Source organism: Bradyrhizobium sp. JR4.3 (assembly GCF_040547695.1).
GTDB lineage: Bacteria > Pseudomonadota > Alphaproteobacteria > Rhizobiales > Xanthobacteraceae > Bradyrhizobium > Bradyrhizobium canariense.
In genome coordinates this window covers 1-229257 of record NZ_JBEPQF010000010.1, presented here as the reverse complement: position 1 = coordinate 229257, position 229257 = coordinate 1, and the positions used below count along the sequence as shown (strand labels likewise).

Sequence of the window (229257 nt, the reverse complement as noted above, 5' to 3'; positions counted from 1 at the left end):
CGGACGATTGCGGACAAACATCGGCAACGTCTCGATGTTCGACGATGCCGTCGCCGCCTTAAATCCGACCAGGCGACGCAAGGGGAATACGATCATTCGCGTTCGTCCCTGAGGGCGCATGCGCATTGATGCACGCCGCGTGCAGGATGGGCCGAGCGCTTGCGAAACCCATCATGCTTCGTCATCGGCGGACGGTTTGATGGGTTTCGCTCACGCTCTACCCATCCTACGAGCTTGGTTGGTCCTCAAGCTCCCGGATGTGCTTCGCGGTCCGTATTAACATCGGTACCAACTCCGATCTCGGGACAATCGTGACGCTCACCAGTGGTGATGGTGCCGCCAGCCATAATGATGACCTCGGCCTCTGCCCCAACCGTAATGATGACCACGGCCGCCGTGATGACCCCAGCCGTGGCCACCGCCGTGTCCGTGGCCGCCCTTGACCTCGATAGTGGCAGTCTGTGACGCGCCCAGCGCGTCCGGCTTGGCAGCGGGCATCGCCGAAGCAGAAGGTGAGGGTATTAAAGCAACGCCCCCCGCCACAAAGCCGATCAAACAAAGCCACTTCATGCAATCGCCTCCCGATAAGAATGAGCCAAGGGCCAGCCCACGCGGCACATTGCGGCCGCGTTCGCTCCCGATCTTCAACAATGAAGCCGGGAAAAAGTTGCAATGAATCTGACGCATTGCCGAGGGGCAGGATACCTACGCCCGGTCGAAAGCAGTCGTGGTCCACTTCGAATCAGCGCGTAGGATGGGTTGAGCCCTTGCGAAACCCATCATGCTTCATCATCGGCGGACGGATTGATGGGTTTCGCTGGCGCTCTACCCATCTTACGAGCTGAGCAAGCGCCTCGTCCTTCGAGACGACCGCTTCGCGGTCTCCTCAGGATGAGGCTGAGTTGCGTCGGGATTCGTTGCAGCCACGTGTTCCGCCCTCATCCTGAGGGCCCGCCAACGGCAGGCGTCTCGAAGGATGTGCCGCGGGGACGCTTACGAGTTCCCCTAAGCCGGCACGATCACCTTGCCGACCGGCCAGAGCGCGATGCCCGCGAGCTTGAGGTGGGCCCAGGCGAAGGGAATGCCGATGATGGTGATCGCGAGGGCCAAGGCGGTGAGGAGATGGCCGAGCGCCAGCCACCAGCCAGCCAGCACGAACCAGATGATGTTGCCGATCACCCCGAGCGGGCCGGTGCCGACATCCTCGACACCGGTGACCTCATAGCGGCTGACCGCCCGCGAGCCGAACGGCATCAGCGTGTAGACCGCGATGTTGAACGCTGCCCGCGCCCACGGGAGGCCAATGATGGTGATCGCCATGATGACCGCGGCGATCAGCCAGCCGAGCGCCATCCAGGCGCCGCCGATGAGGATCCAGAGCAGGTTGAGCAGGATGGAAACGGGAGCCATGGGATGATCCGCGAGACGGTGATCCCGTGAGTATAGCACGATGAGCGAGGTTGCGGTCGACGAAGCCGCTCACGAATTCACGGGCGTGTGTAGCCCGGATGAGCGAAGCGACATCCGGGGCTTATTATCCCGGGTATCGCTTCGCTCACCCGGGCTACGCACTACGCACCGTCAGATCTTCCGCCCCGCCTGCTCCCAATAGGGATCGCGCAGGCGGCGCTTGAAGATCTTGCCGGAATCTTCGCGCGGCAGCCCGGCGCGGATCTCGATGTGTTTTGGCACCTTGTAGTCGGCGAGCGAGGCCTTCAGCCGGGCGCGGATTTCGACGGCGTCGAGCGTAACATCGGCTTGCGGCTCGACCACCGCCATCAGCGCTTCGCCGAACTCGGCATCGGGGATGCCGAACACCGCGCAATCATGCACGCCGGGCACCGCGTGCAGTACAGATTCGATCTCGGCCGGATAGATGTTGACGCCGCCCGAAATCACCATGTCGCGCTTGCGGTCGCATATGAAGACGTAGCCCTCTTCGTCGATATAGCCGACGTCGCCGGAGGTAATGAAGCCGTCGCGATCGATCTCGGCGCGCTTCTCCGGTTTGTTGTGGTAGGTGAAATCGGCCATCCCGGCCATGCGCGAATAGATCTCGCCGATCTCGCCCACGCCCAACAGGCGTCCGTCATCGCCGATGAAGCGCAGCTCGGCGCCGGGCGAAATCCTGCCGACGGTGCCGGGTTTCCTTAGCGCATCCTCGGAGGTCGCGAAGGTGACGGCGCTGGATTCGGTCGAGCCGTAGAATTCGTAGATCAGCGGCCCCCACCACTCGATCATGGCGCGCTTGACGTCCGCCGGACAGGGCGCGGCGGCATGGATGATATGGCGCAGCGAGGAGACATCGTACTTCTTGCGCACCTCCCCCGGCAGCTTCATCAGGCGGATGAACATGGTCGGCACCATGAAGATGGTGTCGATTTTGTAGCGTTCGATCAGCTCGAGAAATTCCTCGGGCTCGAAGCGCGGCATCAGCACCAGTGCACCGCCGAGTTTTCCCGCGCGGATGCCGAACGAGTTCGGCGCGGAGTGATAGAGCGGACCCGGCAGGATCGTGCGGGCGCCGGGCTTCAGCCCGTAGATCATCGCGCGCATGCGCTCGCCGGCGGCCGCCTGTTCCGGCGTCGGTGCATTGCGCCGTACGCCCTTGGGATGGCCTGTCGTGCCCGAGGTGTAGATCATGTTCATGGGCTGCGGCACGATCGGGCCGTCATAGGGCTGGTGCTGTGCGAGCCAAGGTTCGAAATCGATCGCAAAGTCCGGCGTCTTCAGATGATCGGAATCGATCTTGTAGTTGGACAGGATCTCCGGCGGTGTCGGCACGCTGAGCACGGTGACGCCTTTCGGGATCGCATCGCGCAAGGCATGCAGCATGTCGGCATGGCCGATCAGCACGGAGGTGCCGGTGTCGTTCAGGATGTAGGTGATCTCCTCCGGCTTGAAGTGCCAGTTGATCGGCACACCGTAGGCGCCCAGCCGCATCGCGGCATAGGCAGCTTCCAGAAAGGCAATGTCGTTGCGCATCAACATGCAGACGCAATCGCCCTGCCTGACGCCGATTTGGCTGAGGCCCGCGGCGATGCGATCGGCACGATCAGCGACCTCGGCATGGGAGCGGCTGCGCTCGCCGGAGACGATGCCGAGGAAATTTGACGTTTCGCTCATTGTTGGTTTTTCTTTGTTGTTTAGAGACGGTGTCGATTAGTCGTCATCACCGGGCTTGTCCCGGTGATCCACGTTCTGCTTCGTCGCCTTGCCAAAGAACGTGGATGGCCGGGACAAGCCCGGCCATGACGAAGACCATCAGTCCGCAAACTTCGCCGCGCGCTTCTCCAGATTGGCTCGCACCGCCTCGGTCTGGTTCGCACTGCCGATCAGCTTCTGCTGCTCGACGGACTCGGCGAGCAGTGCGGGGCCCGGATCGACCGAGAGATTGTTGAGCATGCGTTTGGCGGCGCGGATCGCATCGGGGCTTTTTCCCGCGATCTCGCGCGCGACTTCGAGGGCGCTCGCGCGCGGGTCGTCGCAGATGCGCGTGGCGAGACCGTAAGCCATCGCCTCCTGCGCGGAGAAGATGCGGCCGGTGTAGGTGAGATCGCGCAAGATATCGTCGCGCACGAGCGAAGCCAGGATCGGCGTGCCCGCCATGTCGGGCACCAGGCCCCATTTGATTTCCATCACCGACATCCGCGCATCCGGGGTGAGGAAGCGCATGTCGGCGCCGAGCGCGAGCTGGAAGCCGCCGCCGAAGGCGACGCCCTGGATCGCGGCGATCACGGGGACCGGAAGCTGGCGCCAGCCCCATACCGCCTGTTGCGCAAAATTCGCCTGGCCGTGCGTGCGCTTGGTGAGATCGCGATTTTCGCCACCCGGAATTCCGTTGCCACCCTTTTCCTTCATGGCGGCAAAACGCCCCATGTCGAGACCGGCGCAGAAGGCGCGTCCTTCGCCGGACAGCATGACAACGCGCACGCTCTTGTCCTTTGAAAGCCGGTCGGTTGCGGCGACAAGGGCCTCGAACATGGCCTGATCCAGCGCATTCATCTTGTCCGCGCGCACCAGCCGAACATCGGCGACGCCTTCCGAGATCGAGATCGAGACGCGCTCTTCCATGAATGAATTCTCCCCTGGTTCCCTGCTGTTCTTGTTCGGTGCCGCTTTACAGGACGACGGCGGCCGGATTTAGTCAATCGATCAATTAATCGACAATCGCAACGGGGAAAACAGCCATGTTCAAGGAAAATCTTCTGGCGGGACGGCGCATCCTCGTGACCGGCGGCGGCACCGGGCTCGGCAAGTCGATGGCGGCGCGCTTCCTCCAGCTCGGCGCCGAGGTGCACATCTGCGGCCGGCGCAAGATCGTTTGCGACGAGACCGCGACCGAGCTGATGGCCGAGTATGGCGGCCGCGTGAGCAGCCACGGCGTCGACATCCGCAACGCGCTCGCGGTCGAGGAGATGATCGAGACCATCTTTCGCGACGGCCCCCTCACCGACCTCATCAACAACGCCGCCGGCAATTTCATCTCGCGCAGCGAGGAACTGTCGCCGCGCGGCTTCGACGCCGTCGCCAACATCGTCATGCACGGCACGTTCTATGTGACGCAAGCGGTCGGCAAGCGCTGGATCGCGTTGAAGCAGCCCGGCAACGTCGTCTCGATCACCACGACCTGGGTGCGCAACGGCTCGCCTTACGTGGTGCCGTCGGCGATGAGCAAGTCCGCGATCCACGCGATGACGATGTCGCTCGCGACCGAATGGGGGCGCTACGGCATCCGCCTCAACACCATCGCGCCGGGCGAGATCCCGACCGAGGGCATGAGCAAGCGCATCAAGCCCGGTGACGAGGCCGGCGCGCGCACCAAGGCGATGAACCCGATGGGCCGCGTCGGCACCATGGAGGAATTGCAAAACGTCGCCGTGTTCCTGATCTCCGGCGGTTGCGACTGGATCAGCGGCGAGACCATCGCCATGGACGGCGCGCAGGCGCTCGCCATGGGCGGCAATTTCTACCAGCTCCGTGACTGGAGCGACGACGACTGGAAAACCGCGCGCGAGAGCATCATGGCGCAGAACGAAAAGGATCGTGCGAAGCGGGGGTGACGTAGTCGTCCTGGCGAAAGCCAGGACCCATTCCCACCGAATGTTTTTTGGCGAAGATAGGCCATGGCCGGTCTTCGCCAAATTGCGTTTTGTGGCTATGGGTCCTGGTTTTCGCCAGGACGACGACGTTGAAGCCATGGCGTACCTTCCCCCGTCTTGTCTTCCCCTGCGGATGACGCCACACTCCGCGGCATAAGAACAAGACGGTATGGGAGAAACATGACCACACAGCCATTGGCCAATCTCGCCGACATGGTGCGCGAGCGCGCCAAGAGCCGCGGCAACGCGATCGCCTTCGAGTTCGAAGGCCGCGTCACCAGCTTTGCCGAATTCGACGTCAAGACGAATAAAGTGGCCAACGCGCTGATCGCGATGGGTGTGAGACGCGGCGAGCGCATCGCCTATCTCGGCAAGAACAGCGACATCTATTTCGAGCTGCTGATGGGCGCCATGAAGGCCGGCGTGGTGATGGCGCCCGTGAACTGGCGGCTCGCGGGCCCCGAGGTCGCCTTCATCGTGAGCGACTGCAAAGCGCCGGTGCTGTTCGTGGGACCTGAGTTCATCGCCCTGGTCCGCCAGATCAAGGGCCAGTTGCCGGGCGTGCGCAGCGTCATCACCACCGAAGGTGGCGCGCCGGAATGGCAGGATTTTACAGCTTGGCGCGATGCACCGAGTGGCGATGATCCCAAGGTGCCGATCGACGCGAAGGACATCGCGATTCAGCTCTATACGTCGGGTACGACGGGCAAGCCGAAGGGCGCGATGCTGTCGCATGCGAACTTCCTCAACCTCGTGCAAACCGGCAATGCCGAGGACAAGCCTGAATGGAACCGGTGGTCGACCGACGACGTGTCGCTGGTGGCGATGCCCATCTTCCACATCGGCGGATCCGGCTGGGGCGTGATGGGGCTCTATCACGGCGCCCGCGGCGTGATCGCGCGCGAGTTCGATCCAACCAAGGTGCTGGATTTCTTCGAGCAGTCCGGCATCACAAAGCTGTTCATGGTGCCCGCCGCGATGCAGTTCGTGGTGCGGCAGCCGCGCGCGAGGACTGTCGATTTCTCGCGGTTGAAATACATGCTGTACGGCGCCTCGCCGATACCGGCGGCGCTGCTGAAGGAATGCATCGAGATCTTCAAATGCGGCTTCGTGCAGATGTACGGCATGACCGAGACCACCGACACCATCGTCGCGCTGCCGCCGGAGGATCATATCGAGGGGCTGGAGCGGATGCGCTCGGCCGGCAAGGCGCTGCCGGGCGTCGAGATCGCGATCCTCGATGTCGATGGCAAGCCGCTGCCGCCGCGCGAGGTCGGCGAGATCGCGACACGCTCGGGCTCCAACATGGCAGGCTACTGGAACCTGCCGGAAGCGACCGCCGCGACGCTGCGCGGCGACGGCTGGCTGCGCACCGGTGACGCCGGCTACATGGACGAAGACGGCTATCTCTACATCCATGACCGCATCAAGGACATGATCATCTCCGGCGGCGAAAACATCTACCCGGCCGAAGTCGAGAGCGCGCTGTGCGATCATCCCGACGTCGCGGAAGCCGCAGTGATCGGCATACCCGACGACAAATGGGGCGAGGCGGTGAAGGCCGTCGTGGTGATGAAGCCGGGCAAGCAGGCGACCGCCACCGACATCATCAACTTCACCCGCGAGCGCATCGCCGGGTTCAAGACGCCGAAGAGCGTGGAGTTCCTGCCGGCGCTGCCGCGCAATCCGTCAGGCAAGATTTTGCGGCGGCAATTGCGCGAGCCGTATTGGGCGGGGAAGGATAGAAGGGTGAATTAGGCCGACTGCGAGAAGCGATGGTGCAATCGGGAGCTCCGTCCATGGCGACATCTCTGGATTGCTTCGCTTCGCTCGCAATGACGGTGTGGAGGCGGATGCGCGCCTCTCTCCTCCGTCATTGCGAGGAGCCCTTGCGACGAAGCAATCCAGACTGTCTCTCTGGAAAGACTTTGGATCGCTTCGCTCGCGATAACAGCTAATGCTTCCCCGGCCCCATATAGCCGAACAAAAATCCCGCCACCTTGCGGATCTGGATCTCCTCGCTGCCTTCGGTGATGCGATAGCGGCGGTGGTGGCGGTAGATGTGCTCGAACGGCTTGTGGCGTGAATAGCCCATGCCGCCGTGGACCTGCATGGCGCGGTCGGCGGATTCGCAGCAGAGGCGGTTTGCCCAGTAGTTGCACATCGAGACGCGGTCGGAGAGCGTGCGCTCGATCTGCTCCTCAGTGAGCTTGTCCATTTCCCAGGCGGTCTTGCGGATCAACAGGCGCAGCATCTCGGCCTGCGTCGCCAGCTCGACCAGTGGGAACTGGATCGCCTGGTTCTCGGCCAGTGCCTTGCCGAACGGCTTTCGCTCGCGCGCATATTTCACGCTCTCGTTGATGCAGTAGACCGCCGCTCCCAACGAACTCGCCGCCTGCCGGATACGGTTCTGATGGACAAAACACTGCGCCAGCGACAGGCCGCGCCCGACCTCGCCGAACAGCGCGTCCTCCGGCACGAACACATCCGTAAAACTGACGCGGGGGTGGTCGGTCGGCATGTTGAAGGTCCACATGTACTCTTCGATCTTCACGCCGTGGCTCTTCGCCGGCACCAGGAAACAGGTGATGCCGCGGGCATCGCCGTCATTGCCGCTGGTGCGCGCGAACAGCGCGCAATGCGTGGCGACGTGCATGCCGGTCGTCCACATCTTCTCGCCGTTGATGATCCAGCCCTTGACGTTGTCGCGGGTCGCCGGCACCGCGCGCGTTTCCATATGGGTGGCGTCGGAGCCATGATTTGGCTCGGTCAGGCCGAAGGTGATGCGATACTTGCCCTTGATCGAGCCGTCGATCATCGCCTTCTGGTCGTCGCGGCCGTAGCGATCGAGCATGGTAGCGACGGGGAAGTTGCCGACGATGGAATGCTCGTTCTGGAGGTCGTTGTGCAGGCCGAGACCCTTGGCGGCAAAGTGCTCGCGGATCACGGCCATCCAGAGATTGGAGCCATCCTTCCCGCCATATTGCTTCGGCACCGGAAATCGCAAATGACCGGCCGCGTCCGCGAGATCCTTGGCCTTGCGCAGCAGCGCTTCCCATTCGTGGCGCGGCAGGCCGCCATTCTCGAAATCGGTGCGGGCCCATTCGCGACGATGATCGAAGAAGCGGATATTATCATCGGCCTCTTCCAGCGGCTTGATCTCGCGTTCGATGAAACGGTCGAGCTCTGCGAGATAGGCGACGAGATCGGCAGGCAATGAGAAATCCACGGCTCTCTCCCGGGTGTTTTTTTCGTTTTGCGTTAAGGCGCTGGGCGCAGCTTTGCTTCGCACGATTAAGGTGAGAAGAGCGTCGCCAAGTCAAGCAATGGGAGGCGTACCGGATGCGCAGGGCGCATTGCGCAATTCGATGGTGCTCTAGCGCGGTGGCGCGGTAGTATTCCGGCAATATTCCTTCACGAGAAACTGCGGGAGCGAGCATGGAGCTGAAATTCTCAAAGGTGGAACGCAAGGGGCCGATCACGATCGTCACGCTGTCGCGGCCCGAGGTCTACAACGCGCTGCACACCGACGCGCATTTCGAGCTCAACAAAGTGTTTGACGATTTCTCCGCCGATTCCGAGCAGTGGATCGCGATCGTCACAGGCAGCGGCGACAAGGCGTTCTGCGCCGGCAACGATCTGAAGTGGCAGGCGGCCGGCGGCAAGCGCGGCTGGGACAAGGGCGGCTTTGCCGGCCTCACCGCGCGCTTCGACTGCGACAAGCCGATCATCGCTGCGGTCAATGGCGTGGCCATGGGCGGCGGTTTCGAGATCGCGCTGGCCTGCGACCTCATCATTGCCTCGGAGAACGCGACCTTCGCGCTGCCCGAGCCGCGCGTTGGCCTCGCCGCACTCGCCGGTGGCCTGCACCGGCTGCCGCGCCAGATCGGGCTGAAGCGCGCCATGGGCATGATCCTCACCGCGCGCCACGTCAGCGCCAAAGAGGGTCTCGAACTCGGCTTCGTCAATGAGGTGGTGCCGCAGGGCGAGGCGCTCACGGCCGCGCTGCGCTGGGCTGAGATGATCACCAAGAATTCGCCGATGTCGATCCGGGCCTCGAAGCAGGCGATCCAGAAGGGCCTCGGCGTGTCGCTGGAGCAGGCGATCGAGGAGCAGCGCGAGTATCCGGCGGTGAAGGCGATGGCGGCCTCGCAGGATTACATCGAGGGCCCGAAGGCGTTTGCGGAGAAGCGGCCGCCGAAATGGATAGGGAAGTGAAGGGTCGATCGGCCCGTCACGGCTCCCAACGCCACCGGTGTCATGCCCCGGCTTGACCGGGGCATCCAGTACGCCGCGGCTTCTCGGCTCAATCGCTGCCGTCTCTGGAATACTGGATCGCCCGCCTTCGCGGGCGATGACCGCGGAGAATGTGGCGCCGCTTACCCGCCGCGCGACAGCTCCCGCTTGTACGAGGCATAATTCGGCTGATCCACGGCAAGCTTATCCATGGTCGTCTGCCACAGATGCTCGGCAAGGCCCGGCGTTGCGAGATCGACCTCGCCCTTGGCGATGCGCTCGGCGAGTGCGCGGTTGAGGTCGGTGACCGCGCCGTCCATGCCGAGCAACGCGCGCAACCGGTCCACCTCCGCGGCATCGCTCCCCTCCTCCAGCGTCAACTGCCGTGTCACGAGATCGAGAATATTGATGGCGACGCGCAGCTTGAAAGCCTGGTGGCCGGAGATCAGCGGCGCGATATCGTTGCGGAGGAAATCGGCGACTGACTTGGTCAGCTCGATCGGGGTCGGCTCGTCCTGCATGGTCAACTCCCCCGCGGCACCAGCAGCCGCAACAGATCGATCTCGGTCTCGGAGGCACGGCGTCCGATCATGGCGCGTTCCATCGAATGGTCCGGACTTTCTCGAAATCGCTGCATCATGCCGCCGCACATGATGCCCCAGCGCAGCGTGCCCATCACTTCCCAGAATTTGACACGCGATGGATCGACCTTCCGCCCAGCCGCCTCATAGCCGGCGAACAGCTCCTCACGCGAGCCAAAGCCGCCGACGGGCTTGTCGATCTCGCCAAAACGCCAGGAATTAACGCAGACCCAGCCGAGATCCTCCATGGGGTCGCCGAGATGAGCGAGCTCCCAGTCAAGCACCGCGCGCACGCCGTCTGCGCCGATGATGAGATTGCCGTTGCGGAAATCGCCGTGCACCAGCGTCGTCTCGGCCGAAGGACCCGGATCGTGGTCGCGCAGCCAGCGCAGCGCCAGCTCGAACACGGGTTTGGGCCAGTCCAGGCTGCGATAATCGCGCTCGAACTCGGCGATCTCCTCGGTCGCGGACCGGCTGCGCAGCTCGGGCAATTTGTCCCGCGGCAGCCCGTGCAGCTTCGCAAGCACCTCGCCAATCTGCCGCGCGAGAAGCGGCCGCGTCGCCGCGAACTCGTCGTCGCGCAGGATCTTGCGCGCAATGGTCTCGCCCTCGACCCGCTGCATGATGAAGCCGGTGCCGAGATTGTCGTCCGGCACGAGCACATGCATCACGCGCGGCGACGGCACGCCGGCCTCATAGGCAAGCTGCATCAGCTGCGCTTCCGCACCGAGTCCTGCCGCGCGCGTCGGCGCCGCGCCATACCCCTTCGGCGAGCGGCGCAGGATCGCACCGATCGGCCCATCGGGATGCACGATGTCGAAGCGCCAGGTCTCCTGGCTGGCGCCGCCGGACAGTCTTGCCACGCCAGCGACACCAGTTGCGCCCGGGCACCAGCGCGCAACGCTGCGGGAGAGTTCGGCCTCGATCATTTGCCCTTGATCACCTGCCGTTGAATTTGGCCGGCCGCTTCTCCAGGAAGGCGCCGACGCCTTCGCGGAAATCATCCGTGTCGCCGGCGCGGAGCTGGCACTGGAATTCGAGATTGAGCTGATCCTCGAAGGAATTTTCCGGGCTGTCCCAGTAGAGCTTGCGGATCAGCGACAGCGCGACCGTCGGGCCGCTGGCGAGGTCATGCGCGAGCTTCATCGCCTCCTCCATCAGCACGCCGTCATCATAGACGCGGTTGACGAGGCCCCATTCCAGCGCCTTCTCGGCTGGGAGCCGCTCGCCCATCAGCGACAATTCGATCGAGCGCGCCTTGCCGATCAGCCGCGGCAAGAGCCAGGTCGAGCCGCAATCCGGCACCAGGCCGATACGGCGGAAGGCTTGAAGAAAGTAAGAGGACCGCGCGCATAAAATCATGTCGCCGAGCAGCGCGAAGCTCATGCCGGCGCCGGCCGCGGGGCCGTTGACCGCGGTCACGATCGGGCAATGCAGATTGCGGATGCGGCGCAGGAAGGGATGGAAGCCGGTCTCAAGCGTCAGGCCGGCCTTGGTCTTCTTCGACTGCTTGTTGCGGCCCTGGAGATTCGCGCCGGTGCAGAACGCCCGCCCCGCGCCGGTGAGAACGACGCAGCGCACCTCGTCCTTCTTCTCCTCGATCGTGTCGAGCGCTTCCGCGAGACCGCCCAGCATGTCGACGGAGACCGCGTTCATCACCTCCTGGTGGTCGAGCTTGAGGATCGCGACCGAGCCATCGAGATCGAGCGTGACGTGTTTGAACTGCATGGTTTCCTCGTGAGTTGCGGCCTGCGCCAGTTTCGCAGACCGGAATTACTTTTGCCGGGGCGCATATTTGATTTTTGGCACGGTCTTGTCCATGGTGATCAGAGCATAGCAAGCAATCTTGCGCGCAGCGGCTGATGCGCGCATGCCAAAAAAACAGGAAACGCGCCATGAACCTTTTCGACCTTTCGGGACGGGTCGCCGTGATCACCGGCGGCAATGGCGGCATCGGGCTAGGCATCGCGCAGGCGCTCGCCGGCCAGGGCTGCAACGTCTCGATCTGGGGTCGCAATCCTGACAAGAACAGCAGCGCTGCCGCGAGCCTGGCGGGGCTATCAGGTAAGGTCGACGCGCGGGTCTGCGACGTCACCGACCCGGCCTCGGTCAATGCCACGATGAAGGCCACGCTCGACATGTTCGGCCGGGTCGACGGCTGCTTCGCCAATGCCGGCATCGGCGGCGGCGGCCGGCGCTCCTTCATCGAACGCACCGAAGAGGAATGGCGTGGGATGTTTGCGACCAATCTCGACGGCGTGTTCCACGCGTTCCAGGCGGCCGCAAAACACATGACCGAGCGCGCCAATGCGGGCGATCCCTTCGGTCGGCTGGTGGCGACTTCGAGTCTCGCCTCGATCTTCGGTACCGCCCGCAACGAGCACTACGCGGCGACCAAGGCCGCGATCAACGCGCTGGTGCGCGCGCTCGGCGTTGAGCTGGCGCGCCACGGCGTCACCGCGAACGCGATCCTGCCCGGCTGGATCAAGAGCGACATGACCTCGGGCCTGATGGCCAACGAGAAATTCGTCGCAAACGTGATGCCGCGCATTCCGGTGCGCCGCTTTGGCGAAGCCAGCGATTTCGGCGGCATCGCAGTGTATCTGATGAGCAAGGCGTCGTCGTACCACACCGCGGATACGTTCGTGATCGACGGCGGCTATACGGCGTTTTGATTCTCGTAGCCCGGATGGAGCGCAGCGCAATCCGGAACGGCCAAAAGCAAACAAGACCCGGATTACGCTGCGCTCCATCCGGGCTACAAGATGAGGGAAATAGGGCAAAATGTTTTCACACGTGATGATCGGCACCAACGACCTCGACAAGGCCAAGGCCTTCTACGACAATTTGCTGTCCACGCTCGAGGTGCGGCCGGCGCGGGTCGACGGCCATCGCATCTTCTACATCACCAAGACCGGCGTGTTCTCGGTGACCAAGCCTATCAACGGCGAAGCGGCGACGCCTGCGAATGGCGGCACCATCGGCTTTGCCGCCAACTCGCCGGAGCAGGTCAATGCATGGCATACGGCCGGCATCGCTGCCGGCGGCGTTCCTTGCGAAGATCCGCCCGGCATCCGCCAAGGCCCGGGCGTCAACCTCTATATCGCGTATCTGCGCGACCTCGACGGCAACAAGATATGCGCGATGCATCGGATGGCGAACTAACCACAGCAAACACTGTCATTCCCCGAAGGCGGGGAATCCAGTACGCCGCGGCTTCTCCATGAATCACCGACGCCTCGGATTACTGGATCGCCCGCCTTCGCGGGCGATGACAGCAGCGCTCGCGGCAACCGTCCCATTCAAACAACATTTCAAACGCCCTGCGATATTCCATCGCATGGCATGGCTCGCTCTAGAAAATGCGCGCTCGCACTTTGCCGACGCTGCGACTATTCTCCGGCTCAATGCGATCTCAGCGACCCCGGGAGGAACAATGACAAAACACACCTATATTCCCCGCACCACCAACTACACCCTCAATCCCGGCGACGAGCTCAACGACCTCAGGATGTCGGACCAGGTCCGGCCGCTCTATGATCACGTCAGGAAGTTCATCCGCGACACCGTCGAGCCGATGTCGATCGAATTCGCCAAGGCCGGCGAAGGCAAAGAGGATCGCTGGAGCTTCACGCCCAAGCAGCTCGAGGTGCTGGAGAAGGCCAAGAACAAGGCCAAGCAGGAAGGCCTCTGGAATTTCTTCCTGCCCGACGACGAGACCGGCCAGGGCCTGAAGAATCTCGACTACGCCTATATCGCATCCGAGCTCGGCAAGAGCCCGTTGGCCTCGGAAAGCATGAACTGCTCGGCGCCTGACACCGGCAACATGGAGGTGCTGGAGCGCGTCGGCACCAAGGAGCAGAAGGAGAAGTGGCTGAAGCCACTGATGAACGGCGAGATCCGCTCGGCCTATGTCATGACCGAGCCGAACGTCGCCTCCTCCGATGCCAAGAACATCTCGACCACCGCCAAGCTCGTCGGCGACGAATGGGTGATCAACGGCGAGAAGTATTACATCTCCGGCGTCGGCGATCCCCGCTGCAAGATCCTCATCGTGATGGTGAAGACCAATCCGGATGCGGCGCCGAGCAAGCAGCAGTCGCAGATCCTGGTGCCGCGCGACACGCCCGGCGTCGAGGTGCTCGGCCCCATGTACGTGTTCGGCCAGGACCACGCGCCGCGCGGCCACATGCACATGCGCTTCAACAACGTGCGCGTGCCCAAGGAGAACATTCTGCTCGGCGAAGGCCGCGGCTTCGAAATCTCGCAGCTTCGGCTCGGGCCGGGCCGCATCCATCACTGCATGCGCACCATCGGCAAGGCCGAGAAGGCGCTCGATTTGATGGTGCAGCGTGGCCTCACCCGTGAAGCCTTCGGCAAGAAGATCGCCCATCTCGGCGGCAACATGCAGATCATCGCGCAGGCGCGCTGCGAGATCGAGGCGATGCGACTGATGGTGCTGAAGGCCGCCAAGGCCATGGACGTGCTCGGCAACAAGGAAGCTCGCGTCTGGGTGTCCATGGTCAAGGCCATGGTGCCGGAGCGCGCCTGCAAGATTATCGACCAGTCGATCCAGATGCACGGCGCCACGGGCATCTCGCACTGGACCCCGCTCGCCGAAATGTACCAGGACGTCCGTCATCTCCGCTTCGCGGACGGTCCGGACGAGGTGCACTGGATGGTGGTGGGACGCCACGAGCTGAGCATGGCGTGAGGTCTCGCCAAGCGCGGCCCTGCCGTAGGGTGGGTTAGCGAAGCGTAACCCACCACTGTTCGTCTCCGGGGAAGCGAAAGAGGTGGGTTACGCTAGCGCTAACCCACCCTACAATACTGCGATGTTCAGCGATGCGCCTACGACGCGGCCACCTCGCCGACCTTGTCCTGCGTCCTGGTCTCGAAGTCGCTGGCGTCGTGACGCTCGTGGAGCTGGCTGGCGGGATCGCCGGAGACACGGTTGACCATGCGGCCGCGCTTGACGGCCGGACGCTTGGCGATCTGGTCGGTCCAGCGCTGCACGTGCTTGTAGTCCTGCACGGAGAGGAATTCGCCCGCGCCATAGACCAGCCCCTTGGCGAGCGCGCCGTACCAGGGCCACACCGCCATGTCGGCAATGCTGTAGTCGCTGCCGGCGAGATATTCGTTGTCGGCGAGCCGGCGGTCGAGCACGTCGAGCTGGCGCTTGGTCTCCATCGCGAAACGGTCGATGGCGTATTCGATCTTGGTCGGCGCGTAGGCGTAGAAGTGGCCGAAGCCACCGCCGAGATAGGGCGCGCTGCCCATCTGCCAGAACAGCCACGACATCGCTTCAGTGCGGCTCTTGATGTCCTTCGGCAGGAAGGCGCCGAACTTTTCGGCGAGGTAGAAGAGGATCGAGCCGGACTCGAACACCCGGATCGGCTCCGGGCCGGAGCGGTCCATCAGCGCCGGGATCTTGGAATTCGGATTGATGTCGACAAAGCCGCTGCCGAACTGGTCGCCGTTGCCGATCTTGATCAGCCAGGCGTCGTATTCCGCGCCCTTGTGGCCGAGCGCCAGAAGCTCCTCCAGCATCACGGTGACCTTGACGCCGTTCGGCGTCGCCAGCGAATAGAGCTGGAAGGGATGCTTGCCGACCGGCAGCTCCTGATCGTGGGTGGGACCGGCAATGGGACGGTTGATGCTGGCGAACTGCCCGCCATTCTCCTTGTTCCAGGTCCAGACTTTCGGCGGCACGTAGGCGGGGGTGTCGGTCATGGGCGGGCTCCGGCGAAAAAGATGCGCCTGCATTAATTAGCCCACGGACGGCCGATGGCAAGCCCCGCCGGCCCTGCGTCCGGCGCGGGCCTCGAGGCCGCGTCATGCATCCGACGTTGCCGAGGACGGCCAGCACCAGAGGCCGCATCCGTCGAGCCAGGCGTACGGCTTCGCGCAGCACGGCGTGTGCACGCAAGATGCGCCGCCAAATCCGGATTGGCATAGCGCAAGACGATGGTCTAGCGTCGATGAGCCTTCGCTCAAGATTGCAACGACAGCAACGCGAGGCCGCCGGGAGAGAACGATGAAATCGCCGATCTGCGACATGCTGGGCATCGATTTCCCGCTGCTCGCCTTCAGCCATTGCCGCGATGTCGTCGCCGCCGTCAGCCGGGCCGGAGGCTTTGGCGTGTTAGGTGCCACCGTGCACACGCCGGATACGCTGGAGCGCGAGCTCAAATGGATCGACGATCACGTCGACGGCAAGCCCTACGGCGTCGACGTGCTGATCCCCGAAAACATCTCGACGGCGGGCGAAAAGGACGTCACCTGGAAGAGCCTTGAAGCGCGCGTGCCTCAGGAGCACCGCGACTACACGCGCGATCTCCTGAAGAAATACGATATCGAACTCACGACCACCGAGGTCGCTGACAACCAGCCGCAGCCGTTCGATGGCAGGACCGCGTTGGAGCTGCTGGAGGTCTCGTTCAACCACCCGATCCGCCTGATCGCCAATGCCTTGGGCGTGCCGCCGAAGGCCATGATCGAGATGGGCAGGAAGCACGGCGTGCCGGTCGCGGCGCTGGTCGGGGCCAAGGAGCACGCGCTGCGCCAGGTCGCGGCCGGCGTCGATATCCTCGTGGTCCAGGGCACCGAGGCCGGCGGCCATTGCGGCGAGGTCTCGACCATGGTGCTGGTGCCCGAGGTGATCAAGGCGATCAAGAAGATCCGCGACGTGCCGGTGCTGGCGGCCGGCGGCATCATGACGGGACGGCAGATGGCAGCCTGCATGGCGATGGGTGCCGCAGGTGCCTGGACCGGCTCGGTGTGGCTTGCCACCGTCGAGTCCGAGACCACGGAGATCTTTCGCGAGAAGATGATCGCGGCATCGTCGCGCGATGCGATCCGCTCGAAGGGCCGCACCGGGAAACCGGCACGGCAGCTTCGCTCGGTCTGGACCGACGCCTGGGACCGCGCACCCGAGAGCCCCGGCGCATTGCCGATGCCGCTGCAGAGTGTCATCAGCCGCGACGCCTTCCACTCGATCGATCGTGCAGCTGCGAGCGGCAACGCGAAGGCGCGCGATCTCGTGAGTTACTTCGTCGGCCAGGGCGTCGGGCTGATCGACAGCGTAAAGTCGGCCGGCGCGGTGGTGCAGGAGTTCAAGGAAGAGTTCGCCGAAGCCGTCGAGCACATGAATGCGCTGGTCGCGGAGTGATTGCCACACACCGTCATTGCGAGCGCAGCGAAGCAATCCAGACTATCACCGCGGAAAGATCCTGGATTGCTTCGCTACGCTCGCAATGACGAAACAACTGACATCGTGAATTGAAGCATGACAGACCAGAAGAATACCCCCGAAGACCGCATCCCCGTCATCGTCGGCATCGGCGAGATCGTCGACCGCCCCAAGGAGATCACCGAGGGCCTCGAGCCGCTGGACCTGCTCGAACAGGCCTTGCTGCGCGCGGAAGCAGACGCCGGCGCAAAGCTGCTCGGGGAGGTGCAATCGCTCGACGTCGTCAACTTCCTGAGCTGGCGCTATCGCGATCCGGAGCAGTTGCTGGCGCAACGACTCGGCATCTCGCCCGCGCATTGCTATTACGGCCCCGTCGGCGGCGAGAGCCCGATCCGCTATATCCACGAGGCAGCAAAGCGCATTGCGCGCGGTGAATGCAGTGTTGCCGCTGTCTGCGGCGCGGAGGCACAGTCGACGGCGACCAAGGCGGAGCGCGCCGGCGCGAAGCTGCCATGGACGCCGTTCGCCCATGACGTCGAGGAGCCGAAACGCGGCGCAGCGTATCAGAAGCCGCTGGCGCAGAAGCTCGGGGTGTTCCGGCCCGTCACGGTGTATCCATTCTACGAGGCCGCCTCCTCGGCGTATTGGGACCAGACGCCGCGCGAAGCGATGGCGGAGTCAGGCGTGCTGTGGTCGCGCTATTCAGAAGCCGCCGCGCAAAATCCAAATGCCTGGCTGAAGCGGCGCTATGCGCCCGACGAAATCACGACGCCGACCGCGGACAACCGCCTGATCGCCTGGCCCTACAACAAGCTCATGGTTGCCAACCCTAGCGTCAACATGGGCGGCGCGCTGCTGCTCACCAGCCTCGCCAGGGCGCGTGCGGCAGGCATCGCCGAGGACAAGCTCGTCTACCCGCTCGGCGGCGCCTCGGCCGAGGAACCGCGCGACTATCTTTTGCGCGACCAGTTTTACGAGAGCCATTCGCAGAACGCCGTTTTGAAGGCCGTGATGGATCTCGCCGACGGCGACGGCAAGAATTTCGACGCGATCGAGCTCTATAGCTGCTTCCCGTGCGTGCCCAAAATGGCGCGGCGGACGCTGGGCCTGGGTGCGGACGTGCAGCCGACCGTAACAGGCGGCCTCACCTTCTTCGGGGCGCCGCTCAACACCTACATGACCCATGCGGCCTGCGCGATGGTGCGGCGCCTGCGCGACGGCGCCAAGCTCGGCCTGCTCTACGGCCAGGGCGGCTTCGTCACCAAGCATCATGCGCTGGTGGTGTCGAAGGCGCCGCCGCGTGAAGCATTGGCACAGGAGACGAGCGTGCAGGCGGCGGCGGACCGCAACAAGCGCGCGGTGCCGGAGTTCGTGACGGAGCCGAGCGGCATGGGCAAGGTCGAGAGCTTTACGGTGCTCTATGGCCGCAGTGGCGATGTCGAGCATGGCGTGGTGATGCTGCGGACGGAAGACGACAGGCGCACGCTGGCGCGGATTCCCGCGGGCGACACGGCGACGTTGGCGCAAGTGCTGAACATGGACCGCACGCCGGTGGGTTCGCTTGGCGAGATCACGATGGCCGCGGATGGCGTTCCGGAGTGGCGCGTGGCGTAGTCTCGTAGGGTGGGTTAGCCGAAGGCGTAACCCACCTCTTTTGCTTGCGCGGAGACGAACAGTGGTGAGTTACGCCTTCGGCTAACCCACCCTACAAACTCACCCTACCCCTTCGGCGCCTGCGTCTCCGACGCCGTCGCCGGCTTGCCCTTGGCACCAGTGCCGGTCACGCGGACCTGATCGCCGTCGGAAAGGCCGTCCGGTGGTGCCGTGATGACGCGGTCGTCCGCTGCAATTCCCGAGGCGAGCTCGATCTCGCGGCCGAGGTCGCGGGCGATGGTCACGGCCTTGAACAGGACCTTGTCGTCCGGACCGACGGTTGCGACGCGCAGGCCGCTGCCGTTGAAGATCAGCGCACTGGCGGGAATGCTGAGCGGCGCGGAGTCGCGCTGCAGGTTGAGCTTCACGCTGGCGTAGCCGCCCGGCATCAGCTCGCCCGAGGAATTGTCGAGACCAAGTTGCATGCGCGTCGTGCCGGAGGCGACGTCAACCGCCTGCGAGGAGGCTTCCACCGTCGCCTGGAAGGTCCGGTTCGGATACTCCGGCAGCACAATGGCGGCCTTGGCGCCGATCTTGATCGCGGGCACGTAGTTCTGGGGCACGTTGATGTAGACGCGCAGCTTGGTGATGTCGGAGACCACGAACATCGCCGGGCCCGAGCCGCCGCCCGAATTGATCAGCGCACCGACGTCGGTGTCGCGCGCCGTGACCACACCGTCAAACGGAGCGGTGATCTTCTTGTAACCGGCCAGCGCTTCGAGGCGCTCGACATTCGCCTGGCCCGAGCGAACCGCCGCGTTCTTGTTGGCGAGATCGGCGGTACGCTCGTCGATCTCCTGCGCGGAGACGAAGTTGGAGGCGACCAGCGTCTTGCGGCGGTTGAGGGTGGCTTCCGACAGCCTGGCACTGGACTGCTGGCTGGCGAGGTCGGCGCGGGCCTGAAGCAGTTGCTGGTCGAGGTCGGGCGCCTCGATCTCGGCGATCACCTGACCGGCCTTCACCCGCGCACCGATGTCGGCGCTCCAGCTCTTGAGATAGCCGGGAACGCGGGCAAAGATCGGCGCGCGATAATAGGCTTCGAGACGGCCCGGCAAGTCGATGGTCGTATTGAGAGCCTTGGCATTAGGCAGCGTCACCGCGACGCTCGGAACAGCCTGATCATCGGTCCATGCCTTCAGTTTGGAGCCCTGCTCCTCGCGCGCGCGGATGCCGGTGCCCACGACCAGGCCCGCCGCGATCAGCGCCACCACGCCGAAAATGCCCAGTTTCCGGTGCGACACCGGGGAGCGGGATTCAGTGGGCGACATGCGGAGTCTCCAAAGGGGCGGCGGCTTTGCCGCCTTGCTTCTTGTGTACCATACTGAACACCACGGGAACGAACATCAGCGTGGCGAAGGTTGCAAAGATCAGGCCGCCGATCACGGCGCGGCCGAGCGGCGCATTCTGCTCGCCACCCTCGCCGAGCCCCAGGGCCATGGGCGCCATGCCGATGATCATGGCGAGCGCGGTCATCAGCACCGGGCGGAACCGGACAAAGCCGGCTTCCAGCGCCGCGGCGATGGGATCGCCGAGCTCTTCGTAGCGCTCGCGCGCGAACGAGATTACGAGCACGCTGTTGGCGGTGGCAACGCCCATGCACATGATGGCGCCGGTCAGCGCCGGCACCGACAGCGTCGTCTCAGTGGCGAACAGCATCCAGACGATGCCGGCGAGTGCGGCGGGCAGCGCCGTGATGATCACGAACGGATCGGACCAGGACTGGAAGTTCACGACGATCAGGAAATAGATCAGGACGACCGCGCCGAGCAGGCCGAACAACAAGCCGGTGAAGGCGCTGTTCATGGTCTGCACCTGGCCGAGCAGCACCACCGAAGAGCCTTTCGGCACCTCCCTGGCGGTGTCGGCGATCACCTGGCGGATGTCGGTCGCGACCGCACCGAGATCGCGGCCCGAGGTGGTGGCGAAGATCTGCACCATCGACTGGATGTCGTATTGCGAGACCACCGCGCTCGAGGTCGAGCGCTTGATGTCGGCGATGCCGCCGAGGATCGGCGACTGCGAATTTCCGGCGGCCGTGATCGGCAGCGTCTGCAGCGCGCTGAGCGAATCCATCTGGTATTGCGGCGTCTGCATCACGATCGAATAGGACACGCCGTTATCAGGATTGAGGTAGTAGGTCGGCGCTACCTGCGAGGAGCCGGCAAGGTTGACCACGAGACTGTTGGTGACGTCGCGCTCGGTCAGGCCGACATATTGCGCGCGGGTGCGGTCGACGTCGATGTTGAAGGTCGGATTGTTCGGCGATTGCTGGATGCGCGCATCCGCGACGCCGGGAATCCTGCGGACCTTGGCCAGCAGATTGTTGGCATACGCGAAGTTGGCGCTGAGATTGGCGCCGCGGATCTGCAGGTCGATCGGCGCCGGCGCGCCGAAGTTCAGGATCTGGCTGACGATGTCGGCCGGCAGGAAGGCGAAGCTGACGCCGGGGAACAGCCGCGGCAGTTGCTCACGCAGCACGCGCACATGCTCCTCGGTCGGCTTGTGGCCTTCCTTCAGCTTGATCTGGATGTCGCCATCCTGCGGGCCGATCACGCCGGTGTTGTTGTAGGTCATGTTGATGCCGGAGATCGGCATGCCGATGTTGTCGGTCAGCGTTTCGATCTCGCCCGGGATCAGCTTGCGGATCGCCTTCTGCACGTCGGCGAGCTGGTTCGCGGTCTCCTCCACGCGGGTGCCGACCTGGGTGCGGACGTGCATCAGGATGTTGCCGGCATCGACCGCGGGGAAGAAGTTGCGCCCGAGGAAGGGCACCAGCGCGAAGGAGGCGGCGACCACGCAAAGGAAGCCGATCACGAACACCGGACGGTGCGCCAGCGCGAGCCCGAGGAAATTATGGTAGCCGCCGCGAATGCGCTCGAAGCGAGCCTCGAAGCCGCGCTGGAACCAGACCAGGGGATTGCGCGACTTCGGCGGGCCGTCCTCGTGATGGACATGTGCCTGCAACAGATAGTTGGCCATGGTCGGCACCAAGGTACGCGACAGCAGGAATGACCAGATCATCGCGAACATCACCGCTTCCGCCATCGGCACGAACAGGAAGCGCGCCACGCCGGTGAGGAAGAACATCGGCACGAACACGATGCAGATGCAGAGCAGCGAGACGAAGGCCGGCGTCACGATCTGGTTGGCGCCATCGAGGATCGACTGCTCGACCGGCTTGCCCTGCTCCAGATGGTAGTTGATGTTCTCGATCGTGACGGTGGCATCGTCGACGAGAATGCCGACCGCGAGCGCCAGGCCGCCGAGCGTCATGATGTTCAGCGTCTCGCCGATCGCCGACAGCATGATGATGGCGCCGAGCACGGAGAGCGGGATCGAGACCGCGATGATGACGGTCGAGCGCCAGCTGCCGAGGAACAGCAGGATCATGACGCTGGTGAGCAGCGCCGCGATCACGCCTTCAAACGCGACGCCTTCGATGGCGCCGCGGACGAATACCGACTGATCGCCGATGAAGCCGATCTTGAGCGCGTCCGGCAGCTGGTCCTTGACGTCGATCACCTTCTGCTTGATGCCGGCGATGATGTCGAGCGTCGAGGTCGCGCCCGCCTTCAGCACCATCATCAGCACCGAGCGGTTGCCGTCGACATGGACGATGTTGGTCTGCGGCGGATTGCCGTCCCGCACAGTCGCGACGTCGCGCACATAGACCATCGCGCCATTGACGGTCTTGATCGGCAGATTGCCGAGCTCGTCGATCTTCAGCGGCGAATTGTTGAGCTGGATGTTGTACTCGAAGGTGCCGATCTTCTGGGTGCCGACAGGCGTGATCAGGTTCTGCGCAGCCAGCGCATTGGCGACGTCCTGGCCGGACAGGCCGCGGGCCTGGAGCGCGGTGGGGTCGAGGTCGATCTGGATCTGGCGCTGCTTGCCGCCGAAGGGATACGGGATCGCAGCACCCGGCACGGTGACCAGCGGCGTGCGGAGCTGGTTGATGCCGATATCGGCGAGGTTCTGCTCGGTCAGCCCGTCACCCGATAGCGCCACCTGGACGATCGGCACGGTGGAGGCGGAGTAATTCAGGATCAGAGGCGGCGTCGCGCCCGGCGGCATCTGCTTGATCAGCGTCTGCGAGATCGCGGTGACCTGCGCATTGGCGGTGCGGATGTCGACGTTCGGCTGGAAGAAGATCTTGATGATGCCAAAGCCGTTATAGGAATTGGCGGTGATGTGCTCGATGTCGTTGACCGTCGTGGTCAGCGCGCGCTGAAACGGCGTGGTGATGCGGCCCGACATCTGGTCGGGCGGCAGGCCGGTGTACTGCCAGACCACGCCGATCACGGGAATGCGGATGTCCGGGAAGATGTCGGTCGGCGTCCGCAGCGCCGCCAGCGGTCCGATGATCAGGAGCAGGAGCGCGAGCACGACAAACGTGTAGGGCCGGCTCAGGGCAATACGGACCAGAGCAATCATTCGCCGGGAAATTCCAGGTCAAGCGAGGATACGGAATCCGCCCCCACGGGGATCCCTTCCTCCCTTTACCCGAGCACCGCCGGAAACACCAATCTCCGGCGGCTTCCTGCATTCACTTCCGTGCTACCGCACTGCGGAACACGCACTGCGGCCATGCGGCCGCCTCATGCGGCGCGGACCGAGTCCAGGAACTTGCCGACTTCGAGCTTGAGGCGGCTCGAGTCGCGCGACAGCATCTGGGCGGCCGACAACACTTGCGAGGACGCCGAGCCGGTTTCGGAAGCACCGTGCTGGACCTCGCCGACATTGGACGACACCTGCTGGGTGCCTTGGGCCGCCTGCTGCACGTTGCGAGCGATCTCCTGGGTCGCCGCACCCTGCTGCTCCACCGCCGCCGCAATCGCCGAGGAGATTTCCGACAGGCGGGCGATCGTGCCGCTGATCTCGCCGATGGCACCTACCGATTCCTGCGTGGCCGTCTGGATGCCGCCGATCTGCTGGCCGATTTCGCCGGTGGCCTTGGCCGTCTGCTCGGCGAGCGCCTTCACCTCCGAGGCAACGACCGCAAAGCCGCGGCCGGCTTCGCCGGCACGAGCCGCCTCGATCGTCGCATTCAGCGCCAGCAGATTTGTCTGACCTGCAATGGCGTTGATGAGCTCGACGACGTCGCCGATCCGGGACGCCGCCCGCGACAATTCGCTGACCCGTTCGGTGGTGGATTGCGCCTGGCTGACGGCCTCCCCGGCGATCCGGGCGGATTCCTGCACCTGCCGGCTGATCTCACGCACCGAGGAGGACATCTCTTCGGCGGCCGACGCCACTGAATGGACGTTGGTGGAGGCTTCTTCCGAGGCGGACGCGACCACCGTCGCCAATTCCTGCGCCCGACCGGCGGTCGAGGTCAGCGTCGAGGCCGACGCCTCGAGTTCGGTCGCCGCCGAGGACACGGTCTCGACGATTTCGCCGACCGCGGCCTCGAAGCCGTCGGCAAGCTTTGTCATGTCGGCCTTGCGCTGTCCCTCGGCACGGCGCTGCACCGCCTGCACCTCGTCGCGGCTGAAGCGGATGATCGTCTGCACGGTCTGGAGGTTGCGCAGCGCCTCGCCAATCTCGTCGTCGCGCTGGATCACGATGCGGTTGTCCAGCTTGTCCTGGACGAGGTTGACCAAGGTGTCGTTGAGCTGCTGCATTGGCCCCTGGACGGCGCGCATGGTCGTCAAGCCGGCGAAGCCGAGGACGGCAGCGCCGGCGGCGGCCAGCAGCGCCAGGCTCAGGCTGGTCGTGCCGCCGGTCGAGAGCGCGCCGCCGATGCCAAGCCCAAGCACGAACAGCAGCTGCAGCGCCATCGTGGTGACCAGGCGCGCCTTCAGCGTTCTGGTGAAGATCGCAAAATGGTCGAGCAGCGAGCGGCGGCGGATGATGCCGGCGTCAACGCGATAACCATGCGGCTTCTTCTCGCGGATTGCAGCGTAGACCTCTTCGGCCAGCTTGCGCTGATCGGCCGGCAATCTGGTGCGGATCGACGTAAAGCCCGTGACCTGGCCGTTCTCGCGAATGGGCGATGCCGTCGCCAGCACCCAGTAGAAATCGCCGTTCTTGCGGCGGTTCTTCACCGCGCCGAGCCACGGCTTGCCGGCCTTCAGCGTGTCCCAGAGATTGTCGAATGCCTCCGGCGGCATGTCGGGGTGACGGACGATGTTGTGCGGCTGGCCCATCAGCTCCGCGGACGTGAAGCCGGCTGCAGCAAGGAAGTCGTCATTGAAGTAGGTGAGCTTGCCCTTGAGGTCAGTCCGGGAGACGATCAGCGTCTCATCGCTGACGGAATATTCGACATCGGTGACGGGTAAGTTCTTGCGCATGCGAGCCCCAAAAGTTGGATGAAATGAGCGGCGATTCCAATCAGGGCTGCTACCGGCGGTCCTTGTGACCATTCTCGTAAGCCGAATTTAACTATCGATGAAGGAGGCAACCCGTCCACTTCCGCGGAACCCACATGATGGTACCTGCTACCGACATCAGGCTACCGGCGCTCGAAAAAAAAGAGCGGCGCTTGAGGCGCCGCTCGTTCGTCAATGGATTTTGACGCGGGAGTTTACACCTCGCGCGTCCGTCGTTACGCCGCGCGGACGTAGCTACGCCGCGCGAACGTTGGTCAGGAACTTGCTGACTTCGGTCTTGAGCCGGCCGGAGTCGTTGGACAGCATCTGTGCCGCCGACAGCACCTGCGAGGAGGCCGTGCCGGTCTCGGTTGCGCCGCGCTGCACGTCGGTGATGTTGGACGAGACCTGCTGGGTGCCCTGCGCCGCCTGCTGGACGTTGCGGGCGATCTCCTGGGTCGCCGCGCCCTGCTCTTCCACTGCCGCCGCGATCGCTGACGAGATCTCCGACAGACGCTCGATGGTCGACGAGATCTCCTTGATGGCGCCGACCGAGTCGTTGGTCGCCGCCTGGATGCCGGAGATCTGCTGGCCGATCTCACCGGTCGCCTTCGCGGTTTGCTCGGCAAGCGCCTTCACCTCGGAGGCCACGACCGCAAAGCCGCGGCCGGCTTCGCCGGCACGTGCGGCTTCGATGGTCGCATTCAGCGCCAGCAGGTTGGTCTGGCCGGCGATGGTGTTGATGAGCTCAACGACGTCGCCGATGCGCGAAGCCGCCTTCGAGAGTTCGCTGACGCGCTCGGTGGTGGAGCGCGCCTGGCCGACGGCATCGCCCGCCATCCGCGCCGATTCCTGCACCTGGCGGCTGATCTCGCTTACCGATGAAGCCATCTCCTCGGTCGCCGAGGCGACCGACTGCACGTTGGTCGAGGCTTCCTCCGACGCTCCGGCAACCGTGGTCGCCAGCCGCTGGGAGCGGTCGGCGGTCGAGGTCAGCGTCGAGGCGGAGGCCTCCAACTGGGTCGAGGCCGACGACACGGTCTGGACAATCTCGCCGATCATCGTTTCGAAATCGCGGGTGATGTTGTCGACGCGGCGGCCGCGCTCGATCTTGGCTTCGGCATCGGCCGCGGCGGCTTCGTCGGCGGCCTTCTTGGCGATCAGCGCTTCCTTGAAGATCTGGAGCACGTCGGCCATGGCGCCGATCTCGGTCTTCTCACCGCGATGCGGAACCTCGGCGGAAAGCTCGCCCTTGCCCAGCGCCTGCATCGGCTCGATGATCGAGTTGATGCCGCTGGAGACGTCCCGGACCAGGTAGAAGCCGACGCCGATCCCGACGACGACGGCCGCGCCGAGGATGATCGAGACCAGCATGAAGGCATAATTGTAGCTATCCGCAGCGTCCTGAGCAGCCTGGTCTCCACCCTTGGTGTTCAGCTCGATGTCCTTCCTCAGGACCTCATCAGACGCAAGACCGATCTTGTTGACCGTCTTGGTGTTGAGCTCCTGGGCCTCATGCGGAACCTTGCCGGCCTCCTTGCGCGAGAGCGCCATGACGTCTTCGGTGCCCTTCTTGTAGTCGTCCCAGAGCTTACCCCAGTCCTCGTACAGCTTCCGCTCCTCGGGCGAGGTGATCATCGGCTCGTAGGCCTTGCGCGCCTTGGAGAGCGCCTCGATCACGGTATCGGCGGTCTTCTCGTTGGCGAGCTTCTCCTCGAGGGTCTCGGACAGCATGTGCTGACGAATGACGTTGCGATAGGTGATCACGCTGGCCCGGAGCTCGCCCAGCACCCGCACGCTGGGCATCCAGCTCGTCGTGATTTCGGTGGTATTGGCATTCATCGACCGCATCTTCATGACGGCGAGCAGACCCATGCCGGCCATCGCGACCAGCAGGAACGCCACGACACTGATGATCTTGGCGCGAATGGAAATGGTGGCGAGCATAATCGGGTCTCTTTGTGCTGGCGCGGCGGCGCGTCCGGAATTTTACGAATCAACCAAAAGGAGCAGTACCGAAATCAAACACCAGAGCACCTGAGCAGATGTTAATAACGACCCCGCACGAGTACCGAGCCTGAAACAAATGAACAGGCAGCTAAGAATGCCCTGCGCTCAGCGCATGAGCCCAAGCGCGTCGGAGAAAAACTCCGCGCCGCCGAAATTTCCGGACTTCAAGGCGAGCAACATGTCGCCTTTTTCAGCACCGACTGCACGCAGCACCGGGACGCCGGCTGCGATCTCTACTCCCACGAGAAATCCGGGAATCTTCAACCGGTCGACCACGGCGCCGGATGTCTCCCCGCCGGCGACGACCAGGCGCTTCACCCCGCCCAGCACCAGACCCTCGGCGATATCGGCCATCGCCTGCTCGATGGCGTGACCGGCCGCGTCGCGACCATGGCGCGCCTGGAGCGCGGCGACCTGATCCGGCGTCGAGCTCGATGCGATCAGGACCGGACCGTCGGCCAGTCGCGGTTTCGCCCAGGCCAGCGCGCGCTGCGCCTCGTCCTCGCCCGTAGTAATACGGCCCGGATCGAGATGCAGCACCGGCATGACACGCTCGGCATTGGCAATCTGCTGAAGCGTCGCCTGCGAGCAGCTTCCGGCAAGGCACGCCGCCGATCCGCCGACCGCCGCCCCCGCCTCGCTGCTCGCCGCTGTCGACGTGACCTTGCCTGTCGACACCAGCGCCCGCGCCAGCCCAAGGCCCATGCCGGAGGCGCCGACCGACAGCCGATGCTGGGCAGCGACGAGGCCAATGGTTTCGAGGTCGCGATCGAACACGGCGTCGATGATCGCCGCGCCAATGCCCTTGCCCGCGAGTTCGGCCAGCCGCGCCCGCACCGCATCCGCGCCGCGCGTGACGGTGGCGAGGTCGACGAGGCCGATTTGCGTCTTGCTCTGGCGCGCCAGCACGCGCACCAGGTTGGAATCGTGCATCGGATTGAGCGGATGGTCCTTCAGCGGGCTCTCGTTCAACGGCACGGCGCCGACAAACAGATTGCCCTGGTAGACGGTGCGGCCGGTCTCCGGGAAGGCCGGCGTCACCAGCACGGTCGCCTCGCTGCAATCGGCGCGCAGCGCGTCCATCACGGGGCCGATATTGCCCGCATCAGTGGAATCGAAGGTCGAGCAGATCTTGAACAGCACGTGGCCGGCGCCACGGCCGCGCAGCCATTTGTCAGCCGCGCGCGAGCGCGACACGGCAAGGCCGGCCTCGATCGAGCGGCTCTTCAAGGACACCACGACAGCGTCGACTTCGGGCAGCGCGAGATCGTCCGCGGGCACGCCGATGGTCTGCACCGTGCGCAGGCCGGCGCGCGTCAGCGTGTTGGCGAGGTCGGAGGCGCCGGTGTAGTCGTCGGCAATGCAGCCAAGAGATATTTTCGCTGCAAGTGTCACGGCTTCACTCCCGCATAAGGCCTGAACCAGGCAAGGCCGTCGGTGGTCTTGCCGCGCGGATTATATTCGCAGCCGAGGAAGCCGGCATAGCCGAGCCGGTCGAGTTCGTCGAACAGGAACGGATAGTTCAGCTCCTCGCCGTCAGGCTCGTTGCGCGAGGGGATGCTGGCGATCTGAATGTGGCCGATCACCGGCATCATCTCGCGCAGCCGCATCGTGACGTCGCCATGGATGATCTGGCAGTGATAGATGTCGAACTGGAGTTTCAGGTTCGGAAGCCGCAGCTCCTGGATCAGGTCGCGCGCGAAGCCGAAATCGTTGAGGAAATAGCCGGGCACGTTGCGCGCATTGATCGGCTCGAGCACGATGTCGATGCCGTGCGGCGCGAAGAACTCGGCGGCCCACGTCACCGATTTGTAGAACGCCTCGATCGCGACGCGCTCGCCGCGGTTGGCGATGCCCGCCATCAAATGCAGCCGCTTGACGCCGGTCGCCTTGGCGTAGGGCAGCGCGGTCTCCAGGCTCGCCTTGAGCTCGGGGAATCGCGACGGAAGTGCCGCAAAACCCTTCTCGCCGGCATTCCAGTCGCCCGGCGGCAGGTTGAACAGCGCCTGGGTCAAGCCGTTGCGCTTGAGCCGCTCGCCGACCGCCTCGGCCGGATGCTCATAGGGAAAGAGAAACTCGACGGCGGTGAAGCCGGCTGCCGCAGCGGCATCGAAGCGGTCGAGGAACGGCACCTCGGTGAACATCATCGAGAGATTGGCGGCAAAACGGGGCATGGGAATCCTCTTGTCTATTTGTCGCCGGGCAGCTTGACGCCGGTGACCTGCGCATACATCCGCGCTACCGACGCATCATCGTCGCGGCCCATGCCGGCGGCTGATGTCATCAAGAACATCTGGAGCGCTGCGGCGGAGACCGGGACCGGGAATCTGGCACTGCGCGCCATGTCCTGGATAATGCCGAGGTCCTTGACGAAGATCTCGACCGCACTGCGCGGCGTGTAATCGCCGTCGAGCACGTGCGGCATGCGGTTCTCGAACATCCAGGAGTTTCCGGCGGACGCCGTGATCACCTCATAGACCTTGCGGATATCGAGACCCTGCTTGGCCGCGAACGCGATCGCCTCGCTGGCGGCGGCGATATGAACGCCGGCGAGCAACTGGTTGATCATCTTGAAGGCGGCGCCCTGGCCTGCGGCATCGCCGAGCTCGTAGAGCTTTGCGGCCATGGCATCGAGCGCGGGCCGCGCCTTCTCAAACGCAGCCGGACTGCCGGAAGCGAGAATTGTCAGCTCGCCCTGCGCTGCGCGCTGCGCCCCGCCGGAGATCGGCGCATCCAGATAGTGCCGGCCGGTCGCCTCCAACTGCTTGGCGAGACGCCGCGCCACGTCGGGATCCATGGTCGCCGACGACAGGAAGACGCTGTCCTTGGCCATGGTTTCGGCGACGCCATCCTTGCCGAACAGGATCGTCTCGGTCTGCGCCGCATTGACGACGACGCTGACGACGATGTCGGCGCCCTTGGCAGCTTCAGCCGGCGTCTTGGCGCCGGCGCCGCCCTCCGTCACGAAACGCGCGACCGCATCAGCCGAGACGTCGCAGCCGGTGACGACATGACCGGCGCGCTTCAGCGAGGTCGCCATGCCAGACCCCATCGAGCCGAGCCCGATGACGGCGATGCGCTGATTCTGTGACGTGGAGGCGGACATACAACTGATCCTTGCGACGTTTCCCGGAGGGCCGCCCTTTGCGGCAGCTTGGCAACGGAATAACACGGCTTGGCCGCGCTGCCAAAGCGTGAGACAAACGGACATGACGGCCATGAGCAACGAGACATTGCTGCGCGAAGACATTTGCCGCTTCGGACGGTCCCTGTTCGAACGTGGGCTGACGCCCGGCTCCTCCGGCAATATCAGCGTCAGGCTGGATGGCGGCGGCTGGCTGGTGACGCCGACCAATGCCTCGCTCGGCTTCCTCGATCCCGCAAAATTGTCGCGGCTGGACGATCAGGGCCGACTGGTTTCGGGCGATGCGCCGACCAAGGAAGTTCCGCTGCACAATGCGCTCTACGCCACGCGCGGGAGCGCAAGAGCGATCGTGCACCTGCATTCCACCCATTCGGTCGCGCTGTCGATGCTCCCGGAGATCGACCCGCGCGCCGCGCTGCCGCCGATGACGGCCTATTATCTGATGAAATGCGGCGCCACCGCGCTCGTGCCCTATTACCGCCCCGGCGATCCCGCGGTCGCCGATGCGATCAGAGGGCTGGCGGGGAAATACTCATCCGTGCTGCTCGCCAATCACGGCCCGGTCGTCGCGGGCGACACGCTGGAGGCAGCCGTGTTCGCGACGGAGGAGCTGGAGGAGACGGCGAAGCTGTATCTGATGCTGCGCGGGATGAACCCGCGGTATTTGTCGCCGGAGCAGGTGAACGATCTGGGGAAGGTGTTTGGGCTGATGCTGCCGGAGCACGGGCATTAGGCTCGGCTCTAACCTCGTCATTGCGAGCGCAGCGAAGCAATCCAGAGTCTTTCCGCGGAGGGATTCTGGATTGCTTCGCTGCGCTCGCAATGACGGTTGGCGCTACAGCCCCCGCAATCGTAGCCCGTATGAGCGCAGCGACATGCGGGAACGCTTGCCCCGGATATCGCTTCGCTCATCCGGGCTACGGCAGTGTGCTTGCAGCTACAGCCCCAGATACGCCTTGCGCACATCCGGATTGCCTTTGATCTCGCTTGCCGAGCCCTGCATCAGCACGCGGCCGGTTTGCAGGATGTAAGCGCGGTCGGCGATTTCCAGGCATTCCGCCATGCGCTGCTCGACGATCAAAACGGTCATGCCGGCGTCGCGGATGCGTTTCACGGCCTGGAAGATCTCGTCGACCAGCTTCGGCATGATGCCCTGCGAGGGCTCGTCCAGCATCAACAGCCGCGGGCGCGTCATCAGCGCGCGGCCGATGGCGAGCATCTGCTGCTCGCCGCCGCTGAGCGTCTCGGCGCGCTGCTCCAGGCGCTCGGAGAGACGCGGAAACAGTTGGAACACGAGATCGAGCGGACTCTCGCGGTCGGCCTCGCCGCGGTAGAGATAGCTGCCGAGGCGCAGATTGTCTCGCACGGAGAGGCGCGGAAACAGTCGGCGGTTCTCCGGCACGTAGGCGATGCCGGTGGCGGTGATGTGGTGCTGCGCCATGCCGTCGAGGCGCTTGCCATCGAACGTCACCGTGCCCGAGCGCGGGCGCTCGGCACCGGCGATGGATTTCAGCAGTGTCGACTTGCCCGCGCCATTGGCGCCGGCGACGCAGACGATCTCGCCCTTCTGGACCTCGATCGAGACCGCGGAGATCGCGACCAGGCCCTGATAGGCGGTCGTGACTTCACGCACCGACAGCATGACGATCTCCCAGATATGCGCTGATCACCTTGGGATCGCGAACGATTTCAGTCGGCTTGCCCTCGACCAGCACCTTGCCGAGGTCGAGCACGATGGCGCGGTCGACCAAAGGCATCACGATCTCCATGACGTGCTCGACCATCAGCACGGTGATGCCGGCGTCACGCACCTTGCGCACCAGCGCCACACCGGTCTGCGCCTCAGTCGGCGTCAGGCCGGTGAGGACTTCGTCCAGCAGCAGAAGTTTTGGTTGCGTCGCAAGCGCGCGCGCGACTTCGAGGCGGCGCTTTTCGGCCGGCACGAGGTCGCTCGCGAGCACGTTGGCGCGCGCGGCAAGGCCGGTGAATTCGAGCACCTCATGCGCCTTGCGGCGTGCCTCGCGCATCACGGTGTTGCGCACGAGAGCGCCGACGATGACGTTGTCGATAACGGTCATGGTCTCGAAGCTCTTGACGACCTGGAAGGTGCGCCCGACGCCGCGCTGGCAGCGCTCGGCGGCCGGCATGCTGGTGACATCCTCGCCGTCGAACCAGATCGAGCCTTGCGTCGGCGGCAGCACCCCGGCGATGAGATTGAATAGCGTGGACTTGCCGGCACCATTCGGGCCGATCAGACCGACGATCTCGCCGCGGCCGACCGAAATCGAAACGTCGCTGTTGGCGACGAGGCCGCCGAAACGCTGCCAGACGCCGCGGGTTTCAAGCAGTGGGGTCATCGCGTGGCTCCCTTCCGCTTCGCACGAGAGAACAGGCTCACCAGACCCTGCGGCAGGGCGAGCGAAATCAGCACGATTAGCGTGCCGTAGACGATGAGGTCGACGCCGCGGCCGGATCCGCCGATATAGGAGCGTGTCAGCTCCGTCATCGGGATCAGGATCACAGCCCCTAACACGGGCCCCCAGAGGGTGCCGATGCCGCCAAGCACGGCCGGCAGCGCCATCAGCAGCGAGAACTGGAACCCCATGACGCTTTCAGGATCGATATAGGCGAGAAACTGCGCATAGAAGGCGCCGCCGATGGCAACGAGGAAAGCGGAGACGGCAGCCGCGCCCATCTTGGAGTTGAACACGACGACGCCGAGGCTCTCGGCCGCTTCCGGATTGTCCTTCACCGCGCGCCACCAGAAGCCCCATTTGGAGTCCTCCAGCCACCAGGTGACGAACCAGGCGAGGCTGCACAGCACAAGTGCGAAATAGAAGTATGGCAGCTTGCTGCGCATGAACTGGAATTTCAACCAGCTGTCGCCGCGCACCGGAATGGTGATCCCCATCGCGGCCCCCGCCCATTCCCAATTCTGGAACAGCAGCAAGCCGATCTCGGCGATGACGATGGTCGCGATCACGAAATAATGGCCGCGCAGGCGGAAGAAGGGATAGCCGAGCCCCATCGCGATTGCGGCCGCGACTGCGCCGCCGGCGAGCATGCCGAACCATGGCAGCACGCCGAACTTGGTGAACAGCAGCTCGGTGGTGTAGGCGCCGATGCCGAAATAGAGCGCATGTCCCAGCGAGATCTGTCCGCAATAGCCGGAGAGAATATTCCAGCTCTGCGAGAGCGCCGCATACATCAAAGTCAGGATCAGGATGTTCTGGACGTAGACGTCCTTGATGAACAGGGGAGCGAGCGCCGCCAGGGCGGTCAGCACCGCGGCGATGATGAGGTCGCGGCGGCGCCGCGCGGCAAAATCCTTGTCCATCACATCGATCCGAACAGGCCGCGCGGCCGGATGAAGACGACCAGCAGGTAGACGGCGTAAATGCCGACCGATTTCAGCGAGGGTGGCAGCACCAGCGCGGTGGTGGCCTCGACGAGGCCGACGATGATCCCGCCGGCGAAAGCGCCGAACACGCTGCCGAAGCCGCCGAGCGCGACCGTGACGTAGGCGATCAGCGCAAAGGACGCGCCGACGTCGGGGTAGATATAGAAGAAGCTTGCCATGATCGCTCCGGCGAGGCCGACCAGCGCGGCACCAAGCCCCCAGCCGAGCGCGAACACGCGATTCTTGTCGATGCCGACGAGCGCCACCGCGCCGGGATCTTCACGGGTGGCCTCCAGCGCGCGACCGAAATCGGTGCGGTGGATGAAGAAGTAGAGGCCGGCAAAGGCCAGGATCGCAACCAGCGCGCCCATGAGCTGCGGCTCCGGCAGGAAGACGCCGGCGATCGAGATCGTCTTGCCGCCGAGCCAGGAATGCGGAACGCTGCGATAATCCGGCGTGAAGAAGAACTGCGCGAGGCCGCGCATCACGATGGCGAGGCCGAAGGTGGAGAAGATCTGCACCATGCCCGCATTGGCCTTGGCCCGCATGGCGAAGCGTACGATCAACAAATAGACCACCGCTCCGAATACGAACAGGGCAGCGGCCACCAGCGGCGCCGACAGCAAGGGGTCGATGGCGAAAAACGTGAACAGGAAGAAGCTCACATACATCGCGATCATCAAGAACTCGCCATGGGCGAAGTTCACGACGTCCATCAGGCCGAAGATCAGCGCGAGGCCGACGGCGATCAGTCCGTAGAGCAGGCCCATGAGGAGGCCGCTCGCGAGACTTTGGATAATGGTTTGGGCTGTCACCGGTGTTGCGCCTCTGCTCCTGCGTTACCCCGATGTCGTCCTGGCGAAAGCCAGGACCCATAACCACGAATTCATCGAGAGGATGAACGGCAGCCAGTCATCTCAGAAACGCCTGCCTGTGGTAATGGGTCCCGGATCTGCGCTGCGCTTGTCCGGGACGACGTTGGGAGATATCTCGCCGCTTACTTCATCGGCCAGATCGCCTCGGCGATCGCGGCCTGCGGCGGGAAGATGGTGACGAACTTGCCGCCGACATATTGCAGCAGCACCGGGTCGGCGTCGTTGTTCTGGCCCATCTCGTCGAACTTGACGCGCTTCCAGGGCATGATGGTCTGCTCGCCCGGGATGTCGGTGGCGGCGAGCGCGTCGCGGATCTTCTCGCCGTCCGTCGACTTGGCGCGGCTGATGGCGTCGGCGAGGATGATCAGGCCCATGAACTGACGCGAGGTGAGATCGTTGAAATCCTTGCCCGACCGCGTCTTGAACATCTCGTTGATCTTGCCGACCATCGGGCGCTTCTGCGCGAGATCGAGCGAGAAGGTGCCGCGCGAGATCACGCCTTCGAGCTTGTCGCCGACGGCGTCATAGAGCGCCTTCTCGGAGAAGCCGGCGTCCTGCGCCACGATCGCGTTCGGCTTGTAACCGAGCTCGGCCATGGTCTTCACCAGCAGGATGCCGTCGGTGGTGTAGCTCGACGGCATCAGCACGTCGGCGTTGGCGCTCTTGAGCTGCTGCACCTCGGCCGAAAGCGAGGGCGAGTTGGCGCGATACTTGATGTCCGCGACGATCTTGTAGCCGCGCTCGCCGGCGATCTTGGCCTGGGCATTGGCGGAATCGGTGCCGAAGATAGTGTCTTCGTGGAACAGCGACAGCGTCTCGATCTTGGTGCCCTTCTTCTTCAAGGCATCGAAGAAGTCGAACATCGCGGCCGAGTACATCTCGTCGTGCGGGGAGGCGCGGAAGTAATATTTCAGGCCGCGGCGATGCAGGCTGGGTGAGGAATTGTCGGCCGAGACGAACGGGATCTGGTAGCGCTCGCAGATCTGGCTGACCGTGACGGCGACCGCGCTCTGATAGGTGCCGATGATGGCGCAGACCTTCTCCTGCGTGATCAGGCGCTCGGCTTCGGCACGGCCCTTCTGCGGATCGGCCTGATGGTCGGCGAACACAAGGCGCAATTTTGCGCCGCCGAGGCCCGGCAGGCCTTCGCCCTTCGCCAGCGGCAGGTCGAAATCCGTGGCCTTGTTGATGACCTCGAGCGCGGTCTCATAGGCCTTCTGCGCATCGACGCCCTGCTGCGCGCTGCCGCCGGAGAACGGATAGATCACGCCGATCACGACTTCCGAAGTCTGTGCGCGCGCTGCCAGCGGCACGAGCGCGGCCGTAGCGGTGGCTCCCAACAATACGTCGCGGCGAGTGATCGTCATGGCAAAGTCCCCTGTTACTGAATTTCGGCTGATCGAATGAAGCGATTGATGGGTGCGGTAAAGCTCGAAGAAGCAGCAAACGCTGCCCACTAAATCACGGCCATGGTCCTGTTCTTGAGATCCGTCACCAGCATCAGGCCCGGCGAATGCGTGATCGCGAACGGCAGCCTGGCAGCATTGATGACCGATTGCGGCGTCACGCCGCACGCCCAGAACACCGGGATCTCGTCGTCTCCAACCGGGACCGGATCGCCGTAATCGGGCTTGGCGATGTCCTTGATGCCGATCAGATGCGGATGGCCGAGATGCACGGGCGCGCCGTGCACGGCCGGATAGCGCGAGGTGATCTGGACCGCGCGGATCGCATCCGCCGGCTTGAACGGACGCATCGACACCACCATGGGACCGGCGAAGGGACCGGACTCGCCGCAGGCGATGTTGGTGCGATACATCGGCACGCGCACATTGTGCTCGATGTGGCGGATCGGCATGCCCTCGTCGAGCAGCGCCTCTTCGAACGAAAAGGAGCAGCCGAGCACGAAGGTCACGAGATCGTCGCGCCAGTGCTTTGTCACATCGGTCGGCTCGTCCACGACTTCGCCGTCTCGCCAGACACGGTAGCGCGGCACGTCGGTGCGGATGTCGAGATCGGCGCCGAGCGCCGGAATGTGCGGACTGCCGACATCGGACATGCCGATGATCGGGCACGGCTTGGGATTGAGCTGGCAGAAGCGGTGGAAGGCGCCGGCATATTCCGCCGGCAGGATCGCCAGATTGCCCTGGACGAAGCCGGGGGCGACGCCGGCGGTGGAGGCGACCAGCCCCTCGCGATAGGCGAGCCGCGCCTTGCGGCTCGGGAGGGTGTCGGGCGTTTCAGTTTGCTGCACTGCCACCAAAACAGTCATGAGATCGACCTGCCTATAAACTCGACAAAGACAAGCCAACACCACGCGTGCTATAAAGTCTAATCTTCCTTTCTAATCAATATCGATAAATTTCATTTATCGGACGGGAAAATCCTTCCAATGCTGGACTTCAGATCAATCGAGACGTTTCTTTGGGTTGTGAAGCTCGGCAGCTTTCGCGGCGCCGCAGCACGCCTCAACACCACCCAGCCGGCGATCTCCCAGCGCATCGCCCAGCTCGAGCGCGAGATGGGGGTGAAGCTGTTGAACCGCGACCACCGCGTGGCCTCGCCGACGCCGAGCGGCCGGCAGATGATGGTCTATGCGGAGAAGCTGATCGGCCTGCGCGCCGCGATGATCGCCGAGATCGGCGACCGCTCGGCGATGCGCGGCGTGATGCGGCTCGGCGTCGCCGAGACCATCGTGCACACCTGGCTGCCGCGGCTGGTGAAGAGCATGAACGAGGTCTATCCGAACCTGTCGCTGGAGATCGAAGTCGACATCACGCCGAACCTGACCGCGCGCCTGCTTGCGCAGGAGATCGAGCTCGCTTTCGTCGTCGGTCCGCTCTCGGCGTCCGGCGTGCACAATCGCGTCCTCGCCGACTATCCGATCGGCTTTCTCGCCAGCCCCTCGCTCGGCCTCGGCCATGGACCGGTGACGCGGGCCGAGCTCGCGCGGTTTCCGATCATCACGTTTCCGCGGAAGACGCGGCCCTACGAGGTCGTACGCGAAGTGTTCGACCGGCCGGAGCTGCCGCCGATCCGCCTGCATGCCTCCGCCTCGCTTGCGACCGTGATCCATATGGCGGTCGAGGGCCTCGGCATCGCCGTGATCCCCGACGCCATCGTCGAGAGCGAGCTCGCAGACGGGCGGTTGCAACTGCTCGACACCGATCTCAAAATCGCGCCGCTGACATTCACCGCGAGCTGGCTCGCCTCGCCCGACGTCGTGGCGGTGGAGCGGGTCGCAGAGCTTGCATGTCAGATTGCGCAGAGCAGCCTCGCAGTTGACGCGCCCGCGCCGGCGCGTCATTGAAACAGGCGCCGGATTTCTTTCGTCATTCCGGGGCGCTCGAAGAGCGAACGCGGAATGACAGCTAAGATGGACTGACGCATGACCCGAGCCGCCACCAATTTGCAAATCGATTCCGCCCGCCTCTGGGGCTCCATCCACGAGACCGCGCAGTTCGGCGCGACGGCGAAGGGCGGCGTGCGGCGGCTGACGCTGAGCGCGGAGGACAAGCTGGTGCGCGACTGGTTCCGCAAGGCCTGCGAGGACGCCGGCTTAGAGGTGCACACCGATGCGCTCGGCTCGCAGTTCGGCCTGCGCAAGGGACGCGACATGTCGAAGCTGCCCGTCGGCATCGGCTCGCATCTCGACACGCAGCCCACCGGCGGCAAGTATGACGGCATCCTGGGAACGCTCGGTGCGCTCGAAGTGATCCGCACGCTGAACGATGCCGGAATCGAAACCGAAGCGCCGATCTGCGTCGTCAACTGGACCAACGAAGAGGGCTCACGCTTCGCTCCCGCGATGATGGCCTCCGCCGCCTATGTCGGCGACTTCACCACTGACGACATCCTGTCACGCAAGGACGCCGATGGCACCACCGTCGGCCAGGCGCTCGACGGCATCGGCTATCGCGGCGACAAACCGGTCGCGTTCCAGAAGCTCGGCTGCTTCGTCGAGTTGCACATCGAGCAAGGCCCGATCCTGGAGGCCGAAGGCAAGACCATCGGTGTGGTCGATTCCGGCCAGGGCGTGCTTTGGTACGACGGCAAGATTTCCGGCTTCGAGAGTCATGCCGGATCGACGCCGATGCCGCTGCGGCGCGATGCGCTGGCGACGCTGTCCGAGATCGTGCTGGCGATGGAAGCCATTGCGAGGAAGCACGGGCCGAAGGCAGTCGGCACCATCGGCGAGGCCGTGATCGCAAACCCTTCGCGCAACGTCATTCCCGGCGAGATCGCCTTCACCATGGATTGCCGCAGCGCGGATGACGCGATCATGGATGCGCTCGATCGCGATCTTCGTAGCGCGATTGCCGAGATCGCCGCACGCCGCAAGGTCGAGGTGAAGATCGACCTGGTCTGGCGCAAGCCGCCGACGCATTTCGATCCGAAGCTCATTGCAGCGGTGGAAAACGCGGCGAAGACGCTCGGCTACTCCTCTCGCCGCATTACCTCCGGCGCCGGCCACGACGCCTGCAATCTCAACACAATCATGCCCGCCGCAATGGTGTTCGTGCCCTGCAAGGACGGCATCAGCCACAACGAGCTGGAAGACGCTACGCAGCCCGATTGCGCCGCGGGCACCAACGTCCTCATGCACACGGTGCTGGCGATCGCCGGCGTCGCATCCTGACCGGAGAGAATCATGCGCGGAGTTTTCGTCGACGCCAATGAAGCCCTCGCCGTGATCTTGGAGCGGCTGGAGCAACCGGGCGATCCCAAGGTGCGGATCCACAGGGATCCCGACATCAAGCCCGAGCAATATCCCGAGATCCTCGACGGCGCCGAGATCGCGATCGTCGACCACACCGCGCTGCCGACCGATGTCGCAAAGAAGTGCGCGGGGCTGAAGCATGTCGTGTTCCTCGGCACCGGCGCGCGCAGCTACATGAACCCGGAGGAGCTCGCTGAGCTCGGCATCTCCGTGCACCTGATCAAGGGCTATGGCGACACGGCGGTTGCGGAATGCGCGATCGCGCTGATGTGGGCCTCGGCGCGGGGCATCGCGATGATGGACCGCGAGATGCGCGTCGGAAACTGGCTGCGCGAAGACGGCATGCAGCTCACGGGCAAGACGCTCGGCCTGATCGGCTTCGGCGGTATTCCCGCGGAAGTCGCGCGCATTGCCTCGGGCAGCGGCATGAAGGTGATCGCCTGGAACCGCTCGCCGAAGAGCTATCCGGGCGTGGAATTCACCGATCTCGATTCGGTGTTGGCGAGAGCAGACGTCGTATCGCTGCATCTGCTGCTCAACGACGAGACGCGCGGCATGATCACCCGCGAGATGATCGCGAAGATGAAGCCGGGCGTCATCCTCATCAACACCGCCCGCGCCGCCGTCGTCGACGAGGCCGCCATGATCGATGCGCTGAAGTCGGGGCACATCCGCCATGCCGGCCTCGACGTCTTCAACATCGAGCCATTGCCCGGCGATCATCCGCTGACAAAACTGCCGAACGTAACGTTGTCGGCGCATTCGGCGTTCCGGACCCCGGAGGCGAGCGAGAACCTCATTCATGCGGCGTGGGAGCACTGCCGCCGGATCGTGAAAACGTAGGGTGGGTTAGCGAAGCGTAACCCACCACCCTCGACGTTCGCGAAGACAGAAGAGGTGGGTTACGGCTTTGCCTAACCCACCCTACGCACCGCAATCTTGGAAAGGGATAAGAGCACCAACAATGGCCGACTATCGCACCATCAAGGCACAGCCGCTCATCGAAGCCATCAGTGCCATCGTCAAGGCCGGCGGCTCCACGGACCGCGAGGCCGAGCTCGTGTCCACCAATCTCGTCGAGGCCAACCTCAAGGGGCACGATTCCCACGGCGTCGGCATGATCCCGCGCTATGTCCAGAGCGTCACCACGGGCGGCCTCGCCGTGAACCAGCACGTCAAGATCGTGCTCGACACCGGCCCGCTTCTCACCCTCGACGGCCTCACCGGCTACGGCCAGGTGATCGGCCATGAAGCGATGGAGCTGGCGGCCGAGCGGGCCAAGCGCAACGGCGTGTGCCTCGTCGGCCTCTCCAACTCGCACCATATCGGCCGCATCGGCCACTGGGCCGAGCAATGCATCGACCATGGGCTGGTCTCGATCCACTTCGTCAACGTGATCTCGCGCCCGATCGTGGCCCCCTGGGGCGGCAGCGATGGGCGCCACGGCACTAATCCGTTCTGCGTCGGCATCCCGCGCAGGGGCAAGGACCCCATCGTGCTCGACTTCGCCACCAGCAGGATCGCGCAGGGCAAGACCCGCGTCGCCCACAACAAGGGCGTCGAGCTCGAGCCCGGTACCATCATCGACAACGAGGGCAAGCCGACCACCAATCCGCGCTACACCGTGATCCCGCCGTACGGCGCCATCCTGCCGTTCGGCGAGCACAAGGGTTCGGGACTCGCGCTGGTGTGCGAAATCCTCGGCGGCGCGCTCTCCGGCGGGCAGGTGGTCAAGGGTCCGTCCGATGGCAAGTACAACGTCCTCAACGGCATGCTCTCGATCATCATCGATCCGACCAAGCTCGGCACCGCCGAGAATCTCGCGCGCGAAGTCGAGAGCTTCGTCGCGTGGCACACGGGCTCACCGCCGGCCCCCGGCGTCGACAAGGTGAAGATCGCCGGCGAGCCCGAGCGCGAGACGAAGAAGAAGCGGCTCGCGGAAGGCATCCCGGTCGATCCGACCACCTGGCGGGATATTTTGCTGGCCGGGAAAACGTTTGGGCTCGATGAGGCGGCAATCGAGAAGATCGCGGGCTGAGCCATTATAAACCGGTGTCGTCCCGGACAAGCGCAGCGCAGATCCGGGACCCATAACCACAGGAAGTGGTTTGGCGAAGACTCGCGGTTACCAGCGAGTACCGCAACTACTCCCTGGGGTAATGGGTCCCGGCCTTCGCCGGGACGACACCGTGGTTGATCGCTTGCTTAATCCACCATGTCCGCGACCGCCTTGCCGCAAGCCGTGGTGTCGGCGTTGCCGCCGAGGTCCTTGGTGCGGAGCGTGCGCTCGGCCAGCGTGCGCTCGATCGCATCGACGATCGACTTGCCGGCTTCCTTCTCGCCGAGATGTTCGAGCATCATCGCGCCGGACCAGATTGCGCCGATCGGATTGGCGATGCCCTGCCCCGCGATGTCGGGCGCCGAGCCGTGCACCGGCTCGAACACCGACGGGAAATTGCCCTCGGGGTTGATGTTGCCTGATGGCGCGATGCCGATGGTGCCGGTGCAGGCCGGGCCGAGATCGGACAGGATGTCGCCGAACAAATTGGAGCCGACCACGACGTCGAACCAATCCGGGTGCAGCACGAAATTCGCAGTCAAAATATCGATGTGGTACTTGTCCCACTTCACGCTTGGATACTTCTTCGCCATCGCCTCCACGCGCTCGTCCCAATAGGGCATGGTGATGGAGATGCCGTTCGACTTGGTCGCCGACGTCAGGTGCTTCTTCGGCCGCGACTGCGCGAGTTCAAACGCGAACTTCAGGATGCGATCGACGCCGATGCGGGTCATCACCGTCTGCTGCGTCACGAACTCACGGTCGGTGTCCGGGAACATGCGGCCGCCGACGGAGGAATATTCGCCTTCGGTGTTCTCGCGCACCACCCAGAAATCAATGTCGCCGGGCTTGCGGTTGGCCAGCGGCGACGGCACGCCCGGCATCAGCCGTACCGGGCGCAGATTCACATACTGATCGAACTCGCGGCGAAACTTGATCAGCGAGCCCCACAGCGAGACGTGATCCGGAATCTTGGCCGGCCAGCCGACCGCGCCGAAATAGATCGCGTCATGCTTGCCGATCTTGTCCTTCCAGTCGTCCGGCATCATCTGGCCGTGCTTCTCGTAATAGTCCCAGGACGAGAAGTCGAAATGATCGAAATGAAGGGACACCCCGTGCCTCTTCGCCGCGGTCTCCAGAACGCGCAGACCCTCCGGCATCACTTCCTTGCCGATGCCGTCGCCAGGAATGACCGCGATCCGGTATTGTTTCTTGCTCATCGAGAACGTCCTTGATTGCTCCGGCAGCCGCCGCCTTTTTGACCGCACTGCAATGGACCAAACGCGGCGGCAGTGCAACGCTGCACTGCAATGTTGACCATGGCGCGGTCGACCGCCTACTGATTTTATTCCCGTTCCTCTCCTGCGAGTGACTCCCATGGATCTGCATCTGCGTGGCAAGCGCGTCCTGATCACGGGCGCGTCCAAGGGCATCGGCGCAGCTGCCGCCGAGGCCTTTGCCGAGGAAGGCTGCCATCTCCTCCTCGCCGCCCGCAACGGCGATCAGCTCAAGGCTCTGGCCGAGCGCTTGCGCTCGGCGCACCAGATCGATGCCGCCACGAGCATCGTCGATTTGCGCAAGAGCGAGGATTTGACGCGGCTCGCCAAGGAAGCCGCCGACATCGACGTGCTCGTCAACAATGCCGGCGACATTCCCGGCGGCTCCATCGACAAGATCGACGAGGCGACCTGGCGCCACGCCTGGGAATTGAAAGTGTTCGGCTACATCAACCTCACGCGCATGATCTATGCGCAGATGAAGGCGAAGGGCGGTGGCGTGATCGTCAACGATATCGGCGCCGCCGGCGAGAAATTCGACGCCAACTACATTTGCGGCAGCGCCGGGAATGCCGCGCTGATGGCCTTCACCCGCGCGCTCGGGGGCAAGAGCCTCGCCGACAACATCCGCGTGGTCGGCATCAATCCCGGCCCTGTCGGCACCGACCGTCACGTCACTCTGCTGAAGACACGGGCAAAGCACCAGTTCGGCGACGAGAGCCGCTACAAGGAATTCCAGAAGAGCCTGCCGCTCGGCAGGCCTGCGCATGCGCGCGAGATCGGCGACCTCATGGCGTTCCTGGCGTCGGATCGCGCGGGCTACACGTCCGGCGTGATCTACACGGTGGACGGCGGCATCAGCGCAGGCTGGGGTTGATCAATCTCGTCATTGCGAGCGCAGCGAAGCAATCCAGAATCTTTCCGCCTTGACAGACTGGATTGCTTCGCTGCGCTCGCAATGACGCTTGAACAAGTACAGGAGTAAAATAGTTGTCTCAAGAGTTGATCCGAGAAACCGCTTGCGCCGTGGTCGACAAGCTGCGGTCCGGCGACGTCTCGCCGCTGGAACTGTTGGATGTGCTGGAGAAGCGTATCGGCGAAGTCGACGGCAAGGTCAACGCGCTGCCGACGCTGTGCTTCGATCGCGCGCGGGATAGCGCAAAGGCGCTGATGCGGAAGCCGGCCGGTGCGCGCGGATTACTCGCAGGCCTGCCGGTGCCGATCAAGGATCTGACCGACGTTGCTGGCGTGCTGAACACCCAGGGCTCGCCGATCTTCAAGGACAATGTGCCCAAACAGTCCGACCTCATGGTGGAGAACCTCGAAGGTAACGGCGCGGTCGTCTACGCCAAATCCAACACGCCGGAATTCGGTGCGGGCGCCAACACCTTCAACGAGGTGTTCGGCGCAACGCTCAATCCCTGGGATACGTCCAAGTCGGCAGCCGGCTCGTCAGGCGGCGCAGCCGTTGCGCTCGCCACCGGCATGGCCTGGCTCGCGCAGGGCTCCGACATGGGCGGCTCCTTGCGCAGTCCGGCAGCTTTCTGCGGCGTCGTGGGGATGCGGCCGAGCATCGGCCGGGTCGCGCATACTCCAAAATCAGCCATCGATCGTAATCTCGGCGTCGTTGGCCCGATGGCCCGCAACGTCGAGGATCTCGCGCTGCTGCTGGATGCCATGAGCGGCGACTATGCTGCCGACCCGCTGTCGCTGCCGGCGCCGTTGACCTCGTTTCTCTCGGCGGCGCAGTCAGGCAGCAAACCGAAGCGCATCGCCTATTCGGCGGATCTCGGCATCACCCCGGTCGATCCCGAAGTCAAAGCGATCACGCGGAAGGCGGCGGAACGCTTTGCCGAAGCCGGCGTCATCGTCGAGGAGGCACATCCGGACTGGCGCGAGGCGCATGAGTGCTTCCACGTGCTGCGCGCGTTCGACTTCGCGATCAGCAAGGCACAGCTGCTGCGCACCAAGCGCGACCTGCTCAAGCCCGAAGTGATCTGGAACATCGAGGAAGGCCTCAAGCTCACGATCGAGCAACTCGAACGCGCCGAGGCGCAGCGCGTCGGCATGACCGCGCGTGCGGTCGAGTTCTTCAAGAGCTACGATCTGCTGCTGGTACCGACCACCATCGTGCCGCCCTTCCCGATCGAGCACCGCTATGTCGCCGAATGCGCCGGCAAGAAGTTCGACAATTACGTCGAGTGGCTCGGCATCGTCTATGCGATCACGCTCGCCTGCTGTCCCGCGCTTTCGCTGCCCTGCGGCTTCACGGCGTCGGGCCTGCCGGTCGGACTGCAGGTCGTCGGGGCTCCGCGCGCTGATGCGCAGGTGATCGCCGGCGCGAAGACGCTGGAGGATATCTTGGGCGTGCGTGGCACAACACCGATTGATCCGCGGGTGAAGAACTAGGCCCCCACTCTCGTGCCCCGGACGCGGCGCAGCGCCTCTTCGGCGGCGCGCTGCACCTTGTCCGGGACAAGAGAGATACTCACCTTCCGCTTGTCGCCTCCAGGCTCCGGCTATACCGCGACATCGCGAAGCAGAAGACAAAATAGATGGCGGCGACGAAGATGTAGACTTCGACGGAGAATTGCTGCCATGCCGGATCGATGATCGCGGTCTTGGCCGTCGTCAGCAGGTCGAAGATACCGATGATCAGGACGAGGCTGGTGTCCTTGAAGAACGCGATGAAGGTGTTGACCAGCGGCGGGATGACGTGACGGATCGCCTGCGGCAGGACGATCAGCCGGTTCTTGCGCCAGTATGACAACCCGAGCGCATCGGCGGCCTCGTATTGCCCGCGGGGCACGGCCTGGAGGCCGCCGCGAATGACTTCGGCAAGATAGGCACCCGCGAACAGGATGATCGCGACCTGCGCGCGCAGGAGCTTGTCGATGTTGAATCCGTTCGGCATGAACAGCGGAAACATCACGCTCGCCATGAACAGCAGACTGACCAGAGGCACGCCGCGGATCAGCTCGACATAGAGCACGCTGAGCGAGCGGATCGCCGGCAGTTTTGAGCGCCGGCCGAGTGCGACCAGGATGCCGAGCGGGAAGCCGAAAGCCAGACCAAAGGTCGCCAGGATCAGCGTCACCGGGAGGCCGCCCCAACGGTCCTGCGAGACGAACGACAGGCCGAGTATGCCGCCCCACATCAGCATGCTGATCAGCGCGAGAGCGGCGATCCAGAGATAGGCCAGCTCGCGCCGCCATAAGGCGCGGCGGGTGGAGAGATAGAACAGGGCGATGAACAGCAGCACCGCCAGCGCCGGCCGCCACTGCTCGTCGAACGGATAGGTGCCAAACAGGATGAAGCGGTATTTCTCGGGGATGATCGCCCAGCATGCACCGACGCCGCGTACCGCGCGGCAGGCGCTGGAATCGTTCGCCGGGGTGAGCCAGACCGCATTGGCGATGCCCCACTGCGCGAAGCTGAAGAGGCCCTTTGCGAGCACTGCCAGCAACACGACCGAGAGAATGCCGTTCGGGATAGACGAGAACAAATTGGTGCGCAGCCAGCGCAGCACCGGATTGCCGATCTGCGGGCGGCGGGCGGCGCGCGGTACTTCCGGAATGTCGGCGATCGCCGTCATGGTCAGCGCTCCACCAGCGCGATGCGCGAATTGTACCAGTTCATGAAGAAGCTGATGCCGAGGCTGATGGTGAGAAACACCGCCATGATCAAAGCAATGGCCTCGATCGCCTGCCCGGTCTGGTTCAACGTCGTGTTGGCGATCGAGACCACGTCCTGATAGCCGATCGCCACCGCGAGCGAGGAGTTCTTGGTCAGGTTGAGGTACTGGCTCGTCATTGGGGGCACGATGACGCGTAGCGCCTGTGGCAGGATGATCTGCCGCAGCATGAAGCTCCGGCGCAGTCCCAGCGCATTGGCGGCATCCCACTGGCCGCGCGGCACCGACTGGATGCCGCTGCGCACGATCTCGGCGATGAAGGCCGAGGTGTAGGTGACGAGCGCGATCAGCAACGCGAAATATTCCGGCGCGAGCGTCAGCCCGCCGACGAAGTTGAAGCCGCGCAACTCCGGCCATTCGATCGTCCAGGACACGCCGAGAAGCACGGACACCGCCGCAGGCAGCACAACAAGCAAGCCGAGTCCAAAAGGCCAGGACGGCCGCGGCTTGCCGTCGCGCATTTGCTGCGCGATGAGCCGCCGCCGGATGACGTAGAACACGACAAGCCCGAACACTGCCGCGCCGAGCACGCAAAGCTGCGGCGTCCCGATCGGAATCGCCGGCAGGATCAACCCGCGATTGGACAGAAACACGCCCTCGATCGGCCGCCATGCCGCGCGCGCTGCCGGCAGCGCCTGCATCAGCACGTACCAGAACAGGAGCTGGAGCAGCAGCGGGATGTCGCGGAGCGTTTCGACATACACCGCGGCGAGCCGCGACAGCAGCCAATTGGCCGACAGCCGCGAGATGCCGATCACCGTGCCCAGGATGGTTGCAAGCACGATTCCGATCACGGCAACGCGCAGGGTGTTGGCGATGCCGACGACGAAGGCCCAGAGATATGAGTCTCTCGGATTGTAGGCGAGCAGGCTGTCGGAGATGGGCATGCCGGCCTCACGGCCGAGGAAGGCAAAACCGGTCGTAATGCGGCGCGCGGAGAGATTGGTGACCGTGTTGGACCAGAGAAAGGCGATGACCGCGACTGCGATCCCGACCACCAGGGCCTGCCAGAACAGGCCTTTCAGCTCGCGTCGTCCGAAAGCGCCGAAGAAGCGACGGCGCGGCGGCGGTCTCGGAGCGTCTGACGTCACAGCACAAAAATCCTTCTCAAGACGACGATTTCCGGCGGCGTACGTCAAGTGTTGCACCAAACTCCACTTTGTGCAACAAATGTTTCATGGCCGAGCCCGCGAAATCCTCGCCGCTGAGCGAACTGCGCATTGCATTGCCATCGCTTCCGATGCGGTTGCAGGAGGTCGGGCGTTTCGTCGCGGCCAACGATTACGACGCCACCACGCGTTCGATGCGCGATCTCGCGGCGGTTGCCGGCGCCGATCCCGCCGCGTTCACGCGGCTTGCCAAAGCGATCGGTTATTCGGGCTGGGATGAATTGCGCGCGGCGTTGACGGAGGCGCGGCGCCCCTCGCAGATCGCGCCCTTCTCCGGCCGCGCCAGGAGCCGCCGCCACGGCCCGAACGCCGATGTCGCGCTTGTCACCGACAAGCTCGAGGCCGAGGCCGCCGGCCTTCCGCGCATCCCGGCCCAGCCGATTGCCGAGGCGGCGCGCGCGCTCCACGACGCCAAGCGGATCTGGATCACCGGCTACCGAAGCTGCCGCAGCGTCGCGGAACTGCTGAATTACGAGCTCCGGCTGTTTCGTCCCGAACAGGCGCAACTCGTCGGCGCGTCCGGCCCCGACGATCTCGACCTCGGCGCATTCCGGCCCGGCGAAGCTGTCATCGTCATCGGCTTCATGCCCTACACACATGCCAGTGTCCGGGTCGCGCAGGCCGCCTATCGTGCCGGCGCGGCCCTGATCGCGATCGCCGATAGCTCTTCGGCGCCGATGGCTGAAGGCGCCGACCACGTGCTGCTGTTCGAAGCGGCTTCCTCTCCCGGCTTTTTCCCGAGCCTGACCGGCGCCATTGCGATCGCCCAATCGCTCGCGGCCGTGACGTTCTCGCTCGGCGGCACGGCCGCGAAGAAGCGCCTGGAGAATACCGAGGCGCGGCTGGCCGCGGCTTCAACTTACGTATCAGAGAAAGGTTGACCCATGGCCGCTCGCACCAGCCGCGTGCTGCATCGCTCGCTGCGCGAAACGCCGCCCAAGGCAATCGGCGGCGAAGGCGTCTACCTCTTTGCCGAGGACGGACGCCGCGTGATCGATGCCTCCGGCGGCGCGGCGGTCTCTTGCCTTGGCCACCAGCATCCACGCGTCATCGCGGCGCTGACGAAGCAGGCCTCGACACTGGCGTACGCCCACACGGCGTTCTTCTCGTCCGAGCCGGCCGAGGCGCTGGCCGAGAGGCTGGTCGGCCATGAGCCCGGCGGCCTCGCCTACGCCTATTTCGTCAGCGGCGGGTCGGAAGCGGTCGAAGCCAGCATCAAGATCGCCCGGCAATATTTCATCGAGCGCGGCGAGCCGCAGCGGCAGCATTTCATCGCCCGGCGCCAGAGCTATCACGGCAATACGCTCGGCGCGCTGGCTGCCGGCGGCAATGCCTGGCGGCGTGCGCCTTATGCGCCGCTGCTCTCCGACGCCTTCAGCCACGTGACCCCGGCCTTCGCCTATCACGAGAAGCACGATGGCGAATCCGATGCGCAATTCGTCGCCCGGCTTGCGGCCGAACTCGAAGCCGAGTTTCAGCGCCTCGGTCCCAATACGGTCGCCGCGTTCCTCGCAGAGCCCGTCGTCGGCGCCACCGCAGGTGCCGTGACCGCGCCGGACGGTTATTTCAGGGCGGTCCGCGAGATCTGCGACCGACACGGTGCCCTGCTCATCCTCGACGAGGTCATGTGCGGCATGGGCCGCACCGGCACCACGCATGCATGGGAGCAGGAAGGCGTGGCACCCGACATCCAGGCGATCGCCAAGGGCCTCGGCGGCGGCTACCAGCCGATCGGTGCAATGCTCACCAGTGGCAAGATCATCGACGCCATTCGCGCCGGCTCGGGCGCCTTCCTGCACGGCCACACCTATCTGGCGCATCCCCTCGCCTGCGCTGCCGCGCTCGCGGTGCAGGACGTGATCCGCGAGGACGGCTTGCTCGACCGGGTCAAGGAGCGCGGCAAGCAGCTCGAGCAGCGGCTCACCGAGCGTTTCGGTAACCACCGCCATATCGGCGACATCAGGGGCCGCGGCCTGTTCTGGGCGATCGAGCTTGTCGCCGATCGCGGCAGCCGGACCTCGTTCGATCCCGCGCTGAAGCTGAACCAGAAGATCAAGGCGGAGGCCCTCGCCGACGGCCTCGGCTGCTATCCCGGCGGCGGCACCGTGGACGGCGTCCGTGGCGACCACGTGCTGTTGGCGCCACCCTATATCGTTTCGGCTGACGAGATCGATCTGATCGTCGACAAGCTCGGCACGGCTGTCGACAACGTATTGCGTCGTGTCAATCACTGAGGGGAGAATAACATGATGAGGAAAGTGGTTATCATAGCCGGCGTGCTCGCGGCATCGACGGTGGTCGCATCGGCGGCGACGCTCGACACTGTGAAGGGCCGCGGCACGCTGATATGCGGCGTCAGCGCCGGTTTTGCCGGCTTCTCCGCGCCGGACTCGCAAGGCAATTACAAGGGTCTCGATGTCGATTATTGCCGCGCGCTCGCCGCCGGCGTGCTCGGCGATGCCAGCAAGGTGCGTTACGTCTCGCTGACCGCGCAGAACCGCTTCACCGCGCTCCAGTCCGGCGAGATCGACGTGCTCTACCGCAACTCGACGCAGACCTATCTGCGCGGCGTCACGCTGGGCCTGCGGCAAGGCCCAATCAACTTCTACGACGGTCAGGGCTTTGTGGTGAAGAAAGACCTCGGCGTGAAGGAGATCAAGGACCTCAAGGGCGCCACCGTCTGCGTCGCGCAGGGCACCACGCATGAGGTCACGCTCGGCGATTACGGCCGCGCCAACGGCATCGACTGGAAGCCGCTGGTGTTCGACCGCGTCGACACCATGTACCAGACCTTCTTCGGCGGCCGTTGCGACGCCATGACCCAAGACGCTTCCGCGCTCGCAGGCGCCGTGACGACCGCGGCGCCGAACCCGGCCGACTACGTCGTGCTGCCGCAGACCATCAGCAAGGAGCCGCTCGGCCCCTTCACCCGCAATGGCGATGAAGTCTGGAGCGACATCATCACCTGGCTGCATTACGGCTTGATCGAGGCCGAAGAGCTTGGCGTCACACAAGGCAATGTCGACGAGATGGCGAAGTCGCAGACGCCCGCGATCCAACGCCTGCTCGGTGCCTCCGGCGATCTCGGCTCCCGGCTCGGGCTCGACAACAAATGGCTGGTCACGGCCATCAAGGCCACCGGCAATTACGGCGAGATCTACGAGCGCAATGTCGGCAAGGCCAGCCCGCTCAAGCTCGAGCGCGGCCTCAACGGCCTCTGGAGCAAGGGCGGCTTGATGTACGCGGTGCCGTTCAAGTAAACGCCTCTCGTGTCCCGGACGCGCTGCAGCGTGCAACGCTGCTGCGCAGAGCCGGGACCCAGCGGCCACAATGGGCCCCGGCTCTGCGGCGCAATACTCCGCATTGCGCCGCGTCCGGGGCACGAGATCTACCAGGTAGTAACGTTCAATGCCGACGTCCCCTCGCATCGCCCTGATCCACGCCCTCAAGCATTCCATCGCCCCGATCGAAGCTGCGTTCGCGAAGGCGTGGCCGGAAGCGCGGCTGATGAACCTGCTCGACGACAGCCTGTCGGCGGATCTCGCGCGTGAGGGCAAGCTCAATGATGCCATGACCGAACGCTTTCTTGTGCTCGGTCGCTACGCCGCGGCGACAGGCGCGGATGCGATCCTGTTCACCTGCTCGGCCTTCGGTCCCTGCATCGAGGCGGTTGCGCGCGCGCATGCGCCGATGCCGGTGCTCAAGCCGAACGAAGCCATGATCGAGCGGGCAGTGACGATGGGCCGGCGTATCGGCCTGCTCTCGACCTTCGCGCCGACGCTGGCCTCGATGCCGCCGGAATTTCCTGCCTCCGTCCAGATCGTGCCGAAGCTTGCCGAAGGCGCGCTGGCCGCGCTCGACCGTGGCGACCGCGTTACGCATGACCGGCTGATCGTGGAAGCCTCACATGATCTGCGCGATTGCGACGTCATCGCGCTCGCGCAGTTCAGCATCGCGCGAACGGCGTCTCTCGTGGCAGAAGCTACCGGTCGGCCTGTCGTGACCACGCCTGACAGCGCCGTCGAGAAGCTGATGAAGCTGTTGGCGGCGAAGGCTTAAGTGCCGGCCTTTTTCCGGCGCCGTGCGCCCTTGATCGCCGCCGCAAGCGCGGCCTTGGTTTCGCTGACAAAATCCTCGACAAGGTCCTCGCGCGTGGCATGGGCCGCCTCGCCAGTGAACAGCCCCTGCTCGGCCAGCATCACCACGCCGTGCAGCGCCGCCCAGATCTTGAGCGCCTGCCGCTCGCGCAGGTAATCGACTGCCGGAGCTTCCAGCGCCTCGATCACGAGCGCAAACGTTTCGCGTGTCGCTTCGTGCAGCTCGCTGCCTTTCGCCGCACACGACACCGTGCGCGAAGCGAACATCAAGCGGTAGATGCCATTGCGGCGTAAGCCGAAATCCAGCGTCGCCTGCGCCAGCAGCGACAGCTTCGATCGCTTCGACGGCTTTGCCATCGCCGCACGCAGAAGCGCGCTGAGCTGCCGGAACGCCTCCGCCGTCACCGCCGCAAGCAGCGCCTCGCGATCGGCGAAATGCCGGTAGGGCGCCGGCTGCGAGACACCCAGCTGCTTTGCCAGCGCCTTGATGCTGATCGCCTCCGTCCCGCCCTGCTCGGCTTCGCGCAGCGCGGCCTTGATCAAGGCGTCGCGGAGATCGCCGTGGTGGTAGGTATTCTCGGGCTTGCGGGCAAGTTGTGAACGCATGTTGCGCAGAGCCTATAAGTTTGCGCTTGACAGGGGAAGCCTGCCGCGAATGTAATAGCCTATAACTTGAGCAAAAACGCAAATGGGAGCGCGCGCCGCCTTCGGGCTGGAGCGCACACGACCGAGGAAGCCGCCATGACAGAGCGACTGAGGGTTCACGTCGATCCCGACAGATGCCAGGGGCACGCGCGCTGCAAGGCGCTGGCGCCGGAGCTGTTCGAGCTCGACGAATACGGCAACGCCCACGAGGCCGGCGACGGCACGGTCCCACCCGGCCTCGAAGACAAGGCCTGGCTTGCCAAATCCAATTGTCCGGAAATCGCGATCGACTTGATCGAGGAGTAGCGCGTCCCGCCTCTGCCCGCGTGCCTTCCGCGACCACGAGCCCCAAGGGATTTCGAGATGTCCGACATCAGCCAGCCCGCCGCCCATCCGCCCGTGACCGACTGGGTCCATGATTTCGACCACACCGATCCGCAATGGACGGAAGATCCCTTCCCGATCTGGGACGAGCTGCGCGCCGCAAGCCCGGTCGTGCATACCGAGCGCTTCCTCGGCTGCTACCTGCCGACGACCTATGAAGCGGTGCGCGAGATCGCCAATGACAGTGAGCATTTCTCCTCACGCCGCATCATCGTCCGTGACGTTCGACCGGAGATCACCAGCAGAAACTCCGCCCCGCCGATCACGTCCGATCCGCCGGTGCACAAGCCAGCCAAGCAATTGCTGCTGCCGCCGTTCACGCCGGACGCGATGAAGAAGCTGGAGCCGCGGGTGCGCGCGATCTGCAACGAGTTGATCGACGGTTTCATCACTGAAGACCGACTGGACGCGGCAGAGCGCTACACCAAGCACATTCCGGTTCGCGCGATCGCACACATGCTCGGCATCCCCGAGACAGACAGCGATCTCTTCATCCGCTGGATCCACATGATCCTGGAACTTGGCATCAAGGATGAAAACACGCTGCTCCAGGCCGTGCAGGAGATGACCGTCTATTTCAGCGCCCACATCGAGGCGCGCAAGACCAAGCCGACCGACGATCTTATTTCCTACCTGATGAATGCCAGGGACAAGGACGGCAATCCGCTCGAGGATTCGCATGTGCTGGGCTCGTTGCGCCTGCTCCTGATTGCCGGCATCGACACCACCTGGAGCGCGATCGGCTCCTCGCTCTGGCACCTCGCCCGGACGCCCGCCGACCGCGAGCGCCTGGTCGCCGAGCCCGGGCTGGTCCCGACCGCGGTGGAAGAGCTGCTGCGGGCCTATTCGCCAGTGACGATGGCGCGCGAAGTGGTCAAGGAGACAACGGTCTCAGGCTGCCCGGTCAAGCCGGGCAACATGGTGCTGCTGTCCTTCCCGGCCGCCAACCGTGACCCGAAAATGTTTCCGGATGCTGACAAGGTCGTGATTGATCGCCGCGAGAACCGCCACGCCGCGTTCGGCCTCGGCATCCACCGCTGCGTCGGCTCGAACCTTGCGCGCATGGAGATGCAGGTTGCGCTGGAGGAATGGCTGAAGCGAATTCCGGACTTCGCCCTCGATCCGGCAGGCACGGTGACCTGGTCACAGGGAACCGTCAGAGGCCCCCGCCAGTTGCCATTTTTGCTTGGAAAGGCGATGTAGACCTCTCCAAAGAGCAATACCGAGAGGCCGGACGTGACTGAGCAAATAACCCGACCGGCTTCCGACCATATTGACGTCGCCGACGCCAAGCGCCGGATCAAGGCGATCTTCATCGGCTCGATCGGCAATCTCGTCGAGTGGTACGACTTCTACGCCTATACCGCGTTCGCGCTCTATTTCGCTCCCGCCTTCTTTCCCGGCAACGATCCTGTCGTCCAACAATTGAATGTCGCCGTCGTATTCGCGGCGACATTCCTGATGCGGCCGTTGGGCGGCTGGCTGTTCGGCTATATCGCCGATCATTACGGGCGGCGCATCTCGCTGACGCTGTCGGTCGTCTTCATGTGCTTCGGCTCCCTGATCATCGCGTTGACGCCGACCTACGCCACGATCGGCTTCGCCGCGCCGGTGATCCTGGCGCTCGCCCGCGTCATCGAAGGCTTGAGTCTCGGCGGCGAATACGGCGCCAGCGCCACCTATCTCAGCGAGGTCGCCGACCCCAAGCACCGCGGCTTCTATTCGAGCTTTCAATACGTCACCCTGATCGGCGGCCAGCTCACCGCGATCATCGTGCTGCTGCTTCTGCAAAAAATCTTCCTCACGCCGGAGGAACTGAGAGCCTGGGGCTGGCGCATCCCGTTCGCGATCGGTGCTGCGCTCGCGATCTTTGCTGCAGTGATGCGGCGCAATCTGCACGAGACTGAAGCGTTTGAAGAGGCCAAGAAGGTGGTGAAGCCGACCGGCTCGATCACGAACCTGCTGAAGTATCCGCGCGAGCTTTTGCTCGTGGTCGGCCTGACCGCCGGCGGCACTGCGGCGTTCTACACCTTCACCACCTACATGCAGACCTTCGTCAAGCTTTCGGTGGGGCTGACCGAGGACCAGACCACTTTCGTGATCTTCGGCACGCTGATCTTCGCAACCATCCTACAGCCGATCTATGGCGCCATCTCCGACAAGATCGGCCGCAAACCGCTGCTGATCTTCTTCGGCGTCGCCGGCACGCTCGCAACCGTGCCGCTGCTGATGACGCTGAAGGAGACCAAGTCGCCCTTCATCGCGTTCATCCTGATCTGCGGGGCCTGGCTGTTCGTCGCCGGATACACCTCGATCAACGCCGTAGTGAAGGCCGAGCTGTTCCCGACCAATGTCCGCGCCCTCGGCGTCGGCCTGCCCTATGCGATCACCGTCTCGATGTTCGGCGGCACGGCGCCCGCGATCGCGCTCTATTTCAAGAGCATCGGGCATGAGGAGTGGTTCTACTACTATCTCGCCGGCGTCATCTGCCTGTCACTGATCATCTATTCCACCATGCGCGACACCAAGCACGCCTCCGCGATGCATCGCCACGAGTAGCCGATGGCCGAAGACAACGAGCCGCCCGACAGCAAGCTGACGCGCACCAAGGAGAAATGGGCGCGCGAAGGCCGTTTTTTGACCGGCAAGATCGCGCGACCGGAAGATCAGCGCCTGCCGCCCGGCCAGCATCTGACAAAAGACTGGCCGGTGCTCGATCTCGGCGTCGTGCCGCCGGTTTCGCGCGAGCGCTGGCGGCTCGATGTCTATGGCGCGGTCGAGAACCCCGTGTTCTGGACCTTTGCCGAGTTCGTCGCCCAGAACCAGGCGCAGTTCACCTCCGACATCCACTGCGTCACCACCTGGTCGCGCTACGACAATGAGTGGGTGGGGCTCGCTACGCGCGAGCTGCTCGCGGCCTGCCAGCCGCGCCAGGACGCGCGCTTCGTCGTGTTGCATTCTCACGACGGCTACACCACCAACCTCGCGCTGGACGACTTTGCCGCCGAGGACGCATTGCTCGCCCATAGCTGGTCCGGTGAGCCATTGTCGGACGAACATGGCGGCCCGGTGCGGCTGGTCGTGCCGCATCTGTATTTCTGGAAAAGCGCCAAATGGGTTCAGTCAATTGAATTCCTGACCGAGGACGCTCCGGGCTTCTGGGAGGTCCGCGGCTATCATAATCGCGGCGATCCCTGGGCAGAGCAGCGCTATTCGGACGATTAGGTTCAAGCAAGGAACGGGGGAAGCCCATGTCGACGGAACGCTTTCAGTTCACGGGCGAAGGCGGCCATCAGCTTTCGGCCACGCTCGAATTGCCGGACGGCGAGCCCGGGGCCTTCGCGCTGTTCGCGCATTGCTTCACCTGCGGCAAGGACACGCTGGCCGCCAAACGCATCTCGGTCGCACTCGCAGCCAAGGGCATCGCGGTGCTGCGCTTCGACTTCACCGGGCTCGGCTCCAGTGCAGGGGATTTCGCCAATTCGACGTTTTCCTCCAACGTGGCCGATCTCGTGCGCGCGGCCGATCATCTGCGTAGCGTCCGCAAGGCGCCGTCAATCCTGATCGGTCACAGCCTCGGCGGCGCCGCGATCCTTGCGGCAGCAGGACAAATCCCGGAAGCCAAGGCGGTTGTGACCATTGCGGCACCATCCGATCCCGCCCACGTCACCGGCCTGTTCAAAGAGCATCTCGACGACATTCGCACGCAACGTGAGGTCGAAGTCTCGCTTGCGGGACGCCCGTTCCGGATCAAACGCGAATTCCTCGACGATATCGCCGAGCACGAGCTGATGAAGGACGTCACCGGCCTGCACAAGGCGCTGTTGGTCATGCATTCTCCGCTCGACGATACCGTCGGCATCGATAATGCGACGAAGCTCTTCGTTTCCGCCCGGCATCCCAAGAGCTTCGTCTCGCTCGATCATGCCGATCATCTCCTGACCAAGCCGGCCGACGCGCTCTACGCAGCCGACGTGATCGCGGCCTGGGCGAGCCGGTACATCGACACGGCGAAACCTGCGAAGGCGATGGATCTCCCCGAGGCACCGCGCCGGGTCGTGGTGCAGGAGACCCGCAAGAGCAAATTCAACCAGGTCGTCACCGTTGGACCGCACCGTCTGGTCGCGGACGAGCCGGTCGCCGCCGGCGGCGAGGATGCCGGCCCTGGTCCTTATGATCTTCTGCTCGCTGGCCTCGGGGCCTGTACCTCGATGACCATGCGCCTCTATGCCGACCGCAAGTCGCTGCCGCTCGATCGTGTTACCGTCTCACTGAAGCATTCCAAGATCTATGCAAAAGATTGCGCGGAGTGCGAGACGCGCGATGGCATGCTCGACCAGATCGAGCGCGACATCGCGATGGACGGCGCGCTCGATCCCGAGCAGCGCAAGAAATTGATGGAGATCGCCGACAAGTGCCCGGTGCACCGGACGCTGACCTCGGAAATCCGTATCGTGACCAAGGCCGTGGAATAGCGCGAGTGCGCTAGAAGCACGACGCCATCGTCCGCAGCGCCGCGGTGATCTCGCTCTCGCGCCAGGCCGCGAAGCCGAGCAACAGACCGTGGTCGAGCGGCCTGCCCAGCGCCAAGCCAGACAGGGCACGCGTTTCAACGCCTGCTTCGACCAACCGCCTGACCGCCGCGTGATCGGCGCGACCGCGCTTGAGGCGCGCGACGAGCTGAATGCCGCCCGGGGGCACTTCGGCCGCGAGCACTTCGCCTAAATGGCGCTCCAATCCCTCCACGAGGTGATCACGGCGGGCATGATAGATCCGGCGCACCCGGCGCAGATGCGCCAGGAAATGCCCGTCGGCAATGAACTCGGCCAGCGCCTCCTGGATGTGGCTCGCGGCGATCAGTCCGATGTGCCGCTGTACGATCTCGAGAGTACCGACCAGGGCCCGCGGTACGACGACATAGCCGAGCCGGATGTCCGAGGTCATGACCTTGGAGAACGTGCCGACATAGAACACGCGGCCATGGGCATCGAGTCCCTGCAAGGCCGGCACCGGCCGGCTGTCGTAGTGGAATTCGCCGTCGTAATCGTCCTCCACGATCCAGGTCTTGCCGGGCCTGCTCAGGCCAAGAAACTCCGTGCGGCGCGAGAGCGACATCAGGCGACCGGTCGGGTGCTGATGCGACGGCGTCATGAAGATCAATGTCGGGGTCGCTATCCCCGGAATCCGCTGCATGCCCTGCTCGTCCAACCTCATCCCGATCACGTTCGCACCGGACGCGCGGAAGGCGGCTGCGGCGCCGGGGTAGCCGGGATCCTCGACCCAGACGTCGTCGCCGGGCGTGATGAGGGCAGCCGCAATCAAGGTCAGCGCCGCCTGTGCGCTCGGCAGAATCAGGATCTGATCCGCCGTCGCGCGCACACCCCTGCTGGCCGCGAGATAATGCGCCAGCGCCTCGCGCAGGCGCGTCCGGTTGACCGGTCCGAGCTCGCGCTTCGCCGCGCGCACGGCGCTGCGGCGCAGGCAACGCGCCCAGACCTCGTTTGGAAACTCCCTGAAATCGCCGTGCCCGGGACGCAAGGGTCTTAGTCGCGCCTGATAAGACATCGGCCAGTCGGTCTGCGTGAGGCTCGACGCCCAGGGCGAAAGCCGCGGCTTGCCAGGGCGCATGCGAGATGCGACGGCGCCCGCCTCTGCGACGCGCTCGCCCCCGTCGACCGTGACCATCGGACGGCGGCCGCGCGAGGCTTCGAGATATCCCTCGGCGGCGAGCTGCTCGAACGCATAGCTGACGGTGTTGCGCGAGACGCCGAGATCGCTCGCAAGCCGGCGGCTCGACGGCAGCGTGCGGCCTTTGCCGAGACGGCCCGTCGCGATCAAGCTTCGGAGCTGGCTCGTCAGTTGAGCCACCAGCCCCTCGTCGTCGGACCGGTTCAGGTCGATCAGAGCGGAGATCATGCTTTCCGGAACTGGCACCTTAATCCTTTCCGATCTGGCACTTTTTCAGGTGCCAAGCGGGATGCTATTCGCTGGACTGGACTGCTTCAAGGACCTCCGAGATGAACTCCCTTTCCCCCCGCGCGGCCGTCGGCCTGTTCCTCATCGTCGTGCTGGCCTGGGGCGTGAACTGGTCGGTGACGAAGCAGCTCGTCCAGTTCCTCCCGCCCCTGTGGACGTCGGCAATCCGGAGCTGGATCGCGCTGGCCGGATTGTTCGCGATCCTCGGATTGAGCAACAATCTGGTGATCCCGGAGCGGCGCGACATTCCGGTAATCCTCAGCGTCGCACTGCTGCACATGACGGTGTTCTCGGTGCTGGTTGCGACTGGTGTGCGCTTCCTGCCGGCGAGCAAGGCCATCGTGCTGGGCTACACCACGCCGCTCTGGGTCGCGATCGCCGCGCCGCTGCTCGGGAAGGACACGCTGACCGCGCCAAAGCTGGCCGGCGCCTTGCTCGGGCTGATCGGCCTTGCCGTGATCCTGAATCCGGCATCGATCGACTGGACCAACACCAACGTCGTACTCGGCGCCGGCATGATCATCCTGGCCGCGATTTCATGGGCCGCGAACATCATCTACATCCGCGCGCATCGCTGGATCGCGTCCCCGCTCCAGCTTTTGATCTGGCAGGTGCTCGTGGCGACGATCGTGCTGACGGGATCGGCGGCCGTCACGCACGGCCTGCCGCACGCGGAATGGTCGTGGAGGCTCGTGCTGCTGTTCCTGTATTCCGGCTTGATCGGGACGGCGCTGGCCTATTGGGCGATGTCGATGGTCAACAAGAGCATCTCGGTGCTGACGACGTCACTCGGCACCACCGGGACGCCACTCGTCGGCATCGCTAGCGCTGCAATCCTGCTGGGTGAGCCGATCGACATGAGTCTTGTGATTGCGGCCGCGCTGATCGTTACCGGCATCGGCCTCGCAACGCTCGGCGATCGTCTGCTGCGCGGTCAGGCCACCGCGAGAGGCTGAACGCGCAGCATCCCGCGCAGGCCAGCCGTCGTGCCGAGCAGGATGCCGGCGACGGCGACGAACGACCCCAGCGCGAGCGTCGACACGCCGGTGAGCCCTTGTCCGATCGAACAACCGAACGCCATCACGCCGCCGATGCCCATCAGCGCGGCGCCACCCGCCGATCGCAGCATGTGGCGTGGCGAGGAATAGCCTTCGAGATGGAAACGGCCCGTCGCAAGCGCGGTGACCAGACTGCCGGCGAAGACGCCGGCAACTGTCGCGATGCCGAAGTTCAGCGTCAGGCCGGTCGAGAGCATGGCATATTGCAGGCTGTCCGCGATCGGCGCGACGAAGGTGAGCGATGTCACCGGCACGGGGTTGAAATCATCCGCGCCGAGATAGCCGGTGACGAACCAGCCTCCGGCGACGAGGAGACCGACGATGACGCCGGCCGCAATCTGGCCGGGCGAACGCCGGAACGCTGGGTGCGCGAAAGCAAACAGGATCAGCACAACGACGACGACAGCAGCAGCCATCGCGCGCGAAACCGCTTCAGCCGGACCGAACACGGCCAACAGTGACGGCAGCGAATTCACGTTGACCGTGGTTTGCGAGGCCTGGACCAGCGCGATGCGCGCCGGCGCGATCAGGCCCTTGAGCGTCATCTGCGCGGCCATGGCGAGCACGACCACCACGACGAAGGAGCGGAGATTGCCGCGACCGAGCAGCACCAGCGCGCGCGAACCGCAGCCGTTCGACAGCACCATGCCGTAGCCAAACAGAAGTCCGCCGAGAAACAGCACCGGCACCGAAAAGGACTGTTGCAGGTAGATCGATTTGCCGAGATCTACCATGCCGTTGCCGGCGAGGAATTGGCTCGCTGCGGTCGCGACCGCGATCGCCAGCGCATAGGTTCGTACCAACCGCCCATCCCCGTCCGATAGCCAGCCGCGCATGCTGCTCATCAGGCAGAAGCCGCTGAGCAGGCCGACGGCGCCGTAAACCAGGCCAATGACGAGGCCGGCGAGGATGACGAGCTGGGTGGACGATTCCATCATCAAGGCTTCAGGATCACGCGATCCCGCGACGAGCCGGCAACGGCGACATAGGCCTCCTTCGCGCGTTCGAGCGGATAGACGGCGTTCGCCTTGATGGGGAACGGTTTCAGGTGCCCGCTCGCGAAGCCCTGGCCGAGGTCACGCAGCACAGCGCCCGTCGCGATCGACGACAGGCCGAGCGTGTCGATGCCGACATAGGTGTGTTGCCCGCGGTAGAATTCGAGGATGTTGAACTGCACGATGCGGTCGATCGCGGCGATCAGGATCTGGCGGCCGCGAAGCGCGAGCGATTTGTGCGCCGCCTGGAAATAGGGATCGCCGACCGTGTTGAAGACGATGTCGGCGCCTCTACCGTCGGTCAACTCGCGCACGCGTGGCGCGACGTCGGTCGCGGAAGCGTCGATCACCTCGACGGATGCGTTGGTGTGGCCCTCATAAGGTTCCGCCTTGCGCACCACGCCGATGACACGCGCGCCCTGCCAGGTCGCGATCTGCACCGCAGCTTGCCCGACCTTGCCGTTGACGCCGAACACCAGCACCGTTTCGCCGGGCTTTGGAATGCCGACGCGGCGAAAACCCTCCATCGCGGTGACAAAGGGCACGCCGATGCCGGCGGCCTCCTCCCAGGACACGGTCTTCGGCTTCTCCACCACCGCGTCGGATTCAACGACGAGATGGCTGGCGTGAGTGCCGTCGCGACGAATGCCGAGATCACCGGAGGAGCCGAACACCTCGCGGCCGATCGTACCGGCCGGCCCGTCCATCACTACCCCGGCGTAATCGCGGCCGGGCGTGCGCGGAAACACGGCATAGGGCATCAGCCCGGTCGCGGCCTTGACGTCGGAGGGATTGACGGCAGCGGCCTTGATCTCGATCAGCAGATCATTCGGACCGCGAGCAAGCGTCTGACGCTCGACCGCCGGCGCGATCATAGCCGCGCTTTCGGCCTTGGCATTGAGGCGCACGCAGCGCGCGTCGACGGCTTTGGGAACGGCTGTTGACATGGAAAGACCCGCGATTTCTCGCGGGCCTTGTCGCCCTTGAAGAGACCCAAGTCAACCTGCCTCCCCTCATCCTGAGGAGCCGCGCCAGCGGCGTCTCGAAGGATGAAGGCCCGCATTGCAGCATCCTGGCCTGCATGGTTCGAGACGGCGCTACGCGCCTCCTCACCATGAGGGGTAAGACCTAATCCTTCGGCCGCTTGTCGTAGAGGCGCTTGGCCTTGCCGAGCGAGCGCTCCAGCGTGGCCGGCGCAACCACGCTCACCCTGGAGCTGATGCCGATGGTGTTCTTGATGTGCGTCGAGATCCGACTCGCATGGTCGAGGAGACCCCGGCCGTCCCAACTCTCCGGCCGCGCCTCGGCAATGATGGTCAGCTCGTCCATGCGGCCTTCCCGGGTCAGCTCCAGAATGAAATGTCCGCCGCACCAGTCGGTGGCGAGGAGAACCTCCTCGATCTGGGTCGGGAACAGATTGACCCCGCGCAGGATGATCATGTCGTCGGAACGTCCCGTGACCTTCTCCATCCGCCGCATGCCCGGTCGCGCCGTGCCCGGCAACAGCCGCGTCAGGTCGCGGGTGCGATAGCGGATCACTGGAAAAGCTTCCTTGGTGAGCGAAGTAAAGACCAGTTCGCCCTTCTCCCCGTCGGGCAGCACCGCACCGGTGTCGGGGTCGATCACTTCGGGATAGAAATGATCCTCCCAGATGTGCAGTCCGTCCTTGGTCTCGATACATTCCTGCGCAACGCCGGGCCCGATCACCTCGGAAAGACCGTAGATGTCGGTCGCGTCCATGTCGAAGGCGTCTTCGATCTCGCCGCGCATGGCATTGGTCCAGGGCTCCGCGCCGAAGATGCCGACCTTGAGCGAGCACTGGCGCGGATCGAGCTTTTGGCGCTTGAACTCGTCGAGGATCGCAAGCATGTAGCTCGGCGTAACCGTGATGATGTCGGGCCGGAAGTCGTTGATGAGCTGCACCTGTCGTTCTGTCATCCCGCCGGAGATCGGCACCACGGTGCAGCCGAGCTTTTCGGCGCCATAGTGCACCCCTAACCCGCCGGTGAAGAGGCCGTAGCCATAGGCATTGTGGATGATCATGCCGGTGCGGCCACCGGCGGCGCGGATCGAGCGCGCCATCACGTCCGACCATGTGTCGATATCGCGTTGCGTGTAACCCACCACGATCGGTTTGCCCGTCGTGCCGGAGGACGCATGCACGCGCACCAGCTTCTCACGGGGCACGGCAAACATGTTGAAGGGATAATTGTCGCGCAGATCCGTCTTCACCGTGAACGGAAATTTCGCAAGGTCCGAGAGCTCTCGAAAGTCCGACGGATGCACGCCGGCCGCGTCGAAGGCCTTGCGATAATGCGCGACGTTGTCGTAGGCGTGCTTCAGCGACCAGGCCAGCCGCTCCGTCTGCAGCGCCATGATCTCGTCGCGCGATGCGCGCTCTTGCGCATCCAGCTCGGCCTTATAGGCGTTGCCACCTTCCTTGAGCCTCGTCAGAGCCATCCTCGTTTCCCCGTATCATTGCTTTTCTTTATTGATCCTGCGCCGGCAGCCAATTGCCGGGAATGACCCGCGAATGCCCGCGAAATTCGGCGATGACTGTATCGCCGGCGGTGACGCGCACGTCATAGATGCCGGAGCGGCCGCCGCGCGTAACCTCGCGGGCCTTTGCGATGAGGCGATCGCCGAGCTTGCCCGGCTTGATGAAGGTGATCTGGCCCTGCGCCGCCACGACGCGGTCGTTGTGCGAGTTGCACGCGAAAGCGAAGGCGGAATCGGCCAGCGTGAAGATGAAGCCACCGTGGGCGATGCGCTGGCCGTTGACCATGTCCGGCCGTACAGTCATGGCGAGCGTCGCATAACCTGGTCCGATCTCGACGATCTCCATGCCGAGTCCTTTGGAGGCATCGTCCTCCGCCCACATCGCATTGGCGCAGGCGCGGGCAACATCCTCGGGCGACAAGGCGGCTTTGACGTTCACGCGCTTCTCCCGTCCGATTGTTTGGACACGATGTTCTGCTGCCTGGCTAAAACTGTCAAACGTGGTCGTAATCGACCACGACCCGCTCCGACGATGGCTTGGCCTGACAGGTCAGGACAAAGCCAGCCTTCAGCTCCCAGGGTTCCAGCGAGTAGTTGATGTCCATCGGCGCCTCGCCCTCCACCAGTTTGGCACGGCAGGTCGAGCACATGCCGCCCTTGCAGGCGAAGGGCAGATCGATTCCGGCGCGCAGTGCGGCATCGAGGATCGCCTCGTCCTCGGCGACCGGCACGTCGCGGCGCTTGCCGTCGATGATCAGCGACGCGATCGCTTTCGGCGGCGCGTCCGGCGCAACGATCTTCTTCGGCCGCGGCTTGCCGCCGAACTCCGATACGAAGCGCTCGACGTGGATGCGCTCGTCCGCGATGCCGAGCCCTCGGCAGGTCGCCTCGATGTCCTCGCTCATGCCGGACGGACCGCAGATGAAGACGTGGTCGACGCTTTCCGCTGGTACCAGCGAGCGCAGCAGCACCCTCACCTTGTCGCCGTCGAGCCGGCCGTGCAGGATCGGAATGTCCTGTTCCTCGCCGGAGATGACGTGGAAGATCGAGAGCCGGTCGATGAACCGGTCCTTGAGCTCTTCGAGCGCCTCGAGGAACATGATGTTGTCCGTCGTGCGATTGCCGTAGAACAGGAAGAATTGGCTGTCCGGCTCGCGCGCAAGCGTGCCCTTGACGATCGAAAGGATCGGCGTGATGCCGGAGCCTGCGGCAAAGCCGACATGGATGCGGCTAGCGCCCGTCGGGGGGATCACGCCGAAACGTCCCGTGGGCGTCATCACGTCCAGCGCGTCGCCGCACTTCAAATCGTCCGCTGCCCAGCTCGAAAACGCGCCACCATCAACCTTCTTGACCGCGATGCGTATCTCGCCGTCGTCGGGCCCGGAGCAGATCGAATAGGAGCGGCGCACTTCTTCGCCATCCAGCATGGTGCGGAGTGTGAGGTATTGGCCGGGTGTGAAGGCGTAGTCGGTCGCAAGCTCCGCCGGGATGGCGAATGTCAGCGATATGGCGTCCGACGCCTCGCGGCGGAGGTCGTTGACGGCCAGGCGATGGAAGCGTGGTGCGGCTGCTGACATGATCAGTGACACTTGAAATAATCGAAGGGTTCGCGGCAGGCTCTGCAGCGCCAGAGCGCCTTGCAGGAGGTGGAGCCGAATTCGGACAGCAGCTCGGTATCCGCCGAGCTGCATTGCGGGCACACAACGGCTTGCTCGCCGAACAGCGCGCGGCGTGAATTCGAAGCCTGCGGCGGCGCGATCCCGTAGGCGTGAAGCTTGCGGCGGCCCTCTGCGCTCATCCAGTCCGTGGTCCAGGCCGGGGACAGCACGGTGCGGACCTTTGGACGATGGAAACCGGCGCGCTCCAGCGCGACCTCGATTTCGAGCGCAATCATATTCATGGCCGGGCAGCCCGAATAGGTCGGGGTGATAGCGATCTCGACGTGATCGCCGTCGACAACGACATCGCGGAGCACGCCGAGATCGGCGATGGTCAAAACCGGAATTTCGGGATCGACCACGCTCGCCGCGGCGTCCCAGGCCCGTTGGCGCAGTTCGTTATGGGGCTCCAGCACCGTCACCATGTCTGCCCCGGGAAAGTGCGCTGTATCGATTGCAGCTGGGAGAGAAGATGGCCGAGATGCTCGCTGTGCCGGCCCACGCGGCCGCCCTGCTGCATCCAGTCGTTCTGCGGCAGCTTGAGCGTTGCTTCGCCGATCACATCCGAGAGTGTCGTCAGCCAGCGACCCCACAAGGTCCCTGGGTCTACGGCGATACCGGCATGGATCAAGGCGCCCTCGCCGTCGTCGACGGCAAACATCTCGCCGGTGAACGCCCAGAGATGATCGATCGCAGCCTGCGCGCGGGCATGGCTCTCGTCGGTGCCGTCGCCGAGCCGGATGATCCACTCCGAGGAATGCCGCAAATGATAGGCGCTCTCCTTCTCCGACTTGGCGGCAATGGCCGCGAGTGTCGTATCGCGCGAGGTCATCATGGCGCGCCAGTAGAGATCGGCGAAGGCGGAATAGAAGAACTGCCGCACCAGCGTCTGGGCAAAGTCGCCGTTCGGCTGCTCGAGGAGCAGCAGATTGCGATACTGCCTGACATCGCGAAGGTAGGCGAGCTTGTCTTCGTCGTTGTCCTTGCCTTCGGCTTTGGCTGCGTAGGTGTAGAGCTCGCGGGCCTGGCCGATCAGGTCGAGCGCGATGTTGGAGAGCGCCATGTCCTCTTCCAGCATCGGCGCGTGCCCGCACCATTCCGACAGCCGGTGGCCGAGGATCAGCGCATCGTCGGCGCGGCGCAGCGCGTAGAGCACCAGCGGCGTTTCAGAGATCTGGATGTTCGCGACGGGCATCTGTCCTATCCACTTGTTCCAACCTCATCCTGAGGAGGCGCGAAGCGCCGTCTCGAAGGATGGGCCGCGGGTCACGGGCCTTCATGGTTCGCAACGCCGCTTCGCGGCTCCTCACCATGAGGAGAAAGAGCTACATGTGTCCTACTTCCTCAGGCACTTCATAGAACGTCGGATGACGGTAGATCTTCGATTCCGCCGGCTCGAACATCATGCCCTTCTCGGCGGGATCGCTCGCAGTGATCTCGGTGGATGGCACGACCCATATCGACAGCCCCTCGCCGCGGCGGGTGTAGATGTCGCGGGCGGCCTGCAGGGCCATGGTGGCGTCGCTCGCATGCAGCGATCCGACATGCTTGTGCGCGAGCCCGTTGCGGCTGCGAATGAAGACTTCCCACAGCGGCGTGTTCGGCGTGGCCATCGTGATCTCCCCTACTCTGCCGCTTGTGCAGTTCGACGCTGCGCGCGCTTGGCGGCATAGCTAGCTGCCGCCTCGCGTACCCAGGCGCCTTCGTCGTGCGCCTTGCGGCGCGCGGCCATTCGGTCACGGTTGCACGGTCCGTTGCCGGCGAGCACCTCCTTGAATTCTGTCCAGTCAATCTCGCTGTAGCGCCAGTGCCCGTCGGCGTCCTGAATCATGCCGGGATCGGGAATGGTAAGGCCGAGATATTGCGCCTGCGGCACGGTGGCATCGACGAATTTCTGGCGCAGCTCGTCATTGGAGAAGCGCTTGATCTTCCATCTCGTCGAGGTGTCGCTGTGCTGGCTGGTGGCATCCGGCGGGCCGAACATCATCAGCACCGGCCACCACCACCTGTTCAAGGCATCCTGCGCCATCGCTTTCTGTTCGTCCGAGCCGCGGCACAGCGTCAGCATGATCTCGTAGCCCTGGCGCTGATGGAACGATTCCTCCTTGCAGACGCGGATCATCGCGCGGGCATAGGGACCGTAGGAGCAGCGGCACAGCGGGATCTGGTTCATGATCGCGGCGCCGTCGACCAACCACCCGATGGTGCCGATGTCGGCCCAGGTCAGCGTCGGATAGTTGAAGATCGAGGAATATTTGGCTTTGCCCGCGAGCATGGCGTCGACCAGCTCTTCGCGCGACGTGCCGAGGGTCTCGGCCGCGGCATAGAGGTAAAGCCCATGGCCGCACTCGTCCTGCACCTTGGCGAGCAGCGCAGCCTTGCGGCGCAAGTTTGGCGCGCGCGTGATCCAGTTGCCTTCGGGCAGCATGCCGACGATTTCGGAATGAGCGTGCTGGGAGATCTGGCGCGTCAGCGTCTTGCGATAGGCCGCCGGCATCCAGTCGTTCGGCTCGATGCGCTCCTCGGCATCGATGCGCGTCTGGAACTGCGCAGCCTTGGCCGCATCCTCGAGGCCGCGATCATCGGTCTCGGCCGTGTTCAGCGCCTGGGTATACATGCGCATCCTCCCGTTTTATTGAGAGGCAATATATAACAAGAATTATCTCATGCAAGATATTTCTGTAACATAACGGTCAAGCCTCAAATCTTCGTTCCAGCAGTTTTCGCGCCGGCGGCAATGGCCCCTTCTCATTGGTTCCGTGGCCATCAAGCCATTGTTCCGATGGGGCAAGCAGCGCGCGATAGATCTCGCCGCACAGCGCGCGGGCGGCCCTGCCCGGCCAGTTCGCCGGAAGCAGGCTTTCGGGCAGCAGCGGATCGCGCAGCACGACGCGGCGGTAATGGTGGATCAGGAGGACGCGCGCCGTGAAGGCGTCGGCCTCGGACAAGTCGCTGCCGCGCGCGATTGCGGCGCGCAGCGGCTCGAACGTCTTCATGAACTTGAGATAGGCGTCCGCAGTGCGATCCAGCGGCCAGCTCGCACTAAGTAGCCGGCGGCCGCTGTCATCCTCGGCCGAGACTTCAAGGCGGATCGCGCCGGCGGCCTCGTCCGGCACTGCCACGCCTGACGGGGCGACCCAGACACCCGGCAGCGGGCTGCCGAAGCCGGCATTGCGGAGCGCCTCGCGCGAAGCGTCGCGATCCTCGCCATTGCCGATCAGAAGCAGCTCGAAGCGCCCGGTCCAGTCGGATGGCGGCGGATCGTAGATATGGCGTGTCGCAGCCCCGAAGATCTGGCGGCCCTTGTCAGCCAAGCGGTAGAAGCTATTGCGGCCGACCTTTTCGCGCGTCAGCCAGCCATCGGCGGCAAGCCGCGACATCGCGGTACGCACCACGCCGCTGTCGATGTCCAAGCTCTCGAAGAATTCCAGCAGCGTGCCGAGCCATACCGAGCCGCCACGCGGCACGATGGCATCGCCGAACACGGTGATGACGATAGAGCCGGTGCGCGACGGCTCGCGCTTGAGCTGCTCGATGATGCGGGACAACGGATGCGCCATGCGCGAGGCATAGCGCGTTTGGTGCGGGCGCGACAATGGACCGGTGCGACGGCCTTCTCCCTCGCCCCGTTCTTACGGGGAGAGGCAAAGAACTACCGATGCGGATCGGGATAGACCACGCTGCGCCAGCCGCTGCGGTCGAAGGGACGCCAGCTGCCTTCCTTCTGCGCAAGGCGATCAGCCACCGCGAAGACAGCGGCGGGATGGTGGCCCATGCCGCAATGGCTGCTCTCGATCTCGATGCTCTCGGTCTGCGCGCCCGTCTTCTCCATGCAGCCCTGCCAGGCGCAGACGCCGTCGGTGCGGCTGAAGATCGCCGTGGTCGGCACCGGCGGCGGAACGGCGAGATCGCCGCCGAACTGCGGATCGACCTCGTCGGACTTCCGTCCGCTCGCCCATTCATAGACGCGCCAGGCATTGGTCGAATGCGGATCGCCGGCAAAGGGGCTGCCGAGCGTGATCACCTGGCGTACGCGGTCGGGCATCATCTTGGCGAGCTGGCGCGCATAGAGACCGCCGAGGCTCCAGCCGACCAGGCTGATCTTGCGGCCATGCCTGTCGCTCAGCTCCTGAACCAGATCCACCATCGCGTGCTGCACGCCCTCGCGCAGGCCGTAATTGCGGCCCTGGCGCCAGCCGCTCACCGCATAGCCTTTGCCCGACAGAAACGTGCGCAACGCGCGCGTCGACCCGTCGGAGGCCACAAGGCCCGGCAGCACCAGCACCGGGTGCCCATCGCCGCGCGGCGCGAGGCTGAGCAGCGGCAGCGCGCCGAGGAATGCGCCGAACTCGTGGATCGCTCGCCCTTCCAGGAACATCAGGGTACGAGACGGCGGGCTCAGCGTCTGGGCGGTAGCGGTCATCAATGGTCCCTCGGAAGAAATGCTGAAAAGATCACCGGCTGCGAGGCCGGCAAATGGGTATGAATTCCAACACGCCAGCTGTTCGAACGTTCCGCAGCGCACCATGAATCAGCTAGGCAGCGGGTTCCCGACATTCAAGCGGGTGAAACCCGGGGCCACAATAGGCCGGCGCGTTAATGCTGGCGTCCGTGACGCAAAAGTCACAACAATCGAAGCAGGAATTCTACGGAGTAAAGCCCAAGGCCCGCGAGCCCGCCGATCAGCGAGCCGTTGAAGCGGATGTATTGCAGGTCGCGGCCAATGTTGATTTCGATCAGCGAAATCAGCTGCGCCATGTCCCACGATTTCACCTGGTCGGAGATGAAGGTCGAAACGCCGCTCTTCTGGTCCGCGACGAAACTGCGCAGCACCGCGACCAGACCCTTGTTGATCTCGCCGCGAAGCTCGGCATCGCCGGCGAGCGCTTCGCCCGCCGCGACACACATGCCGGCGAGATGATGCTGCAGCACCTGCGTCTCGCCGCTTGCACTACGCTCGATGAAGGACCGCGTGTTGGCCCAGATGGTGCGGGCGAGATCGGCGAGCTCGGGACGCGCGAGCAGATCGCGCTTCAAACCGTCGATGCGGTCGATATAGGCCTGGTCGGTGCCAAGCCGATCGACGAAGCTCAGCACCATGCGGTCGAACTCGCCGCGGAACGGATGTTTGGGATCGCTGCGCACTTCATTGAAGAACGCGGTGGCGGAGGCCACGATCTTGTTCACCAGAAATTTGTCGGCCCGGTAGAGCCTGAGCAGGGTCGGCAATTCCGCGCGCACCTTCTCGCGGATCATCGCCATCGTCTCGGTCTGGTTCAGCGTCTCGTGCATCACGCGCAGGAGATCGTCGAACAGGATTTGGTGGCGTCCCTCGGCAACGAAGCCGCGCAACGTGCCGGCCGCGAGCGGCGCGAGGTCGATCGCCTGGAGCTGCGATGACATGCGGCGAAGGATGAAGGTCATCAGGCCCGAGCTTTCCGTCGCAGAAACCGCCTCCGGCAGCAGGCGCAGCGCAAAGCGCGCGAGGTCATCGCTACGCTTGCGATCGCGCAGCCAGTCGGCGACGAAGGAGCCGAAATCGATCTCGTTCAGCTTGGCCTCAACGGGAGCAGCCTCGAGGAAATGCACCTGGATGAATTCGCCGAGCTTGTCGGCGATACGGGCCTGGTTGCTCTGGATGATCGCCGTGTGCGGGATCGGTAGGCCGAGTGGACGCTTGAACAACGCGACCACCGCATACCAGTCGGCGAGCCCGCCGATGGTCGCGGCTTCGGCGAAGGCTGCGATGAATCCGAACACGGGATGCACGGGCAGCAGCCATTTCGCGACGACGAACAGGACAAGCGTCGAGCCCAGCACCAGCGTCGCCAGCGCTTTCACGCGGCGCAATTCGGCCGCGCGTTCTGCGTCGCCGGGGGAATCGAAGGAGAAGGTGGCGGGTGGAGTCATGATTCACCAAGGTTACGTCATTCCGGGACGGTCCGCAGGACCGGACCCGGAATCTCGAGATTCCGGGTTCGCTCTTTGGGCGCCCCGGAATGACGACCGATGATGACGCGGCGCAAAAAACAAGGCCCGCCGAAGCGGGCCTCAAATTCAGTTTTTCGTCTCAGGCAGATCAGGCGGTCTTGTTGTAGACCTTGGCGAAATTGTCCTGAGCGGACTTCGCACCGTTGGCGGCGAGCTTGCCGAAATAGTCGGTGGTCGCCTTGGCGCGCGAGACGAACGCTTCGCCGCGGGCGCGGAGCAGGCCGGACTGGATCTCGACAGCTTCGCTGAACGACTTGGCGGACGCGAGCTTGTCGATGCCCGCGAAGAACGCGTCGGCGTCCTCGTAGATCGCCTGCTGGATGTTGCGGCTGATCTTGCCGGCTTCGGTGACGGACTCGGTCACCGCGTTTTCGACGGCGGCAGTCACGCGCTCGGAGCCCGCGAACACCTCGGCAGCACGGTCCTTGGCGGTATTGGCGGACTTCTTGACGAACTCGCGGGCGGCCTCGGGAACTTCCAGGTTCTGGATGTTCTTGAACGCGTCCTTGAAGCCTTCGAAAGCGGTGTTGGTTTCGGTGGTCATTGGGGTCTCTCCATCCTCATTGGTTGAGCTATGGGCTCACCCCGTCCGGTTGTGGCCCGGGGCACGGCTTATATGGCATAGTTAATTGTGCGATGCAATATCCATATTGCACTGCGATATCACGAAACTGTGAACGGCCTTAATGAGAGGCAATCTGGCGCCTCCCTGACCATCCGGGTTCCCGGGGACCCGCTCAGAGGTTCTCAGTGCTGGACGGCGCCAGGCAGCCCATAGGCCTCCATCTGGGCCTGGACCTGCGCGATGTTGTGCCCGAGCACGACGATATCGTGGGTCTTGCCGTCGACGTCGCGGACATGATCGCGCAACAGTGCCTCGGCCTTGAAGCCGAGGCTCTCAAACAGCGTGATCGCCGCCTGCTGATCGACCGTCATCTGGACCGAGAGCTTTTCGAGGCCGGCGCCGAGCGCGAGTGCGAAGGTCTCCTGCGACAGCGTTCGGCCCACTCCCTTTCCGCGCACGTCGAGCGAAACCACCATCCGGATCTCGCCGACATGGGGCGACCAGGAGTGCGGGTCGCGCACCAGCGTGCCGCAACCGACGACCGCGCCGCCCCTGACCGCGAGCAGGCTCGTGATCGCGCCCCGCTCAATCTCCTTGACCCAGGCGGAGAGCACCTTCGGCTCACTGATGTTGCGCGGCAGGAACAACAGGTCGTGGGTCGGCAGGCCCTTGCCGAAGGCGAGCACCGCGGCTTCGTCCGCCGGCGACATCAGGCGGATCTCGATATCGCCGGCGTCCGTCTTCACGTGACGCGGATAGGAACGCTGCTCACTCATGTCGATCTCTTCCCCAGCCAGGAATCCAGTTTCGGCCATAGCCGCTTCACCGCATTGGCGCCGGCGACGAGCGAGACGTGACCGCCCTTCAGCATCACCTCCTCCTTGTCCTCGGACCCGATCTTGGCGATCAGGTGCTTTGCTGCCTCATACGGCACGATGTGGTCATGCTCGGCGACCGCATGCAGGAACGGCACCTTGATGTCCTCGAGCTTCGCCGCACGGCCGCCGACCGACATGGTGTCGTTGAACAGCTTGTTGTCCCACATCAGGTCCTTGGTGATGGTGCGGAAATACTCGCCGGCCAGCGGCAGCGTGTCGGTCGCCCAGCGGTCGAACATCCGGTAGGATTTGACGAACTCGTCGTTCCAGATGTTTTCCCAGAGCTGGATCTGGCTGACGGTACGCGAGGCTGGGCGCAGCATCTCGAACGACGACAGGATCATCTCGGGCGGCACGTTGCCGACGCTGTCGACGAGGCGATCGACATCGAAATAGCGACGGTCGGAGAAGTTCGAGAACAGCTTCATCTCGCGAAAGTCGATCGGCGTGGTGAAGCAGATCAAATTCTTCATCGGCCCGTCTCTGTGGATCGAGCCGTAGAGCAGCGACAGCACGCCGCCGAAGCAATAGCCGATGACGGAGACGTCCTGTTCGCCGGAATCCTGTTGCACGCGGCGGATGCAGTCCGGGATGAAGTCGAGGACATAGTCCTCCATGCGGAGGCTCTTCTCCTCCGGCCGTGGCGCGCTCCAGTCGAGCATGTAAACGTCGTAGCCGCGCTTCAACAGGAACTCGATGAAACTCTGGCCGGGCACGAGGTCGAGAATGTAACCGCGATTGGTGGTCGCCATCACGATCAAGATCGGAATTCGATAGATCTCGTCGGACATCGGCCGATAATGGTAGAGGCTCATCGTCCCGCGCGAATGCAGCACGTCCTTCGGCGTCGAGCCGAGCGTGGGACCGGACGTCGAGAAATATTCGACGCCCTTGATGCTGCGCTGGATGGCGCGTTGCACCTCGGACTGGATGCGCTCCGGGATCCCTGCGAAGTCTAATCCGGCGGGTGCATTCATGTCTGCTCTCCGCCTTCTGATGGCGGCCGCTTGGTGCGCGGCGGGCGCAATGCAGTATCGGAGCCCTGAGAAATGCCGGAACTTGCCGCCATCTGGCTCAGCATCGACTTGATCTCACCGATCTGTCCTTCGATGGACTGCAGCCGTTCCGCAAGGCCGGTGACCTGGTCCCGGCTCGGCAGATTCATGGAGACCAGATATTTCTCCATGAGGTCGCCGAGCTGCTTCTGAGCACCTGCAGCAACGCCGCCGGCTCGGTTCACGGCTTGCGAAAACTCGGGCGATGACATGGCCTGATTGGCGAAGGAGTTGAACCCCTTCTCCATCTCGCCAATCATCTTCTGCCACATGGCAACGGGGTCATTGCTCTTGTCGGTCATCGGCGTCCTCCTGAGATCGAGAGCTTCGATGCCCTTCCTTTTTCGCCATACCACACCGTTGCGCGGTGCCGGTCAACCGGCAAGCAGCGGGTCCGGTGTCGCGGACGCGGCTTCATCGCGAGGAGAAACCGTGCGATACAGCACTGATCAAAAGCCGAGGGAACGCACCCGTGAACGCCTATCAGCCGCCGCAAACCGTCCACGCCAACGGCATCGACATCTGTTACGAGACTTTCGGCAACGACAGTGCCGAGCCGCTGCTGCTGATCATGGGGTTAGGCGCCCAGATGATCCACTGGGACGATGCGTTCTGCGAGCAGCTCGCCGCGCGCGGCTTTCGCGTCATCCGGTTCGATAATCGCGACATCGGCAAGTCGAGCCATCTCGCAGGCGGCAAGCGTCTGACGCCGCTCGAGCTGTTGAAGCTCCGCTTCCTCAGGATTCCCGTTGCGGCCACCTACAAGCTGATCGACATGGCGAAAGACACGGTCGGGCTGATGGACGCACTCGGCATCAAGTCGGCGCATCTGGTCGGGGCGTCCATGGGCGGCATGATTGCGCAAGAAGTGACGTTGTCGTTTCCCGAGCGCGTGCGCTCACTGACATCGATCATGTCGACGACCGGCAATCCGCGCGTGCCGCCCCCGACACGTGAGGCCGCCGCGATGCTGATGGCGCCGCCGCCGCGCAGCAAGGAGGAGTTTATCGCCCGTTACGGCCAAACCTGGAACGTGTTGCGGGCCGGGTCCTTTCCGGAGGAAGAGGCGCTCGATCCCGGTCGTGCCGAGCGCGTGTTCGCGCGGGGGCTCAATCCGGCCGGCGTCGGCCGGCAACTCCGCGCCGTGCTCGCCTCCGGCAGCCGCAAGGAGCGGCTGCACGGCGTCAAGACGCCGACGCTCGTGATCCACGGCACCGTCGATCCGCTGGTCCGCCCCGAGGGCGGCAGGGACACGGCAGAGTCAATTCCGGGCGCCAAGCTGCTGATGATCGACGGCATGGGCCACGCGCTGCCGATGCGGTTCTGGCCGGAGATCATCGGCGCCATCGCCAAGCACGCGCATGGCGCAGCGGCGCAGGCGGCGTAGATTGATCGGCACAGAAGGTCTCCTCGCGGTGACCATGTGAGCTGCCGGTTACTCTCTTAACGCGTGCCGGAACGAAAGCTATACAGGCGTCCTTCAATCGCCGAGAACCTCACTCGCCAACAAAGAGGCTGCGGCCTCTCGGAGTTCACATGCATCTCATCGTCCGGTCAGCCGCAATCGTCGCCGCTTCAGTCCTCACGCTGTCCCTCGCCGGTGGCGTCGCGATGGCGGGTAGCGCGCAAGAAGAAGCCAATCGCAAAACTGTGCTTGCGTTCTACGAGAAGGGGCTCAACCAAAAGGACGCCGATGCAGCCCTCGCCCATGTCGGCGACCGCTACGTCCAGCACAACCCAAACGCGGCAGATGGTCCGGACGGCTTCCGAAAATTCATCGGCTTCCTCCGGGAGAAATTCCCGAACTCGCACAGCGAGATCAAGCGCAGCTTCGTGGATGGCGACTACGTGATCCTGCACATTCACGCGGTTCGCGAGCCCGGCAGCAGGGGCAACGCGATCGTCGACATCTTCAAGCTGGAGAACGGTAAGGTCGTCGAACACTGGGACGTCGTTCAACCGATCCCGGAAAATCCGGCGAACAACAACACGATGTTCTAGCTCGGAGCCGTAGCCCGGATGGAGCGCAGCGCAATCCGGGTTCTTGCGCGGATCGACCGTCCCGGATTTCGCTGCGCTCATCCGGGTTACAAATAGCCGCCTAGCTCTTCCTGGCCATCCAGATCACGTGACGTGCGCCACCGCCTCTTCCGGTAGCGCGGATATTGACTTCGTTGACCTCGAAGCCGGCGCTGTCGAGCCGCTTGGTGAAGGCCGGGTTGGGCCCCGAGGACCAGACCGCGAGCACGCCTCCCGGCCGCAGCGCCGTCTTCGCTGCCTTCAATCCGCTCGCATTGTAGAGCGCATCATTGCCCTTCCGGGTCAGCCCTTCTGGCCCGTTGTCGACGTCGAGGAGGATGGCATCGAATGCCGACCGCTGCGCCCGGATGATTTCGCCAACGTCGGTTTCCCGTATGCTCACCCTGACATCATCGAGACTGTCGCCGAACACCTGCGCCATCGGGCCCCGCGCCCAGGCGACCACCGCCGGCACGAGCTCGGAGACCACAATCTTCGCCTTGCTTCCGAGCACGGTCAGCGCCGCACGCAGAGTAAAACCCATGCCCAGGCCCCCGATGAGGACGACAGGTTTTGCGACCGTCTCGATCTGCTTCGCTGCGAGCGTGGCGAGCGCGGCTTCCGAGCCCGAGAGGCGGTTGTTCATCAACTCGTTGGTGCCCAGCTTGATGGAAAACTCCTTGCCTCGCCGCATCAGGCGAAGCTCTTCATCGGAGCCGGGGATTTTGGCGGTGTCGATCTTTTCCCAGGGAATCATGCGGAACCTTTAACACGATTTCCTTCGTAGCTTCGTAGCCCGGATGGAGCGAAGCGCAATCCGGGAAGCGCGCGTGAGGAAAAATCGCCCCGGATTTCGCTGCGCTCCATCCGGGCTACGAACCGGCCTACCCTCCCGCCCACACGTCCAGCACATACCGGTTCTTCGCGCCCATCTCCTCGATCCAGCGCGCGGCCGTGGCGGCATCGCTGCCGCTCTTCTCGCGATGGATCGCGACCAACGCCGCCTTCACGTCGGGCTCCATCTTGCTGCCGTCGCCACAGACATAGACGATCGCGCCCCGCCCGATCAGCAGCCAGACCTTGTCCTTCTGCGCGGCGAGGACGTGCTGCACATACGTCTTCGGGCCCTCCGCTCGTGAGAACGCTGTGAACAGCTCGGTGAGGCCGCTTGCTGCCAACGCCTTTAACTCGTTCGCGTAGAGAAAATCCTGGTCGGGATGCCGGCAGCCGAAAAACAGCATGGCCGGGCCGAGCGCGGCGCCCTTGGCCTTGCGCGCAGCGCGCTCCTGGAGGAAGCCGCGGAACGGCGCCAGTCCCGTGCCCGGGCCGATCATGACAATCGGCACGGATGGATCGTCCGGGAGCCGGAAGCCGGCCTTGGTCTCACGCACGCTTGCATGGATCACGTCGCCCGCGCGTCGATTGGCGAGGTAGTTCGAGCAGATACCCTTGTAGGTGCCGCGGCCGGAGGCGGCCGGTCCTTCAACCACGCCGACCGTGACGCTGCAACGAACTGGGTCGACCGACGGCGAGGACGAGATCGAATAATAACGCGGCGCCAGTAGTGAGAGCATTTCCAGATAGACGTGGAACGGCAATTCGCAGGCCGGATATTCGAGCAGCAGATCGAACACCGATTTTCGCCTGGCCAGAATCTCGCCGCGATAGTGCTCGAGTGGCTCAGCCTCATCGCCGACAAAGCCCAGCAGCTTCGGCTTGGTCACCGGGCAGCGGGTGTGTTCGGCCATGATCTTGATCTGGTTCCGCGTCGCCACTTGCTGGAGCTCGACGAACTCGCTGAGCAGACGGCCGACCGACACGGCATCGCCGACCGGCAATTGCGCGCGGCGGCCTTCGGCGACCTGAAGCCTGATCTGGTCGGCCGGCAGGAAGCCGAAGCGACGGGCAACCGAATCCACCAGCGTCGGGTCGTTGCGCGGAACCACGCTCAGATGATCGCCGACGCGGTAGTTGATGTTGGATGGCAGCTGCACCTCGATGTGGCGCGTCGAACGCTCTGACGGATTGGAACCGGCCTTGTTCTGAAGCTCGTCATTGCCCAGCACCTTCATGGCCACCGCGCCGCCCTGGGCGACGATGGTGTTGACGGCGGTCACCGCGACCGGCTCGATCGCGTAGAGCGGATCGTCCTCCGCGGTCCGGGTGAAATTCCAGTCGATGCCGAATTCCTTGGTCGCGACCTGGGCGGCCGCCGGGAACCATTTCTGGAACTGGCCGTCGAGATCGCTGCGCGCATCGCCCTCGCCGCGCGGATAGACCGCGCGCGCACCATGCGCCGACAATTGCTCATCGATGAAGCGCGGCACCGACTGATAGGTCGCGGCCCAGTCGCTGTTGCCGCAGCCGAACACGGCGTATCGCACATTGGCAAACGCATCCTTCGGCAGCTCGTCGCCGAGCCATTTGACGAATTGCGTCGCATTGTCCGGCGGCGCGCCGTTGTAGGAGGCGCAAATGATCAGCACGCCGCCCTCCTGCGGCAACTTGCCGACGTAATCGTCGAGCGGACCCAGATGCACGGCAAAGCCGTTGATCTCGGCCAGGTCGGCCATCCGCGTCGCCAGCTCCTCGGCAGTGCCGAGATTGGAGCCGTAGAGCACCAGCATCGGCGTGTTGTGGCCGGGACGCGCGGTGGGCTGACGCGGGGCCTTCGGCGCCGACGACACCGCTACAGGTCCACCATAGGCACCGCGCTCGCGATCGGCGCGCGGACGGACCTTGATCTTGAAGCCTTCCGGCTTCATCGTCAGTGTTTCCTTCAGATGCATCTGGTAGCGCTGGTGGTCGATCAGCTTGAAGCGCTGGAGGATCATGCCGAGCGCGAGCGCAGCCTCGTGCATGGCGAAGCCGCGGCCGATGCAGGCGCGCTGGCCGTTACCGAACGGCTTCCAGGCGTTGATCGGCCGTTTGGCTTCCGCCTCCCGGCTGAAATTCTCCGGATCGAACGCGTCGGGGTTCGGACCCCAGACCGAGGGATCGCGATGCAGAGCGGTCACCAGGATGGTGGTGAACGTGCCTTTCCGGAGCTTGTACTTGCCGCCGCCGATGGTCTCGTCGTTCAGCGGCGAGATGCCATAGGCCGGCGCCGGCGGCCACAGCCGCAGCGCCTCCTTCAATATCTGGGTGATGTAGGTCAGCTGCGTCACCTGCTGATAAGTCGGCTTCGCGTTGGCGTCGGGACCGAAGACGCGATCGACCTCGTCATAGGCTTTCTTGAGAATGTCGGGGTGCTTGAGCAGCGCATACAGCGTGCAGGACAACAGGCCGCTGGTGGTCTCGTGGCCCGCGATCAGGAACGTGTTGATCTGATAGCGGATGTTGACGTCGTCGAGCTGCTCGCCGGTCGAGCGATCGACCCCGGTCATCATCGCCGCAAGCATATCCTTCTTATCGTCGGTCGCCTCGCCTCCCTTGCGGCGCTCCGCAATGATCTCGTCGACCATCTTGTTCATGAAGTCGACGTCTTCGGCCATGGTCTTGCGCCGCTTCTGCATCCAGAGCTGCTCGAACGGCAGGCCGCGCGTCATCATGATGGTTTCGAGCGAGCGCACCAGCGACTCGACGAAGGGATGGTAGTCGCGCCGGTAGAACGAATTGAAGCGGTAGTCGAAGCCGCACAGGCCGATCGTATCCAGCGTCAGCGCCGTCATGTCATGGACGACGTCGATCTCGTCGTCGGCATTGAGCCGTTCCCACTTGCCCACGAGCTGCTCGGCGATGTCGACCATGCTCGGGTGATAGGATTGCATGGCGCGGTTGCCGAAGGGCTGGAGCAGGATGTTGTGCGCCTTGCTCCAGTTTGGCTCCCTGGTGTCGGCGGTGAACAGGCCGTCGCCGCCGACCGCGCGCACCCGCCGCAAGGCACCGCGCACTGTCTTGTCGAAGCGCTTCTCGTCCGAGAGCTCGTCGACGAGATCGTGGCCGGAGACGACCACGATCGGCGAGCCCATCATGTCGAGCCAGAAGATCGGCCCCAGCTCCTTGGCAAGCCGGGTCAGATGCTGCACCGGCGCGGCCGAATCCAGTGACAGCATGTTGCCGACCACCGGCTTGGTCGGCGGCTGCGGGATCGGGTCCAGACGGTTCTTGGATGACATCGAAATGTAGTCCCCCTGCTTCAATGTCGTCATTGCAAGCGAAGCGAAGCAATCCAGAAATATGTCCGCGGAGGCAGACTGAATTGGCTTCGTCGCTTCGCTCCTCGCAATGACGAGTTCGCAATGATCAGCTAGCCAAACCGCCTTCTACGCCATTCGATCAGCTTCGCACTGACCTCTTCCGGCTTCTCCTGCTGCGTCCAATGGCCGCTGTCGCGGACCAGATATTTTTCCAGATCGGGGATCAGCTTGTCCATGCCATCGGCAGAAGACGGTGGCAACACCGCGTCGTTCTCGGCCATGATCATCAGCGACGGCACGCGCACCGTATGATCGAGCCCTTCGGCGCGCGTCCAGTTGCGGGACATATTGCGGTACCAGTTGATGCCGCCGGTGAAGCCTGTCCTGGTGAAATTGTCGACGAACACCTTTTTCTCTTCCGGCGACAGGATCGGCGTGCGCGGATCGTGCTTCGCATCGTAGCCTGCGATCATCTGCGGGAATGCCAGGTTCAGTCGCGGCGAAGCACCGACACCCGCGACGACTTCCTCCGCCGGAGCATCTGCCGGGCGCGGTACGGGCTTGCGCATGAAGGCATCGAAGGTCTGCTCGACGCGGCTGCCAAAGATCCTGTCAGGCTCACGCGCCGGGTCCTGGAACTGCACGATATACATCTTTTCGCCGAAGCGCGCGCGCAGGAGCTCGATCGGATCAGCCCAGGCGCGGTTGGTATGAGGCGTATTGATGCCGACCACGCCGGCGACCCGGTCGATGTGCCGGAGCGGCATCTGCCAGACGATGAAGCCACCCCAGTCATGGCCGACGAAGATCGCCTTGTCGATCTGAAGATGGTCGAGCAATCCGACCAGATCGCCGGTCAGGTGCTCGATGTCGTAGTCCTCGACCGGCTCTGGCCGGTCGGTCGCGCCGTAGCCGCGCTGGTCCGGCGCGATCACGCGGATGCCGGCCTCGCTCAGCGCCTTGATCTGGTGACGCCAGGAGAAAGCAAGCTCGGGCCAGCCATGGCACAGCACGATCGGCGGCTTGTCCGTGACCGGGCCCGCCTCGTAATAGCCCATGCGGATTCCGTTCGTCTGCACGAACTTGAGCGGTGGCATTTCAATCATCGGAACATTCCTACTCAGCGGCGCCCTTGATGTCCGCCGCGGGCGAAGCATAGGCAGCCTCCAGCGCGGCAAACTCCTCCGGCAGCATGTCGCACATCACCTGCACGTGCGGAATGATGTTGGCGCCGACGATGAAGCCGAAATCGAGCTGGTCGCGATAGCTCTGCACCGTAATGTTGAGCGCCTGCCCGTGCGTCGAGATCGACACCGGAAAGATGTGCAACAGCTCCGCGCCCGCGGCGTAGAGCGTCTGCCGCGGCCCCGGCACGTTGGACACCGTGATGTTCGCAGCCGGCGGCAGCACATTCGACAAATCGGAGCGGCTGTAGAGCAGCGCCATGATCTGAACGATGATCGGCGCGCCCAGCATCGAGATGTTGGAGACCTGCGGCATCAGTGCCCGCAGCGGATGCGACATCTCCTTGGACTTGGTCGATTGCGCGATGATGGCTTCCAGGCGTGCCTTGGGATCGTCGATGTTGGTCGCGATCGAGCAGATCATGCCGAACACCTGGTTGTTGGCCTCGGTGTTGCCCTCCTCGCGCAGCGAGATCGGCACGGCAGCGGTCAAGGACTTCGCCGGCAGCGTTCCGTGTTGCTGCAGGTAGCGCCGGACCACGCCGGAGGCGAGGGCCAGCACGACATCGTTGAGCTTGCCGCCGGCCTGCTTGGCCAGCGCCTTGGATCGCGACAGCGAGATCGAGACGCCGGCGAAGCTGCGCTCGGACGAGATCGATTTGTTGAGCATGGTCGGTGGCGACACCATGCTGGCGAGGCTCTCGCGCGATTTTGGATCGGATATCTTGCCGAGCACGTCCGAGACGCTCTTGACCATGGTCGGGATGTTGCCGGCGAAGCGTACCGCACTCTCGATCTGGTACATCGCATTGTCGAACAGGATTGAACCGATGTCACTCTTGCCGGTGCGCGGCAGTTGCAGGTTCTTCGCGGCCGCAGATGCATCGAGCGGCTGGGTGAAGAGCTGCTGGTAGGAATCGACCAGGTTCGCCGCGATGTCGCGCGGCTCTTGCCCGGGCTTCGCTCCCGCGGTCTGCGGATCGACCTTCCGCGGGATCGGCGAGATATCGTAGATCATGTTGGTCAGCGCCGCACCGGCGCCGCCGTCGATGGCGGCATGATGCATCTTCGAATAAAGCCCGACTTCGTTGTCCTTCATGCCCTCGAACACGTAGAACTCCCAGAGCGGGCGGGCGCGGTTCAAGAGCTTGGCGTGCATCCAGCCCACGATGCGCTCAAGCGTGGCGCGGTCGCGCGGCTGCGGCAGGCTGGCGCGAAAGATGTGACGATCGATGTCGAACTGTTCGTCCTCGACCCAGGAGGGATGATCGATGTCGAGCGGCGCCTTCTCCAGGCGCGCCTTGAGGATCGGCGCGACGTGCAGGCGCGAGACGATCATCGCCTTGAAATCTTCGAAGAAGTCGCCCTTGTAGTCGTCCGGCAGGCGAAAGATCGCCATGCTCCCGACATGCATCGGCATTTCCGGCGTTTCCAGATAGAGAAACGACGCGTCCAGCGACGACAGTTTCTTACCGTCAGCCATGGTTCCCTCCCGAGTATTTGACGGGCGCCTTAGGCGGCGCTTCTCGTCAGGCCGATACTGCCTGTTCCGGCGGGGCATATGCAATGGCAAACGGCCCTGCCCTGTCAAATGGCCAGAACTCTCCCTCCGGTTGCGCAAGGCGGTCTGCCACGGCCCACAGCGCCGCGGGGTTCACCCCAAGCCCGATATGGCTCGCCAGATGCACCTCGATGTTCTCGGCGCGGTCGGAGGGACGCAGCAGGCAGGTCCGCCAGTTCACGATGCCGTCGGCGCGCGAATAGATCGACGTCGCCGGCACCGGAAGATCGCCCGCGATCGCCTCCCGCAGCTCGGCGAAATCCTCGACACGCTCGCCGGACATCATCTCGTAGAGCCGCGTCGCATTGGTCGCTCGTATGTCATTGGCAAAAGGGCTGCCGAGCGTGATGACATTGCGGACCATGTCGGGCGCCTGCAGCGCGAGATCGCGCGCATGGACGCCGCCCAGACTCCATCCGACCAGGCTGACTTTGCGTCCGCTCGCAGCATGGATTTCGGCGAGACGGGCGCGCAACGAATCCCGCATCCGTCCGAACCCGCCGAAATTACGGCCCATCCGCCAGGCATGTGCCTCATAGCCGAGCTCGCTGAGATAGCGCCGCATCGGCGCCATCGAGAGGTCGCTGGCGAGGAAGCCCGGCAGCGCCAGCACCGGATGGCCATCGCCTTTGGGCGCCCGCATCAGGACCGGCGACAGCAGCAGGCTGGCGTTGAGTTCGAGCAACCCACGGGCTTCGGCGAGCAGCAAAGCAAGGCCGGGCGGACGAAGCCGGCCCGGGGTCTGCGGCCCGTCTGGACCGGGCGGCATTATTTCTTCTTGTCGCCGCTGCGGGTGCCGCCGAGGCCGGCCATGGTGACGAACATGTCCTGAAACCGCTCGGCGAGCTTTGGATCGAAGGTGAACCAGCTCTGGATCAGCGACTCCGGCGAGACCTTGTCGATGTTGCTCAGAACCTGCTGCTGCAGCTTGTCCATCACCGCCGTCTGCATCGGTGCCAGATCCGGCAATCCGATGAACTGGCGGGCCTCGAGGGGGGTGCAGTCGATTTCGATGTTAACTTTCATGTCCCCTCCAGATGAGATTCGAGCGGCCGTCCGTAGTATCGCCGCGAGAAGGTGTGCAACGCAAGCGACCTGAGGGCGGTGGCAGCCACCGGCTTCCCCGATCGGCGGATATGGTCAATCAAAATCAGCCGCGTCCGCGCCCATCCACCCGTCAATGCCGGTCAGCATTGCTGCACAGCGGTGCAACTTGGCGCGTTCCTTGCTGGAATGGCGCTTGCACGGGTCGAGAACTCTGGGCAACATGGTTCGATCAGCCCCGCCGAACAATCAAAAATGACGGTGCGGGCGAGTGGAGAGGTCAAGAATGTCAGTCGGACGAAGTCTGTTTGCGGCGACGCTCGCCAGTATGCTTGCGTGGGCGGTCTCGCCGGCGTCGAGCCAGACGCTGCGCTACGCCAACCAGGGTGAGCTCAAGTCGCTCGACCCGTACACGCTGAACGAGTCGACCACCAGTGCGCATCTCGGTCATGTCTATGAGGGCCTGGTTGCCCGCGGCAAGGACCTGAAGATCGTCCCGGCACTCGCCGAAAGCTGGGAGACGCCGGAGCCGACACGCTGGCGCTTTCACCTCCGCAAGGACGTCAAATTCCACAACGGCGACCCGTTCACCGCGGACGACGTGGTGTTCTCGGCCGAGCGCGTGCGGGCGAAAGGTTCGAATTTCCAGAGCCGCGTTCCCGCCGATGCCAAGGTGGTCAAGATCGACGATTACACCGTCGATTTCGTCCTGACCTCGCCCAATCCCATCCTGACGGCGCTGTGGGCGACCTGGTACATCATGGACAAGAAATGGGCAGAGGCGAACGATGCGACGGCACCGACGCCTGCCGCCGCGACGACCCCGAGCTACGCCTCGCTCCATGAGAACGGCACCGGCGCCTTCACGATCGAAAGCCATCAGCCGGGCGTGAAGACCGTCTTCAAGGCCAATCCGAACTGGTGGCGCAAGCCGGAACATAATCTGAAGGAGATCGTCTTCACGCCGATCGCCAACCCGGCCACGCGTGTCGCGGCGCTGTTGTCCGGCGAGGTCGACGTGATCGAGCCGGTTCCGGTCCAGGATATCGAGCGCGTGAAAGCGAGTCCGAATGCCACCGTGCTGACGGGGCCCGAGCTCCGCACCATCTTCGTTGGCATGGATCAGGCGCGCGACGAGCTGTTGTACTCCAACGTCAAGGGCAAGAACCCGTTCAAGGACGTTCGCGTCCGCGAAGCTGTCTACCGGGCAATCGATATCGATTTGATCAAGAATCGCGTCATGCGCGGGCTCTCCACACCGTCCGCGCTGATGGTTGCGCCGGAGATCTTTTCGCTGTCGAAGGACTTCACCCGGCCGAAGCTCGATCCTGACGCCGCCAAGAAGCTCCTGGCGGATGCCGGCTATCCTGATGGTTTCGAGGTGACGATGGACTGCCCGAACGATCGCTACGTCAATGACGCCGCGATATGTCAGGCGGTCGTCGGCATGCTCGCCCGCATCAACATCAAGGTAGACCTGCTGGCGCAGCCGAAGGCCCAGTATTTCGCCAAGGTGCTGAAGCCCGGCGGCTACAAGACTTCGCTGTTCATGCTGGGCTGGACCCCGGATACGCTCGACTCCCATAACGTACTGCACGACATCATGGGCTGCCGGGACGATCCCAAGGATCCGAACCGCGGCGAAGCCAATCTCGCCGGCTATTGCAACAAGCAGTTCGACGAGCTCGCCGACAAGGTTCTCGTGGAACCCGATACGGGCAAGCGCGATCTCCTGATCAAGCAGGCCTTCGAGGTCTCGATGAAGGACTGGGCCTACGTCCCGCTGCACCAGCAGGCGCTCGCCTGGGGCGTCTCGAAGAAGGTGAAGTTGACCCAGCGTGCGGACAACATGGTCATGCTCTACTGGGCGACCAAGCAGGACGAGTAGGTGTCGACAAGTTGTGAAGTCCCGGAAGCCTGGCTTCCGGGACTTGCTATTTCGGGCTAACGCAATGATGCGTGCCACTGAAGAAATGTGAAAGGAACAGATGCTCGCTTTCACACTGCGCCGGGCCATTCAGGCCATTGGTGTCATGATCGCCGTCGGGATCATCTCCTTCTCGATGTTTCGTTTCGCCGGCGATCCCGTGAACCAGATGGTCGGGATGGACACGTCGGGCGCCGAACGTGCCGCGATCCGCAAATCGCTCGGCCTCGACGATCCCGTGATCGTGCAGTTCGGCCGCTATATCGGCAACGCTGCGCAGTTCAAGTTCGGCGTCTCCTACCAATTCCGCCTGCCTGTCAGCAATCTTCTGATGGAGCGGATGCCCGCGACCCTGGAGCTCGCGATCTGCGCCACCATCTTCGCGATGCTCTGTGGCATCCTGATGGGCGTCTATTCGGCGCTTCGCCGCGACAGCTGGCTCACACACGCGTTCCAGGCGATCTCGCTGATCGGCATCTCGCTGCCGACCTTCCTGATCGGCATTCTCATGATCTACCTGTTCTCGGTGACGCTCGGCTGGCTGCCCTCGTTCGGGCGCGGCGACGTCGTGCATATCGGCTGGTGGACGACGGGTCTGCTGACGCTGTCCGGACTGAAGGCGCTGATCATGCCCTCGATCACGCTGGGCTTGTTCCAGATGACGCTGATCATGCGCCTGGTCCGCACCGAGATGCTCGAAGTCATGCGCACCGACTACATCCGCTTCGCCCGTGCCCGCGGCCTCACCACCCGCGCCATCCATTACGGTCATGCGCTGCGCAACACGCTGATCCCGGTCATCACGGTGGCCGGCCTGCAATTTGGCTCGGTAATTGCATTTGCGATCATCACCGAGACCGTGTTCCAGTGGCCCGGCATGGGGTTGCTGTTCGTGCAGGCCGTGCAGAATGTCGATATCCCGATCATGGCCGCCTATCTGATGATGGTGTCCCTGATCTTCGTCACCATCAATCTCGTGGTTGATATCCTCTACACCATCGTCGATCCGCGGCTGCGCTCGACGATCAGCCGGGCACATTGAATGAGCGAAGCCGTCGTCCCGCACAAGGTCGAAGAACGCGGCCCGCGCGCCGACGCGCCGGGTTGGTTCAAACGCGCGCTCGACAGCGATCTGTTCTATTCATTTCGCCGCTCCAAGATCACCATGGTCGCAGCGGCGGTGACGCTGCTGTTCTTCCTGGTCGCGATCCTCGCCTCGGTGCTGTCGGTCCAGAATCCCTTCGACCCGGCGCAGCTCCAGCTGATGAACTCGCGCATTTCGCCATTATGGACCTCCGACGGCCAGAGTCCGTTCCTGCTCGGCACCGACGAACAAGGCCGGGACGTATTGTCCGCGATCCTTTACGGCATGCGCATCTCGCTTCTTGTCGGCGTGCTCGGCGTCGTCTTCTCCGGCGCGATCGGCATCCTGCTCGGGCTGACGGCCGGCTATTTCGGCGGTGCCGTCGACGGGCTGATCATGCGCATCGCCGACGTGCAGCTTTCATTCCCGGCGATCCTGATCGCGCTGCTGATCAACGGCATCGCCAAATCGGTCTTCGGCAACAAGCTCGACGAGATGAGCATGCTGGCTGTCCTGGTCTTCGCGATCGGGTTGAGCTTTTGGGTGCAATATGCCCGCACCGTGCGCGGCTCCGTCATGGTCGAGAAGAACAAGGACTATGTCGCCGCCGCCCAGCTCATTGGCCTGCCCGCTCCGGTGATCATGTTGCGCCACGTGCTGCCGAACACGATGGGGCCGATTCTCGTCATCGCCACCATCAATCTCGCGCTCGCCATCATCACCGAGGCGACGCTGTCGTTCCTCGGCTCGGGGATGCCCGAGACCATGCCATCGCTGGGCACGCTGATCCGCATCGGCAACAACTATCTGTTCGCGGGCGAATGGTGGATCGTCGCCTTCCCTGGAATCGCACTCGCGGCGCTGATCCTGTCGATCAATCTGCTCGGCGACTGGCTGCGTGACGCGCTTAACCCGAAACTCCGATGAGTATGCAGCGTTCATGACCGAGCCCGTTCTCTCCGTTCGTAATCTTCAGGTCGAGTTCGCCTCCCGCCGGGGCACGCTGCGCGCGATCGACAGTGTCTCCTTCGATATCGCCAAAGGCGAGGTGCTCGGTGTTGTCGGCGAGTCCGGCGCCGGCAAATCGGTCACCGGACTCGCGGTCATTGGCCTGATCGATTCCCCTGGCCGCATCTCGGGCGGCGAGATCCGCCTCTCCGGCCTGCGCATCGACAATCTGCCGCCGGAAGAGATGCGCCGCGTGCGCGGAAAACGTATCGGCATGATCTTCCAGGACCCCCTCACCTCGCTCAATCCGCTGTACAAGATCGGCGACCAGCTCATCGAGACGATCAGAACCCATCTGAATCTGTCCGAGACCGCCGCCCGCCGGCGAGCCATCGACCTGCTCGCCGAAGTCGGCATTCCGGCTCCGGAAAAGCGCATCGACGGCTATCCGCACGAATTCTCCGGCGGCATGCGCCAGCGCGTTGTGATTGCGCTCGCGATCTGCGCCGAACCGGAGCTGATCATCGCCGACGAGCCGACCACCGCGCTCGACGTCTCCGTACAGGCGCAGATCATTTCTCTGATCAAGCGGCTCGGCCGCGACCACGGCACCGCGGTGATGCTGGTGACCCACGACATGGGCGTGATCGCCGAGACCTCCGACCGGGTCGCGGTGATGTATGCCGGCCGCGTCGCCGAGATCGGTCCGGTGCAGGACGTGGTCAGGGACCCGCTGCACCCCTACGCCAAGGGCCTGATGGGCGCGATCCCGACCCTTGCCGGCGACGACAAGCGTCTGGTGCAGATCCCCGGCTCCATGCCGCGCCTGTCGGCGATCCCGCGCGGCTGTTCGTTCAATCCGCGCTGCGCATTCGCATTCGACCGATGTCGCGTGGAGAGGCCGGAGCCGCTGCCGCGCGGCGCGCAATCGGTCGCCTGCCATCTCTATGACAGCGTGCCGGCGGAGAGCGCGGCATGAGCACTCCCTTCGTCCAGGCCACGAATCTTCGCCGCGTCTTCGACGTCTCGAAGCCCTGGCTCAACCGCATGCTCGAAGGCGGGCAGCTCGAATATCTCAAGGCCGTCGACGGCGTCACCTTTGACATCAGGAAGGGCGAGACCTTTGCACTGGTCGGCGAATCCGGCTCGGGCAAGACAACGGTGGCGCGGATGGTCGTCGGCTTGCTGCCGCCGAGCTCCGGCAACGTCTTGATCGACGGCATATCGATGACCGATCCGCGGCAGGCCCAGGCGCGGCGGAAACTGCGCCGCCGCATCCAAATGATCTTCCAGGATCCTTATGCGAGCCTGAACCCGCGCTTCCGGGTCGACGCCATCATCTCCGAGCCGATCCGCGCTTTCGACCTGATCGAGGGCGAGCGCGACATCCAGGCGCGCGTCGGAGAGCTTCTCACCCTCGTCGGCCTGCATCCCGACGACAGGTTGAAATTTCCGCACGAATTCTCAGGCGGCCAGCGTCAGCGCATCGCGATCGCTCGCGCGCTCGCCTCCGACGCGGAGTTCATCGTCTGCGACGAGCCGACCTCCGCGCTCGACGTCTCCGTGCAGGCGCAGATCCTGAACCTGATGCGCGACCTCCAGGACAAGTTCGGCCTGACCTACATGTTCATCAGCCACAACCTCGCCGTGGTCCGCCACATGGCGAGCCGCGTCGGCGTGATGTATCTCGGCCGCATCGTCGAGATCGCGGAAGGGCGCGAGCTGTTTGCCCGTCCGCGCATGCCCTACACCAAGATGCTGCTCGGCGCCGTGCCCGATCTTGCCATGAGCGGCCGCCAGCGCATTCCCGTGAAGGGCGAGATCCCGAACCCGATCAATCCGCCGTCCGGGTGCGCCTTCAATCCGCGCTGCCCGCTGGCGTTCGATCTCTGCCGCAAGGAGGCGCCGAGCCTGATCAACGGCGTCGCCTGCCATGCGGTCAACACCGCGCCGATACCGGCGTGACGCGCGCGTGCCATGCAGCCTGCGCATTTGGCGACGGCCTGGCCCTGTGATCAATTGCGCGCGCCGCAAATGAGGTAGTCCATGGCCAGCATCGTCAATCCCGATCCGTTCACGACACGCCCCGAGATCGAAGGCACCTTCGGGGTCGTCGCGACCACGCACTGGATCGCGACCGCTATCGGCATGGCCATCCTGGAAAAGGGCGGCAATGCCTTTGACGCCGGCGTCGCCACCGCTTTCACGCTCCAGGTGGTCGAGCCGCATCTGAACGGCCCCGGCGGCGACGTTCCGATCATCGTGCACGACGTGAAGCGCGGCCGCACCGAGGTGATCTGCGGCCAAGGTCCGGCACCGGCCCGCGCCACCATCGCGCATTACAAGAGCGAAGGCCTCGATATGGTGCCTGGCACCGGCCTGCTCGCGGCCTGCGTCCCCGGCACCTTCGAATCCTGGATGATGATGCTGCGTGACTACGGCACGATGCGCGTGCGCGACGTGCTGGAGCCCGCGATCTCCTATGCGCGCGACGGCTATCCGCTGGTCGAGCGCGCCTGCGCCACGATCCAGACCGTCGAGCAATTATTCCGCACGCACTGGCCGACATCAGCCGCCGTCTATCTCCCGAACGGCGAAGTGCCAACACCGGGAACGCTCTTCACCAACAAGACACTTGCGGCGACCTACGCACGGATCCTGAGCGAAGCCGAAAGCGGCGGCGGCGGTCGGGACGCCGAGATCGAGCGTGCACGCAAGGCCTGGTCGCAAGGCTTTGTCGCGGAAGCCATCGACAAATTCTGCCGGACGCAGGAGGTGATGGACGTCAGCGGCTCGCCGCATCGCGGTGTGCTGTCGGCCGATGACATGGCGCGGTGGCAGCCGACGGTCGAGGCCCCGCTCACCTACGATTATGGCCGCTACACCGTCTGCAAGGCCGGCGTTTGGAGCCAGGGCCCGGTGACGCTGCAACAGCTCGCGCTGCTGAAGGGCTTTGCGCTCGATGGGTTGGACCCGACGGGGCCGGAATTCATCCATCTCCAGATCGAATGCGCCAAGCTCGCCTTCGCCGACCGCGAAAAATTCTACGGCGATCCCAAGTTCAGCGAGATCCCGATCGGAACGCTGCTGTCGGATGCCTACAACAACGAGCGCCGCAAGCTCGTCACCGACGAGGCCTCGCTCGATCTCCGGCCCGGTGCGATCGAGGGCTTTGGCGGCGTGGTCAAGCTGCGCCGCGCCGAAGGCCAACGCGAGGCCGTCGGCGCGCTCGGCGCCGGTGAACCGACGGTGGGCCGCTTCGGCGAGGTGCGCGGCGACACCGTGCATTTCGACATTATCGACAAGGCCGGCAACATGGTGTCGTCGACGCCGTCGGGAGGCTGGCTGCAATCCTCACCTGTCATTCCCGAGCTGGGTTTCTGTCTCGGCAGCCGCGCACAAATGTTCGATTTGGAGGAGAACCAACCGAGTTCGCTGGCGCCGGGCAAGCGGCCGCGCACCACGCTGTCGCCGAGCATGGCGCTGCGCGATGGCGAGCCGTATCTCGCCTGGGGCTCGCCCGGCGGCGACCAGCAGGATCAATGGATCACGCAGTTTTTCCTGCGGCACGTCCATTGCAACCTCAATCTCCAGGAGGCGATCGACGCCCCGGCCTGGCATTCCGAGCACTTTCCGATCTCGTTCTGGCCCCGCACCGCGCGCCCCGGCGTGCTCGTGGTCGAGAACCGCGTGCCGAAGGCGACGATCGAGAATCTTCGCGAACGCGGACATATCGTCGAGGTCGGTCCCGGCTGGTCGGAAGGCCGCCTCACCGCGGCTTCGCGCGTCGGTCCGCGCCGCCGGGCTGCCGCCAATCCGCGCGGCATGCAGGGCTACGCCGCAGGGCGCTAGAGGCAGCACATGACCTGGTCGATCATCGCGCGCGATTCTGCTACCGGCCAGTTCGGCATCGCCGTTGCCACGCGCTTCTTCGCCGTCGGCGCGCGCGTGCCTTATATCGCCGCCGGCCTCGGCGCCATCGCGACGCAGGCCTTCGTCAATCCATATTACGGCATCGACGGCGTCAAGCTTTTGCGCGAAGGCCTCAACGCACATGATGTTCTCGCCAGCCTGCTCGCAACCGATGACGGCCGCGAGAGCCGCCAGATCCACATCATGGACGCCAGCGGCGCGATCGCCGCGCATACCGGGCGCGATTGCGTCGACTGGTGCGGCCAAATAGCCGGCAGCGGCTTCTCGATCGCCGGCAACATGCTCGCGGGCGCCGATGTGCTCGACGAGACCGCAAAAACCTATATCGCCAATGACAGCCTGCCCTTCCCGCGCCGCCTGCTCGCCGCGATGCGCGCGGGCGAGGCCGCCGGCGGCGACAAGCGCGGCAAGCAATCCGCTGCGCTCCTGATCCACGGCGAGGAGGAATGGCCGGCATTGGACCTGCGCGCCGACGATCATCCCGATCCGCTCGGTGAGCTCGAGCGGCTCGAACGGGTCAGCCACGAGCTCTGGGTACACTTCCGCGCCTCCATGCCGACGCGGCAGAACCCGGCCGGCAACACCGATCGCAGCGTCATCGAGGCCAGCATCGCCGCAGCGCGCGCAGAACGATCATGAACCCGAGCCCGCTCATCGAGATCAGCGATCTGCGCATTCGTTTTCACGGCGACGACGGCCGCCTCACCTACGCGGTCGACGGCGTCGATCTCAGCGTCGCCAATGGCGCGACGCTCGGCCTCGTCGGCGAATCCGGCTGCGGCAAGAGCGTGACGTCGCTGGCGATCATGGGCCTGCTGCCAAAGCAGAGCGCGGAGATCTCCGGCGCGATCCGCTTCGACGGCTTCGACCTGCTTAAGACATCGGACCAGACGCTGCGCGACCTCCGCGGCAACCGGCTCGCGATGATCTTTCAGGAGCCGATGACTTCGCTCAATCCGAGCTTCACCATCGGCGACCAGATCGTCGAGACGATTCTGCGCCACCGCGGCGGTTCGCGCAGGAGTGCGCGCGAGCGGGCGATCGATCTGCTGCGTCGCGTCCACATCCCCTCGCCCGAGCGGCGGATCGACGAATATCCGCACAAGCTCTCCGGCGGCATGCGCCAGCGCGTCATGATCGCGATGGCGCTGGCCTGCGACCCGCGGCTGCTGATCGCGGACGAACCCACCACCGCGCTCGACGTCACGCTGCAGGCGCAGATCCTGGAGCTGATGCGCGAGTTGAAGGCGGCGAGCGGCGCGGCCATCATCCTGATCACCCACGATCTGGGCGTCGTCGCCGAAGTCTGCGACGAGGTCGCGGTGATGTATGCCGGCGAGATCGTCGAGCGCGCGCCGGTGGACGAGCTGTTCTCAGCGCCGCAGCATCCCTACACCGTCGGCCTGCTCGGCTCGATCCCGCGGCTCGACCATCGCGCCGAACAGCTCGCCACGATCGAGGGCATGGTTCCGAACATGATGCAGCCGCCTGCGGGATGCCGCTTCGCCGCACGCTGCCCCTTCGTGCTGGACGCCTGCACCAAGGCGCCGCCGCGGCTGGTCGAAATCAGTCCCGGCCACCTCTCGCGCTGCATCCGCGCGCCGCTCGAACGTCTGGTGTCGTGATGGCGCTGCTCAAGGTCGATGGCCTGGTCAAGCATTTCGTCGCCGAGCGTTCGCTGTTCGGAAGGGCGCTGGCGCATGTCAAAGCCGTTGATGGCGTTTCCTTCTCGCTCGATGCCGGCAAGACGCTGGCGCTGGTGGGTGAGTCCGGCTGCGGCAAATCCACCGTCAGCCGCCTGGTGCTGCGGCTGATCGAGCCGGATGCAGGCACGATCCGTTTCGAAGGCCGCGATCTGCTCTCGCTCGACGCCGGCGCGCTGCGCGCCTTTCGCCGCGAGGCGCAGATCATCTTCCAGGATCCCTACGCCTCGCTCAATCCGCGCATGACCGTCGGCCAGATCCTGACCGAGCCGCTGGCGCTGCACAACCTGGTGCCGCCCGCCCGGCGCCGCGAACGCGTCGAGGAGATCCTGCGGCTGGTCGGGCTGGAGCCGCGGCTGGCGCGGCGTTACCCGCACGAATTCTCCGGCGGCCAGCGCCAGCGCATCGCCATCGCCCGCGCGCTCGCGGTCGAGCCGAAACTGATCATCTGCGATGAGCCGGTTTCGGCGCTCGACGTCTCGATCCGCTCGCAGATTCTCAATCTGCTGCGCGAGCTCCAGGACCGGCTTGGGCTGGCCTACATTTTCGTCTCGCATGACCTCGCCGTGGTCAAGCACATCGCCGACCACGTGGCGGTGATGAATCTCGGCCAGATCGTCGAGACGGCGGCGGCGGACGCACTGTTTGCCGCGCCCCGCCATCCCTATAGCCGGGCCCTAATGTCCGCGATTCCCGTGCCTAAACCGCGGGCAAAGCGCAGCCGGATTGTGCTGCAGGGAGAGATCCCCAGCGCGCTCAATCCGCCGCCGGGATGCCGCTTCCACACCCGCTGCCCCTACGTGGTCGACCGTTGCCGCAGCGAAATGCCTCAGCTCGTGCCGGATGGCATCGGACATGCAACGGCATGCCACCGAACGTCGGAACTGCCGTCGTCCGAGGCAATCGTCCCAACGGACGGCGGCTTCTCCCCGGTTCTCGAAAAATTGGTCGCCGCTTTCAGCGGCGGCCCGGAAGCAGTCCGCGGCAGCGGGGTTAGTTCATTGGGGACGAACCCGGCATAGCCGTAAAACAGAGGTTGAGAGCGATGAGTCCTATGCGTTTGGCACTCCTGGCGTCGGCATTGCTGACGTCGCTCGTAGGCGCGGCCCAAATCCAGGCTCAAGCCCAGACCACGCTTCGCATCGGCATCGGCGAAGACCCTGATATCCTCGACCCCACCATCGGCCGCACCTATGTCGGGCGGATCGTGTTCTCCGCCTTCTGCGACAAGCTGTTCGACATCGACGAGAAGCTGAACATCGTGCCGCAGCTCGCGTTGTCGCATGAGACCTCGGCCGACGGCAAGGAGATGACGATCAAGCTCCGGCCGAACGTGAAATTCCACGACGGCGAACCGCTCGACGCGGAAGCGGCAAAATTCTCGATCGAGCGTCACATGACGCTGCCGGGTTCGTTCCGCAAGTCCGAGCTCGCCAGCGTCGACCATGTCGAGGTGGTCGATCCCCTGACCATCAAGCTGGTGCTCAAGACGCCTTACTCCCCGTTGATCGCCCAGCTGACCGACCGCTCCGGCATGATGGTGTCGCCGAAGGCCGCCAAGGAGGCCGGCGACAAGTTCGGCCTGCATCCGGTCTGCGCCGGTCCCTACAAATTCGTCGAGCGCGTGCAACAGGACCGCATGGTGTTCGAGAAATTCGCCGACTACTGGAACAAGGACAACATCCATATCGACCGCGTCGTGTTCCTGCCGATCGTGGACGCCACGGTGCGCCTTGCCAACCTGAAGTCCGGCGGACTCGATCTGATCGAGCGCGTGCTCGCCACCGACATCAAGGACGTCCGCGCCGACCCCAAGCTCGTGCTGTCAACGGCGCCTGAGCTGGGCTATCTCGGCCTGACCATCAATATTGGCAATGACAAGGCCAAGGGGCCGCTGAGCCAATCGGCGAAAGTCCGTCAGGCGCTCGATCTGTCGATCGATCGCGAGGCGATCAACCAGGTCGTGTTCAACGGCGAGTTCACCCCCGGCAATCAATGGGTCAGCCCGACGCATCCCTATTACCAGAAGGCATTCCCCCTTCATGGTCGCGACATCGCAAAAGCGAAGGCGCTGTTGAAGGAGGCTGGCGTCAGCCTGCCCGTCACGGTCGACTACATGGTGCCGAAGGGGACCGAGTACGAGGCCGTCGCCCAGGTCGTGCAGTCCATGGCGGCCGAAGCAGGTTTCGACATCAAGGTCCGCGTCGTCGAATTCGCGACCACCTTCAAACAGGCCCAGGCCGGCGAGTTCCAGATCTTCCAGATCAACTGGAGCGGTCGTATCGATCCCGACGGCAACTCCTATATCTTCATGCGCAGCAAGGCACCGCAGAACGATGGCGTCTATTCGAATCCGGAGGCCGACAAGCTGATGGAAGAAGGAAGGCTGACCGCCAATGTCGCGGAGCGCAAAGCGATCTACGAGAAGATGACCAAGATCCTGCTCGACGATTTGCCGATCATCTACATCTACCACCGCACGCTTCTGATTGCGCACACGACCAAGCTCCAGGGATACAGGCAGATGCCCGACGGGCTGGTGCGCGTGGTCGGGCTGAAGTTCAAGTGAGCGTGGCATCGCCCGACAACCGGCCGGCGCCATGCTGAACTTCCTCGCCCGCCGCATTGTGCAGATCGTGCCGACACTGTTCTTCGTGTCGCTGCTGATCTTCTCGCTCCAGCAATTGCTGCCGGGGGATCCCGCGCTGGTGATGGCCGGCGAGGAGCGCGATCCCGCGGCAATCGAACAGATCCGCCATCAATACCGGCTCGATCAGCCGATCCCCGTACAGTACGTCTATTGGCTTAAGGGCGTTCTATCAGGCAATTTCGGTGAATCGCTGCGCAACAAGATGCCGGTACGCGAGCTGATCGCGCAGAAGCTGCCGGTGACGCTCCAGCTCGGCTCGATGGCAATGTTGATCGCGCTCCTGATCGGCATTCCCGCCGGCATCGTCTCCGCCGTGAAAAGGGGCACCGTCTGGGACTATGGCGCCAATTTGTTCGCGCTGTGGGGCATCTCGACGCCGAATTTCTGGCTCGGCATCATGCTGATCTTCCTGTTCTCGATCGAGCTCGGCTGGCTGCCGGCGTCCGGCTACGTGCCGCTGACCGAGGACTGGCGCGCGAGCCTCGCCGCCACCATCATGCCGGCCTTCGTGCTCGGCAACGCGATTTCCGCGGTCCTGATGCGGCACACCAGGAGCGCCATGCTGCAGGTGCTGGAAAGCGACTATGTCCGCACCGCGCGCGCCAAGGGATTGTCCGAACGCTCGGTCATCCTCAAGCACGCCATGCGCAACGCACTCACGCCGATCATCACACTCGGCGCGCTCGAGCTCGGCACGCTGTTGTCGGGGGCGGTTCTGACCGAGCAGATCTTCTCCATTCCCGGCTTCGGCAAACTGATCGTGGACGCCGTATTCAACCGCGACTACGCGGTCGTACAGGGCGTCGTGCTGGTGACGGCGACGGTCTACATTACCCTCAATCTCGTTGCCGATGTCGCCTACATCCTCGTCAATCCGCGGCTGCGGGGCTAGACTCATGACCGATGCCGCCCTGCCCGCCGCCGCTCCTATCGCGCAAGCTGACGAGCTGGACAGCCCGGCGCGTCGCGCCCGGCGGCGCTTGTTCAAACGCAAGGCCGCAGTATTCGGACTTGTCATGGTCACCTTGTTCGTCGGCTTCGCGCTGCTCGCGCCGTTCGTCGTGCCCTACGATCCGATCGCGACGAGCTGGGGCCTCGTCCGCAAGCCGCCCACCGCGGCACACTGGTTCGGCACCGACGAGCTCGGTCGCGACATCCTGAGCCGCGTCGTCTACGGCGCGCGCGCGTCCCTGCTCGCGGGCCTCATCTCGGTCGCGATCGCGCTGGGCGTCGGCGTTCCGCTCGGCCTGCTCGCCGGCTATCGCGGCGGCTTCGTCGATGCGCTGATCAGCCGGATGACCGACGCGATGCTGGCCTGCCCATTCCTGATCCTGGCGATCGCGCTCGCCGCATTCCTCGGTCCGAGCCTCGGCAATGCCATGATCGCGATCGGCATCTCGGCAACCCCGATCTTCATCCGCCTGACCCGCGGCCAGGTGTTGAACGTCAAGGCCGAGGACTATGTCGAGGCGGCGCGCGCGCTCGGCAACCCGCCGTGGCGGATCGCGTTTTCGCACATCCTGCCGAACATCCTGCCGGCGCTGCTGGTGCAGGCGACGCTATCGATTGCCGCCGCCATCATCGCCGAAGCCGCGCTGTCCTTCCTTGGCCTTGGCCAGCAGCCGCCGGCGCCGTCCTGGGGCAGCATGCTCAACGCAGCGCAGCGTTTCCTGACCCAGGCGCCCTGGATGGCGATCTGGCCGGGGCTTGCGATCTTCCTCGTGGTGCTGTCGCTGAACCTGCTCGGCGACGGCCTACGTGACGCGCTCGATCCAAGGCAGCGTTAGAGCGGAATGAGAATAGGTTGAATTAAGCGGCCCCGGGCTTGGTGCACCTCTCCCGCTTGCGGGAGAGGCCGGCGCAATGCGCCGGGTGAGGGCTCTCTCCTCTTGGGGGTTCTCGATTGCGGAAATACCCTCTCCCCACCCCCCCCCCCGCAAGCGGGGGAGGGAGCACACCTCCCCCGTTGCAGCAAACGAGCCTGATCTCACCGGTCCTTAGTCTAGCTAGATCACGACCTCGCGCATCACACGGCGGCAATCCATCTCGTATTCGAGATCGACCACCGGCGGCCGGGCATAGTGCCAGGTCAGGCCGGACCGCAACGCCCCGCGGCGGACGAGCTCGTCGACCAGCGTGTGGTGGAAGTCGTGCACGGAATAGGCCTGCACGCCGGTCGTGTCCTTCCAACCGAAGCCGAAGGACGTCATCCTGTTCTCCATCTGGGACGTCGTCGTGAAGCGCACCTTCTCGCGAAGGCCTTCCAAGCTGAGGTCGCGGTAGCGCACGGTGCGCTCGACATAGGTCCCACTGCCCTCGCGCGCCTCGGCGCCGCCTGATATCACGAAGCTCGGCGTCTTCGAGCCTGTCGGCCGCGTGAAGGAGAACGCATAGAACGACGGCTTGGCCGGTGGATCGATCTCGGGACAGACATTGCTGCGCGCGACCGGATTGGTGGTGCCGTCGAAGATGCCCCATTCGGACAGCGTCTTCACATAGTGCAGGTTGAACGCGCGAAAGCCTTCCTCGCTGAAGGCCGCGGGCGAGCGCAGTTCGCAGGCGCAGAACGCCGTCAGCGGCCGCCCCGCCGCCTGAATATACTTCGCGGCAAGCGCAAACCCTTCCGCGAGCGGCACCAGCCGGTCGAAGCGGACGCGCTCGATCTCATAGCCATCGTCTGCGGCCGCACCGGCCGAGTACTGAAATACGGACGGAATGAAACGGTAGTTTCCGGCGCTAAATTCACCAACCATGTCGGACTCCTATTCCAGTTGCATGCGAATGCCCTTGTCGCCGTTAAGCAGGCGCTTCAGGTGAAAGCCGGCCAGGGAATCGTCGGCATGCATGCCGACGAGTGCGGCGAAGGCCGGCATGGCGGCGGCATCACCGGCCTCCATCTTGGCAAAAGCCTTGGAATACAGCGCCGTTTCCGGCGCAGCGAATTGGGCCGGAGCCAGCGGCTCGAACGCGCGCAACGGTTCGCTGCGTCCACGCAGCATCAGCTCGCCGACGGGACGACCTCGAAAATTCTCAGCCGTCTCGGCGATGCCGTCACTGACGCAAATCCGCGTGCCCAGATGCTTGTTCGCGGCTTCCAGCCGTGCCGCGATGTTGATGGAATCTCCATACGCGGTGTAGTCGAAAAACCGGTTGCCGCCAAAATTTCCGACCAGTGCCGGCCCGGCGTGAATGCCGATACGGGTGGTGCCGAAATTCACGCCTCTCACCTTCCAGCGCGCGGAAAAATCCTCGGCCCAGGCGTCGAGATCATGTGCGCAGGCGACCGCGCGGGTCGCATAATCGGGCTGATCGCCGGGTGCGTTGAAGAGCACCTGGATCGCATCGCCGATGATCTTGGCGACAGTCCCCTCGTGCGCGAAGACGACCTCGGTCATGCCGCCGACATACTCGTTGAGAAGCGCGCCCAGCGTCTCCGGAGGCGCACTCTCGACCAGCGAGGTGAAGCCGGTAATGTCCGTGAAGATGGTCGCGACATCGCGCCACTGCACTTCGATTCCCTCGCTCTCACCGCTGGCCGCCAGACGCTTGGCGAGCTCGGGCGAGAAATGACGCGAGAGCGCGGCATGGGCGCGCTCCGCCTCCGCCTGGCGGCCTCGCACCTCACGCAGCATTTCGATGTGGCGGATGGTCTTCTGGATCGTCATCTCGAGGTCGGCGAAGTCGATCGGTTTGGTCAGGAAGTCGAACGCACCGCGGTTCATCGCAGTGCGGATATTGCTCATGTCGCCATAGGCAGACACGATGATGGTGGACTTCTTGTCTTCGGCTTCCTGGAGTTTCGCCAGCAGCGACAGCCCGTCCATCCTGGGCATGTTGATGTCGGAGACCACCATGTCGACATGGGGGTTCTGCTCGAGCGACTGCAGCGCTTCGAGGCCGTCGCGCGCGAACATGATGGTCACCGACCCATCGCGAATCTGCCTGCGGAATTTTTGCAGGACCAACGCCTCGAGATCCGGCTCGTCGTCGACGAAGAGGATGGTCGCGGTCATGCGGCTTGCCCGAGCCTCGTGTCGATTTCCTGCCGCAGCAGCGCGAAATCGATCGGCTTGGTGAGAAGTCCGACTGCGCCGCGCTCGATAGCCTTCCGGCGCGTCTCGGCGTCGCCATAGGCGGTGATCATGATGACGGGAACGTCCGGATGCGCAAGACGCACCTTCGGCAGCATGTCGAGTCCGCTCATGCCGGGCATGTTGATGTCGGACAGGATCAGGATCAACGAGGGATCGCGAACCTCGGCAGCGAGCTTCAGCGCATCGGGCGCGGACGGCGCGAATTCCATCTGGAAGCGGCCGGCGCGCAAATCGCGCCGGAACTGCTGCCGGAACAGCGCCTCGACGTCGGGCTCGTCATCGACAACCAGGATGTAAACGTTCAAGTCTTGCCTCCGGAAGTGTCGCCCGCCGCCATCATGCGCGGCAGGGTGATGATGAACTCGGTGAATACGCCGGGCTCGGTGTTCACGTCGATCGTGCCGCCGTGCTGATTCACGACGATGTCATGGCTCATGGAAAGGCCAAGGCCGGTGCCCTCGCCGGCCGGCTTGGTGGTGAAGAAGGGATTGAACATCTTCTCCTTCACATCGGAAGGGATCCCGGTGCCGTTGTCGCGAATGCGGATCTCGACCCTCTCGCCGAGAGTTTTGGTAGCCGCGCGTAGCGTGGGCTCGAAGGCGCCTGCGTCGCTCTCCTTGCGCTTGGCGGTGGCGTAGAAGCCGTTCGAGATCAGATTGAGGAAGACGCGCGTGATTTCCTGCGGATAGATATCGACCATGCCTGCGGCGGGGTCGAAGACGCGCTCGATCGTGACATTGAAGCCGGGCCGTTCGGCACGTGCGCCGTGATAGGCGAGATTAAGGCTCTCCTCCAGGATCGCGTTGATATCGCTGGGGCGATGCTCGCCGGAGCCCTCGCGCGAATGCAGCAGCATGTTCCTGACGATGGAATCGGCGCGCTTGCCATGCTGCACCACTTTTTCGAGGTTGCTCTTGAGCATGCCGGTCAGCTCCTCGACCTCCTCCTTCGTCTTGCCGTCGAGCGAGGCCGCTTGCAAGGCCTCGTTGAGCTCGTCGATCAGCTCGGTCGACACCGCCGAGAAATTGTTGACGAAATTGAGCGGGTTCTTGATCTCGTGCGCGATCCCCGCCGTGAGCTGGCCGAGGGACGCGAGCTTCTCGGTCTGGATCAGGCGGTCCTGCGCGGTACGAAGATCGTCGAGGGATTGCGACAGCTCCGTCGTACGCTTGCGCAACTCGTTCAGAAGCCGCGTATTCTCGATTGCGATGACGGCTTGCTTCGTGAAGTTCTCAACCAACGCGATTTGCTTGTCGGTGAACGGCCGGACCTCTTTGCGATAGACCGCGACGGTTCCGATCAGCTCGCTGTCCCTCATCATGGGCACGATGACGATCGTGCGGGCGCCGGCGACGTCGGAGATTCCACGAATGGTCGGCCCCCCGGCAAGATACGCCGGAGTTTGTTGCACATCGTGCACGTGAACAACCTGACGTGTCCTGACGACCTCAGCAAGCGCGCTCTCCGGATGCGGACGGATTGCCATATCTTTCCGCGAAGCCGCGAACGCGGGCGGCACATTGTAATCCGCAGCAATCGTGAAACTCTCGCCGTCCCACAAATTCATCACGCCGAAACTCGCGCCACAGACGCGTGTGGCATTCTCGAGCATCTTGTGGAACACCGGCGCGAGTTCGCCCGGAGACGAGCTGATGACCTGCAACACTTCCGACGTAGCCGTTTGTTGCTCGAGCGACTCGGTCAACTCGGCCGTTCTCACCTCGACCTTCTTCTCCAGGTCCGCATAGGATTCCTGCAGACGCTCGCCCATGTCGTTGAACTGGTCCGCGAGCCCCTCCAGCTCGTCTCCGGTTCGGATCGAGATGCGCTGGGAGAAATCGCCGCTGCCGATGCGCTCGGCGCCGCGCCGCAGCGCCTGGATCGGCCCGACCATGCGGCGCGCCAGGAATATCCCGGCAAGCACCGCGAAGATCGACGCCGCGAGCAGCACGAATGCAAGCCGTTCCAACGCGGCATAGAGCGCCGCATAGGCTTCCTCGACCGGGAGCTCGACGAACATGGTCCAGTGCAGCGGCGCAATCGGCGCCGACGCGGTCAGCACCTTCTGTCCTTGGAGATTGCGCGCTTCGGAAAGCGCGTCGAACGAGGCGGTGCCCCCGGCAAGCGCGGCGTGCACCTGGCTGAGACCAGACATGTCGGTATTGCGCAGGACCAAGCTGATATCGGGGTGCGCGATCAGGCGTCCCTCCGGACCGACCACGTAGGCGTGTCCGTGCTCGCCGACCTTGATCTGGGATACCACGTCCCAGATCAGCTTGAGATTGACCTCCGCGATACTGACGCCGGCATCCTTGCGCGACCCGGCCTGCGCCAGGGTCATGTACGGCTCGGATTCCCTGCGGAAATAGACCGGACCGTAAAAAACCTTGTGCGCGACCGCCTCGGTGAACTTCGGATCGTCCGACAGGTCGATGCCGCTGTCGATCGCGTCCATGGCGAGCCGCGAGACCCGCAGCCGCTCCCTGCCGGTCGCATCGACCTGGGCGAGCTCGGTAACCGCGGGGACCTGGCGCAGCAGCCGCAGCGCATCGAAGCGGCGCTGCTCGATCGAACCCGCCGACCAGGGCAGCTGCGTGGTCCAGCCGAGCTGGCTCTCGATCTCCTTGACGAACTGACCAATCTTGGCCGCGGCTGCCTCGGCCTGTTCATGCTGGACCCGGATCAGCGCGGCCTTGTGCTCGCGATAATAGAAGAGGACCTCGAACAGCCCGTTGGCCAGCAGCGCGATCGCGACGACAGCCACGAACAGCGCCACATATTTGGTGAAGAGCCGGCTCCTGATCCCCTGCCCTGGCGTCGTGCCCGACGCGACGGCAACCGGCGCCGCGCTTGGCAGCGTCCTGGCTTGCGGGGTGTCAGGGTGGAGGGAAAGGCTCATCCCGCCGAACCTAGCAAGAAGACGGGACCTTGTCTCTCGCGAGCGGGGAAAAGCTAGCCGAAGCAACCGGGGCAATAGAAAAAGGGCGGCAACGGATTAGCCGCTGCCGCCCTCGGGTTGGCTTACCTGCGGCCTCAGGTCGGCCGTAGCGCCTTGGAGCCAAGGTCGAGATCGTTGACCTGTTTGTTCCGCTCGGAATCGGCCGCCGCGCGATGGTCGGTCGCCAGCACCACGTAGACCGCCGGCAGCACGAACAGCGTGAACAGCGTGCCGATCGACATTCCGGCGACGACCACCAGACCGATCGAGAAGCGGCTCGCCGCGCCTGCGCCGGTCGCGGTCAGGAGCGGGATAAGGCCCGTCACCATCGCGGCCGTGGTCATCAGGATCGGCCTCAGACGAATGCGGGCCGACATTTCGATGGCGGAGCGGCGATCGAGCCGTTCGTTGATCTGGAGCTCGTTGGCGAACTCCACCATCAGGATGCCGTGCTTGGTGATCAGGCCCACCAAGGTCAGCAGGCCGACCTGGGTGTAGATGTTCATGGTCGCCACGCCGAAGAACAGCGGGATCAGCGCGCCAACGATCGCCATTGGCACCGAAATCATGATGACCAGCGGATCGCGCAAGCTCTCGAACTGCGCCGCCAGCACCAGGAAGATGATGATCAGCGCGAAGCCGAAGGTGATCGCGAGCTGGTTGCCTTCCTGCACATATTGCCTGCTGTCCGCGAGATAATCATGGCTGAAACCTTGCGGCAGGTTTTTGGCCTCGCTCTCGAGGAAGTCCACCGCCGCACCGACGGTCACGCCGGGCATCGGTACCGCTGAGAAGGTCGCCGAATTGAGCTGATTGTAATGTGTCAGCGAATTCGGCTCGGTCTTGGTCTCGATCGACACCACCGTCGACAGCGGAAGCTGCTGGCCGGTGTTGGTCGTCACGTAGTAGCCGGCGAGCGATTCCGGCGAGAGCCGCTGACCGCGCGGCACCTGCGGGATGACTTGATAGGAACGGCCCTCGAGGTTGAAGCGATTGATGTAGTTGCCGCCGAGCAGCACGGCGAGCGTGCTGCCGAGGTTCTGCATGTTGACGCCGAGATCCTGCGCCTTGGTGCGGTTGATCGTCACCTTCACGTTCGGCTGGTTGTAGGCAAGATCGCTGTCGGAAACGATGAACATTCCGCTCTTGCGGGCGGCAGCCTTCAGCTTCTCCATCTGCTCGTAGACAGTCTGGAAGCTGGCGGTGGAGTTGATCACCATCTGCACCGGCAGGCCGCCGGGGCCGCCCGGCAGCGGCGGCAGGTTGAACGCGAACGCCTGCACGCCCTCAATCTTGGAAAGCTCGGCCTGCACCAGCGACTTCAGCTGGATCGACGAACGCTTGCGGTCCTCCCACGGCTTCAGCAGCATGCCGGCGATACCGCCCTGCGGGCCGTTGATGCCGTTCAGCACGAAGCGCAGATCGGTCTCGGGGAATTTCTGGAATTCCTTGTCGAGCTTCTCGCCGTAAAAGTCGACGTAGTCGATGTTGGCGTATTTCGGCGCCTTGGTCACCGCGAACACGATGCCCTGGTCTTCTTCGGGCGCCAGCTCCTTCGACGTGTGCATGTAGAGGAAGCCGACGAGCCCGAGGATGGTCACCGCAAACAGGCCGGTGATGGCCTTGTAGTCGAGCGAGCGGTCGAGCCTGCGCCCATACCACCGCGTCAGCGCACCAAACACCTTGTTGACCGCCTTGGCGAAGCGACCCTCTTCGGTGTTCTTCAGCAACACCGAGCACATCATCGGCGACAGCGTCAGCGCGATCACGCCGGACACGATCACCGAGCCCGCCAGCGTGAAGGCGAATTCGCGAAACAGCGAGCCGGTCAGGCCGCCGAGGAAACCGATCGGCGCGTACACGGCCGCGAGCGTGATTGTCATCGAGACGACGGGACCCACGATTTCGCGCGCGCCTTCCAGAGACGCCTGGACCGGCGTTTTCCCTTCCTCCAGATGGCGATGGATGTTTTCCACCACGACAATGGCGTCGTCGACCACGAGGCCGATCGCGAGCACCATCGCGAGCAGGGTCAACAGGTTGAAGCTGAAGCCCAGCGCCAGCATCAGCGTGCAGACGCCGATCATCGACAGCGGGATGGTGACGACTGGAATGATGACCGAACGGAACGACGCCAGGAACAGGAAGATCACCACGATCACGATGATCACGGCTTCACCCAGCGTCTTCTCGACCTCGTCGATCGAGGATTGGATGAACTTGGTCGAATCGTAGGCGACCTTCATCTTCATCGACGGCGGCAGATTGCGCTCCAACTCGGGGAACAGCGCCCGCACGCCTTTGACCAGCGTCAGCGGGTTGCCCTGCGGCGTTGCCTGCACACCGATGAAGATCGCGTGCTCGCCGTTGAAGGCGACGCTCGCGTCCGTGCTCTGGGCCGCAAGCTCGACGGTGGCGATGTCCTCCATCCGCACGAAGCCGCCGTCCTTGGCCTTGACGATCATCTTCTTGAACTGGTTGACGTCGGTCAGGCCCGTATTCGTCGATACGTTCGAGACGATGAGATAGCCCTTGGTCTGCCCCGCCGCTGACTGGAAGTTGTTGGCGGTGATCGCGGTCGCGACATCCGCAGGCGACACGTTGCGGCCCGCCATCTTCAGGGGATCAAGCCACAGCCGCATCGCAAAGGTCTGGCCGCCGAGAATGTCGGCGGAGGCCACGCCATCGACGGTCGACAGCACCGGTTGCACAACGCGCGTCAGATAGTCCGAGATCGCCGAGCCCGACAGCTCTTCGGAGGAGAACCCGAGATACATCACGGCCGTGGTCTGGCCCGTGGTCTTGGTGACGATCGGGTCGTTGGATTCCTTCGGGATCAAATATTTGACCGAGTTCGTCTTGGCCAGAACCTCGGTCAGCGCCTGGTTCGGATCGAAGTTCAGCTTGATGTAGACCTGGATCGTCGAGGTGCCGAGCACCGAGGACGAGGTGATGTAGTCGACACCTTCGGCGGAAGCGACCGCCTGCTCGATCGGCGTGGTGATGAAGCCCTGGATCAGGTCCGCGGACGCGCCCGGATAGACGGTCGTGATGTTGATGACCGTGTTCGACAGCTTCGGATATTGCCGGATCGGCAGCGTCGTCGCCGCGCGCAAACCGATCAGCAGGATCAGCAGGCTGACGACGACCGACAGGACCGGGCGTTTGATGAAAATATCAGTAAAGCGCATCGCGGCGATCTCGATTTCTTTGACTTGCAAAGCGCATGACCCGGCCGTGCCGGATCATGCTGCAACGTGTACGATGTCAGTAGCGCGGTGGCTGCGCCGGGATCTGCGGAGCCGGGTCGGTCGAAATCGACACCGCCGCGCCCGATTGCAGCTTGAGCTGGCCGACGGCGACGACCTTGTCGCCCGGCTTCACGCCTTTGACGATTTCGACGCGGCCTTCGACCCGGCTGCCGGTCTGCACGAAAGTGCGCACCGCGCTCAGGCTGGTCTTGCCGTCGGCTTCCTTCTTCTCGGTGATCACGAACACCGAGTCGCCGTACAGCGTGTAGTCGACCGCCGTCTCCGGCACGGTGACCACGGCCGGCTTGTCCGGCAGCACCACCGTGGTGGTCACGAACATGCCGGGCTTCAGGATCTTTTCCGGATTGGAGATGGTTGCCTGCACGCGGATGTTGCGGGTGTCGGCCGAGATCTGCGGTTCGATCGTGGTGATCTTGGCGTCGAAGGTGCGGCCCGGATAGGCGTCGACCTTCAGCCGAACCGGCTGACTGACCTTGAGATTGCCCGAGTCCTTTTCCGTCACCGTGAAGTTGGCCCACAGCTCCGACAGATCCGTCAGCGAAACGATGGCCGTGCCGGCTGTCAGATACTGGCCGACTTCGACCTTGCGGACGCCGAGATCGCCGGCGAACGGCGCGCGGACCAGCTTCTGCGAGATCAACGCTTCGGTCTTGGCGATACCCGCCAGCGCCTGATCGTACGCGGCCTGCGCGGTGTCGACGGTTGCCTGCGGGCCGAACTGGCGCGACGCCAGTTGCTTGGCGCGGTCGAGCGACAGCTGCGCGACGGTGGACTGCGCCTTGTAGTTGGCGAGGTCGCCCTGCTCCGGCGCGTCGAACATCTGCACCAGCGGCGTGCCGGCCTCGACATGCGTGCCTGGCTCGAACTTGATCTCGGTGACGCGGCCGTTGACGTCGGCGCTGACGTCGACCTGGTGCACGGCGGACAACCCGCCGACCGCGGTCAGCAGGTTCGGCACCACCTCGGACTTCGCCTCGGCGGCGCTGACCGCGACCGGCGGCGGCTTGTTGTTGGCGAAGAACTGCTTGATCATCTGGCCGCGGAAATAATTGAACCAGACGAGGCCACCGACGAGCACCGCCAGAAGCGCGCCGACGATGATGAACCAGAGCACCGGCCGGACCGGACGCTTGGGAGCCTTGTTGTCGATCGGTTCGCCCGAAATCTTGTGTTCGGTGACGATGTTCATGTCATGCACTCTCTGCAATCGCCGTCTTGCCCACACAACCGGCCTGATCGCGGCCCAAATGCGAAACAATTGCGGCGTCGTTAAGTCCGATACCCCTCAGGAGAAACTCACACAGCTGCCGCTCGAGGTCGTTCGCCTTGCCGTAAGCGAGACACGGCGTGGCCGGCAGCCTGGTCAGCGCAGCCGTCATCACGGTGTGATGTGCAAACCAGAACAGGTTGAGCGGTTCGCCGTTGTATGGCCGCGCGTCCCTCGCGGCAACCGCACGTTTGAGCGAGGCGACGAAGGCCGCCCCGATCAGCGTCTCGATCTTGGCATATAGCAAACGAGCGAATTCGCCATCATCCAAATGACTCGTGGCCATCAATCGCAGGCGCTGGGCTTCTTCCTGGTCGGGCCCGTCGGCGATGTGCATGAAATGCCCGACCATGCCGCGGATCACTTCGACCAACGTGGCCGTCGACGGCTCACGTTCGAGCAGCTCCATGAGCGCCGGGTCCGCCTCGCATTCGTCGCTGAGGATTTCGGCGTAAAGCGCGGCCTTGGACGGGAAATGCTTGAACAGCAGCGCCTCGGAAATGGCAGCGGCGGCCGCCACGCTCTTGGTCGTGGTGCCGGTATAGCCGTGTCGGGCAAAGCAACGCTTTGCGGCGCCGAGGATCAATTGACGCCTCAGGTCGCTCGTCATACGCAATGAGCTCATGCTAGTGAGTAAGCACTCACCCACGCAAAAGTCAAGCACTATGCTGCATCGCAACCTGAGTGCGTTGTAATTCCAGTGGAAATTGACCTCGCCCACACGGTCCCCGTGCAGGACGGGAGCGCCTAGATTGGCTGGAAACCGAGGTCGCCGCGAATCCGGTTGAGAATGTAAGTCCCATCCCGGCTCGGCAAAATCCGCTCCAGATTGGCGCTGTCGATCTTCACGTTGGCAAAGCGCGGCCCGGCGGAGACGTCGTGGACGGCTTTGGCGAAGGCCTCGACCCCGACCATGGTCGTCACGGACCGGCTATCCCCGATGCCGCAGGCCTTGGCGACGCCGACGAGGTCGGCGGCCGCGGCGGTGTGGCTGGTCTGACCGCCGGTCTCGCCATAGGCTTCATTGTCGAGCACCGCGATCGAGAGGTTGGACGGCTTCTGGAGGCCGATGGTGGCAAGGCTGCCCATGCCCATCAGCATCTCGCCGTCGCCTGTGATGACCAGCACCGGCAACTTTGGCTGCGCCAGAGCGAGGCCCAACCCGATCATCGCCGCCCCGCCCATGCCGCCCCAGAGGTAGAAATTCCGGGCATGGTCGCCGGCCGCGCACATGTCGTTGGTGGAGGCTCCGAGGCCGCCGATCGCAACCACATCCTTGCGGTCCGCGAGAAGCGTGGACACCACCTGACGGCGGTCGAGGAGATTGGCCTTGCTCATTTGGTGAAAACCTTGGCGCCGATCAGGCGCTGCGACAGCAGGACGGCAGTGGGCGTGAGGGCGTTATAGGCCTGCGCGGCCGCCGCCTCGAGCACGGCCGGCACCTCGGCTGCGGTCGAAGCCCGCAGCACCTTGACACCCGAGAGCTCGAACACGCCCTGCGTGGTCGATCCCATCGGCACCTGCCACGGATTGAACTCGCCCCACTCGCTACGCATGGTCACCAGGGTGAGGAAGGGAAAGCGCAGGATCGGGATCAGCGACAGCATGTTGATGCAATTGCCGACGCCGCTCGACTGCATCAACAGCGCGCCGCGCTGTCCGCCAGTCCAGGCGCCGGCCAGAAGCGCCACGCCCTCCTCCTCCGTCGTCAGCGGAATGCCGCGCATCGTGGACGAGCCCAGCACGCGCTGGATCAGCCTCGAATGGCCGGCGTCGGGCACGTAGGGCACCTGCCGGACGTCGAAGCGTTGCAGGGTCGCGAAGATATCGTCGGTCCACTGAGTGCTGGAGTCGGCGGCCGTGTCGGCAGCGTCACCGCGGGCGTGCATTTTCCTGTCCGGTCGGCTTGCAAATCGCAGCTCGACTGTAGACGGTGAACCGAGCCGCTCAAAAGAGCGAATACAGCATATCGGACTCAACCGGCAAGTATGGCGGCATGAACGCAAGTGCGAACGAACTGGCGGCCAGTTTCGATCTGGAGAAGCTGACGCCGGAATTCTACGACAATCCCTACCCGACCTATCGTGCACTGCGGGAGAACGAGCCGGTCAAGCGCCTGCGCAACGGCACCGTGTTCCTGACCCGCTATGACGATCTCGTCACGACCTACAAGAACACAAAATCGTTCAACTCGGACAAGAAGCGCGAGTTTGCGCCGAAATACGGCGACACCCCGCTCTACGAGCATCACACCACGAGCCTCGTCTTCAACGATCCGCCGGCGCATACCCGCGTGCGGCGCCTGATCATGGGCGCGCTGTCGCCGCGCGCAATCGCCGGGATGGAGCCTGATATCATCAAGCTGGTCGACGGTCTGCTCGATGCCATCGCCACCAAGGGCAGCTGCGAGCTGATCGAGGACTTCGCCGCCTCGATCCCCATCGAGGTGATCGGCAATCTGCTCGACGTGCCCCATGACGAGCGCGCGCCGCTGCGCGACTGGTCGCTGGCAATCCTCGGTGCCCTCGAACCAGTGGTGTCACCTAAAGTCGCTGCCCGCGGCAACAACGCGGTGACGGATTTCCTCGGCTACCTCCGAACGCTGGTCGCGCGCCGGCGCGAAAGGCCCGGCAATCCCGAGCGCGACGTGCTGACGCGCCTGATACAGGGTGAAGACAACGGCGAGCGGCTGACCGAGAAGGAGCTGCTGCACAACTGCATCTTCCTGCTCAATGCCGGCCACGAGACCACCACCAATTTGATCGGCAACGGCCTCGTGGCGCTCGACCGCAATCCGGATCAGAAGCGGCGGCTGATCGACCACCCCGACCTCATCAAAACTGCGGTCGAAGAGACGCTGCGCTACGAGAGCTCGAACCAGCTCGGCAACCGCATGACCACGGAGCGGGTCGAGCTCGGCGGCGTCATGCTCGATGCCGGCACGTCGATCACGCTGTGCATCGGAGCTGCCAACCGCGATCCGGCGCAGTTTCCCGACCCCGAGAGATTCGACATCGCGCGCACTCCGAACCGGCATCTCGCCTTCGCCACCGGTGCGCATCAATGCGCCGGCATGGCGCTGGCGCGGCTGGAAGGCGCCATCGCGGTCTCACGCTTCTTGGCGCGCTTCCCGAACTATGCCGTGAGCGGACAGCCGGTCAGGGGTGGACGGGTGCGGTTCCGCGGCTTTTTGAGCGTGCCGTGCGCGATCGACTGAGGCCGGAAACAAAGATATCGAAAACAACCCCATGCACAGTAGAGGGCTGTCGGCGGAAGATTGCCTTATGGATCCGCATAACCATTTGACAAGGGGAGGCAAATCGACGGGAGCGCGCGCCTCGCCAACGGCCAATGCCGAAGCAGCAATGGAGTGACGAAGATGAGCTCCTCGGTCATCGATTTCCTCGCAACCGAAGCACGCTTTGGCGCTCGCAACTACGAGCCGATCGGGGTCGTCCTGTCGCGCGGCGAAGGTGTCTGGGTGTGGGATACCGAGGGCAACCGTTATCTCGATTGCCTCTCGGCTTATTCGGCTCTCAACCAGGGCCACTGCCACCCGAAAATCCTGGCCGCGATGGTCGAACAGGCGAGCCGGCTTACATTGACCTCGCGCGCCTTTCACAACGACCAGCTCGCCCCGTTCTACGAAGAGATCGCGGCGTTGACCGGCTCGCACAAGGTGCTGCCGATGAACAGCGGCGCCGAGGCGGTCGAAAGCGCGATCAAGTCGGTGCGGAAATGGGGCTACGAGGTGAAAGGCGTGCCGGACGGCCAGGCCGAGATCATCGTCTGCACCAACAATTTCCACGGGCGCACGCTGGGCATCGTCGGTTTTTCAACCGAGCCCGAGACCCGCGCCCATTTTGGGCCGTTCGCGCCGGGCTTCAAGATTATCCCGTTCGGCGACGCCGCGGCGCTGGAAGAAGCGATCACGCAAAACACCGCCGCCTTTCTGGTCGAGCCGATCCAGGGCGAAGCCGGTGTCATCATTCCTCCACCCGGCTATTTCACGGGGGTGCGCAAGCTCTGCACGGCCAACAACGTCATGCTGGTGCTCGACGAGATCCAGACCGGGCTCGGCCGCACCGGCAAGCTGCTTGCCGAACAGCACGAAGGCATCGAGGCTGACGTGACGCTGCTCGGCAAGGCCTTGTCCGGCGGCTTCTATCCGGTGTCGGCTGTGCTCTCGAACAACGACGTGCTCGGGACTTTGCGACCCGGGCAACACGGCTCAACCTTCGGCGGCAACCCGCTCGCCTGCGCGGTCGCGCGCGCGGCACTGCGCGTGCTGGTGGAAGAAGGCATGATCGAGAACGCAGCCACGCAAGGCGCGCGCTTTCTCGAAGGCTTGAAAGCCATCCGCGCCAACACGATCCGCGACGTGCGCGGCCGCGGCCTGATGCTGGCGGTCGAGCTGCATCCCGAAGCCGGCCGCGCGCGCCGCTACTGCGAGGCGCTCCAGGGCAAGGGCATCCTCGCCAAGGACACCCATGAGCACACCATCCGCATCGCCCCGCCGCTGGTGATCACCAGCGCTCAGGTCGACGGGGCACTGGAGCAGTTCGCGACGATCCTGACGCAGGATTTCTCCTAGAGCCTGCCTGCATCGGAAGATCGCAATTGCCGGCTGCGACCAACGACGAACGATTCCGCCACCTGTGCGTTGAGAATTGTGGGCGATATCGAGCTGGGAGCGACGAGCATGCTTCCGCATGGCGTTTGCCTGACGGCCTTTTTGGTTGGTGCCTCGATGCTGGCGGCGAGCGTCAGCGCGTCCGCTCAGGGACACGGAAGGGGTGGACCACCCGGGCCGGCCGCAGCGCCGGCAGTTCGGCCAGCCGCACCGCCTGCCATGGCCCGTCCGCCGGCGCCGCCGGCCATGGTGCGACCCGCCGCCCCCGCATTCCATCCACCTTCCATGCCGCAGCGACCGGCCATGGCGCCGCACCTCGCCTCACCGCCCCAGCGTCCGGCCCCCCACTTCGCTGCACCGCCGCGGACTGCCCCGCACGTGGCGGCGCCGCGACCTGAATTCCATCGGGCGCCGCCTGCACCGCAACGTCCGGCCATGGGGCCGCGGCCGACGCCGCACATCGCCGCCCCCTTGCGCCCCAGCGGACCGCCAGCCGCGCGCGAGCGGCTGTCGCGACGGGAGCAGATCGATCAACGCGCGCAACAGCATCACCTGCAGATCCAGCAGCGCCAGCAGGTGGTGCAGCAGCGGCAGCGCGAGGTGCTGTCGCGCCAGACCGCGGAGCGCCAGACCCGAATCGATCGGCTGCAGCAGCGCGTGCAGCAATTGCAGTCGCAAAAGCCTGAAGGTGCGCGGGCGCAACGCCAGCAACAACGAATGCTCCAGACGCAAAACCGCTTGCTCCAGCGTGAGCAGCGTGTGCAGCAAACCGATCTGGCGCGCCAGCAGCGGCTGGGACAGGCTCCCGCGGCAACTGCTGCAGCGGCTGCCGCAGGGCCAGCCGCCGGGCGCGGGCGATTTGCCGAGCGTTTCCGCGAGCAGGCCACTTCGCAAACCCAGGCGGCTCTCATCACCCGCCAGAGCGGCTGGGCGCCCCGGCAGGCCTGGCGCCACCGCCATCCCGCGGCCTTCGTGGCATGGCTTGGGCCGGTGTTCTGGCCCTACGCCTATTCCGACATTTTTGACTACACCTTCTGGTCCTATGCCTACGAGCCCGGCTATTGGGCGTACGCGTATGACGACTTCGTCGACACCGTGTTCTGGGGTGGTGACAGCCCCTATTCCGCCTATGCCAGCACCAACCCGTATGACTATCCGCAAGCCGGCGGAGGCTCCCGCGCTCCTCGAGGCGCCAGCGTGAGCCCCCAGACGCTGCGGCAATTGTGCGGCACACCGGACAAGGGCGTCACCGCCTGGCCGCTTGCCGATATCGCGCGGGCGGTACGGCCGACACCGGAGCAACGCACGCTGCTCGACGAGCTGAAGACCGCGGCGGCCAACGCTGCCGGTGTGTTCAAGGATTCCTGCGCAGAGACGTATGCACTGACTCCACCCGGCCGCCTGCGCGCAATGATGAACCGCATCAGCGCGACGCTGGAAGCCGTCAAGATCGTGCGGCCGGCACTGGAGAATTTTTACAACTCACTCAGTGACGAGCAGCAGGCGCGCTTCAACGCGCTCGGCCCCAATGTCGGCGAGCGCTCCCTGCCGCAGCAAGCCAGTGCCCAAACCACTGCCGACGGCTGCGGCGATCCGAAGTCCGGCTTGACCCAGTTACCGATCCAAAGGATCGAGGCAGTGCTGCACCCCGCAGGCAAGCAGAAGGAAGCGCTCGACCGCCTCAGCGAAGCGACGGCCAAGGGCGTCGATCACCTGCAGGCGGCCTGCCCGAACGATGTACCGCTGACGCCGGTCGGACGGCTGGAAGCGATGCAGCACCGGCTCGAAGCCATGCTGACGGCCGCCAAGCTGGTCGAACCGACTCTTGAGGAGTTCTATGCCACGCTGAGCAGCGAGCAGAAGGCACGCTTCAACGCGCTGGAACAGGTCGCAAGCCCGTGAGGACGAGGTCGCGTTCTCTCGGCATTCTCTCGTGGCCATTTGCGCAGCAGCCGAACGACGTGGTGTGACCGCAATCGCCCTGCCCTGCTTCACAGCTCGACGAGAACATGCGTGTCCAGGCCACTTCTCTCTGTGAGACGTGCGGTGGCGGAATGCAAACGACAGCCTTGCTCCGTCCTCACGTGGCCGAAATCGCCTTCGGTCCAGCGTCATTCGTGTTTGTGATTGATCGAGGCCGCTCTATCTCATTCGAGCTAATGGCGTTGCATTGTTGGAAGTAGGAAGACAGCTCAAGATGGGCCAGGTGATCCCAGTATTCTGCTTCTGCGAGCAGCTTCCATTTATGCTGTTGTACGCGGCCTGTTGCCGGCACAGCGAACTTATCGCACGCAAGCGTCGCACCTTCTCCATTGCGAACCCTCCCTTCACGCTTGTTTGCTTACAAGCGCATTTGGGTTGTCACAGCTTCGCAGATTGAATTGACGAGTGACATCCCGGTGTTTGACGGTCATCGATGATAGCGCAATCGTTTGACTTTTCACCGAATAGCAAGGCGAACGATGCGGGGCAGCAACAAGGGCTGCGAAGAATGACAGCCCTTCGGTCTGCGCTCTAGGCACACATCAGCAAAGCGCGCATCGGACGATAGGTCGCCGGCGCGTTCCATTTAGGACTGAAATTATTTAGGACTGAAATTTTAATAGTGAGCGGCCCTTCCTGGATGTGGTTAGCTCGTGACCAGACCGGACCGGACAAAAATTTTGATCCCAAAACTATTTGGTCCCGGCCCATTGGACTGCAAGACCGCGTTCGTGCGGTCTTTCCTTACAACCGCAATAAAATCAGCCGCGTCCGACCACGCCGAGGCCTTTGGCAAAAGTGGCCAGCCTTGCCACGCACAATGGCCCCGACGATTGCACGTCGGGGCCATTCAAGATCGTCAGGCAGGGTACATCCGCCGTGCCTGCCGATCGTTGATGCCACCAATTACCTCATCCGATCTGGCGCAGACTGTGGCGCGGCTGCGGCATCGGGGTGGTGATATTCTGCCTGAAAGCTGAAGGCTGTCCACCTCTCGTTGGTACTACTCCCAACTAGTTCGCTGCTCTGCAGGAGTTTGTGCGGAGCACCGAGCAGAAGGCGCGCTTCAACAGGCTGCAGCAGGTAGCAAGCCCGTGAGACCAGCGTTCGTTAAAGCTAAACCACCGTCTTGTGCCGCGCGATGCAGGTTTGCAGCACCTCATCGATGGATTTACTCCACCAGTCGTTGGAGAAGATTTCGATCTCCGAATAGCCGGAAAAGCCCTGCGCTTCGACCGCTTCGCGCACCGATTTGATGTCGATCACGCCGTCGCCCATCATCCCGCGGTCGTTGAGAATGTCCCTGGTCGGCACCAGCCAGTCGCAGACATGGAAGGCAAGCAGGCGATCCCGGCCCGCGCGCGCGATCTGGCCCATCAGCTCCGGATCCCACCAGATGTGATAGACGTCGAGTGCGACGCCGAGCATGCCGCTGCGACTAGGATCGAGCCGGTCGCAGATGTCGAGCGCCTGCTTCGTCGTATTGACGCAGGCGCGATCGGCCGCATAGGCCGGATGCAGCGGTTCGATTGCCAGCGGAAGTCTTGCCTGCCTCGCATAGTCGAGCATCTCGGCCAAGGCATCCTCGACCTGCGTCCGCGCGCCGGCGATGTCCTTCGATGCCCCGCTGCCCGGCCGCGAATATTGCGGCAGGCCACCAACGACGAGAACGATGCAGGGGGCTCCCAGCGCCTTGGCTTCGTCGACGCAGCGCCGGTTGTCGTCGCGCACCACGCCCCGGCGCGATGCGTCCGACGTGAACATGCCACCACGGCAATACCCTGATAGCTCGAGGCCGGCCTCGCGCACCGCTCGCGCGGCACGATCGAGGCCGACGGAAGCGACCTGGTCGCGCCAGGGGTCGATGGCGCGGATGCCGTTCTTGGCACAGGCATCGATAATCTCGACGAGGTCACCCTGTTTGCGGATCGTCGCCGTGTTGAGCGACAGCCAGCGATGGTCAGACGAAAAATCACGCATCAGGATTCGATTCCGCGCGTTGAGAGCACCGCCTTCATCCGCCGCGTTGCCAACTCCGGATCGGCGAGCAGCCCGGCCTTGTCGGCCAGCCGGAACAGCTCGGCCAGATGCAGCGTCGAGCGCGTGCTCTCCTGCCCGCCCACCATGGTGAAGTGGTCCTGGTGGCCGTTGAGATAGGCCATGAAGACGACACCGGTCTTGTAGAACCGGGTCGGCGCCCTGAAGATGTGCCGCGACAGCGGCACGGTCGGACCCAGCACGTCGTGGAAGCCTGCCTCATCACCAGCAGCCAGCCGCGACAAGGCGTAAGACGCCGCCGGCGCGATCGCATCAAAAATGCCGAGCAGCGCGTGCGAGAAGCCCTGCCCGTCTCCGGCGATCAGCTCCGCATAATTGAAATCGTCGCCGGTGTACATCTTGATGCGCTTGTCGAGACGACGGCGCATGTCGATCTCGCGCTGCTTGTCGAGCAGCGAAACCTTGACACCATCGACCTTGGCGGCGTTGCCGTTGATGATGGCGACCGCAATATCCATCGCCTTGTCGAGATCGTTGGTGCCCCAATATCCCGTCAGCGCCGGATCGAACATGTCGCCGAGCCAGTGGATGATCACGGGCTCGCGGACCTGCGACAGCACACGATCATAGACCTTGGCGTAGTCGTCGGCGTTGCGACCAAGTTTCGCCAGGGCGCGCGATGCCATCAAAATGATGCGGCCGCCGACCTTCTCGACGGCCGATATCTGCTCCTCATAGGCGCGGATCACGTCGTCGAGATTCTTGGCGTCCTCGACCGCGAGATGGTCCGTGCCCGCTCCGGAAAACACCAGCGCGTTGCGGCGCTTGGCGGCGGACACCGAGCGCGTGATCAGCTCCAGCGAGGTCGGCCAGTCCAGCCCCATGCCGCGCTGCGCGGTATCCATGGCTTCCGCCACGCCGAGACCGAGATCCCAGATGTGCTCGCGAAAGGCGATGGTCTTGTCCCAGTCGACGGCAGCGGAGAGCCATGGGTCGTTGTCGGCGAAGGGATCGGTCACGGTATGCACGGCCGAGAACGCGATGCGGTTGAGCGGACCCTCGAGCTTTGCGGGAAACGTTCGCGAGGCCGCGAGCCGGTAAGTCTCGATCGAGCGATCGACCTTCGGCAGTTTGAGCGACAACGACAACATCGGCTGGACGGGCTTGTTCATGATTTCAGACCTCTCCCCGTCATTGCGAGGAGCGAAGCGACGAAGCAATCCAGACTGTGTCCGCGGAGGGTTCCTGGATTGCTTCGCTTCGCTCGCAATGACGGCTCAACAACATCGATGATTATCCGATAGACCTCAGACCTTGATCGGGGCGACGTCGATCCATCGCCGCTCCTTCCAGCTCTTCAGCGCGCATTCGGCGAGCTGCACGCCCTTGACGCCTTCGAGCAGCGTGAACTTGTAGGGCGCATCCTCGTAGACATGGCGGATGAACATTTCCCACTGCTCTTTGAAGCCGTTGTCGTAGGTGACGTTGTCAGGCAGCTTCTGCCAGTCGCTGTAGAAATCGTGCAGCCGCTTCTCGTCGGGATTCCACACCGGTCGGGGCGTCGCCTGCCGCGCCTGGATCATGCAGTCGGAAAGGCCGGCGACGGCCGAGCCGAGCGTGCCGTCGACCTGGAAGGTGACGAGATCATCGCGATAGACGCGCGTCACCCAGGACATGTTGATGTGGGCGATGGCGCCGCCCTTGAGCTGGAACGTGGCATAAGCGGAGTCGTCGGCGGTCGCCTTGTACTTCTTGCCCTGCTCGTCGAAACGCTCGGGGATGTCGGTGTTGCCGATGCAGCTCACGCTCTCGACTTCGCCAAAGAGATTGTCGAGCACGTAGCGCCAGTGACAGACCATGTCGAGGATGATGCCGCCGCCGTCCTCGTCGCGGTAATTCCATGACGGCCGCTGCGCCTCCTGCCAGCCGCCTTCGAACACCCAATAGCCGAACTCGCCGCGCACCGAGAGGATGCGGCCGAAGAAGCCGGAGTCGCGCAGGAAGGCGATCTTCTTCAGGCCGGGCAGGAACAGCTTGTCCTGCACCGTACCGTGCTTGACGCCCTTGGAATTGGCGAGCTTGACGACCTCGAGCGCCTCCTCGAAATTGGTCGCGATCGGCTTCTCGCAATAGACGTGCTTGCCGGCATTGATGGCCTGGGTCAGAAGCCCCGGCCGCGCCTGTGTGGTCGCGGCATCGAAGAACATGGTGTCATTCTTGTCGGCGAGGGCGGCGTCGAGATCGGTGGTCCAGCGCGCGATGTTGTAGCGCTTGGCGAGCCCCTCGACCTTCTCGGCGCTGCGGCCGACCAGGATCGGGTCGGGCATCACGCGGTCGCCGTTCTTCAAGCGGACGCCGCCCTGCTCGCGGATCGCGACGATCGAGCGGATCAGATGCTGGTTGAGTCCCATGCGGCCGGTGACGCCGTTCATGATGAGGCCGAGGCGTTGTGTGGTCATGCCGATTGCTCCTGCAGAGATTTTGGCTGTTCGAGCGGGCGTAGCGCCGACCAGTCCGGATGAACCGACGTCGCAAAGCCCGTTGCATTGAGCGATCCCGTGAGGAGATCGCCGTTGTGAATGGAGAGGCGGATGCCCTGCCCGGCATCCGCGTAGAGATCGGGATGCGCGACGGCGAAAGCCTGGGCCTCCGCGGCGGGCGTATCACCGAAGCCATCGACGTAATGATGGCCGTTACGTTCGGCATGGGTGATGCCGATGAAGGCGCCGAGCGCGAGGTCCTGCTGCACGGCGAGGCCCGCCTGGCAGGTGAGGTCCTCGCCGGTCACGAAGAATCTTTCGCCGGCCGCGCTCCATTTCGCCGCGCGCGTCGCGTTGACGATGGATTTGTAAAGCCCTTTGCAGGACTTCGAGGAGATGCCGTGATAGCCAAGCGCCCGCGCCGCAGGAAACGCGCCGTAGGAATCGTCGGCTTCATCGATGATGAAGCCGCGCGCCGCGAGCGAGCCGAGCGGCGACTGCCTCGTGACATCGCGCGGCATCGGCTGCTCGAGATAGAGCAGCCTGGATAAAATCGATCGCAGCGCAGGATCATGGTCGAGCCGGTCGATCAGCGCATGCAACGCCGCGAGATCGGCATATTGCTCGTTGGCATCGAGCGTAACTTTGTAGTCACGCTCCAGCGCATCGAGCTCCTTGCCAATGCGCGTCAGCCGCGCCGCGTCGGCGACGGGGTCCCCCGACAGCTTCAGCTTGAAGTATCTTGCACCGGAGTTCTCGTGGGGATCTGCAACTCCGCCCTCGCCTTCAACGGTGTCGTCGAGACCGACGGTATGCCTGATGGCAACGCGCGCCAGCGGCTTCCGGCCGGATAGAAAGGCCGTGATATCCGTTTCCTTCAGGTCGGGCGAAAGCCGCGCGTCGATGCCGGCGACATTGCCGGCCATGCCGTCGAAGAAATTGGTCTCGGCAGCGCGGAGCAGCGCATCGAGGATCGCTTTGTCGATTTCGGCGGGTCCGCAAGCCGCGGCAAGCGCCGGAATGTTCTTTTTCGCACAGGTCGCGACCTGGGCACCGATGCACGATGCATGCAGATCGAATGCCGTCAAAAATCCGGTTCGCGCGAGATAAAGCCCCCGCGCGATCTCCAGCGAGCGGCGCAAGTCATCGACGGTCTGGGCCGGCGAAAGCTCCGGCCGCTTGTCGAACCATTTTGGCACCAGCAGCTCGGCACTCGCACCGACAGCACTTCCCCTGCCCTCGACCTCGATCCCGACCCGCACGAACAGCTGCGGAGTCGCGTTGATCGTGATCGCGCCAAAGCGGAACGGCCGCGCGAACTGCACGGGACGTTCGAAGAAGGCGATGTCTCGCAGCTTCAGGCGTGGTGACATGGTGTCGCAACGAAATGAGGTGAATTTGGTGCGAGCGGTACAGCCGCGGGCGACTCGCCTCTCCCGCTTGCGGGAGAGGTCGGCACGAAGTGCCGGGTGAGGGCTTTCTCCTCTGGGGGAGTGTCCCGTTGTTGAGACACCCTCTCCCCAGCCCTCCCCCGCAGGCGGGGGAGGGAGCGCACCGTTCGCGCAGCAGAGGCCACGGGAAATCCCATCCGTCCTAATCCAACGTCCCTTGCGAGAAGAAATGCTTGCGGATCCGCTGCACCAGTTCGGTGAAAACAGGATCGGCCATCACGTCCAGCGAACGGGGCCGCGGCAGCGGCACGTCGTAGATCGCGGCGATCGCGCCGGGCCGCTCGGTCATCACCAGCACGCGATCGGCGAGGAACACGGCCTCGGGGATCGAGTGCGTGATCAACAGCACCGTCTTCCTGGTCTCGCGCTGGATCCGCATCAGCTCGACATTCATGCGCTCGCGCGTCAGCGCATCGAGCGCGCCGAACGGCTCGTCCATCAGCATGATCCTGGGATCATGCACCAGGGCGCGGCAGATCGAGGCGCGCTGCTGCATGCCGCCGGAGAGCTGCCAGGGCAGCTTCTTCTCGAAGCCTTCGAGCCCAACCAGCTTCAACAGCGCCTTGGCGCGGTCGAGATATGTCTGGCGCGGCAGCCGCTTCATGTCGATCGGCAGCATGACGTTGGACAGGATGTTGCGCCACGGCAGCAGCAGCGCGTTCTGGAACACGATGCCGACATTGCCGTGCGGCGCCGTCACCTTCTCGCCCTCGACCAGGATCTCGCCCGTGGTCGGCGGCAGCAGTCCCGAGATCAGCTTGAGCAGCGTGGACTTGCCGCAGCCGGATGGGCCGACCACGACGAAGAACTCGCCGTCATTGATATGGAAGTCGAGCGGCCGCAACGACGGCACATCGCCGTCGCGCGTCCGGTAGGTCTTCGACACGCCTGAAAGCTTGATGCCCGACGCATCGCCGGCAGCCCGGTCGCTCACCAGTCTCAGATGCGCGGCCGGTTGCAGGGTTTCACTCATGTTCGTCGCAGGTTTCACGAACCGCTCTTCGGCAGATAGTCGTTGGTGTAGAACGCCTTCGGGTTCTCCTTGGCCTTGGCATCGAGCCCGCCATATTCGACCATCAGATTGACCGAATCCGTCATGTTCTGGTCGGCGACCTGGAACGGGCGCTTGCTCTTGGTCTCAGGCGTCCGGTACAGCGGAATGGTCAGCTCAAAGCCCTGCGTCAGCGTGTCGATCTTGCCGCCCTTGGGGTTGGCATCGAGGATCGATTGCGCCGCGGCCTTCGGCTCCTTCTCGGCGGCTTCGACCGCCTTGGTCGTCGCCGACATGAAGCGGCGGACGAGGTCGGCATTGGCCTTCACATAATCAGTGTTGGCGATGATGCCCGACGAGACCATGTTGATGCCGTAGTCGGCGAACTTGATCGGATAGACGTCCTTGCCGGTGGCGTCCTTGATCTTCATCGACTGGTCCATGACGTAGCCGAGCAAGAGATCGGCCTGGCCGTTGATGACGGCGTTGAGCTTGGTCTGGCCATCGCCCGCCACCGTCTGGAAGTCGCTTTCCTTGAGGCCGGTCTTCTTCAGGAACAGCGGCCAGATCTGGGTCATGGAATCGGCCGGCGTGATCGCGACCGTCTTGCCCTTGATATCCTCGGGCTTCCTGATGTTCTTGTCGACGAAGCCCATCGCGGACATCGGGCTGGTCTGGAGCAGCACGCCGGTCGCAACCACTGGCGCACCCTTGATCGCGGCGCGCATCATGGTGGGCACGTCGACATAGCCGAAATCGGCGGTCTTGGCGGCCACCGCCTGCGTGGTCGCGGCCGAGCCGCGGCCTTCCTGGATCTCGAGGTCGATGCCTTCGGCGGCGTAGATGCCCTTGGCCTTGCCGTAATAGAACGGTGCGTGCTCGCCATAGACGTACCAGTTCAGCATCAGCACGACCTTGTCGGCCGCTTGCGCCGGCATGGCCGCGAACACCATCAGCGCCGCCGAGACAGCTCCTATCCATCGCTTCATCGTCACTCTCCCTTGTCGTTGTTTGCGTCGGCCGTTGGCGGCCGTTCGTTGCTTTGGTTGTCGTCAAGAGGCGAAAATCACGTCCTCGCGCTGGCTGACATGCCAGGGAATGACCAGCTTCTCGATCCGGTCCACGATCCAGAACAGGATGACGCCGAGCAGCGCGAGGATCACGAGCGCTGCGAACATCGTCGGCAGGTCGAAGGTGCCGATCGAGCGCTGCATCACATAGCCGATGCCGGAATTGGAGCCGACGAACTCGCCGACGACGGCGCCGACCACGGCCAGCGTCACCGACACTTTGAGGCCGGAGAAGATCGCCGGTAGCGCATGCGGCAGGTTCACCGCGCAAAACACCTGGAAGCGGCTGCCCTGCATGGCGCGGGCGAGATCGACCATATCTGGATCGACCGATTTGAAGCCCTGCACGGCGGAGACCACCACGGGGAAGAAGCCGAGCAGGAACGCGGAAATGACTTTGGGAATGATGCCGAAGCCGAACCACACCACGAACAGCGGCGCGATCGCGATCTTCGGCACGGACTGAGAAAACACCAGCAGGGGATAGACGTAGCTCTCCACGGTCTTGGATCCCGCGATCAGCATCGCGATGGGGATACCGAACAGCGCCGAGAGCGCGAAGCCGCAGACGGTCGCATAAGTCGTCGGCCAGGACTGGCGCAGCAGTTCCGGCCAATCGGTGCGCAGCACCGCAATGACATCGCCCGGCGACGGGATCTGATAGGCGGGAATCTTGAACAGCCGGATCGCGAGATCCCAGGCCACGACGATGAACACCAGGAACAAAAACGGCCGGATCCAGGCCGCATTCAGCATCTTGGACACCGCACTCTGCGGCTTCAGCTCAGCCACGTCTCACTCCCGGTCGTCTTGTTCGTTGGGCGAGAAATTAACCTGTTGGGTAAATACTGTCCAGCGGTTTTCCTGCGACGTTTTGGGCGGGGGTTCCGCAAGGTTTGGGCGGGGGATCGCGGCGGAACGTGCCGTCCCTCCAAACATTCGGTGTCGTCCTGGCGAAGGCCAGGACCCATAACCACAGGGTGAAGTTTGGCGAAGGCTGGTCGTTCGGGATTGGCACCACGCGCGATCGATGGATCACGCGGTATGGGTCCTGGCCTTCGCCAGGACGACGTTGGGGGTGCAGTCCGACTCCACAATTTCCATTATCGCAAGCAGCGATACGACGAAGTCGCGCTAAACCGTCTGCACCACAGCGGCGCGCGATTTCGGCGTCTTGGTCATAGCTAACAGTGCGGCCGACTGTCCGGTCAGCGCTGCCAGCACGAGGCCGACCATGTGGTCTAGCCGCTCGTCCTTGGCGTCCTTGGCCAGCAGATCGCGACCGAAGATCACGCTGAGCGTCGCCGAGTTCGAGAGATAGAAGAAGCACAGCCCCGCGATCGAGATGTAGAGCTGGACAGGATCGACCGCGACCTTGAAGTCGCCGCCGGACACACCGCGCCGCACCACGGTGCCGATCATTTCGACGAAGGGCGAGTGCATCGACTTGACCTTGGTCGAGCGCTTCAGGTGCTTTGCACGGGCGAGATTTTCGGTCTGGAGCAGCGACAGGAATTCAGGATTGCGCAGGAAATAATTCCAGGTGAACTCGATCAGGCGGCGGATCGCCTCGGGCGGATCGAGATGCTCGAGATCGAGCCCGCGCTCCTCGCTGCGGATCTTGTCGTAGGCGCCTTCGAGCACCGCGAGATAGAGCTCGTCCTTGTTGCCGACGTGATAATACAGCATCCGCTTGTTGGCGCCGGCGTTGGCCGCGATGCGGTCGACGCGCGCACCGGCGAGCCCGTGCGCCGAGAATTCCTGCTTGGCGGCTTCGAGAATGCGCAGCCGCATCCCCTCGGGATCGCGCTGCCATTTCAGAGTTCGCTTTGCCGCTGCTTTCGCCAAACCGGGTGCTCGCTGGATGCTTCAAGACGCATGTAACACGCGCGCGGCGGTTTGAGAACGATCTCGTGCCCCGGACGCAGCGCAGCGCTTCTTCAGCGGTGCGCTGCAGAGCCGGGGCCCATATCAATGAGAGGTCGCCGCCTTCTGGGTCCCGGCTCTGCGCAGCAGCGCTGCGCGCTGCAGCGCGTCCGGGACACGAAGAGAGCGGAGATCAATCCACCGGCTTCGGCGAGCGCTCCAGCAGGACCGTCTGGATGCCGCAGGTGCCGGTCCTGACCGTCATCACCCGCGTGCCCGGCTTGCGGCCGTTGCGCACTTCGCTGACGTCGAGGCCGGCGGCGATCAGGCGGGCGCGCGTGGCGTCGATGTCGGTCACCCGCCAGCTCAGGCCCCAGAGGCGGTCATGCAGGGGATCGCCGCCCGCAACAGGGCGGCGCACCAGCTCGACGACGAGATCGCCGCAGCGGAAGAACATCAGCTGGCCCCAATCCTGGTGGGAGCGGTCGAGCGCCAGATCGAGCCCGAGCCGCGCGCCATACAGCGCGGCGGCACGATCGGAGTCCTCCGTGGTGATCACGACGTGGTCGAGTGCATCGATCGGCCCGATATCGGTCGCCGGCGAAAGCGGACGCTCATCAGCCAGTTCGAGGAAAAACATGCGCACGCCGCGCGTGAGCTCCGTGGCGGCGCGCGTCCGCTTCCAGTGCAGGACCGCGCCGCTCTCCGCGTCGCTGCTTTCGACCTCGGCAACCGGATCCGGCTTGAGCGCCACCCGCTCCAGCCGCCGGTGCATTTTGCTCATGTCCGCGACACGAAAGCACAGGCTGGCGAGCACGCCTTCCTGGTCGCCGAGCAACGCGCGCATGCGGTCGGCGGTCACGCTGAAGCCGTTCGGCGCCATCAATTCGATCGTCATGTTGGCGAGAGTGAACAGCACCCGATCTGCGCCCTCGCCCGAATTCTGCCAGGCCGGCGCGCGCCCGAGCAGCGTCTGATAGGCCGCCCTGGCCGCACCGATATCCCTGACCAGTGCGACGACGTGATCGAGGCCGGTGATCATGCTACCCCCTGTTGAACGGCCCGGAACCGTGGACCGAGAGACGGCGTTTGTCCGGGCTTGGCATTGTCCGGTGATGGTCGTATTCCGGCCGCATGCCGACCTCAAGCACTCCGGGCGGCGGTTTTGCGAATAATTTCAGCGGTCCCGCGGCGGAACCGGTGTTACAGTAAGCGCGCCGGCCGGGACCACAAAGCGCATCACGGACAAGCAATGCAGGCTCTCTTCATCGGACAGACCTATATCGACGTCGTCTTCATCACCGACCACATGCCGACCGGCGACGAGAAGCACGTGGCCTCCGACTACGCGGTTTCCTTCGGCGGCAATGCGGTGACCGCGGCGTTCTGCTGCGCCAAGCTCGGCATCGTGCCCGATCTGATCGCGACCGCGGCCAATGACTGGCTCGGCCGCATGTTCATGGACATGTGCGCGAAATACGCGATCTCGCTGCATGGGCGGAAGGTCAACCAGTCCTCGCTGTCCTTCATCATGCCAAAGGACGGCAAGCGCGCCATCGTCCGCTGCCGCGACGACGACCACATCCATCCGTTCCCGATGCTCAATCTCGGCGGCTGCCGCGCGCTGCATGTCGACGGCCATCAGCCCGATGCCGCGATCCACTACGCAAAAGTCTGCCGCGAGGCCGGCATTCTGACCTCGCTCGACGGTGGCGGCCTTCGCACCAACACGCATGAGCTATTGGAATTCATCGACGTCGCGATCGTCGCCGAGCGCCTGTGCGAGCAGATGGACCTGACGCCGGAGAAGATGCTGGACTATCTCAAGAGCCGCGGCTGCAAGATCGGCGGCATCACCATGGGCGAGAAGGGCCTGCTCTGGTACGACGAGACTGGAACGGTGCAGGTGATGCCGGCGATGCCGATTCCGCGCGAGCGCGTGATCGACACCAACGGCGCCGGCGACGTCTTTCACGGCGCCTATGTCTATTCCTATCTCGCCCATCCCGGCAAAAGCTGGCGCGAGCATTTTGATTTTGCCCGCGCCGCCTCGACCTTCAAGATCCAACGCCTTGGCAACGAAGCCGGCCTACCGACGCTTGTCGACATCGCCAAGGTCAGGCACGAGTTCGAGGTCAGGGTCTAGCGTTCGCCGAGGTCTCTCATCTGAGGTTTCTTATGGGGCGCGTCTTCGTCGCCGGCAGCATCAACATGGATGTGGTGGCGACAGCCGATCGCCATCCGAAGGTCGGCGAGACCGTCGCCGGCAAGCAGGTGCTGTATTTTCCGGGTGGCAAGGGCGCCAACCAGGCGGTCGCGGCATCGCGGCTTGGCGCGCGGACCACGTTGATCGGGCGGCTCGGCAAGGATTCATTCGGCGGTGAGCTGAGGACGTTCCTGGGTGCGCAAGGCATCGATCTCGATTTTGTCGATGAGACCACCGAGGCGCACACCGGCACCGCCATCATCACGGTGGCGGAGGCCGACAACACCATCGTCGTCATTCCCGGCAGCAATGCGCTCGTCAGTGTCGATGACGTCGCGGCCGTCCCGCTGGCGAAGGGCGATGTCGCGGTCAGCCAATTCGAGATCCCGCTGCCGACGATCGCCGCGTTCTTCCGGCGGGCTCGCGACGCCGGCGCTACGACGCTGCTCAATCCAGCTCCGGCACAAACCATGTCGAGCGAATTGCTCGCGCTCATCGACATTCTCGTGCTGAACGAGACCGAGCTCGGCCTCCTCGCCGGCGTGGAGTTGTTCGACAGTGACGAGGCCGCGCGGATCCTCGACGTCGCGCGAAAACTTCAGGCGCGGGAGGATCAGACCATCTGCGTGACCCTCGGCAAGCGCGGCGTGCTGGCGCTCGCGGGACGCGAGGAGATTTCGGTGCAAGGCCGCGTGGTGAAGGCGATCGACACCACAGGCGCAGGCGATTGTTTTGTGGGAGCGCTCGCGGCGCAACTCGCCGACGGCGTCGACTTGCGCGCGGCACTCGCCTTCGCCAATGCCGCCGCCTCGATCTCCGTGCAGCGCATGGGCGCCGGGCCGTCGATGCCGACGGCCGCGGAAGTCGGCGCGGTGATGTAGGCCGCGCGCTTTCTTCACCTCGCCCCGCTTGCGGGGAGAGGTCGGATTGCAAAGCAATCCGGGTGAGGGGGAGTCTCCGCGAGTCCAACTGTCGCCGTCCCCGTGGAGAGTCCCCCTCACCCCGACCCTCTCCCCGCAAGCGGGGCGAGGGAGAAGAGACTCACCCCAGCGCGCCCTTCAGGTCAAAGCTTTCATCGGCGGCCTGCTCCGGGGTGATCGAGCGATCCAGGCCGAACAGGCGGCGGCCGAACATGTGGTCGCCGGCGCGGTTGATGGATTCGATGCCGAGCAGGCTATCGCCCTTGTAGCAGAACGCCGAGAACGCCTTCCTGGCGGGATCGCCGCGCAGCACGACGCGGTCGTAGCCGGTGGTGAGGCCCGCGATCTGGAGCTTGTCCTCGCCCTGGTCGCTCCAGAACCAGGGATGGCTGTCATAGGCCTTCCGGTCGCCAGTCAGCCGCGCCGCGAGGCAGCGCGCGTGATCAGTGGCATTCTGCACCGATTCCAGCCGCTGCGATCCGCCGAAGCGCGGGCTCTTGAACAGCGCGCAATCGCCGATCGCCGAGATATCGGGATCGGCCGTCGCGAGATATTCGTCGACAATGATACCGGCCGCGACCGGCAGCCCCGCCTCCGCCGCAAGCTCGATGTTCGGCAGCACGCCGACGCCGACCACAACGAGATCCGCCGGCAAATGCCTTCCGTCACTCAAGGAGACGCCGGTGACCTTGCCGTCCTCCGCCTCGATGGACGTTGCCTGCACGCCGAGGTGAATGCGGATGCCGGCCTCGCGATGCCGCGCCTGAAAATACTCCGAGACCTCCGCCGTCACCGCGCGCGCCATTACGCGCGGGGCGAGTTCGAGCACGTCGACCTCTAGCCCCTTGATCCGCGCGGTGGCCGCGAATTCGAGGCCGATAAAGCCCGCGCCGATCACCACGATCCGCGTCTTCGACGGCATGATCTGCCGCAGCGCCTCGCTGTCGTCGAGGATGCGCAGATATTTCACGTCCGGAAGGTTGGCATTGGGCAGATCGAGCAGCCGGTTGCGGGCGCCGGTCGCCAGCACGAGGTGGCCGTAGGGCAGCGTTTCGCCCGAGGCGAGCAGCACCTTGCGCCCCGCGCGGTCGATCGACACGGCGCGGCCCGCGACCAGCTCGATGGTCTGGTCCTGGTAGAATTTCTCCGGCCGGAACGTCAGGCTCTCCGGCCCGGCCACGCCCTTGATATAGGCCTTGGACAGCGGCGGCCGCTGATAGGGCAGATGCGCCTCGTCGTTGATCAGGCAGATCGCAGCGGAAAAGCCCGCCTGGCGCAGGGATGCCGCGACCTGGTAGCCGCCATGGCCGGCACCGACAATGATCACCGGGCCATCGGTCATTGGACAGCCCATTTCCGCAAGACACGAGCGTCACCCATGTCGTCTCCTCTCTCGCTGATTTTGGCTTGCTTGCCCAGGAGGAGCCGGCGCTCGTGTCCGTCCCTGACGAAGGCAGGCCCATTTGAACCTATCGTTCCGGCTTGCGCAAGGGCGGCTGGCGGGGATTGTCACCCCTCGCCTTCTGCGATTTAGTCGCACGAACGACCTCATGCCGGGGATTTTCCAATGAGCGCTCCCGTCTCCCAGCCCGACGATCCCGCCCTGCTGCGGATCGATGGCCCGATCGCGACCATCACGCTGAACCGCCCCGCCGCGTTCAACTCGATCAACTTCCCAATCGCACAAAAACTCGAACAGCTTGCGGCTTACATCGAGGGCGAGGATGGCATCAAGGTTTTGGTGATTGAGGGCGAAGGCCGCGCCTTCTCGGCCGGCGGCGATCTGCAGACGATCGGAGCAGCCGCCGAAGCGGGCACGGTGACACCGGTCGTCGGCGAGCTCCTGAAGCACTATCACGCCTTCATCGAGATCATCCGGCGCATGCCGAAGATCTCGCTGTCCAGCGTGCACGGCTCGGCGGCCGGCGCCGGCATGGGCCTCGCCTTCGTCACCGATCTCTGCATCGCCGCGGAGGATGCCAAATTCACGCCGGCTTATGCCAAGATCGGGGTGTCGCCGGATGGCGGATCTACGGTCGGCATCGTCAACACGGTCGGCTCCCGCCGCGCGCTGCAGATTTTCCTGGCTGAGGATAATTTTACCGCGCAGCAGGCCCATGAATGGGGCCTGGTTGCGAAGGTCGTTCCCGCCGCCGAGCTGAAGGCGGCAACGCGAACTCTCGCCGAGCGGCTGGCGCAGAACCCGATCGCCGCGATTGCCGGCACCAAATCGCTGGTCTACCAGGCCGCCACGACGCCGGTGAAGCAGCAGCTCGACGCCGAGGAGCACAAAATCATCATGGCAATGAACACGGAGGAGTTTCGAACCGCTGTGAAGAAATTCACCAGCAAGAGCAAGTAGCGTTCACTCAAGCAGGCTTACTTGGGACAGATGTATCCAGTCCCCGCCGGCGACTTGAAGCAGCCGACCGACTCGGGGAGCACCTGCCGCGGCAGCCACAGCACCACGCTCGGGAAATAGATCGCAAACGCGATCGTCCCGAGGAACACCAGATAGATCGGCAACGCGGCGCGTAGCGCCTTTGCGAAACTGACGCCGACGAATTTCGAGGCCATCAGCAGCACCAGGCCATAAGGCGGCGTGATCAGGCCGAAGGCGAGCGTGGCGATCAGCACCACGCCCATATGCACGGCGTTGATGTCGCCGGCTTCCGTCAGCGTGTTGACCAGCGGCATGAAGATGATGATGGTCGGCACCGGCTCGATGAAATCGCCGACGATCGTGAACAGCAGCACCATCAGCAGCATGATCAAATGCGGATCGTTGCCGGCGATCGAGGTGATGACTTCGGCGATGTAGCTTGCACCGCGCAAATAGGCGAGCATCCAGCCGAACGCATTGGCGGCGCCGATCGTGATCAGCGGCAGCGAGAAGATCAGGCCAGCAAGGCAGAAATCGTACGGAATCTTCCTGATATGGCCGCGGTTGAGCGCGGGGATCACGACCGCGACAATCCAGACCACCGCAACGACGCCGGCTTCCGTCGGCGTGAACCAGCCGGTCAGAATGCCTCCTAACAGGATCACTGGGATCATCAGCGGTAGCGCCGCATCGCCGGCCGCGAACACCACCTGCCGCAGCGGCGCGCGCGGCTTGCGCAGGCCGGACGGGCCGAAGAAATAGCAATAGATCATCAACCCGAAGCCGATCATCAGGCCCGGCACGACGCCTGCCATGAACAGGCCGGCGATCGAGACGTTGCCGACGGCGCCATAGACCACGGCCGTGATGCTCGGCGGCACCAGCGCGGCGATGGTCGAGGCCGACGCGATGATCGCGGCGATGAAGGCGGGCTCATAGCCCTCGCGTTTCATCGGGCCCCCCAGCGCGCGGCTCATCACGGCGACGTCAGCGGTGGTCGAGCCCGACATTTCCGAGAAGAACATGCTGAAGACGACCACGACCTGGGACAGTCCGCCCCTGATATGCCCGACCAGTGACACAGAGAGGTTGGCTATCCGGACCACCACATTGGCCGAGCTCATGAGCTCGCCGACCAGCAGGAAGAAGGGGATCGCCAGTAGTGCCTCGGAATCGACGCCGTCGAAGATCTTCTGGATGATCGCGGCGAGCGAGACGTCCGACAGCAGCGCGCCGATGAAGACGCCGGCCATCAGCGAGAACGGCACGGGCACGCCGAGATAGCCGAAGGACAGGAAGCAGACCGTCATCAACGCCAGAACAATGGGTGCGCTCACGGCTGCGCCCTCATCTGCGCGTCGGTGATGACAGGCGCCCCGTCATCCTCTTCGGGCGGCTCGGGGTGGTCAAAGCCGTTGCGCACGCCGTTGACGAGCTGCTCGATGGTGAACAGGCCGATCAGCACGCCCGACAGCGGAATGATCGCGTAGAGCGAGGCGATCGGCGTGCCCGACGGCAGGCGAAAACTGCCGAAGCCGCGAAGATAGTTCTGATAGCCGTACACGATCAGGCAGAAGGCGACGCCAAGCACCACGATCCGGATGATGATCTCGACGATCAGACGCGGCGTGCCGTGCATCGCCTCGGAGATCGCGGTGAGATAGAGGTGGTCGTTGCGCCGCGTCGCAGCCGCTGTGCCGACGAAGATGGCGTAGATGAACAATGTCGAGGTCACTTCCTGGAGCCAGAGCCAGGGATGGCCGATGGTGCGGGTGACGATGTCGGCGGTCACCGACAGCGAGAAGCCGAAGCAGAGCACGCCGCAGAGGATCATCAGCGCGAGCTCGAGCCAGTCGAGCCCGCGCCATTTGAGGTGGCGTTGGCGTTGCACCAGCAGTTTTTCGGCGATGGGCATTGTTGCTCCCGGCTGCGGGTTTTCTGAACCTCTCCCGCTTGCGGGAGAGGTCGGCGCGAAGCGCCGGGTGAGGGCTCTCTCCTCATCGGGAGTCTCTCCGCGGAGACACCTCTCCCCTACCCTCTCCCGCAGGCGGGAGAGGGAGCGCACCGTCTTTCGGCATCACGTCAATTGATCGAGCGGATCAAATCCTTGATCTTCTCGGCGTGCGGGCCGAGCTCCTTGGCGAGCTTGTCGAGATAGGGATCGGCGACCGCCGTGAAGCTCTTCTTGTCGACGTTGTCGACGATCTTCACGCCCATCTTCTTGAGCTTCTCCGCCGCGGTGCGTTCGAGGTCGAAGGCCTTCTGCGGCTCCTTGGAGCTGACCTCGTTCCCCGCCGCCTGCACCCAGCCCTTCTGCTCCGCCGACAGGCTCTGCCAGAGCTTGTCGGAGATGAACACCAGCGCGTTGTTGGCCTCGTGCTCGGTGATGTTCAGGACCGGCGCGACCTCGTAGTGCTTGTTAACGAGGTAGACGTTGATGCTGTTCTCGGCGACGTCGACGACGCCGGTCTGCAAGCTCGTGTAGACGCTCCCGAACGGCATGTGCACGGTTTGGGCGCCGTAGGCCGGGAACATGGTGTCCTCGGTCGCAGTTGCCTGTACCCGAATCTTCAGGCCCTTGATGTCACCGACGTTATGGATCTCCTTCTTGGAGTACATGTGGCGCACGCCCTGCGAACCGGTCGCGATCACATGCAGGCCCTGCGTGGTCTCGTCGATCATGGTCTTGAGCGCTGCGAACACTTTTGGATCGGCCAGACCCTTGACCACGTGGTTCTCGTCGCGGAAGAGGAAGTGCAACGACATCACGCCCGCTTGCGGCGAGATCGTCGCGGTGTTCGCCGAGGAGATGATCGCAAATTCGACGTCGCCCGCTTTCACGAGCTGGAGCACCTGCGGCTCCTGCCCGAGCTGCGCGCCCGGATACTGGTCGATGATCATGGTGCCTTTGCTCAATTCCTTGAGCTTTTCGGCAAAGAGGTCGCCCGCGATGGAGTAGCCGGTATTGCGCGGCTGGTCGTAGGCAAAGCGATAATGCTTCACCTCCTGTGCCGACGCGCTCGTTACGAAGAGAACAGCGGCCGTTGCCGCCAGCCCAAGCATGGATCGTGCAATCATCGTTTCCCCCTGTTTTATCGCTCGCCGCTTTAGCGGTCTAAGCGTTCGTTCGGGTGGTTGGTCACCCCTTATCCGTCTTCTTCCCAGTTCTCTGCATAAAATCGAAATCGCAGCCCTCGTCGGCCTGCATGATGGTCTCGTTGAACAGCCAGGCATAGCCGCGCCGCGCCTCGTCGGGAGCGGCTGCCGGCTTCAATAAGGCATGGCGCCGTTCCAGCTCGGCCGCATCGACCAGCAGCTCGATGCTGCGCTTGGCGACGTCGAGCCGGATCATGTCGCCGTTCTTCACCAGCGCCAGCGGCCCGCCGACGGCGGATTCCGGCGTGATGTGCAGCACGATGGTGCCGAACGCGGTGCCGCTCATGCGCGCATCGGAAATGCGCACCATGTCCTTGGTACCGCCACGCGCGAGCTTCTTCGGGATCGGCAGATAGCCCGCCTCGGGCATGCCGGGCGCGCCCTTGGGCCCGGCATTGCGCAGCACCAGCACATCATCGGCGGTGACGTCGAGATCGGGATCGTCAACCCGCAGCGTCATATCCTCGACGGATTCGAACACCACGGCACGTCCGGTGTGCTGCAACAGTTTTGGGCTTGCAGCTGACTGCTTGATCACCGCGCCGCGCGGGGCGAGGTTACCGTGCAGGACGGCGAGGCCGCCTTCCTTCTTGATCGGATTGTCGCGCGCGCGGATCACGTCCTGGCCGGGTACGTGTTCCGCGTTGGCGGCGACATCGCGCAGGCTCTCGCCCGTGATGGTCTTCGCGTCGAGATCGACGAGGTCACCAAGCTGCGCCAGCAGTTTCGGCACGCCGCCGGCGTGATGGAAATGCTCCATGTAATGCTCGCCGGACGGCTTGAGATCGATCAGCACCGGCACCTCGCGGCCGATCTGGTCGAACACGCCGAGGTCGAGCCGGTGCGGCGAGCGATGTGCCATCGCGGTCAAATGAATCAGGCCGTTGGTCGAGCCGCCGATCGCCTGGAGCACGACTTGGGCATTCCTAAAAGATGCAGGCGTCAGCACCTCGCTCGGCTTCGGACCCTTGGTCTTGGCCATCTCGGCGGCCACCCTGCCGCTCGCCTCGGCAAGCCGAAAGCGCTCCGCATGCGGCGCGGGGATCGTCGCGCTCATCGGCAGCGACAGACCCATGGCCTCGATCATGCAGGCCATGGTGGAGGCCGTGCCCATCACCATGCAGGTGCCAACCGACGGCGCGAGACGGCCGTTGACCGCCTCGATCTCAATGTCATCCATTTCGCCGGCGCGATACTTGCCCCAGAGACGGCGGCAATCGGTGCAAGCGCCCAGCACCTCGCCCTTGTGATGACCAACCACCATGGGGCCAACGGGAATGACCACCGTCGGCAGATCGGCGCTGATTGCGGCCATCACCTGCGCCGGCAGTGTCTTGTCGCAGCCGCCGATGACGATCACCGAATCCATCGGCTGGGCGCGGATCATCTCCTCGGTGTCCATCGCCATCAGATTGCGCAGATACATCGAGGTCGGATGCGCAAAGCTCTCGGCGATCGAGATAGTCGGGAACACGAACGGCATCGCGCCCGACAGCATCACGCCGCGCTTGGCGGCCTCGATGATCTGCGGGACGTTGCCGTGGCAGGGATTGTAGTCGCTATAGGTGTTGGTGATGCCGACGATCGGGCGCTCCAGCGCGTCGTCGGAATAGCCCATGGCCTTGATGAACGCCTTGCGCAGGAACAGCGAGAAGCCGGCATCGCCATAGCTTGTCAGCCCTTTGCGCAACCCACTCGTCATCATACCGCTCCCATTACCGGGTCATTGTCGTACAGCCTGCCCCTTGATTGTCAATAAGACAGACGTCAAACCTGCTATTTTGGCCGTCGACGCCCCGGTGATGACCAGATTATTGACAATCCAAGCCTTCCCTGCTCCACAGGACGGACCGGCCGAGCGCCGGGAGGCCGAGGGCATGTCCGACACTCACACCGCAGATGCCACGATGGTCCGGCGCGACGATCCGGACGACATCGTCGCGCGGCTCGAGGAGGACATCATCTTCGGCCGCCTCGCGCCCGGCGCGCGCCTGACCGAGGACGCGCTGATGTCGGCTTACGGCACCTCGCGGCACTTCGTGCGCCAGGCGCTGGTGGATGCCGAGCGCCGCGGCATCGTCCGCCGTGAGAAGAATGTCGGCGCCACCGTGCGGTTCTATTCGGCCGAAGAGGTCCGGCAGATCTACGAGGTCCGGGAGATGCTGACCCGGCAGGCGGCGCTGATGATCCCCCTGCCCGCACAGCAAGGCCTGATCGACGAGCTCTCCGCATTGCAGCGGCAATATTGCGCGCGAGCGGATTTGCAGGACCTGCGCGGCATCCATGAAGCCAATGACGCCTTCCACCTCGCGCTGTTCTCGGCCTGCGGAAATCCGTATCTGGTGCGCTCGCTGCAGGACTACATGAACCTGACGCTGCCGATGCGCGCCAAGAATCTCGCCGACCGAGACGGCCTGGCGCAATCACGGCGCCAGCACGAGCTGATGATCGAGCTGTTGAAAGGCCGCGACAGCTGGGCGCTGGCCCAGCTCTGCGTCGATCATATGCAGTTCAGCAAGAAGGATTATCTGGCGCGGATTGCGGGTGAGGCCGAGCGCTAGCGCGTGCGCCCGTTAGGCCATGGCAAGCCAAGTCGCAGGTTCAGTACCGTCTTAGCAGGCCGCGCTCCACGCTGGTATCACCATAGTCGGCGCAGGCCGCTTTCGGGTCGTTGATCAACTGCGCTCGGATGCGCCTGAACGTTTTGGCGGCCGCGTCGGACACCTCGATGCGGAATTTACCGGCATCGTAGTTTTCGCCGTCGCGGGCCTTGATGGCTGCCGCGTAGGCGTCGATCATCGCCATCGCGGCATCCGTGCTGCCGAGAAGTCGGGCGCCGAGCTGAACACTGCCGGCACCATTGACCTCGTAGCCGACGCATCGTTGTTCGAGCACCGCGGACGCGGTGACGAGCTGGTCGAGAAAAATCGCCTCGGCGTCGCTGAGCATCGCGGCTTGCGCCGGGCCCGACATGATCAGCGCGAGCAGTACGACCGCTGGCAATTTGATTTTCATTGTTCTGACTCTCGCCGCCGCAATCGAACCGTGATCGCGGCACCGGCTGCCGAAATGCGATCGCGCAGATCGAGAACCAAATGCCGAAGGCAAGGTTGACCTGGATCAATGGGCAGGGCGGCCAAGCCAAAGCTCGGCCCCCGCATGCGCTCGTCCTCAATGAACCGGGGCACCGCGTCGTGATGGACATCAAAACCTTTTGTCAACCCATCGAAATAGCGCGCCGTCGGAAATAGATAGGACCGGCGTCCAGCCGCGAATCGCACGTTCTTCCCCGTATTCCCTCCCGAATGAAATGCCATGACCGAACAAACCCTGACCGAGCCGATCGTCGAGCCGCAGGAGCGATCCCGCGGCTTTACGCGCTACCAGACGATCCTCGTTGCGCTGCTGGCGCTGGTCCAGTTCACGATCATCATCGATTTCATGATCATGTCGCCGCTCGGCGCCATCATGATGCCGGCGCTCGATATTTCGGCCGCTCAGTTCGGCGTGGCGGTCTCGGCCTATGCGTTCAGCGCGGGAATTTCCGGCATCCTGGCGGCCGGCTTCGCCGACCGGTTCGACCGCAAACGGCTGCTGTTGTTCTTCTACGCCGGCTTCACCCTCGGCACGGCGCTGTGCGCGATCGCGCCCAACTATCATCTGTTGCTGCTGGGGCGGATCGTGACCGGCCTGTTCGGCGGCGTGATCGGCTCGGTCGTGCTCGCCATCGTCACCGATCTGTTCACGCTGCAATTGCGCGGCCGCGTCATGGGTTTCGTGCAAACCGCCTTCGCTGCAAGCCAGGTGCTGGGCATCCCAGCCGGCCTTTTCCTCGCCAACCAGTGGAACTGGCACGTCGCGTTCGGCGCGCTGGTCGGCCTGTCGGTGATCGGGATGATCGCCGTGATGCTCCTGATGAAGCCGGTGAACGGCCATCTCGGGCTGAAGCAGGATCGAAACCCGTTCCGGCATCTGATCGCAACGGTCTCTCAGCCGCGTTATTGGATGGCGTTCTCGGTGACGACCCTGCTGGCGACCGGCGGCTACATGCTGATGCCGTTCGGCAGCGCCTACACCGTGCACAATCTCGGCATCGACATCGTGCATCTGCCGACGATCTATCTCGTCTCCGGGCTGTTCAGCATTGTCATCGGCCCGCTGGTGGGACGCGCGAGCGATGCCTTCGGCAAATACCCGACCTTCGTCTTCGGCAGCGCGATGTCCATCGTCATGGTGCTGATCTACACCCATCTCGGCGAGGTGAGCCTGACGGTCGCGATCCTGGTCAACGTCCTGATGTTCGTCGGCATCTTCTCCCGCATGATCCCATCGCAGGCGCTGATTTCCGCAATCCCCGAGCCGGCGCAACGCGGCTCCTTCAGCGCGGTCGGCGCGTCGCTGCAGCAGCTCTCCGGCGGGCTCGGCTCCGTGCTCGCCGCCGCGCTGATCGCGCAGGATCCCGACGGTACGCTCCGGCACTTCGACCGGCTGGGATACGTCGTCGTGACGACGGCGGTGATTTCCCTGATCCTGATGTACTTTGTGCAGCGGCCCATCGCGGCCCAGGCCGGCAAACGCGTTGTCTAGGGCGTCGTTTCCGACGCCCTGGATTTGCGAATGCGCTCCTACCGCTTATTCCAATCGATGACGCGGCTTGTGTCGCCGTCGAACTCGTTGCTGCAGAACGCGCCGCCCTGATAGTGATCGCCGATCGGATCGGGCTTCAGCTTGGCCTGCTCTGCCATCGCATGCGCCACGTGGTCCTCGGAGCGCCCCGTCGGACGGTAGCCGAACTCGTAGGCGCGGTGGTTGTCCCACCAGGCACGCTCGTTCAGGGACACGCCGTAGAAGATCTCGAAATGAATGTCGGGATGCTCGAGCCCGATCTGGCAGAGCTGCACCAGATCTTCCGGCTTCAGCCAGATCGAGATCCGGCGAAGGTCCAGCGGCACGTCGCCGAAATTGCCAATGCGAAGGCAAGTCACCTTCAGGCCATGCTTGTCGGCATAGAGCGCGCCGACCGCTTCGCCGAACACCTTGCTGACGCCATAGCGGCCGTCGGGGCGCGGGGTCACATCGGTGCCGATCTTGTGGTGGCGCGGATAGAATCCGACGGCATGGTTCGAGGAGGCGAACACCACGCGCTTGACGCCCTTGCGATACGCTGCCTCGAACAGATTGTAGCCGCCGATGATGTTGGCCTGGAGGATGTCGTTCCAGGGACCTTCGACCGAATAGCCGCCGAAATGGATGATGCCGTCGACGCCCTCGCAGATCGCCTCGCACTGCGCCAGGTCAGAGAGATCCGCCGCCTTGAATTCCTCGTTCGCGCCGAGGTCCTTCGGCGGGCGGATATCAGAGAGCAGCAGGTCCGGATAGATCGGCGGCAGCAGTTTCCGCAGGCGCGTTCCGATCCCGCCCGAAGCTCCCGTCATCAAGATACGCGGCATGTCTTTCCTCGCCTTTGGCAACCAATTTGCGGTCACATGTCTCTAATGATAGCAGGATTGTCCAGAGGGAACGAAACGAGAGAACCGACATGAATGAGGCATCGTCCTATCCCCAGGAGCGGCCAGGCTGGCGGCCGGCGAGCTACTATCCCGATCCGGCGATAAAGGCACTCGATCCCCGCTTCGAAAAATACTGGCTAAAACTCTCGGCGGTGGAGCGGCTGACGACCGGCCTGCGCTGGGCCGAGGGTCCGGTGTGGTTCGGCGATGGTCGCTATCTCCTGTGCAGCGACATTCCGAACCAGCGCATCGTCAAATGGGAGGAGGAGACCGGCGCGGTCTCGGTGTTCCGCAAGCCCTCCAATTTCGCCAACGGCAACACCAGGGATCGCCAGGGTCGGCTCGTCACCTGCGAGCATGGTGGGCGCCGCGTGACCCGCACCGAATATGACGGCAGCATCACCGTGCTGATGGACTCGTTCGGCGGCAATAAACTCAACTCGCCGAACGACGTCGTGGTGAAGTCCGACGGCGCGGTCTGGTTCACCGATCCAACCTTCGGCCTGCTAGGCAATTACGAGGGCTACAAGGCCGAGCCGGACATTGATCCGAATGTCTACCGGCTCGATCCCACAACCGGTAATGCGACCATCGTCGCCGAAGGCGTGCTGGGTCCGAACGGGCTGTGCTTCTCGCCGGACGAGAAAATTCTTTATGTTGTGGAATCGCGCGGCGTGCCGAACCGCAAAATCCTCGCCTATGACGTCTCGGCGGACGGCACCACGATCTCCAACAAGCGCGTCCACATCGACGCAGGTCCTGGCACGCCGGACGGCATGCGCTGCGACATCGACGGCAATCTCTGGTGCGGCTGGGGCATGGGCGATCCCGAGCTCGACGGCGTCGTGGTGTTCGCCCCCGACGGCGTCATGATCGGCCGCATCGCACTGCCCGAACGTTGCGCCAACCTCTGCTTCGGCGGCGTCAGGCGCAACCGCCTGTTCATGGCGGCAAGCCAGTCGATCTACGCGTTGTATGTGAACACGCAAGGAGCGGTCGGGGGATAGTTTCGCCGCCGTCGTTGCGAGCCCGTAGCCCGGATGGAGCGAAGCGCAATCCGGGACAGTCCCCGCATTCCGCTTCGCTCCATGCGGGCTACGAAAAAATAAAAACGCCGGAGCGGTGGCCGCTCCGGCGTTTTGTTGGTTCAGGCGATAAAGCCTACGCCGCGTTGAAGCCCGCAACTGCCTTCACTTCTAGGAAGTCCTCGAGGCCGTACTTGCCCCACTCGCGGCCGTTGCCGGACTGCTTGTAGCCGCCGAACGGTGCGCTGCGATCGTTGGGCACGCCCTGCAGATTGACGTTGCCGGCGCGGATCTGCCGGCCGACGCGCTTGGCGTCCTCGACGGAAGCACCCGTGACGTAGCCGGCAAGCCCATAGGGCGTGTCGTTGGCGATGTGCACGGCCTCGGCTTCGTCCTTGGCGCCGATGATGGTGAGCACCGGTCCGAAGATCTCTTCACGCGCAATCGTCATGTCAGGGGTGACATCGGCGAAAATGGTCGGACGGACATAGAAGCCCTTGTTGACGCCTTCGGGCAGGCCGGGGCCGCCGGCGACGAGCGTTGCGCCCTCATCGATGCCCTTCTTGATCAGGCCCTGGATCTTGTCCCACTGGCCGCGGTTGACCACCGGACCAATGGTGGTGCCTTCGGCGCGCGGATCGCCCGCCTTGGTCTTGTCGGCGACCGCCTTCGCGATCGCGGCGACTTCCTTCATCTTCGAGGCCGGCACGATCATGCGCGAGGGCGCGTTGCAGGACTGGCCGGAGTTGTTGAACATGTGCATCACGCCGCCGGTCACCGCCTTCGTGAGGTCGGCGCCTTCGAGAATGACGTTCGGCGACTTGCCGCCGAGTTCCTGGCTGACGCGCTTCACGGTCGGTGCGGCGCGCTTGGCCACGTCGATGCCGGCGCGGGTCGAGCCGGTGAAGGAGATCATGTCGATGTCGGGGTGCTCGCTCATGGCGGCGCCGACCTCGGGGCCGAGACCGTTGACGAGGTTGAAAACGCCCTTCGGCACGCCGGCTTCATGGAGGATTTGCGCGAAGATCAGCGCCGAGGTCGGGGTGAACTCCGAAGGCTTCAGGATCATGGTGCAGCCGGCGGCGAGCGCGGGCGCGACCTTGCAGGCGATCTGGTTGAGCGGCCAGTTCCAGGGCGTGATCATGCCGACCACGCCGACCGGCTCGCGCAGCACCATGGCGGTGCCGACCGGTTCCTCGAAATGATAGTTCTTGAGCACGTCGAGCGTGGTCATGAGGTGACCAAGGCCGGCGCCGGCCTGGAGCTTTTCGGCCATCGGCAGCGGCGCGCCCATCTCGTCGGAGACGGCAGCGCCGATCTCCTTGAGGCGGCCCTTGTAGATCTCGATGACTTTCGAGAGCAGCGCGACGCGCTCGTCACGGCTGGTTTGCGAGAACGTCACGAACGCGCGCTTGGCGGCGGCAACGGCTTTATCAACGTCGGCCTTGGAGCCCAGCGCAACCTCGTACATCGCCTCTTCCGTCGCCGGATTGACCACGGCGGTGGACTTCTTGACGGCGGGATCGACCCAGGCGCCGTCGATGTAGAACTGCATGCGATTGACCATAGTGAACCTCTTCTTGGGGGCTTGGAGGGGGCGTTTCGGCAGGCATCCTTGCACGAAAGCGCCGGCAATTGAACCCGCCATATGCGGGGCCAGCATTGCGGCGGACGGAGGTTATATGAGCCGATGGCGGAGGGGTGGCAAGGTCTCGCCTCACTCACGATGTCATCCCGGCCTAGTGCCCATTGCGCGCTAGGCCGGGATGACGAACTACACAGCCATCTTCCGATGCAGCACCGGCGCGCCGGTGGTGAGGCTTTCGGCCGCATCGATGATGGCGTTGGCGTCGATGCCGTAGTGGCGGTAGAGATCGGCGATGGTGCCGGTCTGGCCGAACTGCTCGACGCCGAGTGCCTCGACGCGATGGCCGCGGACGCTGCCGAGCCAGCCGAGCGCCGCCGGATGTCCGTCGATCACGGTCACGATGCCGCAGTCGCGCGGCAGCGGCGCGAGCAGTTTTTCGATGTGGCTGAGATGCTGCACGCCGCGCCGATCACGGCGCAATTTCCGTGCGGCGGTCCACCCCGCATGCAGACGATCTGCGGACATGATCGCGAGCAGGCCGATGTCGCGCCGGCTCTCGCCGATGAAGCCGGTCGCTTCGATCGCTTCCGGCGCAACTGCGCCGGTATAGGCGATGACGGCTTCGGCATTGGGGCCCGGCTTGCGCAGCCAATAGGCGCCGTCGGTGATGCCCTGCGCGAGCTCCGGCGTCATGATCCGCTGCGCCTGCTCGATCGAGCGCGTCGAGAGCCGCAAATAGACCGAGCCGCCCTCGCCCGGATCGCGCTGCATATGGTTGAAACCCCACCCCATGATCACGGCGAGCTCGTCGACGAAGGCAGGCTCGAACGAGGCGAGGCCGTCCTGCGCCATGCCGATCAAGGGCGTCGCGATCGACTGGTGCGCGCCGCCTTCGGGCGCCAGCGTGATGCCCGACGGCGTTGCCGCCACCATGAAGCGTGCATCCTGGTAGCAGGCATAGTTCAGCGCATCGAGACCGCGCTCGATGAAGGGATCGTAGAGCGTGCCGACCGGCAGCAGCCGCTCGCCGTTGATCTGGTGCGACAGGCCGAGCGCCGAGAGCATGATGAACAGGTTCATCTCGGCGATGCCGAGCTCGAGATGCTGGCCCTTGGGCGAGAAGTCCCAGTTGAAGGTGGATGGAATTTTCTCGCTGCGGAATAAGTCCGCCTTCTCGCCGCGCGCAAACAGGCCGCGCCGGTTCACCCACGGACCGAGATTGGTCGAGACGGTAACGTCAGGCGACGTCGTCACGATGCGCCTGGCAAGCTCGCTGTCGCCGCGCGCGATCTCGTTCAGCACCAGCCCAAAACCCTGCTGGGTCGACATCTGCGGCGCCGGCTTGAAGGCGAGCTGCGACGGCACCTCGATAACAGGCGCGGTGAGCCGGCGGCCGTCCTGGTTGAACGGCACGCGCGCAAGGAAGGCGTCGAACTCGGCGGAACTTTGCGCGAGGCCCTCGTATCTGTCCCACTCGTGTCCGGGCCGGATGTTCTGGCTGTCGCGATATTTCTCCATCTGCGCGACCGTCATCAGGCCGGCGTGATTGTCCTTGTGGCCCTGGAACGGCAGGCCGACGCCCTTGATGGTGTAGGCGATGAAGCAGACCGGGCGATCGTGGTCGATGGATTCGAAGGCGTCCAGCATGCTCGCCATGTCATGGCCGCCGAGGTTCGACATCAGCGCCAGCAGCTCGTCGTCGCCGCGCCTGTCGATCAGTTTGGTGATGGGGCCCTGATCGCCGATCTCATCGTGAAGATGTTTGCGGAACGCCGCGCCGCCCTGAAAACACAAGGCGGCGTAGAGCGCGTTCGGGCAATTGTCGATCCAGCGCTTCAACGCCTCGCCGCCAGCTTCGGCAAAGGCCTCGCGCATCAGGCGGCCGTATTTCACGATCACCACGTCCCAGCCGAAATTGCGGAATACGGTCTCGAACTTTTCCCAGAGGCCTTCGCGGACGACGGCGTCCAGCGACTGCCTGTTGTAGTCGACCACCCACCAGGTGTTGCGCAGGCCGTGCTTCCAGCCTTCCGCCAGCGCCTCGAAGATGTTGCCCTCGTCCATCTCGGCGTCGCCGACCAGCGCAATCATCCGCCCTTCGCGGCGATCCTTCATCCAGCCATGTGCCTTGACGTAGTCCTGCACCAGCGAGGCGAACAGCGTCTGCGCGACGCCGAGGCCGACCGAGCCCGTGGAGAAATCGACGTCGTCGACGTCCTTGGTGCGCGAGGGATAGGACTGCGCGCCCTTGAAGCCGCGGAAATTCTCCAGCTTCTCGCGGCTCTGCCGGCCGAACAGATACTGGATGGCGTGGAACACCGGGCTCGCATGCGGCTTCACCGCGACGCGATCCTCGGGCTTCAGCACGTGGAAATACAGCGCCGACATGATGGTTGCGAGCGAGGCCGACGAGGCCTGATGTCCCCCAACCTTGAGGCCGTCCGCGTTCGCGCGGACGTGGTTGGCGTGATGGATGGTCCATGACGACAGCCACAGCGCCTTGCGGGCGAGCGCGGTCAATGTGTCGAGGCGGGCGATATCAACGGGCATGGCAATGCTCCCGGAAAACAGGTGCCGATGATACCCCTGCCGGAAGCGCCAAACTTCTCAATTTTTCGCGCAGTACCAGCCCATATTGGGATATCTTACCAATCGGATCGGTAAAAACGACAGGTTCATCCCAATGCCCGCCCTCGACGCCATCGACCGAAAAATCCTCAGCTACCTCCAGAACGACAGCCGGCTGACCATGCAGGAGCTGGCCGATAAGGTCGGGCTGTCGGTGTCGCCCTGCCATCGCCGGGTCAAACTGCTCGAGGAACGCGGCGTCATCTCGCGCTACATCGCGACCGTCGACCAGAAGGCGCTGGGGCTGCATGTCAGCGTCTTCATCTCGATCAAGCTGGCGCGGCAGAAGGAGGAGGACCTCAACCGCTTCGCGCGCGCGATCTCGAAATGGGACGAGGTGCTGGAATGCTACCTGATGACCGGCAACCGCGACTATCTTTTGCGCGTCGTCGCAGCCGACCTCGCCTCCTACGAGACCTTCCTCAAGACCAAGCTGACCCGGCTCGACGGCATCGCCTCGATCGAGTCGAGCTTCGCGCTCAGCCAGGTGAAATATTCGATCGCGCTACCGGTGTGAGGCATCATCGCCACGGCTGCACGATGATCTTGGTGTGCGCTTCAGGATTGGCGAGATCGGCGAAAGCCTTTGCGACGCCATCGATGCCGATCTCGGCCGTCACCATCGCAGCCGCATCCACCTTCCCTTCCGCGATCAGGCGCAGCGAAGCTGCGAATTCGTCCGGCGTGTAGCCGAGCACGTACTGAACGTTGAGCTCCTTCATGATGCCGAGCATGGGCTCGCTCCTGTCGGTCTCCATGCAGACGCCGACCACGACGATCCTGGCATCGCGCGGCGCGCCTTCGAACACCTGCTGCAACAGACCAGGCACGCCGACGCATTCGAAGATGATCGCGGGCTTCAGCGCGGGCAGCATCGCCTGGAACGGCGGGCGCGCCGCCTTTTCCGCGTCCGACATTTGCGCATGCTCGGCCCAGATCGCATAGGGCTGCGACACCCTTGGATCCACGACGATATCGGCGCCGAGTTTTGCCGCAAGCGCGCGCCGCGCCGGCGAATAGTCGGCCGCGACGATCGGATGCAGGCCCTTGAGCTTCAGCGCCGCAATCACCGCGAGCCCGACCGGGCCGCAGCCGATCACGAGCGGCACTTCGCCGCCTCGGATATTGGCCTTGGCGACGGCGTGAACGCCGACCGCGAGCGGTTCGGTGAGCGCGGCATGCTCCGGCGCGAGACCGTTGGGTACCTCGAGCAGCAGCGCTTCGCTCAGTAGCATCGCCTCGGCATAGCCGCCAATATTTTCGTTGGAATAGCCGATGCCCTCGATGCCCTGCGGCGTCACGAGGGCCGGCAGCGAGCACACGCGCGTGCCCGGCTTGAGCTTGCGCACAGTGCCCGGGCCGAAATCGACGATCTCGCAGCAGAACTCATGGCCGAACACGACGTCGCGGGCGAGGTCCATCGGCTTGCGGCCGGTCTTCCGCGCCATCTCCACCATGCGGTGGGCGTGCTGGCGCGCATGCAGGTCGGAGCCGCAGATGCCGCATGCGAGCGTCTTGACCAGCACCTGGCCGGGGCCGGGCTTTGGCTCCGCCATCCGGTCGACGACAATCTCACCGTTCCTGAAAATCGCAGCGCGCATTCGGCTCCTCCCGGCTTGTTGGAGCCATTGATAGCACGAAGCGGACGCGTGAACTTGCGTCAGGGGTTCGGGGAACGCTCTTCCATGATCAGGAGCTGGGCGCGACGGATGCGCTCCCGATGGGCGATGTAGAGGCCGCTGGCGACGATGAAGGCTGCACCGGTGACGGTCCAGACATCAGGCACTTCGCCGAACAGGAAGAAGCCCAAAATGCTGACCCAGAGCAACTGTGTGTAGGAGAACGGCGCCAGCACCGAGGCATCGCCGTAGCGATAGGCCAGGACGATGATCCATTGGCCGACGGTGGAGGCGACGCCGATCACGATGCCAAGCCCGATCGCGGTCCAGGTCGGCGTGACCCAGACGAACGGTACCATCAGGGAGAGGATCGCAACGCCCGTCAGCGCCGAATAGGCCATGGTGATGAGGACGGCTTCGCGCCCGCTCATCATGCGCGTCAGGATCAGCGCCGCAGCCCAGCAGAACGCCGAGACGATCGGGAAGAACGCGGCGGCGTGAAACGCGCTGGAGCCCGGGCGCAGGATGATCATCACGCCCGTCAAGCCGATCGCGGTGGCGATCCAGCGGCGCATGCCCACCTTCTCGCTCAGGAACACGATCGAGAGCGCGGTGACGAACAGTGGCGAGACGAACCCGGTCGCGGACGCTTCCGCGATCGGCAGGAAGCTCAGGCCGGTGATGAAGAACAGCGAAGAGCCGAGCAATGCCGCGCCGCGCATCAGCTGCAGGCCGAGGCGCTCGGTGCGCATGGCATGAAGCGGCGAGCCCGGCAGCATTACCGGCGTGAACATCAGCGCGAACGTTACGAAGCGGATCCAGGTGATCTCGATCGACGGCAGGCTCGACGACAAATATTTCGCGGTGACATCGGAGCAGCCGAGAAAGATCGTCGACAGCAGCACCAGCGCGATGCCCTTGAGGGGATGATCGACGCGCGCCGGCGCGCGGCGCGCCTGCGGCTTCTTTTCCGGCATGGGCATGGGAATACTGTCGAGCCTTGCGGCTGCGGCGGGCGGCGGGGTCACGGCTGGAACCTAGGAGATGCGAATCGGGAATGATCGTAAAAAACGATAATTGCGCCGCTTTCACAACTTCCGAAAACAGGATGCCGATATGCGCTCACGTCCGCGCGCGTCAAGACTCCATTAATAATAGGCGTTTGTGCACTACAGCATGGGCAGGCCGCGCGGCTTCGGACCGCGCGGAAACGCCGCATCGAGCGCCGCGATCTCGTCTTTCGTCAGCACGAGATCGCCGGCCGCGGCATTTTCGCCGGCGTGTTCCGCGGACGACGCCTTCGGGATGGCGAACACCGTAGTCGCACGGGTGAGGAAGCTCAGCGCGACCTGGCGCGGCGTTGCGCGACGCGCCTCCGCGATGCGCGCCAGCACTGCACCGCCCTTGCTGTTGCTCGCAGGGAAATCGTCGTGGCCGAACGGCGAATAGGCGACCACGGCGACACCATGCTGTTCGCACCACGGGATCACCGCGTGCTCGATCGCGCGTTCCCTCAGATGATAGAGCACCTGATTGCAGGCGATGCGGCCTTCGCCGGCAGCGTCGAGCATCTCGTCGAGATCATCGGCATCGAAATTGGAGACACCCCAGGATTTGATCTTGCCGGCCTTCACCAGTTCCTCGAACGCGGCCACAGTGTCCTCCAGCGGATACGAGCCGCGCCAATGCAGCAGATAGCAGTCGAGCCGATCCGTCTTCAGCCGCTTCAGCGAGCGCTCACAGGCGGTGATGGTTCCGCGGCGCGAGGCGTTGCTCGGCAGCACCTTTGACACGAGGAACACCTCGTCGCGTCGCCCCGCGATCGCATCGGCAATGACGAGCTCGGCGTCGCCATACATCTCGGCAGTGTCGATGTGGGTCATGCCGAGATCGAGCCCGCGCTGAAGCGCCGCGATCGCGCGCTTGCGATCGCCGTGGTCGAGATACCAGGTGCCCTGCCCGATGACAGAGACGCTGGCGCCGGTTTTGCCGAAGGGGTTCGTGTTCATATTTGCTCCGATACCACTCGTTCGCTCAGGCAACCGCCATCGAGCTCAAGAGTTCAATCCGCCGATGTCAGCGACCAGTACGCTACCGGTCGCAGATTCCGTGATGTAGAGCTGATCTTTGTTCGCGCCACCAATCGCGACATTGGTGCAGTTCGGCCCGGCACACGACTTCACCCGCGCGATCAATTCGCCGTTGGGCGCGAACACGAAGACATGGCCGAGCGATGCGTGGCCGACGAACAGACGGCCCTTGGCATCCATGGTCAAGCCATCGGGGCCGCTGGTACCGAACAGCGAACAGAAGCGGCCGACCTTCGACACGCTGCCGTCCTTCATGAAAGGCAACCGCCACACCGCGTTGTCGCGCGTCATCGCGACGAACAGCACGGTCTCGGTTGGATCGAGCACCAGACCGTTCGGACTGATGCCGGTGTCGATCAGGCAATCCAGGCGGCCGCCTGGCGTCAGGCGATAGACACGGCCGCTGGGGTCATGCAGGCCGGTCTGCCCCTGGTCGGTGAAATAGATATCGCCGTTGGACGCGAGATGCAGGTCGTTGCAGCCGCGGAAGGATTCCGAATTGCGCGAGGTCAGCACCGGCGCCACGCGCCCCGCGTTGGCGTCGAACTCCATGATGCCGTGCCTGTAGTCGGCGACCAGGATGCGGCCGTCGGCCGCGATTTTCAGCCCGTTCGGCCAGCCTTCATATTCAATCGCCAACGACCACTCGCCGTCGGGCGCAATGCGGAAGATCCGGCCGAGCGGAATGTCGACGATGTAGAGATTGCCATCCCTGTCGAACGACGGCCCTTCGATGAAGGAGTCCGTCGGCACGCCCGGCCGGTTGGCATCGGCCCAATCCGTCCGCTCGCCTTTGCGGCGGAATTTGTCTGGCATGGCGGAAAAGAGCCTGGTCTCGATCAGGCGCGGCGGCGTTTCCAGGTACATCATTGTTGTTGTTGTCGTTGTTGATGGGGGAGAGCGCGGCAACATAGGGCACAATGGGGCGTGCGTCGATTGGGCTGAGGCGTAGCGCCCCGCCCTCGCTGTCATTCCCCGCGAAGGCGGGGAATCCAGTACGCCGTGGCCTTACCGCTTGATCACAGGCGTCTCGGCGTACTGGATCGCCCGGTCAAGCCGGGCGATGACGGCGGAGTATTCGGCGACGACCGAGAAAGCGCCCCTACCCCGCGGCGCCCGCGACCTTCGCCTGCTTCACTGGAGCCACCTCGGTCGTCGCGATCAGGCGCTTCAGTTCAGGAATGCAGGAGCCGCAATTGGTGCCGGCCTTGAGCTTTGTGCCGATCTCGGCCGCTGTGCGCGCGCCTGCGGCGATGGTGTCGCAGATGGTGCCGCGGCCGACGCCGAAGCAGGCGCAGACGACGGGGCCGGTCGAAGCCGCGCCCTCGCTCGACTTGCCGGACAGCAGCATGCGCCGCTGCTCGTCGGTGACATTGTCGGCCACGAACAGGCTCTTCACCACCTCCCAGTCGCCGGCGTCATGCGCGGGGCCGACGAACAGGCAGGTTTCGATGCGGTCGCCCGCAAACGACGCTGCGCGATATACGCCGCCGCCGAAGTCGCGATAGTCGGCGACGTCCTCGCCGGCAACGCCTTCGAGCCAGGCCGGCCAGCGCGACAGATCCGCATTGTCGGCGAAGAGATAGCCGAAGCCGCCGGCAACAGTGACGCGGGTCCACATCAGGTTCGGCGGCAGCTCCAGCTGCTTGCGCGACAACGCAAAGCCGCGGAAGACGTATTCATAGGGCGAGATCGCGGCCGGTGTCGCCTTGGACTCCGGCTGTCCCGAGAACGGATCGGTGAACGGTGCGACCAGCGCCCCCACGCGACCGTGCGAGGCGTTCATCGCACTCCAGTGGATCGGCGCGAATAGCGTGCCGCGCTGCTGCCGGTCGCTGACGACGACCTTGAGGGTGCACTGGCCGTAGTCGGTGGTGATGCGGGCATAGCCGTCGTGGACGACGTTGTATTTGTTGGCGTCATCGGGATGAATCTCGACGAACGGCTCGGGCAGATGCGCGCCGAGCCGCTGGCTGAGGCCCGTGCGCGTCATGGTGTGCCACTGGTCGCGGATGCGGCCGGTGTTGAGCCGCAGCGGTCGCGACGGTCCGGTCTCGCCACGCAGCGCCGGCACCTCCGGCGCGACGAAGCGGCCCTTGCCGTCATTGGTGAAGAACCCGCCGGCCGCGAAGAAGCGCTCGCCGGGCGCCTCGCCCTGGCGCGCGGGCCACTGCACGGGCTTCAAGGCGTCAAACGCATCGTCCGACAGCGAGGTCAGCGCGCCGATGTCGAAGTCGCGGCTGCCATCGTTCTCGAACGCGGAGAGCGCGGCGTGCTCGCGAAAGATGTCGGCTGCGGATTTGTAATTAAAGCTGTCGCCGAAGCCGAGGCGCTTTGCGGTTTCGCTCAGGATCCACCAGTCCGGCCGCGCCTCGCCGGGCGCCGGCAGGAACGAGCGCTGGCGCGAGATCCGGCGCTCGGAATTGGTCACGGTGCCCGACTTTTCGCCCCAGGCGAGCGCGGGCAGCAGCACGTGCGGTCCGACCTCGACGGTGTCGTTGGAGAGCACGTTCTCGGAGACCACGAACAGCTCGAGCTTCTTCAGCGCCTCGCGCACGAAGTCGGCATCGGGCAGCGAGACCGCGGGGTTGGTGCCCATCACCCAGAGGGCCTTGACCTCGCCGCGGTTGATGGCTTCGAACAGCTGCACCGCCTTCAACCCTTCATGGGTGGCAATGCGCGGCGCTTTCCAGAACCGCCGCACGCGATCGATGTCGGGCGGCGTGAAGTTCATGTGTGCGGCGAGCTGGTTGGCGAGGCCGCCGACCTCGCGGCCGCCCATCGCGTTGGGCTGGCCGGTGAGCGAAAACGGCGAGGCACCTGGCTTGCCGATGCGCCCCGTTGCGAGATGGCAGTTCAAGATCGCGTTGACCTTGTCGGTACCCTGCGCCGACTGGTTGACACCTTGCGAGTACAGCGTGACGACGCGGGGCGTGTCGCGGAACATCTTGAAGAAGGTGGCAACGTCCTGCTCGGAAAGGCCGGTCGCCAGTGCGGTCGCGGTGACGCTGCCGGCAATGCTGCGGGCGCGCGCCAGAGCGTCGTCAAAGCCCGACGTGTTTTGCGCGATGTAGTCCTGATCGAGCGCACCATTGTCGGCGAGGTGAACGAACAGGCCGGAAAACAGCGCCGTGTCGGTGCCGGGCTTCAGACCCAGGAACAGATCGACGTCGGTCGCGGTGTCGGTGCGGCGCGGATCGATCACGATCATGCGGGCGCCGCGCTCCCCACGGTTCTTCAACATGCGCTGGAACAGCACGGGGTGGCACCAGGCGGCATTCGAGCCGACGAACACCAGCAGATCGGCCTGGTCGAGATCCTCGTAGCAGCCGGGTACGGTGTCGGCGCCGAAGGCGCGGCGGTGACCGGCGACCGAGGACGACATGCAGAGCCGCGAATTGGTGTCGACGTTGGCCGTGCCGACAAAGCCCTTCATCAGCTTGTTGGCGACGTAATAGTCCTCGGTCAGCAGTTGGCCCGAGAGATAGAATGCGACCGCGTCGGCGCCGTCGCGCGCGACGATGTGCTTCATGCGGTGGGCGACGTGATCGAGCGCATCGCTCCAGGCGACGCGTTCGAGCACGCCCTTGCAGCGGATCATCGGATAGAGCAGCCGGCTTTCGAGCCCGACGGTCTCGCCGAGCGCCGAGCCCTTGGAGCACAGCCGGCCGAAATTGGCAGGATGATCGGGATCGCCTGCGATCGCCGCGCCGCCCTTGCCGTCTGGCGTCGCCAGCACGCCGCAGCCGACGCCGCAATACGGACAGGTCGTCTTGGTGGCGCGGAGCGTGGGATCGATCGCCGTCATATCAAGCCGCCTCTATCAAGCCGCTTTGGAGGGACGCGCGAGCGCGCGGCCGAATATCATGTCGGCGCGGATGGCCGCCACCTTTTCGCGACTGCGGATCAGTTCGAGATACCAGAGCGCATCGACGGTATCGCCGATCAACAGAGCGCCAGTGAGCCGGCCCTCGGCGATGACGAGCTTCTTGTAGGTGCCGCGCCTGCGGTCTGACAACACGAGGCTCTCGCTGCCCTCCCCGCCCATGAAGTCGCCGGCGGAAAATACGCTGACGCCCGACACCTTCAGATTGGTCGAGACCACGCTGCCCTGATAGGCCGCGGGACGGCCGGCAAGGTGTCGCGCCAGCACGCGTGCCTGCTCGTAGGCGGGTTCGACCAGGCCGTAGCAGATGCCGCGATGCTCGGCGCATTCGCCGAGCGCGTAGATATCTGGTGACGCCGTCTGCATCTCATCGTTGACGACGATGCCACGATTGACGGCGATGCCGGCGTCCTTTGCGAGCGCAATGTTGGGCCTGATGCCGGCGGCGAAGATCACGGCATCGGCCTCGATGCGGCTGCCGTCGGCAAGCTCGACCGCTTCGACATGACCCTCGCCATGGATGCGGGCTGTGGATGCATTGAGCACGATGCGAATGCCCTTGCGCTCGACCAATGTCTTGAGCAGGTCGGCGGCGGGGGCATCGAGCTGGCGCTCCATCAGCCGGTCCATCAGGTGCAGCAGCGTCACGGGCGCTCCGGCCTTGGCGAGGCCGTAAGCCGCTTCGAGTCCGAGCAGACCGCCGCCGACCACGACGACGCGCTTCCTGGCGGCAGCGAGCGTCAGCAGCAGATCGACGTCGCGGGTGTCGCGAAAGGTGTGCACGCCGGAAAGGTCGGCGCCGGGCACGTTGAGCCGCAGCGGCGTCGAGCCGACGGCGAGCACGAGCTTGGAGTATTCCATACTCTCTTCGCCTTCGATCTTGAGCTCGCGTCGGCCGGTGTCGATCTCGGTGACGCGATAGCCGTAGCGCACCGTGACGCCGCGATGGCGCCACCAGTCGGCGGGCCGGAGCTCGATCTCGTGCGAACCGGTTTCGCCGGCCAGCACGGAGGAGAGCAGAACGCGGTTGTAAGCGAGCCGCGGCTCTTCGCCGATCACGGCGACCGCGTAGCGGCCGAGCGAGGTCTTGGCGAGCTCGTCGACCAGACGCGCGGCCGCCATACCGTTACCGACGATGACCAGCGGTTCACTCACAACGCATCTCCTATTCGGCGGCCTGCGGCTGTGCGCCGTAGGCCTCGGAAATCATGTAGCCGGACAATACGCCGTAGGCGTCGGTCCAGGCGGTAGCCAGTTCGGGCGTCCAGGCTTCGCCGAGGCCCTTCTCCAGGGTCCACAGCAAGGTCGCGCCGACCACCGGGTAGTGCTCGGCCTTGGCGCCGTAGCCGACGTGACGCTTCGCAAGCGCCGAGGCCGCGGGAAGAATCGAGTCCAGGTTCGACAGACCGCCGACGACGGCGGCGAGCATGCCCATCAGCTTCTTGCGCTGCTCGGTCATGTCCTCGGGAAACATCGCGCGCACGGACGGCGCCACCTCGAACAGGCGATCGTAGAACAGCACCGCGGCCTGCGCGGAAATCGGCGCGACCTTGGCAAAGCTCTGTTGGACGAGGGTGATCTGTTCTTGCGTCATGATGTTCTCCTGCCTGTTGGGTTTGCCTTGGTGCGCGCCATTGCGAACCAGGTTCATTGTCAAACTGTCGGGCAATGCTTCTCCCCGCGTACGGGGAGAAGCGAGATTCGTACCAAGTGTTAAACTCGCGCGCCGGCAAGGCTTGAGGCGCCCTCACCTTGCGGGCTGCGACGCAGATAGAACCACCAGGTCAGCGCGAGGCAGGAGGCGTAGAAGCCGAGATAGATCGCGAGCGCGAGCTGCGGCCCGCCGGTCAGGGCGATCGACTTGCCGAATCCGGTCGGGATCAGATAGCCGCCGACTGCGCCGACCGCGCCGATGAAGCCGACCGCGGCACCGCTCTCGATGCTCGCCGTCTTCAAGGCGACCGCGCGCTCCGCATCGCCCTTGCCGCGCACCCTGAACAAATTCTGCTCGCGGAAGATCGAGGGGATCATGCGGTAGGTCGAACCGTTGCCGATTCCCGTCGTCACGAACAGGACCAGGAACATCGACAGGAAGCCGATGAAATCCTTGTGCCCGACGAAATAGAGCACGCCGATCGTGGCGCCTGCCATCACGATGAAATTCCAGAACGTGATCACCGAGCCGCCGATCCTGTCGGCAAGCCAGCCGCCGAGCGGCCGCGACAACGAACCGACCAGCGGTCCCAGGAACGCGATCGCAATTGTGACTTGCGGGAACTGGGTCTTGATCAACAGCGGAAATGCAGCCGAGTAGCCGATGAAGGAGCCGAACGTGCCGATATAGAGGTACGCCATAATCCAGGTATGCTTGCGCTTGACCACGGCGAGCTGGTTCTTGATCGACGACTTGGCCGTGGTCAGGTTGTTCATGAAGAACACCGCGCCGAAGACCGCGATCGCGATCGGCAGCACCCACATCAGGCCGGCGTTCTGAAGAAAGACACCATCGACTGGCGTTGCCTGGAACAGGTTGATGACGGCGAGCGTCATCAGGATCGGAGTCAGCAGCTGCACGCTGGAGACGCCGATATTGCCGCCGGCTGCATTCAGTCCCAGCGCCCAGCCCTTCATCCGGTCGGGGAAGAAGAACGAGATGTTGGTCATGCTGGAGGCAAAATTGCCGCCGCCGAGACCGGCGGTCGAAGCAATCAGCAGCATCAGCCAGAACGGCGTGCCGGGCTGACCGACGAAATAGGCCAGCGAGAGCGTCGGAATGAACAGGATCGCCGCGCTGAAGATGGTCCAGTTGCGGCCGCCGAAGGTCGTCACCGCGAAGGTGTAGGGAAAGCGCATCAACGCGCCGATCAGCCCGGGCACAGCGACGAGCTGGAACAGCTGGTCGGTGGTGTAGTGGAAGCCCGCCTGCGGCAGTTTGGTGGTGACGATGCTCCAGATCAGCCAGACCGAGAAGCCGATATGTTCGGCCACGATCGACCAGATCAGGTTGCGTCGCGCGATAGTCTTGCCAGTCGCATTCCAGAACGCCTCATCTTCGGGGCGCCAGTCTGAAATCCAAGTCTGATTACCAGTCGGACTCTTCGTCATTGCAAAATCCCTTCCAGGCTCACCGCTGCGTCGTTGCAGGCTCAGCCTCCGGCCACGGAGGCGCGCTCCGAGGCTTCACCCCGGTGGCGAGTTACGATGCTGATTGATGATGTTGAGGGACGTCGTCGTTGGCGTCGCGGTTGGTGCTTCAATTTCCGTGCCAACTGCGCGCATTCCGGAAACGCAGGAAATTCAGGAGGTTGTTCGAAGTGCTCCGAATTTTCGCAGGACTATTTCGCACGCAAATTTTGCGATTCGCTCAATCCCTGTGCGGCGCACAAGGATTGAGCTTGATGATTCAAAATTAGGCGTTGCGTCAGCACCTGTTGGTGACGCGTTTACGCGGCCTCGACGAAGCGATGACGCTCATAGAGGAATTCGAGCACGCGCTGCCGGCACTTCAAGTAAGTGGTGTTGGTCGCGAGCTCGAGCCGCTTGCGCGGGCGCGCCAGCGGCACCTCCAGCACCTCGCCGATGCGCGCGCTCGGCCCGTTCGTCATCATGACGATGCGGTCGGACAGCAGCACCGCCTCGTCGACGTCGTGGGTGATCATCAAAATTGTGTTGCCGAGCTTCTGATGCAGCGCCATCACCGAATCCTGCAAATGCGCGCGGGTCAGTGCGTCGAGTGCGCCGAAAGGCTCGTCGAGCAGCAACACTTTCGGCTCCATGGCCAGCGCGCGGGCAATGCCGACGCGCTGCTTCATGCCGCCAGAGATTTCCGAGGGCCGTTTGTCCTTGGCATGGGCCATCTGCACGAGGTTGAGATTGTGCATGACCCAGGCGTCGCGTTCGGCGCGCTTCTTGGTCTTGGCGAAGACCTTGTCGACGCCGAGCCTGACGTTCTCGTACACGGTCAGCCACGGCAACAGGCTGTGGTTCTGGAACACCACCGCGCGATCCGGTCCCGGCGAGTTCACCTCGCGGTTCTCGAGCAGCACGCCGCCGGTGGTGGCGTTGGTCAGGCCTGCGATGATGTTGAGCAGGGTCGACTTGCCGCAACCGGAATGGCCGATGATCGAGACGTATTCGCCCTTCTCGATGGTGAGATTGATATCCTTCAGCACCTCGGTAGAGGCAGCGCCGCGGGTAAAAATCTTATCGATGTGGTCGAGCTTCAGATAAGCGGTCATGTGCTTCCCCTTCAGTTCAGCGCGGTGCCGCGGGTGACGATCTTGCCGGCACCCGCGATCAGGCGGTCGAGCACAAAGCCGATGATGCCGACATAGAACAGCGCCAGGATGATTTCGCTGATATGCGAGGAGTTCCAGGCGTCCCAGATGAAGAAGCCGATGCCGACGCCGCCGATCAGCATTTCCGCGGCGACGATCGCGAGCCAGGACAAACCGATGCCGATGCGAAGCCCCGTGAAGATGTAGGGCGCGGCCGCCGGAATCATGATCTTGGCGAAGAATTCGAGCGGGTTAAGCTGCACCACCGCGGCGACGTTGCGATAATCCTGCGGGATGTTGCGGATGCCGACCGCGGTGTTGATGATGATCGGCCAGATCGAGGTGATGAAGATGACGAAGATCGCCGAGGGCTGGCCGTCGCGGAACGCGGCGAGCGACAGCGGCAGCCAGGCCAGCGGCGGGATCGTGCGCAAGACCTGGAACAGCGGATCGAGCCCACGCATCGCCCAGACCGATTGCCCGACCAGCACGCCGAGCGCGATGCCGGCAATCGCCGAGAGCGAATAGCCGAAGGCGACGCGTTGGAGGCTAGCGGAGAGGTGCCAGAACAGCCCCTTATCGATGCCGCCGTGATCGAAGAACGGATCGAGGATCAGCTCCTTCGTGTCCTTGAACACCTTCGACGGCGGCGGCAGTGCCGAGCCGGCGCGGCGGCAGACCAGCTCCCACACCAGAAGCAAGAGCGCGATCACGACCAGCGGCGGGATGACGCGCACGGCGGTCTCCCGCGCCATCCGCGCGTAAGTCTCCGAACGCGGCGGCCGCTTCGGTGTCATCGCGACGACCGGCGCCGCAGCGCTCGCGGGCTTCGCGGTCTCAACCTCGATCTTGGTGGCGGGCATGTTCATCGCAATATTTCTCCGGCTGCAAAAGGCGATGCGGCCGCCCGGAGGCGGCCGCTGGCTCCATCAGACTTCGACGCGCTTGATCGCGAGCGACTTCAGATAGGCAGCCGGATTTTCCGGATCGAACACCTTGCCGTCGAAGAAGGTCTCCTTGCCGCGCGAGGTGGAGGTCGGGATCTCGGCGCTTGCGATGCCGAGCGTCTTGGCCGCGTCGCGCCACATGTCTTCGCGGTTGACCTTGGCAATCAGCGCCTTGGTGTCGAAATTCGCCTCGTATTTGCCCCAGCGAATGTCCTCGGTGAGGAACCAGAGGTCGTGGCTCTGGAACGGATAAGAGGCGAAGTCGCGCCAATACTTCATGATGTGCGGCGAATTCTCGACCACCTTGCCGGGAAGGCCGTAGTCGAACTTGCCGGCGGTGCGGTCGAGTACGTCTTCGACAGGGCAGTTCATCCACTGCCGCTTCCCCATGATGGCAGCAAGCTCGGCCTTGTTCTCGGCCTTGTCCGACCACTGCTGCGCTTCCATCACCGCCATCAGCAGCGCCTTCGCGGCCTTCGGGTATTTATCGACGAAGGCGGCGCGCATGCCGAAGGATTTTTCCGGGTGCTTGTTCCAGAGCTCGCCGGTCGTGATCGCGGTATAGCCGATGTTCTGGTGGATCAGCTGCAGATTCCAGGGCTCGCCGACGCAGAAGCAGTCCATCGTGCCGACCTTCATGTTGGCCACCATCTGCGCAGGCGGCACCACGATGGTCTCGATGTCCTTGTCCGGATCGATGCCGCCGGCGGCAAGCCAATAGCGGAGCCAGAGGTCGTGCGTGCCGCCGGGGAAGGTCATCGCCGCCTTCACGGGCTTGCCGGAAGCCTTCTTCTTCTCCAGGGCCGCCTTGAAGGTGGACGCATCGACGCCGAGCTTCAGGTCGGCATATTCACTGGCGACGGAGATGCACTGGCTGTCGAGATTGAGCCGCGCCAGGATGTACATCGGCGTCGGCTGGTTGTTCTGCGTCACCTTGCCGGCCGAGATCAGATACGGCATCGGGGTCAGGATATGCGCACCGTCGATGCCGTTGCCTTCCGAGCCGAGCACGAGATTGTCCCGCGTGGTGCCCCAGGAGGCCTGCTTCTGCACGTCGGTGTCGGGCATGCCGTATTTGGCGAACAGGCCCTTGTCCTTGGCGACGAACAAGGGACCGGCATCGCTCAGCGCGATGAAGCCAAGCTTTGCGCCCTTGACCTCCGGACCGGCGTCCTGCGCGAAAGCGCCCGCTGGGAAATTCAGCTTCACGGCGGCCAGGAGTGCGGCGGTCGAGCCGGCGGCCTTCAACAATTGACGGCGGCTGAGGCCAGTGTCCGACGGCCGGCGGGTGCGCTTGGTCATAGGCGGTATCGTCCTTTGCGTCGTTGCAGAATGATTGTGTCAGTGCACACGAGCAGCCCGTCCGTCCGGCGACGCCTGAAGCAGCGCATGCGAACGCGCGACGGGGAGACCCCCGTCTGGTGGCGTCGGCAATTCGGATGAGAAGTCTCGCGGGACGGCTTCAATGGCGTCGGCGTGGAACTATTCAAGCTTCATGCCAAGCGTGAGGCAGCCGAAAACAAATCGATATCAATAGCTTATGTACGCCGCGCCAGTCTGTCGCAGGTCTGCTCCGCTCGTGAAATTTGCGACCTGCCCAACATTTGTGCGGCGCACAAGTCTTGTGCAGCCGCTTAAGCAACAGGCCACTCGGCCCGCAAAAGCCGGGTCAGGAAAAGTCGTATCTTCTTGATATCGCTGGGTTCTTATAGGCCAGGCGCACGGCACGCAATTTGCATTTGAGTTCGCGTCAACGAAGACTGCGGCTCGACCGCAATGCTGCAGCCTCAGGCGGCTGCAGCACGGAAGCTCACCTGCTTCGCGGCCCTCCCGGCTTCATCCTCGTGACGCGATTCCCAGAGCTTCCAAATCTCTCCGGCTTACGCGCGGCAACCAGCCCGCACGGCCAATGATGTTCAGTCGCGCTCACGCAGAGTGTGTCGATCTCACCAGGAAGCAAAAGGAACCATTGATGTCGTATCTCGCGCCTTCGGAATTCGTCACCAAGATGGTGGATGCGGGCGAGTCCAAAGTCTTCATGTCCACCCGCGATACCATCATCCGCGCCTATATGGCCGGCGCCATCCTCGCGCTCGCCGCCTGGTTTGCCGTCACCATCAACGTGAACACGGGGCAGCCGCTGATCGGCGCGCTGCTGTTCCCGGTCGGATTCTCGATGCTCTATTTGTTGGGGTTCGACCTTTTGACCGGCGTGTTCGTGCTGGCGCCGCTGGCGCTGATCGACAAGCGCCCGGGCGTCACCTTCGGCGGCGTGCTGCGGAACTGGGGCCTCGTCTTCGTCGGCAATTTCGCAGGCGCCCTGACGGTGGCCTTCATGATGGCCTTCGTCACGACTTTCGGCTTCACCCAGGATCCGGACAAGGTCGGCACGGCGATCGGCAATATCGGCGAAGGCCGCACGCTCGGCTACGCCGCGCACGGCGCAGCCGGCATGGCGACGCTGTTCATCCGCGGAATGCTCTGCAACTGGATGGTCTCGACCGGCGTCGTCGGCGCCATGATCTCCACCTCGGTCCCCGGCAAGGTCATCGCGATGTGGATGCCGATCCTGGTGTTCTTCTACATGGTATTCGAACATTCCGTCGTGAACATGTTCCTGTTCCCCTCCGGCCTGATGCTGCACGCGAAATTCTCGATCATGGACTATCTGATCTGGAACGAGATCCCGACCGTGCTCGGCAATCTCGTCGGCGGCCTCGCCTTCACCGGCATGACCCTCTACGCCACGCACGTCTTGACCCAGCCGAAGCGCCAGGCGGGCAAGGCCTCGTCGCCCCGCGTCGCGGCCTGAGCAAACAACGTCTCGACAGGAGAGCCTTGCCCGATCAGGGTGAGGCTCTCCTTTGCCGGTGATGACGATGACCCGCGGACTTCAGATCTCGGTCGGCCAACATTCCGACAAGGGTCGCAAGCCCATCAACCAGGATTTTCACGGCGTCCTCGTTCCGGACGAGCCGATGCTCAGCCTGAAGGGCATTGCGGCCGTCCTCGCCGACGGCATCTCCAGCAGCACGGTGAGCCAGATCGCCAGCGAGTCGGCGGTCAAGAGCTTCCTGATGGACTATTACTGCACGTCGGAATCCTGGACGGTGAAGACCTCCGCCCGCCGCGTGCTGGATGCGACCAATTCCTGGCTGCACGCGCAGACGCGCAAGAGCCAATATGCCTATGACCGCGATAAGGGTTATGTCTGCACGCTGAGCGCCATGGTCATCAAGGCGACCACCGCGCACGTCTTCCACGTCGGCGACTGTCGCGTCTACCGCGTGGCGGGCAAGGCGCTCGAGCAGCTGACCGACGATCACCGGATCATTGTGTCCTCGGAGCAGACCTATCTCGGCCGTGCGCTCGGCATCAATCCGCAACTCGAAATCGACTACCAGAGTTTCGAGATCGAGACTGGCGACACCTTCCTGCTGGCGACCGACGGCGCCTATGAATTCGTCGACGCGCGTTTCGTCACGAACGCGCTCAGCGAGCATGCAGCCGAGCTCGACGGAGCGGCGAAGGCGATCGTCGAGGAAGCCTACCGGCGCGGAAGCGACGACAACATCACGGTCCAGATCCTCCGCATCGATGCAGTGCCGCAGCGCGAGCCGGCCGGCATCTTCAACCAGACCTCCCAGCTGCCGCTTCCCCCGCTGCCGGAGCCGCGGGCGATCTTCGACGGCTACAGGATCGTCCGCGAAATCCACGCCAGCAGCCGCAGCCATATTTACCTTGCTGTCGACGCGGTGACCGAGGAGCCGGTCGCGCTGAAGCTTCCGTCGATCGATCTGCGCGACAATGCCGCCTACCTGAAGCGCTTCCTGATGGAAGAGTGGATCGCGCGCCGGATCGACAGCCCGCATGTGCTGAAGCCGTTGTCGCAGTCGAAACGGCGTGGCTATCTCTATGTCGCGACCGAATTCGTCGAAGGTCAGACCTTGCGGCAATGGATGACAGACAATCCGCGCCCCGATCTCGAAACCGTCCGCGGACTGGTCGAGCAGATCGCCGCGGGCCTGCGCGCCTTCCACCGCATGGAGATGCTGCATCAGGACCTCCGGCCCGACAACATCCTGATCGACAAGACCGGCACCGCGAAGATCATCGACTTCGGATCGGTGAAGGTGGCAGGCGTCGCCGAGGCAGCGGCGCAGGACGAGACCGACGAAATTCTCGGAACGGTCCAGTACACGGCGCCGGAATATTTTCTTGGGCAAGTCGGTTCGCCGCGCTCCGACATGTTTTCGCTGGCCGTGATCTGCTACCAGATGCTGACGGGAAAGCTTCCCTATGGCACGCAAATCGCCAGGATCCGGCGCAAGGCGGACGTGCGGAGGCTCAAATATCGCCCGGCCGACGACGACAGCAACGTGCCTGCCTGGGTCGACGGCGCGCTCAGACGTGCGCTCCATCCGGATCCCTACAAGCGGCACGAGGATCTGTCCGAATTCGTCTTCGAGCTTCGCACGCCCAATCCGGCCTATCTCGACACGCGGATCACGCCGCTTCTAGAGCGCAGCCCGCTGATGTTCTGGAAATTGACCACGGCGGCGCTCGCCTGCGTCGTCGTGGTCCTGCTTGCGATGTTGCACGCGCGCTGATCAGGGGTTTAGCCACGCAAAGCGTCACCACGTGATCAGCGGAGACCGATGCAGCCAGGTATCGGCGCGCACTTGGTCCAGCACGAATGTAGCAACGTCCTCGCGCGCGATGCTGCCACCATGGAAGCCCGAAAGATCCGTCAGCGCCCGGACCGAGCCGCGGCCGGGCTTGTTATTGAGGATCGAGGGGCGAACCAGGACCCAGTCCAGCCCGCTGTCTCTGACGATCGCCTCCTGCCGGTTCTTGTCGGCGTACACCTTCTTCAGGAGAAGCGGAAAGATCACGTTGTCGGCGACAAAGCCGCCGTGCCCGGCACTGTCGCCGGCGCCCATTCCCGTGATGCAAACCAGCCGTGAGACCTGCTCGGCCTTCATCGCGCTCACGAGCGCGCGCGTCGCGGTCGAGAGCAGCGTCACCTCGCGGAACGGGCTCACCGGTGTACCCAGCGCACTGACCACGGCGTCACGGCCTTTGAGGGCTTCGCGCAGGGCTGCTTCATCGCGTGCGTCTCCGACGATGAGTTTCGCCCCCGTGATGTCACTTGCCTTTCCCGCGGAACGCATCAGCACGGTGACGTCGTAGCCCCGCGCCGCCGCCTGGTTGACGATCAGGCGACCGGTGGCACCGGTCGCTCCAAGCACCAATATCTTCGTTGCGCCTTCCGGATTCACCGGAACAGTGGCGATTGAAGAGGTCATGATAGGAGTCCTCGTTGTCGTGATGGGGGCGTGCCCCTGCCGTCAGGCAGTGGCCGTGATCTCGGAGACGAAGTCGCGATAGGAGCGCAGGGGACGGCCCAACAGCGCGGTCAACCGCTCTACGTCGCCGGCCTCGGGGACCATTCCCTCGGTGAGGAAACGCTCGCTCATCAGCCGCATGTCATAAGCCATCCAGCTCGGCATGAACTGCCTGAGGTTCTTCTCGAAGCCGGCGGTATCGTCACTGGGATAGGCAATCGTGCGTCCCAGCACCTCCGACCAGACGGCGGCGGCTTTCGCGCCGGTGAGCGTATCAGGGCCGACGAGATTGATGCGCGTGAGCGGAAGCGGTGTTGCGGCGCGCTCACGACGGACGAGCTCGATGGCCGCGATCTCGCCGATGTCGCGCGCATCGATCATGGCGAGCCCCCTGCTCCCGATCGGCATCGGATAGATGCCATATCCGGTCACCACGTCCTTGATCGTGACATCGTTGTTCATGAAGTATGCCGGGCGCAGAATGGTGGCATTGAAGCCCATCTGCTCGATCATCCGCTCGACGCCGAACTTGCCCGCGAAGTGCGGGACGTTCACGTAGCGATCGCCGTGGATCACCGAGAGGTACACGACCCGCTCGATGCCGGCCTCGCGGGCCAGGTTGAGCGCGATCAGCGCCTGGGTGAATTCATCCGGCACCACTGCGTTGAGCAGGAACAGGGTCGAGACGCCCTTGAACGCGCTGCGGAGCGCGTCGACGTCGAGCAGGTCGCCCTGCACGACGGTGACGCCTGCCGGGAGGTTTGCCTTGGCAGGATCGCGGGCGAGAGCCCGGACATCGGCACCGCGCTTGACGAGCTGCTCGAGGACGTGGCGGCCGATGGTGCCGGTTGCGCCGGTAACGAGGATGGTCATGGGGATCACTCCGGGTTGGGTCAGAAGACATCCGGGAAACTAGTGATCCACAAACGAACCGATAGCCGCTATATCTGGACAGACTGTCTCACTGGTGGAACAATGGACCTGCTCGCACTCGCCGATTTCAATCTCGTTGCCCGGCACGGCGGGTTCGGCCGGGCCGCACGCGCCGCCGGACGCCCGAAAGCCACCCTGTCCCGGCGGGTCGCGGAGCTGGAAGCCGCGCTCGACCTGCGCCTGTTCGAACGGGGAGCGCGCACCCTGAAACTCACGCAGGAAGGACGCGCCCTTTACGAGCGGACGGGGGCCTTGCTCACCGAGCTCGACGAGACGGCGACAGCGATCGCCTCGGGTGGAGACAGGCCGCGCGGGCGCTTGCGGATCAGCGCGCCTATGCTGTTCTCGCAGACTGCAATGGGAAATCTCGCGGCCGGGTTCGCGCTCAGATATCCGGAGATCCGTCTTGAGGTCACGACGGAAGATCGCTCCGTCGACATGGTGGAGGAAGGGTATGATCTGGTGATCCGGGTCAATCCCGATCCGGATGAAAACCTGGTCGGACGAATCTTCTTGCGCGATCGGCTGGTGGTGGTGGCGAGCCCTGACCTCGAACGACCGAGGGAGGGTATCGCTGTGCCGGCTGTCATGCGCGGAGCGGGCGATCAGCTAACAAGCTGGGACGTGACAACGCCAGGCGGACAATCGCGCATTGCGATTGATCCGGTCCTTCGCCTGGCATCGCTCATCATGGTCCGCGACGCTGTCCGGGCCGGCGTCGGCGCCGCACGCCTTCCGGTGTCACTGGTCAGTCACGACCTCGCTGCCGGCACGCTGGTGCTTTGGGGCGATATCGAGGGACCGGAGATCGCGTTGTGGACGCTCTATCCATCGCGCCGGCTCCTGAGCGCGCGCGTATCCGCCTTTCTCGACTTCATGAAAGAAGCCTTTCCGATGGGGACGCCTGACGAGCTGGCGGTCTTTATCGGGAGATGAGAGGGCGGTGCGCGCTGCTCGCGCCCGACGGTCAGGCGTGCTCCTCCGCCTTCGTCCCCAGCGGCTTTGGCGCCATACCGCCGCCGGGCTTGAGGTGAAATTCGTAGCTCATCAGATGCCACTGCCCGTTCGCCTTGCTGCCGTCGGGCATCGCCGCATCGTTGCGCGGCTCGACCTTGGCGACGAGGTCGTCCTTCACGCCGAACACCACGTCGGAATCCAGATATTTGTCGCCGTCCATGAAGACGTGGGTGATCAGCGGCTCGTAGCCCTTGGCATTGACCAGGAAGTGCACATGCGCCGGGCGCATCGGGTGGCGGTTGGTCTGCACGATCATCTCGCCGACCGGACCGTCGGTCGGAATCGGGTAGCTGCACGGCAAGATGGTGCGGAAGAAGAAGCGGCCATCGCTATCGGTGATGAAGCGCGCCCGCGCCGAGGCGCCGACCTCGTCATAGTTCGGCTTCTGCGAGTCGTAGAAGCCGTCATCGTCGGCGTGCCAGACGTCAACGGGGACATTCGCGAGCGGCTTGCCCTTGAGATCGGTGACACGGCTCTGCACGAACATCCGTTCGCCGGTCTGATTGTTCGGAGAGATGTCGGTGCCGTGCGCCGTCACCTTGTGCTCGCCGACATAGAACGGCCCGAGCACGGTGGTCTGGGTAGCGCTCTCGCGCTCGCGATGGTTGACCGCGTCGACCAACATGGAGACGCCGAGCACGTCGGACAGGAGGATGAATTCCTGCCGGGTGTCCGTGCATTTCTGGCCGGTGCGGGTCAGGAAATCGATGGCGTATTCCCACTCCTCAAAGGTGAGGCCGGTCTTGCTCACGTAATCGTGCAGCGACTTCACCAATTCCTGGAGCAGGAATTTCGCGCGCGAGTCGGGTGTCTGGTCAAAGCTCCGGACGACGGCGTCGGTGAGTTCGGTTTCGTTGAACTGGGTCATGGTGCGTTTGCCTGCGTTTTCTCATTGGCCCGTTGGGGATCTTTTGGGCTGCTTGGAGGCGTTCCGAAGTGAAGCCTACACCAAACAGCCGGCCGGCGTTAAGCGCGACCGGCTTGGAATGAGACCGCCTTTTCGGCTATCAACGGCGGACAAAACTGCCCGGAGGAACTGATGCTCGCCCCCACCCCCGCCTCGCCCGAATCCGTGGGCATGTCCAAAGCCGCGCTCGACCGTGTCGATGCGCATCTGAAGAGCCGGTACATCGATGCCGGCCGCTTCCCGGGCACGCATCTCCTGGTCTATCGCCGTGGCAAGATCGCCCACAGCTCGGTGCAGGGTTTTGCCGACGTCGAGCGCAAGCTGCCGGTCAGGGACGACACCATCTACCGCATCTATTCCATGACCAAGCCGCTCACCAGCGTCGCCTTCATGATGCTGGTCGAGCAAGGCCTCGTCGCGATCGATGAGCCGGTCGCCAAGTACATTCCGGAATGGAAGGATCTCGGCGTGTTCGTCGCCGGCACCGCGCCGTCCTTCCTGACCCGGCCGCCGTCGCGCCCGATGCTGATCGTCGACCTCCTGCGCCACACCTCCGGCCTCACCTATGGCTTCCAGCAGCGCTCGAATGTCGATGCCGCCTACCGCGCTGAAAAGATCGGCGAGGTCGAGAAATCAGGCACGCTGCAGACCATGATCGAGAGCCTCGCGAAAATCCCGCTGGAGTTCTCGCCGGGCGAGGCCTGGAACTACTCGGTTTCGACCGACGTGCTCGGCTATCTCGTCGGCAAGATCTCCGGCATGCCCTTCGAGCAGTTCCTGAAACAACGCATCCTCGATCCACTCGGCATGACCGACACTGATTTCCACGTGCCGGCTTCCAAGGCCCACCGGTTCGCCGCCTGTTACTCGGCCGACCCGGGTGGCGGCATGACCTTCCATGCCGGCCAACGGCGCGAGGGCCTGACATTGCAGGACGATCCGGCGACGAGTTCGTTCCTGTCACCGCCCTCCTTCATCTCGGGCGGCGGCGGGCTGTGCTCGACGACGGCCGACTATCTCACCTTCTGCCGTGCGCTGCTCAACGGCGGCGAGCTCGGCGGCGTCAGGTTGATCGGGCCGAAGACGCTGGCGCTGATGACGACCAACCACATTCCGGGCGGCCGCTTCCTCCCCGAGGTGTCGCGCTCGTTGTTCTCCGAAGCGACCTATAACGGCATCGGCTTCGGCCTCGGCTTCGCCGTGACCATGCGCCCGGCCGAGACACTGGTCGCCGGCAGCCCCGGTGAATACAATTGGGGCGGCGCGGCCACGACCTCGTTCTGGATCGACCCGGCCGAGGAGCTGATCACCATCTTCATGACACAGGTGCTGCCATCCAGCGCCTACCCGCTCCGGCGCGAGCTGCGCAGCATGGTCTACGCCGCGATCACCGAGAGCAATCTGTAGGCAACAGGGATCAAGCCCCCCTCATTTCAGCATCTCCGGCACGATCAGGCGCGGCAGGAACAGGGAAACGCTGGGCCAAATGATGAGCGCCGCCAGCACGAGCAGCATGGGGATCAGCATGATCACCGTGTCCTTCAGCGCATAGCGCAGCCGTACCCCGGCGATCGAGCAGGCGATCATCAAGCACAGGCCATAAGGCGGCGTCACCAATCCGAAGGCCAGCGAGACGATCGAGATGATCGCAAACTGCACCGGATGAAGGTCCACCGATTTCGCCAGCGGTTCGAGAACGGTGCCGACGATGATGATCGCCGGAATGGCGTCGAGGAAGCAGCCCACCACCAGAAAGCAGAACGCGATGAAGAAGCCGGCCCCGATCGCACCCATGCCCCAGGTCGAGACGTTGGCCAGCAATTCCTGCGGAATCCTATAGTAGGCCAGCAGCCAGCCGAACGCGCTGGCGGTGCCCACGCAGAACAGCGCGACACCCGCGAGACGGCCGGTGTCGAGCAAAGCCTTGTAGAGTTCGCGCGCGCCGGTTTCACGGTAAAAGAATGTCGATAGCGCCACGGAATAAAGCACCGCGACGCAGGCGGATTCGGTCGCGGTGAACCACCCCAGCAGGATGCCGCCGACGATGATGAACGGCGTCAGCAGCGCCGGTATCGAGCGCCAGATGGCGCAGCACATCTCCCTCCAGGTGTCCTTCGGATAGGTCGGATAACCACGCCGCACGGCATAGACATGCACTGTTGCCATCTGCGCGCCGGCGATCAGCAAGCCCGGCACGATGCCCGCGAGATACATCGCGGCGATCGAAGTCGAGATCAGTCCGCCCCACACGATCATCAGGATCGAGGGCGGGATGATGACGGCGAGCACGGCCGACACCGCTGTAATGGCGATGGAGAACGAGAGGTCGTAACCCTCTTTGGTCTGCGCATCGATGAATATCTTGGACTGGCTCGCCGCGTCCGCGGTGGAGGAGCCGGAGATGCCGGCAAAGAACACCGACAGCACGACGTTGATCTGCGCCAGCGACCCCGGCCAGTGCCCGACCATCGAGCGCGACAACGCCACCAGGCGATCGGTGATGCCGCCAATGCTCATCAAATTGGCGGTGAGCAGGAAGAACGGCACCGCCAGCAGGATGAACGAATTGTAGGCGTTGAAGGTTTCCTGCGCGAGCGTCATCGGCGACAGATGCGGTTCGATCAGCAGGATCGGCACGCAGGCCAGACCAAGCGCGAAGGCGACCGGCACGCGTATGATGAGCAGGCCAACGAAAGTACCGAACAGGACCATCGCGGCCTGCCCGGCAGAAAGAACATTGCCGCTCATTGATTTGCCCCAACCAGAATCCGGATCTCGTCGACAATCTGTTCACCGGCGAACACGATCCAGGTCACGCCGGCAACCGGCCAGGCGACGTGGATCAGCCAAAGCGGCAGATCGGCCAGCTCCGAAGTTCTGTTCCAGGCAAAGCGGGTGAACTCGATGCCGGCGGAGACGAACACCAGCGCCAGCGCCAGCACGCCGAGCTGCGCGAGAATCCGCACCAAGGCTTCGCTTCGGCGTGACAGGTCGGGCCAGACGTCGACTTCAAAATGCTGCGACTCTCTGATGCCGACCATCGCGCCGATCATGATCGTCCAGATGAACATGAACCGCGCCATCTCCTCGGTCCAGATGTAGGACGGAATCAAAGGCGTGTAGCGCGAGATGATCTGCAACGTGACGGGAATGACCAGAAGGCCGACAGAGGCCGCGAGCAGGATTTCAAGCAGTTTTGCATAGGCCGCCGTTGCTCGGCGCCATAGCGACGGGTTCGGTGGCATCGATATTTCGGTCATTACAACTCCGGGGATCACAATCACGCAATGGGGCAAGCCGTCCGGCTTGCCCCGACGTCCTGTCGCGTGGGCAGCGACAATTCTCAGACGACGTTGATCTTCTCGAAAATGCCTTCCGCGCCGATTTCCTTGGCGTAGGTGGCCATCACGGGATCGGCGAGCTTCTTCATGGCGTCCCGCTCTTCGAAGGGAACGCGCTTGAGCTTGCCGGCCTTCTCCAGCGTATCGAGCTTGACAACCTCTTCGCTCGACTCCAGCTGACGGCCATAGTCGCCGGCCTCCTTGCCGGCCTTCATGATCGCGTCCTGCAAATCCTTCGGCAAGGTCTTCAGCGTCTTCACCGAGAAGCAGATCGGCCGGATCGACACGGCGTGCTGGGTCAGGTTGAGATGCGGAGCCACTTCGTAGAACTTCATGGCCTCGACGCCGGCCGCCTCGTTCTCGCCGGCCGATATCACGCCGTTCTGGATCGCGTTGTAGATTTCGTTATAGGCGATCACCGTCGGGCTCATGCCCACGGCCGCAAAGGTCTTCGACCAGATCGGCGCGCCCTGTACGCGCACCTTGAGTCCCCTAAGATCGGCAAGAGTCTTGAGCGGCTTGTTGGCGAAAATATTGCGGATGCCACCGCCGGAATAGCCGATCAGAACGACCTCGGCCTTGGCCGCGACTTCGTCAGCGATCGGCGCCAGGATATTGGCTTCGACGACCTTGTTCATGTGTTCGATGCCCTTGAACACGAAGGGCGCGTCGATGAACGGAGCCGCCTTGGCGAAGGTCGACATGTGAGCCGGCGAGACGATGCCGTAATCGACGGCTTTGCCCTGCGACATGTACTCGAAATACTGCTTTTCGAGGCCAAGCGAGGAATTCCTGTGCAGCGTGAAGTTGACTGGCTTGCCGTAATACTTCTTCACCAGCTCTTCGAACCGGAGCAGTGCCCGGTTGAAGGCGTGGTCGTCGTTGAACTGGACCGCGCCGTTCAGCGTGATCGGCGACTGTGCCCTGACGATTGACGGCATGCCAATCGCGGCCGCCGCAGTGGTCGCACCGAGCCCAGCGAGAAATGATCTTCGCTTCATCGTCTCCCCTCCCTTTGATGCTCCGGCCCCGTCGCCGGGCCGTGAGCGCAGCCGGTATGCGGCTTGCGAGTGGGAAGCGTATGGAAAACGTCGGCGGGACGGAAGTCATTTCGCGTGCGCGGGAGGTCCTCTTCGTCGCAGGGCCACTCTTCGCGCGAACTGTTGCACTGCAACTTGCGCTCCTGGCGACGCGTGGCAGGCTGAGGGGAGACAGGCTTGCGGACCTGTGCGCTGCACGCACAGATCCGCTCGCCTTCCACTGTGCTTTAATGCAAATGGCCGATCAGATAGATGCCGCCGCCGATCACCAGCACGGCAGGAACGGCCCAGAGAATCAGAACTGGCATTTGTCATCCTCCTCAGTTCGACGTGCAGACCTTGACGGTCTTCATGCCGCTTTCAGCCTCGGTGCGCGACTTGTAGATCGTGCCCGACGGGCTGACGACGGTCATGGACGTGTCCGTCGGCTTCTTGTCGACGATCGTGCACTTCTTGGTCTTGACGTCCTGCACGACATAGAACTCGTCGGCAGCGAACGCCGGCAGGGAAAACGCGGCAAGCATCAGTGCTGCAGTTACTATCTTCAACTTCATTGGTCGTCCTCCTCCAGAACCCGAGCCGTTCAGCCCGGTCATCTACAAACGGGAAAAAATGGCAATTGGTTCCCAGAGCCGGGAACGCTGTCGGCGATGAGGGGTTGTTGCGGCGCATATTCGAATAAGGAGAACGAGATGAAGAAGTTGTTCCTGCTTTCCGCCGCCGCGGTCCTGATTTCGACCGGTGCTTTCGCGCAATCGACCGTCGTAACGACGACTGGAACCGGTCACGCGGCGGCCGTTCAGATCGAGCCGCAATACCGGACCAGGATCAAATCCTACGTCACCGAGCATCGCATTCGCCCGGTCACGACGAAGGAGAAGATTATCGTCGGCGCGAAGGTGCCGAGCGACGTCGAGCTCGAGGCCGTTCCGGCCGACTGGGGCCCGTCCCTCACGAAGTATCGCTACGTCTACTCCGGCGATCGCGTGATGCTCGTCGATCCCGGCTCGCGTACGGTCGTTCAGGAAATTGATTGATCCAGGTGTAAGGGGGCCGCCTTGAAGGCGGCCTCCCTCTCTGGGAGTTGACGTTATGAGATCGCATCGAGAGGCCCGGATCGCCGGGCTCAGCCTGGCGGCCGTGTACGCCATGTGCCTGCTACTAACCGCAATCAGCATGAGCTGAGGCACAGCCGCCGACTGCGATGCAAAATCTTCTGGGCGGCTCGTCCGGACGCGAAAATTATGGCGCGGCGCAAATCCCGCCCCTATGGTCTCCCAAAATCATAAATCCGGCGCTCCCTTGCGCTGGAACCGGGACGCCCGCGTTTGTCAAAGCTCACTTTGCCGGTCCGGCTCGCTCTTCTGGTCACGGGAACGATGTTGCCGCTGATCGTCTTCGCGGTCGGTATTGCCGTCTACGATTACAAGCAGGACCGCAACGACGCGACCCGCCGCGTGCTGGAGAACGTGCGCAGCATGCGCCTCGTGCTGGACTCCGAGGTGCAGCGGATGACCGGCGGCCTGCAAGTGCTTGCGCTGACCAATTCGCTGCGCAATGACGACTTCCAGAGCTTCCGCCGCATGGCCCTCGGCTTCGTCGACCAATATGGCAAGGGCGGCCTGGTGCTGATCTCCGATCGCAAAGGCCGGCTGTTGTTTTCCTCCGCGACCGAGGACACCGCAAGCCTGCCGCCGCGCGGTCATCTCGAGATCATCGAGAACGTGTTTGCGACCAGGTCGCCGCAATATTCCGACCTGTTCACCGGCGCGATCAACGGCCGACAGGTGCTTACGGTCGAGGTTCCGGTGCTCCGCGATGGCGAAGTGATCTACGACCTCTGCTTCAGTCCGCCGGTCAGCACCTTTCAGGACCTGGTCGAGAAGCAACGGCCCGACCAGAACTGGACGGTTTCCTTGCTCGACACCAAGGCTTTCGTGTTCGCGCGCACGCCGAACCCTACGGAGACGTTCGGCAAACAGGCTACCGGCACGCTGTATGAGAGTATATTGCGCACACCGGAGGCCGCACTCTCGACCGTTTCGCTCGACGGTGTTGCGTTGTCCACCGTCTATACGAGGTCGCGGCTCACTGGCTGGACCATCGTGGCCGGCGTCGCCGAGAGCTCGCTGATCGCTCCGCTCTGGCGCAACATCGCGATCACCAGTTTTATCGGCGGCATCCTGCTGCTGACCGGCCTGACCTTCGCGGTCAGGATGGCGACCACGATCGCGCGCGGCGAGATGCTGCACGATCTCCTGATCGACGAGCTCAACCATCGCGTCAAGAACACGCTCGCCTTGATGCAGGCGATCGCGGTGCAGACCTTCCGCAGCGCCAGCCGGGACGAGCGGACGAAGTTCGAGGGGCGGCTCGGCGCGCTGGCCGAAGCGCACAATTTGTTGAGCCAGGAAAAATGGGCGGGCTCCGAGCTGCGGGACGTGATCACCCGCGCGCTCCAGCCGTTCCTGCTGAACAATCCAGAGCGCATCCGCATGGCCGGACCCGCAGTGCCGCTGTCGCCGCGGCTCGCCGTGGTGCTGTCGATGATCGTGCACGAGATCGCCACCAACGCTGCAAAGTACGGCGCGCTGTCCAATGAGACCGGCCGGGTGACGCTGGAGTGGGAGGTCGTTGCCGAGGCGCCGAAGCCGCGGCTCCGCCTGATCTGGACCGAGATCGGCGGACCGCCGGTGACGGCGCCGGTGCAACGCGGCTTCGGCTCACGCCTGATCGAACGCAGCGCGCGCGACCAGCTCGGCGGCGAGGCAACGGTCGACTTCCTGCCGCGCGGCGTGGTCTGCACGGTGATTTGCGCGCTGGATGAAGCGCGATGAACGGAGGCCGGCAATGAAGATCACAAGCGTTCGCACGCACATCCTCGAAGCAAAGCTGTCGCAGCCCTTCGCCTATTCGCGCGCCTGGTACGACACGCGCACCGCGATGCTGGTCGAAATCGAGACTGACGACGGCCTTGTCGGCTGGGGTGAATGCTACGGCCCGGCACGAATGACGGCGGCGGTGGTTCGCAGCATCGAGCCATGGCTGATCGGCGAAGATCCGTTGCGCACCGACGTGCTGTGGCAGATGGTCTATGCGCGCTTGCGCGATCATGGCCAGAAGGGCGTCGTGATCCAGGGGATGAGCGGCATCGACATCGCGCTATGGGACATCAAAGGCAAGCATTTTGGCGTACCCGTGCATCAGCTTCTCGGCGGTGCCGCGCGCAAGCAGGTTGTGGCCTATGCGACCGGTCTCTACCGGCGCAAGTCAGGCGATCCGCTGACCTATCTGCCGGAGGAAGCGGCCGGTTATGCCGCCGAAGGATTCCGCGCCGTGAAGCTGAAGGTCGGTTTCGGCATCGCCGAGGATGCCGCAGTCACCCGCGCGGTGCGCGAGGCGATCGGCGCCGATGTCGCGCTGATGGTCGATGCGAACCACGCCTATGACGCGGTCGCGGCGATCCGGCTCGGCCGCCTGATCGAGCGCCATGACATCGGATGGTTCGAGGAGCCGGTGCCGCCGGAGGATGTCGCGGGCTATCGCGCGGTGAAATCCGCGCTCACGATTCCGGTCGCCGGCGGCGAGTGCGAATTCACGCGCTTCGGCTTTCGCGAGCTGTTCGTCTCGCACGCACTTGACATCGCCCAGCCCGACACCTGCGCGGCAGGTGGTTTGAGTGAATGCAAGAAGATCGCCGACATGAGCGAGGCGTTCGGCATCCGCTACAATCCGCATGTCTGGGGCACCGGCATCGCGATCGCGGCCTCGCTTCAGCTCCTCGCCGTGCTGCCGTCGCACACGCCGACTTCGCTGTCGTCGCTCGAGCCGATGCTTGAATTCGACCGCACCGAACATCCGATCCGGCAGGCGATTTTGAAGGAACCGATCGAGCATGCGAGAGGCGTCGTGCAGGTGCCCGAGGGGCCAGGCCTCGGCATCGAGATCGACCGCGAGGCGCTGGCGCGCTTTGCTGCGGAGGCCTAACCGATCGTCTGCAACGCCGGAAACGTCTCCAGCAGCCAGATGCTCACATTCGAGACCGCGCCGGTGAGGAATCCAATGCCGGTAATCACCATCAGGACGCCCATGGCGCGCTCGACATTGACGAGATGGCCCTTCATGCGCGCGAACAGGGTGGAAAATTGCTCGATCATCAGGGCAGCGATCAGGAAGGGAATGCCGAGGCCGGCCGAATAGACCGCGAGCAGGCCGGCACCCTTCGTCACCGTGGCTTCGGCCGCGGCGACCGAGAGGATCGCGGCGAGGATCGGGCCGATGCAGGGCGTCCAGCCAAAGGCAAAGGCCAGCCCCATCACATAAGCGCCCCAGAGGCCAACGGGCTTGGGCGCGGTCAAGCGTCCCTCGCGCATCAACAGGCCGATGCGCGTCAGGCCGAGGAAGTGCAGGCCCATGACGATGATGACGATGCCGGCGAGGATCGAGAGTTCGGCCGACCAGGCGCGGATCAGTCCGCCGATCAGAGAGGCGCTGGCGCCGAGCGCCACGAACACCGTGGAGAAGCCGAGCACGAACAGGAGCGCCGACATCATGATGGCGCGCTTGGAGGTCGAAGCGGGCTCGTTGCTTTCGACATGCTCGATCGTCGCGCCCGTCAGATAGATCAGGTAGGGCGGAACCAGCGGCAGGACGCAAGGGGAGAGGAAGCTGACGAGGCCGGCAATCAGCGCCGCCGGGATCGAAACATTTTGCATGATGCAGTCGGAGCCATCTCAGGCCCCGGTGCGGCGCGCGGGGAATGCGCGCGGCCCGGAGCCGAACCGGCTCTGGTGTAGCCGATGCCAGCGAATGCGCAACAGAGGCGCACAAAACCAGGGCTCCTCCCGATGCCGTCTGTGATCACAGATGCGGCATCGGGACACGCACAAATCTCGCCAAAAAGCGAAACTCGGCGGCGCGGCTACTTCACCACGCGGAGCAGCGGACGCCGGGGCTGGTCCTGCGTCTGCTTGGAGGGGGGCTGCGGTTCGTTCGTGGCCGTCCGCAGCATTTCGTCGCACAGTGCCTTGAGATCGGCACTGTCAATTCCTTTGAGTTTCATCCGCACGTCCAGGATGACAATGGACAGCAGCTCGGCCGACTCGCGGCTGTTGCTCTCGTTGAGCACCCTGCGGCACTCTTCGAGCGTTTCCAGCACCGACTGCAACTGTTCGTCTGAATGCGACACGGCGTTCTTTCCGCTAATTCGGCCTGTGAGACGTGGTTGTGACGACCCTTTTGGCCCCCATGGAGCGTTGAGGATAACACGAGGCCGCTGCGCCCCCGAACATGATTTCAGTGTGTTTCTGCCTTGAAACCGCGGTTCCCGCGCGTATCGCGTCGCCCCGCCGACCGTCGTCGAAACGCTCAGTCGTAAAACGCCTGGCGTGCTGCAATTGATCCATCGCGGAACGCGGCGCCGGCTCTCGCCCATGGACGTTCATCGCGGACAGCGCCGACGATCCCGCAGCCATGTCACGGCTCACAACGGAACTCACGCCACACCCCTCATACGGGCGATGGTTTGCCCGATCCCAGCCCTTGTTCCCAGCCCTGGCAGCGCTCGAATACCACCTGCGGCGTAGTAAGGATGACGTTCAAAACTCGTCGTTCCCCAACCCGCAGTGGTTGTGGTTTGCGCCAGATTCTGCCAGTTTAGCGACCCGAAGGGACTTGTATGCACTCCTTGGCGGAAAGGGGCGTTCCACTGCAGGAACGCCCAAAGACAAACATCAGCGGCCTCTCGGACTGGGATGCGGCGCGCATTTTCCTGGAAGTCGTCCGATGCGGAAGTTTCCGTTCGGCGGCCGAGCGCCTGTCGCTGTCGATCAATGCCGTCCGCCGCCGGATCGATGATTTCGAACGCCAGACCGGCACCACCCTGTTCACCCGCGACGTCCACGGCACTCATCTGACCGACGAAGGCGCGCTGGTGGTCTCCGCCGTCGAGCAAATGGAGGCGGCCGCGTTCGACGTGCTGCGCACCAGCGATTCGACGGCGAACGCCCTGTCCGGCGAGGTCCGCGTCGCCGTCACCGAGGGACTGGGCACATTCTGGCTCGCCCCGCGACTGGTCGAATTCCAGCAGGCCTTTCCGAAGATCCTGGTCGACCTGCACTGCGCGATGCGCTCGGCCGACGTCTCTCGCCATGAGGCCGATGTCGCCATTCACCTGTCGCGGCCCTCCGCACTCGACGTCAAGCTGGTGCGCCTCGGCCGCATGCATCTGATGTTCTGGGCCTCCGAGAAATACATTTCAAAACATGGCGCGCCGCGTTCGGCGATGGAGTTGATCAAGCACCGCCTGGTGCTGCAGTTCGCCGACCAGCTCGACGCCAAGCAAACTTTCGAGAGCTTCTTCCCCGGCGTTCCGGAGCGTGACCTTCTGGTCATGAAGACCAACGTCTCAAGCGCCAATTACTGGGCGGTCGCGAATGGTGCCGGAATTGGCGTATTCCCGAGCTACGCCGTTGCGCTTGGCGGGAAGTTGATTCCACTGGAGGTCGAGCTGAACAGATCGCTGGATATCTGGTTGTCCTACCACCCTGGTAGCGGCCGGATTCCGCGAGTGCGGCACATGATTGACTGGCTGATCGAAGCCTTCAATCCGGCGCGTTTCCCGTGGTTTAAGGAAGAGTTCGTGCACCCGCATGAATTCAAGGACGAGTATATGGGCGAACCCCTGACCCACCTCTTCGGGGGGTTTTCAACCGAAGACCGATGAGAAAAAAGATGAAGACAGCGGCGAAGAGAATGAAGCAGCGCAGTGCCGGCAAGCCGGACATTGAGTTGGGCAAGCGAATCCGTCTGCGGCGCGTCGAGATGAAGGTCTCGCAGGCGGAGCTCGGCGAGAAGCTCGGCGTCAGTTTCCAGCAGGTCCAGAAGTACGAGAAGGGCGTCAATCGCGTCGGCGCGGCCCGGCTCCAGCAGATCGCCACCGCCCTCGATGTGCCGGTGACCTTCTTCTATGACGGCGACAACAAGGCGCGCGAAGTCGAGAGCCTGCTCTTCCTGGACTCGGCCTTCAGCCTCCGCCTGCTGCGCGCCTACAGCAAGATCAAGGACCAGACGGTGCAGCGTCAGCTCGTCTCTCTGATGGAATCGATCGCGGCGAACGAAGCCTGAGCCGATCGGCGTTCGCGCCTTTCCGCCCCATGTTCAATCCGCCGCGTCACGGGGACGCGGCTGGATTGGACGAGACCCGGACGAGATCTATCCGGCCCGCGCGCTCGCGCAGACTTCTCGGGGCGGCATCACCGCCCCTTTTTGTTGACCATTTTTCCCGCCGTCGCCCGCGGTTTTCGCGAACCGATTCCGGCCCTGTCGCGACCCAATCCAGAGACCGCCGTCCGACGTGCGGGGCTCGTGATGCGCCGTGCTTAAGGGAGCCGCAACCGGGAGGCGCTAGCCTCTCGCCGATTTCTCGAATCAGCACGACCAGCGGAATTTCCGACGCGATCGCCCGTCCGGGCCTCGCTCTCATGGGGAATATGGGACACATGTCGAAACGCCATGCGATGATCATTGCCGTCGGCATGCTTGCGAGCGCCTCCGCGCTTGCGCAGACCGAGACCATTGGGCAGGCCGGGCCTAAGCCGGCGACTACGGCTGGCACCGTGCCGGCCGCCGCCAATCCGGCCCACGCAGCCGCCCCGAAAACCGCCGCGCCGGCATCCGCTTCGACGGCAGAAAGCCGCTCGGCCGCGGCGCTCGCGCTGACGCATGAGCCGACCTATGACGAAGGATCCGCCCAGCGCATCAAGGATGCGGCACTGAGCTATTCCGATCTGGCCGTGCGCGGCGGCTGGCCGGCCATCCCGGCAGACGCCAAATTCGCGCCCGGCGCCCAGGGCGCCAACGACGATCTCCTGCGCAAGCGGCTGATCGTCTCCGGCGATCTTGCCGCCGACAGGGCGAGCGGCGCCTTCGACCAGGATCTCGCCGACGCCGTGAAACGCTTCCAGGCCCGCCACGGCCTCGCACCGACCGGAACGATGACGCCACGCACGATCGCGGCGATGAACGTGCCGGTGCAGACGCGCATCCGGCAGCTGGAGGCTTCGCTGCAGCGGCTCGAGAACATGAATTTCGGCTTCGGCCAGCGCTATGTCGTGGTCAACATCCCCGGCGCCTTCGCCGAAGCGGTCGAGAACGACGTCGTGGTAAGGCGTTATCGCGTGATCGTCGGCAAGACCGAAAAGCCCTCGCCGACGCTGACGGCCCAGATCAGCAGCGTCGTCCTCAATCCGACCTGGACGGTGCCCTCCTCGATCGCCAAAACCGAGATCTCCGCGCATATGCGCAAGGATCCTACCTATCTGTCGCGCATGCACATGGAGGTGCTCGACGCCCACGACAATCCGATCGATCCGAAGTCGGTTGACTGGTCGGGCACGCATACGCCGAATTTCACCGTGCGCCAGCACAACGGCACGTTCAACGCGCTCGGCGCGGTCAAGATCGACATGCCGAATTCCTATTCGGTCTACATGCACGACACCAACCAGCGCAATCTGTTCAGCGACGATTACCGCTTCGATTCCCATGGCTGCTCGCGCGTCGACAATGTGCGCGATCTCGCCGCATGGCTGCTGAAGGACCAGCCGAAATGGAGCCGCGCCGCGATCGACGCGGAAATCGCCAGCGGCCAGCATCTCGACGTCGCCATGGTGAAGAAAGTGCCGGTGGCCTGGATCTATCTCACGGCGTGGATGACCAAGGACCAGACCGTCCAGTTCCGCAACGACGTCTATAACCAGGACGAGCAGCTGCTGGAGGCGACCGCCGAAGAGGCGGCCTTCTTCAGCAATGCCGGCAGCCATCCGCTGACCGCGCATATGACGAGATAGATCGCGCCATGCAATCGCGGCACAGGCGGCTGCACAGCCACGTCCGTTGCCGCGGTTGACCCTGGCCTCGCCCCGGCCGAACATTGCGCCTCGCCAACGAAAGCGAGCGCGATGTCCGACATGTCCAGCACGACCGAAATTCCTTACGCCGACGGCAAGATCCTCAAGCACATAGCCGGTGGCGTCGGCGTGATCACCTTCAACAATCCCGACAAGCGCAATGCGATGTCGCTGGAGATGTGGGAGGGATTTGGCGAGGCGCTGACAGCCTTACGAGATGACGCTGCCGTGCGCGTCGTGATCCTGCGCGGCGGCGGCGGCAAGGCGTTCGTGTCGGGCGCCGACATCAGCCAGTTCGAGAAGGCACGCCATAACGCCGCCGCTTCCGAGGAATATGGCAAACGCAGCGCCGCCCAGCGCGCGCTGCTCGCCGATTATCCCAAGCCGACCATTGCCTGCATCCAGGGCTTTTGTCTCGGCGGCGGCATGCAAGTGGCGATGCTCGCGGACATCCGCATTGCCTCCCATGGCAGCCAGTTCGGCATTCCCGCGGCGAAGCTCGGCATCGCCTATGGCTATGACGGCTTGAAGCACCTGGTGTCGCTGGTTGGCCCGTCCTGGGCCCGGCTCCTGATGTATACGGGCATGCGCATCGATGCGTCGGAAGCGCTGCGCATCGGGTTGGTCGAGCGCGTGGTTCCGGAGGATCAGCTCTGGGGCGAGACCATGGCCATCGCCGAGACGATCTCGCAAAATGCGCCGCTCGCGATCAAGGCTGCCAAGCTCACCATCGCGCAAGTGTTGAAGGACGAAAGCGGGCGCGACATGGACGCGATCAAGGCGGCCGGCACGGCCTGCATGGACAGCGCGGATTTTCGCGAGGGCCGGCAGGCCTTCATGGAGAAGCGCAAGCCGCAGTTCCAGGGACGGTGATTCCGTCGTCAGCGAGCAAAATGAAAACAATCCAGAGTGCCTCTGCCTCTTCGTCGCTTGGCTCTTCGCGATGACGGCCGCCAACGTGAACATGCATTCACGAAGATTAAATTCCCACGCCGCTGCAACACCATAGCAACCAGCTGATTTGCTGGAAGTTCTCTCGCCATCAAACGAGGGAGATTGCGATGAAACTCAAATTTGCTGTTGTTGGTCTGGCTGCCCTGGGCGGCGCAACGCTCGCATCAGGACAGGCGCTCGCAGCGATGCCGAACGGCATTCCGCAGGCCGACCGTATCGCGAGCGGCCCGGCAGCCGACGTCGATCAGGTGCGCTGGGTCTGCAACCCCTGGGGTCGCTGCTTCTGGCGTCCGAACTATTATGGCGCCTACGGCTTTTACGGCGGCCCGCGACGCTTCTACGGCGGCCGTCCGTGGGGCTGGGGCCATCGCCACTGGCGTCGCTGGTGAACTGCAAGGGGCCGCGAGGCCTCTCTTCCTTGACTACAGCGCCGCGAGCACCGCCTTCGTGATGTCGGCGGTGCCGTTGCTGCCGCCGAATTCCATCGGCTTGAGGCCGCCGGCATAGACCTTGTCCACGGCGCGCTCAATTTGTTCGCCGGCCTCAGCCGCGCCCTCGACGCCGTGCTTGTCGGCGAGCCAGTCCAGCATCATCGCGGCCGACAGGATCATCCCGGTGGGATTGGCCTTGCCCTGCCCCATGATGTCGGGCGCGGTGCCGTGGCACGGCTGGAACACGGCGTATTTGTCGCCGATGTCTGCCGACGGCGCCATGCCGAGGCCGCCGATCAGGCTCGCGGTGATGTCGGAGACGATGTCGCCGAACATGTTCTCCATCACCATCACGTCGAAATCCCAAGGACGCTTCACCAGCATCGCCGAGCAGGCATCGACATAGAGCCGGTCGGTCTTCACCTCCGGATGGCGCTTGGCGATGTCGTCGAAGATGCCGCGGAAGAACGCAAAGGCCTTGAACACGTTCGCCTTGTCGACGCAGGCGAGCGCGCCGGGCTTGCCGCGCGCCTTGCGCCGTTCGGCGAGGCGAAACGAGAACTCGAACAGGCGCTCGGATGTCTTGCGCGTGATCACCATGGTCTCGCGCGCCTCCTCATGGGTGACGACGCCCTTGCCCATCGAGGCGAACAGGCCTTCGGTAGACTCCCTGATCACGACGAGATCGATGCCGCGCTGGTCGGCGCCGACGATCGGGCTCGGTACGCCCGGAATGAGCCGCGCCGGGCGCACACCGGCATAGAGATCGAAGATGAAGCGCAGCTCGATCTGCGGCGCGATCTCGGTGTTGTCAGGGTAGCGCACCGACGGCAGACCGCAGGCGCCGAGCAGGATCGCGTCCGCCTCCTCGCACAGCTTGATGGTGGTATCGGGCATCGACTTGCCGGTGGCGAGATAATGATTGGCGCCCGCCGGCGCCTCGGTGAAGCGGAAGCTCAGGCCGGATTTCGTCTCGATCTTGCGCAGGACTTCGATGGCCGGCGCCATGACTTCGGGACCGATGCCGTCACCGGCGAGCACGGCAATGTGGAAGGCGTTATTTGCGGACATGGGGCTTCCGAATGAAGGAGAGAGAGACTCGTCATTGCGAGGAGCTCTTGCGACGAAGCAATCCAGACTGTTCCGCGGAGGGATTCTGGATTGCTTCGCTGCGCTCGCAATGACGGAGGATAGACCGAGGCTACGGCGTCAGCACCGTGCGGCCGACCACCGCGCCCTGCTGCAACTGCACCAGCGCGTCGTTGGCCTTGGCGAGCGGCTGCCGCGTCACGGGGATCGGCGCTATGTTCTTCGCGCGCACGAGGTCGAGCAACTCCTGCGTCTCGCGCAAATTGCCGACATAGCTGCCCTGGATCGTCACCGCCTTGATCGGAATCAGCGGCAGCGCCCAGGTCGCGCCGCCGCCGAACAGGCCGACGAGCACGAGCTTGCCGCCCTTCGTCAGGCAGTCGAAGCCGAGTTGGGTGGTGGCGGCGTTGCCGACGAGATCGAGCACGGCGCGGATGGGACCACCGGCTTTCTTGGCAAGCTGCTCCAGCGCGTCGGGCGCCTTGGGATCGACGGTCGCGAGCGCGCCGGCCTGCTCCGCGGCTTCGCGTTTCTTCGCGTCGATGTCGACCATGATCGCGCCCTTGCCGCCCATCGCCTTCAGCAGCGACAGTGCCATCAGGCCAAGTCCGCCGGCACCGAACATCACGATCGGCGTGTCGAAGTGCTGCTCGAGCTTCTTCAGCGCGCTATAGGTCGTGACGCCCGAGCAGGCGTAGGGTGCGGCCGACGCGGGATCGAGGCCTCTCAGATTGAGCAAATAGCGCGGATGCGGCACCAGCATGTGGTCGGAATAGCCACCGTCGCAGTAGACGCCGAGCGAGCGCGGCGTCAGGCACATGTTCTCATCGCCGGCGAGACAGGTCGCGCATTTGCCGCAACCGATCCAGGGATAGACCAGCCCGACATCGCCGATCTTCACGTCGCCCTGGTCCGACGACTTCACGTCCGGGCCGAAGGCGAGGACCTCGCCGACCGTCTCGTGCCCCATGGTCAGCGGCAAATTGATGCCGCGGTCCTTCAGCGAGAGCGGCTTGCGGCCGTGGCCGAGATCGTAGCCGCCTTCCCAGATGTGAAGGTCGCTATGGCAGACGCCGGCGGCCTTCACCTTGATCAGCACCTGCGTGCCGGACGGCTGCGGCGTTGCCTCGTCGAACTCCTGCAGCGGCGCCTTGAAGTCGGCGACCTTGAAACTTTTCATTGGCGTCCTCCTGGATACTTTTCTTGTCGTCGCCACCATGGCATGGGCGACAGGACGAGACAAACTCGGACCTGTCTAGTTGAGGCTGACGGATGATGGCAAGCCGGCCACACGCAAAGCCGGATTGCTTGCTGCAGGATGCTGCCTGTCAGACTGCCGTCAGCCTTATCGTCAGCCTTGCACGGCTGTTTTGCCCGACGGAATTGGCGCATTGTCGGTGAGCCCGATCTCCGCGCGCAGTCCGTCCGTGTGCTCGCCAAGAACGGCCATCGTCTTGCCCGGTGTCGTATCGGCACCGGTCATCCGGAACGGCAGATTGAGGACCTGGAACGAACCGCCTTCATCCTCAACAGACGAGAGCGCCTCACGGTGCGCGAGCTGCGGATCGGCCAGTGCTTCGGACACAGTGCGGTAGGCCGAGGCCGGCACGCCGGCCGCACCTAGCGCGACAAGACAGACATCGGTCGAGAGCTGCCGCGACCAGGCCTCGACACCGTCCATCAAGTCGGCCCAATGATCGCGGCGCGCCGCGTAGGCGGCGAAGCGCGGATCGGAAATCCAGTCGGGGCGGCCGATCACGCCCATCAGTCCCTGAAACGTCTTCTCGCTCGCGACCGTGATCATGACATAGCCATTGGCCGTCTCGGTCGGCCCGAACATCGGGCGCGGCGGCGGCTTCACCGCGAATTGCGAACTCTGCAACTCCGTCAGCGTCAGCGTCAGCATCGATTCCAGCATGGAAACGTCGATGTGCTGGCCGAGCCCAGTCAAGGTGCGCTGGTAGAGCGCCGACGCGATCGCGCCAAACCCGTAGGTGCCGGTGACGACGTCGGCATGGTAGATGCCGCAATAATCCGGGCGGCTGCGGCCGGGCTGGTAGGCGAGATGCGCCATGTCGTAACCGGAGGCTGCATGGATCACCGGCGCATAGGCCGGCAGCTCAGCCGACGGGCCGCTCTGGCCGTAGCCGGAGATCGAGCAGTAGATCAGCTTCGGATTGACGGTGCGTATTCTGTCATAGTCGAGCCGCAGCCGATGCATCACGCCGGGGCGAAAGTTCTCGACCAGGATGTCAGCAGTCGCGGCCAGCCGGCGGACCGCCTCCTTGCCGTCCTCGGACTTGAGGTCGAGCACGACGCTCTTCTTGCCGACGTTGAGCTGGCCGAACACGGTGCTGCAGCCCTTGCGCAGCGGCGGCCGGGTCCGCATCGTCTCGCCGCCGTCGGTCTCGATCTTGATGACCTCGGCGCCCATGTCGGCGAGCATCCGCGCACAATGGGGACCGGCGATGGTGGTCGAAAAATCCAGGACACGGAGGCCGGCGAAGGCCTTTGTCGTGGTCCCCTCATGCTTATCTGATAGCTGCATGCCTGCTTGCGTCCTTGAGTCACTTAGGAACTTATCGAAGTTCTCTGTTGTTGGTGCGCCGACCCTAGAGGGCGGCGGCTGAGTAGGAAAGTCTTTACCGAACAGACACGTCTCGCGGGCGGCTTTGGGAATTCCGGGGCAACTGGACCCGTTCTTGCATAGCAGCAATCGGGCTCCGGCAGAGGGCAGCAGTTCTTGAGGGTCTTGTTCGTTACGACAGAAATGGACGACTTTGTCCGCGTCGGCGGACTTGGAGCCGTTTCCGCTGCACTCCCCCGAGCCCTCCGTCCTTTCGCCGACATCCGGGTCATGTTGCCTGGCTATCGCGACATCATCGAACAACTCACGCATATTCAGATCGTTGGCCGCTGTCCGGCGTTCGCGGAGATGCCGGCCTGCTCGCTCGGCCGCGCCGCGACCAAGGACGGTCTGCCGGTCTATGTGTTGTTGTGTTCGCAACTCTACGACCGGCCCGGCAACCCCTATGGCGACGAGTCCGGGCGCGACTGGCCCGACAACGACATCCGTTTCGCTCGCTTTGCCTCGGCCGCCGCTGAGCTCGCGATGGGCACGCTGGACAAGGATTGGGCAGCAGACCTGATCCATGCCAATGACTGGCAGGCTTCGCTCGTGCCGGCCTACCTCGCTTGGCGCGGCTCCAAGCTGCCGTCGATCCTGACCATTCATAACCTCGCCTATCAGGGCCTCTTCCCGAAGGACTCGCTGCGGCGGATCGGCGCACCGGAGAGCTCCTTCCATATCGACGGCGTCGAATTCTACGACCAGCTCTCCTTCCTCAAGGCCGGGCTGGTCTACGCCTCGCATCTCACGACAGTCAGCGGCACCTATGCGCGGGAGATCACCACGGATGAATTCGGCTGCGGTCTCGAAGGCCTGCTTCGAGTCCGCTCCGACGCGGCCGAGCTCACCGGCATCCTCAACGGCATCGACGAGAGCTGGGACCCGCGTTCCTGCGCCCAGCTTGCTCAGCAGTTCGGCGCCGGCGACTGGATCGGCAAGAAGGCCAATGCGGACTATGTGCGCAAGCAGTTCGGGCTTGCGGTGTCGCGCGGCCCGATGTTCGGCATCGTCGCCCGGCTGGTGCACCAGAAGGGCATCGACCTCGTGCTGGCGGCGGCCGACGAGATCGTCGATGCCGGCGGGCAGATCGTGGTCACCGGCTCCGGCGAGCCGGCGCTCGAGCAGGCGCTGATCGACGCGCATCGCCGGCGGCCTGACGCGATCGGGGTCGTGATCGGCTTCAACGAGGCTCAGGCGCGCCGCATCTTCGCCGGCAGCGATTTCACATTGATGCCGTCACGCTTCGAGCCCTGCGGGCTCAGCCAGATGTACGCCCAGCGCTTCGGCTCGCTGCCGATCGGACACCAGACCGGCGGCCTCGCCGAGACCATTACCGACGGCGAAACCGGCTTCCTGTTCTCAAAACCCTCGCACGAGTCCTTCCTCGGCGGCGTGCGCCGGGCGTTCTCCGCCTTCGTGGCACAGGACCAGCTCGACACCATGCGTCGCAGTGCGATGGGACGGTCGTTCTCCTGGAGCATCCCGGCCGGCAGCTACAACGCGCTGTACCGGAAGCTGGCGGCGGTGTGAGCGCGCGGCGACGGCGTGTCCTTCGCGCTCCGTCCTTGCGAGCGTAGCGAAGCAATCCAGACTGTTTCCGTGGCAGCAGCCTGGATTGCTTCGTCGCAAGGGCTCCTCGCAATGACGGTGGTTTGTGGCAACGGCGGAGGACTTCACCCCTTCCCGCGCTGATCCATCTGCGACCGTCCGATCCAGGCACGGTTAAGGCACCGCGTCATCCAGTCCGGCTGCGGCTCGCCGCGCAGCCTCGCCTGCGCTTCCTGGTAGGGACCGACATAGCGCAAGCGATCCGGCAACTTCGGGTAGACGCGTCGGATCCATCGGAGCGCATTTTCGGCCGCCCTCTTATCGCGCTCATCAAGCTCGAACCCAAACCCCACACGCAGGCGTTCCGGCAGCAGGCTTGCCGTGAGCGCGCGATACCAGCGCGGCGGACGCAACCACGGGCGCGCGCCACCAAAGATTTGCGCGGCGATCTCGCGCGCCGCCGGACTGACAGTCAGCGTATCCGATTGCGTCATTGCCGCGGTGTAGGCCGCAAAGCCCGACCAGTCCGTGGGCAGATCGTGCGCCGTCAACCCGAACAGGGCACCGAACAACCGACTCTCGGCCCAGTAGCGCTCGCGCTCGTCCGCCGAGAGCGGCGGCAGAACGAGGTCATGCGCCATCAGCGCGGTCTCGACCAGCGTGGCATGAACCCAGCGCAGCGATGGGACGTCGTTGGCACAGTAGCGCGAGCCTGCCGCGAACGGACCGACGGTCTCCGGCATCTCGCCGACGATCATGCTGTGGCGCCGGTGCAGTTGCCGCGACGACAACAGCGCGCGGTCAAGCGAGCCGAACACCATGGCAAAGACGATGTCGAAGGTGCGATGAAATCGTCCGATCGGATCGGCCAAGGTCCGCGAGTGCTCGGCGATGGCGGCGGCGACCCAGGGATGCGCCAGCTGCAGCAACAGCGCACGACCGGCGCCGAGAAAGATCACGGCCTCGCGGTCGATCTGCCAAGTCATCGTGTCAGGGCCGAACACACCAGCAACCGGTCCCGCCATATCAGCACGAACCTGATCGAGGGCAGATTCCAGATCTCTCTCAGCGACCAATTGCAAGGCCTCGCGACGAAGACAGCGGGCGACAATAACCCGGACGGCCTTCCCGTGAAATCGTCACTGCGAGAAACAATGACGGACCAAGCCCTCACTCCGCCGCAATCGGCATGACGTCCACATGTTCGTGCAGCACCACGCCCGCAAGCGGGTCGAACTCGCCAACCCAGGGCCTTCGCTCCAGCACGGACTTTGTGTGCGAATAGCCGGCATCCCAGCGCCGCATGATGCCGGACGGACTGAAGTCGATATCCTTGGTGTGGTTCTCGCGATCGAGCTGCGGCGCAAGCAGGCGCACGACATGCATGCGTGTCGGGCAACCATAGCTCGCCAATTCACGAACCGCCGGATCGCTGCGCTCGCTCTCGGGCAGTCGCGCGGCGAGCTGGTTGATGACATGGCGCAGGCGATGGGCTTGCTGCTGGCGCGTGATCTGGCTCGCGATCCGGCTAGAATACTGCACGTCCTTGTGCCGGTTCAAGACCTCCGCCATCGTGGTTGGCTCGGCGCCGACGGGATTCCACAAATGCACGGCGAAGATCAGCGAATTTTTACGCGGATTATCATCAAAGACCGCCTCGGTCGGCGTGTTCGACAGAATACCGCCGTCCCAATAGAGCTCGCCATCGATCCGCACGGCCGGAAACGCCGGCGGCAGCGCGCCTGACGCCATGACATGCTTCACCGTCAGCTCGCCGTCGCGGCTGTCGAAATAGCGCATCTGGCTGCTGCGGACGTGAGCGGCGCCGACCGTCAATCGTGGCGCGCAGCGATTGATCCGGCCGAAATCGACGAGCTCGAGCAGCGTCCGCTCCAGCGGGGCCGTCGAATAGAAGCCGGCGTGATCGGCTCCGAGGGGATAGGAATCGCCCGCATGCGCCAATGGATTGGGACGGAAGAAGCCGGGAATGCCGTGGGTCACGGTCGACCAATAGGCGAGCTTTTCGTTGAAGTCGGGAAACGCGGTGCGCAGATTCCAGACCGGATTCTGCTCCATTCGTTTCCAGAACTCCTTCAGGCGCTGCAGCCGCTGGTCGGGCGCGTTGCCCGCAATGAGGCAGGCATTGATGGCGCCGATCGAGGTGCCGATGATCCAGTCCGGCTCGATGCCGGCCTCGTGCAGCGCCTGGTACACCCCGGCCTGATAGGACCCGAGCGCACCGCCGCCCTGAAGCACCAGCACCACCTGGCCGGGCAGATCCTTCGACACGCTGGTATCGCGCTTTACGCCGTTCATATCCTGCTCCCTGAGAGCCCGTATCCTTGCCATGTTCGTTCCTCGCGATGTTTTGTTACGCGCTCGCCTTCAATGCGCGGTCCAGCCTCCGTCGACGGGCAACGCAATCCCGGTGATCGTGGCCGCCGCGTCGGTCGACAGGAATACGCTGAGCGCACCGAGCTCCTCGACGGTCGAGAAGCGCTTGTTCGGCTGTTGCGCCAGCAGCACGTCGCGGATCACCTGGTCGCGCGAGATCCCGTGCGCCTTGGCCTGTCCGTCGATCTGCGCCTCGACCAGCGGCGTATAGACATACCCGGGACAGATCGCGTTGCAGGTGATGCCCTCTTCTGCCGTCTCCAGCGCAGTCACCTTGGTGAGCCCGACGATGCCGTGCTTGGCCGCGACATAGGCCGCCTTGAACGGTGAGCCGACCAGGCCGTGCGCGGAGGCGATGTTGATGATCCGCCCGAACCCGTTCTGTCGCATTGCGGGCAGCGCGAGCCGCGTGGTGTGGAAGGCCGACGACAGATTGATCGCGAGGATCTGGTCCCATTTCTCGACCGGAAACTGCTCCAGCGGCGCAACGTGCTGGATGCCGGCATTGTTGATCAGGATATCCAGCCGGCCGGCCTGCGCGACCGTCGCCGCGATCATCTCGGCGATCGAATTCGGCCTGGTCATGTCGGCCGGCGAAAAACTTGCCTTGACGCCGAACTCGGCCGCGATCTGCTCGCGCGTCCGGTCGAGCTCGGCCGCCACACCAAGGCCGTTCAGCACGATGTCGGCGCCGGCCGCGGCAAGTGCCCGCGCGATACCGAGGCCGATGCCACTGGTTGACCCCGTGACCAGCGCAACCTTGCCCGCGAGCGCCCGGGCGGCGGACGTCTGCGGCTTGACGGACATATTCACTGGCAAATCCTCCGACGACTGGTGTTGAGCCGACTGTGAAGCATCGCCCGGTTTGACGGAAATGCCCGTTAGCTTCCGAAACGATGCCCGGGCGCTATTGCGGCCGGGATGTCATTCCCCGCCCCGATCGGCTAGCCTCCGCCTAGTCTTGCTGGAGAGCCGATCCATGGAAATGCACCAGGTCCGCTATTTCCTCGCGGTGGCGCAGCTCTTGAACTTCACGCGTGCCGCCGAGGACTGCAACGTGACGCAGCCTTCGCTGACGCGCGCGATCAAGCAGCTCGAGGCCGAACTCGGCGGCGATCTGTTTCGCCGCGAACGGCCTGCGGCACAATTGACCGAGCTCGGCCAGCGCATGCATCCGCTGCTGAAGCAGTGTTTTGATGCGGCCACCGGCGCACGCTCGCTGGCCTCCTCTTTCCGCAGCGGCGAGATCGGCGCGCTTCGCGTCGCGCTGACGCATTCGATCGATCTTTCGCTCCTCATCCCGCATCTCAACCAGATCAAACGGCAGTTCAACCGGCTCGAATTCCGCTTCCTGCGCGGCTCGAGTCGTGAAGTGGCCGACTTGCTGAAGAAGGGCGAGGCCGAGCTCGGGATTGCCGCCGACATCGACGAGGCCTGGGAGCGGCTCGATGTCTGGCCGCTGTTCACCGAGAGCTTCGAGCTCGTGGTCAGCGACGGACACCGGCTCGCAGGCCGCAGCAGCATCGAACTGGACGATTTGCGCGCGGAGCAGCTGCTGAGCCGGACGTTTTGCGAGCATTCCGTCCGTATCTCGGCGAGCCTGCGCGAGCACGGCATCGCGGTCGAACAGGGTCACGAAATCTCGAACGAGCGCGACCTGATCGAGCTGGTCGAGGCCGACATCGGCGTCGCCATGGTGCCGCACACCTCGCCCGTTCCGGAGACGCTGACGCGCGCTGCGGTCGCCGGGCTGGACGCCCGTCGCACCGTCAGCCTCTACGGGGTGGCCGGCCGGCAGCGTACGGCGGTGGCCAATGCCGTGATGCGCATGCTGCGCGGTGCGGATTGGCGGGAGATTGCGGGTTAGCAGCGACGCTCGCTGCTGACCCTTTTAGGCTTCCCTGCTCGCGCCTTCCAACGCTTCAAGCAGATCATCAATCTCCATCCGCTTGCGGAAATCCGGATCGACGAAGCGGGCTTTCACGAGGCCGTCGCGACCGACGACGAACACGGCCGGGATTGGCAGCATCCAGCCATCATTGCCGTGGAATTTCGCCATATCCTGATAGGACAACAGGCTCTGGATCTCGGCACCGAGCCAGATCGCGAGATTGAGCGACAGCGCATAGCCGTTGTCGAGGTCGGTCAGGATCGGAAATGGCGCACCAGCTTCCGCTTTGAGCTGCTGGGTATATTCCTGCGTCTCCGGCATGACCGCGATGATTCGCGCCCCCATGGACTCGATGCGATCAAGCGCCTGGACCACCGCGCGAACATTGAGCCGGCAATAGGGGCACCAATGGCCGCGGAAGAACATCACGGCGACCGGGCCGCTCTCCAGCAGCGAGGACAACGCGACGAGACGCCCGCTCTCGTCCGGCAACATGAACGGCGGCATCGCCTCGCCCGGACGCGGCGCGGTGTCGCCGCCGCCGTTTCCATTCAACCTGGTCACCAGATGATCGACTGCCTCGCCATAGGCCGGGAACACGTCACGGCTGGCGTCGGCATAGGCGCGGAGCTGCTCGTTCAGCGTGCCATCCATGTCACGGCAGCGCTGGAAGGCGAGTTTGAGCCGCTCGGCATCGGCCGGCGAGAGAGAGGTCATCTTGCGCTCCAGCGTTCAGGGGACGAATATTAGGTGCCCGATCCGGCCGCCCGCAAGGGGCGGCCGTCATGCGCACGCGATCAGTTCACGTAGAAATTGCCGGTCGGATCCAGCCGCCCCGAGGTGGAATACAGCGATCCGTTGTCCATGAAGAAGACGGTGTTGTCAGGGACCTTCTTGGCGCTCTTCATCATGGCCTCGTGGTTCTTCTCCGCCGGGGCCATGGCCATCGCCGACATCTTGCCGGGACCGCCATACATGTAGGCCATGCCGGCCTTGAAGTCCCATGTGGCCTCCGAGAAGGCCGATGTGGCGATGACCGCGAACGCAGCCGTGGCAATCAAGGTCTTGGACAATGTCGTCATGAGATGCTTCTCCGGATTGACGTGAACGCCCGCCAATCGGGCGCCCTGCCATCGAACGCCAATCGCTGGGAAAGCGGAAATGCCGATCCCCAATCGGTTCGATAGCGAGCGCGTATCGGGCCCGATAGCGCCGGTCTATCGCAGCGAGAGCGAAAGAGCATTTCAGAACGAGCACTCTTTCGACGAAAGTCCCGACATAGCCGGCGACCATTGCGGTTGCGGCCAACACAGGAGACGTCCCGATGTTCAAGCATCACACCTTGTCGCGCGCGGTCTGGCCCGGCCTTGCGATCCTCGGCGTATTGACACTCTCGGCGCAGCCAGTCTCCGCCGGCGAATGCCCGGCCGACAAGATCAAGCCGAACGCGCAGCAGATGGTCGACTACAAGCCGGTCGGCGTCACCGACGTCACGCTCGGCGCCATCGACCTCGGCAAACAGCCGGCGCATATCGAAGGCCGCGAGCTGCGCTTCCGCAAGCTGACCATCGAGCCCGGCGGCATCGTGCCCTGGCACAGCCATGACGACCGCCCTGCCCTGATCTTCGTGCAGCAAGGCGAGATCGTCGAACACGCTTCCAACTGCGTCGATCCGATCGTGCACAAGGCCGGCGACATCCGCCCCGAGGTGTCCGGCACCTCGCACTGGTGGAAGAACCTCGGCAAGGAAACGGTCATCCTCTATGTCGGCGACGTCCGCAAGGACCCGCACGACCACAACATGTAACGGGTGCGCGACCCCAGCGCACGCCTGACGGAATGTGGCGCCCGGGATCCCCATGCTGCCCCGCATGCGGGCGCCACATTCATCACAAGGAAGCCCTGCCATGACCGATCTTTCCGCGCCGATCAAACCGACCGCGATGACGATGGACGCGCATTCACCAGGTCTCGCGCTTCGCTCCCTCGTGATCGGCCTCACTGCCTTCCTCACCGTCGTCGACCTGTTCGCGACACAGGCAATCCTGCCCTCGCTGACACGTCACTACGGCGTCACGCCGGCGGCGATGAGCCTGGCGGTCAACGCAAGCACGTTCGGCATGGCCGTCGCAGGCCTCGTCGTCGGCTTTCTCAGCCCGCACATCGACAGGCGGATCGGCATCCTGCTCAGCCTGACCCTGCTCGCGATTCCGACGAGCCTGCTGGCGACTGCGCCCAATCTTGCCGTCTTCACCGGCCTGCGGGTCGCGCAGGGCCTCTGCATGGCATCCGCCTTCGCATTGACATTGGCTCATCTCGGCGAGCAATGCAGCGCAATGGATTCCGGCGGCGCCTTTGCCGCCTACATCACGGGAAACGTCGCCAGCAATTTCGTTGGCCGGCTGGTCTCGGCCGCGATCGCCGATAGCCTTGGCCTGGCATGGAATTTCTATTTCTTCGCAGTCCTCAATCTCGCTGGCGCGGCACTGGTCTATTTCACCATTGCGCGCGTACAGCCGACGCGTGCAACGACGTCGACAGCATCGGCGTTTGCCGCGACGATCGCGCAGTGGCGGGATTCACGGCTGCGTGCCGCCTACGGCATCGGCTTCTGCATCCTGTTCGCATTCATCGGCACTTTCACATTCGTCAATTTCGTTCTGGTTCGGCCACCGCTGTCGCTGGGCATGATGGACCTCGGATTCGTTTACTTCGTCTTCCTGCCGTCGGTGGTCACGACGTTGCTGGCCGGCAAAGTGGCGTCGCGCCTCGGAACGCGTCCGACGATCTGGGGGTCGCTCGCCATTGCAGGGATCGGCTTGCCGCTGATGCTGGCCCCACACCTGGGCGCGGTCCTCGCCGGGATGGTTCTGGTCGGAATCGGCACCTTTTCCGCGCAAGCGGCTGCGACAGGATTCGTCGGACAGGCTGCGGCTGAAAACCGCGGCATCGCCAGCGGCACCTATCTCGCCTTCTATTTCTGCGGCGGGCTCATCGGCACCGCCGTCCTCGGCCGGCTGTTCGACGCGTATGGCTGGCATGCCTGCGTGGCCGGGGTGGGCCTGGCGCTCGCGGTCGCGGCCCTGCTGACGCTCGCCTTGAAGCGCTAGCGCTTGGCCGGCGCTTCCTGCGGCGGCTCATCGTCGGCGATGGCGCGCCAGGCGGCGCCGTCGAGATCGTCGTACTGGCCGCTCCGGAGCGACCAGAGGAAGGCGGCGAGACCGGCGAGACCGAGCATCAGCGCTAGCGGCACCAGGATGACCAGGATTTCCATCACGCGATCTCCCGCGAGGCGCCGCGCGCGCGCAGCGAATTCACCATCACCAGGATCGATGATCCGCTCATGGCGGCGGCCGCGATCAGGGGCGTCACGACGCCGCTGATCGCGACCGGCACCGCGAGGACATTGTAGCCGATCGCAAGCCAGAGATTTTGCCGCATCAAACGCAGCGCCTTACGTGAAGCGTCGATGGCGGCGGCGACCGGGGCCAGCGGTCGGCCGAGAAAGATGAGATCGGCGGTCGCCTGGCTCAAATGCGCGGCCGAGATCGGCGACATCGAGACGTGCGCTGCCGCCAGCGACGGCGCATCGTTCATGCCGTCGCCGACCATCAGGACCTTCATGCCCCTCTGCTTCAAGACCTCGATCCGCGCGATCTTGTCGGCTGGGGTCACCCCGGCGCGCCATTCGGAAATGCCCAGCGCGTGGGCCGCCGCGATCACCGCCGGTTCGCGGTCGCCGGAGAGAATCTCGATGCCGATATTGCGCGCCTTCAGCGCTGCGATCACAGCCTGCGCATCGGGACGGAGGCCCTGGCGCACAAAGAGGATGAATTTTTCGCTCCCCTTGCTGAAAGCCACGACGGAGGCTTCGGGATCGAGATTTGTCACGTCGGAAACCAGCGTCTCGGCGCCGCAGAAGGACGGACGGCCAAGGCGAATCTCGATGCCATCGACCACAGCGCGCACGCCCTGGCCGGCCTCCTCCGCCGCGCCGACGATCGGCGATCTGGCGTCGGAGGCCTGCGCGACTGCGGCGGCGACCGGATGATGGCTCGACAGCGCGAGCCGTCCGGCAAGCTCGAAGATGTCAGCGGGGATATCGGCGGCATTCATCACTTCGAGATCGGGCAGCGTCAGCGTGCCGGTCTTGTCGAAGATGACGTGATCGGCTTCCGCGAGACGCTCGATGGCATCGCCCGAATTGAGAAGTACGCCCGATCTGAACATTGCGCCCGAGGCGATCGTCTGCACTGTCGGAATGGCGAGCCCGAGCGCGCAGGGACAGGTGATGATCAGCACCGCGACGCCGGTCACGATCGCATCATGCCAGCCGGCGCCCGCGATGACCCAGCCGAGGATGGTGACGAGCGCGGTGGCATGCACCACGGGCGCATAGAGTCGCGAGGCGCGGTCGGCGAGCCGCATGTAGCGCGAGCGCGCCTGCAGCGCGTTGTCGAGCAGCCGCGTGATCTCGGCGAGCAGCGTCGCCTCGGAGGCCGCCGAGACTCGCACCCGCAAGCTGCCCGAGATGTTCATCGATCCCGCATAGACCGGCGTGCCCTGGCCTGCCGTGACGTAGAGCGTCTCGCCGGTGATCAGGCTCTGGTCGATTTCGGAACGGCCCTCGATCACGGTGCCGTCGACCGCGCAGCGCTCGCCGGGTCGCAGCAGCACGATGTCGCCGGGATAGATCGCGGCCACCGGCACTTGAGATATCTCGCCAGGCCCGACGAACTTGGCCGCGGTCTCCGCCTTGAGCGCGGCGAGATTGCCCGCGACCGCGCGGGTCCGCCGCCGCATGTTCTGGTCGAGGAAGCGGCCGACCAGGAGGAAAGTGAGCAGCATGATCGCCGCGTCGAAATAGGCGTGCTCGGCGTGGTTGATGGTCTCTACCACCGACATGCCGAGCGCCAGAGTCACACCGATCGAGATCGGGACGTCCATATTGGTGGTCTTGGCCGACAGCGCGCGCCAGGCCGAGCGGAAGAACGGCTGGCCGGCATAGGCCGCCGCCGGCAGCGCGATCAGCGCCGACAGCCAGTGGAAGAAATCGCGCTGCTCCGGCAGCATGTCCGAGACGTTGCCGGACCACACCGGGATCGACAGCATCATCACGTTCATGGTGGCGAACGCGGCGATGCCGAGGCAGCGCAGCAGGAAGCGCGATTCGGCGACCTCGGTCGCCTCCGCGCTCTCGGTCTCGTAAGGATAGGCCTTGTAGCCAAGCTCTTCGAGGCGATCGATGAAGCGTGCCGGATCGAGCGTGCCCGCCTTCCATTCCAGCGCAACGCGCCGGTCGGTGAGGTTCACGCGCGCCAGCGTGACGTCGGGAATCGCGGACAGCCCGCGCTCGATCTTGGCCATGCAGCCGGCGCAGTGAACGCCCTCGACCGCGAGATCGATGTGCTGGACGCCCTCGCCCGCAGTCCGGACGTAATGCGAAAAGTCGCGCGAGACGTGCATGGCAAAATCCTTCAGTTCAGGATCACGCGGTTGCGCGACATGAACACGCGCGCTCCCCGCGTCTCGCCCTCGATCACCAGGTCCCACTGGCCCGGTGCGACCGATGCGGCATTGCCGCGATAGAGGCCGATGCCGGCCTCCGAGAGCTCGATTGCGAGATCGGCGCGCTTGTCGGTCGGCCGCTCCAGGCGGCCGCCGAATTTCAGTCCGGCGATCGGCTGGCCGCTCGCGTCGCGCGCCTCGACCTGAAGCACGGCGCCGCCATCGGCGCGGCGCTCGACATGGGCGCTGACCTTCCATTTTCGCGCGGCCTGGTCCTGCGCCGCCGAAATTTCGCGATCATAGGCGAGCCCCGCGGCATAGGGACTGTCGACGTCGGTCCCTGGCAGCGTCGCGATCGCGAGCTTCATCATGGTCACGTTGACGCCGATCACGACGCCGAAGAAGGCGACCAGCATCAGAAACACCTTGGTTCCGGTCAGCGGCTTGGTTGCCATGGCGAACTCCTGATCCTAGGGCGCGACGAAATTGTCGGTGGCGCTGGCGACTTCGCCGAGACCGATATCGGTGACGTGAAAGCGAACCGGGATCGACTTTTCCGGATTGCCCTCGACCGGCGCGGTCACGAGCACCCGCAGCTCGCTGGTGGAGTCGCGCGGAACCACGATCATCGGCCGGTCCTGCGTCACGGAATCGATCCCGATGACATGGATCGTCGCATTAACCGGACCGCTCGCGTCGATCGCAATGACGCGGTCGTAGCCGCTCTTGTTGAGCAGCCGCACCGTGTAGGCGTTGCGGATCGAGCCGTCGCTGAGCCTGACCGCGACCGGGTTGCGGTCGTGCAGCACGTTGACGTCGAGCAGGCTGCGGGTCGCCAGCGTATAGATCATGATGCCACCGACCGCCGCGATGATCGCGCTGTAGGCGACGGTGCGAGCCCGGACAATGCGGTAGACCGGCGCCTTGCCTTCCTGGCGGCGCTGGATGTTGACGTCGTTGTCGTAGCCGATCAGCCGCTTCGGCCGGCCGATCTTGGTCATCACGTTGTCGCAGGCGTCGATGCAGAGCCCGCACTGGATGCATTCGAGCTGCGGTCCATTGCGGATGTCGATGCCGGTCGGACACACGGCGACGCATTGATAACAGTCGACGCAGTCGCCGACTTGCTCGCCGAGCGCGCGCAGCTCGGCCGCCTTCTTCACTGACGTACGCTTCTCGCCGCGATCGTAACGATAGGTCACGTTGAGCGCCCATTCATCGGTGAGCGCGGCCTGGATCCGCGGCCACGGGCACATATAGGTGCAGACCTGCTCGCGCATGAAGCCGGCGAGCACGTAGGTCGTCGCGGTCAGGATGCCGATCCAGATATAGGCGATCATCGGCGCCTGGAAGGTGACGAGTTCCCTGACCAGCGTCGGTGCGTCGTTGAAATAGAGCACCCAGGCGCCGCCGGTCCACCACCCGATCAAGAGCCAGATCGAATGCTTGAGCACGATCTCGGAGATGCGCTCCAGCTTCATCGGGTCGGACGATTTGTCCTTCTTCATCCGCTCGCGCCGGTCGCCCTCGATCAGACGCTCGACCGCATAGAACAGGTCGGTCCACACTGTCTGCGGACAGAGATAGCCGCACCAGATGCGGCCGCCGACCGAGTTCATCAGGAATAGCGCCACCGCGGCGACGATCAGCAGGCCGGTGAAGTAGTAGACCTCCTGCGGCCATAGCTCGATGAAGAAGAAATAGAAGCGGCTGTTGGGAAGATCGATCAGCACCGCTTGGCTCGGAGCACCGAGGCCGCGGTTCCAGCGCACGAACGGCAGGAAGTAGTAGACGCCGAGGCAGAACGCCATCAGGCCCCATTTGATCCGGCGGAAGGTGCCGGAGATGCTCTGGGGATAGACTTTCTTCTGGGCCACATAGAGCGGCCCGTTGTCATCGTCTAATGGGAGCTCTTTTGGGTTCACGGTCCTGTTCATCGCCTGCAGCTTTTCGGGAGGTGCGATAAAACCTAGACCCGACGCCGCCGCGTCAGTTGATCCAGCGCAAGCGGGAGCGTTTTTTGTTCGCCCCCGCTTGTTCCCAATTGGCTATTTTCCGCCGCCCAGCGAGTGGACGTAAACTGCCATCGCCTTGATGGTGGCGGGATCGAGCCGCCCTTCCCAGGCCGGCATCACGCCCGCGCGGCCCTGGCTGATGGTCTCGATCAGCGTCGCCTCGTCCGAACCATAGAGCCAGATCTTGTCGGTCAAATTGGGGGCGCCCATCTCCGGGTTGCCCTTGCCGCCGTCGCCATGGCAGGCGACGCAATTCTCCGCGAAGATCTTCTCGCCCTTGGCCGCGTCATAGCCCTTGCGGGTCGGAAGGCCCGACAGTGCCCGGACATAGTTGGCGGCCGTGACGATCTCCTCCGGCTTCAGCACGCCGTCCTTGCCGAATGCGAGCATCTGGCCCTCATGCGTCTTGGCGTGGCCGGAACGTGCGCCGAACTGGATGGTCTGCATGATCTGGTCGAGCGATCCGCCCCACAGCCAGTCGTCGTCGTTCAGGTTCGGATAGCCCTTGGCACCCGCGCCGCCTGAGCCGTGACACGGCGCGCAATTGTCGCCGAACACGGTCTTGCCCTTGGCGCGGGCGAGCGCGAGCAGCGCCGGGTCCTTCTCGATCTCGACGAGCGAGGCCGCGCCCAAGGCAACCATCTTGGCTCCGCGGATCTTCTCGAGGTTGGCGAGCTCGACCGCGACGTCGGCGCGTGTCGAGTAGCCGAACAGGCCCGTGGTATTGCCCGAGATCAGCGGCCAGGCCGGATACACGATCCAGTAGCCGACCGCCCAGACGATGGTGAGGTAGAAGGTGATTACCCACCAGCGCGGCAGCGGCGTGTTGAGCTCCTTGATGCCGTCCCACTCATGTCCGGTCGTGGACCTGCCGGAGACGGGATCGATGTCGCTATGATGATCGGTCATGATCTCTTACTCCTCCCGCAACGGCAGGTGTGCCGCTTCGTCGAAAGCTGCCTTGTTACGGGGCCAGAATGCGTAGGCGATGATCGCGACAAAGATCGCGACGAACACCGGCGTCCAGATCGTGGTCACGAGACCGGACGCGAGATTGTCGAGGGTCAGGATGGCTTTCATCGTTGGTGCCTTCTCAGCGAAGATTGGCTTTCTCGTTGTAGATCTTGAAGTCGACCAGCGTGCCGAGCATCTGGAGATAGGCGATCAGCGCGTCCATCTCGGTCGGCGTGCCGGCCTTGCCGTCGAAGTTGCGCACCACGGCCTTTGCGTAGCGCTTGGTGAAAGCGTCGGAGCCGGCATTGTCAGGATCGGCCTGGGCCTTCATGTCGGCGCCCGCATTGGCGATCTGGTCGTCGGTGTAGGGCGTGCCGACGGTCCGCAGCGTGCGCATGTGGTCGGCGATCGTGTCCGGATCGACCTCGGTCTGGCTCAGGAACGGGTAGCCGGGCATCACCGATTGCGGCACGATTGCGCGCGGGTTGGTCAGATGGGTGACGTGCCAGTCGTCGGAATATTTGGCGCCGACGCGGGCAAGATCGGGACCGGTGCGCTTCGAGCCCCACTGGAACGGATGGTCGTACATGCTCTCGGCGGCCAGCGAGAAATGGCCGTAGCGCTCGACCTCGTCGCGCAAGGGCCGGATCATCTGCGAATGGCAGAGATAGCAGCCTTCGCGGATGTAGACGTTGCGCCCGGCGAGCTCCAGCGGCGTATACGGCCTGATCCCGTCGACCGCCTCGATCGTGCTCTTGAGGTAGAACAGCGGGGTGATCTCGACGAGACCGCCGATCGCGATCACCAGCAGGATGCCGACGATCAGGATGATCGAGTTCTTTTCGAAGATTTGGTGGCGTGTCCAGAACGACATGGAAAACTCCTCATTCCGCCGGCTGAAGAGCGACGGGCATCTGGACTTCCTGTTCGCCGACGCGAACGGTCATCCAGAGATTGTAGGCCATGATCAACGCGCCGATCAGGAACAGCCCGCCACCAGCAGCGCGGATGATGTAGAAGGGATGCATCGCCTCGACGGTCTCGATGAAGGAATATTCGAGGAAGCCGAGCGAGGTGTAGGCGCGCCACATCAGGCCCTGAAGGATGCCGGACACCCACATCGCCGAGATGTAGAGGACGATGCCAAGCGTCGCGATCCAGAAGTGCCAGTTGACGAGCTTGAGACTGTAGAGGCCCTTGCGATTCCAGATCCAGGGCACCAGGCAGTAGAGCGCGCCGAAGGAGACGAAACCGACCCAGCCGAGGGCGCCGGAATGCACGTGGCCGATGGTCCAGTCGGTGTAGTGGCTGAGCGAGTTGACCACCTTGATCGACATCATCGGTCCTTCGAAGGTCGACATGCCGTAGAAGGCGACGGAGACCACGAGCATGCGCAGCACGGGATCGGTGCGCAGCTTGTCCCAGGCGCCCGACAGCGTCATCAGGCCGTTGATCATGCCGCCCCAGGACGGCATCCACAGCATGATGGAGAAGGTCATGCCGAGCGTCTGGGTCCAGTCCGGCAACGCCGTGTAATGCAGATGGTGCGGGCCGGCCCAGATGTAGAGGAAGATCAGCGCCCAGAAGTGGATGATCGAGAGGCGGTACGAATAGATCGGCCGCTCGGCGCGCTTGGGGATGAAGTAGTACATGATGGCAAGGAAGCCGGCGGTCAGGAAGAAGCCGACCGCGTTGTGGCCGTACCACCACTGGAACATGGCATCCTGGATGCCGCCCCAGGCGATGTAGGATTTCGAGCCGAACACCGAAACTGGCAGAGCCGGGTTGTTACCGAGATGCAAGACCGCGATCGTCACGATGAAAGCGAGATAGAACCAGTTCGCGACGAAGATGTGCGGTTCCTTGCGCTTGATGATCGTGGCAAGGAAGACCAGCAGATAGGTGACCCAGACGATGGTCAGCCACAGATCGGCGTACCATTCCGGCTCGGCATATTCCTTCGACTGGGTGACGCCGAGCAGATAGCCGGTGCCGGCGATCAGGATGAAGAAATTGTAGCCTACGACGACGAACCAAGGCGCGAGATCGCCTGCAAGGCGCACGCGGCAGCTCTTCTGGACGACGTAGAAGGACGTCGCGATCAGGACGTTGCCGCCGAAGGCAAAGATCACTGCGGACGTGTGCAGCGGACGCAGGCGGCCGAAGCTGGTCCAGGGCAGATCGAAGTTCAGCGCCGGCCACGCCAGTTGCGAGGCGATGATGAGGCCGACGAGAAAGCCGGCAATGCCCCAGAACATCGCCATGACGGAGGAGAACTTGATGGGGCCCATGTTGTAATTGGGCCGGCCGTTGATCTCCGCAGGCGGCAGCGCCGCCGGCCGATCGAGGTAACGGTTGATGATGCAGAAGACGGCGGCCAGGCTCGCCGCCGCGCTCAGCGCGGCATGGAAGGCGAAGGGCGCATCGAGCGCCTTGGCCGAGGCAATCACGCAGAGGAAGGCGGTGACCGCGAACACGACAGCCAGGCCGCTTTCACCTGACGTCATGGACTTGGAGATGGAGGGCTGGCTCATGCGGATTCTCTCTGAAAGAACACAGGGCCAGAAACCACATTCGCCCTCGCGGGGAATTGATTGAAATCAAGCTATGTGGATTTCTGTTAATGTGAGGCGGTTGTTAAAGTGCCCTCTCCCCTTGTGGGAGAGGGCAGCGAGGACCATGCCGCGCACTCACTTGGGTGAGGGGTTGGTCCCGCACGAAGACTCTTTCGGTGGAGAAAACCCCTCATCCGGCGCCATAGCCGAAGCTTCGCTTCGGCGTTCTTAAGAACGGCGGCCGAAGGCCGCCTATGCCACCTTCTCCCACAAGGGGAGAAGGGAAGAAAAAGACTCTCCCGTAATTATGGAGCCGACAATTCTCACTCCCGCGCCGTCGCCTTGAGTGCCGTGATGACGTCCTCGCGCGCGACGATACCGACCAGCTTCTGCGCGCCGTCGAGCACGATGATGCTCCTGATGCGGTGCTCGACCATGATCTGGAGCACGCGCGTCAGCCGCGTGTCGGGGCTGACATAGATAAAGTCGGGCGTCATGACGTCGCCGATTTTGCGGCTCATCAGGTCGTGGTAGCGCGGCAGCATCTGGCTCGGCGTGAAGGCGAAGCACTTCAGGATGTCGAACTTGGTGACGATGCCGACGACCTGCCCGTCGTCCTCGACGGGATAGGAATTGAAATCATCGCGTTCGAACATCTCGCTGAGCGCGAGCAGGTCGAGGTCGCGCCTCACCGTCCTGACGTCGTGCGTCATGTAGCCGTCGACGGTCTGTTCAAGGAATCTGTACACGGCGCGTCCTCTTTGATTCGTCTTGCATCGCTCCCGCGTCAGTGCGACAGCAGCACGCAGCGGGCAGATTGAGTGACCAGATATTGGGTGACGCCGCCAAGGATCAGTTCGCGGAAGCGCGAATGACCGTAGGCACCGGCGACAATCAGACTGGCGCCGACATCGCCGGCAATTTTCTCCAGTTGCCCGGCGACGGTTTCGTTCCGGGCCGCTTCGGAAACGCGCGCGATCGCGGTCACGCCGTGGCGGGCAAGCCACGCCGTCACGTCGGTCACGCCAGCGACCGCGGCAGGGCGGTCGTCGTCGCCTTCGGGAATTGCGAGGACGGTGACATCCCTGGCCTTGCGTAGTATCGGCAGCGCATCGGCGAGCGCCCGCCGCGCTTCCGGCGTATCCTTCCACGCGACCAGGACGCTGCGCAGATCGAGCCAGTTGACCCCGTCAGGCACGACCAGGATCGGCCGGCCGGCCTGCATCACCAGATCCTTGGGGCTCGCGAGCGCGAAGGCGTCGGAGAAGGCCGGGCTCTGGCCGCCGGTGACGACGATGTCGGCGCAACGCGCCTGAGTGAACGTAAAGCGCGCCGGGAAATCCATGGCGCTGCGCCATTCCACATGTCCGCCGCGATTCCGGATCGCGGCGCGGAATTGCGCCTCGAGCTCGCCCAGGCGTCGCTTGACCGAGGCTTCTCCCTCATCGATCAGTGCCTGCGCTGCAGTGCCATCGCTGAAATAGAGCGGCGGGGCGAACTGCGCCGAAGCAAGGCCGATGATCGACGCCTCAAATCGTTCGGCAAGCTCGCCCGCGACCTGAAGCCGCGCCTCGTTGGGCTGATCGAGCGCCAGGCTGACCATCACGGTCGCGTATGTCATCGAGATTCTCCGAAGCAATGGGCTTTGATCCGATCGTAAGCCGGCCGCTGCCTGGCAGGATGAGATAGATCAAAACCTTGGATCACCGCGCCGGCCGGAAATCTGCCAATGGTATAAGACATCGGAACTTGCCTCTGGCCCCTCCTTGGGTACATTGCCGACGGTAACGCTGTGCGGTTCCCCGCATCAGAATGGGAGTGATCGTTTGGCGCCGACCCGTGTGATTCATCCACAAGATGACGGCCGGGGCGAACATTTCCGCGTTCGAATCGAAGGATTTGGCGTCGGGACCTGGGATCTCGATCTCACGACACTGGAATTGGAGTGGTCGGAGACGGCCAGAAGCCTATTCGGAATCGAATCTGGCCAATCGGTGAGTTACGCGCTGTTCCTGTCCCGGCTGGAGCCGAACGACCGCGAGCGGATCGAGATCGCGATCCGGCGCGTCTCCGAACGGGGCGGCAGCTTCGACGTGTCGTTCAGGGTCGCGGGGGCGTCGGGCAGAGCGCAGTGGATTCGCGCCCGCGCGGGGCTGATTCGAGACGACGCCGGCGCCGCTCGACATCTCAGCGGCATCTTTCTTGACGTCGATGAGGAGAAGCAGGTCGAGGAAACCCTGCGCACCCGCGAGAGTCACCTCCGCTCGATCCTCCAGACGATTCCCGATGCCATGATCGTCATCGACGGCCATGGCATCATCCAGCTCTTCAGCACGGCGGCGGAGCGCCTGTTCGGCTGGGTCGAGTCGGAGGCGATCGGGCAGAACGTCCGCATCCTGATGCCGGAGCCCGACAGCTCACGTCACGACGGCTACATCGCGCGCTACCGGACCACCAGCGACCCACACATCATCGGCATCGGTCGCATCGTGACCGGCAAGCGCCGCGACGGCACGACCTTTCCGATGGACCTGTCGATCGGCGAGATGCAGTCGGGCGGCGAGCCCTATTTTACCGGCTTCGTCCGCGATCTGACCGAGCATCAGAAAACCCAGACGCGGCTCCAGGAATTGCAATCCGAGCTCGTCCATGTCTCGCGATTGAGCGCGATGGGCGAAATGGCGTCCGCGCTCGCCCACGAGCTGAACCAGCCGCTGGCAGCGATCAGCAACTACATGAAGGGGTCGCGGCGGTTGCTCGCCGGAAGCCAGGATCCGAATGCGCCGAAGATCGAGAGCGCGCTGGACCGCGCCGCCGAACAGGCGCTGCGCGCCGGCCAGATCATCCGGCGCTTGCGCGACTTCGTCTCCCGCGGCGAATCGGAGAAACGGGTCGAGAGTCTGTCCAGACTGATCGAAGAGGCCGGCGCCCTCGGGCTGGCAGGCGCGCGCGAGCAGGATGTGCAGCTCCGTTTCGGCCTCAATCCAAATGCCGATCTCGTGCTCGCCGACCGGGTGCAAATCCAGCAGGTGCTGGTCAACCTGTTCCGCAACGCGCTGGAAGCGATGGCGCAGTCGCCACGGCGCGAGCTCGTCGTCACCAACACCCGCGCCGCCGACGACATGATCGAGATCGAGGTCTCCGACACCGGCTCCGGCTTCCAGGACGACGTCATGCCAAACCTGTTTCAGACTTTCTTCACCACCAAGGACACCGGCATGGGCGTGGGACTGTCCATCAGCCGCTCGATCATCGAGGCTCACGGCGGCCGGATGTGGGCCGAGAGCAACGCATCGGGTGGAGCGACATTCCGCTTCACGTTGCCGGCAGCCGACGAGAACTGATCCATGACGACCAAGGGAATCATCTACGTCATTGACGACGACGAGGCGATGCGGGATTCGCTGAATTTCCTGCTGGATTCAGCTGGCTTCGGCGTCACACTGTTCGACAACGCGCAGAGTTTTCTCGACGCCCTGCCCGGCCTCGCCTTCGGCTGCGTCGTCTCCGACGTGCGGATGCCCGGTATCGACGGGATCGAGCTTCTCAAGCGCCTGAAGGCGCAGCGCAGCCGGTTTCCAATCCTGATCATGACCGGCCATGGCGACGTGCCGCTCGCGGTCGAGGCGATGAAACTCGGTGCCATGGATTTCCTGGAAAAGCCGTTCGAAGATGACCGCCTCGTCGCCATGATCGAATCCGCGATCCGCGAGGGCGAGCCGGCGGCCAGGAACGAGGCCGTGGCCCAGGACCTCGCCGCTCGCGTCGCTTCCCTGAGCCCCAGGGAGCGCCAGGTCATGGAGGGGCTGATCGCGGGCCTCTCCAACAAGCTGATCGCCCGCGAGTACGACATCAGCCCGCGCACCATCGAGGTCTACCGGGCCAACGTGATGACCAAGATGCAGGCCAACAGCCTGTCGGAGCTGGTCCGGCTGGCGATGCGCGCCGGAATGCTCAACGATTGAAGTCACCAGGATTGAGGCAAGTCAAAACCGGTCGCTCGCCCTGTGCTACCAGATCGGAATGATTGCGATCAGCTCCTATCCTGAGCGGCTCCCGATGTCGTCACCCGCGAAACCAACCGTCTATGTGGTGGACGACGACGCCGCGGTGCTGGGCTCCCTGCGCTTCCTGTTGGAAACCGACGGCTTTGCCGTGCGGACCTTTCGAAATGCCACGGCGCTGCTCAATGCGGCGAGCCCGTCCGGTGCAGACTGTTACGTGATCGACTACAAGATGCCCGATATCAACGGTATCGAGCTGGCCGGGCGACTGCGCCAATCCGAGGGCGATACCCCGGTGATCCTGATCACCGGCTATCCCGATTCCAATATCTCGGCTCGGGCGGCGGCCGCAGGCGTAAATGAAGTGATTCTGAAGCCGCTTCTGGACGAAAACCTGGTCAAACGCATTCGCCACGCCATCCAGAACCGGGTCCATGGCTGACCTACGGGATTCTACGTAAGGTACCCCCCTTAAGATATCTCGCGAAATTTTCGAAGCACCCGATACCGCGTACCAAAGCGTCATCACAACGGAGATGGCGCAGATGCTGACCCAGACCTTCAACACCCCGGCGATCAACACCCCGATCGGTGGCAAGATCGCACCCGCCCATCCCGTCTCAGACCAGTTCGGCGCGATTGCCGGCCATGTTGGGCTCGTTGCCACCGAGTTCTCCTACCGCAAGGAAGAGGAGATCTATGGTGAGGACGAGCCGGCCGAGTATGTCTATCAGGTCGTCACCGGTGCCGTCCGCAGCTACAAGCTTCTCTCCGATGGCCGCCGCCAGATCGGCTCCTTCCACCTTCCCGGCGACGTATTCGGCCTCGAATCCGGCACCACCCACCGCCTTGCTGCTGAAGCTATCATCGACACCACGGTGCGCCTCGTGAAGCGCGCGAGCCTCGAGAAGGCCGCAGCCACCGACGTCCAGGTCGCCCGTAAGCTCTGGGCCATGACCGCTGGCGAGCTTCGCCACGCCGAAGACCACATGCTGCTGCTGGGCCGCAAGACCGCGATGGAGCGCGTCGCAACCTTCCTGCTCGAAATGGACCGCCGCCTCGCGGTTGCCGGCATGATGGCGCTGCCGATGTGCCGCCGCGACATCGGCGACTATCTCGGTCTCACGCTCGAGACCGTCTCGCGCGCGCTGTCACAGCTTCACGCCCAAGGCATTCTCGGCTTCTCCGGCGCCCGCCAGATCGTGTTGCGCAACCGCGCACGCCTGCACAATCTCGACGCCTGATCTCCCCTCTCCCACCCGCTCATGGCCGGCTGAATTGGTTCAGCCGGCCATTTCTTTTGCTGCGATCATGCCCTTGCGCCGCGTCTCCGGCATCACAAGCAGAATAAGCAGAAGTCCCGTCGCCGCGACGCCGGACAATCCGGTGAACGCCATGGCATTGCCGAACTTATCGCTGACATAGCCGCCAAGCGCGGTGCTCATCGACGCGCCGATGCCCATCGCCGTGCCGACGATGCCCTGCGCGAGGTTGAAATGGCCGCTGCCGAAGGCGACGTCGGCCACGATCAACGGGATCATCACCGCGAACACCGCCGCGGTGAGGCCGTCGAACACCTGCACCAGCACCAGCAGATACGGATCGCGCACGGTCGCGAACAGCAGACCGCGAATCGTCAGCGCCGCGAATCCGATCAGCAGCAGCGGCCTGCGGCCCCATGCTTGCGCCTTGCGCCCTACGCTCGGCGACAGCAGCGCCACGATCGCCTGCGGCACGACGATGCAAAACGCGACGAGCACCGTCGCCCACTCGCTCGATCGCGCCGTCACCGCGCTTGCCATCAGCGGCATCATCGAGGCGTTCGCGAGCTGCAACAAGAGCACGCTGAGCGCGAAGACAATGAGCGGCCGCTGCCGGATCAAGTGCCAGATATTGGTGTCGCCGCGATCCTCCGCCTCGCGCGGCATCTCGCCGTGACAGCGTGCGATGTCGACCTCGTGCTCGCGGATGCGAGAGAGGGCGATCAAGGTGGGGATTGCGAGCAGGAAGGTGACCAGGAACACCGAGCGGCTCGACAGCAGATAGCCGGCCGTTCCCATCACCGCGGCCGCAACGCCGTTGCCAAGCGAGGCAAAGCGCGCGTTGCGGCCGAGACGCTCGCCGATCGCGAGCGGGCCGACCAGACCGAGACTGATCGCCGCGATCGCCGGTCCGAGCACGCAGCTCGCGGCGGCGTGCAAGGTGGCCGCAGCCACCACCACGGGGAAGATCGGCATCGCCGCATAGGCGAGCGCGCAGCAGCCGATGGTAGCGATGGCGAGGCCTGCGACCAGCCGCTCGGATTTCGCGGCATCGATGATGGCGCCGCCCGGCATCTGGCCGATCAGGGCAACGATGCCGCCGATCGACAGCACGAGGCCGATCTCGACCTGGGTCCATTTCTGGGTCGTCAAATAGACCGCGATGAACGGCCCGAATCCGGTCTGCACGTCGGCGAGGAAGAAGATGAACCAGTCGAGGCCGCGCAGGCTCTGGCGCGACGGCGCCGGAATGCCGGCAGGCGACGGCGTGGAAACGTTGTCCTGCTCAACGCGGCCCTCGCGATCCGCATGATTCGGCTTCCTCGACAACAGCACCGGCGGCCATCCCTCCCCGCGCCTCACTGAACAGCTTGCAGCGGCTGCAGGCTGCCGGACGCGCCGAGCACCACCATCGGCGTGTCCTCCTTGTATTCCGGCGCGGCTGCGACCTGTGCCTTGGTCAATTCCAGCGTGATGCTGTCCTTCTTGTTGACGATCTTGCCGAACCGCATCGCGTTCCAGTCCACCACGATCTTACGGCTGCCGACGCCGAGGAAGCCGCCGAAATCGATCACGGCGGCGCGCACGTGCCCGCTCCGATCGACGATGACGTCGACGATGCGGCCCATGTCCTCGTTCGCCGCGCTGAGCACGTCACGGCCAAGCACACCGTGCGCATCGCTCGCGCCGATGATCGTGACCGACGGTGGTGGCGCGGCATTCTTGGGCGTGACGGGGACCGATGACGCCGGCGGCTGCGCCGTCGGCGGTGCATTCGCTTCAGTCGCGGGTGTGGGCGACTCCTCCGCGGCACGTGACACGGCGAGCGTCATCCCGCAGACGATCACGACGCCCAGGGCCAACCATCCGGCGGTACGCATGCACCCTCCTCCCGGCGCGCCGCTAGCGCGCCAGCACGATCGAGACCTGGATCTGGCCACGCGTGCGCAACACTTCCAGCGCCACGTCGTCGCCATGGCGGCTGACGCGCAGGTCCACGCTGGATTCGCCCAGGCGCAGATCGCGCAAGATCACCTCGTGCAGAAACGCCGGCAGATGCGGATTGCGCAGCCGGATCTCGCCGCGCGCAACGTCGAACTCGATGCCCAGCGCCGCCTCCAATAGCGTGAACGCCGTTGCGCTGGCCCAGGCCTGCGGCGCGCAGGCGACCGGATAGAGCGTAGGGCCGCGCCGCTTTTCGCGCCGGAAGCCGCAGAACAATTCGGGCAAGCGGCGCAGGTCCATGTAGGTCGCGGCGTCGAACAGTCCCTTGAAGACATGCGCGACCGAATGCTTGAGCCCGTAGCGCGCGAGCCCGAGCGCGATCAGCGCATTGTCGTGCGGCCAGATCGACCCGTCATGATAGGACATCGGGTTGTATCGCACCTCGCCGACAGCGACGGTGCGGATGCCCCAGCCCGAGAAGAAATGCGGCCGCATCAAATCGGCGGCGACGAGGCGCGCGCGGTCCTCGCGGATCATGCCGCTGAACAGGATCTGGCCGGCGTTCGAGGTCCGCACCTTGCAGGGCCGCTTCTTGCCGTCGAGCGCAAGCGCATAGGTGCCGAGCTCCTCGCACCAGAACGCGGTCTCGAAGCGCTCGGCCAGCGCCTTGGCTTCGGCCTCGAGCTTCCTGGCGAGATCAGGCTTGCCTAGCCGGAGCGCGCAGCGCGCGGCGAGCCGCTTGGCGGCAAAGACGTAACCTTGCACTTCGGCCAGCGCGAGATTGCCTTCCGCAAGCTGGCCATCGGCATGGAAGATCGCGTCGTAGGAATCCTTCCAGCCCTGGTTGGCGAGGCCCTTTTCCGTGGCGCGCTGATATTCGACGAAGCCGTCCTTGTCGGGGTCACCGGGGCCGTCGATCCAGGCCAACCCCGCTTCGATGGCCGGCCACAGCTCGGTCAATGTCTTCTCGTCGCCGGTGCGTTCGAAATAGCTTCCTGCCAGCAGGACGAACAAGGCCGTGGAATCGACGCTGCCGTAATATTGCGCGAACGGTACCTCGCGCAGCGCCGCCATCTCGCCGCCGCGCATCTCGTGCAGGATCTTGCCCGGCGCGGCATCGGCGAGCGGATCGACTGCCTTGGCCTGGAAATGGGCGAGCCGCCGCAGCACGCCCTTGGCGATCCGCGGATCGACCCACAGCATCTGCAACGCGGTGATCAGCCCGTCGCGGCCGAACGTCGTCGAGTACCAAGGAATCCCCGCATAGGGATAGCGGCCTTGCGGCGTCTCCGTCATCAGCATGTTGAGGTCGGCCATGGCCTGGCACAGCACCTCGTTGAAGATGTTGTTGGAGGTCTCGATGCTGGCAGCGCCCATCGTCGATCGGCGCATCTCGCGGCGGTGGGCGAGCAGGCTTCTGAAAAAGCGCGCCGGCTTCTCCGCGACCGGCCGGTTGCAGGATACGGCCACGAACAGGGATTTCGACTCATGCGGGTCGAGTTCGAGCTGCCAGGTCGCGGCGTTCACCGACAACTTGGTCGGGCGCGGATCGAAATGCAGGCCCGTGGTGCGCTCGGCGTCATCAAGACCGCGGTAGTCGAACAGCACGTCGGTCGGTCCCAACAGCCGGCTCGAGCCGATGCCGCGGCGCGGGCGCCGCTCGCCGCGGACTTCGAACAGATCGGCGAAGTCGTTATCGAACAGCAGCGTCAGCGCGAAGCCGGCCGGGCGGTCGCCGTGGTTCTGCACGCCGATGCGCTGATAGGCGGTGCCGCGCCACAGGAAGATCGTGCGCACGATGTGCAGCAGGTCCTTTTGCAGCACGAGGCTGCCCTGCCGGTAGATGTCCGGATTGGTGAGATCGACGGTCAGGGCCGAATTGTCGTCGCGCAGGTTCGAGCCCAGCAGCAACGGCTGGAGATCGTCGAGCACGAGCTCGAGCCTCGCAAGGTAGCGCGTGTCGTGGTGGAACAGGCCATCGGGCCCGCCAGCCGAAGCGCCGATGTCGCCATGGCTGTCGAGCACGATAAAGGTGTCGTCGTGCTTGAGCGAACGCCGCGGCCGCGCCGACGGTCCCGTCATCGGAATATAGAAAGGCTGCTCCGCGACCTGGTCCACGGTCCGCGTCACGGAGACGAATTGGGTAACGGCTTCAGCCGACATCAGCAGCTCCCCTGCGCTTGTTTCGACACGCAACCGACTCGAACGCGACTGTTGGTTTACGCGGCGGCTTGGGCGAGCCGGCTCATTTCCTGCGTGACCAGCTCACGATAGGGACCGTGGCCCTGCATCAGACGCTCGGGCGACCCGTCCTCGATGATCTTACCACCCCTCAACACGACCACGCGATCGAAATTGCGCAGGGTCGCGAGGCGGTGGGCGATCGCGATGACGGTGCGGCCGCGCATCAGCCGCGACAACGCCTCACGGATCGCCTCCTCGGATTCGCTGTCGAGCGCGGCGGTCGCCTCGTCCAGCAGCAGGATCGGCGCGTCCTTCAGGAAGGCGCGCGCGATCGCGATGCGCTGGCGCTGACCGCCGGACATCTTGACACCGCGGTCGCCGACCATGGTGTCGAGACCGCCAGGCAGGCTTTCGACGAAATCGCAGCGCGCCGCAATCGCGGCACGCAGCACCTCGTCGTCGGTCGCGTTCGGGCGGCCATAGCGGATGTTCTCGCGAATCGAGCGGTGGAACAGCGAGATGTCCTGCGGCACGACGGAGATCGCCTCGCGCAGGCTCTGCTGCGTCACCTTGGAAATGTCCTGGCCGTCGATGGTGATGCTGCCCTCGTCGGTATCGTAGAAGCGCTGGAGCAGCGTGAACAGCGTCGACTTGCCGCCGCCGGACTGGCCGACCAGGCCGACGCGCTGGCCGGGTTGCAGGCGCAGGCTGAAGCGCTCGAAGATCTTTTCGCCGCCGGGATAGCCAAAAGTGACATTGTTGAACGCGATCGCGGCGCCGCTCTTCACCAGCGGCTCGGCCTCGGGGTGGTCGCGCAATTCATGCGGCACCAGCAGCGTGGCGATCGCCTCGGTCAGCCGCGCAACGTGCTGGGTGACGTCGACGAGCGCCACCGCGAGATCACGCGTCGCGTTCAGAATGGAGAGACCGAGGGTGCAGACTAGCACGACGTCGCCGGTTGTTGCCCGGCCATCCTGCCAGAGCATGATCGCCCAGGCCATCAGGGCGATCGTGAGCACGACAGTGACGCCGGCATGGATAAGCCGCAGCTTCTCCAGATAGCGCAGGCTGCGGCCGCGCGCGGTGAGCTCCCGGTTCACAGTCGCGTCGAACCGCTCATGCTCGTGCCCGATCCCGCAGAAGGCGCGCACCAGCGGCATGTTGCTGATGACGTCGATCATCTCGCCGTCGACGACGGCGGCCTTGTCGGCGAAGTCGTCATGCAGCGGCTTTCCCGCGGCAGCGAGACGGAACATCGCAAGCACCATCCCGCCGGCAATCACCATCAGGCCGAGTGCCATGTAAGGGCTGACGGTTCCAATCAGCGCGATTGCCGCAACCGTCGCGATGCACGGCGGCAACACATTCCAGACGAACATGTTTTCGACCGTGAACACCGCATTGGACGTCGCCGTGATGCGGCTGGTCAGCATGCCGGGCATCCGGTCGGAGAAGTAGCTCGGCGCGTGGCCGGTCAGATGACGAAATATGTCACGACGTAAATCACCCGTGACACGGACGAAGGTGAAGCTGGCCGTCCAGCTTGCGATCCGCCAAAGGAAATTGTCGGCGGCGATTAGCGTCATGAGGAAAATGAATGCCAGCCATACGTTCCCACCATGCGATGCGCCGGCCGACAGACTGTCGACGAGGGATTTGACGCCGTACTGCGTGCCTACGGAGCAGGCAACGGCCGCCACCACAGCCGTCAGGATCACGAGGTGCGACGCGAGCCGACGCCGAAGATAGCGCAAAACAAAGGCAAACGGCCGGTGCGCATACCCAGAAAGATGATCCATGTGACTATTGACCCCGTCGTGATGATTCAAACTTTTGTTGTTAGCCGACTGAACATCGACCACTTCGCCTCGGTTCCCGGGCACACTCATCACGACATGCGGATGCGGGCGTTCTGCGAAGATGTGATGGCAGCATCGCGACGGGCATCCGACGTGTCGAATAAGTAACGTTCGGAAGGAGGAACTTCGCAAGTGCGGGAACGTTCCCTTGTCTGGCGTGCCGGTGCTGAACAGGCGGGGGCTTTCTACAATCATGATCGCACAGAGGAGATGGTGAGATGCGCATCGCGCAGGTAGCTCCGTTGACGGAGGCTGTTCCACCCAAGCTGTATGGCGGCACCGAGCGGGTGGTGCATTGGTTGACGGAAGAGCTGGTGGCCCTTGGGCACGATGTGACGCTGTTCGCCAGCGGCGACTCGCAAACCTCGGCAAAGCTGGATGCGCTGTGGCCGCGGGCGCTCCGCCTCGACGGTTCCGTGCGCGATCCCAATGCGCTGCATATGGTGATGCTGGAGCGGGTGCGGCAAAAATGTGACGACGAGGAGTTCGACTTCCTCCACTTCCATCTCGATTATTATCCGTGGTCGCTGTTCTACCGGCAGCCGACGCCGTTCCTGACCACGCTGCACGGCCGGCTCGACCTGCCGGAGCATCAGCCGGTCTTCAACACCTTCTCGAAGGTCCCCGTCATCTCGATCTCGAACGCGCAGCGCCGGCCGGTGCCGCAGGCGAACTGGGTGAGGACGATCCACCACGGCCTGCCGGAGAACCTGCTGACGCCGAAGCCGGCGAAACAGGAATACCTCGCCGTGCTCGGCCGCATCGCGCCGGAAAAGGGCGTCGACCGCGCCATCAAGATCGCGACGCATTGCGGCATTCCGCTCAAGATCGCCGCCAAGGTCGATCGTGCTGACCAGGATTACTATGACGAGCTGATCCGGCCGATGATCGAGAACAATCCGCTGGTGGAATTCATCGGCGAGATCAGCGATCACGAGAAGTCGGACTTTTTGAGCGGCGCGCTCGGCCTCTTGTTGCCGATCGACTGGCCCGAGCCGTTTGGCCTCGTGATGATCGAAGCGATGGCCTGCGGAACGCCGGTCATCGCCTTCAATCGCGGCTCGGTGCCGGAGATCATCGACGAGGGCCTCACCGGGTTCGTCGTCGAGGACGTCCTCAGCGCAGCCGGCGTCGTCGGTCGCCTGTCGCAACTCGACCGCTCCGTCATTCGCAAGCAATTCGAGACGCGCTTCACGGCGCGGCGGATGGCGCTGGATTATCTCGCGGCCTATCGGAGCCTTGGCGAGGAACAGGCGCCGCGGATCAAGCTGGTGAGCAGCGCGGAGTAGCCGCTGTCATGCCCCGCGCTGGCGGGGCATCCAGTACGCCGCGGCAGCAGTTTGCTCACGCAACTCCCGCCGCGGAGTACTAGATCGTCCGGTCAAGCCGGACGATGACAGTGGGAACGCGGTGACGGCTGCGCTACCTCACCACCGCCCGCTTCGGCTCGACGATCTCGAACATGCGCGGGAATTCGTCCATCAGGCCCATCAGCTCCGCAAGACGCATCGGGTTGCCGGCGAATTTGACCTTGCCGGCGGTCACGGCCTCCGGGAAGCTGGTCAGTTTTGCGATCACCTCATCGAGCGTCGACCGCGCGAGCGTGAAGCTGGCATCGGCATTGTCCGCCTGCATGCCCTCTGTGTAGGTGAGCGCGCAGTTCTCCAGATTGAGCACGAAGGTCTCGCCGGTGTCGGAGAAGCTCCAGTTCAGCACGATGTGCTTTCCTTCCGCCTTTGGTCCGTTGAGGCGGATGCCGAGCACGTCCCAGAGCTGTGAGGTACGCAGCGCCGCCAGCGTCTCGCGCGGCATCGGCGGGCGTGCCGGCACCTTCGGCATGCCCTGGCGCAATTCCTGCGCGCCGAACAGATAGGCATTGCGCCAGGTCGCGCTTTCAGCGGCGTAGCCGAGCTGCTCCAACGTATCCGCCAGCAACGCACGCGCAGCCTGATTGTCCGGCTCGGCAAAGACGAGATGGCCGAGCGCCTGCGCCACGAAGCGGAATTCGCCCTTGTCGAAATCGACACGCGCCCGCGCGAGGATGGCGTCGGCGCCGCCCATGTACTCGACATATTTCCTGCCCGACTCAACCGGGGGCAGCGGATCGAGATTGACTGGATTGGCGTCGTACCAGCCCAGATACTTTTGATAGATCGCCTTCACGTTATGCCGGATGTGGCCGTAATAGCCGCGGCCGTGCCAGGCGCCCTCCAGGCTGTTGGGCAGCTGGATCGTTTCGGCAATCTCGGCCGCGGTGAGGCCGTGGTTCATCAGGCGGATGGTCTGGTCATGCGCGAACTTGTAGAGGTCGCGCTGCTGCCGGATCATCGTGCCGATGCGTTCGTGCCCCCACACCGGCCAGTGATGCTGGCCGCACATCGCTTCCGCCTTGCCGTCCCAGAGCTGCAAGGCCTCCCCCAGATATTTCGACCAGGCCAGCGCGTCGCGCACGTCGGCGCCGCGGAACGGCAGCAGATTGTGGAAATTGTGGGTGCAGTTCTCGGCGAGGTTCAACAGCTTGTAGCGCGGGATGAAGAAATGCATCTCCGCCGGCGCTTCGCTGTTCGGCGCCATCTGGAATTCGAATGCGACGCCGTCGATCACGCGCCGGTCGCCGGTCGCCACGATCAAATCGGTCGGCCGCAGCAGCGCCACCGAACCTGCCGCCATCGACTTGCCGAGGCCGCAATCGACCTGCCCGCGCACGCCCTTGGCGAGGAGCGGCCCGAACTGGTATTGCGCCCGGCGCAGCATCGCAGGTCCTGCGATGATGTTCTCGGAGACGGCATGCTCCATGAACAAGTTCGGCGCGATGATCGGGACGCGGCCGCTCGCGAGCGCATCCTCCTCCAGCACGCCGCGCGCGCCGCCCCAATGGTCGGTGTGAGTATGGGTGAAGATCACGGCCGCGACCGGTCGCTGGCCGCGATGCTTGTAGTAGAGATCGAGCGCGGCGCGCGCGCCCTCGATCGAGGTCAGGGTGTCGACGACGATGACGCCGCTGTCGCCTTCGATCAGCGTCATGTTGGCGATGTCGAGCCCACGCACCTGGTACACGCCGGGCACGACCTCGAACAGGCCGTGTTGCATGTTGAGCCGCGACTGCCGCCACAGGCTCGGATTGACCGTGGCTGGCGCCTCTTCAGTCGACAGGAAGCCGTAAGGCTCGAGGCTCCAGACCGTCCGCCCTTGCGGATTGGTGATCTCCGCGTTCTCGATCGTGCCGAGGAAGCCGCGCGCGGCGTCGTCGAAATCTCGCGTGTCGGAGAACGGCAGCGCGTTCAGCATCGCTGTTTGCTGCGCGATGATGGATGGCGTTGCGCCCTTCGGCCCGTTGCTGGCTTCGATGCTGGCTTCGATGCTGCTCATACTGCCCTCCCGGCTCGTCCCTTGGGAGGCATCTAACCGCATCTCGATTGCGGTTCCAACAAGTCCTTACGCAGCCAAACCTCCGGCCACCGGCTTACCGGAGGCGCGCATGTCCGCCGTCCGCAGCTCCCGCGCCAGCACGTAGCCGCCGCCGTCCTGCTTGGCGCGGTACATCGCCCGGTCGGAGCGCGACAACAGCCCCTCCACCGTGCGCCCATCCTGCGGCGCGACGGCAACGCCGACGCTGACGCCGAGCCCGATCACCTGCCCGTCGACATGATAGGGCGCGCTGAGCGATTGCACGATCCGCCGTGCCATCGCTTCCGCATCGGTCGCCGCGCGCTGCACCAGGATGAACTCGTCGCCGCCCATCCGGACCACGAGATCATGAGCTGCGGCAAGCGCCTTGAGCCGCCCGGCCACCTGCTTGAGCAGCGCGTCGCCGACTGGATGGCCGAACCGGTCATTGGCCTCCTTGAAGCGGTCGAGATCGAGCGCGTGGACGGCGATCATGCTGGAATTTCCGTCCGCCAGCATTCGCGGCAGATCCTCCGCCAGCACCGAGCGGTTAAAGACGCCGGTCATCGAGTCCGAGCGCGCGAGCCGCTCGAACTGTCGCTTGAGCGTGATCTGGCTGATCGAGGCATTGAAGCTCAGCCGCACCATCTCGAAGCTGGCGGCCACATACATCAGGATGAGGAGCCCGAGCCCGACATGGCGCAGATCGGGCTGCATGAACGTCACGATCGCGGCGGGCGCGGCGATCGCGACCAGATCGAGCAGTGCTGCGACCGGGCGCAGTGCCAGCCGCGCCACCACGCCGGCACCGAAGCCGAAACCGATGCCGACCGCCATCACGCAGCAGAGCGCGTCGCCGAGCACGATGCTGCGCGCGGCAAACACGCCCAGTACCAAGGCGGTGATGACGGTGCCGGCAATGTACCGCCGTTCCCAGCGCGCGGCCTCGGCCCGATCCAGCCGCGACGGCTGCGTGAGGCGACGGCGGAACGCAGCGATTTCGGACAGACGGATCATGGCCACGACGACACCGGCGACCGTAAGGGCTGCCGTGACCGCGTCACCGGTCTCGTAGGTTGTGATCGCGCCGACCATCACCTGGCAGACGGCGGCGAGAATAGTAGGGATCGTCGTGCCGTGCAGGCCCGTGATCACTTCCATGTAGACGACATCGGAAATCGACGCCCGTCCGGATTCCATTCTATTGAACAACATGCCAGCCTCATCCGCTCGCATGGTCCTACCGCACATCTGTAAAAATGTGTGCATCGCACAGCGGTGGCATTTGAACGAGCGGATTTACCGCGCGTTAGCCATGCATCGCCTGAGCTCGGCTACATGCCGAGCAGCCTCGGCAGCCACAGCGACAGACCGGGCCAGTATGTCACGACCACCAGGAATCCCAGCATTGTCAGCAGCCATGGCCACACCGCAACCGTGAGCTCGGTGATGCCCATCTTGGCGATGCCTGAGGCGACGTAGAGATTGAGGCCGACCGGCGGATGGCACAGCCCGACCTCCATGTTGACCGTCATCAGGATGCCGAAATGGATCGGATCGATGCCGAGCTTGATCGCAACCGGAAACAGGATCGGCGCCATGATCAGGATGATCGAGGACGGCTCCATCACGTTGCCGGCCAATAGCAGCAGGAGATTGACGACGAGCAGGAAGCCGATCCAGCCGAGGCCCTGGTCGATCATCCATTGCGCAAGCGCTTGCGGCACGTTCTCGTAAGTCATCAGGAACGAGAACAAGACGGCGTTGGTGATGATGTAGAGCAGCATCGCCGAAAGATTCGCCGATGACAGCAGCACCCGCGGCACGTCTCGCAGCTTCAAATCCTTGTAGATGAACACTGCGACGATGAAGGCGTACACCGCGCTGACGGCGGCAGCTTCGGTCGGTGTGAACAGGCCGCTGTAGATGCCGCCGATCACGATCACGATCAGCAGGATACCCCAGATCGACTTGCGGAGCGCATCGAAGCGCTCGTAGAGGGTTGCTTTCGGCATCCTCGGATAGTCGTTACGCCAGGCTCGATAGAACGTCGTGGCGCCGAGCAGCATGGCGAGCACCATTCCCGGCACAATGCCGGCGATGAACAGCTTGCCGACGGAGGTGTTGGTGGAGACGGCGAAAAGAACCATCGGAATCGATGGGGGAATGAGAATTCCCAATGAGCCCGAGGTCGTGATCACGCCCGCCCCGAACCTCTTCGGGAATCCCTGCGCGACCATCGCGGGCAGGATCACCGATCCGATCGCCACCACGGTGGCCGGCGACGAGCCGGAAATCGCGGCGAACAGCGCACAGGCGACCACGCCCGAGAGCGCAAGGCCGCCGTACCAATGGCCGACCAGCGACGTCGCGAACGTGATCATCCGGCGCGCCACGCCGCCATGGGTCAGGAAGTTGCCGGCAAGGATGAAGAACGGGATCGCCATGATCTCGAAGCTCTCGATGCCGGTAAACAGCTTCAGCGCCACCGATTCCGTTCGCACGTCGGTTAGCGTGAACATGAAGCTGAGCACGGTCAGACCGAGCGCGATCGAGATCGGCATGCCCGTGAGCATCAACGACAGTAGAAGGCCGAAAACCACGGCGACACGCAGCCCCTGCGGCAGCGTGATCACGTGCGCCGAATGGGCGAAGCACACGGCGACGATCAGGACCGGCAACAACATCAGGACCCAGCCGAGCGGGCTGCGTTCGTCGCGGACGACCTGACTGCGCGTGACCGGGGCCGGATGGACCGGGTCTATTTCGACGCCCTCGACGCCGGCCATGTCGTGGTGCGGCAGCTCGCCGGTGTGATAGAACGACCAGGCGACCTGCAGGAAGCGGAAGCACATCAGCCCGGAGCCGAGCGGGATGGTGAGATACACGAGCCACATCGGCGCTTCGAGGTCGTTAGATTGCTGGCCGGTCTGCCACATCTGGCCGACGAACGCGGCGCCGAAATAGCACACGATGGCAGTGAAAAGGGCGCCGCACATCAGGCCGAACGTGATGACGCGGCGGCGCGATCCGCCGGGAAGGACATTGACCAGGACGTCGACGCCGACATGGATGCCGGTGCGCACCCCGTAGGCCGCACCGAATTTCGCCATCCAGATGAACATGTAGATGCAGAGTTCCTGCGCCCAGGACAGGTCGAGGGCGGCAAGCCAGACGAACGCGGCTCGCGCGGGGACGGCCAGCAAGGCCAGGTTGCGCGCCTCCGCCCATTTGGCGATGTCGATCGACAGCCCGGCGCCATATCGGTGCAGCACGGCAACGAAGATGAGCAATGTCGCGGCCGCGATCATCGTCGCGATCAGCCATTCCTCGAGATGATCGAGCACACGATTCAATGCACGCAGCAACTTGGTCCCCTCAGCTTGGCTCATCATTCAAGAGCAACGGCCGGGAGTGCGATCACCCCCGACCGTTCATGGTTGTTCTTATAGCGCGCCGGCGTCAGTTCATCTTGACGTCGAGTTCCTTGGCGACGAGATCGAGCACCTCCTGCCCGACCCGCCCCTTCGCCCATTTGTAGGTCGGCTGCATCGCTTCCTGCCACGCCTTGCGATCGGCGTCAGTCAGATAATGCAGCGTGGTTTTGCCCGTCTTCTTGATCTCGGCCAGCGCATCCTCGTTTTCCTGGCGCGCGATCGAGTTGGTGTAGTCGGTCGCCTCGTTCATCGCCTTCTCGAGCTGGGCGCGGATATCGGGCGGCAGGCCGGACCAGAATTTCGAATTGACGATCACAGCATATTGCAGGTGCGCGTGATAGGACACGGTGATGTCCTTCTGCACCTCGTAGAACTTCTGCGTCAGGTAGTTGGACGCGGTGTTCTCGCAGCCGTCGACCACGCCCGTCTGCAAAGCCTGGTAGACTTCGGAAAACGCCATGATCTGGGGGATCGAGCCCATGATCCGGAGATATTGGTCGGCGACCTTCGATCCGGAGATGCGGAATTTCAGACCCTGGAAATCGGTCGGCTTCATCAGGGGACGGTTGGCGGAGAGCATGTGGAAGCCGTTGTCCCAATAAGCGAGCCCGGTGATGCCCTTGGTCTCGAGCCTCTGGAACAGCCACTTGCCGATCGTGCCCTTCATCGCGTTGGAATAGGTCTGGTCGTCCTTGAACAACCAGGGCAGGTCGAGCGCCTCGAATTCCTTGATACCGAGCGGTGCGAACTTCGCGGTCGAGGGGGCAAGCATCTGCACCGAGCCGAGCTGCAGCGCCTCGATCTCCTCCTTGTCCTTGTACAGCGTGGAGTTCGGGTAGATTTCGACCTTGACCTTGCCGTCGGTGTACTTCTCCGCGAGTTCCTTGAACTTCAGGGCGCCCTTGCCCTTAGGAGTGTCGTTGGCAACGACGTGGCTGAATTTGATGACGATCGGGCTCTGGGCCTGGGCCAAGACCGGAGACAAGACGGGACTCACGAGAACAGCTGCGGCGGCGACCGCAAGAAGCAGCTTGCGCATGAACGAACCTCCCAACAACCTCTAAAACCGGGTCTTTTTTGTTTTCCGATTTCAGTACTGACAGCAATCCGCCACCCGAACAACTAGACCTAAGCCCAATTTGCCGCAGCCAAGCTGTCTTGCGCAACCCGGCACCTGCTGCGTTCCCGGAAGCGAGCGCTTATGTCGCATTGCGGCAGTACGATCAGCCGTTGCGCTGGGCGACCATGAACAGACGCCGGAAGGGAAACAGCGTCTGTCCCGCGGCGTTCTTCGGATAGGCTTTCGCCACCCGCATCCCATAGGCGGCTTCGAATGCGGCCTTCTCGTCGCCCTGCAGGATGTCGAGATAGCGCGTCAGCCAAGTCCCCTTGGTCCACTCTTTCACGGGATTCTCGCCTTCCAGCACCTGCAGATATTCGGTCTCCCAGATGTCGATATTGGCCGACATCGGAGCAAGAAGACCGTGATAATAGGCCGGCGCTTCGACCGGCGGCGGCGTGACGAGATGCTCGACCTTGGACCGCCAGGGACCGTTCAGCGCGGTCTCGCCGATCAGCACATGCGAGGGCGCTAGAAAGTTTCGCGGCATCTGCACCGCGAGCATTCCGCCAGGCGTCACCTTCTCCATGATCGATGGAAACAGGGCCGCATGATTGGGCAGCCAGTGCAGCGCGGCATTGGAATAGACGACATCATATTGCTTCGTCGGGCGCCAGTGGCCGAGGTCCTCGTGTGACCATTCCACGTCCGGCGCCGCCTTGCGGCCGGCGGCAACCATCTCGGCCGAACCCTCGACACCGGTCACCGTCGCGTCCGGCCAACGCTCCTTGATCAGCCTGGTGACGTTGCCGGCGCCGGCGCCAAGATCGGCAACCGCACGCGGACCAGCATCCGGAATCCGCATCAAGAGGTCGACGGCGGGCCGGAGCCGGTGGCCGGAGAATTTCAGATATTGCTGCGGATCCCAGACCATCGCTCGGCGCCTTTTCTTTTTCGTGTTTCCTTCAACGCGGCTCTTGGTTACCACTGCTCGTCCCGGTCGGGCAAATCAGGCCGACGGGGCCAAGGCAGGAAACGAACAGAAAAAACGAACAGCCAAGCCAACAGCGACAAGCAGAAAAGCAAACAAGAGGGCGTGTCACCATGGATCTCGGGCTCAAATCGAAAACCGCCGTCGTCACCGGAGCGAGCGTCGGCATCGGCCGCGCCATCGCCAAGGGCTTGGCTGCTGAAGGCGTGCGCGTCGTCGGCGTGGCACGGCGCACCGACCTGCTCGCCGAGCTGGTGAGCGAAGTCGGCTCCGGTCTGATCACGCCATTCGAGCAGGACGTGATGGCCAAGGACGCGGCGGAGAGGATTTCGGCCTTCGCCGTGAGCGAGCTCGGCCATGTCGACATCCTCATCAACAATGCCGGCGGCAGCCGCCCCCTCCCCGTCGATGCGCCCGACAGCCAATGGGACGAAGCGATCGCGCTGAACTTCACCAGCTATCGCCGCATCGCGCATGCGCTGCTGCCGCAGATGATCGAACGCAAATGGGGCCGCATCGTCAACATCACCGGCAAGTCCGAGCCGGAAGGCCTCAACGCCGCGTTCGCCGCCAAAGCCGCCGTGCACGCCTGGGCCAAGGGCCTGTCGCGCGAGATCGGCGAGCACGGCATCACCATCAACTGCATCCCGCCCGGCCGCATCATGAGCGAACAGATCCGCCGCAACTACGCGCCCGATTATCGCGAGCGGTTCGCGGAGGAGGAGATTCCTGTCGGCTATTGGGGCGAGCCCGAAGACCTCGCCGCGCTCGCGGTCTTTCTGGCGTCGCCCGTGGCGCGCTACATCACGGGCACGGTGATCCCGGTGGATGGGGGGCTGAGGAGGTATCAGTTCTGAGCGAATTGGCTCGCCCGCTCGCCGAAAGGCCGCCGCCGTTATTCGATCACGTCGTCCGCGCGCACCAGCAACGACGGAGGTATCTCGACGCCGAGCGCCTTTGCGGTCTTGTGGTTGATGACGGTCTTGAACTGCGTCGGCTGCTCGATGGGAATCTCGGCGGGGTTGGCACCCTTCAATACCTTGTCGACGAAAACAGCCGCGTGGCGGAACATTGCGGTGAAGTCCACACCGTAACCCATCAGGGCGGCCCCGCGGGAGGCGACGATGGGTGCGGCAACCGATGGCACCCTGCACCTGTCCACGATAGCGGCGACCATGGACGTGTTGGTGACAAACGCGTTTGCGTCCGTGATCACGAGGCCGTCCATCGGGTTAGAGCCGACGAGTGACAGCGCGCTTTCGAGATCGCCGGGAACGTCGACCTCGATAGGTAGTAGCTCCATCTTCAATGCCTGCGCCGCGTTCCTCATGGTGCTCATTGTAGCGTTGTTCAGTGGATTTCCTCGCTGCATGAGCACCCCCACGCGTCTGGTCGAGGGAGCCAAGCCTGCGAGAATCTCCAGGCGCTTTGCAGCCAGTTCTGTGAGGAAAAAGGTTTGCCCCGTGATGTTGCCGCCAGGATGAGCCATGCTGGCTGCAAGGCCTATGGTCACCAGATCGGGGCCCACGATCATTACGGTCGGAATTTTTGCCGTCGCGTTGTGAGCGGCAAGAATCCCGGGGAATGTGGCTGTGACGAGAACGTCAACATCAAGAGCGACGAGTTCATTCGCAAGCGCCGGCAGCTTGCCGTCGTCGCCACCGGCGTCGCGATATTCGACATGAACGTTCACGCCGTTAACCCATCCGAGATCGCTGAGTCCCTTGAGGAACGCGTCGACTTCCAAATTCCGCGGTGGGGGGAGGAGAAGGCCAATTCGGGGCATTCGCTTCACTTGCTGTGCTCGCGCTGCCAGAGGCAACGCAGACGCCACACCAACCAGAGTCAGGAATTCTCGTCGTTTCATTACCAATCCGATCTCATACACCCCGGCTGAGAACAGCCATTGTTCTACGTTGGTCCAAGCTGCACTGATGACCGGGTCAGGTCAAAGGCGGCAGTCTGCACCGGAGGCGATGACTTCTGCTCTAGCCAGACTCCGGACCTGCCGATGCCGTATGCCAAGCGACGTAAGGGCCATAAGCGGAAGTGATCACATTAAACGGGGTAGCGCCATTTCAATGCGCGCCGCACGAACAAGAGCGCTGCTACCACGATCACCAGGACGACAAGATAGGCGGCAACAGCCCACCGCTCGTGTGGCAGGTAACCCGGAGCCAACATAAGCACCACTAGAATGCAAAGGAGCGCCGTTTGTGCGTAGAACAACGGCGAGCGCAGCATTCCCGTCGGTTTCAGTTCCGCAAGCCGGTCGCCAGCACGCGTCGCGCGACGGTAAACAAACACTAAGACTGCGAAGGCAACAATCCAGGCCATACAACCCAGCTAGCAGTTCAGAATTTATGATACCTCAACGTGCGGTGGAAAAGGCAACATATCCAGCCTAACGTCTGCAACGGGTCCAAAAGGTGAATGCCGGAGCTGCCCGCGTAGATCTGCTTCAGCACAGGAGCGGGCATCGCTCCTTCACGGGAAGCACACATGGTCTTTTGCGGACCGGTGCAGTCCTGGCATCCTGCCAGTGTTTTGCCCGACGCGTCAACGTCATGGCCGCGGCAAATGTCGTCGCTGCGCGTTTCGGAAATCCCTTATTAATCAAGGGGCCTTCTACTGTGCATGGGGTTGTTTTCGCGTTTTTTGTTTTGAGCCTTTAAAAAAACACGCAAGACCCGCAGGACCACCTCACTCCGCCTGCAAGATCTCTGCGATCGCGGCCCCCGCCGCGATGGTGCCGAGCTTTCCGCCGACATCGCGCGTTGCCCTGCCTTCGCCGATCGCTTTTGCCACCGCCACCTCGATCGCACGAGCGGCTTCCTCGTACCGTACCGCGCCGCTGTTCTCGCCGTGCCAGGCCAGCAGCAGGGCCGTCGACAGGACCAGCGAGACCGGATTGGCGACATCCTGCCCTGCTATGTCAGGCGCCGAGCCATGCGCGGCCTGCGCCATGGCGTGGCTGTGACCGACATTAAGCGAGCCGCCGAGGCCGAGGCTGCCGGAAAGCTCTGCGGTGAGATCGGACAGGATGTCGCCGAACATGTTGGTGGCGACGATGACGTCGAAGCGGTCGGGGTTGCGTACAACATGCGCCATCATGGCGTCGACGAGGATGTCGTCGACGGCGAGGCCGGGATAGGCGTTCGCCGCCTCGCGGCAGATGTCGAGGAACATGCCGTCGCCGAGCTTGAGCACATTGGCCTTGTGCACGATGGAGAGATGCTTGCGCCGCTTCATCGCCAGCCGGCACGCCGCGTGCGCGATGCGCTCGCAGCAATGGCGAGTGATCCGGCGCAGCGAGATCACGACGTCAGGCGTGACCAGCATCTCGCCATTGCCCTGCTCCATGTTGCGGTCGGCGTAAAACCCTTCCGTGTTCTCGCGCACCACGACGAGGTCGAAATCGCCGGCCCGGCCGGACCGCCCCGCATAGGTACGAGCCGGCCTGACATTGGCGTAGAGGTCGAGGTTCTTGCGAAAATGCCGCGACGGGTTGATCTCGCCGCGGGCCTCGTCCTTGAAGTCGAAAGTCGCTGTCGGCCCGAGGATCAGGCCGTCGGCGGCGCGGACGATGTCGAGCAGCTCGGGGCGCACCGTCGTGCCGAATTGTTTGAGGCTCGCATGGCCAACTGCGTGCTCCTCCAGCCGCAGATTGAGCTGGAAGCGCTCGGAGGCGGCACGCAACACGCCTGATGTCGCGGTCGTGATCTCGGGCCCGATGCCGTCACCGGGCAAAACGACGATGTGCATGGCGCTCCCCTGACATTGCAGCAGCTCATGCGATCATACGCCGGCGCCCGGAATCATCGCCCAGCCTTCGCGCATACACTGCATGCAAGCATATGCCTGTGGAAGGCGGCCGCGCCGTAGTACATGCCAAGTCCCCTGGAGCCGGCCGCCGGAGCAACGCGCTAACGCAATGACAATCACGTTACCCGCCGCCGCGCGCAAGCCCGACCACACCATTTCCGACGGCCTTCCGCCCGCACAGCGGCGCTGGGCCATTGCCGCGATCTTCACCGCGCTGGCGATGGCCTCGCTCGACACCGCGATCGCCAACATCGCGCTGCCCGCCATTGCCGGCGACCTGCATGTCAGCCCTGAGCAATCGGTCTGGGTGGTCAACGTCTACCAGATCGCGCTGGTGGCGACCCTGCTGCCGTTGGGAGCACTCGGCGAGATCGTCGGGCACCAGCGCATCTATCTCGGCGGCCTGATCCTGTTCACCATCGCCTCGCTGTTCTGCGCGGTGGCCTGGTCGCTGGAGAGCCTGCTGGTTGCGCGCACGCTGCAAGGGTTAGGTGCGAGCGGCATCATGAGCGTCAACACGGCGCTGGTGCGCTTCGTCTATCCCGGCCGGATGCTCGGCCGCGGCTTCGGCCACAACGCGCTGGTGGTCGCGACCGCCTTCACCTTCGGTCCCTCGATCGCCTCCGCCATCCTCGCGCTCGGCCCGTGGCCATGGCTGTTCGCCGTCAACATCCCGTTCGGCCTCGTCGCGATCGGCATCGGCTTTGCGATGCTGCCGAAAACGCCGCGCGCCGATCACGGCTTTGACTTCCTCGGCGCGATCCTGGCGTCGGCCTGTCTCGGGTTGTTCATCACGGGCATCGGCAGTGCTGCGCACAATCTGTCACCAGTGGTCGTGGGCATCGAGCTGCTCACGGCCCTGGTGCTCGGCTTCATCCTGACGCGCCGCCATGCCGACCATCCCGCGCCGATGCTGCCGATCGATCTGTTAAGTCGGCCGATGTTCGCGCTGTCGGCGGCGACCGCGGTATGCTCGTTCGCGGTGCAGGGCCTCGCCTTTGTCTCGCTGCCGTTCTATTTCGAGGACGTGCTGGGGCGTTCGCAGGTCGAGACCGGCTTCTTCATGACGCCATGGCCGCTGGTGGTCGGCATCATGGCGCCGATCGCGGGACGCCTCTCCGACCGGCACGCGGTCGGACTGCTCGGCGGCATTGGGCTCGTGATGCTCGGCCTCGGCATGGCGCTGCTGGCGATGCTGCCGGCCAATCCTGCGATCCCCGACATCATCTGGCGGATGGTGATCTGCGGCATGGGGTTCGGCTTCTTCCAGGCGCCGAACATGAAGGCGGTGATGTCGAGCGCGCCGCCACATCGCAGCGGCAGCGCCTCCGGCATCGTCGCCACCGCGCGCCTGACCGGGCAGACGACGGGGGCCGCGCTCGCCGCAGCCTGCTTCTCGCTGGCCGGTCACGACGGCGCAGTCGTGGCATTGGCACTTGGCGCCGGCTTCGCCGCGCTCGGCAGCGTGATGAGCTTTTTGCGGTTGGCGGTGGAGTAGACCGTCAGGCCAGATGGCGGGCTGCCGTCACCTCGACAGTCGCGGCCGGAATGACCGTCTCCTCGTCGAGCGCAGCGAGGCGCTGATCGATGGCAGCGATGACCTTGCGCGAGAACGGCCCGAGATGGGCATAGGCGGCAATCATCTGCACGGCGATCCGCGCCGATGAGGTGTCGCGCTTGGCGCAGCTCATGAAGGTCTGCCACAGCGGCCCGCGCGCCTCGGGAAGGGCTGTGACCACCTTGTGCACCGTTTCCATCGCCCCGAGCCCGGCGCGGATATCGCCCTCGGCGAGCTCTTGGCGCTGCTTGGACCGGTCGAGCAGCGTCATCAGGCGATCAACGCGCCTTGCATAGGCCTCTGGGCTATAGATGTGCTCCAGCACGCGCTTGTAGTCCGTCAGGATGTCGCGCAACGGGCGCACCGGATCGAAGTTGATCCCAGCGGTACACTGATCGGCGCCGATGGTCGGCGCCAAATCGTGGCCCGGGTGCAGCCGGCCTTCGCGCTCGAGGCGGCGCGTGAGCTGCGTGTTCGGCAAGGCATAGAGCAGGCCGACCATGCTGACGGGGATCGCCGCCTCTTCGATGAAGTCGATCATGGCATCCGCCATCGAGAGCTTCTCATTGTCGAAGCCGACGATGAAACCGGCGGTGACGAGCATGCCCGCGGCGTAGATCTTGTGGATGCTCTCGGCGATGTTCCGCCGCGTGTTCTGCTTCTTCCGCATCGCGACCAGCGTCGCCGGATCCGGACTTTCGATACCGACGAAGATGGCGAAGAAATTCGCCGCGCCCATCAGCTCCAATAGCTCGGGATCGTCGGCCAAATTGACCGAGGCCTCAGTCGACAATTCGAAGGGATAGCCGTGAGCACGCTGCCATTCGGCGAGCTGGGGCAGGAACAGCCGCAGCGACTTCTTGTTGCCGATGAAATTGTCGTCGACGAAGTCGAGATGGCCGCGGTAGCCCATGGCGTAGAGCCTGTCGAGCTCGTTCAGCATTTGCTCATTCGTCTTGGTTCGCGGCACCCGGCCATAGAGCTCGATGATATCACAGAACTCGCAGGTGAACGGGCAGCCGCGGGAATACTGCACACCGAGATAAAGGTAGTCCTCGAACTTCAGCAGGTCGAAGCGCGGCACCGGCGTCTTGGTGACGTCGGCCTGGAATTTTGGCGCGATGAAGACGCCGGAGCGGGCGCCACTGTCCCAGGCCGCGACGAATTCGTGGAGAACGCTCTCGGCCTCTCCGAGCACCTGGAAGTCGGCCCTCTCATAGATATGGGGGCTTGAGGTGGGATCGGGACCGCCGACGACCACCGGCTTGCCCGCGGCACGGCAAATTTCGATCAGGCGCAGCGTGTCGGCCTGCTGCGGCATCATTCCGCCCGTGAAGACGACGTCGGCCCAGGAAAGATCCTCGTCGCTGAAGGCTTCCGTGTTGCAATCGATCAGCCGGACCGTCCAGTGCTCGGGCAACATCGCGGCAACGGTGATCAGCCCCAAAGGGGCCGCAGGGCGCTTCACGCCCAACACTTTGCAGGATTCGCCAAAGCTCCAGAAGGACTCTGCCGAGAACAGCGGATAGAGCATCAGGACTTTGCAAGGCTGCGGTACGTTCATGGAACCTCTTTTTGGCTGATTCCACTGTAGCAGAGCATTGTCGACTTGCACCCCGGCAAAAGAGACAAACTGTCGCTCCGGTTCCAAGGGCGTCTGCGCACGGAAGCCGGTAGACGTCGCCCCAAGCCGTGCCGCGGGCCGCCCAGGGAGCAAATCTCTGGCGGCTACCCCCCGGACTGTTGATTTGAACGTTTCCAATTTGCCGGACACATTGCGCCCCTGAGTCCAATCGGTGGATTGGGCCAATCAGGGGACTGCGATGGCAAACCTAACAATCAACGGAAAAACCTTCACGCTCGACGTCGAGCCGGATACGCCCCTGCTCTGGGCGATCCGCGAGAATGCCGGCCTGACCGGCACGAAATATGGCTGCGGCATTGCACAATGCGGCGCCTGCACCGTTCACATCGACGGCGTCGCCACCCGCTCCTGCGGCGTTTCGGTCGGCGAGGCCGCAGGCAAGAAGATCACGACCATCGAAGGGCTCGCCTCCGGCAACGCACTGCACAAGGTGCAGGAAGCCTGGATTGCCCAGGACGTGCCGCAATGCGGCTATTGCCAGAGCGGCATGATCATGGCGGTGGCGGCGCTGCTGAACGAGAAGCCGAAGCCGACCGACGCCGACATCGACGAGGCCATCACCAATATCTGCCGCTGCGGCACCTTCCAGCAGGTGCGCGAAGCGATCCACACGATCGCAAGCGCGTAAGGAGCCGCCACATGAACAAGCATGTCTCTCCCAGCATGAACCGCCGTGCCTTCGTCATCGGCACCGCCGCGGTCGGCGCAGGTCTCGCAATCGGCCTCGATATCCCCTTCGGCGGCCCCGCCGTGGTCCGCGCGGCCGACGGCTCCCCCGAGATCGGCGCCTGGGTCGTGGTCAGGCCCGACGACACCGTCGTCATCCGCATCGCCCGCTCCGAAATGGGCCAGGGCTCGCTCACCGGCCTTGCCCAGCTCGTCGCCGAGGAACTTGAATGCGACTGGTCGAAGGTCTCGACCGAATATCCGACACCGGGCCAGAGCGTCGCCCGCAAGCGCGTCTGGGGCGATTTCTCGACCGGCGGCAGCCGCGGCATTCGCTCCTCGCAAGACTATGTCCGCAAGGGCGGCGCCACCGCACGCGTGATGCTGATCCAGGCCGCCGCCGAGGCGTGGAACGTGCCGGCGTCCGAATGCACGGCCGCCAACAGCGTCATCACCCACACGCCGTCCGGCAAGACCACGACCTACGGCAAGGTCGCCGAGGCCGCGGCCAAGCTGACGCCGCCGGCCGACGTCAAGCTGAAGGATCCCAAGGACTGGAAGCTGATCGGCAAGGGCGTGAAGCGGCTGGACACCGCCGAGAAGACCACCGGCACCATGATCTACGGCATCGACGTCAAGCTGCCGGGCATGCTGAACGCCGCGATCAAGGATTGCCCGGTGTTCGGCGGCAAGCTGAAGAGCTATGACGAAGCCAAGATCACCGACATGAAAGGCGTCAAGAAGGTCGTCAAGGTCGGCGACACCGCGGTCGCGGTTGTTGCCGATACCTGGTGGCAGGCCAAGACCGCGTTGGAGGCGCTGCCGATCGTCTGGGACGAGGGCGACAACGCCAAGGTCTCGAGCGAGTCGATTGCAAAGTGGTTGGCCGAGGGTCTCGCCAACGACCAGCCGGCCTATGTCGGCAACAAGAACGGCGACGCCAAGGCGGCGATCGCCGGTGCCGCCAAGAAGATCGAGGCCGTCTACAGCTATCCCTACCAGAACCACGCCACGATGGAGCCGATGAACGCCACGGCGCTCTACACGGCCGACAAGTGCGAGGTCTGGTGCGGCACGCAGAATGGCGAGGCGGCCTTCGCCGCCACGTTGGAAGCGTCGGGCCTGCCGGCGGAGAAGTGCGACGTGCACAAGGTGATGCCCGGCGGCGGCTTCGGCCGGCGCGGCCAGACCGACTATGTCCGTCAGGCCGTCTTGATCGCCAAGCAGATGCCGGGCACGCCGATCAAGCTGTTGTGGTCGCGCGAAGAGGACATGGCGCACGGCAGATATCACCCGATCACCCAGTGCAAGATGACCGGCGCGTTCGATGCGGACAACAATCTGGTCGCGCTGCACTACCGCCTGTCCGGGCAATCGATCCTGTTCTCGCTCCGCCCCGAAGCGCTGCAGAACGGCATGGATCCGGCCGCATTCCAGGGCGTCGCCCAGTCCGGCGAAGCCGCGTTCGGTTACTCCGTGCCAAACCTCCTGGTCGAGCATGCGATGCGCAACCCGCACGTTCCGCCGGGCTTCTGGCGCGGCGTCAACGTCAATCAAAACGCGATCTACATGGAATGCTTCATGGACGAGCTGGCCCAGGCCGCAGGCCAGGACCCGCTCGAGTTTCGCCGCAAGCTGATGGGCAATCACCCCAAGCATCTGGCCGTGCTCAATGCCGTGGCGGAGAAGATCGGCTGGAGCACCCCGGCGCCGCAAGGCATCTATCGCGGCATCGCGCAGGTGATGGGCTATGGCAGCTATGTCGCCGGCGCCGCCGAGATCTCGGTGACCGACGGCAACAAGATCAAGGTGCATCGCATCGTCGCCTCCACCGATCCCGGCTACGTCGTCAATCCGGCGCAGGTGGAGCGGCAGATCGCGGGCTCCTTCGTCTATGGCCTCTCCGCGCTGTTCTACGGCGGCTGCACCGTCAAGGACGGCAAGATCGAGCAGACCAACTTCGACACCTACAATTCGATGCGCATCAACGAGATGCCGAAGGTGGAGTCGGTAATGGTGCCGAGCGGCGGGTTCTGGGGCGGTGTCGGCGAGCCGACCATCGGCGTCGCAGCGCCGGCGGTGCTCAATGCGTACTTCGCGGCGACGGGCAAACGCATCCGTTCGGTGCCGCTGCGCGACCAGAACATCACCTTCGCCTGAGAAACGCCGCGGGGGGGGGGCCGGCCGCCCGGGGCCCCCATCAGGGGCACAACCACACATAAGTGGGGGTCCACGCGGGGGGGCCGGCGCCGCCTCAACCCCCCCGCCCCCACAAAC

At 64.1% G+C, this 229257-nt stretch carries 203 protein-coding genes and 1 pseudogene (1 of these 204 only partly in view); 76 read left to right on the top strand and 128 right to left on the bottom strand.

Annotation, left to right across the window (positions count from 1 at the left end):
• Window positions 1-112: the 3' portion of an NADP-dependent oxidoreductase gene (locus ABIB91_RS18675; protein WP_354162852.1), read on the top strand. Its footprint begins 806 nt before the window's first position; 112 of the gene's 918 nt are visible here — the last part of the coding sequence; its start codon lies off the left edge, out of view; it ends in the stop codon at window positions 110-112.
• An 893-nt stretch (window positions 113-1005) separates the two neighbouring features.
• Here the strand turns inward: ABIB91_RS18675 and ABIB91_RS18670 are convergent.
• The 3 genes from ABIB91_RS18670 to ABIB91_RS18660 all read right to left on the bottom strand — a co-directional run bounded on the left by ABIB91_RS18670 (window position 1006) and on the right by ABIB91_RS18660 (window position 4074).
• The gene (locus tag ABIB91_RS18670) at window positions 1006-1410 is read right to left on the bottom strand and encodes a YccF domain-containing protein (RefSeq protein ID WP_354127671.1); all 405 of its coding nucleotides are present in this window, start codon (window positions 1408-1410) and stop codon (window positions 1006-1008) included.
• A gap of 171 nt (window positions 1411-1581) precedes the next feature.
• Window positions 1582-3126 carry an acyl-CoA synthetase gene (locus ABIB91_RS18665; protein ID WP_354162855.1) on the bottom strand — a complete coding sequence of 515 codons (1545 nt, stop codon included), beginning with the start codon at window positions 3124-3126 and terminating at the stop codon, window positions 1582-1584.
• Window positions 3127-3264: 138 nt separating this feature from the next.
• Window positions 3265-4074, bottom strand: a complete 810-nt coding sequence (locus tag ABIB91_RS18660) for a crotonase/enoyl-CoA hydratase family protein (protein WP_354162858.1) — start codon at window positions 4072-4074, stop codon at window positions 3265-3267.
• Window positions 4075-4190: 116 nt separating this feature from the next.
• Between ABIB91_RS18660 and ABIB91_RS18655 the strand changes: the two genes are divergently transcribed.
• Together ABIB91_RS18655 and ABIB91_RS18650 are read left to right on the top strand one after the other, a co-directional pair.
• The gene (locus ABIB91_RS18655; protein ID WP_027516806.1) at window positions 4191-5063 is read left to right on the top strand and encodes an SDR family oxidoreductase; all 873 of its coding nucleotides are present in this window, start codon (window positions 4191-4193) and stop codon (window positions 5061-5063) included.
• A gap of 219 nt (window positions 5064-5282) precedes the next feature.
• The gene (locus tag ABIB91_RS18650) at window positions 5283-6860 is read left to right on the top strand and encodes a fatty acid--CoA ligase (RefSeq protein ID WP_354162861.1); all 1578 of its coding nucleotides are present in this window, start codon (window positions 5283-5285) and stop codon (window positions 6858-6860) included.
• Between the two features lie 196 nt (window positions 6861-7056).
• Here the strand turns inward: ABIB91_RS18650 and ABIB91_RS18645 are convergent, their stop codons facing one another.
• Window positions 7057-8331 (bottom strand): acyl-CoA dehydrogenase family protein, encoded by a 1275-nt coding sequence (locus ABIB91_RS18645; RefSeq protein ID WP_247288630.1) that lies wholly within the window; start codon window positions 8329-8331, stop codon window positions 7057-7059.
• 209 nt (window positions 8332-8540) lie between these two features.
• Here ABIB91_RS18645 and ABIB91_RS18640 point away from each other — a divergent pair, with 209 nt between their 5' ends.
• Window positions 8541-9320, top strand: a complete 780-nt coding sequence (locus ABIB91_RS18640) for an enoyl-CoA hydratase-related protein (RefSeq protein WP_354162865.1) — start codon at window positions 8541-8543, stop codon at window positions 9318-9320.
• 161 nt (window positions 9321-9481) lie between these two features.
• On the opposite strand, the gene ABIB91_RS18635 is transcribed toward ABIB91_RS18640, so the two are convergent.
• The 3 genes from ABIB91_RS18635 to ABIB91_RS18625 are packed head-to-tail and all read right to left on the bottom strand — an operon-like array spanning window position 9482 to window position 11647.
• On the bottom strand, window positions 9482-9859 hold the full coding sequence (locus ABIB91_RS18635) for a DUF6285 domain-containing protein (RefSeq protein ID WP_354162868.1): 378 nt from the start codon (window positions 9857-9859) through the stop codon (window positions 9482-9484).
• Between the two features lie 2 nt (window positions 9860-9861).
• Window positions 9862-10848: a phosphotransferase family protein gene (locus tag ABIB91_RS18630; protein ID WP_219683978.1), complete on the bottom strand. Its 987-nt coding sequence runs from the start codon at window positions 10846-10848 to the stop codon at window positions 9862-9864.
• A 10-nt stretch (window positions 10849-10858) separates the two neighbouring features.
• Window positions 10859-11647 (bottom strand): enoyl-CoA hydratase/isomerase, encoded by a 789-nt coding sequence (locus ABIB91_RS18625; protein WP_354162871.1) that lies wholly within the window; start codon window positions 11645-11647, stop codon window positions 10859-10861.
• Window positions 11648-11814: 167 nt separating this feature from the next.
• On the opposite strand from ABIB91_RS18625, the gene ABIB91_RS18620 reads away from it, so the two are divergent.
• The 3 genes from ABIB91_RS18620 (at window position 11815) to ABIB91_RS18610 (ending at window position 14633) form a co-directional block, all read left to right on the top strand.
• Entirely contained in the window at window positions 11815-12594 is a 780-nt protein-coding gene (locus tag ABIB91_RS18620; RefSeq protein ID WP_354162874.1) for an SDR family NAD(P)-dependent oxidoreductase, read from the top strand.
• A 109-nt stretch (window positions 12595-12703) separates the two neighbouring features.
• A complete protein-coding gene (locus ABIB91_RS18615) occupies window positions 12704-13084 on the top strand; it encodes a VOC family protein (protein ID WP_027516798.1) in 381 nt (126 codons plus the stop codon).
• A gap of 271 nt (window positions 13085-13355) precedes the next feature.
• On the top strand, window positions 13356-14633 hold the full coding sequence (locus tag ABIB91_RS18610) for an acyl-CoA dehydrogenase family protein (protein ID WP_275170548.1): 1278 nt from the start codon (window positions 13356-13358) through the stop codon (window positions 14631-14633).
• A 137-nt stretch (window positions 14634-14770) separates the two neighbouring features.
• Here the strand turns inward: ABIB91_RS18610 and yghU are convergent, their stop codons facing one another.
• A complete protein-coding gene (gene yghU, locus ABIB91_RS18605; RefSeq protein WP_354162879.1) occupies window positions 14771-15652 on the bottom strand; it encodes a glutathione-dependent disulfide-bond oxidoreductase in 882 nt (293 codons plus the stop codon).
• A 304-nt stretch (window positions 15653-15956) separates the two neighbouring features.
• On the opposite strand from yghU, the gene ABIB91_RS18600 reads away from it, so the two are divergent.
• Together ABIB91_RS18600 and ABIB91_RS18595 are read left to right on the top strand one after the other, a co-directional pair.
• Window positions 15957-17090 carry a nitronate monooxygenase gene (locus ABIB91_RS18600; protein ID WP_354162882.1) on the top strand — a complete coding sequence of 378 codons (1134 nt, stop codon included), beginning with the start codon at window positions 15957-15959 and terminating at the stop codon, window positions 17088-17090.
• A 117-nt stretch (window positions 17091-17207) separates the two neighbouring features.
• Window positions 17208-18725 carry an acetyl-CoA acetyltransferase gene (locus tag ABIB91_RS18595; protein ID WP_354162885.1) on the top strand — a complete coding sequence of 506 codons (1518 nt, stop codon included), beginning with the start codon at window positions 17208-17210 and terminating at the stop codon, window positions 18723-18725.
• 104 nt (window positions 18726-18829) lie between these two features.
• Here ABIB91_RS18595 and ABIB91_RS18590 read toward each other — a convergent pair whose 3' ends face one another.
• From ABIB91_RS18590 to ltnD, 7 genes are all read right to left on the bottom strand, one after another.
• Window positions 18830-20032 carry an efflux RND transporter periplasmic adaptor subunit gene (locus ABIB91_RS18590; protein ID WP_354162888.1) on the bottom strand — a complete coding sequence of 401 codons (1203 nt, stop codon included), beginning with the start codon at window positions 20030-20032 and terminating at the stop codon, window positions 18830-18832.
• Window positions 20019-23198 (bottom strand): efflux RND transporter permease subunit, encoded by a 3180-nt coding sequence (locus ABIB91_RS18585; RefSeq protein ID WP_007593719.1) that lies wholly within the window; start codon window positions 23196-23198, stop codon window positions 20019-20021. The genes ABIB91_RS18590 and ABIB91_RS18585 overlap by 14 nt, the downstream gene beginning before the upstream one ends.
• Before the next feature lie 164 nt (window positions 23199-23362).
• On the bottom strand, window positions 23363-25057 hold the full coding sequence (locus ABIB91_RS18580; protein WP_354162893.1) for a methyl-accepting chemotaxis protein: 1695 nt from the start codon (window positions 25055-25057) through the stop codon (window positions 23363-23365).
• 273 nt (window positions 25058-25330) lie between these two features.
• Window positions 25331-27022 (bottom strand): methyl-accepting chemotaxis protein, encoded by a 1692-nt coding sequence (locus tag ABIB91_RS18575; RefSeq protein ID WP_354162896.1) that lies wholly within the window; start codon window positions 27020-27022, stop codon window positions 25331-25333.
• A 168-nt stretch (window positions 27023-27190) separates the two neighbouring features.
• Window positions 27191-28480, bottom strand: coding sequence for a 3-oxo-tetronate kinase (otnK, locus tag ABIB91_RS18570; protein WP_354162899.1), 1290 nt, complete (start codon window positions 28478-28480; stop codon window positions 27191-27193).
• Entirely contained in the window at window positions 28477-29259 is a 783-nt protein-coding gene (gene otnI / locus ABIB91_RS18565) for a 2-oxo-tetronate isomerase (protein WP_354162902.1), read from the bottom strand. The genes otnK and otnI overlap by 4 nt, the downstream gene beginning before the upstream one ends.
• A 14-nt stretch (window positions 29260-29273) precedes the next feature.
• On the bottom strand, window positions 29274-30191 hold the full coding sequence (ltnD, locus tag ABIB91_RS18560; RefSeq protein ID WP_354162905.1) for an L-threonate dehydrogenase: 918 nt from the start codon (window positions 30189-30191) through the stop codon (window positions 29274-29276).
• Window positions 30192-30294: 103 nt separating this feature from the next.
• On the opposite strand from ltnD, the gene otnC reads away from it, so the two are divergent.
• Window positions 30295-30963, top strand: a complete 669-nt coding sequence (gene otnC, locus ABIB91_RS18555; protein WP_007593729.1) for a 3-oxo-tetronate 4-phosphate decarboxylase — start codon at window positions 30295-30297, stop codon at window positions 30961-30963.
• 204 nt (window positions 30964-31167) lie between these two features.
• On the opposite strand, the gene ABIB91_RS18550 is transcribed toward otnC, so the two are convergent.
• The 6 genes from ABIB91_RS18550 to ABIB91_RS18525 form a co-directional block, all read right to left on the bottom strand.
• Window positions 31168-31872 carry an ABC transporter ATP-binding protein gene (locus ABIB91_RS18550; protein ID WP_354162910.1) on the bottom strand — a complete coding sequence of 235 codons (705 nt, stop codon included), beginning with the start codon at window positions 31870-31872 and terminating at the stop codon, window positions 31168-31170.
• Window positions 31856-32587 (bottom strand): ABC transporter ATP-binding protein, encoded by a 732-nt coding sequence (locus tag ABIB91_RS18545; RefSeq protein WP_354162913.1) that lies wholly within the window; start codon window positions 32585-32587, stop codon window positions 31856-31858. The genes ABIB91_RS18550 and ABIB91_RS18545 overlap by 17 nt, the downstream gene beginning before the upstream one ends.
• Window positions 32584-33567 (bottom strand): branched-chain amino acid ABC transporter permease, encoded by a 984-nt coding sequence (locus ABIB91_RS18540; RefSeq protein ID WP_007607961.1) that lies wholly within the window; start codon window positions 33565-33567, stop codon window positions 32584-32586. Before ABIB91_RS18540 ends, ABIB91_RS18545 begins: the two co-directional genes overlap by 4 nt.
• On the bottom strand, window positions 33567-34445 hold the full coding sequence (locus ABIB91_RS18535; protein ID WP_007593739.1) for a branched-chain amino acid ABC transporter permease: 879 nt from the start codon (window positions 34443-34445) through the stop codon (window positions 33567-33569). Before ABIB91_RS18535 ends, ABIB91_RS18540 begins: the two co-directional genes overlap by 1 nt.
• 182 nt (window positions 34446-34627) lie before the next feature.
• Complete coding sequence (locus ABIB91_RS18530) at window positions 34628-35872, bottom strand: ABC transporter substrate-binding protein (RefSeq protein ID WP_354162917.1); 1245 nt, start codon at window positions 35870-35872, stop codon at window positions 34628-34630.
• Window positions 35873-35961: 89 nt separating this feature from the next.
• The gene (locus ABIB91_RS18525) at window positions 35962-36777 is read right to left on the bottom strand and encodes a putative hydro-lyase (protein WP_354127693.1); all 816 of its coding nucleotides are present in this window, start codon (window positions 36775-36777) and stop codon (window positions 35962-35964) included.
• 120 nt (window positions 36778-36897) lie between these two features.
• Between ABIB91_RS18525 and ABIB91_RS18520 the strand changes: the two genes are divergently transcribed.
• The 4 genes from ABIB91_RS18520 to ABIB91_RS18505 all read left to right on the top strand — a co-directional run bounded on the left by ABIB91_RS18520 (window position 36898) and on the right by ABIB91_RS18505 (window position 41263).
• Window positions 36898-37815 (top strand): LysR family transcriptional regulator, encoded by a 918-nt coding sequence (locus ABIB91_RS18520; RefSeq protein ID WP_007593745.1) that lies wholly within the window; start codon window positions 36898-36900, stop codon window positions 37813-37815.
• Between the two features lie 78 nt (window positions 37816-37893).
• Window positions 37894-39144: a Zn-dependent hydrolase gene (locus tag ABIB91_RS18515; RefSeq protein ID WP_354162921.1), complete on the top strand. Its 1251-nt coding sequence runs from the start codon at window positions 37894-37896 to the stop codon at window positions 39142-39144.
• Window positions 39145-39156: 12 nt separating this feature from the next.
• A complete protein-coding gene (locus tag ABIB91_RS18510; protein ID WP_354162925.1) occupies window positions 39157-40068 on the top strand; it encodes an NAD(P)-dependent oxidoreductase in 912 nt (303 codons plus the stop codon).
• A 121-nt stretch (window positions 40069-40189) separates the two neighbouring features.
• Window positions 40190-41263, top strand: a complete 1074-nt coding sequence (locus ABIB91_RS18505) for a malate/lactate/ureidoglycolate dehydrogenase (RefSeq protein WP_354162928.1) — start codon at window positions 40190-40192, stop codon at window positions 41261-41263.
• 167 nt (window positions 41264-41430) lie between these two features.
• Here the strand turns inward: ABIB91_RS18505 and ABIB91_RS18500 are convergent, their stop codons facing one another.
• The gene (locus ABIB91_RS18500; protein WP_354162931.1) at window positions 41431-42504 is read right to left on the bottom strand and encodes a tartrate dehydrogenase; all 1074 of its coding nucleotides are present in this window, start codon (window positions 42502-42504) and stop codon (window positions 41431-41433) included.
• Between the two features lie 11 nt (window positions 42505-42515).
• Between ABIB91_RS18500 and ABIB91_RS18495 the strand changes: the two genes are divergently transcribed.
• The 3 genes from ABIB91_RS18495 (at window position 42516) to ABIB91_RS18485 (ending at window position 44970) form a co-directional block, all read left to right on the top strand.
• Entirely contained in the window at window positions 42516-42656 is a 141-nt protein-coding gene (locus tag ABIB91_RS18495; RefSeq protein WP_354162934.1) for a hypothetical protein, read from the top strand.
• 5 nt (window positions 42657-42661) lie between these two features.
• Window positions 42662-43438, top strand: a complete 777-nt coding sequence (locus tag ABIB91_RS18490; protein WP_027568933.1) for an SDR family oxidoreductase — start codon at window positions 42662-42664, stop codon at window positions 43436-43438.
• Between the two features lie 113 nt (window positions 43439-43551).
• A complete protein-coding gene (locus tag ABIB91_RS18485) occupies window positions 43552-44970 on the top strand; it encodes an amidase (protein ID WP_354162937.1) in 1419 nt (472 codons plus the stop codon).
• A gap of 79 nt (window positions 44971-45049) precedes the next feature.
• On the opposite strand, the gene ABIB91_RS18480 is transcribed toward ABIB91_RS18485, so the two are convergent.
• Both ABIB91_RS18480 and ABIB91_RS18475 read right to left on the bottom strand, forming a co-directional pair.
• The gene (locus ABIB91_RS18480) at window positions 45050-46156 is read right to left on the bottom strand and encodes an amino acid ABC transporter permease (RefSeq protein ID WP_354162940.1); all 1107 of its coding nucleotides are present in this window, start codon (window positions 46154-46156) and stop codon (window positions 45050-45052) included.
• Window positions 46157-46158: 2 nt separating this feature from the next.
• Entirely contained in the window at window positions 46159-47346 is a 1188-nt protein-coding gene (locus tag ABIB91_RS18475) for an amino acid ABC transporter permease (RefSeq protein ID WP_219682667.1), read from the bottom strand.
• A gap of 86 nt (window positions 47347-47432) precedes the next feature.
• Between ABIB91_RS18475 and ABIB91_RS18470 the strand changes: the two genes are divergently transcribed.
• From ABIB91_RS18470 to ABIB91_RS18455, 4 genes are all read left to right on the top strand, one after another.
• On the top strand, window positions 47433-48305 hold the full coding sequence (locus ABIB91_RS18470) for a MurR/RpiR family transcriptional regulator (protein WP_354162943.1): 873 nt from the start codon (window positions 47433-47435) through the stop codon (window positions 48303-48305).
• 3 nt (window positions 48306-48308) lie between these two features.
• Window positions 48309-49658: an aspartate aminotransferase family protein gene (locus ABIB91_RS18465; protein WP_354127701.1), complete on the top strand. Its 1350-nt coding sequence runs from the start codon at window positions 48309-48311 to the stop codon at window positions 49656-49658.
• 12 nt (window positions 49659-49670) lie between these two features.
• Window positions 49671-50684 (top strand): amino acid ABC transporter substrate-binding protein, encoded by a 1014-nt coding sequence (locus tag ABIB91_RS18460; protein WP_007593774.1) that lies wholly within the window; start codon window positions 49671-49673, stop codon window positions 50682-50684.
• A gap of 148 nt (window positions 50685-50832) precedes the next feature.
• Entirely contained in the window at window positions 50833-51483 is a 651-nt protein-coding gene (locus tag ABIB91_RS18455) for an aspartate/glutamate racemase family protein (protein WP_354162947.1), read from the top strand.
• Here ABIB91_RS18455 and ABIB91_RS18450 read toward each other — a convergent pair.
• Window positions 51480-52127, bottom strand: a complete 648-nt coding sequence (locus ABIB91_RS18450) for a TetR/AcrR family transcriptional regulator (RefSeq protein WP_354127704.1) — start codon at window positions 52125-52127, stop codon at window positions 51480-51482. The two genes, ABIB91_RS18455 and ABIB91_RS18450, sit on opposite strands and share 4 nt — an antisense overlap.
• A gap of 135 nt (window positions 52128-52262) precedes the next feature.
• Here ABIB91_RS18450 and ABIB91_RS18445 point away from each other — a divergent pair, with 135 nt between their 5' ends.
• The 5 genes from ABIB91_RS18445 to ABIB91_RS18425 are packed head-to-tail and all read left to right on the top strand — an operon-like array spanning window position 52263 to window position 57025.
• Window positions 52263-52472 carry a ferredoxin gene (locus tag ABIB91_RS18445; RefSeq protein WP_354162950.1) on the top strand — a complete coding sequence of 70 codons (210 nt, stop codon included), beginning with the start codon at window positions 52263-52265 and terminating at the stop codon, window positions 52470-52472.
• Between the two features lie 57 nt (window positions 52473-52529).
• Entirely contained in the window at window positions 52530-53753 is a 1224-nt protein-coding gene (locus tag ABIB91_RS18440; RefSeq protein ID WP_007593782.1) for a cytochrome P450, read from the top strand.
• 33 nt (window positions 53754-53786) lie between these two features.
• A complete protein-coding gene (locus ABIB91_RS18435; protein WP_007593785.1) occupies window positions 53787-55109 on the top strand; it encodes an MFS transporter in 1323 nt (440 codons plus the stop codon).
• A gap of 3 nt (window positions 55110-55112) precedes the next feature.
• Entirely contained in the window at window positions 55113-55775 is a 663-nt protein-coding gene (locus ABIB91_RS18430; protein WP_354162954.1) for a sulfite oxidase-like oxidoreductase, read from the top strand.
• A 26-nt stretch (window positions 55776-55801) separates the two neighbouring features.
• Complete coding sequence (locus ABIB91_RS18425) at window positions 55802-57025, top strand: bifunctional alpha/beta hydrolase/OsmC family protein (protein ID WP_354162957.1); 1224 nt, start codon at window positions 55802-55804, stop codon at window positions 57023-57025.
• Window positions 57026-57035: 10 nt separating this feature from the next.
• Here ABIB91_RS18425 and pdxR read toward each other — a convergent pair whose 3' ends face one another.
• A complete protein-coding gene (pdxR, locus tag ABIB91_RS18420) occupies window positions 57036-58466 on the bottom strand; it encodes a MocR-like pyridoxine biosynthesis transcription factor PdxR (protein ID WP_354162960.1) in 1431 nt (476 codons plus the stop codon).
• Between the two features lie 101 nt (window positions 58467-58567).
• Here pdxR and ABIB91_RS18415 point away from each other — a divergent pair, with 101 nt between their 5' ends.
• Complete coding sequence (locus ABIB91_RS18415; protein ID WP_354162963.1) at window positions 58568-59482, top strand: DMT family transporter; 915 nt, start codon at window positions 58568-58570, stop codon at window positions 59480-59482.
• On the opposite strand, the gene ABIB91_RS18410 is transcribed toward ABIB91_RS18415, so the two are convergent.
• From ABIB91_RS18410 to ABIB91_RS18335, 16 genes are all read right to left on the bottom strand, one after another.
• Window positions 59461-60519: a YeeE/YedE family protein gene (locus tag ABIB91_RS18410; RefSeq protein WP_354162966.1), complete on the bottom strand. Its 1059-nt coding sequence runs from the start codon at window positions 60517-60519 to the stop codon at window positions 59461-59463. The genes ABIB91_RS18415 and ABIB91_RS18410 overlap by 22 nt on opposite strands.
• A 2-nt stretch (window positions 60520-60521) precedes the next feature.
• A complete protein-coding gene (locus ABIB91_RS18405; RefSeq protein ID WP_354162969.1) occupies window positions 60522-61526 on the bottom strand; it encodes a quinone oxidoreductase family protein in 1005 nt (334 codons plus the stop codon).
• Window positions 61527-61707: 181 nt separating this feature from the next.
• The gene (paaK, locus tag ABIB91_RS18400; protein ID WP_354162972.1) at window positions 61708-63039 is read right to left on the bottom strand and encodes a phenylacetate--CoA ligase PaaK; all 1332 of its coding nucleotides are present in this window, start codon (window positions 63037-63039) and stop codon (window positions 61708-61710) included.
• Between the two features lie 28 nt (window positions 63040-63067).
• A complete protein-coding gene (gene paaI, locus ABIB91_RS18395; RefSeq protein ID WP_354162975.1) occupies window positions 63068-63517 on the bottom strand; it encodes a hydroxyphenylacetyl-CoA thioesterase PaaI in 450 nt (149 codons plus the stop codon).
• Window positions 63518-63572: 55 nt separating this feature from the next.
• The gene (paaE, locus tag ABIB91_RS18390) at window positions 63573-64655 is read right to left on the bottom strand and encodes a 1,2-phenylacetyl-CoA epoxidase subunit PaaE (RefSeq protein WP_354162978.1); all 1083 of its coding nucleotides are present in this window, start codon (window positions 64653-64655) and stop codon (window positions 63573-63575) included.
• A gap of 2 nt (window positions 64656-64657) precedes the next feature.
• Window positions 64658-65161, bottom strand: a complete 504-nt coding sequence (gene paaD / locus ABIB91_RS18385; protein WP_219682680.1) for a 1,2-phenylacetyl-CoA epoxidase subunit PaaD — start codon at window positions 65159-65161, stop codon at window positions 64658-64660.
• Complete coding sequence (paaC, locus tag ABIB91_RS18380) at window positions 65155-65931, bottom strand: 1,2-phenylacetyl-CoA epoxidase subunit PaaC (protein ID WP_354162981.1); 777 nt, start codon at window positions 65929-65931, stop codon at window positions 65155-65157. Before paaC ends, paaD begins: the two co-directional genes overlap by 7 nt.
• 130 nt (window positions 65932-66061) lie before the next feature.
• Window positions 66062-66349: a 1,2-phenylacetyl-CoA epoxidase subunit PaaB gene (gene paaB / locus ABIB91_RS18375; RefSeq protein ID WP_007593808.1), complete on the bottom strand. Its 288-nt coding sequence runs from the start codon at window positions 66347-66349 to the stop codon at window positions 66062-66064.
• 11 nt (window positions 66350-66360) lie between these two features.
• Window positions 66361-67353 (bottom strand): 1,2-phenylacetyl-CoA epoxidase subunit PaaA, encoded by a 993-nt coding sequence (gene paaA / locus ABIB91_RS18370; RefSeq protein ID WP_354162985.1) that lies wholly within the window; start codon window positions 67351-67353, stop codon window positions 66361-66363.
• A gap of 76 nt (window positions 67354-67429) precedes the next feature.
• Window positions 67430-68296 (bottom strand): phenylacetic acid degradation operon negative regulatory protein PaaX, encoded by an 867-nt coding sequence (gene paaX / locus ABIB91_RS18365; RefSeq protein WP_354162988.1) that lies wholly within the window; start codon window positions 68294-68296, stop codon window positions 67430-67432.
• A gap of 92 nt (window positions 68297-68388) precedes the next feature.
• Complete coding sequence (locus tag ABIB91_RS18360) at window positions 68389-69159, bottom strand: esterase/lipase family protein (RefSeq protein ID WP_354162991.1); 771 nt, start codon at window positions 69157-69159, stop codon at window positions 68389-68391.
• Between the two features lie 200 nt (window positions 69160-69359).
• Window positions 69360-70646, bottom strand: a complete 1287-nt coding sequence (locus ABIB91_RS18355; protein ID WP_354162994.1) for a DUF445 domain-containing protein — start codon at window positions 70644-70646, stop codon at window positions 69360-69362.
• A 169-nt stretch (window positions 70647-70815) separates the two neighbouring features.
• Window positions 70816-71271 (bottom strand): phasin, encoded by a 456-nt coding sequence (locus ABIB91_RS18350; protein ID WP_354162997.1) that lies wholly within the window; start codon window positions 71269-71271, stop codon window positions 70816-70818.
• 203 nt (window positions 71272-71474) lie between these two features.
• Window positions 71475-72068 carry a GNAT family N-acetyltransferase gene (locus tag ABIB91_RS18345; RefSeq protein WP_354163000.1) on the bottom strand — a complete coding sequence of 198 codons (594 nt, stop codon included), beginning with the start codon at window positions 72066-72068 and terminating at the stop codon, window positions 71475-71477.
• Window positions 72065-73147, bottom strand: a complete 1083-nt coding sequence (locus tag ABIB91_RS18340) for a PHA/PHB synthase family protein (protein ID WP_007593822.1) — start codon at window positions 73145-73147, stop codon at window positions 72065-72067. The genes ABIB91_RS18345 and ABIB91_RS18340 overlap by 4 nt, the downstream gene beginning before the upstream one ends.
• Complete coding sequence (locus ABIB91_RS18335; RefSeq protein WP_354163004.1) at window positions 73144-73527, bottom strand: hypothetical protein; 384 nt, start codon at window positions 73525-73527, stop codon at window positions 73144-73146. The genes ABIB91_RS18340 and ABIB91_RS18335 overlap by 4 nt, the downstream gene beginning before the upstream one ends.
• Window positions 73528-73697: 170 nt before the next feature.
• Here ABIB91_RS18335 and ABIB91_RS18330 point away from each other — a divergent pair, with 170 nt between their 5' ends.
• Both ABIB91_RS18330 and ABIB91_RS18325 read left to right on the top strand, forming a co-directional pair.
• Window positions 73698-74612 carry an alpha/beta fold hydrolase gene (locus tag ABIB91_RS18330; protein ID WP_007593824.1) on the top strand — a complete coding sequence of 305 codons (915 nt, stop codon included), beginning with the start codon at window positions 73698-73700 and terminating at the stop codon, window positions 74610-74612.
• Between the two features lie 149 nt (window positions 74613-74761).
• Window positions 74762-75226 (top strand): nuclear transport factor 2 family protein, encoded by a 465-nt coding sequence (locus tag ABIB91_RS18325; protein ID WP_354163007.1) that lies wholly within the window; start codon window positions 74762-74764, stop codon window positions 75224-75226.
• A gap of 100 nt (window positions 75227-75326) precedes the next feature.
• Here the strand turns inward: ABIB91_RS18325 and ABIB91_RS18320 are convergent, their stop codons facing one another.
• The 6 genes from ABIB91_RS18320 to ABIB91_RS18295 all read right to left on the bottom strand — a co-directional run bounded on the left by ABIB91_RS18320 (window position 75327) and on the right by ABIB91_RS18295 (window position 83154).
• The gene (locus ABIB91_RS18320) at window positions 75327-76001 is read right to left on the bottom strand and encodes a spermine/spermidine synthase domain-containing protein (protein ID WP_354163010.1); all 675 of its coding nucleotides are present in this window, start codon (window positions 75999-76001) and stop codon (window positions 75327-75329) included.
• A gap of 127 nt (window positions 76002-76128) precedes the next feature.
• Window positions 76129-79362 (bottom strand): bifunctional cytochrome P450/NADPH--P450 reductase, encoded by a 3234-nt coding sequence (locus ABIB91_RS18315; RefSeq protein WP_354163013.1) that lies wholly within the window; start codon window positions 79360-79362, stop codon window positions 76129-76131.
• 131 nt (window positions 79363-79493) lie between these two features.
• Window positions 79494-80489, bottom strand: coding sequence for an alpha/beta fold hydrolase (locus ABIB91_RS18310; RefSeq protein WP_354163016.1), 996 nt, complete (start codon window positions 80487-80489; stop codon window positions 79494-79496).
• A gap of 10 nt (window positions 80490-80499) precedes the next feature.
• On the bottom strand, window positions 80500-82050 hold the full coding sequence (locus ABIB91_RS18305) for a WS/DGAT/MGAT family O-acyltransferase (protein ID WP_354163020.1): 1551 nt from the start codon (window positions 82048-82050) through the stop codon (window positions 80500-80502).
• Between the two features lie 46 nt (window positions 82051-82096).
• Complete coding sequence (locus ABIB91_RS18300) at window positions 82097-82897, bottom strand: esterase/lipase family protein (RefSeq protein ID WP_354163023.1); 801 nt, start codon at window positions 82895-82897, stop codon at window positions 82097-82099.
• On the bottom strand, window positions 82897-83154 hold the full coding sequence (locus ABIB91_RS18295) for a DUF6489 family protein (RefSeq protein ID WP_007593837.1): 258 nt from the start codon (window positions 83152-83154) through the stop codon (window positions 82897-82899). Before ABIB91_RS18295 ends, ABIB91_RS18300 begins: the two co-directional genes overlap by 1 nt.
• A gap of 304 nt (window positions 83155-83458) precedes the next feature.
• On the opposite strand from ABIB91_RS18295, the gene ABIB91_RS18290 reads away from it, so the two are divergent.
• The 12 genes from ABIB91_RS18290 (at window position 83459) to ABIB91_RS18235 (ending at window position 97204) form a co-directional block, all read left to right on the top strand.
• Window positions 83459-85060, top strand: coding sequence for an ABC transporter substrate-binding protein (locus ABIB91_RS18290; protein ID WP_219682695.1), 1602 nt, complete (start codon window positions 83459-83461; stop codon window positions 85058-85060).
• A gap of 100 nt (window positions 85061-85160) precedes the next feature.
• Entirely contained in the window at window positions 85161-86141 is a 981-nt protein-coding gene (locus tag ABIB91_RS18285) for an ABC transporter permease (RefSeq protein ID WP_007593842.1), read from the top strand.
• Complete coding sequence (locus tag ABIB91_RS18280; RefSeq protein WP_007593845.1) at window positions 86142-87110, top strand: ABC transporter permease; 969 nt, start codon at window positions 86142-86144, stop codon at window positions 87108-87110.
• 13 nt (window positions 87111-87123) lie between these two features.
• Window positions 87124-88110, top strand: coding sequence for an ABC transporter ATP-binding protein (locus ABIB91_RS18275; protein ID WP_007593847.1), 987 nt, complete (start codon window positions 87124-87126; stop codon window positions 88108-88110).
• Window positions 88107-89096, top strand: coding sequence for an ABC transporter ATP-binding protein (locus tag ABIB91_RS18270; RefSeq protein ID WP_354163030.1), 990 nt, complete (start codon window positions 88107-88109; stop codon window positions 89094-89096). The genes ABIB91_RS18275 and ABIB91_RS18270 overlap by 4 nt, the downstream gene beginning before the upstream one ends.
• An 81-nt stretch (window positions 89097-89177) precedes the next feature.
• Window positions 89178-90983 (top strand): gamma-glutamyltransferase family protein, encoded by a 1806-nt coding sequence (locus ABIB91_RS18265; RefSeq protein WP_354163033.1) that lies wholly within the window; start codon window positions 89178-89180, stop codon window positions 90981-90983.
• A 9-nt stretch (window positions 90984-90992) separates the two neighbouring features.
• Complete coding sequence (locus ABIB91_RS18260) at window positions 90993-91703, top strand: DUF1028 domain-containing protein (RefSeq protein ID WP_354163036.1); 711 nt, start codon at window positions 90993-90995, stop codon at window positions 91701-91703.
• Entirely contained in the window at window positions 91700-92689 is a 990-nt protein-coding gene (locus tag ABIB91_RS18255; protein ID WP_354163039.1) for an ABC transporter ATP-binding protein, read from the top strand. The genes ABIB91_RS18260 and ABIB91_RS18255 overlap by 4 nt, the downstream gene beginning before the upstream one ends.
• Complete coding sequence (locus ABIB91_RS18250) at window positions 92689-93789, top strand: ABC transporter ATP-binding protein (protein WP_354163042.1); 1101 nt, start codon at window positions 92689-92691, stop codon at window positions 93787-93789. The genes ABIB91_RS18255 and ABIB91_RS18250 overlap by 1 nt, the downstream gene beginning before the upstream one ends.
• Before the next feature lie 23 nt (window positions 93790-93812).
• Entirely contained in the window at window positions 93813-95336 is a 1524-nt protein-coding gene (locus ABIB91_RS18245) for an ABC transporter substrate-binding protein (RefSeq protein ID WP_354163045.1), read from the top strand.
• A 31-nt stretch (window positions 95337-95367) separates the two neighbouring features.
• A complete protein-coding gene (locus ABIB91_RS18240) occupies window positions 95368-96309 on the top strand; it encodes an ABC transporter permease (protein ID WP_354163048.1) in 942 nt (313 codons plus the stop codon).
• Window positions 96310-96313: 4 nt separating this feature from the next.
• Window positions 96314-97204, top strand: a complete 891-nt coding sequence (locus ABIB91_RS18235; protein WP_354163051.1) for an ABC transporter permease — start codon at window positions 96314-96316, stop codon at window positions 97202-97204.
• A gap of 219 nt (window positions 97205-97423) precedes the next feature.
• On the opposite strand, the gene cnbZ is transcribed toward ABIB91_RS18235, so the two are convergent.
• From cnbZ to ABIB91_RS18190, 9 genes are all read right to left on the bottom strand, one after another.
• Complete coding sequence (gene cnbZ, locus ABIB91_RS18230; protein WP_354163054.1) at window positions 97424-98170, bottom strand: 2-amino-5-chloromuconate deaminase CnbZ; 747 nt, start codon at window positions 98168-98170, stop codon at window positions 97424-97426.
• A gap of 9 nt (window positions 98171-98179) precedes the next feature.
• The gene (locus tag ABIB91_RS18225; RefSeq protein ID WP_007593875.1) at window positions 98180-99430 is read right to left on the bottom strand and encodes an adenylate/guanylate cyclase domain-containing protein; all 1251 of its coding nucleotides are present in this window, start codon (window positions 99428-99430) and stop codon (window positions 98180-98182) included.
• Window positions 99427-99816 carry a response regulator gene (locus tag ABIB91_RS18220; protein WP_007593876.1) on the bottom strand — a complete coding sequence of 130 codons (390 nt, stop codon included), beginning with the start codon at window positions 99814-99816 and terminating at the stop codon, window positions 99427-99429. Before ABIB91_RS18220 ends, ABIB91_RS18225 begins: the two co-directional genes overlap by 4 nt.
• Window positions 99813-102410, bottom strand: a complete 2598-nt coding sequence (locus ABIB91_RS18215; protein ID WP_354163058.1) for an ATP-binding protein — start codon at window positions 102408-102410, stop codon at window positions 99813-99815. Before ABIB91_RS18215 ends, ABIB91_RS18220 begins: the two co-directional genes overlap by 4 nt.
• A 134-nt stretch (window positions 102411-102544) precedes the next feature.
• Window positions 102545-105640, bottom strand: a complete 3096-nt coding sequence (locus ABIB91_RS18210) for a MexW/MexI family multidrug efflux RND transporter permease subunit (RefSeq protein ID WP_007593878.1) — start codon at window positions 105638-105640, stop codon at window positions 102545-102547.
• 76 nt (window positions 105641-105716) lie between these two features.
• Window positions 105717-106910 (bottom strand): efflux RND transporter periplasmic adaptor subunit, encoded by a 1194-nt coding sequence (locus tag ABIB91_RS18205; protein ID WP_354163061.1) that lies wholly within the window; start codon window positions 106908-106910, stop codon window positions 105717-105719.
• A gap of 1 nt (window position 106911) precedes the next feature.
• Complete coding sequence (locus ABIB91_RS18200; protein WP_007593882.1) at window positions 106912-107613, bottom strand: TetR/AcrR family transcriptional regulator; 702 nt, start codon at window positions 107611-107613, stop codon at window positions 106912-106914.
• A gap of 122 nt (window positions 107614-107735) precedes the next feature.
• Window positions 107736-108326 (bottom strand): thiamine pyrophosphate-dependent enzyme, encoded by a 591-nt coding sequence (locus tag ABIB91_RS18195; protein ID WP_354163064.1) that lies wholly within the window; start codon window positions 108324-108326, stop codon window positions 107736-107738.
• Window positions 108323-108877: a phosphonopyruvate decarboxylase gene (locus tag ABIB91_RS18190; protein WP_354163067.1), complete on the bottom strand. Its 555-nt coding sequence runs from the start codon at window positions 108875-108877 to the stop codon at window positions 108323-108325. Before ABIB91_RS18190 ends, ABIB91_RS18195 begins: the two co-directional genes overlap by 4 nt.
• 107 nt (window positions 108878-108984) lie before the next feature.
• On the opposite strand from ABIB91_RS18190, the gene ABIB91_RS18185 reads away from it, so the two are divergent.
• The 3 genes from ABIB91_RS18185 to ABIB91_RS18175 all read left to right on the top strand — a co-directional run bounded on the left by ABIB91_RS18185 (window position 108985) and on the right by ABIB91_RS18175 (window position 113523).
• Window positions 108985-110205 carry a cytochrome P450 gene (locus ABIB91_RS18185; protein WP_354163070.1) on the top strand — a complete coding sequence of 407 codons (1221 nt, stop codon included), beginning with the start codon at window positions 108985-108987 and terminating at the stop codon, window positions 110203-110205.
• 162 nt (window positions 110206-110367) lie between these two features.
• Window positions 110368-111582 (top strand): ornithine--oxo-acid transaminase, encoded by a 1215-nt coding sequence (gene rocD / locus ABIB91_RS18180; protein ID WP_354163073.1) that lies wholly within the window; start codon window positions 110368-110370, stop codon window positions 111580-111582.
• A 474-nt stretch (window positions 111583-112056) separates the two neighbouring features.
• The gene (locus ABIB91_RS18175) at window positions 112057-113523 is read left to right on the top strand and encodes a Spy/CpxP family protein refolding chaperone (RefSeq protein ID WP_354213057.1); all 1467 of its coding nucleotides are present in this window, start codon (window positions 112057-112059) and stop codon (window positions 113521-113523) included.
• Between the two features lie 1197 nt (window positions 113524-114720).
• On the opposite strand, the gene ABIB91_RS18170 is transcribed toward ABIB91_RS18175, so the two are convergent.
• The 9 genes from ABIB91_RS18170 to ABIB91_RS18130 all read right to left on the bottom strand — a co-directional run bounded on the left by ABIB91_RS18170 (window position 114721) and on the right by ABIB91_RS18130 (window position 124502).
• Window positions 114721-115584, bottom strand: coding sequence for a sugar phosphate isomerase/epimerase family protein (locus ABIB91_RS18170; protein WP_354163079.1), 864 nt, complete (start codon window positions 115582-115584; stop codon window positions 114721-114723).
• Window positions 115584-116774, bottom strand: a complete 1191-nt coding sequence (locus ABIB91_RS18165; protein ID WP_354163082.1) for a dihydrodipicolinate synthase family protein — start codon at window positions 116772-116774, stop codon at window positions 115584-115586. Before ABIB91_RS18165 ends, ABIB91_RS18170 begins: the two co-directional genes overlap by 1 nt.
• A 135-nt stretch (window positions 116775-116909) precedes the next feature.
• Window positions 116910-118061, bottom strand: a complete 1152-nt coding sequence (locus ABIB91_RS18160) for a Gfo/Idh/MocA family protein (protein ID WP_354127733.1) — start codon at window positions 118059-118061, stop codon at window positions 116910-116912.
• Window positions 118058-119455, bottom strand: a complete 1398-nt coding sequence (locus tag ABIB91_RS18155) for a beta/alpha barrel domain-containing protein (protein WP_354163086.1) — start codon at window positions 119453-119455, stop codon at window positions 118058-118060. The genes ABIB91_RS18160 and ABIB91_RS18155 overlap by 4 nt, the downstream gene beginning before the upstream one ends.
• A 220-nt stretch (window positions 119456-119675) precedes the next feature.
• Window positions 119676-120506 (bottom strand): ABC transporter ATP-binding protein, encoded by an 831-nt coding sequence (locus ABIB91_RS18150; RefSeq protein WP_502916994.1) that lies wholly within the window; start codon window positions 120504-120506, stop codon window positions 119676-119678.
• A gap of 14 nt (window positions 120507-120520) precedes the next feature.
• Complete coding sequence (locus ABIB91_RS18145; RefSeq protein WP_354163092.1) at window positions 120521-121513, bottom strand: ABC transporter substrate-binding protein; 993 nt, start codon at window positions 121511-121513, stop codon at window positions 120521-120523.
• Between the two features lie 63 nt (window positions 121514-121576).
• On the bottom strand, window positions 121577-122386 hold the full coding sequence (locus tag ABIB91_RS18140) for an ABC transporter permease (protein WP_007593901.1): 810 nt from the start codon (window positions 122384-122386) through the stop codon (window positions 121577-121579).
• A 342-nt stretch (window positions 122387-122728) separates the two neighbouring features.
• Window positions 122729-123388: a TetR/AcrR family transcriptional regulator gene (locus tag ABIB91_RS18135; RefSeq protein ID WP_007593902.1), complete on the bottom strand. Its 660-nt coding sequence runs from the start codon at window positions 123386-123388 to the stop codon at window positions 122729-122731.
• A gap of 265 nt (window positions 123389-123653) precedes the next feature.
• Window positions 123654-124502 (bottom strand): VOC family protein, encoded by an 849-nt coding sequence (locus ABIB91_RS18130; protein WP_354163096.1) that lies wholly within the window; start codon window positions 124500-124502, stop codon window positions 123654-123656.
• 210 nt (window positions 124503-124712) lie between these two features.
• Between ABIB91_RS18130 and ABIB91_RS18125 the strand changes: the two genes are divergently transcribed.
• The gene (locus ABIB91_RS18125; protein ID WP_007593904.1) at window positions 124713-125606 is read left to right on the top strand and encodes a sugar kinase; all 894 of its coding nucleotides are present in this window, start codon (window positions 124713-124715) and stop codon (window positions 125604-125606) included.
• Window positions 125607-125638: 32 nt separating this feature from the next.
• Entirely contained in the window at window positions 125639-126547 is a 909-nt protein-coding gene (rbsK, locus tag ABIB91_RS18120; protein WP_354163100.1) for a ribokinase, read from the top strand.
• A 160-nt stretch (window positions 126548-126707) separates the two neighbouring features.
• On the opposite strand, the gene ABIB91_RS18115 is transcribed toward rbsK, so the two are convergent.
• Window positions 126708-127928: an NAD(P)/FAD-dependent oxidoreductase gene (locus ABIB91_RS18115; RefSeq protein ID WP_354163103.1), complete on the bottom strand. Its 1221-nt coding sequence runs from the start codon at window positions 127926-127928 to the stop codon at window positions 126708-126710.
• Window positions 127929-128153: 225 nt separating this feature from the next.
• On the opposite strand from ABIB91_RS18115, the gene ABIB91_RS18110 reads away from it, so the two are divergent.
• Entirely contained in the window at window positions 128154-128948 is a 795-nt protein-coding gene (locus ABIB91_RS18110; protein WP_354163106.1) for an enoyl-CoA hydratase/isomerase family protein, read from the top strand.
• Window positions 128949-128965: 17 nt separating this feature from the next.
• Here the strand turns inward: ABIB91_RS18110 and ABIB91_RS18105 are convergent, their stop codons facing one another.
• The 4 genes from ABIB91_RS18105 to ABIB91_RS18090 all read right to left on the bottom strand — a co-directional run bounded on the left by ABIB91_RS18105 (window position 128966) and on the right by ABIB91_RS18090 (window position 133827).
• Entirely contained in the window at window positions 128966-130306 is a 1341-nt protein-coding gene (locus ABIB91_RS18105) for a TRAP transporter large permease (protein WP_219682719.1), read from the bottom strand.
• Window positions 130303-130884, bottom strand: a complete 582-nt coding sequence (locus tag ABIB91_RS18100) for a TRAP transporter small permease (protein ID WP_007593915.1) — start codon at window positions 130882-130884, stop codon at window positions 130303-130305. The genes ABIB91_RS18105 and ABIB91_RS18100 overlap by 4 nt, the downstream gene beginning before the upstream one ends.
• Before the next feature lie 167 nt (window positions 130885-131051).
• Entirely contained in the window at window positions 131052-132047 is a 996-nt protein-coding gene (locus ABIB91_RS18095; protein ID WP_354163111.1) for a TRAP transporter substrate-binding protein, read from the bottom strand.
• A gap of 61 nt (window positions 132048-132108) precedes the next feature.
• A complete protein-coding gene (locus tag ABIB91_RS18090; protein ID WP_007593919.1) occupies window positions 132109-133827 on the bottom strand; it encodes an IlvD/Edd family dehydratase in 1719 nt (572 codons plus the stop codon).
• 175 nt (window positions 133828-134002) lie between these two features.
• Between ABIB91_RS18090 and ABIB91_RS18085 the strand changes: the two genes are divergently transcribed.
• The gene (locus tag ABIB91_RS18085) at window positions 134003-134686 is read left to right on the top strand and encodes a GntR family transcriptional regulator (protein ID WP_354127743.1); all 684 of its coding nucleotides are present in this window, start codon (window positions 134003-134005) and stop codon (window positions 134684-134686) included.
• 40 nt (window positions 134687-134726) lie between these two features.
• Here ABIB91_RS18085 and ABIB91_RS18080 read toward each other — a convergent pair whose 3' ends face one another.
• The gene (locus ABIB91_RS18080; protein ID WP_354163116.1) at window positions 134727-135140 is read right to left on the bottom strand and encodes a hypothetical protein; all 414 of its coding nucleotides are present in this window, start codon (window positions 135138-135140) and stop codon (window positions 134727-134729) included.
• Window positions 135137-135442, bottom strand: a complete 306-nt coding sequence (locus tag ABIB91_RS18075) for a hypothetical protein (RefSeq protein ID WP_157158573.1) — start codon at window positions 135440-135442, stop codon at window positions 135137-135139. The genes ABIB91_RS18080 and ABIB91_RS18075 overlap by 4 nt, the downstream gene beginning before the upstream one ends.
• Between ABIB91_RS18075 and ABIB91_RS18070 the strand changes: the two genes are divergently transcribed.
• Complete coding sequence (locus ABIB91_RS18070) at window positions 135441-136712, top strand: MFS transporter (protein WP_354163119.1); 1272 nt, start codon at window positions 135441-135443, stop codon at window positions 136710-136712. The genes ABIB91_RS18075 and ABIB91_RS18070 overlap by 2 nt on opposite strands.
• A 38-nt stretch (window positions 136713-136750) precedes the next feature.
• On the opposite strand, the gene ABIB91_RS18065 is transcribed toward ABIB91_RS18070, so the two are convergent.
• Window positions 136751-137575, bottom strand: coding sequence for an NAD-dependent epimerase/dehydratase family protein (locus tag ABIB91_RS18065; protein ID WP_354163122.1), 825 nt, complete (start codon window positions 137573-137575; stop codon window positions 136751-136753).
• Window positions 137576-137664: 89 nt separating this feature from the next.
• Between ABIB91_RS18065 and ABIB91_RS18060 the strand changes: the two genes are divergently transcribed.
• Window positions 137665-138642, top strand: coding sequence for an SMP-30/gluconolactonase/LRE family protein (locus ABIB91_RS18060; RefSeq protein WP_354163125.1), 978 nt, complete (start codon window positions 137665-137667; stop codon window positions 138640-138642).
• A 154-nt stretch (window positions 138643-138796) separates the two neighbouring features.
• On the opposite strand, the gene ABIB91_RS18055 is transcribed toward ABIB91_RS18060, so the two are convergent.
• The gene (locus ABIB91_RS18055; protein ID WP_354127748.1) at window positions 138797-140227 is read right to left on the bottom strand and encodes an aldehyde dehydrogenase family protein; all 1431 of its coding nucleotides are present in this window, start codon (window positions 140225-140227) and stop codon (window positions 138797-138799) included.
• A 207-nt stretch (window positions 140228-140434) separates the two neighbouring features.
• Complete coding sequence (locus ABIB91_RS18050) at window positions 140435-142798, bottom strand: thiamine pyrophosphate-binding protein (protein ID WP_354163128.1); 2364 nt, start codon at window positions 142796-142798, stop codon at window positions 140435-140437.
• A gap of 133 nt (window positions 142799-142931) precedes the next feature.
• Here ABIB91_RS18050 and ABIB91_RS18045 point away from each other — a divergent pair, with 133 nt between their 5' ends.
• Window positions 142932-143393, top strand: a complete 462-nt coding sequence (locus ABIB91_RS18045) for an Lrp/AsnC family transcriptional regulator (protein WP_007593935.1) — start codon at window positions 142932-142934, stop codon at window positions 143391-143393.
• Between the two features lie 4 nt (window positions 143394-143397).
• Here ABIB91_RS18045 and ABIB91_RS18040 read toward each other — a convergent pair whose 3' ends face one another.
• The 11 genes from ABIB91_RS18040 to ABIB91_RS17990 form a co-directional block, all read right to left on the bottom strand.
• The gene (locus ABIB91_RS18040) at window positions 143398-144477 is read right to left on the bottom strand and encodes a zinc-binding dehydrogenase (RefSeq protein ID WP_354163131.1); all 1080 of its coding nucleotides are present in this window, start codon (window positions 144475-144477) and stop codon (window positions 143398-143400) included.
• Window positions 144478-144536: 59 nt separating this feature from the next.
• Window positions 144537-145478 (bottom strand): DMT family transporter, encoded by a 942-nt coding sequence (locus ABIB91_RS18035; protein WP_354163344.1) that lies wholly within the window; start codon window positions 145476-145478, stop codon window positions 144537-144539.
• 186 nt (window positions 145479-145664) lie between these two features.
• Window positions 145665-146504, bottom strand: coding sequence for an aldo/keto reductase (locus ABIB91_RS18030; protein WP_354163134.1), 840 nt, complete (start codon window positions 146502-146504; stop codon window positions 145665-145667).
• Between the two features lie 45 nt (window positions 146505-146549).
• Window positions 146550-147452, bottom strand: coding sequence for an SMP-30/gluconolactonase/LRE family protein (locus ABIB91_RS18025; protein WP_354163347.1), 903 nt, complete (start codon window positions 147450-147452; stop codon window positions 146550-146552).
• A gap of 235 nt (window positions 147453-147687) precedes the next feature.
• Entirely contained in the window at window positions 147688-150393 is a 2706-nt protein-coding gene (locus tag ABIB91_RS18020; protein ID WP_354163137.1) for a molybdopterin-dependent oxidoreductase, read from the bottom strand.
• A gap of 15 nt (window positions 150394-150408) precedes the next feature.
• The gene (locus ABIB91_RS18015) at window positions 150409-151626 is read right to left on the bottom strand and encodes an NAD(P)/FAD-dependent oxidoreductase (protein WP_354163140.1); all 1218 of its coding nucleotides are present in this window, start codon (window positions 151624-151626) and stop codon (window positions 150409-150411) included.
• A gap of 10 nt (window positions 151627-151636) precedes the next feature.
• Entirely contained in the window at window positions 151637-152065 is a 429-nt protein-coding gene (locus tag ABIB91_RS18010; protein WP_354163143.1) for a globin family protein, read from the bottom strand.
• Window positions 152066-152184: 119 nt separating this feature from the next.
• Window positions 152185-153576, bottom strand: coding sequence for an MFS transporter (locus ABIB91_RS18005; RefSeq protein WP_354163145.1), 1392 nt, complete (start codon window positions 153574-153576; stop codon window positions 152185-152187).
• Window positions 153577-153914: 338 nt separating this feature from the next.
• Window positions 153915-154709, bottom strand: a complete 795-nt coding sequence (locus tag ABIB91_RS18000; RefSeq protein WP_007593952.1) for an ABC transporter ATP-binding protein — start codon at window positions 154707-154709, stop codon at window positions 153915-153917.
• An 11-nt stretch (window positions 154710-154720) separates the two neighbouring features.
• Window positions 154721-155617: a nitrate ABC transporter permease gene (gene ntrB, locus ABIB91_RS17995; protein WP_007593954.1), complete on the bottom strand. Its 897-nt coding sequence runs from the start codon at window positions 155615-155617 to the stop codon at window positions 154721-154723.
• 60 nt (window positions 155618-155677) lie between these two features.
• Window positions 155678-156997: a CmpA/NrtA family ABC transporter substrate-binding protein gene (locus tag ABIB91_RS17990; protein WP_007593955.1), complete on the bottom strand. Its 1320-nt coding sequence runs from the start codon at window positions 156995-156997 to the stop codon at window positions 155678-155680.
• Between the two features lie 670 nt (window positions 156998-157667).
• On the opposite strand from ABIB91_RS17990, the gene ABIB91_RS17985 reads away from it, so the two are divergent.
• Window positions 157668-158507 (top strand): formate/nitrite transporter family protein, encoded by an 840-nt coding sequence (locus ABIB91_RS17985; RefSeq protein ID WP_354163151.1) that lies wholly within the window; start codon window positions 157668-157670, stop codon window positions 158505-158507.
• A gap of 61 nt (window positions 158508-158568) precedes the next feature.
• Window positions 158569-160305: a bifunctional protein-serine/threonine kinase/phosphatase gene (locus ABIB91_RS17980; protein ID WP_354163154.1), complete on the top strand. Its 1737-nt coding sequence runs from the start codon at window positions 158569-158571 to the stop codon at window positions 160303-160305.
• Window positions 160306-160329: 24 nt separating this feature from the next.
• On the opposite strand, the gene ABIB91_RS17975 is transcribed toward ABIB91_RS17980, so the two are convergent.
• Window positions 160330-161004 (bottom strand): NAD(P)-dependent oxidoreductase, encoded by a 675-nt coding sequence (locus tag ABIB91_RS17975; RefSeq protein WP_354163157.1) that lies wholly within the window; start codon window positions 161002-161004, stop codon window positions 160330-160332.
• A gap of 42 nt (window positions 161005-161046) precedes the next feature.
• Entirely contained in the window at window positions 161047-161916 is an 870-nt protein-coding gene (locus tag ABIB91_RS17970; protein WP_354163160.1) for an NmrA/HSCARG family protein, read from the bottom strand.
• A gap of 102 nt (window positions 161917-162018) precedes the next feature.
• Between ABIB91_RS17970 and ABIB91_RS17965 the strand changes: the two genes are divergently transcribed.
• The gene (locus ABIB91_RS17965) at window positions 162019-162912 is read left to right on the top strand and encodes a LysR family transcriptional regulator (RefSeq protein ID WP_354163351.1); all 894 of its coding nucleotides are present in this window, start codon (window positions 162019-162021) and stop codon (window positions 162910-162912) included.
• Between the two features lie 31 nt (window positions 162913-162943).
• Here the strand turns inward: ABIB91_RS17965 and ABIB91_RS17960 are convergent, their stop codons facing one another.
• On the bottom strand, window positions 162944-163861 hold the full coding sequence (locus ABIB91_RS17960; protein ID WP_354163163.1) for an intradiol ring-cleavage dioxygenase: 918 nt from the start codon (window positions 163859-163861) through the stop codon (window positions 162944-162946).
• A gap of 171 nt (window positions 163862-164032) precedes the next feature.
• Between ABIB91_RS17960 and ABIB91_RS17955 the strand changes: the two genes are divergently transcribed.
• Entirely contained in the window at window positions 164033-165307 is a 1275-nt protein-coding gene (locus ABIB91_RS17955) for a serine hydrolase domain-containing protein (protein WP_354163166.1), read from the top strand.
• A 21-nt stretch (window positions 165308-165328) separates the two neighbouring features.
• Here ABIB91_RS17955 and ABIB91_RS17950 read toward each other — a convergent pair whose 3' ends face one another.
• The 4 genes from ABIB91_RS17950 to ABIB91_RS17935 form a co-directional block, all read right to left on the bottom strand.
• The gene (locus tag ABIB91_RS17950) at window positions 165329-166648 is read right to left on the bottom strand and encodes a TRAP transporter large permease (protein WP_354163169.1); all 1320 of its coding nucleotides are present in this window, start codon (window positions 166646-166648) and stop codon (window positions 165329-165331) included.
• Window positions 166645-167160 carry a TRAP transporter small permease gene (locus tag ABIB91_RS17945; protein WP_354163172.1) on the bottom strand — a complete coding sequence of 172 codons (516 nt, stop codon included), beginning with the start codon at window positions 167158-167160 and terminating at the stop codon, window positions 166645-166647. Before ABIB91_RS17945 ends, ABIB91_RS17950 begins: the two co-directional genes overlap by 4 nt.
• Window positions 167161-167243: 83 nt before the next feature.
• Complete coding sequence (locus ABIB91_RS17940) at window positions 167244-168242, bottom strand: TRAP transporter substrate-binding protein (protein WP_354163175.1); 999 nt, start codon at window positions 168240-168242, stop codon at window positions 167244-167246.
• Window positions 168243-168601: 359 nt separating this feature from the next.
• Window positions 168602-168835, bottom strand: coding sequence for a hypothetical protein (locus ABIB91_RS17935; protein ID WP_219682739.1), 234 nt, complete (start codon window positions 168833-168835; stop codon window positions 168602-168604).
• Between the two features lie 138 nt (window positions 168836-168973).
• Between ABIB91_RS17935 and ABIB91_RS17930 the strand changes: the two genes are divergently transcribed.
• The 3 genes from ABIB91_RS17930 (at window position 168974) to ABIB91_RS17920 (ending at window position 172268) form a co-directional block, all read left to right on the top strand.
• Complete coding sequence (locus ABIB91_RS17930; protein WP_007593970.1) at window positions 168974-169318, top strand: DUF1236 domain-containing protein; 345 nt, start codon at window positions 168974-168976, stop codon at window positions 169316-169318.
• Between the two features lie 342 nt (window positions 169319-169660).
• Window positions 169661-171118 (top strand): sensor histidine kinase, encoded by a 1458-nt coding sequence (locus ABIB91_RS17925; RefSeq protein WP_354163353.1) that lies wholly within the window; start codon window positions 169661-169663, stop codon window positions 171116-171118.
• A 13-nt stretch (window positions 171119-171131) separates the two neighbouring features.
• On the top strand, window positions 171132-172268 hold the full coding sequence (locus tag ABIB91_RS17920; protein WP_354163180.1) for a mandelate racemase/muconate lactonizing enzyme family protein: 1137 nt from the start codon (window positions 171132-171134) through the stop codon (window positions 172266-172268).
• Here ABIB91_RS17920 and ABIB91_RS17915 read toward each other — a convergent pair.
• Both ABIB91_RS17915 and ABIB91_RS17910 read right to left on the bottom strand, forming a co-directional pair.
• Window positions 172265-172996, bottom strand: coding sequence for a cytochrome c biogenesis CcdA family protein (locus tag ABIB91_RS17915; protein ID WP_007593977.1), 732 nt, complete (start codon window positions 172994-172996; stop codon window positions 172265-172267). The genes ABIB91_RS17920 and ABIB91_RS17915 overlap by 4 nt on opposite strands.
• Window positions 172997-173202: 206 nt before the next feature.
• Entirely contained in the window at window positions 173203-173469 is a 267-nt protein-coding gene (locus ABIB91_RS17910; protein WP_007593979.1) for a hypothetical protein, read from the bottom strand.
• 489 nt (window positions 173470-173958) lie between these two features.
• On the opposite strand from ABIB91_RS17910, the gene ABIB91_RS17905 reads away from it, so the two are divergent.
• The 5 genes from ABIB91_RS17905 to ABIB91_RS17885 all read left to right on the top strand — a co-directional run bounded on the left by ABIB91_RS17905 (window position 173959) and on the right by ABIB91_RS17885 (window position 178533).
• Window positions 173959-175005: a LysR family transcriptional regulator gene (locus tag ABIB91_RS17905; RefSeq protein ID WP_007593980.1), complete on the top strand. Its 1047-nt coding sequence runs from the start codon at window positions 173959-173961 to the stop codon at window positions 175003-175005.
• A gap of 29 nt (window positions 175006-175034) precedes the next feature.
• Window positions 175035-175406 (top strand): helix-turn-helix domain-containing protein, encoded by a 372-nt coding sequence (locus tag ABIB91_RS17900; RefSeq protein WP_026233304.1) that lies wholly within the window; start codon window positions 175035-175037, stop codon window positions 175404-175406.
• A 374-nt stretch (window positions 175407-175780) separates the two neighbouring features.
• Window positions 175781-177130, top strand: coding sequence for a L,D-transpeptidase family protein (locus tag ABIB91_RS17895; RefSeq protein ID WP_354163186.1), 1350 nt, complete (start codon window positions 175781-175783; stop codon window positions 177128-177130).
• Window positions 177131-177241: 111 nt separating this feature from the next.
• Entirely contained in the window at window positions 177242-178063 is an 822-nt protein-coding gene (locus ABIB91_RS17890) for an enoyl-CoA hydratase (RefSeq protein ID WP_354163189.1), read from the top strand.
• Between the two features lie 188 nt (window positions 178064-178251).
• Entirely contained in the window at window positions 178252-178533 is a 282-nt protein-coding gene (locus ABIB91_RS17885; protein WP_007593987.1) for a hypothetical protein, read from the top strand.
• Between the two features lie 33 nt (window positions 178534-178566).
• On the opposite strand, the gene ABIB91_RS17880 is transcribed toward ABIB91_RS17885, so the two are convergent.
• The 3 genes from ABIB91_RS17880 to ABIB91_RS17870 all read right to left on the bottom strand — a co-directional run bounded on the left by ABIB91_RS17880 (window position 178567) and on the right by ABIB91_RS17870 (window position 182212).
• Window positions 178567-179646 (bottom strand): isocitrate/isopropylmalate dehydrogenase family protein, encoded by a 1080-nt coding sequence (locus tag ABIB91_RS17880; RefSeq protein ID WP_007593989.1) that lies wholly within the window; start codon window positions 179644-179646, stop codon window positions 178567-178569.
• Between the two features lie 130 nt (window positions 179647-179776).
• The gene (locus tag ABIB91_RS17875; protein ID WP_354163194.1) at window positions 179777-180844 is read right to left on the bottom strand and encodes an alcohol dehydrogenase; all 1068 of its coding nucleotides are present in this window, start codon (window positions 180842-180844) and stop codon (window positions 179777-179779) included.
• A gap of 171 nt (window positions 180845-181015) precedes the next feature.
• Entirely contained in the window at window positions 181016-182212 is a 1197-nt protein-coding gene (locus ABIB91_RS17870) for a CaiB/BaiF CoA transferase family protein (protein WP_354163197.1), read from the bottom strand.
• Between the two features lie 195 nt (window positions 182213-182407).
• On the opposite strand from ABIB91_RS17870, the gene glgA reads away from it, so the two are divergent.
• Entirely contained in the window at window positions 182408-183823 is a 1416-nt protein-coding gene (gene glgA / locus ABIB91_RS17865) for a glycogen synthase GlgA (protein WP_219682748.1), read from the top strand.
• Window positions 183824-183966: 143 nt separating this feature from the next.
• On the opposite strand, the gene ABIB91_RS17860 is transcribed toward glgA, so the two are convergent.
• The 3 genes from ABIB91_RS17860 to ABIB91_RS17850 all read right to left on the bottom strand — a co-directional run bounded on the left by ABIB91_RS17860 (window position 183967) and on the right by ABIB91_RS17850 (window position 187042).
• Window positions 183967-184917 (bottom strand): oxygenase MpaB family protein, encoded by a 951-nt coding sequence (locus tag ABIB91_RS17860; protein WP_354163200.1) that lies wholly within the window; start codon window positions 184915-184917, stop codon window positions 183967-183969.
• Between the two features lie 94 nt (window positions 184918-185011).
• Window positions 185012-186157: a patatin-like phospholipase family protein gene (locus tag ABIB91_RS17855; RefSeq protein ID WP_219682750.1), complete on the bottom strand. Its 1146-nt coding sequence runs from the start codon at window positions 186155-186157 to the stop codon at window positions 185012-185014.
• Window positions 186158-186226: 69 nt separating this feature from the next.
• Entirely contained in the window at window positions 186227-187042 is an 816-nt protein-coding gene (locus ABIB91_RS17850; protein ID WP_354163356.1) for a 3-hydroxybutyrate dehydrogenase, read from the bottom strand.
• 172 nt (window positions 187043-187214) lie between these two features.
• On the opposite strand from ABIB91_RS17850, the gene ABIB91_RS17845 reads away from it, so the two are divergent.
• Entirely contained in the window at window positions 187215-188102 is an 888-nt protein-coding gene (locus ABIB91_RS17845) for a LysR family transcriptional regulator (RefSeq protein ID WP_354163203.1), read from the top strand.
• Window positions 188103-188126: 24 nt separating this feature from the next.
• On the opposite strand, the gene ABIB91_RS17840 is transcribed toward ABIB91_RS17845, so the two are convergent.
• Window positions 188127-188843 (bottom strand): peroxiredoxin-like family protein, encoded by a 717-nt coding sequence (locus ABIB91_RS17840; RefSeq protein ID WP_354163206.1) that lies wholly within the window; start codon window positions 188841-188843, stop codon window positions 188127-188129.
• Between the two features lie 80 nt (window positions 188844-188923).
• Window positions 188924-189208 carry a hypothetical protein gene (locus ABIB91_RS17835; RefSeq protein WP_007594003.1) on the bottom strand — a complete coding sequence of 95 codons (285 nt, stop codon included), beginning with the start codon at window positions 189206-189208 and terminating at the stop codon, window positions 188924-188926.
• A 242-nt stretch (window positions 189209-189450) separates the two neighbouring features.
• Here ABIB91_RS17835 and ABIB91_RS17830 point away from each other — a divergent pair, with 242 nt between their 5' ends.
• Both ABIB91_RS17830 and ABIB91_RS17825 read left to right on the top strand, forming a co-directional pair.
• A complete protein-coding gene (locus ABIB91_RS17830; RefSeq protein ID WP_007594004.1) occupies window positions 189451-189933 on the top strand; it encodes a cupin domain-containing protein in 483 nt (160 codons plus the stop codon).
• A gap of 100 nt (window positions 189934-190033) precedes the next feature.
• Window positions 190034-191236: an MFS transporter gene (locus tag ABIB91_RS17825; RefSeq protein WP_354163210.1), complete on the top strand. Its 1203-nt coding sequence runs from the start codon at window positions 190034-190036 to the stop codon at window positions 191234-191236.
• Here ABIB91_RS17825 and ccoS read toward each other — a convergent pair.
• The 10 genes from ccoS to ABIB91_RS17775 all read right to left on the bottom strand — a co-directional run bounded on the left by ccoS (window position 191233) and on the right by ABIB91_RS17775 (window position 200779).
• Entirely contained in the window at window positions 191233-191400 is a 168-nt protein-coding gene (gene ccoS / locus ABIB91_RS17820) for a cbb3-type cytochrome oxidase assembly protein CcoS (protein ID WP_007594007.1), read from the bottom strand. The two genes, ABIB91_RS17825 and ccoS, sit on opposite strands and share 4 nt — an antisense overlap.
• Window positions 191400-193592: a cation-translocating P-type ATPase gene (locus tag ABIB91_RS17815; RefSeq protein WP_354163214.1), complete on the bottom strand. Its 2193-nt coding sequence runs from the start codon at window positions 193590-193592 to the stop codon at window positions 191400-191402. The genes ccoS and ABIB91_RS17815 overlap by 1 nt, the downstream gene beginning before the upstream one ends.
• Window positions 193593-193603: 11 nt before the next feature.
• Complete coding sequence (locus ABIB91_RS17810) at window positions 193604-194089, bottom strand: FixH family protein (RefSeq protein WP_354163217.1); 486 nt, start codon at window positions 194087-194089, stop codon at window positions 193604-193606.
• 15 nt (window positions 194090-194104) lie between these two features.
• Entirely contained in the window at window positions 194105-195571 is a 1467-nt protein-coding gene (gene ccoG / locus ABIB91_RS17805) for a cytochrome c oxidase accessory protein CcoG (protein ID WP_354163220.1), read from the bottom strand.
• 111 nt (window positions 195572-195682) lie between these two features.
• On the bottom strand, window positions 195683-196558 hold the full coding sequence (ccoP, locus tag ABIB91_RS17800) for a cytochrome-c oxidase, cbb3-type subunit III (protein ID WP_007594015.1): 876 nt from the start codon (window positions 196556-196558) through the stop codon (window positions 195683-195685).
• A 6-nt stretch (window positions 196559-196564) separates the two neighbouring features.
• On the bottom strand, window positions 196565-196729 hold the full coding sequence (locus tag ABIB91_RS17795; RefSeq protein WP_007594016.1) for a CcoQ/FixQ family Cbb3-type cytochrome c oxidase assembly chaperone: 165 nt from the start codon (window positions 196727-196729) through the stop codon (window positions 196565-196567).
• Window positions 196730-196742: 13 nt separating this feature from the next.
• A complete protein-coding gene (gene ccoO / locus ABIB91_RS17790) occupies window positions 196743-197477 on the bottom strand; it encodes a cytochrome-c oxidase, cbb3-type subunit II (RefSeq protein WP_007594017.1) in 735 nt (244 codons plus the stop codon).
• Window positions 197478-197487: 10 nt separating this feature from the next.
• Window positions 197488-199137, bottom strand: a complete 1650-nt coding sequence (gene ccoN, locus ABIB91_RS17785; protein WP_007607681.1) for a cytochrome-c oxidase, cbb3-type subunit I — start codon at window positions 199135-199137, stop codon at window positions 197488-197490.
• 344 nt (window positions 199138-199481) lie between these two features.
• Window positions 199482-199907 (bottom strand): CBS domain-containing protein, encoded by a 426-nt coding sequence (locus ABIB91_RS17780; RefSeq protein ID WP_007594019.1) that lies wholly within the window; start codon window positions 199905-199907, stop codon window positions 199482-199484.
• Window positions 199908-199945: 38 nt separating this feature from the next.
• Window positions 199946-200779 (bottom strand): universal stress protein, encoded by an 834-nt coding sequence (locus ABIB91_RS17775; RefSeq protein ID WP_219682757.1) that lies wholly within the window; start codon window positions 200777-200779, stop codon window positions 199946-199948.
• Between the two features lie 205 nt (window positions 200780-200984).
• Between ABIB91_RS17775 and fixL the strand changes: the two genes are divergently transcribed.
• The 4 genes from fixL (at window position 200985) to ABIB91_RS17755 (ending at window position 204406) form a co-directional block, all read left to right on the top strand.
• Window positions 200985-202502 carry a sensor protein FixL gene (gene fixL, locus ABIB91_RS17770; protein ID WP_354163227.1) on the top strand — a complete coding sequence of 506 codons (1518 nt, stop codon included), beginning with the start codon at window positions 200985-200987 and terminating at the stop codon, window positions 202500-202502.
• A 3-nt stretch (window positions 202503-202505) separates the two neighbouring features.
• Window positions 202506-203123 carry a response regulator FixJ gene (gene fixJ, locus ABIB91_RS17765; protein WP_007594024.1) on the top strand — a complete coding sequence of 206 codons (618 nt, stop codon included), beginning with the start codon at window positions 202506-202508 and terminating at the stop codon, window positions 203121-203123.
• A 58-nt stretch (window positions 203124-203181) separates the two neighbouring features.
• Window positions 203182-203604 (top strand): response regulator, encoded by a 423-nt coding sequence (locus ABIB91_RS17760; protein WP_354163231.1) that lies wholly within the window; start codon window positions 203182-203184, stop codon window positions 203602-203604.
• Between the two features lie 103 nt (window positions 203605-203707).
• Entirely contained in the window at window positions 203708-204406 is a 699-nt protein-coding gene (locus ABIB91_RS17755; RefSeq protein ID WP_063996604.1) for a helix-turn-helix domain-containing protein, read from the top strand.
• Window positions 204407-204445: 39 nt separating this feature from the next.
• Here the strand turns inward: ABIB91_RS17755 and ABIB91_RS17750 are convergent, their stop codons facing one another.
• Genes ABIB91_RS17750 through ABIB91_RS17735 form a run of 4 tightly spaced genes read right to left on the bottom strand, consistent with a single transcriptional unit; the run spans window position 204446 to window position 210351 of the window.
• Window positions 204446-205759, bottom strand: a complete 1314-nt coding sequence (locus ABIB91_RS17750) for an MFS transporter (protein WP_219682760.1) — start codon at window positions 205757-205759, stop codon at window positions 204446-204448.
• 23 nt (window positions 205760-205782) lie between these two features.
• Window positions 205783-206304, bottom strand: coding sequence for a PRC-barrel domain-containing protein (locus tag ABIB91_RS17745; RefSeq protein ID WP_354163235.1), 522 nt, complete (start codon window positions 206302-206304; stop codon window positions 205783-205785).
• A 22-nt stretch (window positions 206305-206326) separates the two neighbouring features.
• A complete protein-coding gene (locus ABIB91_RS17740) occupies window positions 206327-208531 on the bottom strand; it encodes an amylo-alpha-1,6-glucosidase (RefSeq protein WP_007594034.1) in 2205 nt (734 codons plus the stop codon).
• A 56-nt stretch (window positions 208532-208587) separates the two neighbouring features.
• Window positions 208588-210351, bottom strand: a complete 1764-nt coding sequence (locus ABIB91_RS17735; RefSeq protein WP_007607666.1) for an ABC transporter ATP-binding protein — start codon at window positions 210349-210351, stop codon at window positions 208588-208590.
• 278 nt (window positions 210352-210629) lie between these two features.
• Between ABIB91_RS17735 and ABIB91_RS17730 the strand changes: the two genes are divergently transcribed.
• Window positions 210630-211700, top strand: coding sequence for a glycosyltransferase family 4 protein (locus ABIB91_RS17730; protein ID WP_007594036.1), 1071 nt, complete (start codon window positions 210630-210632; stop codon window positions 211698-211700).
• 133 nt (window positions 211701-211833) lie between these two features.
• Here the strand turns inward: ABIB91_RS17730 and ABIB91_RS17725 are convergent, their stop codons facing one another.
• The 6 genes and pseudogenes from ABIB91_RS17725 to ABIB91_RS17700 form a co-directional block, all read right to left on the bottom strand.
• Window positions 211834-213780 (bottom strand): alkyl/aryl-sulfatase, encoded by a 1947-nt coding sequence (locus ABIB91_RS17725; RefSeq protein ID WP_354163240.1) that lies wholly within the window; start codon window positions 213778-213780, stop codon window positions 211834-211836.
• Between the two features lie 66 nt (window positions 213781-213846).
• Window positions 213847-215013, bottom strand: coding sequence for a diguanylate cyclase domain-containing protein (locus tag ABIB91_RS17720; RefSeq protein ID WP_354163243.1), 1167 nt, complete (start codon window positions 215011-215013; stop codon window positions 213847-213849).
• 119 nt (window positions 215014-215132) lie between these two features.
• Entirely contained in the window at window positions 215133-216413 is a 1281-nt protein-coding gene (locus ABIB91_RS17715; RefSeq protein ID WP_354163358.1) for a TRAP transporter large permease, read from the bottom strand.
• Window positions 216414-216635: 222 nt separating this feature from the next.
• Window positions 216636-217109 (bottom strand): annotated as a pseudogene (locus tag ABIB91_RS17710) (TRAP transporter small permease); the annotation flags it as partial.
• A gap of 151 nt (window positions 217110-217260) precedes the next feature.
• Window positions 217261-218274, bottom strand: coding sequence for a DctP family TRAP transporter solute-binding subunit (locus ABIB91_RS17705; RefSeq protein ID WP_354163246.1), 1014 nt, complete (start codon window positions 218272-218274; stop codon window positions 217261-217263).
• Window positions 218275-218458: 184 nt separating this feature from the next.
• The gene (locus tag ABIB91_RS17700) at window positions 218459-219229 is read right to left on the bottom strand and encodes a methyltransferase domain-containing protein (protein WP_354127778.1); all 771 of its coding nucleotides are present in this window, start codon (window positions 219227-219229) and stop codon (window positions 218459-218461) included.
• 170 nt (window positions 219230-219399) lie between these two features.
• On the opposite strand from ABIB91_RS17700, the gene ABIB91_RS17695 reads away from it, so the two are divergent.
• A complete protein-coding gene (locus ABIB91_RS17695) occupies window positions 219400-220143 on the top strand; it encodes an SDR family NAD(P)-dependent oxidoreductase (protein WP_007594043.1) in 744 nt (247 codons plus the stop codon).
• Window positions 220144-220181: 38 nt separating this feature from the next.
• On the opposite strand, the gene ABIB91_RS17690 is transcribed toward ABIB91_RS17695, so the two are convergent.
• The 3 genes from ABIB91_RS17690 to ABIB91_RS17680 all read right to left on the bottom strand — a co-directional run bounded on the left by ABIB91_RS17690 (window position 220182) and on the right by ABIB91_RS17680 (window position 223051).
• On the bottom strand, window positions 220182-221153 hold the full coding sequence (locus ABIB91_RS17690; RefSeq protein ID WP_354163251.1) for an ABC transporter substrate-binding protein: 972 nt from the start codon (window positions 221151-221153) through the stop codon (window positions 220182-220184).
• Window positions 221154-221344: 191 nt separating this feature from the next.
• On the bottom strand, window positions 221345-221623 hold the full coding sequence (locus ABIB91_RS17685; RefSeq protein ID WP_354163254.1) for a hypothetical protein: 279 nt from the start codon (window positions 221621-221623) through the stop codon (window positions 221345-221347).
• Window positions 221624-221989: 366 nt separating this feature from the next.
• The gene (locus tag ABIB91_RS17680) at window positions 221990-223051 is read right to left on the bottom strand and encodes an isocitrate/isopropylmalate dehydrogenase family protein (protein WP_354163256.1); all 1062 of its coding nucleotides are present in this window, start codon (window positions 223049-223051) and stop codon (window positions 221990-221992) included.
• Between the two features lie 169 nt (window positions 223052-223220).
• Here ABIB91_RS17680 and ABIB91_RS17675 point away from each other — a divergent pair, with 169 nt between their 5' ends.
• The gene (locus ABIB91_RS17675; protein ID WP_354163259.1) at window positions 223221-224609 is read left to right on the top strand and encodes an MFS transporter; all 1389 of its coding nucleotides are present in this window, start codon (window positions 223221-223223) and stop codon (window positions 224607-224609) included.
• A 4-nt stretch (window positions 224610-224613) separates the two neighbouring features.
• Here the strand turns inward: ABIB91_RS17675 and ABIB91_RS17670 are convergent, their stop codons facing one another.
• Window positions 224614-226233: a B12-binding domain-containing radical SAM protein gene (locus ABIB91_RS17670; protein WP_354163262.1), complete on the bottom strand. Its 1620-nt coding sequence runs from the start codon at window positions 226231-226233 to the stop codon at window positions 224614-224616.
• Between the two features lie 259 nt (window positions 226234-226492).
• Here ABIB91_RS17670 and ABIB91_RS17665 point away from each other — a divergent pair, with 259 nt between their 5' ends.
• Window positions 226493-226942, top strand: a complete 450-nt coding sequence (locus tag ABIB91_RS17665) for a (2Fe-2S)-binding protein (RefSeq protein ID WP_219682774.1) — start codon at window positions 226493-226495, stop codon at window positions 226940-226942.
• Window positions 226943-226953: 11 nt separating this feature from the next.
• Window positions 226954-229140, top strand: a complete 2187-nt coding sequence (locus tag ABIB91_RS17660) for a xanthine dehydrogenase family protein molybdopterin-binding subunit (protein ID WP_354163265.1) — start codon at window positions 226954-226956, stop codon at window positions 229138-229140.
• Window positions 229141-229257: the final 117 nt, after the last annotated feature.

Excerpts from the sequence above, each read along its gene's own strand:
- ABIB91_RS17825 (WP_354163210.1), top strand. The coding sequence starts at position 190,034 with ATGACCGATCTTTCCGCGCCGATCAAACCGACCGCGATGACGATGGAC.
- paaD (WP_219682680.1), bottom strand. The coding sequence starts at position 65,161 with ATGGTGACGGTGCTGGAGCCCCATAACGAACTGCGCCAACGGGCCTGG.
- ABIB91_RS17985 (WP_354163151.1), top strand. The coding sequence starts at position 157,668 with ATGTCGTATCTCGCGCCTTCGGAATTCGTCACCAAGATGGTGGATGCG.
- ABIB91_RS17955 (WP_354163166.1), top strand. The coding sequence starts at position 164,033 with ATGCTCGCCCCCACCCCCGCCTCGCCCGAATCCGTGGGCATGTCCAAA.
- ntrB (WP_007593954.1), bottom strand. The coding sequence starts at position 155,617 with ATGAACATGCCCGCCACCAAGATCGAGGTTGAGACCGCGAAGCCCGCG.
- ABIB91_RS18655 (WP_027516806.1), top strand. The coding sequence starts at position 4,191 with ATGTTCAAGGAAAATCTTCTGGCGGGACGGCGCATCCTCGTGACCGGC.
- ABIB91_RS18635 (WP_354162868.1), bottom strand. The coding sequence starts at position 9,859 with ATGCAGGACGAGCCGACCCCGATCGAGCTGACCAAGTCAGTCGCCGAT.
- ABIB91_RS18585 (WP_007593719.1), bottom strand. The coding sequence starts at position 23,198 with ATGATTGCTCTGGTCCGTATTGCCCTGAGCCGGCCCTACACGTTTGTC.
- ABIB91_RS17730 (WP_007594036.1), top strand. The coding sequence starts at position 210,630 with ATGCGCATCGCGCAGGTAGCTCCGTTGACGGAGGCTGTTCCACCCAAG.
- ABIB91_RS17925 (WP_354163353.1), top strand. The coding sequence starts at position 169,661 with ATGTTGCCGCTGATCGTCTTCGCGGTCGGTATTGCCGTCTACGATTAC.
- ABIB91_RS17665 (WP_219682774.1), top strand. The coding sequence starts at position 226,493 with ATGGCAAACCTAACAATCAACGGAAAAACCTTCACGCTCGACGTCGAG.
- ABIB91_RS17830 (WP_007594004.1), top strand. The coding sequence starts at position 189,451 with ATGTTCAAGCATCACACCTTGTCGCGCGCGGTCTGGCCCGGCCTTGCG.
- ABIB91_RS18360 (WP_354162991.1), bottom strand. The coding sequence starts at position 69,159 with ATGACCGCTACCGCCCAGACGCTGAGCCCGCCGTCTCGTACCCTGATG.
- ABIB91_RS18590 (WP_354162888.1), bottom strand. The coding sequence starts at position 20,032 with ATGTCGCCCACTGAATCCCGCTCCCCGGTGTCGCACCGGAAACTGGGC.
- ABIB91_RS17840 (WP_354163206.1), bottom strand. The coding sequence starts at position 188,843 with ATGACCTCTCTCTCGCCGGCCGATGCCGAGCGGCTCAAACTCGCCTTC.
- ABIB91_RS18630 (WP_219683978.1), bottom strand. The coding sequence starts at position 10,848 with ATGATCGAGGCCGAACTCTCCCGCAGCGTTGCGCGCTGGTGCCCGGGC.
- ABIB91_RS18055 (WP_354127748.1), bottom strand. The coding sequence starts at position 140,227 with ATGGTCAATCGCATGCAGTTCTACATCGACGGCGCCTGGGTCGATCCC.
- pdxR (WP_354162960.1), bottom strand. The coding sequence starts at position 58,466 with ATGATCTCCGCTCTGATCGACCTGAACCGGTCCGACGACGAGGGGCTG.
- ABIB91_RS18110 (WP_354163106.1), top strand. The coding sequence starts at position 128,154 with ATGAGCGCTCCCGTCTCCCAGCCCGACGATCCCGCCCTGCTGCGGATC.
- ABIB91_RS18225 (WP_007593875.1), bottom strand. The coding sequence starts at position 99,430 with ATGACCGCGACCATCCTCTTCGTCGACGACGAGCCGGATCTCGAGGCG.
- ABIB91_RS18615 (WP_027516798.1), top strand. The coding sequence starts at position 12,704 with ATGTTTTCACACGTGATGATCGGCACCAACGACCTCGACAAGGCCAAG.
- ABIB91_RS17930 (WP_007593970.1), top strand. The coding sequence starts at position 168,974 with ATGAAGAAGTTGTTCCTGCTTTCCGCCGCCGCGGTCCTGATTTCGACC.
- ABIB91_RS17845 (WP_354163203.1), top strand. The coding sequence starts at position 187,215 with ATGGAAATGCACCAGGTCCGCTATTTCCTCGCGGTGGCGCAGCTCTTG.
- ABIB91_RS18300 (WP_354163023.1), bottom strand. The coding sequence starts at position 82,897 with ATGCCGCCCGGTCCAGACGGGCCGCAGACCCCGGGCCGGCTTCGTCCG.
- ABIB91_RS18085 (WP_354127743.1), top strand. The coding sequence starts at position 134,003 with ATGTCCGACACTCACACCGCAGATGCCACGATGGTCCGGCGCGACGAT.
- rbsK (WP_354163100.1), top strand. The coding sequence starts at position 125,639 with ATGGGGCGCGTCTTCGTCGCCGGCAGCATCAACATGGATGTGGTGGCG.
- ABIB91_RS18545 (WP_354162913.1), bottom strand. The coding sequence starts at position 32,587 with ATGACCCCACTGCTTGAAACCCGCGGCGTCTGGCAGCGTTTCGGCGGC.
- ABIB91_RS17700 (WP_354127778.1), bottom strand. The coding sequence starts at position 219,229 with ATGGTCTGGGATCCGCAGCAATATCTGAAATTCTCCGGCCACCGGCTC.
- ABIB91_RS18235 (WP_354163051.1), top strand. The coding sequence starts at position 96,314 with ATGACCGATGCCGCCCTGCCCGCCGCCGCTCCTATCGCGCAAGCTGAC.
- ABIB91_RS17915 (WP_007593977.1), bottom strand. The coding sequence starts at position 172,996 with ATGCAAAATGTTTCGATCCCGGCGGCGCTGATTGCCGGCCTCGTCAGC.
- ABIB91_RS18295 (WP_007593837.1), bottom strand. The coding sequence starts at position 83,154 with ATGAAAGTTAACATCGAAATCGACTGCACCCCCCTCGAGGCCCGCCAG.
- ABIB91_RS17695 (WP_007594043.1), top strand. The coding sequence starts at position 219,400 with ATGGATCTCGGGCTCAAATCGAAAACCGCCGTCGTCACCGGAGCGAGC.
- paaC (WP_354162981.1), bottom strand. The coding sequence starts at position 65,931 with ATGCCCGTCGCGAACATCCAGATCTCTGAAACGCCGCTGGTGCTCTAC.
- ABIB91_RS18125 (WP_007593904.1), top strand. The coding sequence starts at position 124,713 with ATGCAGGCTCTCTTCATCGGACAGACCTATATCGACGTCGTCTTCATC.
- ABIB91_RS17775 (WP_219682757.1), bottom strand. The coding sequence starts at position 200,779 with ATGACATACGCGACCGTGATGGTCAGCCTGGCGCTCGATCAGCCCAAC.
- ABIB91_RS18515 (WP_354162921.1), top strand. The coding sequence starts at position 37,894 with ATGACCCGAGCCGCCACCAATTTGCAAATCGATTCCGCCCGCCTCTGG.
- ABIB91_RS18530 (WP_354162917.1), bottom strand. The coding sequence starts at position 35,872 with ATGACGATCACTCGCCGCGACGTATTGTTGGGAGCCACCGCTACGGCC.
- ABIB91_RS17835 (WP_007594003.1), bottom strand. The coding sequence starts at position 189,208 with ATGACGACATTGTCCAAGACCTTGATTGCCACGGCTGCGTTCGCGGTC.
- ABIB91_RS18625 (WP_354162871.1), bottom strand. The coding sequence starts at position 11,647 with ATGCAGTTCAAACACGTCACGCTCGATCTCGATGGCTCGGTCGCGATC.
- ABIB91_RS17895 (WP_354163186.1), top strand. The coding sequence starts at position 175,781 with ATGTCGAAACGCCATGCGATGATCATTGCCGTCGGCATGCTTGCGAGC.
- ABIB91_RS18670 (WP_354127671.1), bottom strand. The coding sequence starts at position 1,410 with ATGGCTCCCGTTTCCATCCTGCTCAACCTGCTCTGGATCCTCATCGGC.
- ABIB91_RS18285 (WP_007593842.1), top strand. The coding sequence starts at position 85,161 with ATGCTCGCTTTCACACTGCGCCGGGCCATTCAGGCCATTGGTGTCATG.
- ABIB91_RS17870 (WP_354163197.1), bottom strand. The coding sequence starts at position 182,212 with ATGCAGCTATCAGATAAGCATGAGGGGACCACGACAAAGGCCTTCGCC.
- ABIB91_RS18195 (WP_354163064.1), bottom strand. The coding sequence starts at position 108,326 with ATGAGCAAGGCCAATCTCCTCGACCGCCGTCAGGTGGTGTCCACGCTT.
- ABIB91_RS17740 (WP_007594034.1), bottom strand. The coding sequence starts at position 208,531 with ATGTCGGCTGAAGCCGTTACCCAATTCGTCTCCGTGACGCGGACCGTG.
- ABIB91_RS18065 (WP_354163122.1), bottom strand. The coding sequence starts at position 137,575 with ATGCCGCGTATCTTGATGACGGGAGCTTCGGGCGGGATCGGAACGCGC.
- ABIB91_RS17680 (WP_354163256.1), bottom strand. The coding sequence starts at position 223,051 with ATGCACATCGTCGTTTTGCCCGGTGACGGCATCGGGCCCGAGATCACG.
- ABIB91_RS18450 (WP_354127704.1), bottom strand. The coding sequence starts at position 52,127 with ATGCGTTCACAACTTGCCCGCAAGCCCGAGAATACCTACCACCACGGC.
- ccoG (WP_354163220.1), bottom strand. The coding sequence starts at position 195,571 with ATGAACAGGACCGTGAACCCAAAAGAGCTCCCATTAGACGATGACAAC.
- ABIB91_RS17940 (WP_354163175.1), bottom strand. The coding sequence starts at position 168,242 with ATGAAGCGAAGATCATTTCTCGCTGGGCTCGGTGCGACCACTGCGGCG.
- ABIB91_RS18325 (WP_354163007.1), top strand. The coding sequence starts at position 74,762 with ATGCATCTCATCGTCCGGTCAGCCGCAATCGTCGCCGCTTCAGTCCTC.
- ABIB91_RS17850 (WP_354163356.1), bottom strand. The coding sequence starts at position 187,042 with ATGTCCGTCAAGCCGCAGACGTCCGCCGCCCGGGCGCTCGCGGGCAAG.
- ABIB91_RS18205 (WP_354163061.1), bottom strand. The coding sequence starts at position 106,910 with ATGAACATCGTCACCGAACACAAGATTTCGGGCGAACCGATCGACAAC.
- ABIB91_RS18275 (WP_007593847.1), top strand. The coding sequence starts at position 87,124 with ATGACCGAGCCCGTTCTCTCCGTTCGTAATCTTCAGGTCGAGTTCGCC.
- ABIB91_RS18080 (WP_354163116.1), bottom strand. The coding sequence starts at position 135,140 with ATGAAAATCAAATTGCCAGCGGTCGTACTGCTCGCGCTGATCATGTCG.
- ABIB91_RS18345 (WP_354163000.1), bottom strand. The coding sequence starts at position 72,068 with ATGAGTGAGCAGCGTTCCTATCCGCGTCACGTGAAGACGGACGCCGGC.
- ABIB91_RS18270 (WP_354163030.1), top strand. The coding sequence starts at position 88,107 with ATGAGCACTCCCTTCGTCCAGGCCACGAATCTTCGCCGCGTCTTCGAC.
- ABIB91_RS18280 (WP_007593845.1), top strand. The coding sequence starts at position 86,142 with ATGAGCGAAGCCGTCGTCCCGCACAAGGTCGAAGAACGCGGCCCGCGC.
- ABIB91_RS17685 (WP_354163254.1), bottom strand. The coding sequence starts at position 221,623 with ATGGCCTGGATTGTTGCCTTCGCAGTCTTAGTGTTTGTTTACCGTCGC.
- ABIB91_RS18505 (WP_354162928.1), top strand. The coding sequence starts at position 40,190 with ATGGCCGACTATCGCACCATCAAGGCACAGCCGCTCATCGAAGCCATC.
- paaK (WP_354162972.1), bottom strand. The coding sequence starts at position 63,039 with ATGGCTCTGACGAGGCTCAAGGAAGGTGGCAACGCCTATAAGGCCGAG.
- ABIB91_RS18290 (WP_219682695.1), top strand. The coding sequence starts at position 83,459 with ATGTCAGTCGGACGAAGTCTGTTTGCGGCGACGCTCGCCAGTATGCTT.
- ABIB91_RS17725 (WP_354163240.1), bottom strand. The coding sequence starts at position 213,780 with ATGAGCAGCATCGAAGCCAGCATCGAAGCCAGCAACGGGCCGAAGGGC.
- ABIB91_RS18265 (WP_354163033.1), top strand. The coding sequence starts at position 89,178 with ATGGCCAGCATCGTCAATCCCGATCCGTTCACGACACGCCCCGAGATC.
- ABIB91_RS17660 (WP_354163265.1), top strand. The coding sequence starts at position 226,954 with ATGAACAAGCATGTCTCTCCCAGCATGAACCGCCGTGCCTTCGTCATC.
- ABIB91_RS17720 (WP_354163243.1), bottom strand. The coding sequence starts at position 215,013 with ATGTTGTTCAATAGAATGGAATCCGGACGGGCGTCGATTTCCGATGTC.
- ABIB91_RS17890 (WP_354163189.1), top strand. The coding sequence starts at position 177,242 with ATGTCCGACATGTCCAGCACGACCGAAATTCCTTACGCCGACGGCAAG.
- ABIB91_RS18480 (WP_354162940.1), bottom strand. The coding sequence starts at position 46,156 with ATGACGGCGATCGCCGACATTCCGGAAGTACCGCGCGCCGCCCGCCGC.
- ABIB91_RS18430 (WP_354162954.1), top strand. The coding sequence starts at position 55,113 with ATGGCCGAAGACAACGAGCCGCCCGACAGCAAGCTGACGCGCACCAAG.
- paaE (WP_354162978.1), bottom strand. The coding sequence starts at position 64,655 with ATGTCAGCAGCCGCACCACGCTTCCATCGCCTGGCCGTCAACGACCTC.
- otnC (WP_007593729.1), top strand. The coding sequence starts at position 30,295 with ATGACGGCCATGAGCAACGAGACATTGCTGCGCGAAGACATTTGCCGC.
- ABIB91_RS18190 (WP_354163067.1), bottom strand. The coding sequence starts at position 108,877 with ATGCACGCCCGCGGTGACGCTGCCGACACGGCCGCCGACTCCAGCACT.
- ABIB91_RS18255 (WP_354163039.1), top strand. The coding sequence starts at position 91,700 with ATGAACCCGAGCCCGCTCATCGAGATCAGCGATCTGCGCATTCGTTTT.
- ABIB91_RS18350 (WP_354162997.1), bottom strand. The coding sequence starts at position 71,271 with ATGACCACCGAAACCAACACCGCTTTCGAAGGCTTCAAGGACGCGTTC.
- ABIB91_RS18445 (WP_354162950.1), top strand. The coding sequence starts at position 52,263 with ATGACAGAGCGACTGAGGGTTCACGTCGATCCCGACAGATGCCAGGGG.
- ABIB91_RS17975 (WP_354163157.1), bottom strand. The coding sequence starts at position 161,004 with ATGACCTCTTCAATCGCCACTGTTCCGGTGAATCCGGAAGGCGCAACG.
- ABIB91_RS18050 (WP_354163128.1), bottom strand. The coding sequence starts at position 142,798 with ATGCCCGTTGATATCGCCCGCCTCGACACATTGACCGCGCTCGCCCGC.
- ABIB91_RS18340 (WP_007593822.1), bottom strand. The coding sequence starts at position 73,147 with ATGAATGCACCCGCCGGATTAGACTTCGCAGGGATCCCGGAGCGCATC.
- ABIB91_RS18405 (WP_354162969.1), bottom strand. The coding sequence starts at position 61,526 with ATGTCAACAGCCGTTCCCAAAGCCGTCGACGCGCGCTGCGTGCGCCTC.
- ABIB91_RS18490 (WP_027568933.1), top strand. The coding sequence starts at position 42,662 with ATGGATCTGCATCTGCGTGGCAAGCGCGTCCTGATCACGGGCGCGTCC.
- ABIB91_RS18010 (WP_354163143.1), bottom strand. The coding sequence starts at position 152,065 with ATGACGCAAGAACAGATCACCCTCGTCCAACAGAGCTTTGCCAAGGTC.
- ABIB91_RS18000 (WP_007593952.1), bottom strand. The coding sequence starts at position 154,709 with ATGACCGCTTATCTGAAGCTCGACCACATCGATAAGATTTTTACCCGC.
- ABIB91_RS18130 (WP_354163096.1), bottom strand. The coding sequence starts at position 124,502 with ATGATCACCGGCCTCGATCACGTCGTCGCACTGGTCAGGGATATCGGT.
- ABIB91_RS18525 (WP_354127693.1), bottom strand. The coding sequence starts at position 36,777 with ATGACTGTTTTGGTGGCAGTGCAGCAAACTGAAACGCCCGACACCCTC.
- ABIB91_RS18620 (WP_354162874.1), top strand. The coding sequence starts at position 11,815 with ATGAACCTTTTCGACCTTTCGGGACGGGTCGCCGTGATCACCGGCGGC.
- ABIB91_RS17920 (WP_354163180.1), top strand. The coding sequence starts at position 171,132 with ATGAAGATCACAAGCGTTCGCACGCACATCCTCGAAGCAAAGCTGTCG.
- ABIB91_RS17970 (WP_354163160.1), bottom strand. The coding sequence starts at position 161,916 with ATGACCATCCTCGTTACCGGCGCAACCGGCACCATCGGCCGCCACGTC.
- ABIB91_RS18150 (WP_502916994.1), bottom strand. The coding sequence starts at position 120,506 with ATGAGTGAAACCCTGCAACCGGCCGCGCATCTGAGACTGGTGAGCGAC.
- ccoN (WP_007607681.1), bottom strand. The coding sequence starts at position 199,137 with ATGAGCCAGCCCTCCATCTCCAAGTCCATGACGTCAGGTGAAAGCGGC.
- ABIB91_RS18315 (WP_354163013.1), bottom strand. The coding sequence starts at position 79,362 with ATGTCATCCAAGAACCGTCTGGACCCGATCCCGCAGCCGCCGACCAAG.
- ABIB91_RS18540 (WP_007607961.1), bottom strand. The coding sequence starts at position 33,567 with ATGGACAAGGATTTTGCCGCGCGGCGCCGCCGCGACCTCATCATCGCC.
- cnbZ (WP_354163054.1), bottom strand. The coding sequence starts at position 98,170 with ATGGTTGGTGAATTTAGCGCCGGAAACTACCGTTTCATTCCGTCCGTA.
- ABIB91_RS17745 (WP_354163235.1), bottom strand. The coding sequence starts at position 206,304 with ATGCGTACCGCCGGATGGTTGGCCCTGGGCGTCGTGATCGTCTGCGGG.
- ABIB91_RS18200 (WP_007593882.1), bottom strand. The coding sequence starts at position 107,613 with ATGAGCTCATTGCGTATGACGAGCGACCTGAGGCGTCAATTGATCCTC.
- ABIB91_RS18165 (WP_354163082.1), bottom strand. The coding sequence starts at position 116,774 with ATGAACAAGCCCGTCCAGCCGATGTTGTCGTTGTCGCTCAAACTGCCG.
- ABIB91_RS18095 (WP_354163111.1), bottom strand. The coding sequence starts at position 132,047 with ATGATTGCACGATCCATGCTTGGGCTGGCGGCAACGGCCGCTGTTCTC.
- ABIB91_RS17990 (WP_007593955.1), bottom strand. The coding sequence starts at position 156,997 with ATGACCAAGCGCACCCGCCGGCCGTCGGACACTGGCCTCAGCCGCCGT.
- ABIB91_RS18610 (WP_275170548.1), top strand. The coding sequence starts at position 13,356 with ATGACAAAACACACCTATATTCCCCGCACCACCAACTACACCCTCAAT.
- ABIB91_RS18465 (WP_354127701.1), top strand. The coding sequence starts at position 48,309 with ATGGCCGCTCGCACCAGCCGCGTGCTGCATCGCTCGCTGCGCGAAACG.
- ABIB91_RS17885 (WP_007593987.1), top strand. The coding sequence starts at position 178,252 with ATGAAACTCAAATTTGCTGTTGTTGGTCTGGCTGCCCTGGGCGGCGCA.
- ABIB91_RS17705 (WP_354163246.1), bottom strand. The coding sequence starts at position 218,274 with ATGCGCAAGCTGCTTCTTGCGGTCGCCGCCGCAGCTGTTCTCGTGAGT.
- ltnD (WP_354162905.1), bottom strand. The coding sequence starts at position 30,191 with ATGTCCGCCTCCACGTCACAGAATCAGCGCATCGCCGTCATCGGGCTC.
- ABIB91_RS17735 (WP_007607666.1), bottom strand. The coding sequence starts at position 210,351 with ATGGATCATCTTTCTGGGTATGCGCACCGGCCGTTTGCCTTTGTTTTG.
- rocD (WP_354163073.1), top strand. The coding sequence starts at position 110,368 with ATGAGCTCCTCGGTCATCGATTTCCTCGCAACCGAAGCACGCTTTGGC.
- paaB (WP_007593808.1), bottom strand. The coding sequence starts at position 66,349 with ATGGCCACGCCGAACACGCCGCTGTGGGAAGTCTTCATTCGCAGCCGC.
- ABIB91_RS17755 (WP_063996604.1), top strand. The coding sequence starts at position 203,708 with ATGCTGACCCAGACCTTCAACACCCCGGCGATCAACACCCCGATCGGT.
- ABIB91_RS17810 (WP_354163217.1), bottom strand. The coding sequence starts at position 194,089 with ATGGCAACCAAGCCGCTGACCGGAACCAAGGTGTTTCTGATGCTGGTC.
- ABIB91_RS18580 (WP_354162893.1), bottom strand. The coding sequence starts at position 25,057 with ATGCGCAAGAACTTACCCGTCACCGATGTCGAATATTCCGTCAGCGAT.
- ABIB91_RS17960 (WP_354163163.1), bottom strand. The coding sequence starts at position 163,861 with ATGACCCAGTTCAACGAAACCGAACTCACCGACGCCGTCGTCCGGAGC.
- ABIB91_RS18510 (WP_354162925.1), top strand. The coding sequence starts at position 39,157 with ATGCGCGGAGTTTTCGTCGACGCCAATGAAGCCCTCGCCGTGATCTTG.
- ABIB91_RS18090 (WP_007593919.1), bottom strand. The coding sequence starts at position 133,827 with ATGACGAGTGGGTTGCGCAAAGGGCTGACAAGCTATGGCGATGCCGGC.
- ABIB91_RS18460 (WP_007593774.1), top strand. The coding sequence starts at position 49,671 with ATGATGAGGAAAGTGGTTATCATAGCCGGCGTGCTCGCGGCATCGACG.
- ABIB91_RS18650 (WP_354162861.1), top strand. The coding sequence starts at position 5,283 with ATGACCACACAGCCATTGGCCAATCTCGCCGACATGGTGCGCGAGCGC.
- ABIB91_RS18355 (WP_354162994.1), bottom strand. The coding sequence starts at position 70,646 with ATGACTCCACCCGCCACCTTCTCCTTCGATTCCCCCGGCGACGCAGAA.
- ABIB91_RS18040 (WP_354163131.1), bottom strand. The coding sequence starts at position 144,477 with ATGCGCGCTGCGATTTTCAGGAACGGTGAGATTGTCGTCGACCGGATG.
- ABIB91_RS18600 (WP_354162882.1), top strand. The coding sequence starts at position 15,957 with ATGAAATCGCCGATCTGCGACATGCTGGGCATCGATTTCCCGCTGCTC.
- ABIB91_RS18075 (WP_157158573.1), bottom strand. The coding sequence starts at position 135,442 with ATGGCATTTCATTCGGGAGGGAATACGGGGAAGAACGTGCGATTCGCG.
- ABIB91_RS17950 (WP_354163169.1), bottom strand. The coding sequence starts at position 166,648 with ATGAGCGGCAATGTTCTTTCTGCCGGGCAGGCCGCGATGGTCCTGTTC.
- paaA (WP_354162985.1), bottom strand. The coding sequence starts at position 67,353 with ATGTATACCCAGGCGCTGAACACGGCCGAGACCGATGATCGCGGCCTC.
- ABIB91_RS18640 (WP_354162865.1), top strand. The coding sequence starts at position 8,541 with ATGGAGCTGAAATTCTCAAAGGTGGAACGCAAGGGGCCGATCACGATC.
- ABIB91_RS18260 (WP_354163036.1), top strand. The coding sequence starts at position 90,993 with ATGACCTGGTCGATCATCGCGCGCGATTCTGCTACCGGCCAGTTCGGC.
- ABIB91_RS18410 (WP_354162966.1), bottom strand. The coding sequence starts at position 60,519 with ATGGAATCGTCCACCCAGCTCGTCATCCTCGCCGGCCTCGTCATTGGC.
- ABIB91_RS18520 (WP_007593745.1), top strand. The coding sequence starts at position 36,898 with ATGCTGGACTTCAGATCAATCGAGACGTTTCTTTGGGTTGTGAAGCTC.
- ABIB91_RS18030 (WP_354163134.1), bottom strand. The coding sequence starts at position 146,504 with ATGAACACGAACCCCTTCGGCAAAACCGGCGCCAGCGTCTCTGTCATC.
- paaX (WP_354162988.1), bottom strand. The coding sequence starts at position 68,296 with ATGGCGCATCCGTTGTCCCGCATCATCGAGCAGCTCAAGCGCGAGCCG.
- ABIB91_RS18425 (WP_354162957.1), top strand. The coding sequence starts at position 55,802 with ATGTCGACGGAACGCTTTCAGTTCACGGGCGAAGGCGGCCATCAGCTT.
- ABIB91_RS18550 (WP_354162910.1), bottom strand. The coding sequence starts at position 31,872 with ATGCTGTCGGTGCGTGAAGTCACGACCGCCTATCAGGGCCTGGTCGCG.
- ABIB91_RS18145 (WP_354163092.1), bottom strand. The coding sequence starts at position 121,513 with ATGAAGCGATGGATAGGAGCTGTCTCGGCGGCGCTGATGGTGTTCGCG.
- ABIB91_RS18310 (WP_354163016.1), bottom strand. The coding sequence starts at position 80,489 with ATGATTGAAATGCCACCGCTCAAGTTCGTGCAGACGAACGGAATCCGC.
- ccoP (WP_007594015.1), bottom strand. The coding sequence starts at position 196,558 with ATGACCGATCATCATAGCGACATCGATCCCGTCTCCGGCAGGTCCACG.
- ABIB91_RS17760 (WP_354163231.1), top strand. The coding sequence starts at position 203,182 with ATGATTGCGATCAGCTCCTATCCTGAGCGGCTCCCGATGTCGTCACCC.
- ABIB91_RS17690 (WP_354163251.1), bottom strand. The coding sequence starts at position 221,153 with ATGAAACGACGAGAATTCCTGACTCTGGTTGGTGTGGCGTCTGCGTTG.
- ABIB91_RS18170 (WP_354163079.1), bottom strand. The coding sequence starts at position 115,584 with ATGCGTGATTTTTCGTCTGACCATCGCTGGCTGTCGCTCAACACGGCG.
- ABIB91_RS18035 (WP_354163344.1), bottom strand. The coding sequence starts at position 145,478 with ATGCCCATGCCGGAAAAGAAGCCGCAGGCGCGCCGCGCGCCGGCGCGC.
- ABIB91_RS17965 (WP_354163351.1), top strand. The coding sequence starts at position 162,019 with ATGGACCTGCTCGCACTCGCCGATTTCAATCTCGTTGCCCGGCACGGC.
- yghU (WP_354162879.1), bottom strand. The coding sequence starts at position 15,652 with ATGACCGACACCCCCGCCTACGTGCCGCCGAAAGTCTGGACCTGGAAC.
- fixJ (WP_007594024.1), top strand. The coding sequence starts at position 202,506 with ATGACGACCAAGGGAATCATCTACGTCATTGACGACGACGAGGCGATG.
- ABIB91_RS17855 (WP_219682750.1), bottom strand. The coding sequence starts at position 186,157 with ATGAACGGCGTAAAGCGCGATACCAGCGTGTCGAAGGATCTGCCCGGC.
- ABIB91_RS18575 (WP_354162896.1), bottom strand. The coding sequence starts at position 27,022 with ATGCTCGCCACCATTTCCATTCGCGCCAAGATCATCAGTGTCGTGGCG.
- ABIB91_RS17900 (WP_026233304.1), top strand. The coding sequence starts at position 175,035 with ATGAAGCAGCGCAGTGCCGGCAAGCCGGACATTGAGTTGGGCAAGCGA.
- ABIB91_RS18005 (WP_354163145.1), bottom strand. The coding sequence starts at position 153,576 with ATGACGAAGAGTCCGACTGGTAATCAGACTTGGATTTCAGACTGGCGC.
- ABIB91_RS17905 (WP_007593980.1), top strand. The coding sequence starts at position 173,959 with ATGCACTCCTTGGCGGAAAGGGGCGTTCCACTGCAGGAACGCCCAAAG.
- ABIB91_RS18175 (WP_354213057.1), top strand. The coding sequence starts at position 112,057 with ATGGGGCCGCGGCCGACGCCGCACATCGCCGCCCCCTTGCGCCCCAGC.
- ABIB91_RS18665 (WP_354162855.1), bottom strand. The coding sequence starts at position 3,126 with ATGAGCGAAACGTCAAATTTCCTCGGCATCGTCTCCGGCGAGCGCAGC.
- ABIB91_RS18500 (WP_354162931.1), bottom strand. The coding sequence starts at position 42,504 with ATGAGCAAGAAACAATACCGGATCGCGGTCATTCCTGGCGACGGCATC.
- otnI (WP_354162902.1), bottom strand. The coding sequence starts at position 29,259 with ATGCCCCGTTTTGCCGCCAATCTCTCGATGATGTTCACCGAGGTGCCG.
- ABIB91_RS17880 (WP_007593989.1), bottom strand. The coding sequence starts at position 179,646 with ATGTCCGCAAATAACGCCTTCCACATTGCCGTGCTCGCCGGTGACGGC.
- ABIB91_RS18240 (WP_354163048.1), top strand. The coding sequence starts at position 95,368 with ATGCTGAACTTCCTCGCCCGCCGCATTGTGCAGATCGTGCCGACACTG.
- ABIB91_RS18320 (WP_354163010.1), bottom strand. The coding sequence starts at position 76,001 with ATGATTCCCTGGGAAAAGATCGACACCGCCAAAATCCCCGGCTCCGAT.
- ABIB91_RS18185 (WP_354163070.1), top strand. The coding sequence starts at position 108,985 with ATGAACGCAAGTGCGAACGAACTGGCGGCCAGTTTCGATCTGGAGAAG.
- ABIB91_RS17795 (WP_007594016.1), bottom strand. The coding sequence starts at position 196,729 with ATGAAAGCCATCCTGACCCTCGACAATCTCGCGTCCGGTCTCGTGACC.
- ABIB91_RS17675 (WP_354163259.1), top strand. The coding sequence starts at position 223,221 with ATGACAATCACGTTACCCGCCGCCGCGCGCAAGCCCGACCACACCATT.
- ABIB91_RS18020 (WP_354163137.1), bottom strand. The coding sequence starts at position 150,393 with ATGACGGCGATCGATCCCACGCTCCGCGCCACCAAGACGACCTGTCCG.
- ABIB91_RS18245 (WP_354163045.1), top strand. The coding sequence starts at position 93,813 with ATGAGTCCTATGCGTTTGGCACTCCTGGCGTCGGCATTGCTGACGTCG.
- ABIB91_RS18155 (WP_354163086.1), bottom strand. The coding sequence starts at position 119,455 with ATGTCACCACGCCTGAAGCTGCGAGACATCGCCTTCTTCGAACGTCCC.
- ABIB91_RS18115 (WP_354163103.1), bottom strand. The coding sequence starts at position 127,928 with ATGACCGATGGCCCGGTGATCATTGTCGGTGCCGGCCATGGCGGCTAC.
- ABIB91_RS18455 (WP_354162947.1), top strand. The coding sequence starts at position 50,833 with ATGCCGACGTCCCCTCGCATCGCCCTGATCCACGCCCTCAAGCATTCC.
- ABIB91_RS18415 (WP_354162963.1), top strand. The coding sequence starts at position 58,568 with ATGAACTCCCTTTCCCCCCGCGCGGCCGTCGGCCTGTTCCTCATCGTC.
- ccoO (WP_007594017.1), bottom strand. The coding sequence starts at position 197,477 with ATGTCGTTCTGGACACGCCACCAAATCTTCGAAAAGAACTCGATCATC.
- ABIB91_RS17945 (WP_354163172.1), bottom strand. The coding sequence starts at position 167,160 with ATGACCGAAATATCGATGCCACCGAACCCGTCGCTATGGCGCCGAGCA.
- ABIB91_RS18595 (WP_354162885.1), top strand. The coding sequence starts at position 17,208 with ATGACAGACCAGAAGAATACCCCCGAAGACCGCATCCCCGTCATCGTC.
- ABIB91_RS18660 (WP_354162858.1), bottom strand. The coding sequence starts at position 4,074 with ATGGAAGAGCGCGTCTCGATCTCGATCTCGGAAGGCGTCGCCGATGTT.
- ABIB91_RS18305 (WP_354163020.1), bottom strand. The coding sequence starts at position 82,050 with ATGGCTGACGGTAAGAAACTGTCGTCGCTGGACGCGTCGTTTCTCTAT.
- ABIB91_RS18440 (WP_007593782.1), top strand. The coding sequence starts at position 52,530 with ATGTCCGACATCAGCCAGCCCGCCGCCCATCCGCCCGTGACCGACTGG.
- ABIB91_RS17815 (WP_354163214.1), bottom strand. The coding sequence starts at position 193,592 with ATGCACGTCTCGCGCGACTTTTCGCATTACGTCCGGACTGCGGGCGAG.
- ABIB91_RS18100 (WP_007593915.1), bottom strand. The coding sequence starts at position 130,884 with ATGCCCATCGCCGAAAAACTGCTGGTGCAACGCCAACGCCACCTCAAA.
- ABIB91_RS17670 (WP_354163262.1), bottom strand. The coding sequence starts at position 226,233 with ATGAACGTACCGCAGCCTTGCAAAGTCCTGATGCTCTATCCGCTGTTC.
- ABIB91_RS18060 (WP_354163125.1), top strand. The coding sequence starts at position 137,665 with ATGAATGAGGCATCGTCCTATCCCCAGGAGCGGCCAGGCTGGCGGCCG.
- ABIB91_RS18070 (WP_354163119.1), top strand. The coding sequence starts at position 135,441 with ATGACCGAACAAACCCTGACCGAGCCGATCGTCGAGCCGCAGGAGCGA.
- ABIB91_RS17935 (WP_219682739.1), bottom strand. The coding sequence starts at position 168,835 with ATGAAGTTGAAGATAGTAACTGCAGCACTGATGCTTGCCGCGTTTTCC.
- ABIB91_RS18135 (WP_007593902.1), bottom strand. The coding sequence starts at position 123,388 with ATGCGGCTGCGCATTCTCGAAGCCGCCAAGCAGGAATTCTCGGCGCAC.
- ABIB91_RS18335 (WP_354163004.1), bottom strand. The coding sequence starts at position 73,527 with ATGACCGACAAGAGCAATGACCCCGTTGCCATGTGGCAGAAGATGATT.
- ABIB91_RS18470 (WP_354162943.1), top strand. The coding sequence starts at position 47,433 with ATGGCCGAGCCCGCGAAATCCTCGCCGCTGAGCGAACTGCGCATTGCA.
- ABIB91_RS18045 (WP_007593935.1), top strand. The coding sequence starts at position 142,932 with ATGCCCGCCCTCGACGCCATCGACCGAAAAATCCTCAGCTACCTCCAG.
- ABIB91_RS18160 (WP_354127733.1), bottom strand. The coding sequence starts at position 118,061 with ATGACCACACAACGCCTCGGCCTCATCATGAACGGCGTCACCGGCCGC.
- ABIB91_RS18025 (WP_354163347.1), bottom strand. The coding sequence starts at position 147,452 with ATGTACCTGGAAACGCCGCCGCGCCTGATCGAGACCAGGCTCTTTTCC.
- ABIB91_RS18250 (WP_354163042.1), top strand. The coding sequence starts at position 92,689 with ATGGCGCTGCTCAAGGTCGATGGCCTGGTCAAGCATTTCGTCGCCGAG.
- ABIB91_RS17875 (WP_354163194.1), bottom strand. The coding sequence starts at position 180,844 with ATGAAAAGTTTCAAGGTCGCCGACTTCAAGGCGCCGCTGCAGGAGTTC.
- ABIB91_RS18215 (WP_354163058.1), bottom strand. The coding sequence starts at position 102,410 with ATGAGCCTTTCCCTCCACCCTGACACCCCGCAAGCCAGGACGCTGCCA.
- ABIB91_RS18210 (WP_007593878.1), bottom strand. The coding sequence starts at position 105,640 with ATGCGCTTTACTGATATTTTCATCAAACGCCCGGTCCTGTCGGTCGTC.
- ccoS (WP_007594007.1), bottom strand. The coding sequence starts at position 191,400 with ATGGAAATCCTGGTCATCCTGGTGCCGCTAGCGCTGATGCTCGGTCTC.
- ABIB91_RS17980 (WP_354163154.1), top strand. The coding sequence starts at position 158,569 with ATGACGATGACCCGCGGACTTCAGATCTCGGTCGGCCAACATTCCGAC.